The organism is Treponema succinifaciens DSM 2489 (assembly GCF_000195275.1).
GTDB lineage: Bacteria > Spirochaetota > Spirochaetia > Treponematales > Treponemataceae > Treponema_D > Treponema_D succinifaciens.
Window position 1 is genome coordinate 1,478,530 of sequence record NC_015385.1, and the last position, 230,686, is coordinate 1,709,215.

201 protein-coding genes and 5 tRNA genes (2 of these 206 running past the window's edge) are annotated in these 230,686 nt (G+C 39.6%); 73 read left to right on the forward strand and 133 right to left on the reverse strand.

The window, feature by feature from the left end:
• Positions 1-1,004: the 3' portion of a glycoside hydrolase family 31 protein gene (locus tag TRESU_RS07045; protein WP_013701564.1), read on the forward strand. It extends 994 nt beyond the left edge of the window; only the last 1,004 of its 1,998 coding nucleotides appear in the window; the start codon falls outside the window, past its left edge; its stop codon occupies positions 1,002-1,004.
• A 42-nt stretch (positions 1,005-1,046) separates the two neighbouring features.
• On the opposite strand, the gene TRESU_RS07050 is transcribed toward TRESU_RS07045, so the two are convergent.
• Together TRESU_RS07050 and TRESU_RS07055 are read right to left on the reverse strand one after the other, a co-directional pair.
• Positions 1,047-1,544 (reverse strand): deoxycytidylate deaminase, encoded by a 498-nt coding sequence (locus tag TRESU_RS07050; RefSeq protein WP_013701565.1) that lies wholly within the window; start codon positions 1,542-1,544, stop codon positions 1,047-1,049.
• A gap of 181 nt (positions 1,545-1,725) precedes the next feature.
• Positions 1,726-3,030 carry an NCS2 family permease gene (locus TRESU_RS07055; RefSeq protein ID WP_013701566.1) on the reverse strand — a complete coding sequence of 435 codons (1,305 nt, stop codon included), beginning with the start codon at positions 3,028-3,030 and terminating at the stop codon, positions 1,726-1,728.
• A gap of 362 nt (positions 3,031-3,392) precedes the next feature.
• On the opposite strand from TRESU_RS07055, the gene TRESU_RS07060 reads away from it, so the two are divergent.
• Positions 3,393-4,868 carry a hypothetical protein gene (locus TRESU_RS07060; protein ID WP_013701567.1) on the forward strand — a complete coding sequence of 492 codons (1,476 nt, stop codon included), beginning with the start codon at positions 3,393-3,395 and terminating at the stop codon, positions 4,866-4,868.
• Between the two features lie 418 nt (positions 4,869-5,286).
• On the opposite strand, the gene gltX is transcribed toward TRESU_RS07060, so the two are convergent.
• Positions 5,287-6,864, reverse strand: coding sequence for a glutamate--tRNA ligase (gene gltX, locus TRESU_RS07065; protein ID WP_013701568.1), 1,578 nt, complete (start codon positions 6,862-6,864; stop codon positions 5,287-5,289).
• Positions 6,865-7,523: 659 nt separating this feature from the next.
• On the opposite strand from gltX, the gene TRESU_RS07070 reads away from it, so the two are divergent.
• Entirely contained in the window at positions 7,524-8,252 is a 729-nt protein-coding gene (locus tag TRESU_RS07070; RefSeq protein ID WP_013701569.1) for an ABC transporter ATP-binding protein, read from the forward strand.
• A 19-nt stretch (positions 8,253-8,271) separates the two neighbouring features.
• On the forward strand, positions 8,272-8,649 hold the full coding sequence (locus tag TRESU_RS07075) for a YccF domain-containing protein (protein WP_013701570.1): 378 nt from the start codon (positions 8,272-8,274) through the stop codon (positions 8,647-8,649).
• Positions 8,650-8,653: 4 nt separating this feature from the next.
• On the opposite strand, the gene TRESU_RS07080 is transcribed toward TRESU_RS07075, so the two are convergent.
• From TRESU_RS07080 to TRESU_RS07090, 3 genes are read right to left on the reverse strand one after another with little or no spacing between them, the layout of a single operon-like run.
• A complete protein-coding gene (locus tag TRESU_RS07080; protein ID WP_013701571.1) occupies positions 8,654-8,953 on the reverse strand; it encodes a HigA family addiction module antitoxin in 300 nt (99 codons plus the stop codon).
• Positions 8,954-8,999: 46 nt separating this feature from the next.
• Positions 9,000-9,551, reverse strand: a complete 552-nt coding sequence (locus tag TRESU_RS07085; protein WP_013701572.1) for a hypothetical protein — start codon at positions 9,549-9,551, stop codon at positions 9,000-9,002.
• The gene (locus tag TRESU_RS07090; protein WP_148228276.1) at positions 9,532-9,741 is read right to left on the reverse strand and encodes a hypothetical protein; all 210 of its coding nucleotides are present in this window, start codon (positions 9,739-9,741) and stop codon (positions 9,532-9,534) included. Before TRESU_RS07090 ends, TRESU_RS07085 begins: the two co-directional genes overlap by 20 nt.
• Before the next feature lie 106 nt (positions 9,742-9,847).
• On the opposite strand from TRESU_RS07090, the gene TRESU_RS07095 reads away from it, so the two are divergent.
• The 12 genes from TRESU_RS07095 to tsaB all read left to right on the forward strand — a co-directional run bounded on the left by TRESU_RS07095 (position 9,848) and on the right by tsaB (position 20,235).
• A tRNA-Gly gene (locus TRESU_RS07095) sits at positions 9,848-9,920 on the forward strand.
• Between the two features lie 72 nt (positions 9,921-9,992).
• Positions 9,993-11,177, forward strand: a complete 1,185-nt coding sequence (locus TRESU_RS07100) for a nucleotide sugar dehydrogenase (RefSeq protein WP_013701573.1) — start codon at positions 9,993-9,995, stop codon at positions 11,175-11,177.
• A 9-nt stretch (positions 11,178-11,186) separates the two neighbouring features.
• Complete coding sequence (locus TRESU_RS07105; protein WP_013701574.1) at positions 11,187-12,242, forward strand: glycosyltransferase family 4 protein; 1,056 nt, start codon at positions 11,187-11,189, stop codon at positions 12,240-12,242.
• Positions 12,243-12,434: 192 nt separating this feature from the next.
• Entirely contained in the window at positions 12,435-13,295 is an 861-nt protein-coding gene (locus tag TRESU_RS07110; protein ID WP_013701575.1) for a flagellin N-terminal helical domain-containing protein, read from the forward strand.
• Positions 13,296-13,643: 348 nt separating this feature from the next.
• Entirely contained in the window at positions 13,644-14,498 is an 855-nt protein-coding gene (locus TRESU_RS07115; RefSeq protein WP_013701576.1) for a flagellin N-terminal helical domain-containing protein, read from the forward strand.
• 146 nt (positions 14,499-14,644) lie between these two features.
• Entirely contained in the window at positions 14,645-15,022 is a 378-nt protein-coding gene (locus TRESU_RS14250) for a flagellar protein FlaG (protein ID WP_013701577.1), read from the forward strand.
• On the forward strand, positions 15,022-17,106 hold the full coding sequence (gene fliD, locus TRESU_RS07125; protein ID WP_013701578.1) for a flagellar filament capping protein FliD: 2,085 nt from the start codon (positions 15,022-15,024) through the stop codon (positions 17,104-17,106). Before TRESU_RS14250 ends, fliD begins: the two co-directional genes overlap by 1 nt.
• Before the next feature lie 9 nt (positions 17,107-17,115).
• Complete coding sequence (locus tag TRESU_RS07130; RefSeq protein WP_013701579.1) at positions 17,116-17,715, forward strand: hypothetical protein; 600 nt, start codon at positions 17,116-17,118, stop codon at positions 17,713-17,715.
• 5 nt (positions 17,716-17,720) lie between these two features.
• On the forward strand, positions 17,721-18,797 hold the full coding sequence (locus TRESU_RS07135) for a PilZ domain-containing protein (RefSeq protein ID WP_013701580.1): 1,077 nt from the start codon (positions 17,721-17,723) through the stop codon (positions 18,795-18,797).
• Positions 18,798-18,817: 20 nt separating this feature from the next.
• A complete protein-coding gene (locus TRESU_RS07140; RefSeq protein WP_013701581.1) occupies positions 18,818-19,087 on the forward strand; it encodes a hypothetical protein in 270 nt (89 codons plus the stop codon).
• Positions 19,088-19,103: 16 nt separating this feature from the next.
• The gene (gene tsaE / locus TRESU_RS07145) at positions 19,104-19,550 is read left to right on the forward strand and encodes a tRNA (adenosine(37)-N6)-threonylcarbamoyltransferase complex ATPase subunit type 1 TsaE (protein ID WP_013701582.1); all 447 of its coding nucleotides are present in this window, start codon (positions 19,104-19,106) and stop codon (positions 19,548-19,550) included.
• Between the two features lies 1 nt (position 19,551).
• Positions 19,552-20,235 carry a tRNA (adenosine(37)-N6)-threonylcarbamoyltransferase complex dimerization subunit type 1 TsaB gene (gene tsaB, locus TRESU_RS07150; protein WP_013701583.1) on the forward strand — a complete coding sequence of 228 codons (684 nt, stop codon included), beginning with the start codon at positions 19,552-19,554 and terminating at the stop codon, positions 20,233-20,235.
• A 21-nt stretch (positions 20,236-20,256) separates the two neighbouring features.
• On the opposite strand, the gene csrA is transcribed toward tsaB, so the two are convergent.
• The 8 genes from csrA to flgF form a co-directional block, all read right to left on the reverse strand.
• Positions 20,257-20,475, reverse strand: coding sequence for a carbon storage regulator CsrA (gene csrA, locus TRESU_RS07155; protein ID WP_013701584.1), 219 nt, complete (start codon positions 20,473-20,475; stop codon positions 20,257-20,259).
• Positions 20,475-20,918, reverse strand: a complete 444-nt coding sequence (fliW, locus tag TRESU_RS07160; protein WP_013701585.1) for a flagellar assembly protein FliW — start codon at positions 20,916-20,918, stop codon at positions 20,475-20,477. The genes csrA and fliW overlap by 1 nt, the downstream gene beginning before the upstream one ends.
• A gap of 35 nt (positions 20,919-20,953) precedes the next feature.
• Positions 20,954-22,201 (reverse strand): flagellar hook-associated protein 3, encoded by a 1,248-nt coding sequence (locus tag TRESU_RS07165; protein WP_013701586.1) that lies wholly within the window; start codon positions 22,199-22,201, stop codon positions 20,954-20,956.
• Between the two features lie 24 nt (positions 22,202-22,225).
• Positions 22,226-24,097: a flagellar hook-associated protein FlgK gene (flgK, locus tag TRESU_RS07170; RefSeq protein ID WP_013701587.1), complete on the reverse strand. Its 1,872-nt coding sequence runs from the start codon at positions 24,095-24,097 to the stop codon at positions 22,226-22,228.
• Positions 24,098-24,112: 15 nt separating this feature from the next.
• Entirely contained in the window at positions 24,113-24,556 is a 444-nt protein-coding gene (locus tag TRESU_RS07175; protein WP_013701588.1) for a hypothetical protein, read from the reverse strand.
• Between the two features lie 195 nt (positions 24,557-24,751).
• On the reverse strand, positions 24,752-25,312 hold the full coding sequence (locus tag TRESU_RS07180; protein ID WP_013701589.1) for a rod-binding protein: 561 nt from the start codon (positions 25,310-25,312) through the stop codon (positions 24,752-24,754).
• 204 nt (positions 25,313-25,516) lie between these two features.
• Complete coding sequence (flgG, locus tag TRESU_RS07185) at positions 25,517-26,311, reverse strand: flagellar basal-body rod protein FlgG (protein ID WP_013701590.1); 795 nt, start codon at positions 26,309-26,311, stop codon at positions 25,517-25,519.
• Between the two features lie 16 nt (positions 26,312-26,327).
• Positions 26,328-27,128, reverse strand: a complete 801-nt coding sequence (gene flgF, locus TRESU_RS07190; RefSeq protein WP_013701591.1) for a flagellar basal-body rod protein FlgF — start codon at positions 27,126-27,128, stop codon at positions 26,328-26,330.
• Between the two features lie 164 nt (positions 27,129-27,292).
• Between flgF and TRESU_RS07195 the strand changes: the two genes are divergently transcribed.
• Both TRESU_RS07195 and TRESU_RS07200 read left to right on the forward strand, forming a co-directional pair.
• Complete coding sequence (locus TRESU_RS07195; protein WP_013701592.1) at positions 27,293-28,705, forward strand: putative bifunctional diguanylate cyclase/phosphodiesterase; 1,413 nt, start codon at positions 27,293-27,295, stop codon at positions 28,703-28,705.
• Positions 28,706-28,870: 165 nt separating this feature from the next.
• Complete coding sequence (locus TRESU_RS07200; RefSeq protein ID WP_013701593.1) at positions 28,871-30,163, forward strand: glucose-1-phosphate adenylyltransferase; 1,293 nt, start codon at positions 28,871-28,873, stop codon at positions 30,161-30,163.
• Positions 30,164-30,383: 220 nt separating this feature from the next.
• Here TRESU_RS07200 and rho read toward each other — a convergent pair whose 3' ends face one another.
• The 13 genes from rho to TRESU_RS07260 form a co-directional block, all read right to left on the reverse strand.
• Positions 30,384-32,153, reverse strand: a complete 1,770-nt coding sequence (gene rho, locus TRESU_RS07205; protein ID WP_013701594.1) for a transcription termination factor Rho — start codon at positions 32,151-32,153, stop codon at positions 30,384-30,386.
• A gap of 252 nt (positions 32,154-32,405) precedes the next feature.
• Positions 32,406-32,822 (reverse strand): bactofilin family protein, encoded by a 417-nt coding sequence (locus tag TRESU_RS07210; protein WP_013701595.1) that lies wholly within the window; start codon positions 32,820-32,822, stop codon positions 32,406-32,408.
• Between the two features lie 36 nt (positions 32,823-32,858).
• Positions 32,859-33,185 (reverse strand): HU family DNA-binding protein, encoded by a 327-nt coding sequence (locus TRESU_RS07215; protein ID WP_013701596.1) that lies wholly within the window; start codon positions 33,183-33,185, stop codon positions 32,859-32,861.
• A gap of 51 nt (positions 33,186-33,236) precedes the next feature.
• Positions 33,237-33,515: a 30S ribosomal protein S20 gene (gene rpsT / locus TRESU_RS07220; protein ID WP_013701597.1), complete on the reverse strand. Its 279-nt coding sequence runs from the start codon at positions 33,513-33,515 to the stop codon at positions 33,237-33,239.
• Between the two features lie 51 nt (positions 33,516-33,566).
• Positions 33,567-33,740: a hypothetical protein gene (locus tag TRESU_RS14920; RefSeq protein WP_013701598.1), complete on the reverse strand. Its 174-nt coding sequence runs from the start codon at positions 33,738-33,740 to the stop codon at positions 33,567-33,569.
• A gap of 235 nt (positions 33,741-33,975) precedes the next feature.
• Positions 33,976-34,740: a lysophospholipid acyltransferase family protein gene (locus TRESU_RS07225; protein ID WP_013701599.1), complete on the reverse strand. Its 765-nt coding sequence runs from the start codon at positions 34,738-34,740 to the stop codon at positions 33,976-33,978.
• Between the two features lie 27 nt (positions 34,741-34,767).
• On the reverse strand, positions 34,768-36,780 hold the full coding sequence (locus TRESU_RS07230; RefSeq protein WP_013701600.1) for a glycosyl hydrolase 53 family protein: 2,013 nt from the start codon (positions 36,778-36,780) through the stop codon (positions 34,768-34,770).
• 155 nt (positions 36,781-36,935) lie between these two features.
• Positions 36,936-38,498 (reverse strand): SPOR domain-containing protein, encoded by a 1,563-nt coding sequence (locus TRESU_RS07235; RefSeq protein WP_013701601.1) that lies wholly within the window; start codon positions 38,496-38,498, stop codon positions 36,936-36,938.
• Positions 38,499-38,505: 7 nt separating this feature from the next.
• Positions 38,506-39,009 (reverse strand): hypothetical protein, encoded by a 504-nt coding sequence (locus tag TRESU_RS07240; protein WP_013701602.1) that lies wholly within the window; start codon positions 39,007-39,009, stop codon positions 38,506-38,508.
• Positions 39,010-39,262: 253 nt separating this feature from the next.
• Positions 39,263-40,591, reverse strand: a complete 1,329-nt coding sequence (locus TRESU_RS07245; protein ID WP_013701603.1) for an MATE family efflux transporter — start codon at positions 40,589-40,591, stop codon at positions 39,263-39,265.
• Between the two features lie 628 nt (positions 40,592-41,219).
• Entirely contained in the window at positions 41,220-41,444 is a 225-nt protein-coding gene (gene nusG / locus TRESU_RS15570; RefSeq protein WP_245535655.1) for a transcription termination/antitermination protein NusG, read from the reverse strand.
• 296 nt (positions 41,445-41,740) lie between these two features.
• Positions 41,741-42,067 carry a hypothetical protein gene (locus TRESU_RS07255; protein ID WP_013701604.1) on the reverse strand — a complete coding sequence of 109 codons (327 nt, stop codon included), beginning with the start codon at positions 42,065-42,067 and terminating at the stop codon, positions 41,741-41,743.
• Between the two features lie 19 nt (positions 42,068-42,086).
• A complete protein-coding gene (locus TRESU_RS07260; RefSeq protein ID WP_013701605.1) occupies positions 42,087-42,413 on the reverse strand; it encodes a hypothetical protein in 327 nt (108 codons plus the stop codon).
• Between the two features lie 154 nt (positions 42,414-42,567).
• Here TRESU_RS07260 and TRESU_RS07265 point away from each other — a divergent pair, with 154 nt between their 5' ends.
• From TRESU_RS07265 to TRESU_RS07325, 13 genes are all read left to right on the forward strand, one after another.
• Positions 42,568-42,747: a helix-turn-helix domain-containing protein gene (locus tag TRESU_RS07265; protein WP_041612019.1), complete on the forward strand. Its 180-nt coding sequence runs from the start codon at positions 42,568-42,570 to the stop codon at positions 42,745-42,747.
• 186 nt (positions 42,748-42,933) lie between these two features.
• Positions 42,934-43,800, forward strand: coding sequence for an Rpn family recombination-promoting nuclease/putative transposase (locus tag TRESU_RS07270; RefSeq protein WP_013701606.1), 867 nt, complete (start codon positions 42,934-42,936; stop codon positions 43,798-43,800).
• A 99-nt stretch (positions 43,801-43,899) separates the two neighbouring features.
• Positions 43,900-43,972: transfer RNA gene (locus tag TRESU_RS07275), tRNA-Met, on the forward strand.
• Between the two features lie 201 nt (positions 43,973-44,173).
• Complete coding sequence (argF, locus tag TRESU_RS07280) at positions 44,174-45,124, forward strand: ornithine carbamoyltransferase (RefSeq protein WP_013701607.1); 951 nt, start codon at positions 44,174-44,176, stop codon at positions 45,122-45,124.
• Positions 45,125-45,152: 28 nt separating this feature from the next.
• Positions 45,153-45,596: a hypothetical protein gene (locus tag TRESU_RS07285; protein WP_013701608.1), complete on the forward strand. Its 444-nt coding sequence runs from the start codon at positions 45,153-45,155 to the stop codon at positions 45,594-45,596.
• A gap of 89 nt (positions 45,597-45,685) precedes the next feature.
• Positions 45,686-46,669 carry a DHH family phosphoesterase gene (locus TRESU_RS07290; protein ID WP_013701609.1) on the forward strand — a complete coding sequence of 328 codons (984 nt, stop codon included), beginning with the start codon at positions 45,686-45,688 and terminating at the stop codon, positions 46,667-46,669.
• A 274-nt stretch (positions 46,670-46,943) separates the two neighbouring features.
• Positions 46,944-47,858 (forward strand): hypothetical protein, encoded by a 915-nt coding sequence (locus tag TRESU_RS07295; protein WP_013701610.1) that lies wholly within the window; start codon positions 46,944-46,946, stop codon positions 47,856-47,858.
• Positions 47,859-48,031: 173 nt separating this feature from the next.
• A complete protein-coding gene (locus tag TRESU_RS07300; RefSeq protein WP_245535656.1) occupies positions 48,032-49,189 on the forward strand; it encodes an ISAs1 family transposase in 1,158 nt (385 codons plus the stop codon).
• Positions 49,190-49,298: 109 nt separating this feature from the next.
• Positions 49,299-49,955, forward strand: a complete 657-nt coding sequence (rdgB, locus tag TRESU_RS07305; protein WP_013701611.1) for an RdgB/HAM1 family non-canonical purine NTP pyrophosphatase — start codon at positions 49,299-49,301, stop codon at positions 49,953-49,955.
• The gene (locus TRESU_RS07310) at positions 49,948-52,632 is read left to right on the forward strand and encodes a YidC/Oxa1 family membrane protein insertase (RefSeq protein ID WP_013701612.1); all 2,685 of its coding nucleotides are present in this window, start codon (positions 49,948-49,950) and stop codon (positions 52,630-52,632) included. Before rdgB ends, TRESU_RS07310 begins: the two co-directional genes overlap by 8 nt.
• 16 nt (positions 52,633-52,648) lie before the next feature.
• Complete coding sequence (locus TRESU_RS07315; protein WP_013701613.1) at positions 52,649-53,677, forward strand: glycosyltransferase family 4 protein; 1,029 nt, start codon at positions 52,649-52,651, stop codon at positions 53,675-53,677.
• A 59-nt stretch (positions 53,678-53,736) separates the two neighbouring features.
• The gene (wbaP, locus tag TRESU_RS07320) at positions 53,737-55,176 is read left to right on the forward strand and encodes an undecaprenyl-phosphate galactose phosphotransferase WbaP (protein ID WP_013701614.1); all 1,440 of its coding nucleotides are present in this window, start codon (positions 53,737-53,739) and stop codon (positions 55,174-55,176) included.
• Positions 55,177-55,179: 3 nt separating this feature from the next.
• Entirely contained in the window at positions 55,180-56,796 is a 1,617-nt protein-coding gene (locus TRESU_RS07325; protein WP_013701615.1) for a BamA/TamA family outer membrane protein, read from the forward strand.
• Between the two features lies 1 nt (position 56,797).
• Here the strand turns inward: TRESU_RS07325 and TRESU_RS07330 are convergent, their stop codons facing one another.
• The 17 genes from TRESU_RS07330 to TRESU_RS07410 form a co-directional block, all read right to left on the reverse strand.
• Positions 56,798-57,913 (reverse strand): tetratricopeptide repeat protein, encoded by a 1,116-nt coding sequence (locus TRESU_RS07330; protein WP_013701616.1) that lies wholly within the window; start codon positions 57,911-57,913, stop codon positions 56,798-56,800.
• Positions 57,914-57,917: 4 nt separating this feature from the next.
• The gene (ispG, locus tag TRESU_RS07335; RefSeq protein ID WP_013701617.1) at positions 57,918-59,015 is read right to left on the reverse strand and encodes a flavodoxin-dependent (E)-4-hydroxy-3-methylbut-2-enyl-diphosphate synthase; all 1,098 of its coding nucleotides are present in this window, start codon (positions 59,013-59,015) and stop codon (positions 57,918-57,920) included.
• 222 nt (positions 59,016-59,237) lie between these two features.
• Positions 59,238-59,660, reverse strand: a complete 423-nt coding sequence (locus TRESU_RS07340; protein ID WP_013701618.1) for an ATP synthase subunit K — start codon at positions 59,658-59,660, stop codon at positions 59,238-59,240.
• 72 nt (positions 59,661-59,732) lie between these two features.
• The gene (locus TRESU_RS07345; protein ID WP_013701619.1) at positions 59,733-61,664 is read right to left on the reverse strand and encodes a V-type ATP synthase subunit I; all 1,932 of its coding nucleotides are present in this window, start codon (positions 61,662-61,664) and stop codon (positions 59,733-59,735) included.
• Entirely contained in the window at positions 61,664-62,848 is a 1,185-nt protein-coding gene (locus TRESU_RS07350; RefSeq protein WP_013701620.1) for a V-type ATP synthase subunit B, read from the reverse strand. The genes TRESU_RS07345 and TRESU_RS07350 overlap by 1 nt, the downstream gene beginning before the upstream one ends.
• Complete coding sequence (locus tag TRESU_RS07355; protein ID WP_013701621.1) at positions 62,848-64,617, reverse strand: V-type ATP synthase subunit A; 1,770 nt, start codon at positions 64,615-64,617, stop codon at positions 62,848-62,850. The genes TRESU_RS07350 and TRESU_RS07355 overlap by 1 nt, the downstream gene beginning before the upstream one ends.
• Positions 64,614-65,162 (reverse strand): DUF2764 family protein, encoded by a 549-nt coding sequence (locus TRESU_RS07360; RefSeq protein WP_013701622.1) that lies wholly within the window; start codon positions 65,160-65,162, stop codon positions 64,614-64,616. The genes TRESU_RS07355 and TRESU_RS07360 overlap by 4 nt, the downstream gene beginning before the upstream one ends.
• Positions 65,162-65,899, reverse strand: a complete 738-nt coding sequence (locus TRESU_RS07365; RefSeq protein ID WP_013701623.1) for an ATP synthase subunit E — start codon at positions 65,897-65,899, stop codon at positions 65,162-65,164. Before TRESU_RS07365 ends, TRESU_RS07360 begins: the two co-directional genes overlap by 1 nt.
• A 36-nt stretch (positions 65,900-65,935) precedes the next feature.
• Positions 65,936-66,976: an aldose epimerase family protein gene (locus TRESU_RS07370; protein WP_013701624.1), complete on the reverse strand. Its 1,041-nt coding sequence runs from the start codon at positions 66,974-66,976 to the stop codon at positions 65,936-65,938.
• Positions 66,977-67,072: 96 nt separating this feature from the next.
• Complete coding sequence (locus TRESU_RS07375; RefSeq protein WP_013701625.1) at positions 67,073-67,651, reverse strand: hypothetical protein; 579 nt, start codon at positions 67,649-67,651, stop codon at positions 67,073-67,075.
• Positions 67,652-67,657: 6 nt separating this feature from the next.
• Positions 67,658-67,996: a hypothetical protein gene (locus TRESU_RS07380; RefSeq protein ID WP_013701626.1), complete on the reverse strand. Its 339-nt coding sequence runs from the start codon at positions 67,994-67,996 to the stop codon at positions 67,658-67,660.
• A 105-nt stretch (positions 67,997-68,101) separates the two neighbouring features.
• A complete protein-coding gene (locus TRESU_RS07385; protein WP_013701627.1) occupies positions 68,102-69,397 on the reverse strand; it encodes a hypothetical protein in 1,296 nt (431 codons plus the stop codon).
• 1 nt (position 69,398) lies between these two features.
• Positions 69,399-70,187, reverse strand: coding sequence for an outer membrane lipoprotein-sorting protein (locus tag TRESU_RS07390; protein WP_041612315.1), 789 nt, complete (start codon positions 70,185-70,187; stop codon positions 69,399-69,401).
• A gap of 49 nt (positions 70,188-70,236) precedes the next feature.
• Positions 70,237-71,523 carry an ABC transporter permease gene (locus tag TRESU_RS07395; RefSeq protein ID WP_013701629.1) on the reverse strand — a complete coding sequence of 429 codons (1,287 nt, stop codon included), beginning with the start codon at positions 71,521-71,523 and terminating at the stop codon, positions 70,237-70,239.
• A complete protein-coding gene (locus TRESU_RS07400) occupies positions 71,523-73,046 on the reverse strand; it encodes an ABC transporter permease (RefSeq protein WP_041612020.1) in 1,524 nt (507 codons plus the stop codon). Before TRESU_RS07400 ends, TRESU_RS07395 begins: the two co-directional genes overlap by 1 nt.
• A 232-nt stretch (positions 73,047-73,278) precedes the next feature.
• Positions 73,279-74,961: a 2-isopropylmalate synthase gene (locus TRESU_RS07405; RefSeq protein ID WP_013701631.1), complete on the reverse strand. Its 1,683-nt coding sequence runs from the start codon at positions 74,959-74,961 to the stop codon at positions 73,279-73,281.
• Between the two features lie 250 nt (positions 74,962-75,211).
• Positions 75,212-77,440, reverse strand: coding sequence for a DUF4954 family protein (locus tag TRESU_RS07410; protein WP_013701632.1), 2,229 nt, complete (start codon positions 77,438-77,440; stop codon positions 75,212-75,214).
• A gap of 83 nt (positions 77,441-77,523) precedes the next feature.
• Here TRESU_RS07410 and TRESU_RS07415 point away from each other — a divergent pair, with 83 nt between their 5' ends.
• On the forward strand, positions 77,524-80,289 hold the full coding sequence (locus TRESU_RS07415; protein WP_013701633.1) for a M16 family metallopeptidase: 2,766 nt from the start codon (positions 77,524-77,526) through the stop codon (positions 80,287-80,289).
• Here TRESU_RS07415 and TRESU_RS07420 read toward each other — a convergent pair.
• Positions 80,265-80,888 carry a 5-formyltetrahydrofolate cyclo-ligase gene (locus tag TRESU_RS07420; protein WP_013701634.1) on the reverse strand — a complete coding sequence of 208 codons (624 nt, stop codon included), beginning with the start codon at positions 80,886-80,888 and terminating at the stop codon, positions 80,265-80,267. The genes TRESU_RS07415 and TRESU_RS07420 overlap by 25 nt on opposite strands.
• A gap of 77 nt (positions 80,889-80,965) precedes the next feature.
• Between TRESU_RS07420 and TRESU_RS07425 the strand changes: the two genes are divergently transcribed.
• The 5 genes from TRESU_RS07425 to TRESU_RS07445 all read left to right on the forward strand — a co-directional run bounded on the left by TRESU_RS07425 (position 80,966) and on the right by TRESU_RS07445 (position 85,708).
• Positions 80,966-82,249 carry a deoxyguanosinetriphosphate triphosphohydrolase family protein gene (locus TRESU_RS07425; RefSeq protein ID WP_013701635.1) on the forward strand — a complete coding sequence of 428 codons (1,284 nt, stop codon included), beginning with the start codon at positions 80,966-80,968 and terminating at the stop codon, positions 82,247-82,249.
• Between the two features lie 14 nt (positions 82,250-82,263).
• On the forward strand, positions 82,264-82,704 hold the full coding sequence (locus tag TRESU_RS07430) for a YkgJ family cysteine cluster protein (protein WP_013701636.1): 441 nt from the start codon (positions 82,264-82,266) through the stop codon (positions 82,702-82,704).
• 207 nt (positions 82,705-82,911) lie between these two features.
• Positions 82,912-83,412, forward strand: a complete 501-nt coding sequence (locus tag TRESU_RS07435) for a carbohydrate binding domain-containing protein (RefSeq protein WP_013701637.1) — start codon at positions 82,912-82,914, stop codon at positions 83,410-83,412.
• A gap of 72 nt (positions 83,413-83,484) precedes the next feature.
• Complete coding sequence (locus TRESU_RS07440) at positions 83,485-84,369, forward strand: hypothetical protein (protein ID WP_013701638.1); 885 nt, start codon at positions 83,485-83,487, stop codon at positions 84,367-84,369.
• Between the two features lie 103 nt (positions 84,370-84,472).
• Complete coding sequence (locus TRESU_RS07445; RefSeq protein WP_013701639.1) at positions 84,473-85,708, forward strand: glycoside hydrolase family 53 protein; 1,236 nt, start codon at positions 84,473-84,475, stop codon at positions 85,706-85,708.
• Positions 85,709-85,747: 39 nt separating this feature from the next.
• On the opposite strand, the gene TRESU_RS07450 is transcribed toward TRESU_RS07445, so the two are convergent.
• From TRESU_RS07450 to TRESU_RS07480, 8 genes are all read right to left on the reverse strand, one after another.
• A complete protein-coding gene (locus TRESU_RS07450; RefSeq protein WP_169309748.1) occupies positions 85,748-87,187 on the reverse strand; it encodes a caspase family protein in 1,440 nt (479 codons plus the stop codon).
• A 154-nt stretch (positions 87,188-87,341) separates the two neighbouring features.
• The gene (locus TRESU_RS07455) at positions 87,342-87,971 is read right to left on the reverse strand and encodes a fibronectin type III domain-containing protein (protein ID WP_041612022.1); all 630 of its coding nucleotides are present in this window, start codon (positions 87,969-87,971) and stop codon (positions 87,342-87,344) included.
• An 8-nt stretch (positions 87,972-87,979) separates the two neighbouring features.
• Positions 87,980-89,812: a caspase family protein gene (locus TRESU_RS07460; RefSeq protein ID WP_013701641.1), complete on the reverse strand. Its 1,833-nt coding sequence runs from the start codon at positions 89,810-89,812 to the stop codon at positions 87,980-87,982.
• Positions 89,813-89,833: 21 nt separating this feature from the next.
• Positions 89,834-90,745 carry a hypothetical protein gene (locus TRESU_RS07465; RefSeq protein ID WP_013701642.1) on the reverse strand — a complete coding sequence of 304 codons (912 nt, stop codon included), beginning with the start codon at positions 90,743-90,745 and terminating at the stop codon, positions 89,834-89,836.
• A gap of 148 nt (positions 90,746-90,893) precedes the next feature.
• The gene (locus TRESU_RS07470; protein WP_013701644.1) at positions 90,894-91,856 is read right to left on the reverse strand and encodes a DUF4384 domain-containing protein; all 963 of its coding nucleotides are present in this window, start codon (positions 91,854-91,856) and stop codon (positions 90,894-90,896) included.
• A 1-nt stretch (position 91,857) separates the two neighbouring features.
• Positions 91,858-91,995 (reverse strand): hypothetical protein, encoded by a 138-nt coding sequence (locus TRESU_RS15145; protein WP_169309749.1) that lies wholly within the window; start codon positions 91,993-91,995, stop codon positions 91,858-91,860.
• Positions 91,979-93,349, reverse strand: coding sequence for a hypothetical protein (locus tag TRESU_RS07475; RefSeq protein ID WP_013701645.1), 1,371 nt, complete (start codon positions 93,347-93,349; stop codon positions 91,979-91,981). The genes TRESU_RS15145 and TRESU_RS07475 overlap by 17 nt, the downstream gene beginning before the upstream one ends.
• Before the next feature lie 18 nt (positions 93,350-93,367).
• Positions 93,368-94,018, reverse strand: coding sequence for a hypothetical protein (locus TRESU_RS07480; RefSeq protein ID WP_013701646.1), 651 nt, complete (start codon positions 94,016-94,018; stop codon positions 93,368-93,370).
• 115 nt (positions 94,019-94,133) lie between these two features.
• Here TRESU_RS07480 and TRESU_RS07485 point away from each other — a divergent pair, with 115 nt between their 5' ends.
• On the forward strand, positions 94,134-94,451 hold the full coding sequence (locus TRESU_RS07485; protein ID WP_013701647.1) for a helix-turn-helix domain-containing protein: 318 nt from the start codon (positions 94,134-94,136) through the stop codon (positions 94,449-94,451).
• A 729-nt stretch (positions 94,452-95,180) separates the two neighbouring features.
• Entirely contained in the window at positions 95,181-95,939 is a 759-nt protein-coding gene (locus TRESU_RS07490) for a DUF4469 domain-containing protein (protein ID WP_013701648.1), read from the forward strand.
• Positions 95,940-96,015: 76 nt separating this feature from the next.
• Here TRESU_RS07490 and tkt read toward each other — a convergent pair whose 3' ends face one another.
• From tkt to TRESU_RS07505, 3 genes are all read right to left on the reverse strand, one after another.
• Entirely contained in the window at positions 96,016-97,986 is a 1,971-nt protein-coding gene (gene tkt, locus TRESU_RS07495; RefSeq protein WP_013701649.1) for a transketolase, read from the reverse strand.
• Positions 97,987-98,087: 101 nt separating this feature from the next.
• Positions 98,088-98,564: a PTS sugar transporter subunit IIA gene (locus TRESU_RS07500; RefSeq protein ID WP_013701650.1), complete on the reverse strand. Its 477-nt coding sequence runs from the start codon at positions 98,562-98,564 to the stop codon at positions 98,088-98,090.
• Between the two features lie 26 nt (positions 98,565-98,590).
• On the reverse strand, positions 98,591-100,111 hold the full coding sequence (locus tag TRESU_RS07505; RefSeq protein WP_013701651.1) for a hypothetical protein: 1,521 nt from the start codon (positions 100,109-100,111) through the stop codon (positions 98,591-98,593).
• Between the two features lie 102 nt (positions 100,112-100,213).
• Between TRESU_RS07505 and TRESU_RS07510 the strand changes: the two genes are divergently transcribed.
• A complete protein-coding gene (locus tag TRESU_RS07510) occupies positions 100,214-100,738 on the forward strand; it encodes a nitroreductase family protein (protein WP_013701652.1) in 525 nt (174 codons plus the stop codon).
• A gap of 92 nt (positions 100,739-100,830) precedes the next feature.
• Here the strand turns inward: TRESU_RS07510 and ilvB are convergent, their stop codons facing one another.
• A complete protein-coding gene (ilvB, locus tag TRESU_RS07515) occupies positions 100,831-102,567 on the reverse strand; it encodes a biosynthetic-type acetolactate synthase large subunit (protein WP_013701653.1) in 1,737 nt (578 codons plus the stop codon).
• Between the two features lie 388 nt (positions 102,568-102,955).
• On the opposite strand from ilvB, the gene TRESU_RS07520 reads away from it, so the two are divergent.
• The 5 genes from TRESU_RS07520 to TRESU_RS07540 all read left to right on the forward strand — a co-directional run bounded on the left by TRESU_RS07520 (position 102,956) and on the right by TRESU_RS07540 (position 111,235).
• A complete protein-coding gene (locus tag TRESU_RS07520; protein WP_041612023.1) occupies positions 102,956-103,588 on the forward strand; it encodes a DUF4912 domain-containing protein in 633 nt (210 codons plus the stop codon).
• An 11-nt stretch (positions 103,589-103,599) separates the two neighbouring features.
• On the forward strand, positions 103,600-105,189 hold the full coding sequence (locus TRESU_RS07525; RefSeq protein ID WP_013701655.1) for a 1,4-alpha-glucan branching protein domain-containing protein: 1,590 nt from the start codon (positions 103,600-103,602) through the stop codon (positions 105,187-105,189).
• Between the two features lie 89 nt (positions 105,190-105,278).
• A complete protein-coding gene (locus TRESU_RS07530) occupies positions 105,279-107,996 on the forward strand; it encodes a YidC/Oxa1 family membrane protein insertase (RefSeq protein WP_013701656.1) in 2,718 nt (905 codons plus the stop codon).
• A complete protein-coding gene (locus TRESU_RS07535; protein ID WP_013701657.1) occupies positions 107,993-109,231 on the forward strand; it encodes a CDP-glycerol glycerophosphotransferase family protein in 1,239 nt (412 codons plus the stop codon). The genes TRESU_RS07530 and TRESU_RS07535 overlap by 4 nt, the downstream gene beginning before the upstream one ends.
• A gap of 33 nt (positions 109,232-109,264) precedes the next feature.
• Positions 109,265-111,235 carry an aminotransferase class I/II-fold pyridoxal phosphate-dependent enzyme gene (locus TRESU_RS07540; protein WP_013701658.1) on the forward strand — a complete coding sequence of 657 codons (1,971 nt, stop codon included), beginning with the start codon at positions 109,265-109,267 and terminating at the stop codon, positions 111,233-111,235.
• 58 nt (positions 111,236-111,293) lie between these two features.
• Here the strand turns inward: TRESU_RS07540 and TRESU_RS07545 are convergent, their stop codons facing one another.
• Genes TRESU_RS07545 through TRESU_RS07555 form a run of 3 tightly spaced genes read right to left on the reverse strand, consistent with a single transcriptional unit; the run spans position 111,294 to position 114,135 of the window.
• Positions 111,294-112,649, reverse strand: a complete 1,356-nt coding sequence (locus tag TRESU_RS07545; RefSeq protein ID WP_013701659.1) for a CotH kinase family protein — start codon at positions 112,647-112,649, stop codon at positions 111,294-111,296.
• Positions 112,650-112,697: 48 nt separating this feature from the next.
• Entirely contained in the window at positions 112,698-113,372 is a 675-nt protein-coding gene (locus TRESU_RS07550) for a DUF4956 domain-containing protein (RefSeq protein WP_013701660.1), read from the reverse strand.
• A gap of 49 nt (positions 113,373-113,421) precedes the next feature.
• Complete coding sequence (locus TRESU_RS07555) at positions 113,422-114,135, reverse strand: polyphosphate polymerase domain-containing protein (protein ID WP_013701661.1); 714 nt, start codon at positions 114,133-114,135, stop codon at positions 113,422-113,424.
• Positions 114,136-114,346: 211 nt separating this feature from the next.
• Here TRESU_RS07555 and TRESU_RS07560 point away from each other — a divergent pair, with 211 nt between their 5' ends.
• From TRESU_RS07560 to TRESU_RS07570, 3 genes are all read left to right on the forward strand, one after another.
• On the forward strand, positions 114,347-115,516 hold the full coding sequence (locus TRESU_RS07560) for a CotH kinase family protein (RefSeq protein WP_169309750.1): 1,170 nt from the start codon (positions 114,347-114,349) through the stop codon (positions 115,514-115,516).
• Positions 115,517-115,612: 96 nt separating this feature from the next.
• Positions 115,613-116,314, forward strand: a complete 702-nt coding sequence (locus TRESU_RS07565; RefSeq protein ID WP_013701663.1) for an iron-sulfur cluster assembly scaffold protein — start codon at positions 115,613-115,615, stop codon at positions 116,312-116,314.
• 11 nt (positions 116,315-116,325) lie between these two features.
• Positions 116,326-117,372 carry a GGGtGRT protein gene (locus tag TRESU_RS07570; RefSeq protein WP_013701664.1) on the forward strand — a complete coding sequence of 349 codons (1,047 nt, stop codon included), beginning with the start codon at positions 116,326-116,328 and terminating at the stop codon, positions 117,370-117,372.
• 312 nt (positions 117,373-117,684) lie between these two features.
• Here the strand turns inward: TRESU_RS07570 and TRESU_RS07575 are convergent, their stop codons facing one another.
• The 6 genes from TRESU_RS07575 to TRESU_RS07600 all read right to left on the reverse strand — a co-directional run bounded on the left by TRESU_RS07575 (position 117,685) and on the right by TRESU_RS07600 (position 127,014).
• Complete coding sequence (locus TRESU_RS07575) at positions 117,685-117,918, reverse strand: transposase (RefSeq protein WP_041612024.1); 234 nt, start codon at positions 117,916-117,918, stop codon at positions 117,685-117,687.
• Between the two features lie 631 nt (positions 117,919-118,549).
• Complete coding sequence (gene clpB / locus TRESU_RS07580; protein WP_013701665.1) at positions 118,550-121,135, reverse strand: ATP-dependent chaperone ClpB; 2,586 nt, start codon at positions 121,133-121,135, stop codon at positions 118,550-118,552.
• 61 nt (positions 121,136-121,196) lie between these two features.
• Positions 121,197-122,378, reverse strand: coding sequence for a hypothetical protein (locus tag TRESU_RS14265; RefSeq protein ID WP_013701666.1), 1,182 nt, complete (start codon positions 122,376-122,378; stop codon positions 121,197-121,199).
• Positions 122,379-122,495: 117 nt separating this feature from the next.
• Positions 122,496-122,717 carry a hypothetical protein gene (locus TRESU_RS07590; RefSeq protein ID WP_013701667.1) on the reverse strand — a complete coding sequence of 74 codons (222 nt, stop codon included), beginning with the start codon at positions 122,715-122,717 and terminating at the stop codon, positions 122,496-122,498.
• 41 nt (positions 122,718-122,758) lie between these two features.
• Positions 122,759-125,743 (reverse strand): insulinase family protein, encoded by a 2,985-nt coding sequence (locus TRESU_RS07595; protein ID WP_013701668.1) that lies wholly within the window; start codon positions 125,741-125,743, stop codon positions 122,759-122,761.
• A complete protein-coding gene (locus tag TRESU_RS07600; protein WP_013701669.1) occupies positions 125,740-127,014 on the reverse strand; it encodes a flagellar motor switch protein FliG in 1,275 nt (424 codons plus the stop codon). Before TRESU_RS07600 ends, TRESU_RS07595 begins: the two co-directional genes overlap by 4 nt.
• A gap of 152 nt (positions 127,015-127,166) precedes the next feature.
• Here TRESU_RS07600 and TRESU_RS07605 point away from each other — a divergent pair, with 152 nt between their 5' ends.
• Together TRESU_RS07605 and TRESU_RS07610 are read left to right on the forward strand one after the other, a co-directional pair.
• Positions 127,167-128,654, forward strand: a complete 1,488-nt coding sequence (locus tag TRESU_RS07605; RefSeq protein WP_013701670.1) for a Do family serine endopeptidase — start codon at positions 127,167-127,169, stop codon at positions 128,652-128,654.
• 289 nt (positions 128,655-128,943) lie between these two features.
• Positions 128,944-129,516, forward strand: a complete 573-nt coding sequence (locus TRESU_RS07610; protein WP_013701671.1) for a manganese efflux pump MntP — start codon at positions 128,944-128,946, stop codon at positions 129,514-129,516.
• Between the two features lie 12 nt (positions 129,517-129,528).
• On the opposite strand, the gene TRESU_RS07615 is transcribed toward TRESU_RS07610, so the two are convergent.
• Genes TRESU_RS07615 through galT form a run of 3 tightly spaced genes read right to left on the reverse strand, consistent with a single transcriptional unit; the run spans position 129,529 to position 133,100 of the window.
• Positions 129,529-130,527 carry a radical SAM protein gene (locus TRESU_RS07615; protein WP_148228279.1) on the reverse strand — a complete coding sequence of 333 codons (999 nt, stop codon included), beginning with the start codon at positions 130,525-130,527 and terminating at the stop codon, positions 129,529-129,531.
• Positions 130,514-131,551, reverse strand: coding sequence for an aspartate--ammonia ligase (asnA, locus tag TRESU_RS07620; RefSeq protein WP_013701672.1), 1,038 nt, complete (start codon positions 131,549-131,551; stop codon positions 130,514-130,516). The genes TRESU_RS07615 and asnA overlap by 14 nt, the downstream gene beginning before the upstream one ends.
• Before the next feature lie 40 nt (positions 131,552-131,591).
• Positions 131,592-133,100: a UDP-glucose--hexose-1-phosphate uridylyltransferase gene (gene galT / locus TRESU_RS07625; protein WP_013701673.1), complete on the reverse strand. Its 1,509-nt coding sequence runs from the start codon at positions 133,098-133,100 to the stop codon at positions 131,592-131,594.
• Between the two features lie 123 nt (positions 133,101-133,223).
• Here galT and TRESU_RS07630 point away from each other — a divergent pair, with 123 nt between their 5' ends.
• The 4 genes from TRESU_RS07630 (at position 133,224) to TRESU_RS07645 (ending at position 139,346) form a co-directional block, all read left to right on the forward strand.
• Positions 133,224-134,066, forward strand: a complete 843-nt coding sequence (locus TRESU_RS07630) for a DNA/RNA non-specific endonuclease (protein ID WP_013701674.1) — start codon at positions 133,224-133,226, stop codon at positions 134,064-134,066.
• 438 nt (positions 134,067-134,504) lie between these two features.
• Positions 134,505-135,683 carry a CapA family protein gene (locus TRESU_RS07635; protein ID WP_013701675.1) on the forward strand — a complete coding sequence of 393 codons (1,179 nt, stop codon included), beginning with the start codon at positions 134,505-134,507 and terminating at the stop codon, positions 135,681-135,683.
• Positions 135,674-138,256, forward strand: coding sequence for a helicase-related protein (locus TRESU_RS07640; RefSeq protein ID WP_013701676.1), 2,583 nt, complete (start codon positions 135,674-135,676; stop codon positions 138,254-138,256). Before TRESU_RS07635 ends, TRESU_RS07640 begins: the two co-directional genes overlap by 10 nt.
• Positions 138,257-138,431: 175 nt before the next feature.
• Entirely contained in the window at positions 138,432-139,346 is a 915-nt protein-coding gene (locus TRESU_RS07645; protein WP_013701677.1) for an Rpn family recombination-promoting nuclease/putative transposase, read from the forward strand.
• Positions 139,347-139,348: 2 nt separating this feature from the next.
• On the opposite strand, the gene TRESU_RS07650 is transcribed toward TRESU_RS07645, so the two are convergent.
• The 5 genes from TRESU_RS07650 to TRESU_RS07670 form a co-directional block, all read right to left on the reverse strand.
• Positions 139,349-141,211 carry a TonB-dependent receptor gene (locus tag TRESU_RS07650; RefSeq protein ID WP_013701678.1) on the reverse strand — a complete coding sequence of 621 codons (1,863 nt, stop codon included), beginning with the start codon at positions 141,209-141,211 and terminating at the stop codon, positions 139,349-139,351.
• Between the two features lie 71 nt (positions 141,212-141,282).
• Positions 141,283-141,777 carry a hypothetical protein gene (locus tag TRESU_RS14270; protein ID WP_013701679.1) on the reverse strand — a complete coding sequence of 165 codons (495 nt, stop codon included), beginning with the start codon at positions 141,775-141,777 and terminating at the stop codon, positions 141,283-141,285.
• Positions 141,778-141,869: 92 nt separating this feature from the next.
• Positions 141,870-142,526: a hypothetical protein gene (locus TRESU_RS07660; RefSeq protein ID WP_148228280.1), complete on the reverse strand. Its 657-nt coding sequence runs from the start codon at positions 142,524-142,526 to the stop codon at positions 141,870-141,872.
• Complete coding sequence (locus tag TRESU_RS07665; RefSeq protein WP_013701681.1) at positions 142,519-143,403, reverse strand: hypothetical protein; 885 nt, start codon at positions 143,401-143,403, stop codon at positions 142,519-142,521. Before TRESU_RS07665 ends, TRESU_RS07660 begins: the two co-directional genes overlap by 8 nt.
• Before the next feature lie 322 nt (positions 143,404-143,725).
• Positions 143,726-145,030: a hypothetical protein gene (locus TRESU_RS07670; RefSeq protein ID WP_013701682.1), complete on the reverse strand. Its 1,305-nt coding sequence runs from the start codon at positions 145,028-145,030 to the stop codon at positions 143,726-143,728.
• 189 nt (positions 145,031-145,219) lie between these two features.
• Between TRESU_RS07670 and TRESU_RS07675 the strand changes: the two genes are divergently transcribed.
• Positions 145,220-145,873, forward strand: a complete 654-nt coding sequence (locus TRESU_RS07675; protein WP_013701683.1) for a hypothetical protein — start codon at positions 145,220-145,222, stop codon at positions 145,871-145,873.
• Here the strand turns inward: TRESU_RS07675 and TRESU_RS07680 are convergent.
• The 5 genes from TRESU_RS07680 to TRESU_RS07700 form a co-directional block, all read right to left on the reverse strand.
• On the reverse strand, positions 145,870-147,357 hold the full coding sequence (locus TRESU_RS07680) for a pallilysin-related adhesin (RefSeq protein WP_013701684.1): 1,488 nt from the start codon (positions 147,355-147,357) through the stop codon (positions 145,870-145,872). The two genes, TRESU_RS07675 and TRESU_RS07680, sit on opposite strands and share 4 nt — an antisense overlap.
• A 115-nt stretch (positions 147,358-147,472) precedes the next feature.
• A complete protein-coding gene (locus TRESU_RS07685; RefSeq protein ID WP_013701685.1) occupies positions 147,473-148,105 on the reverse strand; it encodes an adenylate kinase in 633 nt (210 codons plus the stop codon).
• A 77-nt stretch (positions 148,106-148,182) separates the two neighbouring features.
• Positions 148,183-149,415, reverse strand: coding sequence for a tyrosine--tRNA ligase (tyrS, locus tag TRESU_RS07690; protein WP_013701686.1), 1,233 nt, complete (start codon positions 149,413-149,415; stop codon positions 148,183-148,185).
• Positions 149,416-149,532: 117 nt separating this feature from the next.
• A tRNA-Glu gene (locus TRESU_RS07695) sits at positions 149,533-149,604 on the reverse strand.
• 36 nt (positions 149,605-149,640) lie between these two features.
• Positions 149,641-149,711, reverse strand: a tRNA-Gln gene (locus TRESU_RS07700).
• 147 nt (positions 149,712-149,858) lie between these two features.
• Here TRESU_RS07700 and relB point away from each other — a divergent pair.
• Positions 149,859-150,092 (forward strand): type II toxin-antitoxin system RelB family antitoxin, encoded by a 234-nt coding sequence (gene relB / locus TRESU_RS07705; RefSeq protein WP_013701687.1) that lies wholly within the window; start codon positions 149,859-149,861, stop codon positions 150,090-150,092.
• A 30-nt stretch (positions 150,093-150,122) separates the two neighbouring features.
• On the opposite strand, the gene sufU is transcribed toward relB, so the two are convergent.
• The 5 genes from sufU to sufC are packed head-to-tail and all read right to left on the reverse strand — an operon-like array spanning position 150,123 to position 155,210.
• The gene (sufU, locus tag TRESU_RS07710; protein WP_013701688.1) at positions 150,123-150,596 is read right to left on the reverse strand and encodes a Fe-S cluster assembly sulfur transfer protein SufU; all 474 of its coding nucleotides are present in this window, start codon (positions 150,594-150,596) and stop codon (positions 150,123-150,125) included.
• 26 nt (positions 150,597-150,622) lie between these two features.
• Complete coding sequence (locus TRESU_RS07715; RefSeq protein ID WP_013701689.1) at positions 150,623-151,867, reverse strand: aminotransferase class V-fold PLP-dependent enzyme; 1,245 nt, start codon at positions 151,865-151,867, stop codon at positions 150,623-150,625.
• A gap of 10 nt (positions 151,868-151,877) precedes the next feature.
• Positions 151,878-152,930, reverse strand: a complete 1,053-nt coding sequence (locus TRESU_RS07720) for a SufB/SufD family protein (RefSeq protein ID WP_013701690.1) — start codon at positions 152,928-152,930, stop codon at positions 151,878-151,880.
• Positions 152,931-152,940: 10 nt separating this feature from the next.
• Positions 152,941-154,356: a Fe-S cluster assembly protein SufB gene (gene sufB / locus TRESU_RS07725; protein ID WP_013701691.1), complete on the reverse strand. Its 1,416-nt coding sequence runs from the start codon at positions 154,354-154,356 to the stop codon at positions 152,941-152,943.
• A gap of 14 nt (positions 154,357-154,370) precedes the next feature.
• The gene (gene sufC / locus TRESU_RS07730) at positions 154,371-155,210 is read right to left on the reverse strand and encodes a Fe-S cluster assembly ATPase SufC (protein ID WP_013701692.1); all 840 of its coding nucleotides are present in this window, start codon (positions 155,208-155,210) and stop codon (positions 154,371-154,373) included.
• Positions 155,211-155,895: 685 nt separating this feature from the next.
• On the opposite strand from sufC, the gene TRESU_RS07735 reads away from it, so the two are divergent.
• On the forward strand, positions 155,896-157,062 hold the full coding sequence (locus TRESU_RS07735) for a formylglycine-generating enzyme family protein (RefSeq protein WP_013701693.1): 1,167 nt from the start codon (positions 155,896-155,898) through the stop codon (positions 157,060-157,062).
• 154 nt (positions 157,063-157,216) lie between these two features.
• On the opposite strand, the gene TRESU_RS07740 is transcribed toward TRESU_RS07735, so the two are convergent.
• From TRESU_RS07740 to miaB, 9 genes are all read right to left on the reverse strand, one after another.
• A complete protein-coding gene (locus tag TRESU_RS07740; RefSeq protein ID WP_013701694.1) occupies positions 157,217-157,606 on the reverse strand; it encodes a hypothetical protein in 390 nt (129 codons plus the stop codon).
• 521 nt (positions 157,607-158,127) lie between these two features.
• Positions 158,128-158,202 (reverse strand) — tRNA-Arg (locus tag TRESU_RS07745).
• A 92-nt stretch (positions 158,203-158,294) separates the two neighbouring features.
• On the reverse strand, positions 158,295-159,875 hold the full coding sequence (locus TRESU_RS07750; RefSeq protein WP_013701695.1) for a hypothetical protein: 1,581 nt from the start codon (positions 159,873-159,875) through the stop codon (positions 158,295-158,297).
• Positions 159,876-160,233: 358 nt separating this feature from the next.
• The gene (locus tag TRESU_RS07755; RefSeq protein ID WP_013701696.1) at positions 160,234-161,541 is read right to left on the reverse strand and encodes a hypothetical protein; all 1,308 of its coding nucleotides are present in this window, start codon (positions 161,539-161,541) and stop codon (positions 160,234-160,236) included.
• Positions 161,542-161,572: 31 nt separating this feature from the next.
• A complete protein-coding gene (locus tag TRESU_RS07760) occupies positions 161,573-161,815 on the reverse strand; it encodes a hypothetical protein (protein ID WP_013701697.1) in 243 nt (80 codons plus the stop codon).
• Between the two features lie 120 nt (positions 161,816-161,935).
• Positions 161,936-162,658: an amino acid ABC transporter ATP-binding protein gene (locus TRESU_RS07765; protein WP_013701698.1), complete on the reverse strand. Its 723-nt coding sequence runs from the start codon at positions 162,656-162,658 to the stop codon at positions 161,936-161,938.
• Positions 162,645-163,313, reverse strand: coding sequence for an amino acid ABC transporter permease (locus tag TRESU_RS07770; protein ID WP_013701699.1), 669 nt, complete (start codon positions 163,311-163,313; stop codon positions 162,645-162,647). The genes TRESU_RS07765 and TRESU_RS07770 overlap by 14 nt, the downstream gene beginning before the upstream one ends.
• 15 nt (positions 163,314-163,328) lie before the next feature.
• Positions 163,329-164,102, reverse strand: coding sequence for a transporter substrate-binding domain-containing protein (locus TRESU_RS07775; protein WP_013701700.1), 774 nt, complete (start codon positions 164,100-164,102; stop codon positions 163,329-163,331).
• Between the two features lie 110 nt (positions 164,103-164,212).
• On the reverse strand, positions 164,213-165,595 hold the full coding sequence (gene miaB / locus TRESU_RS07780; protein WP_013701701.1) for a tRNA (N6-isopentenyl adenosine(37)-C2)-methylthiotransferase MiaB: 1,383 nt from the start codon (positions 165,593-165,595) through the stop codon (positions 164,213-164,215).
• 431 nt (positions 165,596-166,026) lie between these two features.
• On the opposite strand from miaB, the gene TRESU_RS07785 reads away from it, so the two are divergent.
• Positions 166,027-166,386, forward strand: coding sequence for a glycogen-binding domain-containing protein (locus TRESU_RS07785; protein ID WP_013701702.1), 360 nt, complete (start codon positions 166,027-166,029; stop codon positions 166,384-166,386).
• A gap of 153 nt (positions 166,387-166,539) precedes the next feature.
• Here TRESU_RS07785 and folE2 read toward each other — a convergent pair whose 3' ends face one another.
• A complete protein-coding gene (folE2, locus tag TRESU_RS07790; protein WP_013701703.1) occupies positions 166,540-167,325 on the reverse strand; it encodes a GTP cyclohydrolase FolE2 in 786 nt (261 codons plus the stop codon).
• A complete protein-coding gene (gene folD / locus TRESU_RS07795) occupies positions 167,318-168,202 on the reverse strand; it encodes a bifunctional methylenetetrahydrofolate dehydrogenase/methenyltetrahydrofolate cyclohydrolase FolD (protein WP_013701704.1) in 885 nt (294 codons plus the stop codon). The genes folE2 and folD overlap by 8 nt, the downstream gene beginning before the upstream one ends.
• 204 nt (positions 168,203-168,406) lie before the next feature.
• On the opposite strand from folD, the gene TRESU_RS07800 reads away from it, so the two are divergent.
• The 6 genes from TRESU_RS07800 to gap are packed head-to-tail and all read left to right on the forward strand — an operon-like array spanning position 168,407 to position 175,519.
• Positions 168,407-169,090 (forward strand): TP0733 family outer membrane beta-barrel protein, encoded by a 684-nt coding sequence (locus TRESU_RS07800; protein WP_013701705.1) that lies wholly within the window; start codon positions 168,407-168,409, stop codon positions 169,088-169,090.
• Positions 169,091-169,110: 20 nt separating this feature from the next.
• Positions 169,111-170,307 (forward strand): hypothetical protein, encoded by a 1,197-nt coding sequence (locus TRESU_RS07805; protein WP_013701706.1) that lies wholly within the window; start codon positions 169,111-169,113, stop codon positions 170,305-170,307.
• A gap of 9 nt (positions 170,308-170,316) precedes the next feature.
• Positions 170,317-172,734, forward strand: a complete 2,418-nt coding sequence (locus TRESU_RS07810) for an AAA family ATPase (protein WP_013701707.1) — start codon at positions 170,317-170,319, stop codon at positions 172,732-172,734.
• Positions 172,731-173,465 carry a tRNA1(Val) (adenine(37)-N6)-methyltransferase gene (locus TRESU_RS07815; RefSeq protein WP_013701708.1) on the forward strand — a complete coding sequence of 245 codons (735 nt, stop codon included), beginning with the start codon at positions 172,731-172,733 and terminating at the stop codon, positions 173,463-173,465. The genes TRESU_RS07810 and TRESU_RS07815 overlap by 4 nt, the downstream gene beginning before the upstream one ends.
• 8 nt (positions 173,466-173,473) lie before the next feature.
• Positions 173,474-174,403, forward strand: a complete 930-nt coding sequence (mnmL, locus tag TRESU_RS07820; protein ID WP_013701709.1) for a tRNA modification radical SAM protein MnmL/YtqA — start codon at positions 173,474-173,476, stop codon at positions 174,401-174,403.
• Positions 174,404-174,451: 48 nt separating this feature from the next.
• The gene (gene gap, locus TRESU_RS07825) at positions 174,452-175,519 is read left to right on the forward strand and encodes a type I glyceraldehyde-3-phosphate dehydrogenase (protein WP_013701710.1); all 1,068 of its coding nucleotides are present in this window, start codon (positions 174,452-174,454) and stop codon (positions 175,517-175,519) included.
• Between the two features lie 372 nt (positions 175,520-175,891).
• On the opposite strand, the gene TRESU_RS07830 is transcribed toward gap, so the two are convergent.
• Positions 175,892-176,914, reverse strand: a complete 1,023-nt coding sequence (locus TRESU_RS07830) for a GDP-mannose 4,6-dehydratase (RefSeq protein WP_013701711.1) — start codon at positions 176,912-176,914, stop codon at positions 175,892-175,894.
• 177 nt (positions 176,915-177,091) lie between these two features.
• On the opposite strand from TRESU_RS07830, the gene TRESU_RS07835 reads away from it, so the two are divergent.
• Positions 177,092-178,090 carry a glycosyltransferase gene (locus tag TRESU_RS07835; protein WP_013701712.1) on the forward strand — a complete coding sequence of 333 codons (999 nt, stop codon included), beginning with the start codon at positions 177,092-177,094 and terminating at the stop codon, positions 178,088-178,090.
• 20 nt (positions 178,091-178,110) lie between these two features.
• Here TRESU_RS07835 and TRESU_RS07840 read toward each other — a convergent pair whose 3' ends face one another.
• The 18 genes from TRESU_RS07840 to TRESU_RS07925 all read right to left on the reverse strand — a co-directional run bounded on the left by TRESU_RS07840 (position 178,111) and on the right by TRESU_RS07925 (position 195,515).
• Positions 178,111-180,078, reverse strand: coding sequence for a FapA family protein (locus TRESU_RS07840; RefSeq protein ID WP_013701713.1), 1,968 nt, complete (start codon positions 180,076-180,078; stop codon positions 178,111-178,113).
• A gap of 8 nt (positions 180,079-180,086) precedes the next feature.
• Positions 180,087-180,875 carry an RNA polymerase sigma factor WhiG gene (whiG, locus tag TRESU_RS07845; RefSeq protein ID WP_013701714.1) on the reverse strand — a complete coding sequence of 263 codons (789 nt, stop codon included), beginning with the start codon at positions 180,873-180,875 and terminating at the stop codon, positions 180,087-180,089.
• Between the two features lie 69 nt (positions 180,876-180,944).
• Positions 180,945-181,685 carry a hypothetical protein gene (locus tag TRESU_RS07850; protein WP_013701715.1) on the reverse strand — a complete coding sequence of 247 codons (741 nt, stop codon included), beginning with the start codon at positions 181,683-181,685 and terminating at the stop codon, positions 180,945-180,947.
• 62 nt (positions 181,686-181,747) lie between these two features.
• Positions 181,748-182,623 (reverse strand): MinD/ParA family protein, encoded by an 876-nt coding sequence (locus tag TRESU_RS07855; protein WP_013701716.1) that lies wholly within the window; start codon positions 182,621-182,623, stop codon positions 181,748-181,750.
• Between the two features lie 35 nt (positions 182,624-182,658).
• Positions 182,659-184,002 carry a GTP-binding signal recognition particle SRP54 G- domain-containing protein gene (locus tag TRESU_RS07860; protein WP_013701717.1) on the reverse strand — a complete coding sequence of 448 codons (1,344 nt, stop codon included), beginning with the start codon at positions 184,000-184,002 and terminating at the stop codon, positions 182,659-182,661.
• Positions 183,995-186,121: a flagellar biosynthesis protein FlhA gene (locus TRESU_RS07865; protein ID WP_013701718.1), complete on the reverse strand. Its 2,127-nt coding sequence runs from the start codon at positions 186,119-186,121 to the stop codon at positions 183,995-183,997. The genes TRESU_RS07860 and TRESU_RS07865 overlap by 8 nt, the downstream gene beginning before the upstream one ends.
• Positions 186,122-186,218: 97 nt before the next feature.
• Entirely contained in the window at positions 186,219-187,316 is a 1,098-nt protein-coding gene (gene flhB / locus TRESU_RS07870) for a flagellar biosynthesis protein FlhB (RefSeq protein WP_013701719.1), read from the reverse strand.
• Entirely contained in the window at positions 187,316-188,137 is an 822-nt protein-coding gene (gene fliR / locus TRESU_RS07875; RefSeq protein ID WP_013701720.1) for a flagellar biosynthetic protein FliR, read from the reverse strand. The genes flhB and fliR overlap by 1 nt, the downstream gene beginning before the upstream one ends.
• Before the next feature lies 1 nt (position 188,138).
• Positions 188,139-188,408: a flagellar biosynthesis protein FliQ gene (gene fliQ, locus TRESU_RS07880; protein ID WP_013701721.1), complete on the reverse strand. Its 270-nt coding sequence runs from the start codon at positions 188,406-188,408 to the stop codon at positions 188,139-188,141.
• Positions 188,409-188,445: 37 nt separating this feature from the next.
• Positions 188,446-189,291, reverse strand: coding sequence for a flagellar type III secretion system pore protein FliP (gene fliP, locus TRESU_RS07885; protein ID WP_013701722.1), 846 nt, complete (start codon positions 189,289-189,291; stop codon positions 188,446-188,448).
• A complete protein-coding gene (locus TRESU_RS07890; protein ID WP_013701723.1) occupies positions 189,288-189,953 on the reverse strand; it encodes a FliO/MopB family protein in 666 nt (221 codons plus the stop codon). The genes fliP and TRESU_RS07890 overlap by 4 nt, the downstream gene beginning before the upstream one ends.
• 121 nt (positions 189,954-190,074) lie before the next feature.
• Positions 190,075-191,301 carry a flagellar motor switch protein FliN gene (gene fliN, locus TRESU_RS07895; RefSeq protein WP_013701724.1) on the reverse strand — a complete coding sequence of 409 codons (1,227 nt, stop codon included), beginning with the start codon at positions 191,299-191,301 and terminating at the stop codon, positions 190,075-190,077.
• Positions 191,298-192,332, reverse strand: a complete 1,035-nt coding sequence (gene fliM, locus TRESU_RS07900) for a flagellar motor switch protein FliM (protein ID WP_013701725.1) — start codon at positions 192,330-192,332, stop codon at positions 191,298-191,300. Before fliM ends, fliN begins: the two co-directional genes overlap by 4 nt.
• Positions 192,333-192,355: 23 nt before the next feature.
• Positions 192,356-192,910, reverse strand: a complete 555-nt coding sequence (locus TRESU_RS07905; protein ID WP_013701726.1) for a flagellar basal body-associated FliL family protein — start codon at positions 192,908-192,910, stop codon at positions 192,356-192,358.
• Between the two features lie 90 nt (positions 192,911-193,000).
• Positions 193,001-193,723: a flagellar motor protein MotB gene (gene motB / locus TRESU_RS07910; protein WP_013701727.1), complete on the reverse strand. Its 723-nt coding sequence runs from the start codon at positions 193,721-193,723 to the stop codon at positions 193,001-193,003.
• 17 nt (positions 193,724-193,740) lie between these two features.
• A complete protein-coding gene (locus TRESU_RS07915; RefSeq protein ID WP_013701728.1) occupies positions 193,741-194,523 on the reverse strand; it encodes a motility protein A in 783 nt (260 codons plus the stop codon).
• A 24-nt stretch (positions 194,524-194,547) separates the two neighbouring features.
• Entirely contained in the window at positions 194,548-194,739 is a 192-nt protein-coding gene (locus TRESU_RS07920; RefSeq protein WP_013701729.1) for a flagellar FlbD family protein, read from the reverse strand.
• 119 nt (positions 194,740-194,858) lie between these two features.
• Positions 194,859-195,515: an HD domain-containing protein gene (locus TRESU_RS07925; RefSeq protein ID WP_013701730.1), complete on the reverse strand. Its 657-nt coding sequence runs from the start codon at positions 195,513-195,515 to the stop codon at positions 194,859-194,861.
• Positions 195,516-195,650: 135 nt separating this feature from the next.
• Between TRESU_RS07925 and TRESU_RS07930 the strand changes: the two genes are divergently transcribed.
• Both TRESU_RS07930 and TRESU_RS07935 read left to right on the forward strand, forming a co-directional pair.
• On the forward strand, positions 195,651-196,352 hold the full coding sequence (locus TRESU_RS07930; RefSeq protein ID WP_013701731.1) for a response regulator transcription factor: 702 nt from the start codon (positions 195,651-195,653) through the stop codon (positions 196,350-196,352).
• Positions 196,349-197,725 (forward strand): HAMP domain-containing sensor histidine kinase, encoded by a 1,377-nt coding sequence (locus TRESU_RS07935; RefSeq protein ID WP_013701732.1) that lies wholly within the window; start codon positions 196,349-196,351, stop codon positions 197,723-197,725. The genes TRESU_RS07930 and TRESU_RS07935 overlap by 4 nt, the downstream gene beginning before the upstream one ends.
• Here the strand turns inward: TRESU_RS07935 and miaA are convergent.
• The 7 genes from miaA to TRESU_RS07970 all read right to left on the reverse strand — a co-directional run bounded on the left by miaA (position 197,706) and on the right by TRESU_RS07970 (position 204,477).
• Positions 197,706-198,638: a tRNA (adenosine(37)-N6)-dimethylallyltransferase MiaA gene (miaA, locus tag TRESU_RS07940; RefSeq protein ID WP_013701733.1), complete on the reverse strand. Its 933-nt coding sequence runs from the start codon at positions 198,636-198,638 to the stop codon at positions 197,706-197,708. The two genes, TRESU_RS07935 and miaA, sit on opposite strands and share 20 nt — an antisense overlap.
• A 25-nt stretch (positions 198,639-198,663) precedes the next feature.
• Entirely contained in the window at positions 198,664-198,885 is a 222-nt protein-coding gene (locus tag TRESU_RS07945) for a DNA-directed RNA polymerase subunit omega (RefSeq protein WP_013701734.1), read from the reverse strand.
• 221 nt (positions 198,886-199,106) lie between these two features.
• Positions 199,107-200,498 (reverse strand): flagellar hook protein FlgE, encoded by a 1,392-nt coding sequence (gene flgE, locus TRESU_RS07950; protein ID WP_013701735.1) that lies wholly within the window; start codon positions 200,496-200,498, stop codon positions 199,107-199,109.
• A 45-nt stretch (positions 200,499-200,543) separates the two neighbouring features.
• Complete coding sequence (flgD, locus tag TRESU_RS07955) at positions 200,544-200,993, reverse strand: flagellar hook assembly protein FlgD (RefSeq protein WP_013701736.1); 450 nt, start codon at positions 200,991-200,993, stop codon at positions 200,544-200,546.
• Between the two features lie 21 nt (positions 200,994-201,014).
• A complete protein-coding gene (locus TRESU_RS14275) occupies positions 201,015-202,397 on the reverse strand; it encodes a flagellar hook-length control protein FliK (RefSeq protein WP_013701737.1) in 1,383 nt (460 codons plus the stop codon).
• A gap of 54 nt (positions 202,398-202,451) precedes the next feature.
• On the reverse strand, positions 202,452-203,084 hold the full coding sequence (locus TRESU_RS07965) for a periplasmic-type flagellar collar protein FlbB (protein ID WP_013701738.1): 633 nt from the start codon (positions 203,082-203,084) through the stop codon (positions 202,452-202,454).
• A gap of 103 nt (positions 203,085-203,187) precedes the next feature.
• Positions 203,188-204,477: a hexokinase family protein gene (locus TRESU_RS07970; protein WP_013701739.1), complete on the reverse strand. Its 1,290-nt coding sequence runs from the start codon at positions 204,475-204,477 to the stop codon at positions 203,188-203,190.
• Positions 204,478-204,865: 388 nt separating this feature from the next.
• Between TRESU_RS07970 and TRESU_RS07975 the strand changes: the two genes are divergently transcribed.
• Genes TRESU_RS07975 through TRESU_RS07985 form a run of 3 tightly spaced genes read left to right on the forward strand, consistent with a single transcriptional unit; the run spans position 204,866 to position 209,367 of the window.
• Positions 204,866-206,686 (forward strand): methyl-accepting chemotaxis protein, encoded by a 1,821-nt coding sequence (locus TRESU_RS07975; protein WP_013701740.1) that lies wholly within the window; start codon positions 204,866-204,868, stop codon positions 206,684-206,686.
• A 29-nt stretch (positions 206,687-206,715) separates the two neighbouring features.
• Positions 206,716-208,743, forward strand: coding sequence for an ATP-dependent helicase (locus TRESU_RS07980; RefSeq protein ID WP_013701741.1), 2,028 nt, complete (start codon positions 206,716-206,718; stop codon positions 208,741-208,743).
• A 57-nt stretch (positions 208,744-208,800) separates the two neighbouring features.
• Positions 208,801-209,367, forward strand: a complete 567-nt coding sequence (locus tag TRESU_RS07985) for a hypothetical protein (RefSeq protein WP_013701742.1) — start codon at positions 208,801-208,803, stop codon at positions 209,365-209,367.
• 55 nt (positions 209,368-209,422) lie between these two features.
• Here the strand turns inward: TRESU_RS07985 and rfbB are convergent, their stop codons facing one another.
• The 11 genes from rfbB to TRESU_RS08040 all read right to left on the reverse strand — a co-directional run bounded on the left by rfbB (position 209,423) and on the right by TRESU_RS08040 (position 224,664).
• Entirely contained in the window at positions 209,423-210,538 is a 1,116-nt protein-coding gene (gene rfbB / locus TRESU_RS07990) for a dTDP-glucose 4,6-dehydratase (protein ID WP_013701743.1), read from the reverse strand.
• A gap of 1 nt (position 210,539) precedes the next feature.
• A complete protein-coding gene (gene rfbC, locus TRESU_RS07995) occupies positions 210,540-211,139 on the reverse strand; it encodes a dTDP-4-dehydrorhamnose 3,5-epimerase (protein ID WP_013701744.1) in 600 nt (199 codons plus the stop codon).
• Positions 211,139-212,014, reverse strand: coding sequence for a glucose-1-phosphate thymidylyltransferase RfbA (rfbA, locus tag TRESU_RS08000; protein WP_013701745.1), 876 nt, complete (start codon positions 212,012-212,014; stop codon positions 211,139-211,141). Before rfbA ends, rfbC begins: the two co-directional genes overlap by 1 nt.
• Before the next feature lie 17 nt (positions 212,015-212,031).
• Complete coding sequence (locus TRESU_RS08005; protein WP_013701746.1) at positions 212,032-212,895, reverse strand: LPS biosynthesis protein; 864 nt, start codon at positions 212,893-212,895, stop codon at positions 212,032-212,034.
• Positions 212,896-212,943: 48 nt separating this feature from the next.
• Complete coding sequence (gene lepB, locus TRESU_RS08010; RefSeq protein ID WP_013701747.1) at positions 212,944-214,701, reverse strand: signal peptidase I; 1,758 nt, start codon at positions 214,699-214,701, stop codon at positions 212,944-212,946.
• An 82-nt stretch (positions 214,702-214,783) separates the two neighbouring features.
• On the reverse strand, positions 214,784-215,152 hold the full coding sequence (locus TRESU_RS08015) for a hypothetical protein (RefSeq protein ID WP_013701748.1): 369 nt from the start codon (positions 215,150-215,152) through the stop codon (positions 214,784-214,786).
• Positions 215,153-215,181: 29 nt separating this feature from the next.
• Positions 215,182-218,418: an LPS-assembly protein LptD gene (locus tag TRESU_RS08020; RefSeq protein WP_013701749.1), complete on the reverse strand. Its 3,237-nt coding sequence runs from the start codon at positions 218,416-218,418 to the stop codon at positions 215,182-215,184.
• A gap of 2 nt (positions 218,419-218,420) precedes the next feature.
• Positions 218,421-221,360: an excinuclease ABC subunit UvrA gene (uvrA, locus tag TRESU_RS08025; protein ID WP_013701750.1), complete on the reverse strand. Its 2,940-nt coding sequence runs from the start codon at positions 221,358-221,360 to the stop codon at positions 218,421-218,423.
• Positions 221,361-221,421: 61 nt separating this feature from the next.
• Positions 221,422-222,765, reverse strand: a complete 1,344-nt coding sequence (locus TRESU_RS08030) for an MATE family efflux transporter (RefSeq protein WP_013701751.1) — start codon at positions 222,763-222,765, stop codon at positions 221,422-221,424.
• 196 nt (positions 222,766-222,961) lie between these two features.
• A complete protein-coding gene (cysK, locus tag TRESU_RS08035; protein ID WP_013701752.1) occupies positions 222,962-223,897 on the reverse strand; it encodes a cysteine synthase A in 936 nt (311 codons plus the stop codon).
• A 338-nt stretch (positions 223,898-224,235) separates the two neighbouring features.
• Positions 224,236-224,664: an RrF2 family transcriptional regulator gene (locus TRESU_RS08040; protein ID WP_013701753.1), complete on the reverse strand. Its 429-nt coding sequence runs from the start codon at positions 224,662-224,664 to the stop codon at positions 224,236-224,238.
• A 539-nt stretch (positions 224,665-225,203) separates the two neighbouring features.
• Between TRESU_RS08040 and TRESU_RS08045 the strand changes: the two genes are divergently transcribed.
• The 3 genes from TRESU_RS08045 to TRESU_RS08055 all read left to right on the forward strand — a co-directional run bounded on the left by TRESU_RS08045 (position 225,204) and on the right by TRESU_RS08055 (position 228,522).
• Positions 225,204-225,911, forward strand: coding sequence for an SGNH/GDSL hydrolase family protein (locus TRESU_RS08045; RefSeq protein ID WP_013701754.1), 708 nt, complete (start codon positions 225,204-225,206; stop codon positions 225,909-225,911).
• A 144-nt stretch (positions 225,912-226,055) separates the two neighbouring features.
• Positions 226,056-226,499, forward strand: coding sequence for a DUF3015 family protein (locus TRESU_RS08050; RefSeq protein WP_013701755.1), 444 nt, complete (start codon positions 226,056-226,058; stop codon positions 226,497-226,499).
• 52 nt (positions 226,500-226,551) lie between these two features.
• Complete coding sequence (locus TRESU_RS08055) at positions 226,552-228,522, forward strand: Lnb N-terminal periplasmic domain-containing protein (protein ID WP_041612030.1); 1,971 nt, start codon at positions 226,552-226,554, stop codon at positions 228,520-228,522.
• Positions 228,523-228,737: 215 nt separating this feature from the next.
• Here the strand turns inward: TRESU_RS08055 and TRESU_RS08060 are convergent, their stop codons facing one another.
• Positions 228,738-230,686, reverse strand: the 3' portion of a protein-coding gene (locus TRESU_RS08060; protein WP_013701757.1) for a methyl-accepting chemotaxis protein. Its footprint extends 160 nt past the window's final position; only the last 1,949 of its 2,109 coding nucleotides appear in the window; the start codon falls outside the window, past its right edge — the gene reads right to left on this strand; its stop codon occupies positions 228,738-228,740.

Sequence of the window (230,686 nt, forward strand, 5' to 3'; positions counted from 1 at the left end):
TCAACATCGGCTTAAAAGAAAGTTTCGCTTTAAAAGACACTATCTTGAACCTTGCGAACAACACCGATGACTACAAAAGTTTTTACCATTGCAAGGACGGAAAGAAAATCCGCCATTATGACGTTCATAACCTTTACGGCTACAACATGACAAGAGCCGCATCCGAAGCGTTTGAAAAGATTTCTCCAGAAAAAAGAATCCTCATATTTTCAAGATCTTCCTGCATAGGCTCTCACAGATACGGTGGAATCTGGATGGGAGACAATATGTCAAGGTGGCAGCACATTCTCCTGAATTTGAAAATGCTTCCATCCCTTAATATGTGCGGCTTCTTGTACACAGGAGCTGACTTGGGCGGATTCGGGGAAAACACAACAGAAGATCTTCTCTTGCGCTGGTACGCGCTTGGGATTTTTATGCCGCTGTTAAGAAATCATTCCGCATTAGGAACCCGGGAGCAAGAACCTTTTAGATTCAAAAACAGCATAGAAAAATTCAGAAACATCCTTAATCTGCGCTACAGGCTTCTTCCTTACATTTACAGCGAGTTTATGAAAGCCGCCTTGCAAGGAACAATGTACGCAAGCCCGCTTGGATTTATCTGGTCAAAAGACGAGGACGCAAGAAGAACAGAAGACCAGATTATGATTGGAGAAAGCATTATGATTGCTCCAGTCTATGAACAGAACGCAACCGGACGGCACATTTATCTTCCTGAGGAAATGAAGCTTGTAAAGTTCAAGGACAGTGAAAGCTACGAGGAAAAAATAATTCCAGCCGGACACAACTTTGTCCACATTGCACTAGATGAAGTCGCTGTTTTTATCCGAAAAGGACACATTCTGCCTCTTGCAGACAACGCAGAATCAGTTGAAAAAATTGACTTTGAAAATTTGACAACTATAAGTTTCGCAGAAAAAGGCGCACGATACGAGCTCTACACTGACGACGGAGAATGCAGAAATCCTAGCCTAAGAGAAAACTTAAGAAGCATAAGTGTATAATATAATATCATGGGGATGTCTAATTTGGGCTAATTAACGTTTCTACATATCGGCATAAGTCTGAACGGAATCTTCCAAGTGTTCAATTTTTATTCCAGCCTCGGCAAACATTTTCATTGAATCTTCTTCATCATGGTAATGTTTTTCGCAGACAACCCTTTTTATTCCGCAGTTTATGATAAGCATGGCACACGTTCTGCAAGGAGTCATTTTGCAGTAAACGGTCGCTCCATCAATTGAAATTCCTCTTTTTGCAGCCTGACAAATCGCATTCTGCTCGGCGTGAACTGTCCTTACGCAGTGCTGGGTAACAGAGCCATCAGCATGAATCATTTTGCGCATCAAGTGGCCGACCTCATCGCAATGAGCAAGCCCTGCAGGACTTCCGACATAGCCTGTAACAAGAATCTGATTGTCCTTTGCAATTACACAGCCGCTTCTTCCGCGGTCGCAAGTCGCACGCTTTGCAATAGTCCGCGCAACTTCCATAAAGTATTCATCCCAGGTCGGACGCACATATTTTTCTTTTTCTTCGCTCATGCAAAAAACTTACCATAAATTTCCGAAAAAAAAAAGTGCGTCCCAAAAATTGTTTCCGACTTTTGGAGCGCACTTAAGATTGCCATATCAAGTACAGCAATGTCAGTCATTTATGTTGAAATACACAAAAATAACAGGCACTTTTCTGTCATTCCCATGCAACGACATGGGAATCTTTTTATTATATAGCCTTTATTGCAAGCGCAAAAATGAATACAACCGCAAGAATCCAAGTAACAACAGGAATTTCTTTTGTTTTCTTTCCAGCAATTTTTGCAATTACATAGGCAATCATTCCGAATGCGATTCCCTTTGAAATTGAATAACCAAACGGCATTACCATGATTGTAATAAATGCCGGGATTCCGTCTGTAATATCAGCGAAGTTGATTTTAGAAACAGCCTGCATCATGAGGAAGCCTACAAAAATCAAGGCAGGAGCTGTAGCGCAAGAAGGAACAAGAGCGAACAAAGGAGTAAAAAACAAAGCAAGAAGGAAGAAGAACGCTGTAACTACAGAAGCAAGACCAGTGCGTGCTCCGGCTGCAACTCCAGAAGAAGACTCAACAAATGAAGTTACTGTTGAAGTTCCAAGACAAGCGCCTGCTACAGTTCCAACAGCATCAGCAAGAAGCGCGCCTTTTACATTCGGAATGTTTCCTTTTTCGTCAACAAGATTTCCCTGCTCTGCAACACCCATTAAAGTTCCGATTGTATCGAAAATATCTGTAAACAAGAAAGTAAAGAAAACGCCGAAGAATTTAAGAGAAAGAACTCCAGCCCATTCAAACTTAAAGAGGAACGGAGCGCTAGGAACAGAAACAGGCTTGAAGTTGTCTGGAACTGTTGTAACGCCAAAAGGAATTCCAATAACAGTTGTAGCGGCAATGCCAATAAGAATTGCGCCAGGAACTTTAAGAATGTAAAGAACAACTGTAATGACAAGGCCGATGATTGCAACAAGAGCAGTAGCATGGCTCAAGTCAATTGCATTGAAGCCGATGATTGTTCCGTTTGCAGAAGTTACGATTCCAGCATTGTTAAGTCCGATAAGCGCAATGAAAAGTCCGATTCCAACAGCGACAGCTTTTTTCATTGTTCCCGGAATTGAATTGATAATCGCTTCGCGCACTCCGAAGAATGAAAGCAAAATAAAAAGAACGCCTTCAAGCAAAACAGCAGTAAGAGCGAACCAAGGAGAGCATCCCATCTGACCACAGACTGTGTAAGTAAAAAACGCGTTAAGCCCCATTCCGGAAGCAAGAGCAACCGGCATATTCGCAAGGAACGCCATTATAAGAGTTGCAACGGCGGCAGAAACAGCAGTCGCAGTAAACACACCGCCGAAATTCATTCCTGCAATTGAGCCCAGCATTCCAGGGTTAACGGCAAGAATGTAAGACATTGCAAGGAAAGTTGTGATACCGCCAACAACTTCACGGCTTACAGTAGACCCTTTCTCCTTGATTTTGAAAAATTTCTCCATAAGAAATTTCCTCCAAAAAATAGAATAGCGATATTATACCACGAAATAAAAAAAAATTATATAGTATGGACATTAGTTTTCAGAGCAAACGCATTATAAATGTATTCAGCATAAAACTGGCTCCCAGAAAGCGTTCCTTCGCGCAAACTTTACTTAAATTATTTATAATGCGCTTGCCCTTTCATCTCTTTGTCATTTTCGTATTTGATACGACAATCCCATTTTAACTTTTCAAGAATCTAGATTAAATTATACTGAATAAATTTCAAAAAACAACTTTTTAGCGAAAATTTATTGAGATTTTGTGCCGCAGGCACTTGACGGGGGGGGATGTGTGTAATGATTGCTTCAAGGAGGAATCCATGAAGATTCAAAAAATTATTGTATTATCAGCATTTATTGCTGTATTAGGTTTTGCTTCTTGTAGCAACGGCTCATCATCCGACGGAGCCTCGGAAACAGATTTCAATTCAAAACAAGCATTAAAGTTCGACTTGACAAACGCAAAGGCAATCGCTTCTGTTGAAGAAAGTTCCAGTAGAAACATAGCTGCCCGCGCTTCTTCTAGCAACTTAAATTCCCCGCCCATAAAAATACTTGAAGACTCTTCTGTCGCTTCTATCTTGTCAATTCCAAGTAATGCACAAGGAAATATCTCTGAAATAGAAAAAATAATAAACACTCAAGATAGAAGTGGAAACAAGTATCTTTATATCGTCTTTAACGGTTCATCTTGGTTTGGCTATAACGGTGAAGATGGAGAATATATAAATGTTAATTTAAGCCAGCTAATTTGTGTGTATGAAGATGGTTCCTATAAAGATATATTAGGTTCTAATAACAACTCTAGTAATCCAGATTGGATTGATCCTTATTTAAAAGAATACATACAAACAGACTTAAATGGCTGCTTATACTTTATAAAATGTACAAATAACAATGTAAGCATCTGTAAATACGATCCTGTTTCACAAAAAACATCAAATCTTACTGCACCGCTAGAAGGAATTAACTATGGTAAATTCCAAATGAGCCAAGACGGAACAAAAATATTTGTCTCTGGAAATAGATACAATTATTCAAGTTCTTCATATGGCAATAGCGCCTATTTCATTAGATATATTCCTGTGCAGTTCCCAGAAGATTTCAAAAATATTTATTATTCATCAGAATCTTATGCCAACTATGGCTGGGTATATCAGGATAGCACAGACTATTTCTATTACATTCAAGAGAATAAAAACAAACATGGGCTATACCGCATAAAAACAAGCACAATGGAAGAAGAACATTTTTACAAAGATAAATTTATTTCTGTGAATGAAGAGCCAGAAGATAATAATTATTATTCTAGCGATTACTACCTAAAAACTGAATCTGGAAACTATATTTCTCCTTATTATTACAATCAACTTTATTCAACTTCGAATGGAATATGGGCACAACCAAATAGCTACTATGGTTCTTCAAAGCAGTTTATGAAAATCGTTGATAATTATGGAACTTATGTAGGAAAAACTTTTGATTCAGTAGCTCCAATAGGACTTTATACTTATAACGATGCTTTCTATTTCTTAAATGCAATACTTGATTCTTCAGGCAACGAAACAGGAGCACAAAATATATATATGTTTGACACTAATTCCGGAAAATTTGAAAACTTATTTGAAAAAGTTCCTGTAGAGCTAGAAATCATATCTTATTCAGCAGGAAACGGAAAATTGTACTTTAGCGCAGTAAAAGGCATTTCTTTGTTAAACGGAACAATTGATTTGGAAACGAAAGAATTCACTCGACTAGACACTGAAAATAAGCTAACTTCTATAGCCGCTTACTAAAATAAATTACCAAATCAACTAAGGCAATGGCAACAAAAAAGCCTCCAGTGCAAGCTGTTCAAGTTACACTGGAGGTCTCGTTCTTTTTCTGGCATCCAATGGCTTTTATTCACTTGCCATTCCCTGACCTCAATTTATTTTTATAAATTATATTTCAAAGCTTATATTGCGCCTCGAAAAGTGATATTATTACATTGTAATGTTTCCTAATTTTCCACAGGCAAATAGCTTATTTACCCAGGGAAAATAGACTATTTGCCTGTTAGTAGAAAAATCTTTGGATTTTTCCAATCCGTGTGGCAATAAACGCTTATAAAAAAGACTCCAACGCAAACTGTTCAATATATTTTATAGATTTGCATTACAAAAAGAACAGCCCGGATTTTTTGTCCGGGCTGTTCTTTATGCAATCTAAAACCTAGAAAGCTGCAAGTGTTTTTTCAACGCGCTCGCAGGCTTTTTCTTTTCCAAGAATCCATATTGAGCCAATCAGCGGCGGAGAAATGCGGCTTCCTGTAACGGCCATGCGCACAGGCATCATAAAGTCGCCAAGCTTTATTCCAAGCTCCTCGGCATATTTTTTTGCAAGGGCTTCCGCGTCATCGTGGCTCATTCCGAAGATTTCAGAAACAAAAGACTTAGCCTTTTCAAGAACTTCCTTTGTCTTTGCCTCATCAAGCTTCTTTGGAATAATTTCAGAGTTTGCGGGAACAGCAGGCTCTGTAAACATAAAGCGGACCATTTCTGCGGCATCTGTAAGGAAGTGCAAGCGTTCCTTTATAAGCGGCATAAGCTCCAGAAGTTTTTTCTTTACATCTGCGCTCGCCATGTTCATTGAAGAGTCCACGCAAACAGGCTCGCCGTCGCTTCCAAGCGCAACACCGGAATATTCAGGACCTACTTTTGGCTTAGGCTGAGGATTTTCAGGATTTATTTCAAGGGAAGCATCTCCAGTTCCTGTTATAAACGGCAATGTCCACTTGTAAAGCTCCTCATCAGACAAAGCGCGGATATACTGGCCGTTGTACCACTCAAGCTTCTTGTAGTCAAAAACAGCAGGCGCCTTGTTCAAATGCTCAAGCTTAAAGTTCGCGGCAAGCTCATCAAGGCTGTAGATGTCGCGTCCGTCCTCATAAGAGCAGCCCAGAAGAGCCACATAGTTTACAATCGCCTGCGGAAGGTAGCCTCTTGCGCGGAACTCGTTAAGCGAAGTCGAGCCGTGGCGTTTTGAAAGTTTCTTTCCGTCTGAACCATTTACCATTGGCAGGTGGCAGAATTCAGGATGCTCCCAGCCGAACGCCCTGTACATTTGAACATGAAGCGGAGTTGAAGGAATCCATTCCTGGGCGCGCATAACATGGCTTATCTTCATCAAATGGTCGTCAACGATATTCGCAAGGTGATATGTCGGAAATCCATCGCTTTTTAAAAGAACCGGATCAGGGGAAATATCCTCGTTCTTCCATACAATGTCGCCAAGAAGATGATCCGTGAATTTTGTTTCACCTTCAAGAGGAACTTTAAGCCTTATTACGTAAGGTTTTCCGGCGGCAAGATTCGCCTTCACTTCTTCTTCTGTAAGGTGGCGGCAGTTCCTGTCATATCCCGGTGGCATTTTGTTTTCTGTCTGAATCTTTCGGATTCGCTCAAGACGCTCTGAATCGCAGAAGCAATAGTAAGCCTCGCCTTTTTCCACAAGCTCCTGGGCATACTTCTTGTAAAGCTCGAACCTTTCGCTCTGAACATAAGGACCGTACTCGCCGCCCTTGTCGCCGCCTTCGTCCCAGTCGATTCCAAGCCAATCCATTGTGTCGTAAAGATTCTTCACATATTTTTCATCGTATCTTGTGCGGTCTGTATCCTCAAGGCGGAGAATGAATTTTCCGCCCTTAGACCTTGCAAAAAGATAGTTAAAAAGCGCAGTACGCACACCGCCGATATGCTGCAGTCCCGTAGGAGAAGGCGCATAACGAACCCGAACTTCTTTGTTTTCCATAATAAATATAACCTCTATAAAATAGAATAAAAATATTCAAACTAGATACGCAGATTATACCGACTGAAAGAGTTTTACTCAATAACGAACTGAGTGCATAACAGTGCAAACGCATTATTGCGCGATTTTGAACAAGGAAACCGTGTCTGAAAGCCAGTTTTATGCTGAATATTTATAATGCGTTTGCCCTGGAGCGCATAAGCATTCAGCAAGTATAGAAACAGAGCCGCTAGAGATTTTCGGTGCATACACCAACTACTTGATGCTCTCTAAAATAAAATTGATTTAACTGAAAAATCAAATTGAGATACAAGTAAAATCAAGTTAATTTTAAAGTGAAATTAAGTTAAAATCAAAGTGAAATTAAGTTAAAATCAAAATGAAATTAACTTAAAATTAAAATGAAATTAAGTTAAAAACAAAACAAAATTAAGTTAAAATCAAAATGAAATTAACTTAATTTCAAACCGAAATCAACTTAAAACTGAACTAAAATAAACTTAATTTTATAATCAAATTAACTTAATTTTATAATTTCGCAGGCAGTGTATATGGATGCCGGAAGCCTAATGATGAACAGCCGCAAGCACCGCTGGCAAGCACATAAGCACTAAAAAATTCCTGTGGAACTTTATGATTAAGTCTGCTATACTGTCGCCATGAATCTGATTGAGCTTAAAGATATTTCCAAAAACTACAAGATGGACAAAGTTATTGTAAAAGCCGTGGACAAGGCTTCTTTTTCAATAAAGAAAGGTGAATTCGCGGCGATTTCCGGTTCATCCGGCTCAGGAAAGTCCACGCTTCTGAACATAATAGGGCTTATTGACCTTCCAACTTCCGGCTCTTTGCTTTTAAACGGAAACGATATCTACGCGCAAACAAAGCTTTCTGCGGACACAAAGCTTTCTGCCGTATTGGACAAAAAGCTCACAGTTCTTAGAAGAAAAAACCTCGGATTTATTTTTCAGACATTCAATTTAATTCCAGTTTTGAATGTAAGGGAAAATGTGGAGCTTCCGCTTACGCTTGGATCTTCATTTGCGACAGAAACCATGGGCAAGAAAGAGCTTGACGAATGGATTGACTTTCTGATTGAAACAGTCGGACTTTCCGCATGGAAAAACCACAAGCCATCTGAGCTTTCAGGCGGACAAAGGCAAAGGGTGGCAATTGCACGCGCGCTGGCCACAAAGGCTCCGGTGATTCTTGCCGACGAACCTACCGCAAACTTAGACTCAAAAAACGGAGACCAGATTCTTGAGCTTATGAAAACCCTGAACAAAGAGCTTGAAACAACATTTATTTTTTCAACGCACGATGCAAAAATCGTGAACATGGCAGACCACGTTATAAAGATTTCCGACGGAAAAATAATAAGCGCATAAAATAGAAAAGGAGATTTTTATGGATTTTTTTAGATTCCTTGGAAATATTGTATGGTTCATACTCTGCGGATTTATTTCCGGGCTTGCCTGGCTAGCAATTGGCTTGATTTGGTGCATTACAATTATCGGCATTCCAGTGGGAATTCAGTGCCTTAAGCTGTCCTGCGTTTCGTTCTTTCCATTCGGAAAAAATATTTTGCTTGGAACAAAAACAAGCTCACTCTTGCTGAACATTCTTTGGGCTGTCTTTGGCGGTCTTGAGCTTGCGATTGGATATTTGGCGGCAGGAGTTGTTTTGTGCTGCACAATCATCGGAATTCCGCTTGGACTTCAGTGCTTTAAGCTCGTAAAGCTTGCGTTCCTGCCATTCGGCGCAAGGATAGAAATAAAAGTATAAAACGCTATGCAATCTGCTTGCAAGCTGGGATTTTTTTCAAATCTTTTTCCAGTCTGATTTCAGCCTCTCGCAGATCCAGCTCATTCTGCAAATTAAGCCAAAATTTTGAGGTTGTTCCAAAATATTTTGCAAGGCGCAAAGACATTTCTACAGTTATCTTTCGTTTTCCGTGAACTAAATCTAAAACTGTGCTAGACGAAACACCTAAATCTTTTGAAAGTCTATAAGGCGTGATATTTAATGGCTCAAGAAATTCCTCTGTAAGAATTTCTCCTGCGGTTGGCAATTCAAATCTTTCAGACATAGAAAATCTCTATTAATATAATAGCACAATTTTTGACAATTTCACCTTACTCTCTTTCCGGCTTGGTGAACCTGAAGAACTTCGGGGCTTTGTGGTCAATGTGCCACCCGCCATCATAGAAGCCGTTTTCATTGGCGGTGGGGCTTACAAAGATTACTTTCGCAGGATTTTCTGTGTCGTACAAAAAAGTGTTTGAATTCCAGTCTTTTTTCAAAAGCTCCTTGGAAAGTCCTTGCGCAGAAATTTTTTCCTTGGGTGTGTAAAAACTGATTTTATAGCTTCCTTTCTTTAAAAGAAGATGCATTGCCATTCCGCCGCAAAGATAATAGTTACGCTCATAAGGGATTCCTTTATTTGGCTCGCTGACCCAGGAATAGTTCGCCTTGGATTTTGTGTAAGTTACATCTTCGCCGGTTTCCGCGTCTTCGAACTTCAAGTAGCAACGGGTTTCGTTTATCTGCCAGCTGTTTTCGGGTCGGTAGATTATGAGCGACCAGGGATTATGGCGCACTTCATCTTCCGCATAAAGACAGATTCCGTTCAGAAATAAAAGCAGGAAAAGCGCAATGGAAAAAAGTTCAGTTTTCTTTGTTTTCATTTCCTTTTATATTAAGTTTTTTCTGATAAAAAATAAAGAACACAAGATTCAAGACGATTCCAAAGACTGTTGCTGTAGGAGCGGCAAGACCAATCATTGAAAGGCTGGCATCCGGCTGAACAGACATAATGTACGACATCGGAAGACGCACAAGAAACGACTGTGCAAGTCCCTGAATCAGTTGATACAAACATACAGATCCATACGGCAAAACATTCTTAAAAAATAATTACAAATTCATCATTTTCCTGTTGACATTTTTTTTCATAAAATATAATATATCAAACATAAGCAATGCGGCAGTCGTATAACGGCTTATTACCCCAGCCTTCCAAGCTGGAGACGAGGGTTCGACTCCCTTCTGCCGCTCTCGGACCTTAGGTTTTTCTAAGGTCTTTTTTTTTTTTGCCTATTAAACCTTGCTTATTTTTGGAGGAAAGAATGAAAATAGCAGTAGCAGGAACAGGATACGTAGGACTTTCAAACGCAATTTTGCTTTCACAGCACAATGAAGTTTTCGCAACAGATATAATTCAGGCTAAAGTTGACTTAATAAACAGCAAAAAATCTCCAATCGTTGACAAGGAAATTGAAGAATACCTTGCGAATAAAAAACTCAATCTTACGGCCACAACAGACGCAAAACTTGCCTATAATGATGCTGACTTTATCATCATCTCAACTCCAACAAACTACGACCCGGAAAAAAACTACTTTGACACATCTTCTGTTGAAGCGGTTCTAAAGCTTGTAAAAGAAATAAATCCTGAAGCAACAGTTGTAATAAAATCCACAATTCCAGTCGGCTATACTGAAAAAATCCGCGCGGAAATGGGAATAAAGAATCTTCTGTTTTCCCCGGAATTTCTTCGTGAAGGACATGCGCTTTATGACAACCTTTATCCGTCAAGAATCGTTGTAAGCTTTCCAAAAGAACAGCCGGAACTAAAGGAAAAAGCAGAACTGTTCGCATCCCTTTTAAAAGAAGGCGCAATAAAAGAAGACATAAAGATTCTTTATCCAAACTGCACAGAAGCAGAGGCAATCAAGCTTTTTGCAAACACATATCTTGCCTTGAGAGTCGCATATTTCAACGAGCTGGACACTTATGCGGAAGTACGCGGACTGGACACAAAGTCTATTATAGAAGGAATCTGTCTGGATCCAAGAATCGGAGACTTCTACAACAATCCTTCGTTTGGCTACGGCGGTTATTGTCTTCCAAAGGACACAAAGCAGCTTCTTGCAAACTACAAGGATGTTCCACAGAATTTAATCCATGCGATTGTAGATTCAAATTCAACACGCAAGGACTTTATCGCAGACCAGATTATCGCAAAAAAGCCAAAAGTTGTGGGAGTTTTCCGCCTTACAATGAAAGCGAACAGCGACAATTTCCGACAAAGTTCAATTCAGGGAATCATGAAGCGCGTAAAGGCAAAAGGAATTCCTGTAGTTGTTTACGAGCCATCTTATAAGGAAGATAAATTTTTCGGCTCAAAAGTAGTAAAAGACCTCGCGGAATTCAAGAAAGACTGCGATGTAATTATTTCAAACAGAATGTCTCCTGAACTTTCAGACGTAAAGGAAAAAGTCTACACAAGAGATTTGTATTCTCGCGACTAAGGTTTAAAGATGATTTTAATAAACGGAAACTTTCTTTGCAGAAACCTCACAGGAATTGAAAGATTCGCTTGGGAAACTTGCAGGCAGCTCGACTTGATTGTTTCAAAAGAAGACAATATTGCGCTCTATGCCCCTGCGAACGCAAAGTCAGTTCCAGAATACAAAAACATTAAAATCATCGTGTCAAAAAAAAGTATTAAGAGCTTTCCATTTTGGGACATGGGAACTTTTTCTTCGGCCTGCAAAAAATTAAAGGCAACCGGACTTAACTTTTCAAACACTGCTCCGCTTGGAAAAAACTGCGGAATTTCTTTTATACATGACATTTATGCAAAGGATTTTCCACAGGACTTTAAAACATTTAAGGACAAGCTAATCAGGCTTTACTGCCGCCTAAGTTACTGGAACATCGCAAAAAACGCAAAAAAAATCATAACAGTTTCACAGTTCAGCAAAGAGCGGATTCTAAAGGCATACAAAGTTTCACCACAGATAATAGAAATTATTCCGAACGGCTGGGATCACTTTAAGTCAATAGAACCTGACAATTCAATATTTGAAAAGTTTCCCAAGCTTGAAAAAGGCGGATTTTACTTTACACTCGGAAGCCTTTCAAAGCGAAAGAATTTAAAATGGATTGCATCTTACGCAAAAAAAAATCCAGAGGAAAAATTTGCGGTTTCCGGAAAGGCAATATCCGGACTTGTTCCAAAGGAGCTTGAAGACCTGCAGAGCCTTCCAAACGTAACGCTTTTAGGCTATGTAACAGACGGTCATGTAAAATCGCTGATGGAAAACTGCAAGGCGTTTGTTTTTCCTTCTTATTATGAAGGATTTGGAATTCCGCCGCTCGAAGCCCTTTCCTGCAAAGCAAAAATAATAATCTCAAAGTCAGCAAGCCTTCCTGAAATATACGGAAATTCCGCCCATTACATTGAATGGAACAACACGGACTGCAATTTAAACAACCTTCTAAAGGAAAAGACAGAATCCCCGGAACCAATTCTTGAAAAGTACACCTACAAGAATTCCGCGGAAATTCTAAAAAAAATCATAAAAAATTAAAAAAAACGCTAAAGTCAAGCCTCCGTTATGCCGATAATTATATTGAAAAACCATGGCTGTTCAACTTCGTAGAAGACATCAGCCAGGCTATTCAATGTAAAAGATTGCAGATGTAGCCTTGTAATACAGATGTAGTCTTTTACAATTTTAGACCGAAAGGATTTGGTCTTTATAATTCCATGGAGGAAAAATATGGTCATCAACCACAACATGTCCGCAATGTTTTCAAACCGTTCTTTAGGAGTAACCCAGGGTTCACTCACAAAGGACATGGAGAAACTTTCTTCTGGCCAGAAAATCAACCGCGCTGGAGACGACGCTTCAGGACTTGCAGTTTCTGAAAAAATGAGATCTCAGATCCGCGGATTGAACCAGGCTTCAAGAAACGCAGCAAACGGAATCAGCTTCATTCAGACAACTGAAGGATATTTGCAGGAAACTACAGACATCGTTCAGCGCATCCGCGAACTTGCAGTTCAGGCTTCAAACGGAATTTATTCAGATGAAGACAGAATGCAGATTCAGGTTGAAGTAAGCCAGCTCGTAGCAGAAGTAGACCGCATCGCTTCCCAGGCGCAGTTCAACGGTATGAATATGCTCACAGGAAGATTTGCACAGGCTACTGGAGAAAACACTCCTACAGCTTCTATGTGGCTCCACATCGGCGCAAACATGGACCAGCGTATGTCTGTTTTCATCGGAACTATGACAGCTGCTGCTCTCGGAATGAGAGAAATTGGAACTGAAGAAGTTATGACAATTGCGGCTCCAAGTGATGCCAACCGCGCAATCGGAACTCTTGATGAAGCTCTAAAAATCATCAACAAGCAGAGAGCAGACCTTGGCGCATACCAGAACCGCCTTGACTATGCTGTAAAGGGACTTGATATTGCCGCTGAAAATACACAGGCATCTGAATCAAGAATCCGCGATACAGACATGGCTTCTGCGATGGTAGAATTCACCAAGAACCAGGTATTGTCACAGTCTGGAATTGCAATGCTCGCTCAGGCTAACAGCCAGTCACAAAGCGTCTTGTCTTTACTCCAATAGTGTGATATACTGAATACAAAGAGCATGGACTTTTCTATGCTCTTTGCCGTTTGCAGGTTTGATTTACACTTCAACTTTGCTTTCTTTTTGAATCTTTCCCGCAAAAACAGCTGTGCTTTTAGACACGGCTTTGCTTTGTTTTAGAAGCCGATCTTTGAAAATTCTGTTTTCCATGATTGTCTGTAACAGCATAGACGGTTGCTTAAATTTTTTACAAGGGAAATAAAAGCAACGGTTCCTGCTGTACAAGGTCTAAAACTTCTGCCGGGGGCGCAAAAACCAGCAGAAAGCCTTTACAGACGGGCATTTTGCATGATGCATTATGTACGATTCATGGAGGACATTATTATGGTCATTAATCACAACATGAGCTCAATGTTTGCAAACCGCACATTGGGAGTTTCTAATTCCCAGTTGATGGGCAACATTGAAAAACTTAGCTCAGGCGAAAAAATCAACCGCGCTGGAGACGACGCTTCAGGACTTGCAGTATCTGAAAAGATGCGCAGCCAGATCCGCGGACTCAACCAGGCTAACAGAAACATTCAGAACGGAGTTTCTTTCATTCAGGCAACAGAAGGATACTTGCAGGAAACTACAGACATTCTTCAGAGAATCCGCGAGCTTTCAGTTCAGTCTGCAAACGGAATCTACAGCGATGAAGACCGCATGCAGATTCAGGTTGAAGTTTCTCAGCTTGTAGCAGAAGTAGATCGCATTGCTTCACAGGCTCAGTTCAATGGAATGAACCTTCTTACAGGACGTTTTGCAGAGAATTCTGTAACAAACAATGTAATGACATTCCAGGTTGGCGCTAACATGGATCAGAGAGTAACAGCTTTCATTGGAACAATGACAGCACAGGCTCTTGGTCTTAAGGGAACTCAGGGTACTGACGAACAGATAAGCATCTCTACTCCAGATACAGCTAACATGGCTATCGGAGCAATTGACGCAGCTCTTAAATCAGTTTCACGCCAGAGAGCAGACCTTGGCGCATACCAGAACCGCTTTGAAATGGCTTCTAACGGTATCGCCGTTGCAGCAGAAAATATGCAGGGCGCAGAATCAGGAATCCGCGACACTGACATGGCTGCTGAAATGGTTGAATACACAAAGAATTCTATTCTTGCTCAGTCAGGAACAGCAATGCTTGCTCAGGCAAACAGCCAGTCTCAGAACGTATTGGCTTTGCTTCAGTAGTATTAAAAATAACGGCGCAAGCTGTAACCGTGTTTTCTGAATAAGAGAAATCTGGATGTCTTCTTTTAGGCAGCAAGCACGTAAGAGCGAGGAGGGGTGCGCCCCCTTCCCCTCTCTTCTTTTTTATTTTTCAGGAGGAAATGTCCATGAATACAATCAGTATGAATGGTCAGACAATGGCAATGGATGGCCAGAAAGTCTACAACGCTTTCTCTCCGCAAAAAGGAGAAGCAAAGGTTTCTGTAAAAGGAACTTTGCCAAATTCAGCTTCGGAAGTTCTTCAAAACTTTGAGGCGAACCAGGCAGATTTGGAAGCGTCAGTGCAGGAACTTCAGCGTCTTTCTGACATTGTTACAGGACACAAACTGCATTTCAATGTAAATGACGAACTTAACAGAGTTGTTGTAACAGTTGTAGACGCATCAACAAACGAAATTATCCGGGAAATACCGTCAAAAGATATACAGAGAATTCAGGCAAGAATGAAACATGCCATCGGTGTACTTTTTGATGAAATGATTTAATGGCAGACGGACTGAACATACCAGGCGTAAGCGACAAATACAAAACAAATGATCTCGTTGAATCCTTAATGGAAGTCGAACGGATTCCTTTAAAGCGTGAGGAGTCCAATCTTGAGACGTATAAAAAGCAGCAGGACGCCTGGCGTGGAGTCAATCAGAAAATGTCTTCTCTGCGCGACAGTGTAAAAAGCCTCTACTCTTTTGAAAATCCATTCAGCAACAGACTTTCATCTTCTTCGGAAGAATATGCAGTAACAGCAGACGCAGGACGCGAAGCGGAATTCGGTTCATTTAAAATAGAAGTTCTTCAGCCTGCCGCATCAGACAGATTTTTAAGCGAAGAAATAGACAGCGATATGCAAGTAGCTCCGGGAAAATACACTTATTCCGTCGGAGAAAAAAAAATCGACTTTAACTGGAAAGGCGGAAAACTCAATGACTTTGTTACTGCCTTGAACCGCCGCGGAAACGACACGATAAAAGCAAGCCTGATTGGTGTAAGCGCAAATAAAAAATCACTTTTAATTGAAAGTTTAAGGACAGGCGCAGAAAATCGCCTTGTATTTGAAAAACAAGCACTTGACTTTGCAAAAAAAACCGGCATGATTTCCTCTGCAAAATCTGAAACCACAACTTTAAAATATTCTTCACTTTCTGCAAAAACGCCGGAAACAAAAGACGAAATCCACCAGGAAAATATTCCGGCAATCTCAAAAAACAATGTCAAAGCAAGAGGAAACGACATTACAATAGAACCAAGAGGCGGATTTGAACTTGATTTTCCGTCTTTGATAAGAAAAAGCAGCTCTGGAAAAATAGAATTCTCTTTTACAGAAAAAAAAGTTCAGGATATAACAGAAGAAAATGTCCAGCTTCCAAAAGAAAGCCTTGAGCTTCCGGCTCCGCTGAGCGTTACTTATGAAGGAATCAGCGTATTCAACAACCCAAGCGATTCTACACTTCCGCCTGCGCAAGAACAGCAGGAACAAAAATCCAAGCCTGTTGAAATTTCAAGCAGCCAAGTATTTTTTATAAAGGATTCGGACGGAAACGAAAAGCCAGTTGATTCAAAGTATTTTACAAAGGATTCAAACGGAAAAACAAAAGTTTCCGTGAGCCTTTCAGACTTTCCAAACGCACAGTCGCTTGTTGTAAGAAATTCAAATACGGGCAAAGAAATTTCAATGACTGACCCGCTCTGTTTTGACGAAAAAAAATCGCTTGGATTTGAGCCTAAGAACGCAATTTCAACTGCGCAGGACGCAAAGCTAAAATATGAAGGAATTACAATAAGCCGCCCGACAAACGACATTGACGACATAGTTCCAAATGTTACCCTTCACGTCCATGAAAAAACGGAAAAGCCCGCGAACATAAAAATTGAGCCGGACACAGAATCCGCAAAGGATGCGATTATAACTTTTGTGGGCAAATACAATCAGGCAGTTGCAGAAATGAATATTCTTTCTATTAATAAGCCTGAAATTGTTTCCGAGCTTGACTACCTTTCTTCTGATGAGCAGGACAAAGCATACGAGCGTCTTGGAATGTTTCAGGGAGAGTTTACTCTCACAAACGGAAAATCATCCTTGCAGCAGATTGTTTCTTCAAACTACAGATTTTCTGATGACGCGTCCGTTACAATGCTTTCGCAGATTGGTGTTTCTACAAATGCAAGCGGAGGCGCAAGAGGCTACAGTCCTTCTCAGATGCGCGGATATCTTGAAGTTGATGAAAAAAAACTTGACGAAAGCTTAAAGTCAAATTTGAATCAAATAAAAAATTTGTTTGGCTACGATTCTGACGGAGACTTGGTTATTGACGATGGAATCGGATACAAGATTGACAGGCAGCTTACTTCCTGGGTTCAGTCAGGCGGGATAATTTCTTCAAAAACAAATTCGCTTGAAACGCAGATAAAAAATTCAAATTCAAAAATCACACGGCTTCAGACCCAGCTGGACAGAAAAGAAGCTGAACTTAAACGGAAATACGCAAACATGGAAGGCACGCTGAACAGCCTTGAAAGCCAGCAGTCCACAATGCAGAATTTTTCAAATCAAAATAACGGCAGAAACAGATAGGAGAAAATCATGGAACTTTTTGTAAACGGTGAAAAAATAGACATTACGCTTGAAGATGAAAAAACAGTCGGCGAAGTTTTAAAGTCATTTGAAAAAGAAGCAGAAAAAAGCGAGGCCACAACAATCGGCATTTTTCTTAACGGAAAAAAAGTTCTAGCAGATGATTTTGATAATGCCTCAAAAACTCCGATTGAAGAAAATACAAAAATCGAGCTTACAGTTTTAAGCAAACAGGACGTAATCGATTCCCTTGGAAAATCAAAAGACAAATTTTCTTCGCTTGCAAAAAAGCTTCCAGAAGTTCCGGTCGCGCTTCAAGGCGGAAAAGACAAAGAGGCAAACACTGTAATAGCTGAGCTTGCAGAAGCAATTGACGACTTTTGCCACACAGCGGCTTTGAGCGCATTGTTCCCGGAAGTATATTCAAGCATTGTAATAGACGGAAAAAGCGTTACAGAATTTTTTGAAGAGTTTGCGCCGCTTGCAGCGGATTTTGAGCAGTCACTTGAAACAAAAGACACTGTAACTTCAGGAGACTTGTGCGAATACGAAATTGCGCCGCGTCTTGAGCTTATTGCAAAGGCTATAGAGGACAGCCTTAAAAAGTAAATATCATGGACACAGGCTCACCTATTGAAGCACGTATTGCTTCAAGCGGATTCGTATATTTTTTTGTCGCTTTTTTTGTTGTTGCAGCTATAATTCTTGCGGTTTTGTATTTTTTATATTTAAAATACAAGGCGTTTATAAAATCAAAACAATGGATTGAAGCAAACAAGAACAGAAAAACAAAATTTTCAGATGTAAGAAAAATTGCGCATGAGGCAAACCTTGACAGCATAGAAAAAAAACTGTTATGGAGCATCTGCAAAACACATCATGCGCGCAACATTCAGTTTTCTTACCGCTCAGAAAATGAAATGCAAAATCTTTTTAAATCCGAATTTCAAAGAATGAATTTGCAAAATCCGCGGAACGAAGAAAAAATTTCAGTTTTGTTTTCATTAAGGTATAAGCTCGAAAAACTTTACGACAGAAAACATTCCATAACTTCCACAAAATATTTAAGACCCGGACAGCAAATAAGAGTTTTAGATGAAAAACACATTCCGCATGACGCGACAGTTCAAAAGAATACGCCGGAAGGTTTTTATGTAGAAATTTCCGCAGAACTAAAAAATTTTAAGCCAAAGCCTCTTTCAAAGTTTATGATAAATTTTTCTTCTGCAACAGGAATGCTTTACCAATGCGTTGTAATAGCGGCACGCTACGAAGACATTCCAAACGGAAAAGAACTTCTTCTTATAACGCATTCTTCAACGCTAAAACTAATCCAAAAGCGGATGACAAAGCGGCAGGGAACAACCATTGAATGTCTTTTTTCCGCAGTAAAGGAAGTAAAATCCGGACGAAAAACAAAATTTGAAGTTCAGCAAAAAAAGTACACGGGAACATTTATTGATATTTCCGCAGGCGGATGCAAAATTTCATGCGGGCTTCCAATTTCAAAGAATCAGTACATTCAGCTTTACTTTAAGCTTCCTGGAATCATTGAGCATCAGGCGCAAGGTCTTATTATAAAGTCAAAAAAATCCGTGGATGAAAAAACATTTGTGCTGTACATTAAATTTACCGATATTAATATAGCTGCAAGAAATGATATTTATGCTGCGATTTATGATTATTTTTGAGCTTGGAATTTGATTGCATTATGAAAGTTTTAGAAATAAATTCGATACAAAAAGAAGACGGATACATTTACTACATTCATCACTACAAGGCGATTGCAAAAGTAGAAGTTTTGTCTTCAATTATTTCAATACCAATAAGTTTTACTGTAGAAACAAATCCACTTGGAATAAGAACAGTTGAGCTTGATCCGCTTCCGGCTAAGCTTGACTATCCAGTTATTCCTATAACAAAAGCAATCAAGGCTCTTATTGATAAAATGGCGCAGGAAGGGTCTCTTCCGCAAGTTTAATGGCATCGGGTAAAAAATGATTTTCCACACAAAGTCTTCAATTGAAACAATCTCACTGGGAGAAAAAATCGGCTCTCTTTTAAAGCCAGGCGACATTCTTGCAATGACTGGAACTCTCGCAGCCGGAAAAACCACAATAACAAAAGGAATCGCAAAATCCCTTGGAGTAAAAGACAATATAACAAGCCCCACATTCTGCCTCGTAAGTGAATACGAAGGTGAAAAAATGCCTTTATACCACATGGACGTTTATAGACTTGAAGGCGAAGAAGACTTTGTAAACCTGGGTGTTGAAGATATGCTCTACGGAAACGGAGTCTGCATAATTGAATGGAGTGAAAAAGTAAAAAAAGAGCTTCCCCAAAAGTCTATCCTTGTTGAAATAACACCGCAGGAAGACGGAAGCCGTAAAATAAAAATTGAAAACTGGAACAACGGAAAAATCGACTGGAACGAGGAATAAAATGAAAGCTCTTGCAATAGACTGCGCAGTTACAAAACTTTCTGTAGCCGCAAAAAATGAAGGCAACACAATAAAACTTACACTCGATATTGGAATGAAGCAATCTGAAAAGCTTCTTCCTGCAATTGACTATGTAATGAAAGAAGCAGGACTTTCTGCAAAAGATCTTGATTACACGACAGTTACGCTTGGTCCAGGAAGTTTTACAGGACTCAGGCTTGGTCTTAGCGCGCTCAAGGCAATCACTCTTTCAGACAATGTTCCGCTTTATGGAATTCCTTCCTTGGAAGCATACTCTTGGCCTTATAAAAAAGCGATTGAAACAGTTCTTCCTGTAATAGAAGCAAAAGAAGATGAGTTTTTCTATTCATTCTATATACGCGGTGAAAAAATCAGAAACGAAGAAGATTCAGAAATTGAAGAAATCTTAAAACAAATTGACGCGGAAAGTTCTGTTCTTGTTTGCGGGCCTGGAGCAAAAACATTTGTCGAGCGGACAAACGAAATAACACCGCTATATTCCCTTCATTGCTTTTGTCCGGAAAATGACTGCTGCGAAAGTCTCTTTGAAATTGCAGAAAAAATGATTGCGGAAAAGAAAGAACCATTAAAAGACTATGACGGTCCGCTGTATGTAAGAAAAAGCGAAGCTGAAATAGTCCTTGAATCAAAAAACAAAAACTAATATTTTTCTAACAAAAAAAAATCAGCCAAAAAGTTTTCCTAGGCGCTCCATTGAAATCTGCGAGGCAGCGGCTTTGTTTTCCGACTGGATTGCTTCAAAAACTTCCTGCCGGTAAACTTTTACATTGCTAGGAGCTTCCACGCCGATTTTCACTTGATCGCCTTTCACATCTATCAGCGTAATAACAATATCGTCTCCTATACGGATTTTTTGATCTATTTTTCTTGAAAGGATAAGCATTATTTTGCCTCCTTTCGTTTTAATGCTTCAAGAATATTGTGCTTTGTTGTGTACTTTGAGCCGTCAAGAATAGCCTGCATACACTGATGATTTTTCTTGTTAATTATAAGAGGTCCCTGGAAATTCGCAGTTACCGCGCTGCCATCATCAGGAACAGTTACAATTGTAAGAACCATTACATCAGCAGGATCTTTTATGCCGATTTTTAAAAGCTCGTTGTCATCAATTTCAGCTTCATAATCATCTGTAATTAAAAACGGATCTATTAAAAGAAACGCAAGATTTTTTTCCTGAAGTGACTGAAGCCACATAAGCGGCTCATACTCACTGTCCACAAGAGCAAAATCCGTATATTCTTCAAAGCCAAAAAGCCCAGAAGGTATAGAAATCAACCTATCGTTGGAAATTTCAACACAGCCTTTAGTTTTTGTTTCTACCAGCATAAATAATCCTATGAATATTTTTAAATACTAAAATCCTAGCGCATATAATTGAGCAGAGTGCTTGAATACATTTTTCCAGCATTGCTCATTGTTGCCTGGTTGACATATTCCATCATTTTTAAATCTGTTATGGCTTCTGTCAAATCAATATCACCTTCTCTGCTTACAAGCTGACTAACATTCACTTTGTTTGTCTTTGAACGCTCAACATTATTCATTGCACGCTCATAGTCGCTTCCTGACTTTGCAAGGCGAGTTGTAAGATTGTTGATTCCATAGTCAAGAGTTCCAATCACGCGGCTTCCAATTGACTCTTGGTCTCCCTTTAGCATAGAATCACGCAGGGCAATAACAGCGTCAAACAAAGAGCCACCGGAAACTTTTACAGCGGAAGTGTTCACATTGTAAGGCGGAAACTGGCTTGAATCTTCAATCATTCCCATGTCTGCCAATGCGCTGCCAGTTTTATCTTCCATCCAAACCTGATGAGAATCTGTAGTAGAAAGCGAAAGTCCTTGGGAAACAGGATCGATTGAAGCTTTTACCGCAATTCCAGAATTGTTAATTTTTGCAGCAACAGCATAAACATTGTCGCCAGATTTTATAGTAATATCTGCACCGTCAATATTTATAACAGAATCTTCCAGCGCCTGCCAAGATGTCAAATCACGTTGCCCTATAAGATGCTGTGGTTCTGCCCAAAATGTTTTTGTTCCGCTGTTGTCAATCTGAAGATAAGCGTTTTCATCAACTTCGATTTTATTAATTCCGTTGTTTCCCTTGTAATTTACTTTTTCAATAAGAGCCTCATCGGAGCCTGGAATATTTCCCATTACAACATCGAAGGCCGCGCCCTTTGTTCTTGTTCCGGCAAAAAGAGTGTTGCCGTCCGGACCTACAGCATTTGCATTCTGAATCATTTCCTTTAAAAGCTCATTGACTTCAACAGCCATGTTTTTCAAGTCATCTCCAGTATAGGTTCCGTTTGCTCCAGTAATAGCAAGTTCTCTGACACGGTGCATAATCTGCAAATTCTGATTTATATAGCCTTCCCTGACATTCATCTGATCCGCAAGAGTCTGCGCATTTTTTTCAAACTGATTCACACGTCCCAAGTAAGACTGATAACGCACAAGATGTCCAGCCGCAATCGGATCATCACGAAGGCTTCCGATTCTGCTTTGAGTTCCAATCTGGCGGTTCTTTATTGCCTGATTCACTTCCTGTTTTCTAAGCTGGTACTGGGTATCTGTATTATTAAATTGTGAGCTGATTCTATGCATATTCTACCTCGTTTCTAAAATAACTTAAACTCCAAGACGGTTAATCAACGTATCAAGAAGCTCATCCTGCACCGAAATAAATTTTGCAGCAACATTATATCCATGCTGAAACTTTATTATATCGGCAAGCTCTTCATCAATGTTTACACCAGAAATACTGTCGCGCAAATCCCTTAAGTCACCCATTATTTTGTTTTGAGTTGCAAGCTGGTTTTGCGCCTGCTCACCTTTTAACCCAACGTTGGTTATAGTATCAGCAAAATAATCATCAAATGTGCGCTGGCTTCCAATCATTATTTTTGTATTTCTGATTGCAGCCATTTCCACTGCCGCTCTTCCATCGCTAGGCTCTGCGAATCCCTGGGAATTTTTAAATGCGGCTGCCACGCTTGAAACATCATTCTGAATAAGTCCATTTACTTCGATATATGCAGACGGATTCAAAACTGGAGAAACCGCAAACTGCGCTCCTGCAAGAACATCAACCGCATTCGCACGGTTAAAGTCATAAGCATTGTCCGCGCCGCTTCCCTGCAAAATCCCTGAATACCCCGTAAGAAACATTCCAGAATCTTCAACGTGGCGGATAACAAAATCAGGATTTTCCATTCCTTTAGAAGAAGTTGCTTTTAAAACAAGACAACTGTTTCTGTCAAGATAAGCCTTTACCTCTCCGTTGGAATCATTGATTCTGTTAATAACATCTTCAACTGTGTCTGTTGAAAAATAAGCAACATCAATATTTCCACTTGCGCCGTTAATTGTCATTGTTCCAAAAAGACCAATCTGCTCCTGCATCTTAAGCACATTTGTTCCTGTCATGCGGAAAATATACGAAGTGTCTTCCACACCATCGCCATTTCTGTCATAGTTTCCGTTTACGTTTTCCACAAAATCATGCTGAACAAAAAAATCCAAACCTGTTGTATTGTTCTTTCCAATGGCATTCCGGTGAACATCATTCACCAAATCTGCAAAGTTAAGAGCCATTGTATTTAAAGACTGAATTTCTGTGCGGATATCCTTGTCGCGAAGCTCTACCAAAGCTCCGAGTGTTCCGCCATGAAACTCCGCGTCAACCTTTGTATCAGACCACATAAGTTTTCCATAGCCGTTATTGTCAAGCTGGCCAACAGTTTCTATCTGACGCGCAAGGCTTCCTTGGACAATAATCTGCCCGTCTGTATGAACCATAAATTCATCAGGATCTTTTTGAGTAACAGTAACATTAATAAGAGATGAAAGTTTTTCAACAAGCAAATCGCGGCGGTCCATAAGATCATTCGGATTGTCCCCAAGACCTTTGCTCCTTACAATTTCACCGTTTACAGAAGCAATCTGGCGCGAAAGATCATTCACCTGCTTTACAACAGCCTCAATGTCGCCGTTTATCTGGTCTCCAATTCCACGCAGACTTTTGTACTGCTGCTGAATTGAATTTGTCAAAGTCTGTCCGCGCACAACAACAGCAAGACGAGCCGCATCGCTTTCAGGATAAGTAGAAAGTTCCTGCCAGCCCTGCCAGAACTTATCCATGTTTGTTCTTACAGAAACATCATTAGGCTCATTGTAAACAGATTCAATCATTGAATAATATTTGTCGCGTGTTTCCCAGTAAGACTCAACATTCTTCTGCTCAACAATGCGGCTTTCCAAAAGCTCGTCTTTTATTCTGTTTATGCTTTCAACATCGCAGCCCTGTCCTATCTGACCTGGAACCATCGCGCGCTCCAAGTCAGGACGGTAAATAGGCTCAAAGGATTTTACAATGACACGCTGCCTAGAATAGCCTTCTGTATCCGCATTTGAAATATTGTGGCCGGCAGTCTGAATCTGAGTTGAATGAGCCATAAGGCTTCTTTTTCCAATTTCTATTCCTGCAAAAGAATTCGCCATAATTCCACGCTCCTTTTAAATGCTTCTATTTACAACAATGCTCTGTGCATAGTTTTTTCTCATTGTGCCGTTCGGGGAATAAATTTCGTTTCTCTGCTGAGATGCGCATTGATCCATGACTTCCGAAATAAATTTCTTTGTCGCGCTCACATATTTTGCAAGAGCGTCATTTTCAACTTTGCTTCTTGAAAGCTTTGTCTTTACGCGGAGAAAAACATCCTTTACTTCAGGATGAAAATAAATATTTTCTGAAACAGATGCGATTTTTTCACGGAACTTGTCAACCTTGGAAAATTCACTTCCAAGCTCGTTAATATTCAGGACATACTCTTCAAGCCCAGCCCAGCTGCGCTTTACAACACATTCGTGAATTTTATTCTGCTCCATAAGCATAGAATCAAGAATTCGTTCCTGTTCATTAAGCACACTGATCAATTCAATTTCTTTTTCTTCCGCCATAAGTTTTTCCTTCAAAAAGAAAGTTTCTATTTAATTTTCGGAATATAAAGATTTTTGTTTAGAGAAAAATTTAAAAGACTGAATGGCGACTTTTACACTTTTGTGTCATTATCAGGCTTGAGCCGAAAATCCGTTAAAAATCTTCAATAGATTTCTGTGTCGTAGCACAGGAATGACAAGATGCAGAAAATAAAATTATCTTTGGCCGGAAAGCTCAATGTAAATCTGATCTGCAAGTCCCAAAGAAGCGTTTTTGGTAATCGATTCCGCCATATTGTCATACATCATGTCATCGTACATTTTGCGGGCATATTCGTTGTCTTTTCCGGCAAAACATGTTTTTTGAACTGTATTGCGCATTGACGAAAGCATCATTTTGACCATGTAGTTTTCCATTTCCATGGACTGCGCATAAAGCTCGGAAGTCTTGTCAATTACGGGACTTTTTCCGCTTGAAGTTTTTGAATTTGCGGCGAATCCCTGCGGGCGTGCTGACTTGTCAGAATCAGAAGTGAATGCTCCGTAGAATCCCTGAGTGTAGTCCCCATTCAGGCGATGGTTCCTGGCAACTTGGCTTGAAGAAACTCCTGACAAAGATGCTCCTTCAGAAATTCCTAATGCAGTTTTATTTTGCATTTCCTTTACGAGCGAAGAAAACTTTTTTGCTTCATTTTGAAGAACAGCAGAGTCGATTGCATTGCTTCCGTTAGACAAAGTGCCTGTTATTCCAGTTCCAGAAATTCCGTTTACCGCCATGATTCCACCTTATTTACATTTTCGGCATTTTGGAGTCAGGATTTTACAAGATTTTCTGTGATAAATTATTCAGTAAAAAAAAACTGCGACTGGATTTTTCCAACGCAGGCTGATTTAGGGGTTATCACACCCCCTAAAAACGGCTGAGTCAAGATCTTGAGCGTAAGCGTACCTTGGCCAGACGTATTTCTAGCAATTCAATTTTTAGCGTTTAAGTCCGGCGGCAGTCTGAAGCATATTGTCGCTAGTCTGAATTGCCTTTGAGTTGAACTCATAAGCACGCTGCGCAACAATCATCTGAACCATTTCATTTACAACAGAAACATTGCTCATTTCAAGAAACTTATGCTTTGTAATTCCCATTCCGTCAATTCCAGGACGTCCAGCAATTGGCTCTCCAGAAGCGTTTGTAACTTTGTAAAGATTGTCGCCTGTGTTTTCAAGTCCGACTGCATTCGGAAATCTATAAAGCTCAAGCTGGCCGACTTCAACAGGCTCAAGCTCGCCGTTTACTTTTATGTTTACCCTTCCGCCGTCAGAAATAGAAAGTGTTTCAAGCTGAAAGCCTTCCGGCATGATTATTTCTGGCATTACCCGAAGTCCGTTTGCCGTTACAAGCTGTCCGGTCGAATCAACCTTAAATGAGCCGTCTCTTGTGTATGCCCAACTTCCGTCATACTGCTGAACCCTAAAGAATCCGTCGCCAACAACCGCAACATCTGTGTCAACTCCGGTCGCCTGCAAAGAGCCTTGTGTCATAATGCGCTGTGTTGCTCCAACTTTTACACCGCTTCCCATCTGATGTCCAACAGGAGTTACGGTGTCTTCCGTAGCCGGAGTTCCAGCAAGCTTTACATTCTGATAAAGAAGGTCTTCAAATTCAGCACGGTGCTGTTTAAAACCGGTTGTATTTACGTTAGAAAGGTTGTTTGAGATAGTGTCTATATTCATCTGCTGACCGTTCATTCCTGTAGCGGCATTCCATAAACTTCTTACCATTTTCTAATTCTCCTTATTAGCGGTTTACAGTAACAACTTTAGACCAAAGCGTGTCCATCATGCTGTCTTCTGTCTGAACTGACTTCTGGTTCGCCTCATAAGCGCGGTTTACTTCTATCATCTGAACCATTTCGTTTACAACATTCACGTTGCTTGCTTCTGTATATCCCTGCAAAAGCCGCGGACGTTCATCTCCTTCCGCAATATACGCATCTCCGGAAATTTCATTTGAATTCCAAAGTGAAGAGCCTTGTTTTTTTAGGAAACGCTCGTTTTCAAAGCGTACAACTTTTATTCTGTCAACAAGTTCGTTGTCTTCATTTGTATAAATCATTCCGTCCTGATTCACAAAAAATTTGTCATTAGGAACATGAATCGCTCCGTTTTCGCCAAGAACGGGATAACCTTCCTTTGTCAAAAGAATTCCTTCTTTTCCAAGGTGAAAATTTCCGTTGCGTGTATAGCGTTCACCTGCCGGAGTCTGGACAGTAAAAAACCCCTCTCCCCCCAAAGCCATGTCTGTTTTAGTATCTGTTGATTTAAAAGAGCCTTGACTAAAATCTGTGTAAAGTTCGTTTGTTTCAACTCCAAGTCCGATTGAGCCGATTATAGAAACCGCATCCGCAGAACCGAACGGTGTTTTATACACGCCGTCTGCCACAGTTCTTCTAAGCAAAAGCTCGCTGAATTCCTTGTTTACAGGAATTTCTTTTTTAAAGCCTGTCGTGTCTACATTTGCAAGATTGTTCGAAATTGTGTCCAGCCTGTTCTGCTGAGCATTCATTCCGCTTGCTCCGATATACCAGCCTCTAATCATAACATAACCTCAATTATTTTATCGGAATCCGAATAAAAAAGTTAAGCTAAATCAGTTTGGAGAAAATACCATGCACGCATTTTAAACAAATTTTTTCTTGTTTTTTGAGGAATTGTAGTTTATACTTTATTCATTCTACTTAAACTTTTTACGAGATTATAAAAATGTACAGTCCACGTTTTGCCGCAATGATTTTAATTTTTTTTGCCACGCTAATTTGCTTCGTAATAGCTCTTCTTCTGCTGATTCTGCATAAAAAAAGCTACATGATTGAACACGACAACATAACAGGGCTTCCTGCATACAGCCACTTTGAATTCGATGCAAAAAAGCTTCTGAAAAACGCGCTTCCAAACGAATACATGATTCTTTCTCTCAATGCAGACAATTTTAGAATCATAAACGACACTTACGGAATTCTCTGCGGAAACGAAATTCTAAAGCTTCTTGGAAAACATTTTGCCTCCCAATGCGGAAAAAACGAATTCGTGTGCCGTTTTTATGCAGACAACTTTGTTTTCCTTATAAAAAACATGGAATTTTTCTGGGACATAGAAGAACGTGTCTACAACATGACAAACGTAGACAATATCGTAAAAAAATATCTTCCTCCAAAATACCAGTTTACATTCAGCGCAAGCATTTACCGCATAGAAAATCCGCTGGACGACATAGAATCCATGATAAGCAAGGCTAATCTGGCTCAAAAACTCTACAAAAATCATTTTGCAACCCATAGAGTAATCGAATATACAAGCGAGCTTAAAGAGTCCTACAGTTGGAACAGAGAAATTACGCTTTCTATGGAGGAAGCCTTTGAAAACAAGGAATTTGAAGTTTTTTACCAGCCAAAGTTCAAGTTTGAGGACGAAACTATAATCGGAGCTGAAGCTCTTATAAGATGGAACAATCCGCGCAAAGGTTTTCTTCCACCTGCAAAATTCATACCGCTTTTTGAAGACAACGGCTTTATAGAAAAAATCGACAAATTTGTGCTTAACAATGTCTGCAATTTTCTTGAAGAATGGAATAAAACCAAGGAAAGCAAAAGCAATCCGCTTACAATTTCCTTCAATCTAAGCCGCTACAATATTTACAACCCGAATTTAATAAGCGACCTGAAGCAAATTTCACGCAGCTACGACATCGGCGACAACAAAATAGAAGTCGAGCTTACAGAAAGAATCATGGTAGACAATCCGAACCGCCTTATAAAAATAATGGACGAAATAAAAAAGGCAGGATTTTCCGTTTCTGTAGATGATTTTGGCGCAGGATATTCTTCACTGAACCTTTTAAAGAATATGCCGGCTGACGTAATAAAGCTGGACAAGGACTTTCTTTCGTCCCAAGAAGAAAACAAAAACCAAAAAGAAAGAATCATAATAACTTCTGTAATTGAAATGGCGAAAAAGCTCAACATAACAACGGTTGCCGAAGGAGTCGAAACAAAAGACCAGTGCGAAATGCTGAAAACAAGCGGCTGCGACATCGCACAAGGATTCTACTACGCCAAGCCAATGCAGGAAAAACTGTTCAAGGAATTCCTCGGAATGAAAGAAAAGCAGTCCGTTTAGATTTTTTTCAGAAAACTGATAAAAAATGATTTTTTTAGAAGTTTCGTATAATAAAATCAAGATATTTTGTTGCAAAATTCAGAAAGTGTTTTATAATATTGAAAGAACATTTCAAAAAATTTGGGCATAAATCTCAAGTTTTACCAAGCGGAGGAATTTAATAATATGGCTTTGAAAAACAAAGAAGAACCAAGAGTTCTTGCAATCATCTTGGGCGGAGGAAAAGGAACAAGGCTCTACCCTCTTACAAAAGAAAGATCCAAACCAGCGGTTCCTTTCGGCGGAAAATATAGAATTGTTGATATTCCTATTTCAAACTGCATCAACTCTGGCTACAAAAAAATCTATCTTTTAACACAGTTCAACTCTGCGTCGCTCCACCTTCACATAAACAATTCCTACAATTTTGACCGCTTTTCAGACGGATTTGTAGAAATTCTTGCGGCGGAACAGACTCTTGAACATTCAGGCTGGTATGAAGGAACAGCAGATGCAGTGCGTAAAAATTTCGGACATTTTAGAGTTCAGCGTCCGACACATTACATAATTCTTTCAGGCGACCAGCTTTACAAGATGAACCTCAAGGATTTTATGAACAAGCATATTGAAAGCGGCGCGGAAATCACAATTGCGGCAAAAGCAGTAAACCGCCGTGATGCTTCTGGATTCGGAATCATGCAGGTTGACGACGCAAACCGCATTACAGCTTTCATGGAAAAACCGGCTGCGGATATGAACATTGACGCATGGAAAATTCCAGAAAAATCAAGAGGAGATCTTCCCGCAAGCCTTGAATATCTTGCTTCTATGGGAATTTACATTTTCAATGCTTCAACAATGGAAGAGCTTTTGAATAATGACAAGACTGACTTTGGAAAAGAAATTATTCCAATGGCAATAAAGTCAAAGCAAGTCAACAGCTACATTTTCAACGACTACTGGGAAGACATCGGAACAATCCGCTCATTCTATGAAGCCACATTGGATCTTACGAATCCTGTTCCAAATTTCAACCTTTACGAAGAAGACAAGCCGATTTACACACAGATGCGCAATCTTCCACCAAGCAAAATCAACAACGCAAACATGACTGCGACACTTGCAAGCGAAGGCTGCGTAATCGAATATTCGCGCCTGCAAAAATCTGTAATAGGAATCCGCTCAATAATCAACGAAGGGTGCGACTTGAACGGCGTTGTAATGATGGGAGCTGACTTCTACGAAAGCGAAGATGACAAGGCTGAAAACAAAAAGAAGAAAATTCCAGATCTTGGAATCGGAAAGAACTGCAAAATAAACAAAGCAATCATTGATAAAAACGCCCACATTGGAAACAACTGCTGCATAAACATCAACGGAAAAACCTATGAAGATGGAGATCACGGTTTGTTCTATAGTTCAGACGGAATCATTGTTATCAGAAAAGGCGCGGTTATTCCAGATGGAACAGTAATTTAAAAAAGAGACTGCTCAATAAGCTAAAACTGTCATTGTCGTACTTGATACTGCGATGTTTCTTAAAGAAACTCGGTTAACAATCTCTAGACACAGATTTCCGGGTCAAGCCCGAAAATGACAGAAAAGACACTTTTAAGACAGCCCAATTTTATATTGCACGGGATTTTATAAAGGAAGTGCCAAACTGCACATAAATATCTTTATAAAACCGTGCTTTTTTTTATTCTTCAGACAAACCGCCAGGATTCATCGATGCAAGGAAAGCTTCGTTGTCCTTTGTCTTTCGCATCTTGTCGCGGATAAGCTCAAGCATATCGGCATCATCCATAGGATTTAGAACCTTGCGAAGAATCCACATACGCTGAAGTTCTGCTTCCGAAAGCAAAAGCTCTTCTTTTCTTGTGCCGGATTTTTTAATATTAATCGCCGGGAACAATCTGCGCTCTGCAAGTTTTCTGTCAAGATCGATTTCGCTGTTGCCAGTTCCCTTGAATTCTTCAAAAATAACCTCATCCATGCGGCTTCCTGTTTCAATAAGAGAAGTTGAAATTATTGTAAGAGAACCTCCCTCTTCCACATTTCTAGCCGCGCCAAAAAATCTCTTTGGTTTATGAAGCGCATTTGAATCAACACCGCCGGAAAGAACTTTTCCAGAAGTCGGAACAGTCTGGTTGTATGCGCGTGCAAGACGAGTTATAGAATCAAGAAAAATAACAACATCGCGCTTATGCTCAACAAGACGCTTTGCCTTTTCCAAAACCATTTCCGCAACCTGAACATGACGAGTCGCCTGCTCATCAAAAGTTGAAGAAATAACTTCCGCATGAATAGAACGCTCCATTTCTGTAACTTCTTCCGGACGTTCGTCAATAAGAAGCACAATCAAATAAACTTCCGGATTATTTACAGTTATGGCATTTGCAATTTTCTGCATCAGTGTTGTTTTTCCGGCCTTTGGAGGAGCAACAATCAAAAGACGCTGGCCTTTTCCAATCGGAACAAAAAGATCAACAATGCGGGTGCTAAGTTCTGTTGAAACTGTTTCAAGACGGAGTTTTTCGTTAGGATAAAGCGGCGTAAGGTTTTCAAAAGGAACACGAGTCTGCGCAACGTAAGGATCCTCAAAATTCACAGTCTCAATGCGCAAAAGTGCAAAGAATTTTTCACCTTCCTTTGGGCTTCTTGTCTGACCGTAAATCGTATCTCCAGTTTTTAAGTTGAACAAGCGGATTTGGCTTGGCGAAATATAAATGTCATCAGGTCCGGGAAGATAAGAGTTCTGCGGACTTCTAAGAAAGCCATAACCGTCAGGAAGAATTTCCAAAGCGCCTGAAGCAAAAATAATTCCGCCGTGTTCCGTATGCGCGCGTAAAATAGAAAAAATCAAATCCTGTTTTTTCATAGGAGCCATTTCATCAGCAGAAATTCCGTACTGAACGCCGAGTTCTCTAAGTTCCGGCATACTTTTTTTTGTAAGGTCATTAATTAAAAGCCGCGGTTTTGACTCATATTCTTCTGGATTTTCAATTTTTTGGGCAGCCTGAACAGCCTCTAGCCTAGCCTGAAGATTTTTTTCATAGTTGGTATTGTTATAACGGTTATTGTTGTAACGGCGGTTTCCATAGCGGTTGTTGCCATTCCATCTTCTATTGTCATAACGTTGGCGGGGCACATAATGCTCTTCATGCGCCGAATCAGAATTTGACTCTGAAGATTCATGGTGGGACTGAGTTTGCGGCTCAGATAAAGATTCAGAAGTCGCAGAATCATTTTCCTGTGGCTCAGAAGAAGATTCCTCAGAATTGTCCGGCACTACACTTTCTTGTTCAGCTGCTTTTTTTACTATCCGCCGCCTTCTTACCTTAGGAGGATTTTTTACCTCGTCTGATTCTGTAGATTCAGGATTTTCATTTCCTTCCAACTGGCTTGCGGCTTCTTCTGTCTGAATTTCCGCTGCTTCATCTGAATTACGGCGTTTTATAATTGCCATAGATTACTCCAAAATAGGCATCCCAAAAGAAATGGCATGTCGTTTTTATATGCAAGAACTGCAATAAGTTTTATGATTTTTAATTTCAAAAAAAGCCAGAATAAAAACTTCCAGCATATTTTATAAAAAACCCAGCACAAGGGCATTTTTTTGATAAATTTTCGGAAAAATAAAAGAACTAAAATTACTAATAAAACAGTTTTATTTTAATCTTACTACTGCATTTTTGTCAATAAAAATTAATTTTTAAAACTACCTAGCTTCATTCGACTGCATAATAAGTGAATTTTTATATTCTTCCGAAGCAACAGAAAAAATATCAGAGGCAGGAATTTCATCAATCATGGAAATTTTACCTTCAAATTCCACACCGTCAGAAATACGAAGCCTTGCCGCCTTTAAATCTCCATGAACCTTGCTTCCATCGCAAAGCTCTATGCGGTCTTTTGCCTCTATATCTCCTGTTATTTTTCCTGAAACAACAATTGAATTTGCGCTCATCTTGTCAACATCGCAAACCGCAGTTTTTTCAATTTCAAGATCGCCAGATGCGTTTATTGTTCCATGAAATTTGCCAGTAATAACAAGATTGTCTGAAAATTCCAGCACACCGTCAAATTCAGTTTCCTGTCCGAATACTGTTAAATTTCCAGCGGAAAATCCTGACATCAGCACACCTCTTGAATCTTAAAAATGGAAAAGAATTTAATTCTGCTCATTGGAAACTTCGCTCACAGGCAAATCCCATAAAGCTTTTTTTAATTCCTGACCAGAACGGAAAGCGACAACATAATGAGGAGCAACAGAAAGCTGCTGTCCTGTTTTTGGATTACGGGCATTTTGCCTTCCTTTGCGAAGCCGCGCCTCAAATGTTCCAAAACCGCGCAATTCAATTGTATTACCATCTTTTAGAACCTCTTTCATCTGATCGAAAAGATTTTCCATGATGGTCTGAACTGCAAGCTTTTCGTATTTTGTATTTTGATAAACAGCTTCCAGCAAATCGTTTTTTGTAACTTTTTTTGAAGACATTCCAATACCACAAACAAAAGGATGCTGTTTTTTAACAACATCCTTCAAAGTTTATTTTGCAGCTGCAAAAGTTACATTGTAAAGAACAGCCATACGGCTCTTTTTGCGTGCGCAAGCATTGAGTTTTATTACACCCTTGCGGTATGCATTATCAAGTTCTGAGTGAAGAACCTTTAGTTTTTCCTGAGCAAGAGGCTGATCCTTTTTAAGGATAGCTTCCATGTATTTCTTCAAGCTTGTATGTACTCTAGACTTAACTGCCTTGTTGCGCATTCTGCGAACTTCGCTCTGTGCGTGTCTTTTTTCTGCAGATGTTTTCTTTACTGACACAGGATACCTCCGAATAAATTCCTATGAAAATACCGTCTACGGCTTTGATTTTTATTTAAAATCTTTAGGTCTGCGCTCAATGCGTTTGCATTTCTGGCATTCCGCAAGATTCTTGAGTTTTCCGTTCTCAAAAAAAGTCTTCATTACAATTTCACCGCCGCAATCTGGGCAAATAAATTTCTGTGTTGCAACAGTTGTACGAGAGTTCTTACTGGCTCCGGCCATCGTCTTCCTCCATAGTAGATTTGCAGCTTTCCATAAAACCGAAAGCTTTTTAAATTTGAAAGAAACAGCGGCGATTCAAAATGGATGAACCTTAGAAACAACCACAGATTTCTTTATATGTTCTAGAAATATACACAATTTAACATTCGTGTGTCAAGAACAGAATAGCAATTCTAAGCAAAATAAAACTACAAATATCCAAATTCTCAGCATAAAATCACTGAAAAACTCAAAATTACACAACAGAAGAAGCAACAGGAAGTTTTCTCCATTCTTCAAGCTGACTCTTTATAAGCTCTCGGGATTCCTCAAGGATTCGCTTTTCCTCTTCCTTTGTTTCAGGGAAAGGATAAACTTTTAGAACTTTTACGCGGTACGAGCCTTTGTGAAGATTCCTAAAAAGAGAATTAAGCCTTGAAATCTGCCAGCCGCCGTCAAGAGCGCAAACTGCAACAGGAAGCTTAGTGCCTTCAACGAGCCGCCTGAATCCAGCCGCATAAAACTGACCTACATTTCCGTCGCGGGTTCTTGTTCCTTCTGGGAAAATTACAGGAATCTGTTTTTTTTGCAAAACACGGGAAGCAAAGCTGTCTATAGAAGACATTGCAACTGAAGGGCTTCCGTGGCGAGGAATCATGCAGTGTCCTTGGGTTTTAAGCATTTTTCCGACCATAGGAACCGAGCCAAGAGTGTCTTTTGCAACAAACCGCGTTTTTTTTCCGCCGAAGTATTTTAGATAAGCAACAATGTCAAAAAGGCTCTGGTGGTTGGAAATCACAACAAACTGTTCTGGAAGCAATTTCAAATTTTCCTTATCACCAAGAAACTGAAATTTTCTATACAATTTTAAAATTGCAAAAACAACTCTTGCACACTGGCAAGTTATGTAATCAGACCAAAAGAGAGCTGTTTTCCTGCTGAAAGGATAAACAAGGCAAAGCATAAACGTAGGAAAAGCAACCTCTCCAAGGCAAAACAAAAGTGTAATAAATCCAAGCATGGTCTGATTATAGCAAGGCTTTTTTTATTATTCAACAAGGAGCAAGTTAACGTCGTCCATTACAAGCCAAGCTCCGTTAGCACCTGACGTAGCGTCAAATTCAGCTTTTATTAGCGCGCTTACAGTTATTGACTCAGTTGAATCGTCAAGTTCAATTACAGGAAGCTCCGCCTTAAAGAATTTTTTCCAAGTATTTGGAATTGTAACATCGCAAGTGAATTCAGTTTTGGTTCCGTCTTTTTTACGGACAACAGCCTTGAAAACTGTTCCGCTAGGATTTTTTATTCCAGTTCCTTCAAAATATGCAAAGCACTTGTATTTTCCGGCTGAGAATTCTTTTACAGTCTGGGAAACCGTGAATTCAAAGTCGTCTTTTTCCCATGCTGTAAAGTAGCATACGCCTTCTTTTGCATTCTGATTGTTCTTGTCAACCTTTGGAGTTCCTTTTCCAAGCGGATTTTCAACAGTCCAGCCAGTAAGATCACCGCTTTCAAAGCTCCCGTTTACAAGGAAATTGCTTGCAGTAACATTTACAGTGCATTCAGCATTTCCGCCTTTTTTAAGCTTACCAGGAATTTTGTATTCACCAAAGTCAGGCTTTCCAGTTACGTTTTTTTTGGCAGCTGCGTCCCATTCAACAGGCTCATCCTTTACAGAGCCGTCATTGTAAACAACTTTTACGGTTTTTGGCAATTCTTCCTGTTTTCCGTAGGCGAATTCAACATGCGGATTTTCTACGCGGATTACATTCAGCTTGCCTTTTGAACCTGTGCGCGCATATTTGAACACATTAATTGAATCAAGGCATTTTCCGTCAAAATCAAAGAAAGCCTGATTATCCCAAGTTCCGCCGTTTCTTGCAGATCGAACTTCCTTGTCGTATTCAGCAGCATAAGAAGAAGCCCAGCCACAGCCGTATTTTTCCCATGCTTTGAAATTTTCTTCAAGAACAGACTGGGCATTCGGAGCTTCAGGCTTATAATGGCGGACAGGAATCCATGCCGGCTCCCAATAGAACACGCCAACGCCTTTTTTTACAGAAGCAACTGCCGCAATTACGTCCCGAACCGCAACAGCCTGACCTTCAACAGAGAACGGATAGTCAAATTCCTGCTCAGAAGACATTCCGGACACAACGTTTCCGAATCCATCGCCATCATCATTTGTAAACGGATATGAAGTTTCCGCGACCATGACTTTTTTATTGTAAATATTTGAAAGTTTTTTCAGAGTGACAGAAAGTTTTCCAGCTTCTCCGTGCCAGAAAGGATAATATGAAGTCGCAAAAATATCGTAGTCAACATTGAATTTTTCAAGCAGCCCCGCCCTTTTTTCCAAATATCCTTCAGAAAGCGGATCTGTGTAATGAACCACAATCTGAATGTTTTTGTCGAAATTTCTTACAGCCTTACAGCCTTCTCCTACCAAGCCCAAAACTTTGTCATCGTACATCTCGCCGCACATTCCATTGTTGATTTCGTTTCCAACCTGAACCATTGTAACTTTTACGCCGGCAGATTTAAGTTTTTCCAAACTTTCAGTTGTATATTTTGACAATGCGGCTTCTTTTTCATCAAATGTCATGTTTTTCCAGGCTTTTGGAACTGACTGTTTGTTCGGATCAGCCCAGAAATCCGAGTAATGGAAATCAATCAAAACACCAAGACCTGCATCAGTGGCTCTTTTTCCGATTTTCACAGCAGTTTCAATATCGTTGTTTCCGCCGCCGTAGCCGTTTCCGTTAGCATCAAAAGGATTATTCCATACACGGATTCTAACGCAATTCGCGCCGCCCATTTTTAGAAGCTCAAGCAAATCAGCCTTTTTTCCGTTCGCATCATAAAAAGCACCTCCGGCATTTTCCACGGAAATCATGGACGAAACATCAACTCCCATAATAAAATCATCAGCAATATTTTCAACAGGAAGAACTGTTATATTTGCCGAACCTGTTTTTTTTGTAGAAATTCCACAGGCCGCAAGCGAAAGAACTGAAGCACAAGCAACTGCCGCTCCAAGGCGTTTTCTAAAAACCTTCATAAAACCTCCAATTTTTTATACAAGTTATCAACACGAGTTGACTTTATTATATATCACCTTTTTTCAGAAAGCAAACATTTTCTTTTATTTAAAACAAAAAAAAAGCGGAAAATCCACAAATGGGACTTCCGCCTTTATTTTACTTGAAAAGCAAATTATCTTTTTCTTACAAATGCGTCCTTGAATCCTGCATTCTTGAACTTTGCAAGAACCGCACCGTATTCGTCCACAGAAAGAGGTCCGACAAGAACACGGTAATTTTTTCCAGCAGGAATGAGCGAAACAGGATATTTTGAATACTTAACAAGAATATTCTCAATATTCTTAATGTTTCCCATTGTTGCAATCTGAATATAGTAGCAGTTGCTTGCAAGGGCGCTTTCAGAAGAAACCACATAATCCTGAATACTTACAGGATATTCAGTCTGCAAAGGTTCTGGCTCACTCTTTTTTTCCTCTGTAACAGATTCAACTGGAACAATTTCAATTGGCTCGTTTTCTATAGAAGCATCTACAGGAGACTCAGGAGATTCCGGCTCGGAAGGAACAAGAACAATCGGAGCATAATCACTGCTTTCGCTTTCTCCGCTAGACTGAGCTTCCGGCTCTGCATTTGGTTCTGCAACAACTTCCTCTGGCTCTGAAACTTCTTCCATCTGATTTTCTTCCGCAGCGGAATCCTCTTCAATCGGAGATGGCTCTTCTACAGTTACAGCTTCCTCTTCGGTTTCATCTTCGGTAGGAGTTTCCGGCTCTTCTTCCTGCGGCTCTTCCACAATAACAAGCTCCGCATTTTCTTCTTCCGGTAAATCTTCCGTTTCTTCTTCGATTGGATCCGGCTCTTCAACTGTTACAGCTTCCACTTCGCTTTCTTCCGCTGGGGACGGCTGTTCAACAGCTTCTTTTGATTCAAGTAATCCGTCTTCTACGCTTTCATAGTCCTCGTAAGGCTCTTCTGGAACTTCGCATTCTTCTGTTGGAGCAGGAGCTTCAACAATTACAGGCTCTGTTTCTTCTTCAACGGAAGGCTCGTCATCAGCAGAAACTTCTTCTTCAACTGGCTCAGCAGAAAGCTTTTCCTCATCTGAAAAATCAGTTTCATCTTCGGAATCGATTTCATCCACCGGAGTTTCAGCCTCATCTTCTACAGCCGCAACCTCCGCATCTTCTTCCTCGGCGTTGTCTTCCGTGTCCGCAATCAAAGGAACTCCGGCAACCGCAACAGGAGCAGCAGGTTCCACGGAAACAGCAGCATTTTCAGCAGGCTGACTAGCGGCTTCTGGCCCGGCTTGAACAGCAGGCTCGGCTGAAACATCTGATACTGGCTCTTCTTTTGCAGCTGGCAAAGTTTTTTCATCAAGAACCGCGTTTCCTGAAACTGTCTCGTCAAAATATCCTGAGCGCGGGGCAAGCTTTACCTTTACGCCTGAGTTCCGCTCTATTCCAAGGCTCTTTGCGGATTCTTCCGAAATGAGAATGGCAATTCCGCCCGAAGCGTCCAAAGTGCCAAGGTTCAAAATCTGCAAAGTGATTCCAGTGTTCGGATTTGTAATTGAAACACTGTCTCCCGGAAGATAACCGGCAGCCTTTCCGAAATATCCGGCCGGAAGCTCATCCTTGCCGGCAACCTCAATAACGCCTTCAACCGACGCGCTTGAGTCGGCAAAAATAAAAACGGAAATCAACAAAAATAAAATTCCAGATAAAAACTTTTTCATACGTCCCCTACCTACGGATGATTTTATATATATCGTCTGCTATTCCAAAAGCAAAATCGGAAAGTCCCTTGCGCTTGTCCTCGAACTGGCTTGAAGCAGGAGGAATTTTTTTTCCGCTGCCAAGAACCGCTCCCGAGCCGACATTCAGAACTTTATATGAAAGGCTTGAAAGATTCGCAAGAAGATCTGCGTCGGGATTTGTTGAATTTGAAGAGCTGAAATCTGCTGTAAGCTCCACAAAATAATCAACGCCGCCTTCCCAAGCCTCCTGTCTGGATTTTTCAAAAAAAGAAGCGTCATTTTCCACACTGTCAGAAGCAATGGCCGGTGAATTTGAAATTATGATTCCCTTTCCAAAGAAAAAGTCGAACAAGCCTTCCTCAATAACGTAGGAAGAGCTTCTAATTTCCGAATCCCCGTGCTGGACAATCTGAAAAGCGACAGAAACTGCATTGGCACAGAAAACCGCGCAGCCCACGATGAACAGCAGAGCCAGCCTCTTGAATCTCATAGGAAAACCTCTTTTTTCTAACTAAAAAGCGCAAACGGCACTCTCAATTATTCATCGGCTTTTTTAGGCCTGAGTTTAGGTATTTTTAAGGCTGAAAAGATTTTGCAGGCAAGAATGAAAGGAAAAACAAAAGATGATTTTATGCAGAAAAAAAGAATTTTATGCAAGAAAATGAATAAAAACTCTGGAATATTTCAATTTCCAGAAAGCAACTGTCATTGCCTGGGGAACATCCGGCAATCTCTTGGAAAAACTAGCTTTCAAGACGCTTTTTGCAGATAAAGTAGGCAGGAATAAGAAAACTGTCTGCAAGAATCCAGGCGGCAGGAGAAGCAAAGCAGGCGGCGGTATAGCCGAACACAGGCACAAAAACAAGCCCGAACACACCACGCCCGACAAGTTCAAAAAGCCCTGCAAAGACCGCAAGCTGGCTGAATCCCATTCCCTGAATCATAAAGCGCACAATATTCACCAGGGCAAGCGGAAAGTAAAACGAGCTGTTAACCACAAGGAATTTGTAGATATTGCCAAGGATTTCCTCATTGCCTGAATCAATGAACAGAAGCCCCAAATTCCGCCCGAAAACAAGCATAATTACAAATGCAAGAAACGCATAGGCAAGCCCAAGGAACGAGCAGCTGAATATACCGGGATTAAGACGAGAAAACTTGTGCGCACCGGTGTTCTGCCCGCCATAAGTCGCCATAGTTGTTCCCATGGCATCGAACGGACAGCAGAAGAACATCGTAATCTTGCTTGCCGCAGCTACAGAAGCAACCGCCACAGAGCCAAGGCTGTTTACGGCAGTCTGAAGAACAACGCTTCCAATCGCGGTAATAGAATACTGCAATCCCATAGGAAGCCCCATGGAAAGCAGAACTTGCACATGATGGCTGTTTATCTTCCAGTCTTCCTTGGAAAGATGAAGAATCGGATAGTTTTTTAGAATATAAAACAGGCAGGCAACACTTGAGACCGCCTGGGAAATAACAGTCGCAAGGGCAGCTCCTTCCACTCCGGAATTCAGCGCGAGGATAAAAAACAAGTCCAGGGCAATATTCAGTACGGAAGAAACAACAAGAAAAATAAGAGGAGTCTTGCTGTCTCCAAGGGAGCGGATTACAGCGGCAAGCAGATTGTAAGCAAGTGAAGCAGGAATTCCGGCAAGAATTATAACAAGATAGCCGTAAGAGCCGTTAAAGATGTCTGATGGGGTTTTCATAAGGACAAGAAGAGGCTTGCAGAAAACAACCGTAACAGTCGTAACAAGAACAGCAATTACAGCGGTCAGCTTAACTCCGCCAGCGATAAACTTGCGCATGGAATCATAGTCCTTTGCCCCGAATTTCTGCGAAACCGGAATAGCAAAGCCGTTGCAGATTCCCATGCAGCCTCCGATAATCAGAAAGCAGACCGCTCCCGTAGAGCCAACCGAAGCCAGCGCGGAAACTCCAAGGAATTTGCCCACAATCACCGTGTCCGCAAGATTGTAGAACTGCTGGAACAAATATCCAAAGAAAACTGGAACCGAAAATCCTAAAATCAGCCGCATAGGGCTTCCTGTTGTCAAATCCTTTGTCATTTGAAATAGATATATGAATTTTCAAAACTTTTGTCAAATGAAAAATGCATCATTCTGTGCAACTTGTTGAGCAAAAAAGCCCCAGGCAGGACAATACCTAGGGCTGAATAAAAAATATTATAAATTATTTATACTGAAAAAAGTAAAAATTAAGACATTTTTAATGAGTTATCAACACAAACACTACTCGCAGCTGAACGTATGCCCCTGCACTTTCTTAACAAACTCGTAGTCGATTGTGCGACGCAAGCCTTCCTAAAGCTCAACAGGAGCAACAAAGCCTGTCTCTGGAACTTTTGACGACTTGAAGTAAGTATTCGTGCAAACAAGTTTGCTTACAGAACTTTTTTACGCGGATTGAGTTGAAAATTTCTACTTCAAAAATTTCAGAAATCCTCTTACAGCATAATGCATAAAATATTCTATAGATTTTCTAAATGGCAATTTTTGTTCTTTTCATAATATATTCCAATGCCACTGCATTGTTTTTAATTTGTTTGCAGAAACTGATTTTTTTTGAATTCTATAAAATGCCTCGTATGTATTTGTATTTATAGCATAACAGCCTTGAACCAAGATCCGCTTCTAAAAAAGGCTGTCTTTAACTATGCAGAACAAGCTTCTGCGTTTATTTTGCAGGCTGCTTCTGAACTTCTTCGTAGCAAAGTCCCACAACACGCACGCCGTTCATAAAATCAATCTGTATATTCAAACGTTTGTTGCGTCGGTTCACGGCTATCACATTTCCGGAAAAATCTTTGAACGGCCCGTCCGTTATAATAACCCTGTCTCCCGCATCAAACTTAACAGGAACAATTCCCACAGTGCTTCCAAACCTCAGTATAGAGCTCACAATCTCCAAGTCGCCCTTTACAAGAGGACTGACAGAACTATTTGAGGGTAAAAAACGTAAAAAATATTTTTCCCCAGAAAGAACATAAAGCTTTGATGCTTCACATTCTTCCGTTTCAAGAAAAACATATCCGGAAAAAAAGCATCAAAATATTCTTTCCCGTTTTTAAGCCTCATCTGCTTGCGCAGAATATGGATAAATCCTTGAAAAGCGCAATTATTTCCATATAACCAGCGGAAGAACGTTTTCCTTGAATTTTTCCTCCAGTCCGGTCTTTACCGATATGCAATAAAGGCTCATGACACAGAAAATTCCTCATAAGCATTCTGTCTTGCAAGTTCACATTCAAATCTTGTGTTTCTGTCTGCCGCAAAAACATCAAACAGCTCCTCTTCTTTTTTTAATGATTTGATAAAAGAAGCCGTGTAAAAGCCACTCCCATCTTCCAAAAGCAAAGGTTTCTTACCAGTCTTGCGTCCACAGAAGAAAGCAGTGCCGTTTGTTTTTTCAAGCACATCTTCACATAAAAATCTGCCGGCCGCAATGTTACGCAAAGCATCATTTTCAACATCTGAATCCTGCACAAAAAATTCTTCCTGCACAGTATCTTTGTAATCCTCCAAAACCAAGCTTCCACAAGAATCAAAAAAAAACTGCCGTATGAAGTGCGTTTTCTTCTATATATTGCAGTTTTATTTCATCCCCGCAAAAGATGAAACCGTTTTCAGTACGGACATCATCTTTGTTTCCGCAGAAATAAAAAACAAGGCTCCTCAGCTTAACGTCTGAAACACGGCGCAAAAGGAATTTCAAGGAATCCAGGTCAACTCCTTCTGGAATAATCATGATTTCCGATTCCGTCCAAGAGCCTCCTTTCAGGCTCAAGAGAAACCTATAGAAATCAGCGAGCGATTTTTGAATGTATCCCGATTTTTCTGAAACTCCAACAATAACGGCACAGCGCGTCAAATTCCACTTCCTTAAAAACAGCCTGTCTAAGCTCTTTCAAAAATTACGCAGACAAAAAGCTTAGCTACTTATATTCGTAGTTAAAAGACATATTACTACGGATTCAAGTAGTAAAATTCCGCTTATAATTGAAAAATGGCATTTTGGGACAATATTGAAAGCGCAAAACACATCCTACCGCTGGATTGCAAAAAAAATGGAAGTTTCAGAGACAACTGTTTCCAGCATGAGAAAAACAGGGACAGAACCAAGAGCATCAGACGTATTTAAAATCGCCTCAGCATTAGGAACGACAGTTGAATACCTGTGCAACGGAGAAAGCGACTATTATTAAAGCCGTTACATAAACCTAAAGAATGCCATAAAAGAAATTCTTGAGAAGTATTGATTTTATTCATCAGCAAGCCTAAAAAGCCCCACAACTCTCTCTTACGATAAAAAACTCTTCAAAACCGTGCATTTTTTGTATTTTTTCGGCAATAAGTATTTATAGAAATTTTCAACGCAAACAGGAAAAAAAATGCAAAGACACGAACTCACGCCAGCTCAAAAATGGGAGCGGCTCACACTCGCCGACAACTTCATCTTCTGCAAAGTCCTTGAGGACAACCCGGAAGTCTGCAAGCATCTCATTGAGATTCTTCTGAACCTCAAAATTGACAGAATCGAAAAGCCAGCCGCGGAAAAATCACTTAAAACAGATTTCATCTCGCACGGAATAAGATTCGATGTATATGTAAAGGACGGAAACGGCCGCTCATTCGACATAGAAATCCAGACAACGCACAGCACCTCTCTTGCAAAACGCGCCCGCTATTACCAAGGACTGATGGATGTTGACAATGTGCAGCATGGAACCGGCTATGATGTGCTTAATGAGAGCTACGTTGTCTTTCTCTGCATGGGAGATGCTTTCGGAAAAGGATTTCCTGTGTACACATTCCGATACCGCGCCGACGAGGACAATGACTTTCTGATGGACGACGGAACAGTAAATGTCTTTTTCAATGCGAAAAAGTATGATACAATGAAGTCCGAGGAGCTGAGAGCATTTTTCAAATATCTCTGTGGAAAAGAGCCTAGCTCCGGTTTCACAGACAGGCTCTCCGCGCTGGTCGAGCGGGTAAAAACAAATGCACAGTGGAGGCACAGGTTTATGACATGGGAACAGGAAATGGCCATTCAGTCCAATGAAAAAGCCAAAGAAATTGCCAAAGAAATTGCTCAAGACATGACGCAAGAAGCTATTGTTAAAAATTCAATTTCAACTGCGAAAAAACTTATAGAAATAAATCTTTCTATCGAAAACATTGTAAAAGCCACGGGACTTTCAACAAAGCAAGTACTAGACCTAAAAAAGGAATCAGAAATATTTCAAAAAGCATAAATAATAAAAAAATTTTACTTAACTTTTTCAAAAATTTGCTAAAATTTAAAAACTTCTATTGACACATTTTTTGCGGTGTGCTATATTCTGTTTATTCGTGGTGGCATAGCCCAGTTGGTAGAGCAATGGACTCATATTCCATGTGTCATAGGTTCGATCCCTATTGCCACTATAGAATTAAGCACTTCAGTTTTCTGAGGTGCTTTTTTTTTATTTATGTTAAATATGTTGCAAAAGGATAGCTTGATTAAACGTATTTCAGTATAAAATAAAAAAATGTATAAATATACACAAAAATTGTACATTTTTGCATAAACAGTTGATTTTATACACAATTAATCTTATAATTGTAATATAAAACGGAGGAAGAAAAATGAAGGCAGAAAAATTCAAAAGCCCTTTCAAGGGAAGAAGCCTTTTAAACTGGATAGACTGGAAACCGGAGGAAATCAGCCAGATTTTGGACTGGGCATTTCAGGTTAAAAAAGAATCACATGCAGGCGAAGTCCACCAGAGATTTTTAGGAAAAACAATCGCGCTCATTTTTGAAAAACGCTCAACACGCACAAGATCTTCTTTTGAAACTTCATTCGGCGAAGAAGGTGGGCATCCTGTCTTTATGTCAACTGACGATATTCAGCTCGGCGGAAAAGAAAGCGTTCAGGACACAGCAAGAGTTCTTGGAAGAATGTTCAGCGCAATAGAATTCCGCGGATTCAAGCAGTCCCATGTTGAAGACCTTGCAAAATATTCAGGAATTCCTGTCATAAATGGACTTACAGACGACTTCCACCCTACGCAGGTTCTTGCGGATATTATGACACTCAAGGAAAATTTCGGGCATTTAAAAGGTCTTTCACTTTGCTTCTGCGGAGACGGAAGAAACAACATGGCACGTTCCCTTATGCTGATTTGTTCTAAGTTCGGAATAAATTTCAGTGTGTTCTCACCGAAAGAACTTTCGCCTGACAACGAAATACTGGAAATCTGCGCGCCGTTCGCAAAGGAATCCGGAGCAACTATAACTGTTTCCGATAAAATTTCAGTTGTCAAAAACGTCGATTGCCTTTATACTGATGTTTGGGTTTCCATGGGTGAAGAATCGCTTAAAGAAGAGCGCGTAAAATTGCTTCAGCCATACCAAGTGAACAAGGCGCTTATGGAAGCAACTGGCAAACCTGAAACTATATTCTTGCACTGTCTTCCTGCTGTAAAAGAACAGGAAGTTACAGAAGAAGTCTTCGAAAGCAGCGCAAGCAAGGTTTGGGATCAGGCAGAAAACAGAAAGCACACCATAAAAGCCATTATGCTCGCGCTTATATAATTATTATAGAACAAATTCGGAGGAATTCATGAAGAAGTTTTTTGCCACGGCAGTTCTTGCTATTGCAATGATTTTGCCAGCAGTTTCACAGGAAAACAACGAGCAGACAAAGCAGCCTGTATGGAATCACGGAGACAATGTATCTACAATTTCTTATCAGAATGTAAGAATCTTCAAAATTTATGACCAGAAAGACGCTTATGTTGTGCTTTACGAAAAACAAGGCATAGACATCGGAACTGCGGTTCTTCCAAAAAAATGGTTCAAAAATGAAGACGGAGCTAGAAAACTCAACTTCAGAACTATGCCAAAAGGACTCTCTCCATACATGACAGTAATAAGCCAGAACGGTGAATTCCTAAAAGTGTGGATTACAGCTCCTACAAACCGTTTCAATTCACTTTGGGCAATTGCTCCTAGCGGAATGCAAATCGATGGAACTGACGCAGACTCGCTTACTCTTGACTACTAGAAAAATTAATAAGTAGCAAAATATTTATTAAGGAGACTTGGTTCTGATATTTTCAGGATCAGGTCTTTTTTAATTTCAGGCAGGAAAATATGATTCTTATTTCAAAAGAACAAATTTCAAAATTCAAAAGTTTTTTAGATTCACATGACAGTTTTATTATTGCAGGGCACAAAGAGCCGGACGGCGACTGCATTTCAAGCTGCATAGGACTTTCATTTATTTTGGATAAAATGAACAAACCTTACATAATGCTTAACGCCGGACCTTTTAAAAGAAACGAAATAAAGAAATTCGCGCCAAAATTCAAGAATGCACTGCCCTTTATGACACAGGACGAAAGAAATTCATGCGGACTTATAATTGCGGACTGCTCGGAACTTTCAAGGCTTGGAGATATTGACGGAGATTTAAAAGGATTCAGCACATTTATAATCGACCACCACAAAACGGCCGATGTAAAAAATTCAGACAATATAATAGATCCAACTGCACCGGCGGCATCCTGCCTTGTCCAGCAGCTTTTTGAATCACTTGTCGGAAAACCTTCAAAAGAACAGGCGGATATTTTTTTCTTTGGAATGGCGACTGACACAGGATTTTTCAAGTATCTTACAGAAGACAGTTCGGAAGTTTTCAAGGGAACGGCAAGGCTTGTGGAATCCGGCGCAAATCCAAGGAAAATTTATCAGGAAATGACAGGCGGAAAGCAGTGGAACACAAGAAAGCTTCTGGGAATTATGCTAGACCACGCGGAACGTCATTTCAACGGAAAACTTGTTGTAACTTTTGAGACAATGGACGACACAAGAAAATTCGGGCAGGACGGACGGGACAGCGATGCTTTTTATATGCTCATGCTTGAAGTTGAAAATGTCGAGGCTGTTTTATTCATTCGGCAAGAAACGGAATTTTCATGCACACTGGGATTCCGCTCAAGAGAAAAATGCGATGTTAGCGCGATCGCTTCTAAATTCGGCGGAGGCGGACATAAAAATGCTGCAGGAGCAAGCACAGAAGGCAAAATTGAAACATTGCTTCCATTAATCCTAAAAGAATTCGCAAAAGTCCTTTAATCAATCTTCCACAAAACTATAAAACGCAAGAAAAAGCTTCCAGAAATGGAGGCTTTTTTGTTATTTTTTTTGCAATATTTTTTTAACAAATAACAGAAAATAACAAAAATCCTGTTATATTTTGAAAAAGCTTACAGCCGCCAGTTATTTTTTCAGCTATAAAATATCAAAAAATCAAAGAAAACACACAATTTCCATGCAATTACACTTGGCATAAGTCTTGCTGTTTTTATTTCACACAATCAACTTTTTTTGACTTTTATCAGGAGAAATTATGAGTGAAAAAACTACGGCGGAAGCAAGAAAAATCTGGAAGGATTTCAGCGAGAAAAAGACAAGTGAAGAGGAGACAAAAAATTTGCTTTTGGAATTCATGTTCAGGCGGAAATTTGAGCTAGGACTTGCAAGCATGGGCGAAGATGATTTTTCGGATTTTCTTGTTTACATGGCGGAACATTTTGTCCACATCTTAAAAAAGTATAATCCTGAAATAAGCGATTTTTCAACTTACATTTACGGAGTTTTGCAGGCATCGGCTTTATGGCGGAAAAAAAAGCAGTTCTTGGTAAACGAAAAAAAATCTTTTTGCGAAACTTTAGTTGTCGAAGAATCTAATTTCGTTCTTGAGAATGAAGAAATTTATTTTGAAAACGAAATGACAACAGAAGAACTTTACAAAGTCGCAAAGAAAAATCTTGAATATTCGGCTTGTTCAAGACATTCTGAAAGAAAAACAAAAATCAGCGAAAGTTTTACAAAAGAACTCTGTCTTGTTCTTGCGCTAAAATCCTGCTACAGCATTACGGATCCGCTTGTTGAAAAAGTTTCCGCAGCAACAGGATGCAACAAGGAAAAACTTAGAAAAATGATTATGAGCGCAAAGGAATCAATTGAAAAAAAAGAAATGCGGTTTCATAATTTATTTAAAAAACGAAATTTCGCATATTTTCATAGAAAGAAATTTTCCATGCAAAAACAAAGGGAAGCGCAAAAAGAATCAGACTGCACTGAATACGAACTGCAAAAATTCAATTCGCATGACAAAAGATGGCGAAAATCGATTGAAGAACTTTCAAGGCAAATTCCTGTTCCCACAAATATAACTGTCGGCAAGCTTCTTTCAATGAGTCCGCGCCACGTTGCATCTCTTGTTTCAAAGGCAAAAGAGATTTTTAGCGGTGACGAATAGAAATGCCATGGCAAGCGCATTATAAATGTATTCAGCATAAAACTGGCTTCCAGGCACGGTTTCCTGGTTCAAAATCTCGCAATAATGCGTTTGCCCTGATAGAAATCCAGGGCAAACGCATGTAAAAATTTTTTGTTTTAAATCTCTAAACTACTATTTAAAAAATGCACAAAATGGTAAAATTCCCCTTGGGTGGAATTATGCTTTTAAGAGAAAGTCTGGAAGAAATAGACGATTTTAGAGTAAAAAGGTGCAGGAAGTTTGAACTGGCTGATATTTTCCTGCTGGTTTTGTTCGGGCTGCTAAGCGGCATCAAGGACATTGAGCACATAGCTGAATGGGCGGAGGAAGCGGAAGAGTCCATCAAGGGGCTGGTGAAGTTTGAGTTCGGTCCGCCAAGTGCCGACACAATTCTCCGGGTTTTCAGAAATGTGAACGCAGATAAAATCGAGAAAGTTTTTATAAAGTGGGCTCATGGAATTTACGAGAAAGTAAAAATTGAACCGGACAGAACAATTGTTGCCATCGACGGAAAGACGATGTGCGGCTCAAACAAGGTCACGGGAGCAAAGGGAATTCACATTGTAAGTGCATGGGCAGATGAACTGTCCCTCATTCTTGGGCAGGTAAAGACAGATGAAAAGTCAAATGAAATCACTGCAATTCCTGAGCTTCTGGAACTGATTGATATAAGGGGAATGATAATCACAATCGATGCAATGGGCTGCCAGAAAAAAATCTGCGAGAAAATTAAGGAAAAAAAAGCAGACTATGTTCTTTCTTTGAAAGGAAATCAAAGCACGACACACGAAGCCGTAAAAGACTTTTTCTCTATGGATGAAAAGGAGCTTGCAAAATACGGAGTTATAAAAAGCGAAAAGGAATGTAATCCTGACCATGGACGAATTGAAAACAGGCAGTATTACCTGTGCACGAACCTGTCGTGGCTGGAGAATAAAGATGAGTGGCCGGGACTTAAGGCTGTTGCCATGGCACGGGAAGAACGGACTGTAAATGGAAAAACTTCCACAGACATCAGGTTTTTTCTAACTTCACTTGATAACATTGAACTTGTGAAAAAATCAATTCGACTACACTGGGGAATTGAAAACCGCCTTCACTGGTGTCTTGATATGACTTTCAATGAGGACTACAAAAGGCACCGAAAGGATCATAGTCCGGAAAACATGACAGTTATGCGCCGGCTTGCATTAAATATCTTACGCCAAGCAGAAAAACCGGAGAATAAAAAACAGGACAGTTTAAGCAAGCGCACGATCTGGTTTCGGGAAAACCGCCAGTTCCGCCAAACGGTTTTAAGGCTCCTTTAAAATTTCACACTTTCTGTAATTTTATCAGAAAGTGTTTTTACATGCGTTTGCCCTGATAGAAATCCGCAATTCTCTCGACAACAAGCATTTAAAATGCTATTCTTTTGGAATGAAAATTTATCTTGCAACCGGAAATTTAAATAAAAAACGTGAAGTCTCAGAACTTTTTCCAGAGCATACAATTGTAATTCCAAAGGACGAGGGAATTGATTTTGACCCCGAAGAAACCGGCTCGACTTTTTACGAGAACAGCCTTATAAAAGCAAAAGCGTTGTGGGAAATTGTGCGCTCCCCTGTTCTTGCCGATGATTCTGGAATTTGCGCAGATGCATTGAACGGAGCCCCAGGAATTTATTCTTCGCGTTATGCAGGACCGGATTTTATGCGAGGAAAACCTGACGGGAAAAAAATTCCGCAGGAAGAACAGAACAAATTTCTAATTCAACAGATAACGGACTCAATTTCTTCTGGAAAGTTTCAGAAACGGACTGCTCATTACACTTGCTCAATGGTTCTTTACATGGGAAACGACAGGCTTTTTGTTGTGCAGGAAACAATGGAAGGTGAAATTGTCGAAAAAATTGAAGATGCAAGAGGAGCAGGCGGATTCGGATACGATCCGATTTTTTATCTTCCCGAGCTCGGAAAAACTGCCGCAGAACTTACAGCAGAACAAAAAAATGCAATAAGCCACCGCGGAAAAGCTTCGCGTCTCATAAAAAAAATAGCAGAAGAATTTCTTTGCGACGAGGGAAAAAATGCTTAATGCTCTTTTTAATATAATAATTGCTCCGATTATACAGATTCTTGAATTTTTTTTCACGCTTTTCTTTGAAATAACAAACAACCACGGACTTGCAGTAATAGGACTTAGCATTGTTGTTACGCTCTGCACTCTTCCGCTTTATATGGTTGCAGAGCAATGGCAGGAAAAAGAACGCGAAATCCAAGAGAACTTAAAGCCCGGCACAAAAAGAATCAAGAAATTTTTCAAAGGCGACGAGCAGTACATGATTCTTACAACTTTTTACAAGCAGAACCATTATCATCCGCTTATGGCATTGCGCTCTTCATTCAGCCTTTTAATTCAGATTCCTTTTTTTATAGCGGCTTACACTTTTCTTTCTCATCTTGAGGCATTGAAAGGCGTTTCATTTTTATTTATAAAAGATTTTGGAAATCCCGACGCAACTTTTAAAATTGGTTCTTTCTATATAAATGTCCTGCCGATTGCAATGACATTAATCAACTGCATTTCCGGCGCGCTTTATTCAAAAGGCCATGGAATCAATGAAAAAATACAGATTTTTGGATGCGCTGCTGTTTTTCTTTTGCTACTTTATAATTCTCCAGCCGGACTTGTTGTCTACTGGACAATGAATAATATTTTTTCACTTGTAAAAAACATTTTCTATAAACTTAAAAATCCTAAAAAAGTCCTTTATACAATATTGTGCATCACGGCATTTTTGCTTTTTATTTCAACTGCGACAATCTTAAGAAAAATCAAAGTTGAGTTCAGAATTCTCGTTGCTGTTTTTGCGTTTTGTCTTCCGGTCATTCCTTTCATAGTAAAAAAAGTTTCTGACATTCTTGAAAGAAAATTTTCTGTTCTTGACGAAAACAAAAAGCTAAGATTTTCACTTTTTATTTTATCTGCAATTTTGCTGGCATTTCTTGCAGGTTTTCAAATTCCATCCACACTTATGGAAAGCGAGCCGGAACAATATTGCTATGTTGACAACTACAACTCGCCTTTTGTGTTTTTGTTTAATACTTTTTTTCAGGCGGCAGGACTTTTCTTATTTTGGCCGACTTGCTTTTACGCGCTTTTTTCATCAAAAATAAAAAAATCATTTTCTCTGATTTTCCCAATTCTGGCATTTGTCGCGCTTTTAAATACTTTTGCATTTTCAGGAAGCTATGGACCGATTTTGCCTGAATGTATTTTTATGCAGCCACAGCTTTTTAAGCCGACTTTAGTTTCGTTCTTGCTGAATATTGTGGCGATCGCAGGAATTATTGCGGCAGTTTTTATAATCATAAAGAAACAGACTAAAATAATAAGCTACTGCGCTACCATTGTAGTTGCAGCTCTTTTTATGAATTCATTTGCAAACTGCATAAAAATAAACAAAGAATTCAAAAAAATGCAGCCGCCTTCAATAAAAACTGAAATCGAGCCGGTCTATCATCTTTCAAAAACAGGAAAAAATGTCATTGTAATCATGCAGGACAGACTTTTTATGCCTTTTGTTGAACAGTGTTTCGAAGAAAAGCCTATTTTTAGACAGAAATTTGATGGATTCACTTTTTATAAAAATGCCATTTCATTCGGAAGATACACAATGATTGGAACTCCAGGAATTTTTGGAGGCTACAGTTTTACCCCCTACGAAATAAACCAGAGATCAGATGAAACATTGCAGGAAAAACACAATCAGGCACTTTTGACGCTTCCTGTTGTGTTTCATGAAGCAGGATTTAGCACAACAGTTTCAGGACTTCCGTATGAAAATTATCTTGAGTATCCAATTGAAAATATGTACAAGGGATATGAATATGTAAAGCGTGCGGAAACAAGAGGCGCATACTCTGATCTTTGGTATCAGCAGCACGGAATACAAAAAGTTCAGTTTCTTGCAAAAGACATAAAGCGAAATTTTATTTGGTTCAGTATTTTCAAAATGGTCTCGCCTGTTTTTAGACGGACTGTTTACCATAACAAATACTGGACATCTTTTGACTCTTACAACGACGGATTGCCGCGCTTTGTAGACAATTATTCAGAGCTTGACTATCTTCCGCAGCTTACGGACGCAACTTCAACTGAAAATAGTTTTATAATGATTGACAATGAAACAGTGCATGAGTCGATTTTGCTGGACTATCCGGATTACATTCCAACAGGAAAGGAAGCCACAAGATTCGGTCCTGGAAAATACGCAAAACATGATCATTTTACAACTATGATGGCGGTTTTCAATACATATGAAAAATTCTTTGACTATTTAAAATCCATTGGAGTTTATGACAATACAAGAATTATAATAGTTTCTGACCATGGAACAACGGTTCAAGTTCCAGAACTTAAAAATGAAAGCGGTTCAAAACTGAAAAAGCAGAATGTTGTTGCGACTTTGCTCGTAAAAGATTTTTATGCGCATGGTCCGGTAAAAGAGGACATGACTTTTATGACAAATGCCGACACGCCATACCTTGCAACAAAAGACATTGTGGCTGGGGCGAAAAATCCATTCACAGGCTTTCCGTTCCTTGTAGAAGACAAAGCTCCGTTTGTAAAAATTCAAATTGCACAGGCACAAAGCACTCGAATAAGAAAACAGACTTCTTTCCCAGTTCCAAAAGACGAATGGTTCACAGTTCACGACAACATTTTTGTAAAAGAAAACTGGGCGCCATTGTTCAGCGACGGACAGTAATTTTTTAGTGAAGAAAATGAAAATTGCAGTTGACTGCCGCATGAGCGGAAAAAGCGGAATCGGAACTTTTTTAGACGAAATTCTTCCATATTTAAAAAACAGCGGAAATGAATTGTTTTTATTCGGAAGCAAAGAAGGAGAATCTTGCAATGTAAAAACTTTTTCGCTGAAAGAAATGTTTCTATTTCCGAAAGAGCTTTTAAAAAAAATAAATTCATGCGATGTTTATTTTTCGCCATACTGCAACATTCCCGGCGGAATAAAAATTCCTGTTTTTTCAACAATCCATGACATTGTTTTTCTTGATGTAAAAGGACTCTGCGGAAAAATTGGAATCATTGCAAGAAAATTTTTCTACAAACGCGCCATAAAAAAATCCAAGGAAATTTTTACAGTTTCAAATTTCAGCAAGGAAAGAATTGAAAAAGTTCTAAAATGCAAGAAAAAAATTGCGGTTGTCTACAATGGTCTTCCAAACTATATGGAAAAAAAATGTCCAAATGTGCAAAAAAATAATTCTATAATTTTTATTGGAAACATAAAAAAACACAAAGGCCTTTCTGTTCTGCTTGAAGCCTTTGAAAAATTCTATCAGCTTGAAAACGCGGAAAAACCAAAGCTTTTGATTGTTGGCTCTAAGGATAATTTCCGTACAAAAGACAATAGCATTTCAGAAAAAATCAGCGAGATGAATTCAAGATTTCCGAATTCAATTGAATTCACTGGATTTGTTGAAAATGAAAAACTGCTATTGCTTTTAACCCAGGCAAAATTTTTGGTGCAGCCGTCACTTTACGAAGGTTTCGGAATTCCGCCGTTGCAAGCGCTTTTTTGCGGAACAAAAGCCGTTATTTCAGATATTCCAGTTTTCAAGGAAATTTACGACGGATTTCCTGTTGTCTTTTTTCAAAGCGGAAACAGCAACGATTTGTGCGAAAAAATGCAAAAAACTTTTTGCAACGACAGTCCACTTGGAGAAATTCCTGAGAAATATTCCTATAAAAAAACAGCAGCCTTGATTTTAAGTGAAATAACTAGAAAATAATGCGTTTTTATGTGTAACAATAGACAATTCCGCTTTTTTCCTTTATACTGGATAGACTTATGATTTCTAGTATCAATGCGAAAGAATTAGAAAAGCACCTAAAATCTCAATACAAATACACAAGTTCATTTATTTCTGGTATTTCGCTTGGTTTTATAGATGCCTTGGTTTTTATGCTTTCAATTTGCATTGGATTTTTTATTGTGAATGCAGTTGATCCTTCTTGTATAAATTTCAGATCTTTTTTGAAGTATTCAGTTTTCTTGCCGGCAGTTTTCATTGTTTTCTATTTAAATGGACTTTACCCAGGAATTCTTTTAGCTCCAGAAGACGAAGTAAGACGATTTTCACTTTCATCGTTTTTTATTCTTATAGGAGAAGCTTTTGCGCTCACAACTATAAAATCCACAAAAGACCTTATTCCAATTGCCATTGCCCTTGTGCTTTCATGGCCATTTGCAACAATCTTGCTTCCGCTTGGAAGAGAAATAAGCAGAAGATATTTTGCAAAATTCTCATGGTGGGGAGTTCCTGCGGTAGTTTACAACAAAGATGACAGGGCAAATTTAATCGTAGAGCGTCTTTTGAAAAAAAAATATCTTGGCTACAGACCAATTCTTATTGTAACAGATTCTGCCATTCACAAAGATGAATTCCTTGGAATAAAAATTGTTGAGCAGTCCGCTGAAATTTCCGCAGTTCTAAAAAAAATCAACATAAAAGTTGGAATTCTTTGTGGATTCAATAAAAATCTTGAAGAGCTTCAGACAAACTACAGATATTTAATTCGAGTTCCAAGAGAGCAGCTGAACACAACAATGTCTTTGCACATGAAAGATTTCGGCGGGATTCTTGCATTTTCTTCAACAAATTATCTTACAAAGAAAAGTTCATTATTATTAAAAAGAGCCATAGACATTGTTGTATGCATTTGCGTTTCGCCGATTTTGATTCCGCTTACATTGATTATAGCAGTTGCAATAAAAATAAGCTCGCCCGGACCAGTTTTCTACGGACACAAAAGAGTCGGAAAAAATCATTCAGTTTTAAAATGCTGGAAATTCCGCTCAATGTGCATCGACGCAGACAAAAAGCTAAAGGAAATTCTTGAAAATGATCCTGCAAGAGCTGCTGAATGGGAAAAGGACAGAAAATTCACAGACGATCCTCGCGTAACAAAACTTGGAAAATTCCTAAGGAAAACCAGCCTTGATGAAATTCCGCAGATTTGGAATATTTTTGTCGGAGAAATGTCTTTGGTTGGTCCGCGTCCAGTTACAGAGCCTGAACTCACAAAATACGGAAAATATTCAGACTATGTGCTTTCTGTAAAACCGGGACTAAGCGGAATGTGGCAGATTTCAGGACGGAGCGACACTGGCTATGAGGAAAGAATCAATTTGGACACTTATTATATTCAAAACTGGTCTGTATGGCTTGATATTTGGATTTTGATAAAAACAGTCGGAGTTGTAATAAAAGGCAAAGGAGCCTATTAAGCTATGCTGAAAAATTTAAAAACACTTGTCTTCGTTGTGATTTCTTGTGCATCAGCAATTTTTGCACAGGAAGACCTTTTTCAAATAAAAAAAGTTGACTTCATTTCAAAAGGAAAAACAAAAGAGTCAGCATTAAAAAAAAATATTTCAGATATAAACTACAAAAGAGTTTTCAATTCTAAGGAAGAACTCGAAAAATATCTTCATGACATATATCAGAACATAGAAAACACAAGGCTTCTTACAGACATCGAATATTCATACGACATAGCAGAAACCACAGGCGACGGAATAAATCTTATTGAAGCGCAATACACTTTTAATGATTCACATTCAATGCTGATTTTTCCAAAGCCGTCTTTAGACACAAACTCAGGAATAGAAATCAAGCTCAAGCTTAAAGACAACAACTTTTTAGGACTTATGAACGACTTGAATGTTGATTTGAATTTGAACTTTGGAGATGACGACGAGCCGGACAATTATTCAAAAGTAACAACAGGATTCGCTTTTAGCTACGACTACCCTTTTGATATTGGAATCACCGAAAATACTTGGAGCAATTCATTTGACTTCAATTGGACAATAGGCGACAATGCTCCTGAATACGACTACACAACAGGAATCGCTGTTATAGTTCCAATCGGCCAGCATAAAATTAAATTTGAATTTTCACAGTCAATAATAAAAAATCTTGACTATGAAAAATATGATGATGCTCTTTACTTTGTAGAAGACGCGACAATTTCACTTCCGTTTTCAATTGGCTACATAGGAAACACAACAGAAGTTACTTACACGCCTTCTATAAATTTTACGCATAACTGGGATAGAAACGGAATTAATAAAAACAACGATGATTTGTACCAGACTCCGATGATAAAGCCGGGACAGACAATAAGCTTCAGCAATATAAACTGGGTGGGCCTAAACAACTTTAGGACTGGATATTCATTTTCAGCATCTCAATACATGGGCTGGGACATAACGGCAGATACAATTGATGAAAAAGTAGTTCCATCAGTTGAAGCGAATTTAAAATTATTCAAAAGTTTCAAATATGTTGGTTTTGCAATCAACGCAAACGGATTTGCAGGTTACAACACAAAATTTTCGATCGGTGAATATTTAAGAGGCGCGCCAGACAAACAGGAATTTGACGACTACGAAGTTGACGCGGACAACTATGCGCTAAAAACTCCGGCTGCGATAGTTTTTAACTTTGATATGCCAATACACATTGTTACCGTCCGCTGGCTTGACTGGAGCTATGCATTGTTCGGAAGCTATGACACAAAGCCAAAAGTTATAAAAGCGATTGCATTTTTACCCCATAAAATTTTCAAGTACCTGAACTTTGAATTTCAGCTAAGTCCATTCTTTGACGCTGCCTTGATAAAAAACAGAGGCACTGGCTCGAACTTGAACTATAAAGAAGGAATTTATACAGGCGGACTTGAAGCTCTTGTGTATCCTGAAAAATGGAAAAGTTTTGTTGTGCGCGCAAGTCTTGGTGTAGACCTTTCCAAAAAGATACTCAACGGACACATGGACTTTGACAGTTCCTGGAGAAAAGGAAAAGCTTGGGAAGCGTATTTTGGCTTAGGACTTCAATTCTAATTCAGTTTTCAGATTTTACAATTTTTTCTGAAGCGTAAGATTTCCAGTATTCAACAGGCGAAGATTCTGAAAGAGAAACAAAAAGTGAACGGGAAAAAACTATTTTTCCAGAATTAGCTGCGGATTCAGCAAGGTCGCAGAAAAGTTCCCATACACCGTTTTTTATGCCCCACTCCACAATGTCGCTGTAGCTGGAAGATTTAGCAAGAAGCGTCTTAAAATTTGAATATTTAAAGCCGTTTATTCTTTGCATTAAAACAGATTCAATTTTTGTTACAGCCAAAATTCCTGCAAAAGCATTAAATTTCAACGCTTTGTCATTTTCAGCTTCTGACATATAAAGTTTTCCAAGCTTCACAAACGCTTTCAATCCTGCTGTATCTTCCGCACGGTACAAAAGAAAAAATTTTTCAAGGGTATCTGAAGAATCAGTATTAATAATATGAAGAAGCGCATCCATGTAGCCTAAATTCGTAAAAACAGAATCATCACTTGCAATCACAAGAAGATATTTTTCGTAGTCGTCTTTGCTTCCCAAGTCATAAGAAAGTTCGGCAAGCTCATAAAGCAAATCATATTTTTCCATTGAAACATCAAGATTCACAGAATACTCATAAGCATCTTTCATGTAATTCAAGGCAACAGAATACTCGCCTTCAAGCTTATAAATTTTTCCAAGAAGAAAATCAGCCTCTGGATAATGCGCATAAAGTGAAACAAACTCAATCAGCTCTGAATAGCTTCCGTTAAAAAAATCCAAGCCATGTTTTTCAATATGCATTGAAACGATTTTTGAAGCTTCTGTAAATTTCAATTCATTTAAAACCTGCGAAACACGTTCAATTGAATCTCCAGCACGCCGGACTCTTGAATTTTTTAAAGTTTCATCAAGAATATAAGTTTGCCACTTGGCATTTTGAGAACGTATAACTTTTGCTTGCTCTGCAAATTTTACAGCAGTTCCAAAGTCATTTTTTTCAAAAGAATCTTTGGCTTTTTGCAATGCCCTCCAATCTTCCTGCCCCTTTTGAGGTTTTCTAGGAGCGGCAAAAATATCAAAGCAAAAAAACAATATAAACGAAAAAACAACAAAAACTTTTATGGCAAACTTTCTCATTGAATTAAAGATTCTCCAAAACCTTTTTGAATTCTATATCGGCATTTTTTTCATCAATTGTTTGCACTATTTTTCCTTTTTTGAAAATTATGCATTTTCCGCCGCCGCCAGCAATTCCTAAATCAGCATGCTTGCCCTCTCCCGGTCCATTTACAATGCAACCCATTACCGCAACTGTGATATTTTTATCAAGTGAAAGCAACTTATTCTGCCAGCGTTCCATAAATCCGTGGACATCAAAACCTAAACGTCCGCATCTAGGACAGCTTATCAGAGTAACGCCGCCAGTTCTAAGTCCGCATTCATGCAAAATTTCCCTTCCTGCAATAACTTCATTTTCAGGGGAAGATGAAAGGCTGACGCGGATTGTAGAGCCAATCCCTTCAGTTAAAAGACGGGAAAAAGCCAGTGTAGATTTTACAACTCCGGTAATCAAAGGTCCCGCCTCTGTTACGCCGATGTGCAAAGGAATATCCGACTGACGGGCAAAAGCCTCGTTCGCCTCTATTGTTTCCTGAACACTCGAAGCTTTCATGCTGACTGCAAAATTTTCAAATTTAAGAGATGCAAAAATTTCAGCTTCTCTTAATGCAGTTTCCGCTAAAGCCTGTGCCCTTGTAATTTCTGAATTTTCAACTTTTCTTTCCAAGTCTTTAGGCAAAGATCCTGTGTTCACGCCAATTCTTATAGCCGCGCTTTTTTCCTTGCAAGCCTCTACAACAGCTTTTGTCCTGTCGAAATTTCCTATGTTTCCAGGATTGATTCTGATTACAGAAATATTTCCTTTCAAGCACTCTAGTGCCAGCCTATAGTCAAAGTGTATATCAGCAACAAGCGGAACATCCGTGTTCCCGGCAATTTTGCACAAAGAATGCGCGCTTTCCATGTCAGGAACAGCAAAACGGACAATGTCGCAGCCAAGGGATTTCAAACTGTCAATGCGCTTTATAATTGAATCAAGACGGCTGTTGTCAATTTCAGTTATTGACTCTTTCCACATTGTCTGAACTGTAACAGGATTTTTTCCGCCGATATATATTTTTTTTATTCCGTTATTTCCACCGATTTGAATTACACGCGGAGTTTTAAATTTTTCTTCCATAATATTTATTATATCAAATTGAAGACTTGTGTAAAAGCATTTATTTCAAGGCAAACGCATTATAAATAATTTAACTAAAGTTTGCGCGAAGGAACGGTTCCTAGGAGCCAGTTTTATGCTGAATACATTTATAATGCGTTTGCCCTTACATTTATTTTTAGACAAAAAAACCCGGAAGCAAAAAAGCTCCGGGCAATTTAATTTCTTATAGAATGAAAAATTTTAGCAAACAATCATTCCGAATACCATAGAGAACAAAGCGATTGTTTCGCAAAGACCTACAACCATGATGTACTGCGCAAATCCTTTTCCAGTTTCCGCCAAAGCATCAGAGCCAGCAGCACCTGCTTTTCCCTGAGCAACAGCAGACATGCACATTGAAAGACCGCAAGCAATTCCAAGTCCAAGAAGGAACAAAGGATCAGCTGTAGAAGTTCTCATTGTGTTCATAAGAAGAAAGCCATAAATTGTCTGTGTAAGCGGAGCTCCTGCAAAAACAACCAAAAGGAAAGGAGCAGGCTTGTTATTCAAATAGCATCTTTTCCAAGCTCCAATTGCTCCCTGACCTGCAATTCCAATACCGATTGCGCTTCCAATCGCGGCAATTCCCATTACAACACCAGCACCAATCATTCCCCAGTTCATAAATACTCCTTTACGCAAATTTGCGTTGTTAATCTAATTTTTTAGGCAGAAATTCCCGCCGTAATTCAAATTTTATTTTTCCTCACGGAACGGAGAATATTTTGTTCCGCTCCACGACATTCCAAGATGCTGGCTGAATTCAAGTGTATTCAGACGCACACCATGAACAATAACAGACAAAAGGTTCAGCACAATATTCAGTCCATGACCAAAGCATAAAAGAATAACGCCAAAACCAACCATAATCAGCTTGCCAAGCATAGGTCCAGCCATTGTATTTATTGTACTGCTTATAGCTGCACCGGCAAGAGCAACAGCCCACAAGCGTATATAAGAAACAATGTCGCTGAAAACATTTACAATTCCTAAAAGCACGCTGATAATATTCTTTAGACTTTCAAAAATAGAATCTTTAATACTTCCGTCATAATTTGAAAATATAAAATTCAATGCAAACCCAAAGAAAAGCACACCAAGCGCAACATAAGGAATTGGAAGCCAGCCGATTCCAAAGAAATACAAAGTCTCTTCTGTAATTCCAAGCGGATATTTTACAGCATCAACAACCATGTCCATTACAACATAGTACATTCCCCAAAGCTCAAGCAAAGAGCCAAGTTCTCCAAGGCACTTTAAGGATTTCCTATAACGAAGAATTCCTTTTATATGGGCAATGCTAAGCTGAACAATAGCAAGGATAAAACAGAAAATCTGCTGGTTAGTATTAGAAACATCAGATCCAACTTTTGCAGGTGAAATCGGCGCAAAAGACAAATCCACCATCCATTTTGGAAGTTTTGCTGAATCTATACCAAACCAAGTGCAAGTCAAAACACCCCAGCACATTGTACTGAATCCGAGCAAAAAGACAAGCACATTTACAGAAGAAAATGCCTTTCCGTTTTTTGCGCCTTTAGCCATAAGCCCAATTGCAAGCGCGCAGATTAATGCACCATATCCCGCATCTCCAAAAATCATTGCAAAGAAAATGCAGAAGAAGAGCAAGAACCAGCCTGAAATATCATACTCATGGTAGCCCGGCGTAACATCAAGAAAGTTTGTAAGCGGATAAATAAGTTCTACAAGCTTATTGTTTTTTAGCTTTGTAGGAACCGGATCATCATCCGCAGGATCAGAAGCCACAAATGCCCAACCGTTTTCTGCGCATACAACTTTGAAATTTTTCATTGAGTCAACTGGAATATACCCTGTAAGCCAAGCAAGTTTCGTTTCCTCGCCATCAGAATTTTCATTTGAAGATTCTGATTCCATGCCGCTGTACAAATTTTCAAATTCAATATCAGAGGCAAGCTGCTTCTTATAATTAAGCAAAGCAGTGCGGAATTTTTTCTCTGCAAAAATCTTCTTGTCTATTACTTCAATTCCATGCTCGTCATCTACAATATTTTTCTTCATCTGACGAGTAGAATATTCAGGCAAAGGAACAGCATACGCTTCAGCCGGAAGACCTGCAGGACGCTCTTCAAGTTCTGTTTCTGATTTTAGCAAAAACCTAGAAACTTTATTTATGGAATTTACAAGAACAGTTTCGCAATCTTCGCCAATCATCTGGTACTTTTCAGAAGGAATTTCATACATATATAGGAAAATTCCTTTTTCTGCAAAAGCCTTAAATTCCTCAGGATCTATGTCGCCCCATTTTTCAAGCCGGGCAAGTTCATTTTTATTCTGGGAAATTAAATCAAAAAGCGTTTTTTTTCTGTCGCTTAAAGATATTATTTCCTTCGCCTTTTCCCGAGCTGAATCTTTGTCAAGTTTTTCCTGAATTAAAGCAGGAGACTTTTTTGACTCTTTTATTTCATCAAGAATAGAAATGGCCTTGTCAGTTTCCGCAGCAGATTCCCTGTAAGCAGAAAGTGCCGGACTAGAGCCTTCCACAGCCTCCAAATGCAGAACTCCAGCTTTTCTAAGCTGCTTTAAAGAAGCCTTTCTTGTTGAATCAAGAATAACCAAAGAGACTTTTTTCATCTGCACAATAGCCATTATTCAGCCTCCTTAGCATCAGCCTGAAGTTTTTTCTTGGAAATTTTTGAGCGTACAACAGCATTGACCTGCTCATCTCCAAGAAAAATTCCTATGCGCTTGATATTAGCTTTTGTTTCAGGAATTTTTACTTTTTCAAACAGATTTACACGCTGAGTTGTTGTGCGAAGCTCTTTTGCCAAAAGCCTTACCTGCTCGTCAAGAACTTCCGCCTCCAAATCAAGCTCAAGCGCTTTTTCCATTCTATCCGCAGCCATATCAATCCAAAGAGGAGTTGAATAAAGGTTATAGTCGCCACGTCCGAAATCTGCGCCTTCATAAACCGTTATAGAGCCAGAATCAGCAAAGTCAACAGCCTTTTCATAGCGACTTGCAAGCTGAGAGTACAAGTCTCCCGGATAACCACGGTTAGAAGGAACTTGCTCCTGAGTAATTGCGATTTCCTTCATTGAATCAGCGAAGTTTGTCATATCTGTAAGAAGAACAAGAACGTCCTTTCCCTGAAGCGCAAACTGCTCAGCAACTGCAAGCGAAAGATCCGGAATCTTAATGCATTCAACAGTCGGATCAGCAGCAGTATGAACAAACATTACAGTCTTGCTCAATGCGCCGCCTTCTTCCAATGTTTTTTTGAAGTAAAGATAATCGTCATACTTCAAGCCCATTCCGCCAAGAACAATAACATCAGCCTGTGCCTGCATAGCGATACGGGCCAAAAGCTGATTGTAAGGTTCACCTGAAATTGAGAAAATAGGAATTTTCTGGCTGACAACCAAAGTATTGAAAACATCAATCATTGGAATGTTTGTACGCATCATCCTATTTGGATTAATACGTTTTGCAGGGTTTACAGAAGGACCGCCGATTGCAACAAGATTTTCAGTCAATGCAGGGCCGTGGTCTCTTGGCTCTGCTGAACCGTTAAAAATACGTCCAAGTAAATTTTCGCTGAAAGAAACACGCATTTCGTGTCCCAAGAAGCGAATCTGGTCATTTGTAGCAACACCGCGTCCGCCAGCAAAAACCTGCAATGAAACTGTATCGCCGTCAATCTTATTCACTTCAGCAAGGGACTTTCCGAATCTTGTGTTTATTTCAGCAAGTTCATTAAGCTTTACGCCTTTTGCTTTTACAGTAATAACGCTTCCGTTTATGCTTTCAATTTTGCTATATACTTTATTCATTATTCACCGTCCTTGAGAAGCTTCTTTGCCTCGTTAGATACCTGCGCATTTTTTGAAGACAAAGTACTTTCTATGACTTTTTCAGCTTTTGTAAAATCCGAGCTCTTGAATTCCTTGTAGTTCATATCAATGAAATTCTGGCGCAAAGTATTAAAGAAGTTGCGGGCATCGTCTTTTTCTTCAAAGTCAAAGTCAGAGCCAAGAATTTCAACAATTTTATTGAAAACATATTTCTGACGTTCTACAGAAGATGCGCCTTCAATTTCATCAAAACTATCCTGCTGCATATAGACGGCATCAAGGAATTCACTCTTCAAGTAAATAACAAAATCTGAAAGGCTTGTTCCTTCTTCACCAATAACTTTCATCATTTGGTTGACTTCTGCGCCTCTTTTATAGACATTGCGAGCAAACTCAACAAGATTATGTCCAATTGTAGATTTGTATTTTGACCAGGAATCAAGCGGATCAATAGAAGGATAACGGCGCGCATCGGAACGTTCGCGGCTAAGACCATGGAATGCGCCAACAACTTTCAAAGTTGCCTGAGTAACAGGCTCTTCAAAGTTTCCACCAGCAGGAGAAACTGTTCCACCGATTGTAACAGAACCGACATTTCCATCGCGGAGCTTTACAATTCCCGCGCGTTCATAGAAAGAAGCGATTGTTGACTCCAAATATGCAGGGAACGCTTCTTCACCAGGAATTTCCTCCAAGCGGCCGGACATTTCACGCATAGCCTGCGCCCATCTTGAAGTAGAATCAGCAAGAAGAAGAACATTAAGTCCCATCTGACGGTAATATTCTGCAAGAGTAACGCCTGTGTAGCACGAAGCTTCGCGCGAAGCAACCGGCATAGAAGATGTATTGCAGATTATGATTGTGCGCTCCATAAGAGAACGGCCTGTGCGAGGGTCTTTAAGTTCTGGGAATTCTGTAAGAGTTTCTACAACTTCACCAGCGCGTTCTCCACAAGCTGCGATAATTACAATGTCAACATCGGCATTGCGGCTTGTTGTATGCTGAAGAACAGTTTTTCCAGCTCCAAACGGACCAGGAATACAATATGTTCCGCCTTTTGCAACAGGGAAAAATGTATCAATCAGGCGGACTTTAGTAACCATCGGCTCATCAGGGCTAAGACGCTCTGCATAGCAATTTACAGCGCGTTTTACAGGCCATTTAAAGCTCATGCTGATATTTACAGATTTTCCTTTTTCATCAGCGAGAGTTGCAATAGTATCGTGAATTTTATATTCGCCTGCCTTTGCAATTTTTTTGATTGTGTAAGTTCCAAGGAATCCAAAAGGAACAAGGATTTTGTGGGTAAAAGGTCCTTCTGGAACAGTTCCAATGTTGTCTCCTGCAAAAACCTTGTCGCCTTCTTTTGCAGTAGGAGTGAATTCCCACTTTTTATTTTCATCAAGAGCAGGAAGATAAACGCCGCGCTCAAGAAAGTATCCAGATTTTTCAGCAAGAAGAGGAAGCGGATTCTGCAATCCATCATAAACCTGACCTAAAAGACCAGGACCAACTTCAACGCTAAGCAAATCTCCAGTAAATTCTACAGAACAATCTGTTGAAATACCATTTGTCATTTCGTAAATCTGCATCTGCGCTGTATTTCCGCGGATACGGATTACCTCTCCCTTCAGGCTTTTTCCGCCAACTTTAACGTAGCCTACTTCATTGAGAGATACCTTTCCATCGAATTCAACAGAAACCATGTTTCCATTGACAGCAACAACTTTGCCTTTTGTATCAGTCATTTCTTTTCTCCAAGAATTTCATCATAAATTTTGTGGTAAGAAGCCAAGCCTTCATCCTTGTTAAACTTCTTCATCCGCTCGGCAAGCATCAACTTCAGTCCATAGCTATAAACCGCATCAACTGAAAAATTGTCCAGAGGCGAAATCCGATCCAAAATTCCAAGACGGTACTGATTAAGATACTGCTCCGCCGCCAAAGGACTGTCCATTCCAGTAGCAGTCCGAGCGGCCTGAATAGACTCACCATCACTTGCAGAAGGAAGATCCTTTATATCTTTCTTCATTTTTAAGGCCCTGATTTGAGCCAATGCAAGTCGAAGGCATCTTTCTTTTTCGTACCATTCATCAAGGAAAACTGAACCAGTTGAAACAGGCTCAACAGGAGGTTCCAGCGTAAGTTTTTCAGCAAGCTTCGCAGATTTTTCAGACATAAAACGGCTGCACAAATCCTTGAAATATCCAACTGTAAGCGGAAGTTTCTGAGAACTGTCATCATTTACAGAAATTGCCGGAAGCTGGGCAACCAAATAATAGAGATGTTCCACTATTTTGTTTCCTTTGTAGTTTTTGCACGTGATTTTGCCGCTGGCTTTGCAGTAGTTTTCTTAGCCTTTGAAGCCGCCGGTTTCTTTTCTTCTTCTACAGCAGGCTTTGGCTCTTCCTCTGAAATTCCTGCAGCAGCCTTTTTCATAATTTCTGTTGTCTTTGGATTCAAATATGCACTGAACAAAGCCGCAACTTCTTCTGCGCTAAAATCATAAAATGCAGAGCCATTCTTCGAGCCGATTCTAAACCCTGCAGAAAGGGAAGCATCGCTTTTTATTACAAGCCCCTTTGCAATTTTTGCTTTCAATGCAGTTTTCAAGCTTGTCTCAAGAGCTTTTAAATCCTTTGCAGGCAAAAGAAGTGAAACATCATCCACATCCAGATTGGCAGACCAAGCTTTTACAGTTTCAGGAATCAATTTTTTGAGCAAATCCTTATCCATTGCTTTTTCTGTTTCGGAATTTACAATGGAGGAAAGTTCCTTGTTTATTCCGTCGCGGAATGAAATGATAAGGTTTCGTCCAGCCTGCGCAATAGCATCCTCGCTGGCTTTTTCCATGCGATCAGTTTCAGCTTTTGCAGTTTTTATTATGCTGTCAGCTTTAACTTCAGCATCGCTTACAATTGAAGCGGCTTTTTTTTCCGCATCGGCAATAATCTTGCGGGCGGCAGATTCTGCACTGGAGACACCGTCCTTTTTGATTTTTTCGATTAATTCCTGTAATTGAATGTCCATCACAACCTCTTTATATTTTTCTATAATTGCTGAAAACTAAAAACCAAATTTATAAACCGTAGTTTCATGGTACAGTTTTTCTGGAGTTACTATGCAACTTGGAAAATTCTCATGGTTCGGAGCATCAGGATAAGCCTCAGTTTCCATGCAGACAGCGTCATGAGATTTTAAAGGATAGCCGTTCTTTCCAACTCCATCAATAAAATTTGCTGTATAAATCTGGCAGGCAGGCAACGTTGTAGAAACTGTCATTGTGCGTCCGCTGGCAGGATCTTTTAACACCGCGAATTCAACTAAACTTCCATTATATGAATCAATGCAATAAGCATGGTCATATCCCGAGCCAGTTTCTTTTATATCTTTGCCAATAAGTTTTGGAACTCTAAAGTCAAAAGCTTTTTTTTCATCAACAGAACAAAGGTTTCCAGACGGAATGAGATGCTCGTCAACTTCAACAAATTTTGAGCAATCCATCTTGAGTTCCTGATCTTCAATAGAACCGCCATCATAGCCTTTCAAATTGAAATAAGCATGGTTCGTAAGGTTTACTGGAGTTGGAGCGTCTGTCTTGGCAAAATAATCCAAAGTAAGCTCATTGTCTTCATTTAATGTGTAGGTGACTTTTATTTTCAAATTGCCAGGCATATTTTGTTCGCCAGCAGGACTTATTCGTGAAAATTCAATTCCAAGACCTTTGTCAGTACGGATTTTTTTTGCAGACCACAGCTTCTTTTCGTAACGGTCGAAGCCGCCATGAAGACAGTTTTCGCCGTCATTTTTATCAAGCTGGTAAGTTTTTCCATTTAGAGAAAAAGCAGCGCCGCCGATTCTGTTTGCAAAGCGACCAACTACAGTTCCAAAACAGCTACCGCTAGAAGCATAGCCTTCCAAAGTTGAACAGCCCAAAAGAACATCGACTTTTTTTCCGCCTTTTGCAGGTAAAAGAATGCTTGTAATTGTGCATCCATAATCTATAGCAGAAAAGCTCATGGAGCCATTTGAAACTGTGTACAAATGAACTTTTCTTCCATCATACAGAGTTCCAAATTTGACCTTTTTAAATTTCAAATTACTCATAGATAAAAATATACTCTGATTCGTTTCAAAGTTCAAGAAAAAAAAGCTATTTTGGGAAAATATTTATTAAAACAAGTCCGCAAAAATTATAAAAAATTAAGAAAATTCTATTACAAGTTTTACTTCCTGAATACTTCGGCCTGTTTTTCTTGCAATTTCTTCTGCCGGAATTCCAAGGGCGCGCAGTTCCAAAACCTGTACTTTAAAGTCTTTTTTAGGAACAATAGGATTTTCCGACATAAAAAGCTCAGGCTCAACTACGGGAATTTTCCTGACTTCAACTTCCGGTCTGGGAAGATTTTTTATTCCAAGCTCATTTTTCGCCTTTTCTGTAAAAAACAAGTCGCCCTGCATAAAGGAATTTTTGGAAGCAGAGTCCAGTTTTTTCTGAAATGATTTTGAGCTTTCAGCAAGAGAAAGCTCTTTTTTTAGCATTCCGATTTTTCGTTCAGCCTCTGCGGAAACAGCTTTCAACTGCTTGATTTTATCTTCTATTAAATCGATGCTTCTTCCAGCGTTAAAGTTTATACTCTTGATAATTTCTTTTGCCTTTTCATTGGTTTCTTCAATAATTTTATCTGTGGAAAAAAAAGCGTTGAACTTCTTAAAAAAGACAACCCACATGAGTATATTGAAAAATATTATAAAAACAGCAATGGTCAACGCAAACGGCATTTCTTTTCAGCTTGTAATATCAATATGCTGTCCAAGATTCGGATCTTTTATTTCGTAGACAGTAGGCTTTTTAATCTCTGGCTCTTGCTTTGCGGATTTTCCTTCTCCCTGCAAAAGACCTTGTCCAGCTCCTCCGCCCTGACTCACGTCAGCCTTAATTTTTGCAGAATCTTCGCTTTGGGAAGTTTCTGTAACAGTCTGGGCTTTTTGAGTCTGCTGCTGAGCCGTTTTTTCCAGATGCTGCCTGTTCGACATGCTTGCAGTCTGAACTTGCGAAGCATTAAACTGCCCAATCTTATCCATCTGAGAATAAATGGTAGAAAGATCTATAGGCTGAACAGCCATAAGCACCTCGCTTTTTATAATGTAAAAAATCTGCAAAAAAAATTCAGAAATATCCTATAAACAATATTATATATATTTCCGTAGAAAATCAACACAAACAACAGTTTAATAGTCCATTTTTACCTGAATTGAGCTTCCAAGCCGGATCATGTAAATTTTATTTTCGTAGTTTGCATCAATCTGATGATAGCGGACTTCAATACCTGTGTTCCATTCCGCATTTGGAAAAAGCCCTGATTTTATAAAGCCAAATTTCACAAGACCGCTTTTGTCATCTTCTGTTTCACTTTTTATAATATGCTGCCATTGCAAGCCAAGCTTCATGTCTTTATTTTTTCCAAGACGCTTCAAGCCCATATCAAGATAAATTCGGCAGCTGTTTTTTTCAAGTTCTTTGTTGTAAGAATTCTGAAATTCAAAGTTCAAGCCGAAATTCGGATCACGTCCGTCCCACAAATGGTAAAATCCGCCTGTAAAAACGTACTTTGAAATATCGCGGTGATCATCCGCAAGTTTTCCGATTCCCTGAAAATAAAGATCTGTTCCAAAAACAGTCCGTTTTGCTTCTGCACCGACAGTTACTGGAGTTGAGCCAGTTTCCGGCTTTGGATTTTTTCTTCCAAAAATATTGAAAGTTGTATGGAAAAATGTCATTTCAAGAGAACCAGCCGCCGAAATGTCTTCAAATTCAGGCTCTGTTGAAGTTCCGTTGTACAAAATAATTCCAGACAAAGTTCCAGTCCAAAAAGGAATGCGCAAAAGTCCAGAAACGGTGTCGGAACTGTCGCTTAAAATATTTGTGTAAAGATAGCCTTGCTTTTCAATTGTCTGGCGGATTTGCTCTTTTTCTTCTTCGGTAAGCTTCTCGTAGTCGGTATCTGTATAAAGGCTGTATGCGTTTTCTCCGCTGAAAAGTCTTGTATATCCCCAGGTAGTCTCCTTCTTTCCTGCTGTAATGTAAATTCTGTCCCAAATCAGATAGTCAAAATAAAGCTCGTCAAGTTTTATGGAATCTTTTTTTGGCGGAAATTTTACGCTGGTTGTTCCGCGCACAGAAAGTGTTTTGTCCAGACGCGCCATAAAATAAATATAATTCGCCAAGTCAAAATAAACTGAATTCTTAAATTCATTATTTTCGGAATTCTGATTGTGCTTAGTTCCATAGTATCCAAAGTCAGATTCAAAATGACCTGTGAATTTCAGCGGGATAAAATACTCGGAAGTTCCAATCTTCAACGTTTGCTTGGAAGAAACGTATTCCGAAGCATCGGACTGCTCAACAACAATGTCTTCTGATTCTGAAAAAAGCAAATCATCATCAAACGAAACATCATCTTCCGCCTGAGAAAAACCAAGAGAAACGCAAAAGAAAAACACCGCTATAAAAAAAATCCGCTTCATTTTACTTTTCGCTCATCATCTCAAGATATGGCTTTGTGTAAACTGAATTTTCAACACGGTCAAAAGTTATATTTGTAATCGTAATCTGAGTGCGCTCGAACTGAGTTTTTTCGCCGATTTTCTTTCCGCGCAGATTGTCCGTGATAAGCATTTTTACAGGAATATAATAGTTTTGACTTGCAGACTGAACTATCTGATACGAAGGAATCGCGGTTGTTCTAAGCTTCTGGCCGGAAAGGCTGTAATCTTCCTTTTTGCGCACAAGCCCGTCATTTTTTGTAACCCAAAGACGTAATTCAGGATAATCCACATTTTGAACTTTTGCCTTTAACACAAACATTACGCATTCAAGTTTTCCAAGCGTTACTTCCGAAGAACTTTCTATTGAATAATCCCTGTAGTAAAACTGCGGCGCAAAGTCTGAATTGTTCGCGTTTGTATTTTGAAATTTGTCCCGCGCGCTTGTGAATGTAAATCTGTGGTCGGCAGGATCATAGAACCAGATATTGTTGTCATACTGAAGATAGCCTTTTCCTTTGTCTTTTGCAGGTCCTGTAACAAGAATTGTCCATTTTGACTCGCTGTCCCTGCGGTACATAATTGCCTCTGTAGCATTTTTTCCTTCACCGGGCTTTTCTTGAACAACTGAATAAAATCCTTTAAAATCCGTTCCGTAAAAAGCTGTGTTTTCCTGCGCCTGCTTTAAAAGCTCATCATGGGAAGCCGCAAAAACACAAATTCCTGCGGAAACAAAAAAAATAAAACTGACAATTTTCTTAAAACTTTTCATAGTCCATCCATTAAATATTTTAAGTTTTAAATTATTAACAAGCATAAATTCATTCTGTTACAGTCAATGCCTGAACTGGCGTAATTCTTATAGCGGCTCTAAGCGAAAACAAAACCGCAGTAATTGTAGTAATAATTATAACCATAAAAATGAGCATTGCGCCGCAAAAAGAGTTCATGGGAACAATATATCCGTTTGTCAAAAACATATCAAACGCCGGAATAAAAGAAAAATTGAACTGCTTTACAATGAATTCCAAAAGCAAGCAAAATCCCAAGCCACACGCACAGCCGGAAATTAAAAGCACAAATGCTTCACTAAGCAAAAGCAAAATCACAGAGCCACGTTCCATTCCAATCGCCTTGTAAATTCCGATTTCATTTATACGCTTCATTACAATAACTTTATAAGTGCTGCTGATTCCAACGACAATTATTATTACAAGAGCCGCAATTACAAGCGAAGTTATTATTTTCATTGCGTCAATTATAACGCCCAAATCTTCCATGTTTGCGTCCAAAACTATAAACGCATAAATCGGCTCACTGAATTGTCCGGCTAAAAGCGGATCATAAAAATCGTACTTATCATTAACCAACTTGAACATATTGAATTCTTTTTCAAGAAGAGCCTGATATTTTAAAGAGTCTTTTGTAGAAGGAACTGAATCAGGAAAAAATATTCCGATTCTATTTGCATAGAATTCCGGAGAGCAATAAGCCTTCCGCAGAAAATCAATGTCAACATAAGAAGTGTAAGTTCCAAACACGCTTGAATCTTTGAAAATGCCTTTTACAACAAGCTGAACAGTATTTATGTATCCAGGTCCGGTTCTAAGCATAAAGGTTATAGAATCTCCAGTTGAAACTTCCAGCATGGATGCGATTTTTTCTGAAATCAAAATACCGTTTGTTCCTGCAATTTTGTCTGCGCTTCCCTGCACGTAATTGAATTTTGAAAACAGAATTTTTTCTTTTTCAAAGTCAACGCCTTTTATTACACGCTGACGGATTTCAACACCTTCATAATAAAAAGAAGCAGAATCCGCATCAAAATCAAACCTTGGGGAAATAATAGTTCCAGCCGGAAAAACACCAGAAAGTTTTTCAACAAATTCCCGGCAATCGTAAAATTCCAAATTATTTCTTCCGCCTAAGAACTGATAGTTTCCGCCGTAATAAATTTCAGCCTTCGTAGAAAGAGAATACAACATTCCATTTATAAGAAAAAAAGAAAAAAGTGAAACTCCGGCACCAATAGCGCAAACAAAAAAAAGAGAAATGTACTGCCGCCACCTTAAAAGCAACGAGCGAACGGAAAGGTTAACATAATTCATTAGACTGCCCCCTGCATAGCCTGAACAGGATTAACTTTTAAAGCGGTTCTAACAGGATAAATCCAGCCCAAAAGTCCAAGCAAGACAGAAAGAAGCATTGACTTGCACATAATTGAAAACGACGTAGAAACAACAAGATGGTCAGTTCCAAAAAGTTGAATCAAAAAAACATTTTTAAATTCAATATTCATGGAAGACAATGCGGCTGTGCATACAGCTCCCAAAATGCAGCCCAAAATTCCAGCCGTTATTGTAAGCATAAAAGTTTCGGCCATACACTGAAGCGAAACAAAAACTCTTGAAGCTCCCTGCGCTCTTAAAGTTCCAATTTCCTGAGTTCGATTCAGGACATTTACAACAAGCGTATTGTTTATGATTATAAATCCTGCCACAAGAATAACAATTACACCCGCATTGAAAATTACACGCATCCAGTAAAGATACAAAGCTGTGCTTCCGGCGGCAGTTCTCCAGGCAACGGCACGCACTGGCCAGGAATTCTTTTTAAAAATTCTATTTAAATTTCCTATTGTCTTTTTTGAATTTTCACCTTGAGAAAGAGAGCAGACTACATAGTTCCAGGAAGAACTGTCAAAAATTTTTGGCTCTTCCAATGCAGGCTGAATTTCTTCAAACGGATTTTCGACAACAACTGCACCTACATCTTCAGCATCGTCAAAAAGAGATTCTATATCCAAATCGCTTTCAAGCAAATCTGTTTTTTCTTCTCCAATAAAGGAAGTGTCCGCAACAGATTCAGACATATCCATAAGCGAACGGACAGTAAAAGCATCGGCAAGAACAATTCTATCCAGCGTGGAATTTTCAACAGGATATTCATAAATGCAGGAAAGTTTTGCCGCGCGGATTCTAAAAGTCGGACCGTCAACAACAAGAAACTGAACTGTGTCTCCAATAGAGATATTCATTTCCTGCGCATATTTTTTTGAAAGCATCACGCCTCGTTCAGTATCTGAAAAAGGCGAGCCTTCAAGAATTTTTATAGCAGACATACAGTCCAAATACTTTGCGGCAGGAACTCCAAAAATCCATACAGGTGTTCTTTCCCCGTTAAATTCCAAAGCGGCTGTTCCCGTTACCTGCGGAACACTTTTTTCTATTTCAGGAATCGAATTCAGGCAGTCGGAAATTTCATTAAAAGGAACAAGCGTATTTATTTTTGTAAGAGTTCCCGTTACCGGAGTTTCGTCTCCAAAAAGGCTCAGCGGAATATCACTTTTAGGAAAAATCGCAAGGTCACCTGTAAAGCTTTTGGAAAAAACTTTTTCAATTCCGTTTTCTGTGCTGTCAAAAACTGAATTTATAACAGCCATGAGCATAACGGCAAACGCAATAAAAAGAACAATAACAAACGAGCTTTTTCTTGATACGATATTCTTAAAAGCCAAATAAAAAAGCATTTTCAGTCCCGGAAAAAAATTACAGCCGCCCCCCAAAATAAGAGCAACTGCATTATAACAGATTTTTCTATGCAATTCAATGAAGAAAAATTTTTGAGTCATGGCAAACGCATTATAAATGTATTCAGCATAAAACTGGCTCCCAGACACGGTTTTCTGGTTCAAAATCGCGCAATAATGCGCTACACGCTGATTGTTGCAAAGTAACTATAGAACTACCTGCTCATGCGGTCTCAACAATCAGAGTGTTTTTGACCCAGAAACCGTTCCTTCGCGCAAACTTTACTTAAATTATTTATAATGCGTTTGCCCTGCTTTTTGAGTTCTATAAAATCTATTTTATCTGGTTCAATGCGCTTACAACAGCGTCAACACCGGCGCGGCCAACGTTAGTCGATTTTCCAGCTCCCCAGTACTGGTTTCCGTCTTCGCACGTAATCTGTACATAGGCAACTGCGGAAGTATCGTTTCCTGTTCCAATACTATGCTCATGGAATGCCGTTATGCTGAACTTAGGAGCAGGAATTTCAGAAAGCGCGCCAGCAAATGCATCAAGAGGTCCGTTTCCAGTTTTTCCGATTGAATAGCGTTTTCCTTTCCATTCAACAACAGCGCGGCAAGAAGTAGACTCGGAATTTTCTTTTCCTTCAAGATGAGTTTCAGCCAAATCAACAATTGAAAGATTTCCTTTCGCTTCAAGCCAATGCTTAACAAAAAGATTGTAGATTTCAGACTTGTCAAGCTCACGCTGGGATTCATCGGCAGCTTTCTTTATCAGCTCGCCAAGAGCAGGATGCATTGCCTTTGGAAGACAAATTCCGTATTCCTGCTCAAGAATATAAGCCGCTCCGCCTTTTCCAGACTGGCTGTTGATTCTGATGATTCCCTCGTACTGCCTGCCAATGTCGTGCGGATCAATAAGAATGTAAGGTACATCCCAAAGCGCGTTTTTAGGCATTTTTGTGCGCGCAGCCATTCCTTTTCTAATTGCGTCCTGATGGCTTCCGCTGAACGCAGTAAACACAAGCTCGCCAACATAAGGAGTACGCGGATTTATTTCCATTTCCGTAAACTTTGTATAAAGCTCGCCGACGCTCTGAATGTCATGGAAATCAAGCTGAGGATCTATTCCCTGGCTGTACATATTCAATGCAACATTCACTATGTCTAGATTTCCTGTCCGCTCTCCATTTCCAAAAAGGCAGCCTTCAACTCTGTCTGCTCCGGCAAGCAAAGCTAGCTCGCAGGAAGCAACGCCAGTTCCACGGTCATTGTGGCAATGTGTGCTTATAATTATGTTCTGGCGGTCGGAAATATGCTCTGCAAAATATTCAATCGCATCCGCATAAACATTCGGCGTATAGCATTCAACAGTTGTCGGAAGATTCATAATAATTTTGTTGTCCGCAGAACAGCCCCATTCATTTTTTACAGCCTCGCAGACTTCAACCGCATAGTCAATTTCAGTATGTGAAAAACTTTCCGGGGAATATTCAAGGCGGATTCTTTTTCTGTCCTCGTCGGAAAGGCAGGACTTTATGCACTTTACGCCGTCAACCGCAATCTGCTTGATTTCTTCCTTGGATTTATTGAAAGTATATTTTCTCTGCGCAGGTGAAGTCGAATTATAAATATGGAAAATCGCCTGTTTGCAGCCCTTGAGAGATTCCATAGTTTTCTTTACAAGAGCCTCACGCGCCTGACACAAAACCTGAATCGTAACATCATCAGGAATATGATTTTCTTCAATAAGACGGCGGATAAATTCATATTCAGTGTCGCTTGAAGCAGGAAATCCAACTTCAATTTCTTTAAATCCAAGTTTTACAAGCAAATCAAAAAACGCAAGCTTTGTATCAATTCCCATTGGATTTACAAGAGCCTGATTTCCATCTCTTAAATCAACAGAACACCAGACCGGAGCCTTTGTTATTTTGTTTGAAGGCCACTTTCTGTTCGGAAGCTCAATGTCGCCAACGCGCGCATACTTTCCGTTCGGATTCATACTTGCATTCATAAATACCCCTTGTTTTATAAAAATACATTTTAATATAAAAAAAAGACCTGCCGCCAAACGACAGGTCTGTAATTTACAATAATAAGCAACTTACTAGCAACCGTCAGTCCGGCAAACAAAAGAGAAATCTAGTGCTAGTAGAAGAATTGGTTTTTTCATATGAATAGACTTTACAGCAAAGCATATAACGATGTCAAGAGAATGAAAATGAAATGTTTTCAAACATTTTCAAAAATTCCCAAAACAAAACTCAATGCATAAGCACAAAAAGCTTGTTCAGCGAATTTATAAAGTCTTCCGTTGACTCCTTTAGTTTTTTTAGGAACTCATCATCTCTTAAAGTTCCAAGCACAGCATTTTTTTCCTCTTCATTTCTAAATGTTATTGAGCGGAAATAATCTGTGAAATCTTTTTCGCGTATAGAAATCGAAGACTCAAGCATATTCATTGCAACAAAAGCAACGTCCTGCAAAATATTTTCAAAGTCGCCGGCATTAAATTCTGTAATTTTCTTGGAATAAAGAAATTCTATTATATAAACGGAATAGCGCGCCTTATATTCTGTGTAGTTTTTCTGGCAATCATCGTAATAAGCGTGAACTTGCTGCCAATTGTTTATACAATGCGATTTTATTTTTTCAAAAAGCCCTTCAACTTTTTCTTCTGGAATCAACTGGCCGCCAACATTGTACCATTTCGTATAAAGCGGAATTTTTTCAATTTCAGAAAAATCAGTCTGACAAAGACTTTCGCGGTTGTTTTTTAAAACATATTCCATCAAACTTTCAGCCGCAAAATACTTTAAAACACGGCGGTATTCCTTGTAGCCTTGCGCAGGCTTGTAAATAATCGCTCCGAATTTTTTCTGGCAACGGTCATCAGTAAGAAGAAATTTTGAATCTGGATTCTGATGAAGATAATCTTTTGCAATCTGAAGAAGCGAAGCGGAATCCTTTGCAGACTTTGCAAGCTCCCGGAATTTTTCAAGAAGCTCAGGATAGGAATTTTCCTTTGTCATTTTCCGGCAGTCATCAGACGGAAGCTTTAAATATCTTGAAGTAAGTTCAACAAGCCTGTTAACAGAAAAAATAATTTCCTGCACAGTATCCGGGGCAAGAGGATTCGTTTCAATGTGCTGAACTTTTATAAACCTTTTGTCGCGCGCCTGAAATTTATATTTATTACGCACAATTGCAAACATATTATGCAAAAACCAGTAAGCAGGAATAATATGAACAGTGCAGTCTTCGTAGCTTGGAGCAACCAAAGAAAATGGATAAGTTATATTCAGCTCATTTACATAGCTACCTTTTGAAGCAAGAACAAATGAAGCGAATTTTGAATCAAACTTAAAATCCGAGCAAAGTCCAGGCCAGAATCCACGGCCAGCAATCATCTCGCAGTCAGGACTTCTTGAATTGTGGTTAGAACCAATTGTCGCCGCAGAAGCTATATTGCTCTGCCCCATTACAGTTGAAGCAATCAGGAATGAAGAATTGTGATGCTGCTCATGGAAAGGAAAAATCAAGTTATTTAAAAGCTCGCAGCATGAAACTGTAGAATTGTCTCCAAGCACAGAATTTAAAAGACGTGCGCCGTATTTCAAGTGGCAGTTTCTTCCAATGACAAAACGGACTGCTATAGCCTGATAAAAAACATGGCTTCCAAAGCCCATTATTCCATTGACCATCTCCACGCCTTCTCCAATCTGGCTAGGCTCGTCCTCCGAAGAAAGAATTGTAATGTTTTTAAGCTTTAGAGCGCCTTTTATGTAAGCGCATGAACAGATCTTCACATCTTTTAAAAGCGTTGAATTTTTTATGACAACATCATCTTCTACAATTCCATAAGTTCCAAGCTCTTTTGATTTTCCAAATTCAGTGAGTTCAACAAAACGCTGCATAAGTTCTTTATCTTCACGGAATCTTGACCATAAAAAAGCATCAGCCGGAATCATATCAGTAAAAGGAAGAACTGCACGCCGGTTATTTTCGTTGCCAACGCCAATCCAAATTCTATTTGACTCAGGCTCGCCTTCTTTTAAAAGTCCCTCTCCAAATTTTGAATGTTCCGTGCACGACATTTCCATTATATTGAAGAGAATTACACGAGAGCCGATTTTGTAGTTTTCAAGATACCTTACATTTTGAACAGCGCAATTATCACCAATGCAAACATTCTTTAAATTTGAACTGTAAATTCCTGTCCGAAGCTTTAAATCATGGAACGAAATTTCAGAATCGAAAAGTTCTCCAATAATAACAGTTCCAGAAAAATCGCTCTGGCGGATTTGCGACGGATTAAATTTCCCATATTCAGAGCTTACAAAAAAATTTTTCCATTCAGAATCGGACGAAGAATTCCCATTTTTTTCTAGAATTGCAATTTCTTCAGATGTTGGGTTTCTCTTTCCCTTTATAAAATCAGGATTTATTTTTTTTAAATTATCTATTTTAGAAGATGGAATTATCTTTAGCATAAATTCTATTATATACGACAAGTCAATAAAAGCCAAGAAATATTTCAATTGGAAAAAACAAACATGAATGTTATAATGAAAACATGGTAAAAAAGATCTTCTTATGCGCAGCATTTTTTTTCTGTATTAACTTTGTTTTTTCCCAGGCCGAATCAGAAAAGGAAAACAAGCCGGAGCTAAGCATTTCAACACTTCAAAACGGACTCACAGTTTTTATACTTCCTGATGAAACAAGCGCGCTTTTAAATATTGAACTTGTTGTAAAAGCAGGTTTTTCAAGCCAGACTTCATCCACCGCGGGATTTTTTCCTTTATACACAAGGCTTTTTTCAAAATCAGAAAAAGCAAAAGAAATCTTAAAAGCGTTTTCGATACAGTCAGAATGCAATGCGGATTCTTCTATGTTCAAAGCAAAAGTTCCGCCTGAAAATTTAAAGATTTATCTGGAACAAATTGCACAATGCGCTGCTTCTCCAAATTTCAGCGACAAAGACATTGAAGATGAGCTTTCGCAAATGAAAACAGAAAGCCTTGCATATTCAAAAAGCACAACAGGATTTATAAACAGCGCAATTGACTCGCGGATCTTTTACAAAGAACCTTGGAAACATGATTCTGGAATTTATCCGGCAATTTTTTCAGGCTACAATGCAAAACAAGCAAGAGCAATTTTATATAATTTTGTTTCAAAAGAATTTTATACGCCATACAACAGCGCGCTTTTTATCACTGGAAATATAACAGAAAAAAAGGCTCTGGAAATTTCTCAGGAAGCATTTAAAGACTGGAATTCCAAAAGCACAGATTCAGTCTTTGAAAAATTCAAAACTGAAAATTCGCAGCAACGCAAAAGTAAAAAATTTGTTCTTGTAGCAAATGAGTTTTCTTCGGAGCTTACACAGATTGTTGTTCAATACACTTCACTGTCTCAAAACCAGGCGGATATTTTGTCATGCGCTTTCAACAATGAAAAATCAAAATATAAAACAATGGTTCCGCAAATTCCAGAACTAAATATAAGAAGCGCAGATTTTATAACAGCAGCCTCCGCAATAAAAAATGGAAACGCAAGATTTATTTTGCAAGCATTAATCGAAGAACCTCCGAAAGGAAAAAACATTGCAGACCAAGCGCAGACTTTTTTAGCCGGAACAGCGGAATGCGCAAATCTTACCGAAGATGAAATGAAACTTGCACAAAATGAATTAATAAAAAAATACCAAGAACTTGAAGGAAATTCCAGCAATTTAATTTACAAACTTGCAGAATTCTGGGCAATGAATAAATTTGAAACACCTGAAACTTTTTACCAGAACTTTGAGGAATCCGTTTTTCAAGTAGAAAATGAAACATCAGAAAATATTTCAAAAGCAATTTTAAATGAAGAACCTTATATTTTTTTGCTCGTAAACAACACTGTTTATAAAAAGAACAAAAAATCATTTGATGAACATGGATATGAACTTGCAACACAAGAAAACGCCTCTTGGTACACAAATGAACTTCTTGCAAAAAAAGCAAAGCAAGAAATGCAAAAGGCACTTGAAAAATCCAAAGCAAATAAAAACCCAACGATAGAAATAAGACCTGCAGATTACTTTTACTTTAACAGCATAGAATCCATAAAACATCAAGAATTAAAAAATGGAATTCCTGTGTCAGTTAAAGAAAATCCAAAGTCAAAAACTGTCGCAGTTTGCATTTCAATTTCAGGCGGAAAATTGGCATCCCCAGAATCAGAAAAAAGTTTAAGAGCTGTTTTAATTTCCGCAGTTGCAAAAAATTCTAAAATAGTAAAAATAACAAGTCAAACAGACGAAACGATTTCATACATTTTATTTGAAGTCTTCAAAGAAGAACTAGAAAATGCACTCAAAAAGATTTCAGACGCACTGATTTATGAAACAGTTACTCCAGTGCAGGGAGACTTGCTTTTTAGAGAAGAAGGATATGAACAGAGACTGAAAAACGCAGATTTAGGTTTTCAAATGAAATCAAACGCTCTTGCATATCTTTACCGTTCAACTCCATTCAGCAAAATTTTTAGAATAGAAGAAAAAGAACGCAACGCTTCGTCATACCAAGCATTGCTCTTAGAATACACAAAACTTTTGGACGCTTCATTGTACTCAATTGTAATTTGCGGCGATATTGAATTTAATAAAGCCATAAAATATTGCCAAGACACATTTGAAATTTTAAAGGAACAATCCGAACGAAAAGAACTTGAACTTCCAAAACCATCATTCAAAAACAAAGAAAGAAAAGTCCAGCTCAAGCATATTTACACAACGGATCTTCCTGCAAAACTTGCACCCAAAGAATCTCCAAGACTTGTTCCAACAAAAAACTTTTTTGATCCGGCGCAGATTTATTTTAAATCGCCATACAATACAGATGAAGATGTAGAAATTTTCAATTCGCTGCTTTCAATGTTGTGCACAGAAATTCAATCTGTTCTTGGAAACGAAATTTCATGCAAGGCAGAAGAAGCTTCAATAAAAATTCCAGTCGGAATAATTCAAGCAGACGAATTAAAAAGAACAGGAATATTTTTTGACGCTTACAAAATTGCAAGAGAAAAACTTATCAAAGAACTTTCTGAAGAAAAATACAAGAACTGGACTTGCGAAAAAATAAAAATTCAGTGGAAGCAAAAAAATCTTTCCGCAACACAAACCAACAGCGGAACAGCAAAAGCCATGGCCATATTTCAGAAAAAAGAACAGTACTTGACAAATTATCTTTACATTGAAAATTCTACGCCGCAAGACTTTTTAGATGCAATGGAAAAATATTTTCCAGCAGAGCCATTGATGAAAGTTTATTCCGCGGACTCAAAGAAATAGCATTTTCTATCTGAAAAAACTGAATCCATAAAAATATCATTTTCATCAACAGGGATATTTTCCTTAATCTGAAAATCAAAGCAAAGTCCGGCTAGAAAAAGTTCACAGTTATTCTGGGCGCATTTCTTTTTTAAACTAGAAAGATAAATATCGTAAAACCCCATTCCATGTCCAAGCCTCTGCCCCTTGCTTCCAAATGCCACACCCGGAACAACAACGCATATTTTCTTTTGTACAAAGTTATCAGCATTGAACAAGTTTTGCTTTTTTTCAATCGGCTCGCTAATTCCAAATGCTCCAGTTTCAAGTTGCTTAAGAATTTTTATTGAATTGTCAAGAATATAGAAATTCATCCTTTGAGTTTTAGGAACAACTTTTGGAACAGCAACGATTTTATTTTTCATCATAAGCGCGCAGTTTATTTCTTGTGGAGAAATTTCATTTTTTAAATCTATATAAGAGAGCACAATATCAAAATTATTTTTCAAGACAAATTCAAAAAGCAAACCACACGCTTTTTTTGACGCAGAAAGTTTTTTCTCTGCACTTACTGCGGACAATTCAGTTTTCAAAAGCTTCCTAAGTTCATTTTTTGTCATGCGAAAATATTAAACTATTTAAATATAAAAAGTCCAGTTTTCTTGTAAAAATCCAAAATAAAATATAAACTTTTTTTATGAAAGATTCTTTTGCTTCTGTAAAAACTGACGAAAAAAATCCAAAGTGGCAGCAATGCATAAAACGCGAAAACACACTTTACAACCGCGGAAACGACATAAGATCAGAATTTGAGCGCGACTACACAAGGCTTCTTCATTGCGAAGCATACCGCCGCTTAAAGCACAAGACACAAGTTTTTTATGCTCCACAAAATGACCATATCTGCACAAGAATTGAGCACGTAAACCACGTTGCCAGCGTAAGCGCGACAATCGCAAAATACTTGGGACTGAACCAAGAACTTACGGAAGCAATCGCAATCGGACACGACATAGGACACGCTCCGTTTGGACACACAGGAGAAGACATTTTAAATTCCCTCATTAAAAATCAGAAGGAAGGAAAAAACGCTCCAAAGAAATTCTGGCACGAACGCAACAGCCTTTTCTTCGCAGACTTTATAGAAACACTTCAAGACCCAGACGGAATTTCAAAGAATCTTGACTTGACTTATGCAGTGCGAGACGGACTTATTTGCCACTGCGGAGAAATTGACCAGCAGGGACTCAAGCCGCGTGAAGAAGCAATTGACTTGTATTCAATAAAGCGGCCGGGAATTCTCCAGCCATTCACTTGGGAAGGGTGCATTGTAAAGACAAGCGATAAAATCGCATTCCTTGGCAGAGACATAGAAGACGCAAGATCCTATCATATTCTTGACATGGCGGCATACAGACAGCTGCGCGAAATTGTAGGCGCAACGCTTGGACTTGGTCCAAACAAAAAATATTCACTGCATACAACAAACGGAGCATTCAGATCAGGCAGAGCCGTAAACACAACAGTTTTAATAAACGACATGATTGTAGACTTATGCGCGCAAAGTTCCCCAGAAAACGGCATTTGCTTTAGCGAGCCGTATTTTAAATTCATACATGAACTAAAAAGATTCAGCCTTGCAAACATTTACAATAACTGGCGGCTTTTAGAATTCCAGCGCTATGCGGAAAATGTGCTTTCGTGCATTTACAGAACGCTTATGAAAATTCAAGTTTACGCCCAGAACAGACGAGTTGAAAATGTCCTGCGCTATTCCCCTGAACTTCAAAAAACTTTTTCAGACTGGCTTGTAAAATACACAAACTACAATCCGCAGAAAAAAGAAATCATGCGTTACAAGACAAAAGAAGTGTTCGACGTGAACGACAACGAAAGTTGGGAAAAATGCATTGTTGAATACATAAGCGGAATGACCGACCAGTACGCAATCAAAGTTTACGAAGAAATAATTTCATTTTAGAGTATAAAAACAAAATGTCTTACACAGAAAATTTAAAATTCAAATGCGCGCAATGCAAAAACTGCTGTTGTCTTAAAGGCGGAGTTGTTCTTCTAAGCAAAACTGATCTTGAAAAGCTTTGCAAATGGGCTGAACTTACAAAAGAGCAATTCACAGAAGTTTACTGCCGCAAGCTAGAAAATGCCGACAGAAAAACATATTTGTGCCTAAAAGACAAAAACAAAACTGAATGTATATTCTGGAACAAAGAAAAAGGCTGCGAAGCATACAACGCGCGTCCAGTCCAATGCCGAACCTACCCTTTTTGGACAAAAATCATAGAATCCAAATCATCATGGGAAGCTGAAAAAAACTTCTGCCCGGGAATAAATGAAGGCAATGAGATTCCGCAAGAAGAAGTATGCGTACAATTAAAATTATACGAAGAAAACAAAAAACATCTGATTATAGTTTAGATAATATTTTAATATCATTACCGGACTTGCCCAGATAATCTATAAAAATTTACAAAAAACATGAAAATTTTTCTTGACAGCACAAAAAAGAGGATTTACAATTTTTACATCAACACGTGTAAACAAACCGTGCGTAATCATTCAATCAAACTGTTCCCAGCGCACTCATCTCACAAACCCAACTTCATTTTTTTATCAGGAGGAAAAATGAAAAAAACACTTACTGCCATTCTAACGCTCCTTTTTGCAGCAGGTCTTTCTTTTGGTCAGAATCTTTTAAACGACAGTTCCTTTGAAAGCGGAAACTTAAGCACTTGGAACTTAACAGGCGACAGCGCAGACTGCTATGCTGAAAAAAACAAAGGCAATGCGCATTCAGGAGAATGGAGCTACCACTACTGGAAAAAAACAGCATTCACGGCTTCACTCGACAAAAAAATCACAGGACTTTCCAACGGAACTTACAAACTTTCTGTATGGTCAATGGGCGGTGGAGGCGAAAACGCAATCAAGCTTTTTGCACGCGGATTCGACAATTCTGGAAAAGAAATTTCAGCGCAGATAAAAAACACCGGCTGGAAAAAGTGGAAGCAATATTCAATTGAAATTCCAGTTCAGAACGGAGAGGTTGAAATTGGAATTTTCGTTGACGCGAACAAAGAAAACTGGGGAAATCTTGACGACATAGAGCTTGTAAAGCTTAACTAATTTTTTTAATAAGGAAACATACTATGAAATTTATAAGGAAAAACATTTTAACTGCGGTATTTTTTTCAGTCTTTGCAATTCTTCTGGGGGGGGGCACTCATTTCTTGTAGCAACGGAAGCTCAAGCAGCGATGAAGACGACGATGAAAGCTCATACGGAACAAAAATATACAGCGAAAGCGTAACATTTTCGGAAACACCAACGCAAATAGTTTCAGCAGAAACGCTTGCAGACCTAAGCATAAAATCACTTACAATAAAAGTAATAAACGTAAACTATTCAGGAAGCGATGACTGGTGGTTTACTGCCTGCTCTGACAGTTCCTGGAGCAATGAAGCAAAACTTGAGTGGCAGTCAGGAGAAGGTACAAACTCGCTTTACCTTGCAACAATCACAGACGCAGCAGCAATCGCCGCATACAAAGCAAATGGAATCTACATCGCAGGAACAGACAGCGCAACAGCCGCAGTTTCAGTATTCTATGTTGAAGGCGAAGCAGAAGAGTCAAATGCAAGTTCAGGAAGTGACTCTCAAACAGAAAATACCACAACTTCTAATGAAACTTCTTCTAGCGAAAATGAAACTACAGGAACTTCTTCCAATGAAAACGAAGATAACGGTTCTAGCAGTGAGGAAGCCTTAATTGAATCTTTTTCATCAAATACAAGAAGTGCAAACTTTACAATTTCCAGTTCATATCAACTTTTAATGAAATATGAAACTGTAAATTCTGCTAGTAAAGTAACAATTACAATCTCAGATGTTCAAACAGGAACTTCAAATGGAGATTGGTGGTTCGCCAGTGGCACAGATTCTTCCAAATGGAAAGCAGACATTGCATGGAAAGAAGGTAATTATTACGAATTAGAAATTTCTGATATTTCTGAATATTCCAAAGGAATTTATCTAGGTGGTCTTGAAGGCTTAAGTGGAACAGTAACAGTTTCCTACGAGTAAAGCAAATTTTTATTAACCATGTCATTCCCGTGCCACGACACGGGAATCCATTGAAGCAACTTCAGTTTGAATCTATAATCACAAACACTTTAGAGGTAAAAAAATGAAGTTCAAAAGCATTTTTTCAGTTTTTATAGCACTTTTTTTATTTTTATCACCAGCCTGTTCTGCTCCCTCCGAAAGCACAGATGAAACTCTCGGACTAAACGCAGACTTCATGCGCGGATTCGATGCGTCCATGGTCTCACAGCTAGAAGAATACGGAAGCAGTTTCTACAACGAAAACGGAGCAAAAGAAGACATATTTAAAATTCTAAAAGCGCACGGAGTAAACTGGATTCGCCTTAGAATCTGGAATGAGCCACAAGACTCAACACCGGGACAAAATAACTACGAGCGCACACTCGCAATGGCAAAGCGCATAAAGCAAAACGGCTTGAAGTTCCTGCTTGACTTTCATTATTCAGACAGCTGGGCAGATCCTGCAAAACAAAGTCTTCCCGCTGAATGGGACAACGTTTCAAGCATAGAAGAGCTCTGCAGCAAAGTCAGTGAATACACAAAGAAAATTCTTACAGACTTAAAAAGCGAAGGCTGCGCGCCAGACCTTGTTCAGCTTGGAAATGAGATCAATTCCGGAATGTTTCTTACAAAGTCAGACGGAACAACTGCTTCCAGAATTGACTGCTACTCTTGGACAGGACACACAGAAGGAAACAAGAATCTCCTAAAAGTTTTACAATCCGCATCCAGCGCGGTTTCAGAAATCGACTCCAGCATAAAAAAAATGATTCATCTTGCAAGCAGCAAAGGAGACAACTTTGACTGGTGGTTCAAAAATCTGCAAAACCTGAAAGGTGTAGACTACGACTATATAGGCTTAAGCTATTATCCTTTTGAAGAACACGGAACATTGAAGCAGCTGCGCGAAAATATATCATATCTAAAAAAGACTTACAAAAAGCAAGTTCTAGTTGCGGAAACTTCCTGGGCATGGTCAATGGAAGCCTACGGCGACAGCACAAACAATATAGTATGGTACGAACCAGCCGGAATCCAAGCTGCAAAAAATCTTGTGGACTCCAAAAGCACAGAGCTCAAAAATTTAAAGACACAGACTTACAACGGAAAAAAATGCGTTTCTGCTTCAGTGCAAAATCAAGCAACAGTTGTAAAAGCAATAATGGAAGCTACATCCAATGCAGGAGGCTGCGGAATCTTCTACTGGGGCGGAGACTGGATTCCAAATTCAAAAATCCAAGACACCTGGGAAAATCAGACGCTCTTCGATCTTGAAGGAAAAGCCCTCGAAAGCCTGAATGTGTTTTTAACAGAATGACATTGCCGTTGCCGGAAAATGCGGCATTTTTTTACATTGCTACTCTGACAGTTTTTCTGAAATCGGGAAATCCTGCCGGCGCAGCTCTTTCTGCGGAACCTGCTCATAGCCCCATTTTTCATAGCTTAACTCAGGAACTTGATTTTCCACATAGCTTGAAAGTTCTGTCAAAGTTACAAAACCGTCTCCGTCTGAATCCGCATTTCCTGCAAGTCCGTCCAAGAGAACATAAGTAAAAACACCATGACCGTTGTAGCCTTCCATTGCAGACTGACTATCCGAAGCCGCCGCTAAAATTGCGTGTCCTGTTGCCCTTGAAAGACGCTCGAATATTCCCTTGTCTCCCATTCCACGTTTATTTGAATCCGCAAAGAATGAGCCAGAATTGCAAGTGTCCAGCATCATCAAAGTTTTGCCAGCTTTTATAAGTGAAAGATTTTTCGTCAAATCACTTTTTGAAATTGCCTTGAGAGGAATATCGGTTTTATTCGTGTAACGGAAATTAACAGGAATAAAATAATAGTCGCCGTCATCATAAGTCGTTCCATGTCCTGAAACAAAGAAAACAAAAACATCATCCGCAGTTACAGTTGAAGAAAGTTCTTTAAATTTTTGCTCCAAACCTTCTTTTGTAACCTCGGCATCTTTTAATGAATAAACACAAACATTCTGATAAAGTCCGTTTTGTTGCTTCTTGAATGATTCTTCAATTGAAGCCGCATCCGGCACACAATAATTAAGCCACAAATCTTTATCGCGGTATTTGTTCACGGCAACCGTAAGAACATACAGATTCGGCTTGGAAGTTTTTCCCTGCCAGTTTACATCTGCGCTAGCACTACGGCTTTCTATCATTCCAGCGGAATTCATCGCAAACGCTTCAATTTTATTCTGTCCGTTCTGCAAAGTAACTGTATGCCTGAATATTTTCTGCTCGCCTTTGCTCGATGCAACACCTTCAGAAAGCCGGATTGTTTTTCCATTCAAGACAATGCTGACATTCCCGATTCCGCCGCCAGTATTCTGCACGCAAATATCAAAAGTAACATCGCGGCTATCAGACAGTTCTGGCAGATTTTTTATGGCAACAGCAGGAGCATTTCCACTGCGCACAATTGAAGCAAGATTCACTTCCTTTGCATATTCTGAAATATCCTCGCCACGCATTTTTGCCGCAACCAAGTCCGGGCGATACAACTTGTCATAAACCTGATCAATGCCAATTACATCCATGCCGTCAACAATATGCACAAGATTCTTCATAGCCCATTCCGTACCAGTAAAGAAACCTTCGGGAGTGTATGTGAGATAGTCGCCGTTTTTACCATTAATAATTGTGTAAATAAGAGAACCAGTTTCAACATTCCAGACTTTTATGGTAAATCTATCACTGACAGTAATAGATTTATCATCAATAGAAGTATTTGCGTAATTTACAGAATCTATACGTTTTTCAGTTTTCACAACCTTTTTAGTCATTTCAGTATTATCATAAAATACCACCGTATTACCTTCTGCGGAAAAAATAAATTTTTCCTTAGTAGTATAACGCCAGCTTTTTTTATAAAATTTTTCCCCAGTTTCAAGATCAACCATTCCTATCTTTACATAACTTGGATATTTCTCTCCAAAATCATAGTGAATATTCCAACTCACTTTCATCGCTCTCATAACCATTGAAAAGCGCATTCACTGTAATTTTTCCGTCAATTACTATTGGACACACATACTCACAGGAGGTCGTAGTTCCTGAATAGATAACATCAGAATAATAACATATTTCACCATAAGAGGCTGTTTTTTCATAGACACTGATTTTATAAGAAACAGAACCTTCTACAGGAGTCCATGTTATTTTCATATATTTTGAGCCGTTTTTTTTCACCTGAATATCTTCAGGAACACCGTCAAAAACTTTTACCTCAACAACATCTGAAAATCCGCTTATTTTTTTATTGAATACGCTTTCCGCCTTGAATTGATACACAGTTCCCAATTGGATTTCCATTTTCATGCTTTCATCATAGTCTATACTTTCTACCAATCTAAAATTATCGTCATTGGCAGTGGTACAATAAATATTGTATGAAGCATGTATATTTTTTTGAGAACATTCAAGGCAAACTTCATACTTGGTGTTATTTCTTTTTATACTGTATGAAATTTCAGGAACAAAAAGACCAGTTTCAATTCTGTCGTTCCAGAAATTGCTGCATGAAGAAAACACCAACAAAATACTTAAAATCAAATATATTTTTTTCATATTATTTCCTACCTGCCGAATGTATATCCAAGACCAACAAAAAATCTGTCCATGAATCCTAAATCAAAATAAAAATCCAAAGAATATTCAGCTGTGAATGTAAAACCGCTCCAACCCACAAAATCTGCTCCAATACCAGCTCGTATAATTTGAGCATTGTCAGTTTCCCACATAACTCCATATCCATATCCGCCAAGAACATATAAATTTACAAAATCCGAAATCGTGTAGTTTGCTCCTAAAAAACCAACAAATGAACTTGACTTTGGAATAAGGCTTAGCCATTCAAGTGAAGCGCCTATAAAAAAATTTGGAAAAGGTCCCCAATACGCCATACAAGGCCATGCACCTATAAAAAATCCGTTATCTGGAAAGAACTCTGCATTCCGGCAATAACGGAAATCCACAAGTCCAATTGAAAAACCCGTTCTTTTTATCTGAGTATTAAGAAAATCCTGAAAATCATTCTTTTTTCTAGCTTCTTGAGCTTCTTTTATTTTCTTTTCAATTCTATCTATATCTTTCTGAATATCTTTATATCCTGATTTTTTTGCTTTATTGTACCATTCTTCAGCAGTGAAAAATTCGCCATTATCTTCATAGCATATTCCTGCATTTAGCATCGCCGTTACGTTGCCGTTTTCCGCAGATTTCAAATACCAGGACAATGCCAGTTTTTTATCCTTCTCAACACCATAGCCATTATCATAACAAAGTCCTAAAGAATATTGAGCATCTGCATATCCGGCTTCTGCGGCAAGCCTGTAGTAATAAACCGCGCGCTCATAATTTTGAACAGCATTATTTTTTCCATAAAAATAGTTTTTTCCTTTATTATAACAGCTTTCTTTTTCCGCATCGGAAAGATAATTAAACTCAACCTTTTCCGTGTCAGATTCTTTTACAAGGATTTCTCTTTCTTCTGTTTTTTTGTCATCATATATTACTTTTACCTTATGCCGTCCGACAGGAACATTAAAAACAGACGAACCGAATTCACCAATATCACTTTTATACTCATCATCAATGTAAACGGCACATGGAGTTATAACGGAAACTGAGATAAATCCAAGAAATGAGTAATTCTCAGAAGAATTTTCACTTTCAGGTTTTCCAGCCAGATAAATGGGAGCAAGAAGCTGTACATACTCACCGGGCAACTGTTTTTCCTGCGTCTGCAAAAAGACATCATTACGGACTTTCATAAGAACTCTTGTCAGGCTCGCACCTTTTTCCGTAATTCTTTTTGTAAGCGCGGGAGTATACACTCCGTCCTGCGCAGTTTCCCCGGCTTCGGCGGAATAAACGATAATCGAATTTTTAGGTTTGCGGCTTACGGCTGCAAGTCCACGGCTGTCTCCACCACGATGCTTGCCGTTCGGAAACGGATCATTACGGCAGGAGTCCAGAACAACCACATTGGATTCCCCAACCATAAAGTCCATAACTCTGTTAAGTTCAACACTGCTATCCGGAATCTGCTCTTCATCAATAATCTTTTCATTAACAGGAATAAGATAATTTTCTCCATGAACCTGAACCGCATGACCGCCATAGTGAAAAAAAGAAATTCCTCCTTCTTTTTCTACTTTATTCTTAAATTCGCGTAAGCTAGCAAACATTTCATTTCTGTTTGCATTTTTCACAAACATTACGGAAAAACCTATGCTTTCAAGAGCGGTTTTAAGTTCCTCACCTTCCGGCACAGGCTGGCTCAAAGACTTTATCTCGCTGTAATCACCGTTTGCAATGAGCAGAGCGTTTTTGGCTTCCTGGGAGAAAGCAGATGAAAGAAGTCCTGCAATAACAAATATGCTAAAAAGTTTTTTTATTCTTAACATGATTTTATCCTATTTATTTTATTATTTACTCTGAAAAAACTGTACATCGCTCTTTTCAAAATCTTTTATATAATTTTCATTCTTGTTTTTTACATACTCTTCCAGTTCTTTTAAAACAAGTATCAATCGGTTCTCATAATCTTTTTTAGCATCAAAGTCCTTGCACTTTTTACCGTAATCAGAAATTTGAAGAATTTGCTCTAAAAGCTCACGATATAAAAGGTTTTGCTCAGACAATTTTTCATTTTGCGAATTTGCCATGACTGCACCACACAGACACTTTGCAAGTCCGCCTATAAGCTTACAAACAGGAAGCAGGATTTCATTATTTTTCAAGTTTTTATTTTTAAACTGAACTGAATACTCAAAATCAACAATGTCTTTTACCGTTCTTACGGCAAGCCTCTTAGAATCATTGCCGGATTCTGCTGCTTCTTTTTCCAATGCAGTCATAACAGGATTGATTTCGTTTTTCTCATTTTTTACTATTGCAAAGAATTTTTGAGCAGAGCCTTCTATAACAGTTTTTCTCAAAAATTCCACAAAATCAAAATACTCAACAAAGCCTACAGAATTTGGATCAAGTTTTTCGTAGCGTTTTAAGGAACGAATCGACCAGCCAATGCTCCAAACAGGAAATTCTTCCTTTAAGTTAAAAGCAATCATTCTGGAAAGATGTGCATCGCATTTATTCAAGGAATTAGACACAGAATTGAATTTTGAATCAATAAACTCAATCGTTTTATTTTGCAGAATCTCATCAACATCATTTTCAAACTTTTTTTGAACTGATTCATCAACCTCTTTTTTCAGAAGAAATTTTGGAACAAAAATTGAGCCGCCAACAAGAAGTGAAAGAGATGTAAGGATAATTGAAAAATCAATCCGCTCTGCTGTTTCTTTTGGAGAAAAATTTGCAGTTCCAATTTTCAACCAATGGTTTGCTGAAAACAATAAGCAAAACCGCAACAAGAGAACCAATGAGAAGCAGAGCAACCAGCACAAATAAAATAAAAAAACAGACTTCACTAAACAAAAACCTTTTTTCTGATTTCATAAAAAACCTCCTCAATATTCCTTTCTACTCCATCACAGTATACGTAATTTTGAAAACACTGGTTTCGTAATTTTCAGCAGAACTTTGTTTTAAAGCCGTAATTCCGCGTGTGATTTTCTGAATGTCGTTCTTTGCGTATTTTCCAGTCGAAGTCTGCTCCGGAAGCCCTTTCTCTGAAGTTGAGGCGTAAATCAGAATCTGCTCCGCTCCGTAAACGCCGTCAACAACTTTAAAAACCGTGTCTTTCAAATCAGGAAAAGTGCGGACTTCACCTGCACGGATAAAATTATATGCAACAGGAAGCCAGTTCTTGTCCCCATTAGCGTCAATACATAAAATCGCAATATAAGAATCTTTCTCCACAGAAATCATGAACTTCACAATGTCATTCGGATAAAGCATATTTACAAGATTATCCTCGCTGTCGAGCATAGCCGCAGTTATGAGATAGTCTGGCTTGGGGATATTACGCACAAAATCTTCGTTAATGGATTTTGCAAGCTCATAATTTGCAGGCTTATAATTCAGACCGGGCAAGTTCTTTGTAGAAAATTCAACGGAAGTCTTTTTTGTGTTTCCCGCAAACTGTTTGTATGAAAAATAAACTGAAACTTTATTGTCTTTTTCTATAAATGAGGAATATATAACTCCTTCCGGAAACTGCCGCTTTGCCCAATCAGAAGAACTCATGTCATAAACGCCGCTGTCGCTAAGCTGCGCCAAGAACAATTCCGACTGCTGGTCTGCTTTCAAATCAAAAATTTCTTTTCCGCAATCCGAAAGCGCAACTTCTATCACGTCTTTTAGAAAAACAGTGAATTCAGAAGCTGAATTTGTTTCCGAGTCAACAGGAAGCTCCACCTGAACCAAAGATGCATTCTTTGGAATGATTTTTGAAACTGCATTCCTGACAGTCGCCGAAAAATCCTGGGCAAAAACAGAAACTGAGCAAAACAGGATTACCGCAAATAAAATATTTTTTTTCATATCAATTTTCCTCTTCTTGATTCTTTTCAACAAACTGATTTTTTACCTTCTCAAAAAACTCTTTATCCAAAACAAACGACCGCCAAGCCTTTTCAAAAGCCGCTGCCAAAGATTTTTCTTCGTTAGAACTCAATCCCATGCCGAAAAACGATTCCCCCCTGAACCTGTGCAACTCCGTTTTTCTCCAAAGCAACGTTGCACAAAACTTTTGTTTTTGTAACTGCCTCATGGCTTGCAAGTTTTTCTCTGTCAATAAAAATCACAAAATTCCATATTTTTTCTTTCTCACCAGATTTATCTATAAAAACCGGAATTCCATATTCTTCTATCATTTTTTGCAGTTTGCTCTGCATTTTCTGCTCGATATTTGCATTGGAACACATATTTTCTGAGTACTTGAATTCAAGCCCGGCATAAACAGGAGTTACTTCAAAATTTAAAACTGTTGAATCGGCGGTTATTTCGCCAAGAATATTTTTTTCAATACCGCTTACAAGCCTTACTTTCATACTGTAGCTTCCATAATCCAAAGACTGAGTATTTCCAGAAATTTTGATTTTGTTTTCAGAATTGATTTCATACAGCGCACTACCGAATGATTTTTCTTTGTTAAAAAGTGTAGCCTCCGCTTTTAAGGATGAAAGATTTTTATATTCATCGGAATAGATCTGCAGAACAGACAAAAATTCAGTGCCCTTTTCAACTGTCTTAGGATAACTTTCATTTTGAATTTTGCAGTTCTGAATTATTCTTTTTGCATACAAAAGAGCATATTCATCCAAAGCGGCTTTTCCGCCGGAAGTCTCAACAAACGCCACCGTTTTATATAAAGGATTTTCAGAGACAGCCTTATAAACTGTGATGCAACTTTCCACATCCGATTTTATTGATTTATTCCTGCTTTCATTCTTTTCCGGAAGCAATGAAGAATATCTTTCAGAAATCTCTTTTGCAAAAGAATCCATTTCACGCTTTACTTTTTCTTTTGAAACACTGCATTTTACATAGCAGATGTACTGCTCCTGATTTTTTGATGTTAAATATTTTTCTATATAATAGTTCTCAGGCAGGATTTCCGAGACGTACCGCTGCGCAAAACTTTGGATTATCTCTTCCTGCTCGATATAAGGATTTATGATTTCGGAGCTGAAATTCTTTGAAGACTTTGTCTCCTGAGCCTTTGACTGAATGATTGTTCCGTAATATTTTACAACCTGATTAAGAGCGTCATTTCTTGCTCCATTCCTTGCAATTGTTTCATTCGCAAGATAGCTTGAAACACCGATAAAAAACAGACTTTCATCCGAAACAGGAACTGAATTTACCCATTCGGGACGCTGCGGCGGAAAAGATTCCACAAAGACTTTTGCATTTCCAATTGCAATTTCAATTTTTTCAGCTTTTGAATCACGGAGTTTTAACGAGCCACACCCACTCCACAAAAGTGAGAAAATACAAAAAATCAATACAAGAAAATATTTTTTCCGCCACATAAACGTTTCCTAAAAAAATTAGAACATAGATGAAGGCAAAGAACCGCCAAAGAATTCTGAAACTTTCTCAAGCTGCTTGCGTTTTTCCGCATCCTTTTCAGCATCAGCCTGTTTCTGATATTCAGCCGCCTTCTGATTGCAGTATTCTTTTAACGCTTTGTCAGCCTCAGCCTTGTCAATTATCATAAGAACATAAACCTTGTAAGCATATTTTGAAGAAGTAGTCACATAGGTTTCTGTGTAGAATTCTTTCGCTGGAAGTCCTTTTGCAAGACCTTCAGCCATAAACTCCTCAAGTTCCTGAGAAGCAATCTGGGGATCAAAAACATCGCTTGTTATTCCATAAGAAGCGGTTGCAGTTCTTCCTCTATCAGAAATGAGAGTTCCATAGTATTTAACAAGCTGATTCCGACCGTCACTCTGAGCATTGCTTCTAGCTTCCGATTCTATGGCGAATTTATTGCTCACGCCTACAAAAGCAAACTGTTTGTTCGTAATCGGAACAGAATTCACCCAGTCAGGCTTTTTTTCAGGATCTGTCATAACAGGCTTCAATGCCTCCAATGCAGCGGCTCTGGCCTTTGCCGCATATTTTTCCGGTGAACTCGCACATCCGACAACCATCAATCCAAGCATAGCGGCAAACGCCAAGCATCCAAGTTTTTTCATTTCTTCCTCCAATAATTAGGGAATTTCCCAATATAAAATTATATCAAAAATAATATACTACTATATCAAATTAATCAATTAAAATTATATATAAATATATCTATCTTGATATAAAATGGACTTAGAAAAGACAGTAATCGACAACATAAAAAGAATTCGCAAGGAAAAACATATCACGCAGGAACAGTTGGCAGAAGCGTGCAACACGGCGACAAGCTACATCGGTCTTATGGAAACCTACAAGAATGTGCCTAAGCTTTCCACAATCGAAAAAATCGCAGACGCCCTGAACGTTGAGCCTGAAATACTTTTCAAAAAATCAGAAGTCGAAAAAAAGGACGAGCAGAAAATCCGCATAATCACAGACACAGTCATAGAAAGCATGAGAAAAGAGCTTTACAAGGCAATCAGAGAAAACTGGAGAGCGGACTAAAGACAAATTTTAATGTAGACTTATCGACATATTATCTTCATTACCAATGGAGTATACGCTCCATAGCTTATAGGCATATCTCTTTATCAAGTTATAATGCACATATTTATACAACTTAACAGCACACCCCTCAGCCAAGTTGTATGTAATACAGTTCATCAGGCTATTTTCATAGCTCTTTGTCAGAGTATTCATGCAAATCATTACAGCTTATCTATAAGAATGCGTACAACTTATATGCATCCTCATAGATAAGTTATCCAGCAATTTACATACAGCAAATATAAAACACTGCGGATAGCTTAGCAATAAAAACAACCATAACCTAAAGCAACCTTGCTCAATAGCTTATGAATTATTTCATCTGCAAATTAGGAAAAAATAAAAACTTCTATATTTTTATCTAAAAAATCGACAATTTTTTTTAATTTAAGGCAATAACATAGTTATAAATAAAAAATAAATACACAAACAGCATTTTCAAGTTTTTATTGAAAATCTAAAAATAAGGAGGAAAAGAAAATAAAAATAAGAAGCGAGACTTTTTAACTGATATTAGGCAGTAAAAAAAGTCTAAAAATTCGGTTGCGGAAAACAGGCTAGAAAAATTCTATACAAAGTAAAGAACTTCCGCAGATTTTTCAAACCACCAAAAGAAAAAAGACGTTGTCTAAAACTTTAGTGGTAAAAACAACAGACAAAGAAAAATAATACAAAGGAGTCAATATTATGATAAATATCGACACAAAACGTAAAACTAATTTCGCTGTAACATTAACACCTTGCTATTTCAGGGAGCATACATACATTGCACGTGTTCCAAGAAAGATGATAACAACAGATCAAATTTTAGACTTAGTTGCAGCTCATAATCAGGGAATTGACCGTTATCAGGTAGGTCATGCCATGGAACTGCTGAAAAAGGAAATTCTTGAGCAGGCAGAACTTGGTTTTGCAGTAGACATAATGGAAATCTGCAAGCTTTACATTGCCCCTTGCAATGGAATAAAGTCACTTACACCAGAAGCAGAAATCATAACAGGCTTTGAAGCGCGTTTTTGTGCAAACGAGCAGTTAAACGAAAAACTTAAAACTATAAGTGCATCTGTAACCTCTGTAATCACTCCATCTCCTCAAATTTCACAAATTGAAAATCCTTTAGACGGAACAAAGGACAAGACGCTAAAAGCCACATTCAGCGCACGTCTTATCGGTAAAAAGTTAAAGGTCGGAGGAGCAGAAAGCGGAATATGGTTTGTTCCAGAAACAGAAAATAACGAGCCAACAGAAGATGAATCTACCTGGATAAAAGTTCCAGAAGAATTTATAACAAGGAATACATCTAAAATGCTTGAATTTCATCTTCCTCGTTTACTTACAGCCGGAAAGAAATACTTTATACAAATCTGTACATCAGAAAGAAGTGGCTATGAGCTAAAAACTCCAATAACAGGAATAAGTAAAATTCCTATTACAATAGAAGAATAAAACAAAAAATCCCGAAGCATAGATGTATTACAATTATGCTCCGGGATTTTCGTTTATAGCTTAGGTTAATAAAAAATTAGCCTTTCAAAACTTTTGCCAAGTCAGCATAAGTAAACTTGAGATCTTCAGCTACTTTTGCAGCAGGTCCAGACTCACCAAAACGGTCGATTGTAAACAAGTCCTTCTTGCTTGAAACATATTTTTCCCAGCCAAAACTTACACCGGCTTCTGCAACAACAACACGTTTTGCATTTCCAATTATTTCTTTCTGAAACGACTCATCCTGTTTTTCGAACAAAGTCTTATCCATAACAGAAACGACACGGATATTTTTACCAGAAACAAGCTTTGCAGCATTCAAAGACATTTCAACTTCAGAGCCTGTAGCAAGGATTGTAATATCAGGATTCTTTGTTCCTTCCTGAACTATATATGCGCCTTTTCTTACAGTATTCTTCCAATCTTTGTCAGCTTTTTCATATACAGTGATTGCCTGTCTTGTAAATGCCATGCAAACCGGATGATTTGTGCTTTCAAGCGCCATTTCCCATGCAACAGCAGATTCTTCTGCATCACCCGGACGCAGGAACTGCACATTAGGAATACAGCGCAACGCCGCATTTGTTTCAACAGGCTGATGTGTAGGACCGTCTTCTCCTACATAGATTGAATCATGTGTAAAGATATAGATATTTGGAAGCTTGCTCAAAGCCGCAACACGCAAAGAAGGACGCAGATAGTCGCTAAACACAAGGAATGTAGCCCCGAAAGCTCTAAGTCCTCCATGCAAGTTGATTCCGCTCATAACCTGGCTCATCGCAAACTCACGGATTCCATATTCAATTGTGCGGCCTTTTCTGTTTGTCTTGCTATAAACACCGTCATCGTCTGCAACTTTTGTCTTGTTAGGTCCCTGCAAGTCAGCAGAACCGCCCACAAGCCATTCATAGCATTTAGCCATGCAGTTAAGGCTTTTTCCGCTGGCATCGCGAGTAGCAAGCTTGTCTCCAACCTTATAAGAAGGGGATTCACACTCACCTGTTGCCTTGTGATTCCAGTAAGCGTCCCATTTCTTTGCAAGTTCTGGATTTTCTTTTGCCCATTCAGCAAATGTCTTGTTCCAGTTTTCTTCCACTTTTGCCCATTCAGTTCTCTTTTCTTCAAAGTACTTATATGCTTCAGGAGCGACCCAGAACTGCTCATCAGATGGAATTCCAAGAGCAGTCTTTGCAGACTTGCAGCCTTCCTCTCCAAGAGGAGCACCATGGACATCAGCAGTTCCCTGCTTTGGAGCGCCTTTGCCAATTACAGACTTAAGAATAATCAAGGTAGGCTTTGAAGTGTCGCGCTTTGCAATTTCAACGAGGTCTGCAATTTCACCTACATTATACATAGAACCACGCAAAACCTTCCAGCCGTAAGAAAGATAGCGGTTTTCAATGTCATCTGTGAATGTTATATCTGTATTCCCATCGATTGAGATTTTATTTTCATCATAAAATACAATGAGTTTTCCAAGACCAAGATTTCCGGCAAGAGAACTGGCTTCTGATGAAACTCCCTCTTCAAGGCAACCTTCACCAACGAGAGTATAAGTGTAATGGTCAACAATTGTGTGCTTTGGAGTATTAAAGCGGGCGGCAAGCATTGTCTCTGCAATTGCCATTCCAACTGCGGCGGCAATTCCCTGTCCGAGCGGACCAGATGTACATTCAACGCCATCTGTTTCACCATATTCAGGATGTCCAGGACATTTTGAGCCAATCTGACGGAATGACTTTATATCGTCAAGTGAAACTTTATATCCTGAAAGGTGAAGAATTGAATAAAGCAACATCGAGCCGTGTCCGGCAGAAAGAACAAAACGGTCTCTGTCCACCCATTTTGAATCAGCAGGATTGTGCTTTAAAAGCTCGCCGTAAAGAACAGCAGCGACTTCCGCGGCGCCAAGAGGAAGTCCCGGATGACCTGAATTTGCCTTCTGGATTGCATCCATAGAAAGGCTTCTGATTGACAAAGCAACAGCTTCGATAGCTTTTGTGTCCATAGTTGTTACACTCCACTAAAATTAAGGAAAATTTTAGTGGTATTCTACAACTAAGCGTCTGTTTTTTCAATCATCTAAAAGCTTAAAAAGAAAGACTTCTTCTATAAGAGTTCCGGACGTGAAATTCTCCGTAGCAAATCCAAAAGCTCGCCTTTTGAAGGACAAGCTTGAATTCCTTTGCGGAATTTTTCATTCTTAAACAAAGTCGCTAAGGCAGAAAGAACTTTTATATGGAACTGTGCAGAATCAGAAAGAATAACAAACATGACGTAAACCTTCCTTACATCAGGAGCCTGCATATCCATAGGCTCTCGTAAATACGCAACAACAATCTTGCTTTCAGAACTGTTTTTTACAAGTGGATAGCGCGGATGAGGAATTGCAATTCCATTTCCAACAGCTGTGCTAAGGACTTTTTCACGTTCAACAAGCTCTTTTTGAAGCTGGTGCGCAGTAAGACCAGATGGAACAACAATTCTATCGCATATATATTCAAAGATTTTTGCGCAAGAATTTCCCGGCACATCCTCTAAAACTTCTCCACGCTCAAAAAGAATACCAATATCAAAATCTTCCATAATAGAACACTCCTCGTAACCCACTTTTACTTTTTCTTAAAAGAACTCATTCTGCTAGCAACACATGAACCGCCTTTTATAACCTTGAACTGGCTTTGCTTTTCCTTTGCAAGAGAAGACTCAAGGATTCCCTTTATATCCTCAAAGTTCCATTCCATTCCGTCTAATGAAAGAAGCAACGCATCCGCAGTTTCTTCTGCAGTCGGATCAGAAGCAATAGTTTCAAGCATACGCAGTATATGACCATGAAGCTGAGCCAAAACCACAACTTCCTGGCTTGGAAAGTTCAGAATCAGTTCACCAAGGAAATCAATTTTCCTCACTAGAGATGAAACATTTCCATAAAGTTCCAGTGTCTTCTTTCTGACAGCTCCAAGAGTCTGATCTGCAAACCAATTGTAATCTTTCTGAAGAATAGCATATCTTTCTTTAAGCGACAAGATAATTTTTTGAATCTGAATATCGTCAAGAGAAAAGTCATCTCGACAGATAAAATCCAGCGCATACTTTACATAGTCTGTTTTCTTCTGGTAAAGAGCATCAAGCACAATCTGGTCATAAACAAACTCTGGAATAGAGTTAAGCGTGTATTCCGCAAATGTAATGTTCTTTTTTAGCTCATTGTTTAACAGTGCAAGCGTAGAATTCCATTTTCCGAACGCAGGAACCTCTTCTCCTTTTCTCCAAAGTCTTGTTTCCACTCCGTAATGCTCAAAAGAAATCTTGTTTGTATGTTTAAAAAGAAACTCTTCCATTGATCCGCAGTAAGGAACGCATAGAGTCCTTCTATTTTCAAAAAAAACTGTAACAAGCTGTTCTTCTATTGAGGTCATTGGTCCGCGTTTTTCAAAACATTCAAGAAGTCTTTTTTCAAGCTCCGAAAACCACTCAATCCGCTTTTCTCCAATTTCGCCTTTGTCGAATCTAGTTTCATCACTATGAAGAATCATCATATTAAGCTTGCCTGCATTCCAGTCAGTAACACAGCAAAGGATTCTGTCGCCTTTTTTATATCCGTATTTTTCTGCAAGATAGTCCAAGTCAAGCCCCGTAAGCTTAACTGTGTTTGAAAGCTCAAAGTCACGTGAAACCAAATCCAAGTCTTTATTCGCAGGATCAGATGCTATATACTGTGGAGCATATTCTTCGCCATAAAGCATGAACATATCTATAGCATCGTCGCTGTCAAACACACCAACCTTGTAAGGAACTTTTTTTCCTTTTACGTAAAACCGAAGCGTTGAAGAAATTCTATCTGTTTCAACAAAAGGCATACATCTGTCGCCCGCAACAAAAACTCCCTGATCCGCCTCTGCGGCAGTTGGAACTATGCTGAAAATCTCACCAGTAAAAGCTCCTGCATGCGTAACAAACCTGCCGTCCTCAAGCTCAAGAACATTAGGACTTGAGCAAAGAAAATCCACTGCATCTTCCAGCGAAGCAGAAAAGCCAAGGGTGTTCAAGACTTTTCTCATATCCTTTGCGGTGAAAGGCTTTACATAAGTCCTCAAAAATTTTTCCGCTAATTCTTCTCTTGAAAATCCCATGTTACAATATTAATACTTTTTCAAATAAATAAAAAGATTTTATAAAAAAAATTGAAAACAATAAGCAATAAGTTTAATATATTCTATAGAGTAGGAGGAAAAATGGATTTCATTGAACTTTCAAAAAAAAGATATTCTGTAAGAAAATTTTCAAGCCAAAAGGTTGAAGATGAAAAAATCGAAAAAATTCTTGAGGCAGGGCGGCTAGCTCCAACAGCAAAAAACAGCCAGTCGCACAAAATATTCATCATAAAAAGCAAGGACGCACTGGAGAAAATTTATAGCGCAACTCCAATGTCTTACCATGCGCCTATTGTGCTTATGGTTTGTTATGATAAAAAAACAAGCTACAAAAACACTGCGGACACTCATTATCCAGACTATGACGGAGGAGGAGTTGACGCAGCTATTGTAACAACTGCAATGATGATGGAAGCCACAGAGCTGGGACTAGGAACGTTATGGGCAAGAGGATATGACAGCCAGAAAATCTATGACGCTTTTCCTCAGATAAAAGACCTTGAGCTTGTATGTCTGCTGGACATTGGCTATCCGGCAGAAGACTCTTCCCCAAGTGAAAGGCACTTTATGAGAAAAGAACTTTCAGAAACTACAGTAGAACTTTAATGTGTTCTGCTCACGCAAAATATCAATTTTACATTCCTATGCAATAAGCGCACTGCAAGGTGAACTTAGAGCATGGGAATATCTTAGTTTTTTCAGTTTCTTATTGCATCAATATTGGCACTTCCTGCCTTTACAAACGGAAGTACATTTTCATCTCTCTCTATTCTAAGCCGTACAAATCTAGGACCTTTTGAAAATGCCTTCTCTGCCCATAAAGAGTCTGAATTCGCGTCAATAGATTCAATTCCGAATCCCTCCGAAATTTTCAGCAAATCAGGATTTTTTATAAACTCACTTGCACTGTAGTTCTTTTCAAAAAGATACTCCTGCTGCTGATGAACCATTCCAAGCACGCCGTTTTCAAGAACAATAACTGTAACATTTAGATTAAGCTCGCTCAGAGTCGCAAGTTCCTGAAGATTCATAAGAATACTTCCGTCTCCAGAAATACACACAACCTTCTTTTCAGGATTTGCAATGGCAGCTCCAATAGCAGCAGGCAAACCAAAACCCATGGTTCCCAAAGAGCCGCTAGTCAAAAACTGACGAGGATATTCCACAGGATAATACTGCGCCGCCCACATCTGATGCTGTCCAACATCTGTTGTAACAATTATATCTTTTGAAGAAAGCCCCGCTTTTTTTGCATTCAAAGGAATTTCATTTATAAACTTACGCGGATTTACTGAATTTGATTTTTTTCCACGTCCAAGCTCAAAACTTTCTGTCTGCTCAAAAACAGAATAAAGAGATTCCAGCCAAGCTTTCCTTTGAGCGGCAAATTTTTTATCATCAGATTCTTTTATTTTAGAAACAAGAAGCGGAAGAGCTGCTTCCAAATCGCAGACTAAAGAACAACTTGAAGGAAGTATTTTGTTTATTTCAGCAGCGTCAATATCTATATGGAGAATTTTTGCTTCCGGGCAGAATTTCGCAATCACACCTGTCGCCCTGTCATCAAAACGCACACCCATCGCCAGAACCACATCAGCATCATGCATTGCCTTGTTTGCCGCATAAGCGCCGTGCATTCCAACCATGCCAAGATTGTTTTTAAAGTTCTTAGGCAATGAGCCTATTCCCATAAGGCTTGTTACAGCCGCAGCATCAAAAGACCCAAGAAGAGTTTTTATAGAAAATGAAGCCACAGGTGAATTACATCCACCTCCAATATAAAGCACTGGACGTTCAGCAGACAAAAGAACCTGCGTCATTTCTTCAACAACACAAGGAATTTTATCTTCTGGGGTAGAAAACTTTCTTGCAAAAACAGATTTCTTTACCTCTTCAGTGGAGCGGATTTTAGGCCATTCTTCAAATTCTGCAAATCCGGTCTGAACATCGCGCGGAACATCAATAAGAACCGGTCCCGGTCGCCCGCTGGAAGCAATTTCAAATGCAAGAGGAATTGCTTCCAGAAGCTCTGAGACAGACTTTACCATCATGCTGTGTTTTGTAATAGGAAAAGAAAGCCCGAATGTATCAGCTTCCTGAAAAGCGTCCGTTCCAATCAAAGATGTGTTAACCTGCCCTGTAATTGCTACAATTGGAATTGAATCGCACCTTGCATCTGCAATAGCAGTAAGGAGATTCATTGCTCCAGGTCCGGAAGTCGCCATGCAAACAGCAGGAATTCCTGTTGAGCGCGACATTCCTTGAGCAATAAAGCCAGCCGCCTGCTCATGGCGCACTAAAATATGTTTTATTGAAGATTTGTTCAATTCATCATATAAGGGAAGAATCTGACCTCCCGGAATTCCAGCGACATACTTAACACCTTCCATTTCAAGAAGCTTTAAAATAATCTGTGAACCTGTAGCTTTTATCATTCCGCCATTCTATAAAAAAAAACGTCTGTTTTCAACAACAACTTTTACTGTCATTATCCAGTGAATGAACATTACAGGGCAAACTCATTATAAATAATTTAAGTAAAGTTTGAGCGAAGGAACGGTTCGTGAGGGCAAAAACACTCTGATTGTTGCGGCCGCATGAGCGGACAATTCTATAGTTACTTTGCAACAATCAGAGTGTAGCGCATTATTGCGCGATTTTGAACCAGGAAACCGTGTCTGGGAGCCAGTTTTATGCTGAATACATTTATAATGCGTTTGCCCTGATGAACATTAGAACATTAGAATCTACATTGACAAAAGTTTTTTTTTTAGCGATTATTAGCAAGTTATGAAATTTGCATCCCGACAGCAACTAGAGGCAATGTCAACATCACAGCTTATAGCCTTTGCTGATAAATATGGAATAGATATTCCGAGCGATCTTGACCGCCGTTTTATAATTGGAGAACTTTTGGAGGCGGAAGAAGAGTTTGATTCGTCAGAAAAAAAACCGGAAGTCCAAATTTCAGACGATGATGAACCAGTTCCAGACACACTTCCAAAAACATACAACAACACTTGCATAGACGCAGTTATCAGAAATCCAGCATGGCTTTTTGTATTCTGGGATATAAAGGAATCTGACATTTCTGCACTGTCGCAGGAATTTTCATTTGAAAGCGCGTTTCTTCATATTTCATTTTTTGACTCTGCAGAATCAGAAAAATCAGACGATTCATTTGATGTGAAAATTCCGCTTGAACCTAACGAGCAGTACATTATGATTCCTGGCGGAAAAAAATTCGCAAGAATAGACTTGGCGGCTTCTTTCAGCGGAAAAAGCGCAGAAATTCTTGCGTCAACCAGAATGATTGAAATTCCAGAGGAAAGCAAAAAAATTCTTGAAATGCAGCCAGGAAAAAAGCTTGATTTTCCACCGCTAGTACAACTTTCTGGAATAAAGAAAATTCTGCATGATAATTTCCTAAACCATAGACAGTCATTTTCAAACTAAAGGAATCAATAATGTCTGAAAAAAAACTTGTTTTAATAATAGAAGCAAATCAAGGCTATATTCCGCAGACCGAAGACAAAGAAGGCTTTCAAGTTCAAAACAGCATTCTTTTTTCCGCAATAACAGAAACTTACATTCCGCTTTTGAATATGTTCTGCCAGCTTGAAAAAGAGAATATTCCGTTCAAGCTTGGACTTGTAATTTCACCATCAATTTACGCGCTTCTTTCAGATTCCAGCATTCAAGACAAATATATAGAATACCTTGATGAGCTGATTAAACTTGGGAATGCAGAAGTTTTAAGATGCAAAGATTCCAATTGTCTTGAACAGGCAAAGACCTGCCTTGAGTCCATAGAAAAAACAAAGTCGGACTTTACAGAAACTTACGGAAAAAATCTTCTTGAGAAAATAAAATACTTTGAAAAGCTCGGCATTATTGAACTTATTCCAACTGCCGCAACCTTTTCGTATCTTCCGCACTACAGCGACTATCCAGAAGCAATCAACGCTCAAATTGAAACAGGACTTTATTCACAGAGAATTTTTTTTGGAGATACTGGAGACGGATTCTGGCTTCCATATATGGGATGGAATAAGAGTCTTGAAAGACCACTGCGCTCCTATGGAATAAACTATACCATTCTTGACGCAAGGGCAATCCTGTTTTCTGAACAATGCCCACAAGAAGGAATATTCTCGCCTGTCAGAACCAAAAGCTCGCTTGTAATCTTCGGAAGCGATCCGGACACTCCGCAGGACATAGCAGGAGAAGACGGATTTTCCACAAACGAAGCTTACCGCTCTCAAATCCGCGACATAGGATTCGACCTTGAGCAGGAAAAACTTGGTGATTTCTTTGGAAAAACCGATGCAAGAATTCCAACAGGATTTAAATATTGGAGCAATGAAAGCGAAGATGATGACCTTGTTCCTTATAATTCCGCACAAGCAAAAAAGCAGATTATAAATGATGCTCTTAACTTTTACACTTCCAAGGCTGAAAAACTTGAGCAAGCGGCAAACATAATGCAGGAAAAAGACACAGTTTTAGTATGTGCAATTCCAGCTGAATTTCTTGGGCAGAAATGGCATGAAGGCGTTGAATGGCTTGAAAATGTAATCAGGTGCCGTGCAAGCAAAAGAGGATTTGAATTTGAACTTTGCAAAAACCTCTTGGACAATCAGTTTTCTTTGCCCAAAATTGAGCCTTACCAGTGCTCTGCAAATGGTCTTGGTTATGGGGAAGACCTTTTGGACAACACAAATAGCTGGATGATACGCTACACAAGAAAAGCAACCCAGCGCATAATAGACCTCGCAGAAAGATTTCCTTCTGAGACTTCACTAAAAGAACGGCTTTTGAACATGGCGGCGAAACAAGTTCTTTTAGCTCAAAGCGGAGACTGGCCGGCAATGATTCACGATGGAAAAACACCGAACTATATAGAAGAACTTTTCAAAGATGAAATTCTTTCTTTCACGCGTGTGTTTGACTCATTGGCAAGCAACACTGTAAGCACAGAATGGCTTACCTCATGTGAAAGAAAAAACACAATATTTCCATGGCTAAACTACAGAATTTTCAGCAAAAAGAAATAAAGAACTTTATTCCGAAAAGACGCAAACATTTAGTTGTTTTATGTTATTAATTGATACATTTAGTTTTATATGGTAAAATAAAAAAGACTATGGGCGTATTTTTTTTCACAATTGTAATTTATCCATTGACCCAGATTATAGAACTGGCATTTACATTTAGCAACAAACTTCTGAAAAACACAGGGTTTTCGCTAGTGGGTGTAAGCCTTGCGGTAAGCCTTCTTACACTTCCGCTTTATGCAGTCGCAGAACACTGGCAGGAAATAGAACGCAATATTCAGGCAAAAATGAAGCCTCAAGTTGACAGAATCAAAAAAGTATTCAAGGGCGATGAGCAGTACATGATTCTTTCAACATACTATAGACAGAATCACTATCACCCGATTATGTCGCTTCGTTCCGCGTTCGGAATTCTTATACAAATTCCATTTTTTACAGCGGCATACACTTGTCTGTCCCATATGCCTGCGCTTCAAAACCATCATCTCTTTTTTATTGCTGACCTAGGAAAACCAGACGCTCTTTTTTCCATAGGCTCATTTTCTGTAAATATTCTTCCAATTCTAATGACAGTAATAAACTGCATTTCTGGAGCAATATACACAAAGGGTCTGCCCTTAAAAGACAAGTTTCAAGTTTATCTTCTTGCTCTTTTATTTGTTGTGCTTTTATACAACAGTCCGTCTGGACTAGTTATATACTGGACAATGAACAACATTTTTTCACTTGTAAAAAATATATTCTACAAGCTTAAGAACCCTATAAAGTCTTTCTACATTGTCTGCGCAATAGGTTCTGCTGTGGCAATAATTTTTACACTGCTTACAAAAAGATTCAATCTTGAGCAAAAAGGATTTTTTATTTTCCTGTGCGCACTTATTTTATGTTCACCTGTTATTGTAAAGGCTTTAAATTTTGCCGTTGACAAGCTTTTTATTTCATTAAGAGACAACAAAAAACAAAGAACCGTTTTGTTTTTAGTAACTTCCGCAAGCATAACAGCCCTAATAGGTCTTGTAATTCCTACACTTTTAATCGCATCTTCGCCTATAGAATTTTCAGGGATAGACAACTACCCGAACCCAATGTTCTTTATAAGAAACACATTCTGGCAAAGTTTAGGATTATGTCTTTTATGGCCTTCGCTGATTTTCTTCTTATTCAAAGAGCGAATCCAAACACTTCTTTCCGTGGGATTCTTATTTCTATTTTCAGCGGCAATTGTAAACGCATTTTTGTTTCAGGAAAAGTATGGCTACCTTTCAAGAATGCTGCTTTTTACAGAAGTTCCAAGCGTGCAGTCATCAGCAGCCCGTATACTTACAAACTTGTCAGTTCTTGCCGCTATAGTACTTGCCTGCATTGCAGTTATAAAATTAAGGCTTGAAAAGCCAGTCTGTATAATAGGAACTTTTTCACTTGTTTCCCTGATGCTACTTTCTTTTATTCAGATTGGAAAAGTAAAAGCCGGATACAAGGAATATCTTAGAGTTTCAGCGGAAGGCGGAATTTCTGGAAAGGTAAAGCCGATTTTTCATCTTTCTAAAACTGGAAAAAATGTAATTCTAATTTTTCTTGACAGGGCGCAGAATAATTTCGTAGAGCCAATGCTTGAAGAGTCTCCAAAGCTAAAGGAACAGTTTTCCGGCTTCACTCTTTACAAAAACACAGTTTCGTTTAACTCGCATACATTGATTGGCGCGCCACCAGTGCACGGCGGTTATGAATATACTCCTGCCGAAATAAACAAAAGAGCAGACAAGCCTCTAGTTGAAAAGCACAATGAAGCAATCTTAATGCTTCCGCGTATTTTTACAGAGCAAGGAGACAACTTTTCTGCGGCCTCAAGCGATGCTTCCTGGGCAAACTACAGCTGGATTCCTGATATTTCTATTTTCAAGCCTTACCCAAAGATTGAATCATTCGTAACAGAAAATGCGTATCTTGCGCAATGGTACAAAGATCATCAGGGAGTCGGAAACTTCACAATAACAAGCGACACACTTAAAAGAAATATGCTTTGGTACAGTTTCTTTAGAACTTCTCCATTAATTCTGCGCCATGTTATTTATGAAAGCGGAAGCTACTGGTCAACAAACACGCAGAATGAAGACTTGAACAAATATCTTGGAAACTATGCTGCAATGGATTACCTGAAAGATCTTACAGACTTTTCTTCAAAGACAGAAAATTATTTTTTAAGTTTCACAAACAATGCCTGCCATACTTCGTTTGCGTTACAAGCTCCAGACTATGTTCCTTCCGCAAAAATCACAGACAGGGGAAATTCGGAATATGCAGGCGACAACTCTTACTCCTCAATGGCAGGCGTAATGCACAGGCTCGGAGAATGGCTTGAATACTTAAAGCAAAATGGAGTCTATGAAAACTCAAGGATTTTGATAGTTTCTGACCACAGCTGCTCATCAAAAGAAAAGCCATATAAATGGGACGAAAAATTCAGCAGGATTTCACCGGGAAAATATCATCCTATATTTATGTTCAAGGATTTCAATGAGTCTGGAGAATTAAAAACAAACAACGACTTTATGACAAACGCAGATTCTCCGACAATTCTTTTGTCGGGAATTATTGAAAACGCAGTGAATCCTTTTACAGGAAATCCTGTAAATTCCAAGCTAAAGGAAGACGGCGCTCTTGTAACAATAAGCAATTTATATATGCCGCACCATTTTTCAAGCAAAAATATTTTCACTGTAAAGCCTGATGATTGGTACAGAGTCAGCGATAACATATTTGAATCAAAAAACTGGAAGCAGGAAACAATGGAGGAATCTAAAAAATGACAAGCAGTTTATTGTACATAGATCCTGGCACAGGAAGCATGTTGTTTTCCATTCTAATAGGAGCAACAGCAACTTTATACTTTCTGGCAAGGGCAGCAGTATTAAAACTAAAGTTTCTTTTCACAGGAAAAAAAGGTACAGCAGATGTTTCTGCGCATAAATATGTAATATACAATGAAGACAAAAGATACTGGAACGTTTTTAAGCCAGTTCTCGACTCATTTGAAAAACATCATACAGAAGTAACTTATTTTACATCCTACAAAAATGATGAAGTCTTTTCATCTGATTATAAATTTGTAAAAGCCGAATACATCGGCGAAGGAAACACTGCATTTGCAAAGCTAAATCTTCTTTCTGCGGATATTGTTCTTATGACAACTCCGGGACTTGATGTTTACCAGATGAAACGCAGCAAAAATGTAAAGCATTATGCCCATTTGGAACATTCAACTGGAGACGCCACAATGTACCGTCTTTTTGGAATTGATTACTTTGATTCTGTTCTTGCTACAGGAATGTACAAAGAAAAAGACGTTCGCTGGCTTGAAGAGCATAGAGGCATAAAGCACAAGGAAATTGTAAGTGTGGGCTGCACATATCTTGATGTCTACAAAGAAAAGATGGAAAAAATTCCAGTCGAAGAAAACCATAAATTTACAGTTCTTCTTTCGCCTTCCTGGGGGCCAAGCGCGATTTTAAGCCGCTACGGAGAAAAGCTCCTGGATCCGCTTTTGCAGACTGGCTGGAATGTAATAATCCGTCCTCATCCTCAGTCAAAAATTTCTGAAAAGGAAATGCTTGAAAAACTAACAGAAAAATACAAAGACAATAAAAATCTGATTTGGGATTATAACAGCGAGAATATTTACTCAATGAAAAAAGCCGATATTATGATTTCAGACTTTTCAGGAATCATTTATGACTACACTTTTCTTTGCGACAAGCCAGTTATGTATGTAAATTCCGATATGGATTTAGGACCTTACGATGCCTATGATGTTCCGGGAAAAACTCCGTGGCAGGTAAATGCAGTCCACAGCTTTGGAATCGAGCTTAAGGAAGATCAGTTCAAAAACATAGCCCAAGTAATTCAAAATGCAAGCGACTCCGAGGAACTGAAAAAACTCCGTGCAGATGCTAAAGCAAAAGCTTGGGAGCATCAGGGAAATGCAGGCGAAGAAGTCTACAATTTTATGATAAAAAAAGATAAAGAACTTGAAGAAAAGATTTAAACTTCATTTTCATAGACATATCAGGAGAAAAAGATGACAGAAAAAGAATTTGACTTGCTTTATGCAGCACATAAAGGAAAAGAATTAGCACAGTTTTCAAAAGACACACTTTTTATGTGTGAGAAAAACGGGTGGCTTAAATCTGGAAAACTAACAGAGTCTGGATATGAAGCACTATCCCCTTACAAAGTTGACAATGCAATTATAATGGCAGCTGGAAGAAGCCGACGCTGTATGCCTCTTTCAAACTATCTTCCAAAAGGACTTTTTGAAATCAAAGGCGATACAATGGTTGAACGCCAGATAAAACAGCTGCATGACGCTGGAATAAAGCAGATTATTATTGTTGTCGGCTATCTGAAAGAAAAATACTATGAAATGGCAAAAAAGTACAAGGATCTCATTGTCATAGACAACACTGAATGGGAAGAGAAAAACAACATTTCATCTATTTATGCGGCAAAAGATTACTTGAAAAATTCTTATATCTGCTGCAGCGACAACTGGTTTGCGCACAACGTTTACTGCGACTATGTTTATGATTCATACTATGCCTGCAAATACACAGATGAATTCCTTGATGAGTATTGTGTAAAATCCACTGACAAAGAAGGCTACATGACTTCCGTAAAAAAAGGCGGGGAAAAATGCTGGTACACAATCGGTGAAGCTTTCTTTAACAAAGAGTTTTCTGCAAAATTTGTTGACTATATGGTAAAGGAATATTACGACCCGGAAGTAAAATATATGCTTTGGGACGATTTCCAAATCCGTCACATTGACGACCTTAAGCTAAAGGTAAAAGGCTACAGCGATGATGAATGCAAAGAGTTCGACACAACAGAAGATATTCTTCAATTCTATCCGAATTTTAAAGATTTTATAGAGCAGTTTTTTGCAGAAGAAGAACTTGTGAATTCCTCTACAAGACTTAACTATCTATCAAACTATGCTGACACAAAAACATATTCAGTTGTCGCTACAGAACAACTTACAGGCCGTCTTCATGTAAATGAAAATCTTTTCAAGCCAAGCCCAAAAGTAATGGAAGTTCTTCACAATGCAACTTATGAAGATGTTTATCTTTACGATCTTACACGCGAAGATGAGCTTGCCGTTGAAATCAGCAAGCGCGAGGAAATTTCAACTGACCACATTTTGATTCATTCTGGCTCTTCTGATGTTATAAAAACTGTAATGTCGCTTGTGCTTAATAAAGGCGATACAGTTCTTATTTCTGCGCCATCTTGGAATTACTACAAATCCATTGTTGAGCTAAAAATGGCGAAGGCTGAATACTACGATGTTGTGCCTGGAAAAAATTCTTATGAATTCGATGTTTCAGGACTGATGTCAAAAGCCCGCGCTGTTTCTCCACGAATCATCATTATTACAACTCCGCACAATCCGACTGGAGCGGTAATTTCAGCTTCTGACCTTGAAACTATAATAAAGGAAAACCCTTCTTCGCTTGTTATTGTTGATGAAGCCTATCTTGGTTTTTCTGACCAGAAGTTTGATGTAAGACATCTTCTGGCGGCTTATTCAAATGTCGTATTCAGCAGAACTTTCAGCAAATTGTATGGACTTGCAGGAATCCGTGTTGGCTACGGACTTTGCGCTCCAATGGCGAAACAGGTTTTCAGGCTTGATGTGAATCCATTCAGGGTAAACAACATAAGCCGCAAAATGGCGGTAGCAGCCTTAAGAGACGAAAAATATTATAAAGGGCTTCTAAAAGACATTACAGAAAGCCGCAATTTCTTTATAAACGAAATGAACAGCATTCCTGGTGTAAAAGCTTTTGATTCCGCCGCGAACTTTGTATTTATACATTTCTCCGAAAACACAGATGTTCAGGCATTGAAAGACTATCTTGCCCAGAACGGCTATCTTGTAAGACTTTGGACAGAAGGAAGCAGACTCGCAATGAGAGTAACTTTGGACAGAAAGGAAACAATGGAAAAAGTTGTCGCTCTTATGAAAGAGTTTTTAGAAAAATAATTTTGAGTAAGAAGTTTAATTTTCAATAGACTGCCGTGTTTAATGGCAGTCTATTTTTTTATTCCATAAAAATCCTGTCAAGCCATTCAAATCTTTTTTCGCACCAGTCAACGAGAAAGTCAACTTCACTCTTGTAGTTTTTTCTTGAACGGTAGCCCGGCGCACGTGGCCAGTTCGCGCTTCCAATTATGTGCCAGACAGAATCGTTGAGCTTTGCAGAATCATCCAAAGTCCTGCCCTGGTTGCGAATCCATTCAATAGATTTCTTTAACGGCTCTCTTGTTTCCGCCCATCGTTTTTTTACAAGGGTAACAAATTCATCATCACCAAACATTCTGTTGTACCAGCCGCTTTGGTTGATTAAAAATCCTTCATAGTCTTTTGCCGCAGATGAATTCTTCACTGGATCAAAAAAGTTGAACATCTGAATCCAAGCATTGTTGCTTAAGAGTGAACCATAGCTTCCTGGAGTAGTCGAACTTTTTGAAGTGTTCCCAAATCCGATGTCGTGATCCCATGCAGGTCCCATGTAAAGCTTCTCCGTCGAATAGTCATAGTTCATAAAGACAGAGTTGTAGAAATTCGCATCGTAGTTTTTGGAGAATTCTGCAAGCAAATACCAGTCAACAAACGAGTCCATGTCAAAATATCTCTTGTAGCCGGCCGCGCCATTCCATTCATCAGAATAAAGAAGTTTTTCAATCGACTCTACTTTTTCCGCCCATTTCTTGTAGTTTTCTAAAGTTGACTTTGGCGAGCGGATATTAAAGCGTAGCCTTGAATCCGTAGAAAAACTGTACGGTCGTCCATCGTGGCTGTCGATTTCAGCAAGGAAGCCTTCGCCTGCAAACTCAATGCGATTTTCCGCAACCTCAACCTTTTCTGTTATTCCATAAAGCCCACGGTATTTTCCGTTTATAAAAAGCGTTACATAGCGAGACTCAGGATTCCACCTCATTCTGTTCCAAACATTGTGTGTAAGATATTCGGCGTAGTAATTTCGGAGCATTGAGCGGTCACAGGCGTTTGCCATCAAAATCCATTTACGCGCGCCTTTCATTCCAAGAAGACTTGCGGGACTTTCAAGTTTTAAAAGGTAAGGCTTTTTCTGTGTAAAAGTTGTTTTCCAAGTGGAATTTCCGTGTCCACGGATTTTGCAACCGCCTGAAATCTTTTCATACTCAGAGGAATTTCCAAGCGTGAATGAAGCTTTTACATATTTTTCCTTGCTTTTTATTTCCTTAAGTTTGTCCGTAGAAATTTCAAGAATCGGAAGACCTAGCTTTTTGCATTTAGCAACTGTAATTTTTCTGTCAGAAGAAATAAGAAATGCAAAAAGAACTCCAAATGCAAGCAAGAAGAGCGAAAGACCAAAAACATACGAATATCTTCTTATTCCGTGAATAATTTTCATTTCCCGCTCTTCCTTGTCAAAATGCGCAATAAAAACACAAAAGTGAATTTAGTATGTAACTTCGCCGTCGTGCGCAAGGATTGTCGAAGAGGCGACATTTTCCGTGTTCGCAACTTTCTGCAAGAGCGCGGAATCGTCTTTCGAGCGGATTTCAACAACGAGATTCACTTTTCCGTTTGAAAGCGCGCGGCTTTTCACTGTGTAATACTTACAGAATTCTTTTACAATCGCCATGATTTTCTCTTCAAGCTCGTATCCGCTTCCGCTCACCATAAGGATTTTCGGAGCTTTCGCCACAGGAATCCGGTCAAACACAAAAAGAGCGACAGTCAGGATAAACGCCAGAACACAAGAAATCTGGGCAAGACCAGCTCCGCAGATAATTCCGGTTGAAATCGCCCAGAAAAGGAAAACCAAGTCCATCGGATCTTTAATCGCAGTTCTGAAACGCACAATAGAAAGCGCGCCGACCATACCAAGCGAAATCACAACGCTCGACTGAATCGTAAGAATAACGCCCGCCGTAATCATAACCAAAGCCGGAAGCGCAATGTTGAACGACTTTGAGTAAAAAGTCCTTCTTGTCAAAAGCCTGTAAGCAAAGAAAATGTAAAGCGCGAAAAATCCCGCAATCAAAAACACGACGATAATGTTCTCAGGCGTCGCGTCGTATCTCGTGAATCCCTGAATAAACGACTTCTTGAAAATATCTTTAAATCCCATAAAAAACCTCGATTTTTGATTTCTATTAAATCAAATGTAATTTTGAATCTTAAGCACGGAATCCACAGCGGAGTCCCTGAATATCGAACTTCCTGCACAGATAGTATTTTGAAAACGAATTCCATTGCAATGCGCTTGTCTGCAGAGTTTCGTTTATAAAATCCGGCAAAAGCTCGTCGTACTTAACCTCAATCATATTTGTTCCGAACGGAAATATTGATCGGAAAGCCGCATCCTCATTGAAAAAGTCCTCAATGTTGCTTGAAGATCTCAGATTCCTGTCAAAAGTGATTCTCACGTTTCCGTCTTCATAAGTGAAAGGAACACGCTCGTAGGCAACAATCTCAACCGGCCGGAGCGCGCGGAACTGCATCTGGCAAATCAGCTTTTTCAAAAGATAAGGCATTTCGCTTGTAAAATCAGGAATTTTTCCTGCAATTATCTCCTCAAGAACTTCCAGCGGAACGTGACAAGAAGTCTTTAGGCACATCCCTCTTTTCTTTCTTTTTAACTCAAGGGAAATTCTTTCTTTCGAACAGTTGTAGATTCTGATTCTGAATTTCTCGCGCGGGTCAGTGCCGTTCTCGTTTTCAAGATAGCACGTGTTGAAGATGTCGTCGAAATAGATGCTTCTGATTGCGTACTCGCCTTTCTCGCCGGTATTCCTGTCGCGCAAAAGAATCGCATCCATACGCCGCTCAATCGCAGAAAGCGTGATTTCAGGAGAAAGATATTTGAACTCGTGGCGATATTTTCCTTTCATAAAACTCCTTGTAAAACCTTTAGTTACCGAATAAACGGTAACTAAATCTGATATTACAACTATTATACTTCATTGTCAAGAGTACGGGGGGGGGTAAAAACCGCAAAAAAGTTGAAGAAAAATGCAAATAATGCTATAAAAAAGTATGCAATTAAAAACAAACTCTTTTTTGCACTTGGCAATTCTAGCAATTCTTTCTTTATTTTTGATTATGATGTTTTCAAATTCATCAAAAAATCAGATCTCGCCTGAAAAATGCGAAGAAATAGGACTTTCTGTCATGCACATTGACACAATGGCAGGCAAAAAAATAAATTCAAAAATAAACTATGTAACGGCAATGTACGAAGCCGAAGAGTTTTCAGGTTCATGCAAAATCCGCGGACACGGAAACACAACATGGCAGACAAGGGAACTTTACAAAAGACCGTACCTTCTAAAACTAAACAAGTCCGCTCCGCTTTTTGGAATGAAACAGTCAAAAAAATGGATTTTAATGGCGAATACTGCGGACAAAACTTCGCTCAGAAACGAATACGCTTATTTTCTTGCAAGAAATGTCTGGAACAGAATGAAATGGACTCCAGATGCAAGATTCGCCGCGGTTTTTATAAACGGAAAATTCAACGGACTTTATCAAGTTACAGAAAAAGTTGAACACGAAAAACTTTCGCTCCCGGAAGGCTCATTTCTCGCCACCGTAAATTCAAGGCTAAACAAGGAATGGAATTTCCACACACAACGTGGAACAAAAATCAGCATACGAATGGAACAAAAATCCGAGGCAGAATACAAGAAAATGGAGCAGATAATTCAAAATGCCGAAGATGTGATTTTTTCACCTGATTTCAAATCCACGGAAAAAGGCTGGCAAAGTGTAATTGACGAAGATTCATTTGTTGACTGGTACCTTATAAACGAATTTACCAAAAACCACGATGCAAAATTTCAAGCTTCCTGCTATTTTTATTATGACTCACAGGCAAAGAAAATTTTCATGGGACCGCTCTGGGACATGGATATTTCATGCGGAAACATAAACTACGACGGCTGTCAAGACCCAGAAGGATTTTGGGTAAACAAAGACCAATGGTACAAACGGCTTTTTGAAGATGAATATTTTGCAGAAAAAGTCGCAGAACGATGGAATGAAACAAAACAAAAGCTTATTTCCTCTTTCGACTGGCTTGAAAACGAGTCAAAAAATGTAAAGCCGTTTGTAATGCTAAATGATTCAGTATGGCACAATCTTGGAAGACGGCAATGGCCTCATGCTCCCGGATGGAAAAACCGCAAAACTTACGAAAGTGAGGTTTACTATATGACTGACTTCCTAAAAAAACGCGCGCAATGGATGAGCAATGAATATTCCGGCAATTGAATTTCCGTTTTCAAAGTGATATAATTTCCGCCAAGATTCCGGCAGGCTTACATTTTTAGCCGGATTCATATTTTTACATATCTCGAGGTAAACGGTATGAAGTACACTGCAGAAGTGGAGCACATGTGCCCGTTGGCAAAAGGTGCTTATCACGGACCTGCTCCCATCCCTGAGGAAGGCGCATGGGTTCAGGCAAAAACTCAGGAAGATATTTCCGGTTTCACACACGGAATCGGCTGGTGCGCACCGCAGCAGGGCGCCTGCAAGCTGACTCTCAATGTCAAGAACGGAGTCATCGAGGAAGCTCTTGTCGAGACAATAGGATGCTCAGGAATGACACACTCGGCAGCTATGGCTTCTGAAATTCTCATCGGAAAGACAATCATCGAAGCCCTCAACACAGACCTTGTATGCGATGCGATCAATACAGCTATGCGCGAGCTTTTCCTTCAGATTGTGTACGGACGCACACAGTCCGCATATTCAAAGGACGGACTCAAAGTCGGAGCATCTCTTGAGGATCTCGGAAAGAACCTCCGCTCACAGGTCGGAACAATGTTCGCGACACGCAAGACAGGTCCTCGCTACCTTGAGATGACAGAAGGCTACGTTGAAAGCTGCGCGGTTGACAAGGACAACCAGATTATCGGCTACAACTGCATCAACTTCGGAAAACTCATGGACGCTCTCAAGGCAGGAACAGATCCGAAAGAGGCGATTGAAAAGGCACGCACACACTACGGACGCGTTACAGAAGATCAGGGCATGGTCAAGCTCATCGACCCTAGAAAGGAATAAGGAGGAATACAATGGCAACATTATTTGAAGATTTTGAAGGTCGCATTCCTCAGGTAAACAAGGCTCTCAAGGAATACGGATTCGCGGAAGGAGAGGCCGGACTTCAGGCTGCACGCGATCTGTGCAAGTCAAAGGGCTTTGATCCTTATGAAATCTGCCAGTCAACACAGCAGATCTGTTTTGAAGATGCAAAGTGGGCTTATGTTCTCGGCTCTGCAATCGCCCTCAAGAAGGGTGAGAAAGCTGGAAGCATGACAGGAAGCGAGGCCGCAGCTGCAATCGGTGAAGGACTTCAGGCATTCTGTCTTCCGGGCTCAGTAGCTGATGACCGCAAAGTTGGTCTCGGACACGGAAACCTGGGTGCACGTCTTCTTTCCGAGGAGACACAGTGCTTCGCATTCCTCGCAGGACACGAGTCTTTCGCCGCAGCTGAAGGCGCAATCAAGATCGCGGCAAACGCGAACAAAGTCCGCAAGAACAAGCTCCGCGTAATCCTGAACGGTCTTGGAAAGGACGCTGCTCAGATTATCAGCCGCATCAACGGCTTCACTTATGTCCAGACAAAATTCGACTACTTCAACGGAAACGGAACCGACAAGGCTCTTACAGTCGTAAAGGAAGTTCCTTACGGAAGCAATCCTGACCGACTCATCGTAAAATGCTACGGCGCTGACGATGTTCGCGAGGGCGTCGCAATCATGTGGCACGAGAATGTCGATGTCTCAATCACAGGAAACTCCACAAACCCGACAAGATTCCAGCACCCTGTCGCAGGAACTTACAAGAAGGAACGCCTGCTTGCCGGAAAGAACTACTTCTCTGTAGCTTCAGGCGGCGGAACAGGACGCACACTGCATCCTGACAACATGGCCGCAGGTCCTGCTTCCTACGGATTCACAGACACATTGGGCCGTATGCACTCAGACGCTCAGTTCGCAGGATCCTCATCTGTTCCGGCACACGTCGAGATGATGGGATTCATGGGAATGGGCAACAACCCGATGGTCGGCTGCACAGTTGCCTGCGCAGTTGCTGTAGCTGAGACTTTCAAGAAATAGTCTGAATAACTTCTGCAAATACGACGACTGAAGGCAGCCGTGCGAGTTTTTATGTTTTTTGCACAGCAAAAATGCGAGCATTGCGAGCAAATAAAAACTCGAGTTTCATCCGGAGGAAACGACGGATGAATACTTGTACTGTTGCCTGCGCAGTTGCTGTAGCTGAGGCTTTCAAGAAATAAATTGAAAGCAATTTCAGCATTTGAGATGTTTTTATAAATCTCAAACACATAAGGGGTTGTCTTTTTAGTTGTCAAAACTTTTTAAAAGACAGCCCTTTTTTTTTGCAGTTTTTATCATCTTGTTTTTTCTTTAGGCATTCATTAATCGAACCAGCTGCTTGAAATCATATCCAATCATCAGCAATCCCCATTCAGTCCCGGCTTTTGCTTTCCCGCGGAGATGGAAGTTTCTGAATCCCGGATTGCCTTTTGTCTGGTTGAAGACGGTCTCGCACTCCGTTGAGCGTTTTTTCATGAGTGTCTTATATTCTTCACTTGCGAGAAGTTCCTTTACTTTTTCTTTCTGCTCAAGCCAGGCGCCCATTTCTCTAGAACAGCCGGTCGTATTCTGACTTAGTACACAGCTCACGGAACGGGCAGCCATCTTAGTTGTCGCACTGGTAGCCCTCATAGGTCTACGGATACCCCCGGGCTATTTTTCTTCGTCACTGTCTTTTTGTAGGGAACCGGATTTCCGCATGGACATGTGTATTTCTTCTGTTCGGCGTCATACATCCAGTTCTCAAAGCTGAATGAGTTCTTCTTGAGGCTTCTCTTTATCTCTTTCTCATAGCTTGTATATTTGGAGCGTACCGACAATATTTTTCCTGTTCAGGAGCTTCACTGTCGATATGAATATTTCTTCTGTCGGATCTTTCAGCTTCTCGCTTCAGAATGTGCTGATTGTCATGAAGTCCGGTTTCCGGAAGGCTGTGAGCCGCTGCCCGCCCCGGTTATATGTTTTGTATGTGATTTTATCGCTTACGCCTCTGCTCATATTTAAATTTTAGCAGATTTGAATTTGCTTGTAAATTTAAAATAATCAGGGCTGTCCATTTCTTTTTGGACAGCCCCTTCTCTAAATAATTACAATATATATACAGTTAGATTTTCGGGTCAAGCCCGAAAATGACATTTTTGAGACATCCCCAGCTTTTTCATAGCATCACTACACTTTACTTAAACTCAAGCTCACGTCCGTTGCTCGAAACATTTATCGTGCAGCCTTCGGCGAACTTTCCTTCAAGCAGTTCTTTTGAGAGCGGATTTTCTACCCAAGTCTGAACGGCACGCTTTACAGGACGGGCGCCAAACGCAGGGTCGTAGCCTTTTTCCGCAATGAAGTCCACGGCAGAATCATCAAACTTGATTGCAATTCTTCTGTCTTCAAGGCGTTTTGCAACACGCTCAAGCTGAATCTTTACAATTCCACCAATGCAACTCTTGTCAAGACGACCGAACATTACGATTTCATCGATTCGGTTCAAGAATTCCGGGCGGAAATGAGTTTTAAGCAAACCGTCAATCTGTGTTCTTGAATCTTTCATCTTTTCGTCTGTGTCAGCGTCAAGAATCAGCTCGCTTCCCAAGTTGCTCGTCATTATGATAATTGTATTCTTAAAGTCCACAACTCTGCCCTGTCCGTCTGTCAATCTTCCGTCATCGAGAACCTGAAGAAGAACATTGAAAACATCAGGATGAGCTTTTTCAACTTCATCAAACAAAACTACACTGTAAGGACGGCGGCGAACTGCCTCTGTAAGCTGACCGCCTTCATCGTAGCCAACGTATCCCGGAGGCGCACCAATCAAACGGCTCACGCTGAATTTTTCCATATACTCGGACATATCTATTCGAGTAAGCGACTTTTCATCGTTGAACAAGAAGTCTGCAAGCGTTTTTGCAAGCTCGGTTTTACCAACGCCAGTCGGTCCAATGAACAGGAAACTTCCAAGAGGACGGTTCGGATCACTCAAACCAGAACGGTTACGGCGGATTGCATCGCTTACAACCTGCACAGCTTCATTCTGACCTATAACACGCTTGTGAAGAACTTCCTCAAGCTGCAAGTATTTTTGCTTTTCGCTTGAAAGCATTTTTGCAACAGGAATTCCTGTCCAGTTGCTTACGACTCGCGCAATGTCTTCTTCCGTAACTTCCTGACGTAAAAGGGATTCGCGTTCCGGATTCGCCTCAACTTCCTTATCGTGGGCAACGGCCTCAGCAAGCTGTTTTTCAAGAGCAGGAATTGTGCTGTACTTTAATTCCGCGGCTTTTTCAAGGTTGCCTTCGCGACTGTATTTTTCTTCGTTAAAGCGTGCCTCTTCAAGCTCTTCCTTTACTTTGCGGCTCTTGTCGATGCTGTTCTTTTCGTTCTGCCACTGAAGTTTCATGGCATCGCGTTTTGAACTCAACTCGGAAAGCTCTTTTTCAAGTTTTTCAAGACGCTCTTTTGAAGCGTTGTCGTCTTCCTTGCTCAAAGACTGCTTTTCAATCTGAAGCTGCAAAAGTTTTCTCTCAATCTGGTCAAGTTCCGTAGGCTGGCTTTCAATTTCCATCTTTAAGCGGCTTGCGGCTTCATCAACCAAGTCAATCGCCTTGTCCGGCAAAAAACGGTTTGTAATGTAGCGGTTTGAAAGAACTGCCGCACTGACCAAAGCCTCATCGTTAATTCTAACTCCGTGATGAATTTCATACTTGTCGCGAAGTCCACGCAAAATGGCGATTGTATCCTCAACGGTCGGCTCGGCGCAGTAAACCTGCTGGAATCTTCGTTCAAGGGCGGCATCTTTTTCAATGTACTTGCGGTACTCGTCAAGAGTTGTGGCACCAATAACATGGATTTCGCCACGGCTCAAAGCCGGCTTCAACAAATTCGAAGCGTCCATAGAACCTTCGCTTGCACCAGCACCAACAATCGTGTGAAGCTCATCGATGAACAGAATTATCTGACCTTCAGATTTTGTAACTTCAGTGATTACGGCTTTTAGCCTCTCTTCAAATTCACCTCGGAATTTCGCTCCGGCAACAAGGCTTCCCATATCAAGCGAAAGAAGGCGTTTGTTTTTAAGGCTTTCCGGAACATCACCGCTTGCAATTCTGCGTGCAAGACCTTCTACAATCGCGGTTTTACCAACACCAGGTTCACCTATCAGAACAGGATTGTTCTTTGTTCGGCGACACAAAACCTGCATTACACGCCGGATTTCCTCATCACGGCCGATAACTGGGTCAATTTTGTCCTGACGCGCACGTGCTGTTAAATCCGTGCAGTACTTTTCAAGAGAACGCATTTTGCTTTCAGGATCTTGGGAATCAATGCTCTGATTTCCGCGCACGGACTTCAAGGCTTCAAGAACTGTATTCCTGTCGCATCCTGATTTTCTCAAAAGCTCACCAACATTGTCATCAGCCTGAATCATCGCAAGAAAAACGTGTTCAGTAGAAAGAAACTGGTCTTTTAAAGAAGCCATTTCCTTTTCTGCCTTGGCAAGAACTTTCTGCGCGCTAGAAGACAAAGACATTTGAGTCTGGCCTTTTACTACAGGATATTTGTCCAATAAGTTTTCAAGATTTTTTTGCAAAGAAGAAGGCTGAAGTCCAATCCGTTCAACTAACGGCGGAATCATTCCGTCTTTTTGGTTAAGCATGGCATACAAAAGATGCTCATTGCCTATTTCGCTATGGTCTCTTTGCTGGGCCAAGCTGCTTGCGCTTTGCAGCGCATCTTGCATTTTTAATGTCATCTGTTCGTAGTTCATAAATTTCCTCTAAAAAGGAATATACAAATTTCCGAACTAAAAATCAAATTTTTTTTAAAGATTATTTTTCAGCTGTTTCAAGGTTGCCGTATTCGCAGATGCACTTGAGGATTTCGGCCTGCTCCAAAAGCTCAAGGTTTTTCTTCATTTTTTTGTACAACTTGAATTTTCCAGTTCCAGAGCCGCTTGCAAGAATACGCATAACTTTTCTTCCGCCGGCAGAACTTTCAAAATCGCGCAGAGACATATCCTTTGTGTTGCAGAAAATATCAATGTCAATTACATAACGCCTGTCATGGACACTAACAGACCAATGCAGTTTAAGACCTTCTTCTTCCGTCCCGTTCATTTCCTGGCAGTCAAAGCTTATCTGCTTTTTTTTCAGCTTGTTTGCATGAAATTCAATGTTTTTTCCTTCAATTGAAACAAGCACTGAAACTTTATTCTTGTATTCGCCCTGAACCGCAAAAACAGAAGCGTCCAAAAGCCGCCCGGAAATTTCGCTTGTAAAATTTGAAGAGCTTAAATGGAAATATGGAGAAGAAAAATCCCTGCCCCAGTTTTTATCATAATATCCAAAGGAATTCCGCGGATTCACATTGTATTCTTCGTTGTTGAAAATGATTGTGCCGGAAAAATCAGTCTTGCCACCAAGAACAGCCCAGTTTATGTCTTTTGCTCTGTAGTCTGAAGAAAACGAAATTCTCCGTGAAAACTTTAAATTCCAAGACATAGTGCCGGAACTTCCCATATATTCCGGGTGAGCGCGCAAGTCTTCGTCTGTAACTTTTATTGCACCGGAAGTGTAATCGTGCGACAAAATGCAGGCCGGCAATTCTTCCTGTTTGGCTGAAATTATATATTCGCTTTTTTTTGCTGAAAGGATTTCAGGCGGAAAATAAGAATTCATCTGGTTTGCGCTTGCAGAAAGAACTCCGGCTTTTATCATAAAAAATGAAGGCGAAACATAAGTTTGAGAAGTGAAATTTTTTGCAGTTTCAGAACCTGGCAAAACATACTGAAAATCTTCCGTAGACTTATTAAAGCGGTTTTTAAATCCAAGCACACATTCTTTGGGAGACAAGGCAGGATTCACAGCATAGAATTCAATGAAGAAAGTCTTTTCTTCGCCGGAAACCGAACTTACAGCATTTGTAACAAGCCGCCAGCGATCAAAACCATTTTTCTTAAGGGAACCTTTTAGTTGTAGTTTTTCATTACGGCAAATTTTTTTTGCAGCCATATATCTTCCCACCAAAAACAAGACACAGCCAGCTCTAAAAAAAGCACGGCATTTTTGGGCAAACCTAAATAATTTTACAAAGATTGCCTTAGGTTTATTTTCGGCAGGAAGCGATGTTTATTTAAATATTTTCTTTAGAGAATCTTTGAATTCAGAATTGTCTAGCGGAAAGTGCTGCTCCAAAAATTCAAAGCAGTTTTGAGCGCCGCGCTGAACGTGCTCATACCAAATTGAATAAAGCTCCGGCTCTATTTTTTCGCTAGGGAAAGGTGCGCCCTGAACATCAGAAACAAGCTGTCTCATCAACTTTGTTAATTCTTCTACGTTTTTGTTGGTCATTTTTTTCCTTCATTTTTGCAAAAGCATATAATGTCTTATTATTATAGTGAAATCTTTATTATTTTTCCACTTATTTTTTTAATTTTATCAGAAATCATGTCTTTTCCGCAGATTGCGACTTTTTTTCCGCAGAACACAGCGTTTTTGTAACAGCAGACTGACTTTTCAATATCACTTTTTTTTAGGCTCAGCAGATTTTTTATTCTGATTTTATCAAGGGAAAGGGAAATTCCATAAAGACATCGCATAAGCCCAGTTCCGCCTCTCATTGCCGGCGTGTACGGCTCGATTTCATCTGAATAAACTCCGGCAATCGCTTTTTTTATATCATCAAAAGAAAATTCATCTTTTTCAAGAAGCGGAAGCTTTTCTTCAAAATATCCAAGCGAATCAAAAGGCTTTGGATCGCGATATGTGGCAAAGCAAGTTGTGCCGCTTGAGCTTTGAACAGAAAGGAAAACACCGTAAGCTCCTCCGCTAGTTCTAATCTGCTTCCATAAGTCGGAAGTTTCAAGCAGATGTGAAAAAACTGTGTCCGCCATGATTTCTTTTTCTTTTTCACCAGAACTTTTTACAGCGGCAGAAGCAAAGCCTATGTTCCCCGGCACAACAAAAACTTCATCCACGCAAGGATTTTTTTCGCAGTAAATTTTTCCTGCAATCTCTGTCTGCTTAAAAAATTCCTTGTCAGAAACTTTCTTCTTCGGCTTTGGAAATTCAAGGCAAAGATTTTTTACAAGAAAAGCAAATCCTTTTTTGGCCGCAGCAATTCCTGAGATTCCGGCTGTTACATGAAAAAGGGAGCCGCTTGAGATTATTTTTTTATAAATCGATTCAAGCTTTTCAGAAATTTCAGAAAGCTTCATTTTTTTTATTTCATTTATCGCAAAGACAGAAGTAAGTCCGTCCTTAATTTCTTGAACAGCGCACGAACGGTTTAAAAGCCTGCAAGATCTAAGCATTGCAAAATAATGTCCGCCGGGAACAACAGACGCATTTAAACTGGAGCACAAGCCGTTTACAATTGTCTTGAGTCTTGGCTTGTCTAAAAAATCAATTGAAGAAATAATTTCACTTGCAAAGTCAAAGGCTTGCGCGGATTTTTCTTCTATAAATTTAAAATGAATCACAAGCCACTCGCGGCCAATTATAAGAGGATTTTCTTCAGCAAGTTTTTTGGAATATTCTGGAACTTTTGCGCTTCGTATATAAGCTCCAAAATCACCCATAATTCTGTCAGAATACGAGATTGTTTCTTCCCAAGACCTTTTTTTTGTTCCAAGTCCTGAAATGCAGCTGGAAAGCAAAGGAAGAAATTTGTAGTCCGCAGGATCAAGCCGGTCAACAGGAAAAGAAACAGAAGCATAGACAATTCCATTGCAGGCTTCCTGATTTACGTAGAAAGGAATTTTTTCACACAAAGTTTTGCGTGTTTCAATTTTTTCAGCAGGATTTTCAAGTTCTTCAATATTAACAGCAGGAATCAAATTTTCATTTTCTGAGCCAGCTTGAAATGCGTGAAGTTTTTCAAGTGAAAGAAAAACGTTCCTTTTCCCGATTTTTTTATAAAGGCAAGATGCAAGTTTTTTTTCTTTTTCGGCTCTGTCAAGGCTCCATTTTTCTGACGGTGAAACTGTTACTAAAGTTTTATTTTTATTTTCAACAAAGAACTTTCTTATAAGATTTTTTAGATATTCCGGCTCATCTTTTATTTTTTTCTTTATCTGTTCAAATGATTCAATAAAAGCAAGCGCATCTTTCGGATTTGCTCCATAAGTCCAGGAACGCAAAACACGCTTAAGAAGAACAAGCGAATACGGTCCATGAGATGGAGACCTTTTCACTTCCCTTATTGAAAAATCAAAGCTCATAAAACTGCGCTCAATGTCTTCTTCTTTTATTCCATTTTTAACAATAGACTTCATAGCGTCACCAATGCAATCCTGAAATTCCTGCGCCTGCTCAGGCTTAAGCCCGTTCACGCCGATTGCTATGGAAAAAAATCTTGAGCTTATGCTGCATCCAGTTTGCGGCGCAATATCACAGCCTTTAAATTTGTTCAGCAAAAGTTTTATCACTGGTGCAGAATCGTTTCCCAAAAGAAGCTCGGACAAAAAGCTTATTTCCATTGGCAGTGAAAAAAGATTTTCATTTTCCGCGGAATCTCCGATTTTCCAAACTAAAGCCGTTGTATTTTTTGAATTCTCTGCAGGACCAAAAGCGTCAATCCGCTTCTTCATTTTTACACAAGAATTTTCAGAAGCAAATGAATATTTTTCGCCGGGAGATTTTATGCTTTTTATTACATTTTCATCAAGAAAATCAAGCTGATCTTCTGTCGGAATGTTTCCATATAAAAAAACAAGGCAGTTTGCCGCGCAGTAATATTTTTTATGAAACTCTCTAAACCGCTCGTAAGACAAAGTTGGAATTTCCAAAGGGTCTCCGCCGGAATCTTTTTCGTATCCAGTGCCAAGAACAGAAGCATTTAAAACCGCGTCAGTCGCAACAGAATTAAAAGACGAATAGTTCCCCTTCATCTCGTTAAAGACAACTCCCTGAATTACAGAATTTCCGTTTTGGTCGGTTTCGATTCTCCAGCCTTCCTGCAAAAAAGTTTCAACATTTAAAATCGGAAAAAAAACAGCATCCGCATAGACAGACATCAAATTAAAATAATCAGTCTTTATAAGAGAGCTTGCCGGAAAAACAGTTCTGTCTTTTGCAGTGTAGGCGTTAAGGTAAGTGTTTATACTTTGGTTTCTAAGCTGAAGAAACGGATCTTTTATCGGGAATTTTTTTGAGCCACACAAAACACTGTGCTCAATAATATGCGCAACTCCAGTGCTGTCTTTGCAAGGAGTTCTAAAGGCGAATGCAAAAAGATTTTCTTCATCGTTGTTCAGAATGTGAAAAACTTCCAAGCCGGATTTTTTATGCCGCAAGAAAATTCCTTCTGAATCGTAATATGGAATTTTAAATACATCCAGAACTTCAAAGCCTTTGTAAACATCATCTTTTTTCATACATAAACCTCGCCTTCATCTCTTCCTGAAACACGCAAATCTCCGTTTTCCCAAGCGCGCCTAAGAACGGAATAAAACGATGAAGTCATTTTTTCACTGTCGGATTTTGTCAAATGATGAATCATGCTTTCTTCATCAAGAATAACGCGTCTTCTGTTCTTGGAAACATTCGAAAGAATTTTTTCTCTAAACGCATCATTTTTTCCATAAATCAAAACTGCAATGTCGCGGTCTTCCATGTCATGCAGATAATTCTGAATAAACCTGTCGTCCGAGCCGATAACATCTTCTTCTGTAAAAAGCCGTTTGCGCAAGTCCTCGCCAAGTTCCGGGTCCTGCTCGCTCAATGTATTGATAATTGAATTTTCCACGGAAGGATTCATTCGTTTTAAAATCTGGGCAAGAACTCCGCGTCCATCCATGTTCTGTGAATTTTCCGTGTTCTGGGTAAGAAGCTTTTCGTGCAGGCTCCTGTCAATTTCCGCAAGGACCTCAGGAGCAACCGGCTTCATTTTTGCAAGACGCAGGACAATCTTTTTTTTATCATCAACGTCCATTAAGTTTATGACTTTTGCGGCTTTTTTAGGCTCAATCTGCGAAAGAACAAGCGACTTTACAGCATCAGATTCTCCGTCAATCAAAACTTTTATCCGTTCAGCATTCGCATCCGAAAGATAATCAAAAGGTTTTCCGTCCGGATACTTTACAGATTTTTTGAGCATATCCTCTGCTTTTTCAGAACCGTAAGCCTTGGTCAAAATATTCCGCGCAGTTTCAAGTCCGCCTTCTTCCCTCGCCTTTTCAACAAGAGATTCAAATTCCTCAAGGATCGAAGCTGACTCTTCCGGCGTGATTTTTTGAATTGAAGCGATTTCTGGAATTATTTTTTCTGTCTGCTCTTCTGTCAAATGCGGAAGAATTTTTGCAGCCTCGTCAATTCCGACTATCACAAGAAATTTTGCAACTCTTCTATATATACTGTCTTTTTCTGTTGAAGAAGCTGGAATCTTTACAAGCCCACCGCTCGTAAGATTTTTTGCCGCGTTTTTCACATCGTCTGAAGTCGCTGATTTTTTCTTTTCAAACCAAGTTCCAGTTTTTGCCGCAATTTTTGCCTGCTCGATGTTTTGCCTTTCCGCATTCTCTTTGTTCTGCTTTTCAATTCGGTCTATCGCTGAATTTACATTTTCAAAAACCGGCTTATGGACAAGTTTTTTATTCTGACCGGCTCCAGCTGAATAAGCGTTAAGCCTGTAATCTTCTAAATTCATAGAAACATTTTAATTTATGATATGATTTTTTTCAATTTGAATGTAATATTTTTTTCTGAAAACTATGTAACTCTTTGCAAAATTTGTTTATTATTTTAGTAAAGAAATTTTTAGCATAGAAAACTTCAAAAATCAGGAGGTTTTAGTTTAATATGAAAAACTTAGTAAAAAAAATTGCGTATATAGCCGGAGCCGCAGTAATGGCAGCCGGAATATTTTCGCTTTCATGCAAAGTAAACAAAGGCTCTGCAAACGTCGCTTTTGCAGAAACTCCAGCCGCGCAAATTCCGCAGGACTCATTGGCAGTCACTCAGGCTTTACAGGACTCGTTCCGCTCAATAACTTCCCAAGTGCTTCCAGCCGTTGTAGAAGTTGATGTAAAGGAAACAACAAAAGTAAAAACATTTTCTCCATTTAAAGACCTTCCATTTTTCTTTGGAATTCCACGCGATGAAGAAGAAGGAGACGGAACAAAAGAACTTGAGCAGTCTGCGCTTGGTTCCGGCGTAATTGTAAGAAGAACAGGCAACACAGTCTATGTTCTTACAAACAACCACGTTGTAGGAAACGCGACTTCAATAAAAATCAAACTTAACGATGAGCGTGAATTTGAAGGAAAACTCGTCGGAAAAGATGAGCGCATGGACATTGCTCTTGTTTCATTTGAAAGCAGCGACAAGTCAATTGCAATTGCAAAGCTCGGAGACAGCAACACAATTCATCAGGGAGACATCGTTCTTGCACTTGGAAGTCCTCTTGGATATTTTGCTTCTGTAACACAGGGAATTGTAAGCGCGACAGGCAGAAGTGGAGGACAAATCGGCTCAATCAGCGACTTTATCCAGACTGACGCGGCAATCAACCAGGGAAACTCAGGAGGTCCTCTTGTAAATATTCAGGGAGAAGTAATCGGGATAAACACTTGGATTGCTTCAAATTCCGGTGGCTCTCAGGGGCTTGGATTTTCAATTCCAATAAACAACATCAAGGAATCAATAAACCAGTTCATTGACAAAGGAAAAATAACTTACGGATGGGTTGGAATCAGTCTCGTTGAAATTACAGATGAGTACAAAGAGCAGCTCGGAATAGACAAAAAACAGCAGGGTGCGCTTGCAAGTCAGGTATTCCTCGACGGCCCTGCGTATAAAGGCGGAATTCTTCCGGGCGACTTTATAATCGGACTGAACGGACATGACATAAAATCCGTAGACCAGCTTATCCGCGAAATAGGAGGCATTCCGGCAGGAAAAACAACAACTGTAAAAGTTCTGCGCGGAAAAACAACAAAGGAAATTTTTGTAAAAATTGACGAGCGCAACGAAGAAGTTACTGCAAACGACACAAAGCTCTGGCCAGGATTTGTAGCATCTCCGCTTACTCCAGATTTACGAAAGCGGCTTAACATTGAAAAAGAAAAAGTTGAAGGCGTTGTAGTTGCAAGAGTATTTGAAAAATCTCCTGCCGCAGCATTGAGACTTCAGGAAGGCGACATTATCTGCGCTGTAAACGACAAGAAAGTTTCAAATCTTGAAGAATTCTATGCGGCTTTGGACACCAATTCAAAGAAAGAAATATGGTACGATGTATACAGCAATGGACACGTTGTAACAACAGCAAGATACAAAATCGGAAAGTAAAGAAAAAAATTCTTCTTGCTTAAAAATGCATAAAAATGCCACGCCACTTGACGCGGCATTTTTTGTTTGTATAAAAAACAATTTTCTGAAAAAATTATCTTTTTTTTTTAGAAATAAATGTAACCAAAACAAGTGATTTATGTTGTTATTATTGAAAGACAAGAGACCTCCTTTCTTCATAAGAACTCCTTTTTCAAGCTCCAGCGGGTGCTGGGGCTTGTTTTTTTACAGAGCGTTGCAAGATTAAATTACCTTTACACAACTTTTCTTCACAAATATAATATCCGCCATGTCTGTACTGGAATTGTTTATTTTGGCTGTAGGATTAAGCATGGACGCATTTGCAGTTTCAATTTGCAAGGGACTGGCTGCTGCGAAGAAAGTTTCTATCAAGGAAATGTGCATTGCAGGCGTCTGGTTCGGCGGATTTCAGGCTTTGATGCCATTTTTAGGCTGGATTCTAGGCTCAAGATTTAAATATTATATAGAAAACTTTGACCATTGGATTGCATTTCTTCTTTTAGTTGCAATTGGCGCAAATATGCTCCGGGAAGCTTTTTCTGATGAATGTGAAAAAGTTGACAATTCATTTGCCTTAAAAACAATGTTTGTAATGGCGGTCGCCACAAGCATAGACGCGCTTGCAGTCGGAATAACATTCGGACTTTTACTTGACAGTTGGAAAGAAATAATCCTTGCAAGCCTTTTTATCTGCTCAATAACATTCTGCTTTTCCGCAGCTGGAGTAAAAATCGGAAGCGTATTCGGAAATAAGTACGAAAAAAAGGCAGAAATTGCAGGCGGAATAATTTTAATCTTAATCGGAATAAAAATACTTTTAAATCATCTTGGAATTTTATAGTTCAATATTGCATTAAAGAATTTTATAGTCAAGACCTTCATCCGACTCAAAAATCTTTACAGAGCAACTTTCCATCGTAACATTTTCGCAAAAATCCGCAATATTCATCGCACAAGGAGAAAGCAAATCGTCCGGGTTGTAAGAAGTCTCAACAATGCTTTCTTCATTTTCACTTGCAAGCCGACTAAAAGCTCCGTTCAGACTTACAATGTCTTTTACTGCGGAAAAAAGATGCATTTTGTTTTTTTCTTCAAACTTTTGCTTTAAGAACAAAAGCTGAAGTTTTTCAATAGCCTTGTGTCCTGCAAGCTCCGGGTCAAAACCAGTTTCAAACGAGCAGTTACTGCAAAGTTGAAATTCCTCAAAATCAGAAAAAAATGAAGAGGCCTCTATTTTAAGCGCATTTATTACACTACAAAACCAAGGCACAGCTCTTCCCTCTGAATAAAAAGTTTTGCAGGCAAACGCCATTCCCCTGGAAAAATCAAGATCTTTGGAAGAATAAATTCCAGTTGGCTTTGGCTCGCGGTACAGTTTTTCTTCCAGCTGCGGAAAATCAATGTGGTTCGGATAAAGCGAAACTGCAAAATCAAGGCGGCTTCTAAAGCTTTTAAAAGTGTCGCCATTTTTTATTCCCCAGTCCAGGTTAAAGCCAAAGACAAGTCCCGCTTCATTTAAAAGCCGAGCCTTCTGCGAATAAAATTTCTTGTCAAATAAAAGCGTGCCGTTCTTTTCTGTTCCGCCAAAAGGAATTTCCAAGGAGCAATATATTTCCTGAAATCCCTGCACAAGTGTTTTGTCAAGAATTTCAGGAGAAACCAAGATTGAAAGAAAAAGCTCCGGACAAAACTTTTTTATTTGGCTTATAAGGCGAAGAATTCCATTTTTATCGTACGAAAACTGCTTGTCAGAAATAGAAAGCTCAGTGATTCCTTGCCTTTGAAATTCCGGAAGAGTTTCAAATATTTTTTTTATTGAAAAGACAGAAAGAGACGTCTTAGAGTATTGCAATTCCGTGCTTCTCACATTCATCTATCATGGAATCCGGCCAAATGCTGACCTGAGTTTCCCCGATATGGGCTTTACGTAAAAAATACATGCACAAGCGCGACTGTCCGATTCCTCCACCCATTGTCTGAACAAGAGAACCGCTCAAAAGCTTTTTATGGAAATCAAGCTCCGCACGCTCCGGGCAACCGCGTTCCTTTAGCTGGGCAACCAAAGATTCCTTTGAAACTCTTATTCCCATAGAAGAAAGTTCCATTGCCTGATTCAAAACAGGATTCCAGACCAAAAGATCGCCGTTAAGTCCTATGTGTCCGTCGCCGCTTTCTGTAATCCAGTCGTCATAATCTGGAGCGCGCCCGTCATGAATTGAACCGTCCGGAAGTTTTCCGCCGATTCCTATTACAAAAATTGCTCCGTGCTTTTTGCAGAATTCATTTTCACGCTCTTTTGGAGTAAGATTTGGATAAAGCCTGTACAAATCATCTGAATACACAAAAGTAATTTTCTGCGGAAGAATCGGAGTGATTTGTTCATATCTGTCATAGACAAAAAATTCAGTCTGCTTAAGGACTCTGTAAATCCGCTCTACAGAATCACGCAGGAACATTACATTTCTGTCGTTTTCATCAATGTGCATTTCCCAGTCCCACTGGTCAACATAAAGCGAATGAAGATTGTCCAAAGTTTCGTCCGCGCGGATAGCGTTCATGTCTGTGTAGATTCCAAATCCGCAGCCAAGCCCAAGTTCGGAAACTTTCAGACGCTTCCATTTTGCAAGCGAATGGACAATTTCCATCTGGGCATCTTCCATGTCTTTTACAGGGAACTTTACAGGCCGCTCAACTCCGTTCAAATCGTCGTTTATTCCAGTGCCTGATTTTACAAACAAAGGCGCAGTAACCCTTGTAAGTCCAAGCTCCGTGGAAAGCGCAAGCTGAAAAAAATCCTTCAGCAAAACAATAGCTTTTTCAGTTTCCTTTACGCTAAGCAAAGGCTTGTAGTTTTCAGGAATATACAAATCAGGCATTTTAGTCTCCGTACATGAACTTATTTAGAATCTCCACATACTACAACGATTTTATAAATTTTTCAAATGCTTTTTTGCCTGCTGTATTTCTTTTGTAAACACCGGCATCTTCAAGAACTCTTGCAAATACTATTCCCACTTCGTCCTGAAGGATTTTTCCAACGTTGTCTTTTGTTATGCTGCTGTACTTTGGAACAAATGATTTTACCCAGTCGTAATGCTTTCCAAGAACTTCATCCGCGCTAAAGTCTGTTCCGCTCAAAACAGCATCTTCCAAGCCCGCAAGTTCCTTTTTAAGCCTTGATGGAAGAACCGCAAGCCCCATAACTTCAATAAGCCCGATGTTTTCCTTTTTTATGTGGTGAAGCTCTGCGTGCGGATGGAACACACCAAGCGGATGTTCGGCAGTGGTTATATTGTTGCGCAAAACCAAATCAAGCTCGAATTTTCCTTTTTTCATGCGGGCAATCGGCGTGATTGTGTTGTGCTTTTCACCGTCAGTTTCCGCAAAGATAAAAGAGGCCTCATCTGAATATGTTCTCCACTTTTCAAGAATCTTATCAGCAAGAAGGCAGACTTTTTCAGCATCGTTTCCGTCCAGGCGGATTACGCTCATAGGCCACTTTACGATTCCGCATTCAACGTCCTCGAAACCTTGAACTATGAATTTTTCTTCAACAGGAGCTTTTGCCATAGGGAACTCGTAGTTTCCGCCCTGAAAATGGTTGTGGGAAAGAATTGAGCCGCCAACAATCGGCAAGTCGGCATTGCTTCCAATTATGTAGTGCGGAAAAAGCTTTATAAAGTCAAAAAGATAGCGGAAAGTTTCCGGGCAGATTTTCATTGGCTCGTGCTCATAGCTAAACACAATGCAATGCTCGTTGTAGTAGACATAAGGCGAATACTGAAGTCCGAACATTCTTCCATTCAGCTCAACAGGAATAATCCTGTGGGTCTGGCGCGCGGCATGGTTTACACGTCCTGCATACCCTTCGTTTTCCTTGCACAAAAGACAGGCTGGATAACCGCCCTGTTTTGCGCTGCGTGCTGCTGCGATTGCCTTTGGGTCTTTTTCAGGCTTTGAAAGATTGATTGTAATGTCGATGTCACCGTATTCGGTGCTTGCCTTCCATTTTAAGTCCTTGCAGACTCTGTAGCGGCGTATATAGTCAGTGTCCTGGCTGAATTTATAGTACCAGTCTGTAGCTTCCTTTGCGGATTTCTTATAAAGAGAGCTGAATTCAGCCTGAACTTCCGAAGGGCGTGCAACAAGGCAAGACATAATCTTTGTGTCGAACAAGTCGCGGTAGACAATGCTGTCTTCTATGAAGTTTTTTTCCACCGCATAGTCCAAAAGGCTTTTTAGAATATTTTCAAGCTCGCAAACTTCTACGGAAGGAACAAATTCCGCCTGCCGCTCGTTTTCAAATCCATCGAGAGCAAAAAGCTCAAGCAAACGGTTCTTGGTATAAACAACATCTTCTTTTTTGATTAGACCAGTTGCAAGACCATAGCCTGCAAGGGAATTAATAGATTCGTAAACATTCATACTGCGATTTTAAAATGATTTTCCCCAGCTGTCAAACATAGATTTGCAAAGGCGCGCAATCAGTTGCTCAAAATGTTCGCCCAGTTGACACACACGCTTTTAGAATTAAAATAGCTTTTATGTATGAACTTTAAGCATAAAATAATCCTTGTTTCCCTGCATATTTTGCTTGTGGCATCAGTTTTTCCGCAGGAAATATCAGAACTGGAAATTCCGCTCTGCCCCGTCTCAATTTGCGGCGAACCCTCAGGCGACCACGAAGTCCACAAATATTCCGGTTTCTCAATGTGCTTTAGGAACAGCTACAAGGACGCAGAATGGGTAAGCTACACGCTCACGCAGGAAAAACTCATAAAAAACGCCCGGCGGACAAACAACTTCACCGAAGACAAGAACATTTCAACAGGAAGCGCGAAACTTTCAGACTACAAGGCAAGCGGATATGACAGAGGACACCTTGCTCCGGCAGCAGACATGGCTTGGAGCGGGCAAAGCGAAAACGAAAGCTTTTTAATGAGCAACATAACGCCACAAGCTCCGCAGTTCAACAGGGGAATTTGGAAAGAGCTTGAAGCCCAAGTCAGAAAATATGCGAAAAGCCTGGACTTTCTGATTGTAGCGACAGGCCCGGTTCTTGAAAAACAGCCGGAAGAATACAGCTTCATAGGGCAAAGCAAAGTCCGTGTCCCCGAATATTTTTACAAAGTCCTTCTTGCAAAAGACAAGGCCGGAAACTGGCAGTCAATAGGATTTATAATTCCCAACGAAAAGAGCGGACATGACATTTTCTCGTACAAAGTATGCGTAAATGAAGTGGAAGAAAGATGCGGCATAGACTTTTTCAGCGCGCTAGACGATTCCATTGAAGAAGAAGTTGAAAGCCAGACAGAAAACATATTTACAAAAGATTATCCAGTCAAACCGGATAATGGCAACAGGAACAAGCCAGAGCAAATCCAGCAATAACAAGCCTTGATTAAACTGTTGATTTCATATTCTGTACTCTAACATTGCCGTATTCTCTTCTATGGAGTATCAATAGTAGCTCTCTATGGACACCCTATAGCGTCCACTACGAACATCCCATAGAGCACTCTACGCCCCCACCATAGCGAACGCTATGCACACCCCATAGTAGGCCTATATGGACAGTCCAATACGAGCATACTGGACACCCTAATAAGCCCTTATTTGACACACTAATATTAGCATATTAGGCACCTTAATATTTCAAGAATTACCTAAATGTCATTCTTAGGCTTGTATTAACTGTCATTCCCGCGCTTGATGCGGAAATCTTTTACACAAGATTATCCAGTCAAACCGGATAATGGCAATAAAGACAAGGGTAATAACAACGATAAAAATTGCAATTTTCAGAGGTTGACTATATAATTTCTATCAATGAAAAGAGTGTTTATTAGTGCAATCTTTCTAGCCGGACTGCTGCTTGCTTCATGCGAATCCTCCAAAGTAGAAGAGCCTAAAGTAAATGAATTTGAAATAAAAGAAGACGAGCTTGTTACATCTCAAAACTTTCTGGACGGAAAGCTTCTGCTTACATTTGCAGGCGACATAATGGCGCATTCCGAAAACACAAGGGGAAACTTCCAGGACATTTACACGGAAATTGAAGACATCATAAAGCAAGCCGCCTTTTCATTTGCGAACCTTGAAACTTCCGTGGATGACAAAAAAGACTTTTCTTCATATCCGCGGTTCAGTGTAAAAGAAAGCTATGCAGACGCAGCTATCGAAGCCGGATTCAATGTGTTCAGCCTTGTGAATAACCATTGCAATGACTTTGGAAAAGCGGGGCTTGAATCAACCCGGAAATACTTTGAAAGAAAGCAGAACCAGCTAAACGCGCAGAACAAGGAGCTTTATTTTGCCGGAATCAAAAAGCACAAAGGAGAGCAAATAGAGTTCATTCCAATTGAAAAAGACGGATGGAGAATTCTTTTTGCCGCTGTAACTGAGCTTGCAAACCAGTGGACAGACATTGAATACTTTGACTTCCTTAAGCCCGCGAAAAAAGAGCGTGAGAAATTCCTTGAGCTTATAAAGCAGAAAAAGACTGAATGCGACTTGCTGATATTAAGCTTTCACTGCGCGGAAGAAGAATATGTTCTGACCATTGCTGAAAATCAAAAAAAATTTTATCATGCACTTATTGATTCCGGCGTTGACGTTCTTTGGATAAACCATCCGCACGTTGCAAAAGAGTGGGAACTTATATCTTACGATGGAGTTCCTAGAAAGATTATCTTCTATGCAATGGGAAACACAATCAGCGGGCAAAGAAGAAATCCTGAATTTTCGAATCCAGCCAACAGACGGGAATACACAGGAGACGGCTATGTTTCGCAGGTTGCCTTTGAAAAGGATTCCGGCGGTGCAAAAATCTCCTGGGTGAATCCAGTTCTTGTTACAACGCTGATTACAGATGAGAAATATTTCGTCATAAAAAAGCTGAATGATGAATTTCTAAATACACTGGAAGAAACTTCAAAATGGAAACCGTATCTTTCAGAACGAAAAAGACTTATGGAACAAATAAAAGGAAAAAATAGATGTCAATAAACTACAAAAACCTTCCTGTCTATGAGCAGAAAGAAAGAATCCTTGAAGCGTTAAAAAGCAATCAAGTTATAATAGTGCAAAGTCCGACCGGCTCTGGAAAAACCACGCAGCTTCCCGTTATCCTGCATGAAGCCGGATATTCGCAGACAGGAACAATCGCCGTAACCCAGCCAAGAAGAATTGCGGCGTTAAGTGTAAGCGAGTTCATTGCAAAGCAGCTAAAGACAAAATATCCGGGGCTTGTAGGCTATAAAGTGCGCTTTGAAGACAAGACCGATCCAACAACAAAAATCAAAATAATGACAGACGGAATTCTTTTGCAGGAAATGAAACTGGATCCTTACATGAGCAAGTATTCCGTTATCATGGTGGACGAAGCGCATGAACGCAGCTTGAACATAGACTTTGCGCTTGGACTTTTAAAAAGAATTCTTGCAGTGCGCCACGACTTTAAGGTAATAGTAAGCTCTGCGACAATGAACGCGGAAAACTTCAGCAGGTACTTTGGAAACTGCCCTATCATAAATATTGAAACACAGACATTTCCTGTGGCGATGGTTTACGATCCGCCTGAATCCAAGCCGACCACAACAACAGAAGCCGGGGTTGAAGCAATCCTTGGAAAGATAGAAAAGACAATCGACCGTGTACTGGACAACAAGGAAACAGGAGACATTCTGGTTTTCCTTCCGGGCGAAAAAATAATAAAGGACTGCATGCAGCGGCTTTACAATTCCACATTCAGAAACAAGATCCATATTGTTCCGCTTTACGGCAGGCTTCCAAAAGAAGAGCAGGAACGGGTTTTTGACAACGCTCCATTCGGAAAAAAGAAAGTTGTCCTTAGCACGAACATTGCAGAAACTTCCATTACAATAAACGGAATTACAACAGTAATTGATTCAGGACTTGCAAAGCTGAATTTCTACAGCCCAAAGACATTCACTTCAAGCCTTGTGGAAACTCCAGTAAGCCGCGCAAGCTGCAGCCAGAGAAGAGGAAGAGCCGGACGCACCTGCGAAGGAACTTGCTACAGGCTTTATTCACGCAAGGATTTTGAAAGCCGACAGGAATACACAACAGAAGAGATTTACAGAACAGACTTGAGCGAAGTCGTTTTGCGCATGGCAGAGCTTGGAATAACAGAATTTGAGAAATTCGATTTTATTTCGCCCCCCGGACACGAAGGTCTTGTAGGTGCAGTGAACACACTGAATATGCTGGGCGCGCTTGAAAAGGACGGCTCCCTTTCCAGCATAGGAAAACTTATGGTACAATTCCCACTTGAGCCTCGCATAAGCCGAATAATCGTAGAAAGCATAATGCGCTATCCAAATGTAATGGAAGAAGTTTTGATTGCATCTTCATTCTTAAGCGCGCAGTCTCCGTTTGTGCTTCCTGTTGGAGAAGAAATGGACGCACGGCAAGCCCACCATTCATTCAGAGATATGCAGGGAGACTTTGTTGCCTACGTAAAAATGTTCAGGACGTATTCAGAAATGAAAAACAAGGAAGCGTTCTGCAAAAAAAATTATCTTGATGAGCGCGTGATGGCTGAAATCCAGAACATAAAAATTCAGCTTGAAGAAATCGTGTCGCAAAAGCTTCAACTTCCAGTCTTGAGCAACGGAAACATGGAAGACTATCTTTGTTGTATTGGATGTGGAATGATTCAGTTTGTATGCGTGCGCGAAGGAAGAGAAAACTACAGAAGCCTTACGCAGGACCATATTTCAATTCATCCCGGCTCATCGATGTTCAAGGCGAATCCAGTTTACATTGTAGCCGGGGAAATTGTTCGAACAAGCAGAATGTTTGCAATGAGTGTTTCGCCTCTTACAAAAAAAATACTTGAGCAGATAAGTCCTGGACTTGAAGAAAAACTCAACAAAATCCGCGCGGAAAAAGAAAAGGACAGAACAGAAAAAGTACAGACAGCGAAAGAATCAAAGAAAAAAGAAAAGCAGGAAAGTAAAAAAGGCGCAAAAAAAGAAGACAAGAAAAAGGATGAAAACACAGTTTCATTCGGCGGAGAATCATTCGAATGCAAAAAAATCAAAGGCAAAAAAACATTACTTCTTCCTTGGAATGAATTCAAAAGCGCAGTCTCAAAAGAAACAAACGAAAGCCTTCTGAACAACGTCGCAGGAATGAAAGGCGTAATTCTTATGAATGGCGGCTTCAAGCTTCTTTCCGGTGAAAAAATGGAAGTAATAATGAAGATTTCAAAAACGCTCAACTTGAATCCGATTGATGAAAAGTCCTGGCCGCGCAAACTGAACATAAACATCTTTGAAAACGGCGGACTTGAACAGCTTGTAAAAAACATTGACTTTGCAATGCGCATTACAATCGCAAAAGCCGCTTCAAAAGAATTGGGGTTCGTCTGCCTGTTTACAGACGGAAACGGAACCTACTGGTTCAAGGTTTCAAGAGGATTTACAACTGCGCTTAATGAAAGCCTCGCTTCTCTTGAAAAACTCATCGACGATACAAAAGATTCAGAGCTTGATATTTCAAAAAAAGAAAAAATCAATATGCTCTACAGACTTTTGAACGGAATGTATAAGTAAATAATTAAAACTTTACTTTCTATCAATCCCATGAAAAATCATGGGATTATTTTTTCCACTTTTAAAACCACAACAAATCCCTGCTTCTCATAAAAAACTCTTCAAAACCGTGCATTTTTTGTATTTTTTCGGCAATAAGTATTTATAGAAATTTTCAACGCAAACAGGAAAAAAAATGCAAAGACACGAACTCACGCCAGCTCAAAAATGGGAGCGGCTCACACTCGCCGACAACTTCATCTTCTGCAAAGTCCTTGAGGACAACCCGGAAGTCTGCAAGCATCTCATTGAGATTCTTCTGAACCTCAAAATTGACAGAATCGAAAAGCCAGCCGCGGAAAAATCACTTAAAACAGATTTCATCTCGCACGGAATAAGATTCGATGTATATGTAAAGGACGGAAACGGCCGCTCATTCGACATAGAAATCCAGACAACGCACAGCACCTCTCTTGCAAAACGCGCCCGCTATTACCAAGGACTGATGGATGTTGACAATGTGCAGCATGGAACCGGCTATGATGTGCTTAATGAGAGCTACGTTGTCTTTCTCTGCATGGGAGATGCTTTCGGAAAAGGATTTCCTGTGTACACATTCCGATACCGCGCCGACGAGGACAATGACTTTCTGATGGACGACGGAACAGTAAATGTCTTTTTCAATGCGAAAAAGTATGATACAATGAAGTCCGAGGAGCTGAGAGCATTTTTCAAATATCTCTGTGGAAAAGAGCCTAGCTCCGGTTTCACAGACAGGCTCTCCGCGCTGGTCGAGCGGGTAAAAACAAATGCGCAGTGGAGGCACAGGTTTATGACATGGGAACAGGAAATGGCCATTCAGTCCAATGAAAAAGCCAAGGAACTTGCCAAAGAACTTGCTCAAGATATGGCTCAAGAACTTGCTCAAGACATGGCTCAAGAAATTGCCCAAGATATGGCTCAAGAAATTGCTCAAGACATGACAAATCAGAAAGTTATTGAAACTGCACAAAAAATGCTTAAAGAAAAAATAGGAACACCAGAGCAAATTTCAATAGTCACAAGTATTCCGCTTGAAAAAATTTTAGAGCTTAAAAAGAAAATGCAATAAGCTTACAGTTTTATTCCTGCGCTCAATGTGAATGATGCTCCTGGCGCAGGATAGCCGTCAACATGGACATACTGAAAGTCAAAAACATTTTGCCACAAAAACTGCGCATAAAATTTTTTTCCTGTCCAGGAAAGGCTTGTATCCAAATTAAAATAATCAGGCACATAAAGAATATTGCTATTGCTTGTATATTTTTTTGAATTATAAGAAAAAACTGTTGTCCAAATAAAATCATTAAAAAACGAATATTTTTCAGTCAAAGAAAAAGTATGCACAGGTGTGTACATTATCTGATTTCCATCCGTGCTTCCACCTGAAGTCAAGACAGCCTTGCAAAAAGTATAGCTTGCAGAAAATTCAAGATTGCCAAAAAGCTCTTTGGTGGAAAAATAAAAGTCCGCGCCCCAATTCACGGATGAGCCCCAGTTGTCCGGCGACCAAGAGCCGCTTGTATCGCTCACCCACCCGATTTTGTCCTTATAAAAAATCAAAAAAGGCTTTACAGAAACTTCGAATTTTTGCGAGTACAAAAGTCCTGTGTAAAACGAATATGCGCTTTCGCTCTTTAAATCTGGATTTCCGGTTCCGCCATCACCTGAATAATAAAGCTGCTGAAAAACTGGATTCGTTATGTTTTTTGAAGCCTTAAAGAAAAAAGCAAAATTTTCTAAGTTCCGTTCTGCTGAAAAACTGTAGAGCAAACTCAAAGTATTTGAAAGCTCAAAATAATCGAGTGGAAGCGACATAGAAAAGTTCCAGCCCAAAATTTCAAACTTTACAGACGGAGAAAAGAACGCAGAAAAAAGCGAATGTGAATAATTTGCATTTTCTTTGCCAGAAGAAATTTCATCAGAAAAATCATAAGAACAAAGCGCGTAAAATTCCAAAAAGTCCAAGACAGAAGTTTCCGCCTGAAAAGAAAAATTACTTACTTTGTATTCGTTTCCTAAATCTGAAAAGCGGGCGTGCTTTGTGTAGTCAAGGTCTGAATATTTGTACGATGGCAAAACTTTTAAGTTCCATTTTTCAAACGGAAGAAACACAGGAAGCGCAAAAACAAGCGAAAGGTCTTTTTGATTTTCCTCCGTAAAATATACACCGCCAGTTTTTCCGCAGTTAGCCTCTGAATAGCTTGCATAGCTTGAAAATCCAAACGAAGCGCCAGGAAATTTTTGCGTGGCGAATTCCGCAAAAAGTGAATTGTTAAAAAGCGTGCGCTCATAGCCTGAATATTTTTTCTTGTAGCCTGAATACGAATCGCTAAAATCCGGCTTGTAAGTTGCATCCAGCGAACGGTAGCCAAAATGATTTTTCTTGTGCGAAACATTGAAAGCTTCGTGCACAAAAAGAGATGAGCCGTTTTCAAAAATAAGTGGAACAGAAAATTCAGTTCTTGCCGCAGGACTGTCGTTCACGGATGAAAGATAACTTTGAGTTTTTAGTTCCGCGCCTGCATGAATCTTGCTAAAGTCGCAGGAAACCGTAGTTATGTAAATTGCAACAGAGCCGTTTACCGCGGCAGGATTTACTTTTATAGATTTTACAGTGGAAAAGTCCAAAGTAGAAAAATCAAACTTGCCGGTATTGGGATCGTTCACAAGCACATTGTTTATGTAAATTTTTATTGAAGAATTCCAATAGCCATGAAATGTAAGCTCATTGTTTCCTTTTTTAAAGGCGAAACCCGCGCTTTCCAAAGCCTGTTCTGCACAAGAAAAAGAAGACAAAGCATCTTCGTCCAGAACGATAAGCTCTGGATTTTTTGCGCGGTGAATTGTTGTTGTAATGCCCGGAAGCTCCAGTTCCTGAGAAAAGGAATACAAAGAAGCAGACAAAGCAAAGAGAAAAGCAAACAGATTTTTCATACCAATGACATCTTCGGGATTTGCCCCGAAGATATATTTTAAATTTGTAAAATTGACTTCCGCACTTTTTATTACTGTCTTGTGCAGTCGGAATATTTTCCAAAATATCCGTTTTCTATAGTAAATTCTGAAACCGCTTCATCCAGAGTCTCTGTGGAAGTTGCCCCCCCAGACTTGTATGCGCCAGATATTGAAACAGTGTCATCCGTTAAATTTTTATAGCTTATAGCATACCATTTGCCAACATCAGGAGCATTTTCTGAATAATCCGTAGAACCGTAAATTATTGACCGTGTATACTTTATATAAACAATTCCAGCAGAATCAGAAATTTTTCTTACAGTAAGATTGTTTCCAGCATAACAATTACCCCAACTTCCGCCATTTTTTAATTCCGTAGTTGAAATATCATAAATTTCTCCATAAGAACTTTTCCATGTTCCATAAATAGAAGCATCGTCGTCATCTGATTTACAGCTTGTGAAAGAAACTGCGACAAGTGCAGACATCAAAAGCGCGGTCAATACCAACCAGGCGCGGTTAAAAGAAAATTTTGTGTTTTTCATAAAAAACTCCATGCAATTAAGATAGAATTAATTTGCAATTAAACTGTTTATAAACAAGAACACAACAGTATAATTTATTGCAAGCTAATCCTTTATTTAGACCATTCTACTACGTTAGTAGTTTTTCTACTTGTAGTATAAAGTTTTACTTGATATTTACCCGTAAGATTGTAAAATATTCTTATTTTCGGGTAGCCACCTCCAAAATCCTGAAAATATGGATTGTTCTCAATATCAGGAACTACATCAAATGTTTTACTTTCAGTATTATCTCCAAAAGGATAACTAATGGTACATGACGAACCAGAAAAAGAAACCTTATATCCAGCCCAAGCAGTGCCTTTCAATTCATATTCTCCAGATGGCACAAAACCAGGAGTAATAGGAGACTCTTTATCTTTCAATGCAAGATAAATATCATAACTTTCCAAAGACAATTCAGCAGAACCAGATTTCAATTCATGAACATAGGAATCTTTGTTAACATAAAATGAATTAGGCAAACCATACCACCAGTAATCCACAATTTTATCTTCTGGAATTGTGTAGCTAGGAATATGGCTTTTTATTTCAGCCCAGGTCCAATTTTTTGCAACATCAGAATCCTCTTTATAGTCGCCTATCCACTCTCCTCTTTCCACTGTCCAATATTCCAAGCTACTGTCTTTTGACTGAACAGGTTCTCCAAAGTAGAAGTTAAAGACATAGTGAATCAATGTTTCAGAAGGACCATTAAATGTGTCATCCATATCCAGAGTGGAATCCATAGCTTCCGCAGGGCTGTCGTACCAATCCGAAGACCATTGGATTCTCCACTCGCCCCCCCCCATTGTTTTTTAGGGTACAGTGATTCCAAAACAGACCTTGCTTTGTTATAAAAGGCTCGTTTCCAGTTATGCCAGGACTAGTTGAGCCTGCCGCACCTTTTTGGGAAGTGTGAGCCAAAAGCAAATCATAAGTTTTTGTGTTCTCGTCATATTCTGTGGCAAGAACATTTGCAAACCAGTAATGGCTTACATCTTTAGAAATGCTGAGCTTTGCGCCAATTTGCAGCTCCCAGCCTTTATTATTCAATTTATATTTTCCATCAAAATTTGAAAGATAGTCAGATTTTAATGCAGGAACTTTTTCATAGTCAAAAAACGAAGCACTGTTATCTGTGGCAATCTGCATACCTGTTGCAGAAAGAAAATCGCATTTAAAGTAAACATTGCCATTGCTTTCTTTATAAAAAGAAACTTCAGAAGTTTTTCCTATTTCGCGTATATTTGTAGAATAAATAATCTTCGCTTTTGTTATGCCGTTTTCTTCTGCGGTAAGCTGAATCCATCGTTCCGTATTAATACCGTCCGGCATATAATTTAAATAAACAATCTTTTTATCTTTATCTTCTGGAAAATCGAATCTATATTCATTTGAAGCAAACCACACAGTATTTGCAACTTCTTCATAAAGCAAGGCTCTTGCATTGTTTTGATTTGCATCATTTTGATTTGCATTGCTTGAGCCTGAAGAAGAATTTGAACCGATAGTTCCGCTGTTGTCAGAATCGCCTACATTGTCCATGCACGAGGCAAAAAGAAAGGAAATTAAAAAGAAGGCAGAGCACGCCTTTATAAACTTCATTTAGATGTCCCCCTAAACGAAAAAAAGAGTTAAGAGAAGTCCGGATTTTACGGTGGTGGGTCCTCAGCTGAATTCCACAGCATATTCTCTGCATTTATATAGAAATAAATGCGCTTACACAGATAGGGATGTCTAATATGTTCCAAATGTCATTGCCGTACTTGATACTGCGATGTTTCTGAAAGAAACTCGGTTAACAATCTCTAACTATACATTAGATTTTCGGGTCAAGCCCGAAAATGACATAAAAGGTACTTTTGAGACATCCCCATGACAGGATTGTAATACTGTCATCTTCGGGCATTGACCCGAAGATCTTTTTTTACAGAATGTGGCTTACATAGAAACCGCAAGACCAAGCGTTGCGTGTTTTTCCGTCGAATGCCTTTCTGTTTTCCAAGTTCAGGTTAAGATCAAAGTCAGTCTTTTTAGAGAACTTGTATTTTACAGAAGGACGGATTGTAAAGATGTGTCCGCCGTTCCAGTCGTCATCATCCCAGTCTTTGTCCTTAGAACCAAATGCAAGCGAACCATAAGCATTGAACTGGAAGTCCTTGTTAATAGGAACAATAAGAGCAGCTCCAGCGTACCAGGCGAATGTGTAATCATCGTTTTCAAATAAGTTCAAGCCGGCTTCCGGACGCAAAGAAAGTTTTGAGTTTGGAAGAGAGAATGTAATTGCTCCTCCAATTCCATAAGCCTCGTCATCCTTTTCTTTTGTGAACAAAGAATCCATTGCAAGGTAAACATCAAGAACAAAGTTTTTTGCGCCGATTGTTGAGCCTGCATAGAAGTTTGCGGCATCTTCAAATGCACCTTCCATTACAGCGCCAATGCTAACCCAGTTTACAGGAGCGAATTTCACACCAAAGTTTACAGCAGGATCATCTGTGTTGAATCCGTTAGGAAGAACAGCGCCAGCTTCAAAATTCATTTTTCCTTTTGAAACATATCTTACGCCAAGACCTCTTCTTGCATAGGAATTTGAATAAGGGATGAATCCAACAACATCAGCAGTGCCTGGTCTGTCAACTGTAAACTTGTAGTAGCCTGCGCAGTCTGATGAAGTTGAGCTAGGAGCAAATGAGCCTGAGCGGTCATCGTAAGCTGTGCTGAATCCGCCCTGTCTTACGTGAGCATTAGGTCCCCAAACCCAGTCGCCATATCCCGGAGCAGGTCCAACCTTCCAGTTGAGTTTTGTTCCCATTCCAAAATCAAAGTTGCGGTTAATATGGTAAACAAAGTTCAAATAAAAAGCGTCTGTAATTGTATTGTTTGAATTAACAGCATTGTTATAATTTTCTTCATTCGTGTTACGAGTATTGCGTCCGTAGTGAAGAGCAAGCGGATTCAAGTTTGTTGTTCCAATTTCAAAGTTGTCAACATCGCCGCCGTTTTCATAGTTGGCCAATGCGCCCATGTTGAGCATTCCGTCCATCGTGAACTTGCCCTGATCAAATCTTGCCTGAAAAATATCAGTAAAACCATAGAACATTGTGTCGCCGTCAAACGGATTTCCAAATCCAGTCCACAAAGTGTTCTTAATCTGCGCTCTTTCCAAAACCTGCGCGCTAGCAGCTGCTCCAACAAAAAGCGCAGCGGCAATTCCCAAAACAAACTTTTTCACTTAAAGCCTCCAAAAGTTAAAAAAGAAAAGTGCTATAAACAAAGTAGCATAATATTAGTTACTGATTTTACAGAGAAAACACAAAAAAATCAAATGGCACAGTTGATTATTTCGGAAGCCTTGCAGTTTTTGAAAAAAATCGTATATATAGTTAATGTAAACCATAGCCTGTTACTTTACGGAGGAATTATGAAAAAAACAGTCCAAGCAATGCTTCTTTTTATACCGGCGGCTTTTTTAGTGTCGTGCGCTTCCATGCCAAGCAAACCGGACACAGAAATCAATACGGAAAAAAACACAGTGGCAAAAATCATTCCTATAAATAATCCGCTTCCAAAAGGAACTCTTGAGCTTATAGACGGATTTGAAGAAGAAAACTTCTGGTATGCCCTAGGCGAAACAAAAAGCGACGATTATTCCACAGACACGGACACCACGGAAGAATGGAACTCACAAGGAGATTTCTGCGCGCAATGGAGCTTTGCAAAAATTCCAGAAAACTCAAAAGCTTCGTTTGCAATAGAAAATCTTGTTCAAAAAGACTGGACAGACGCAAAAGCCTTGATTGCAGACATAAACAACACTTGCCAAAATCCGCTTGCAATTCTTTTGGAAACTCAAGGCGGACCGCATCACATAGTTTCAAGGACACAAGAAATTCTTCTTGGCATAGGCGAAAACATAAATGTCTACTTTGACTTGCTTCACGAAATAACAGACGAAAACGGCAATCAAATTTCTGGCTTAATTGAAAAAGACGACATAAGAACCATTTCTTTCCAAATAAAAGGCAAAAGTTTTTCAGGCTCAGTTTTTGTTGACAACATAAATCTTGTTTATTAACTGTCAGACGGAATCATAAGGACAACTGGGCGTGACTCCTGCGGAACTATTCCGTAGCCAGTCGCCCTGCACGGATGCAAAACATATTTCTTTTGCGGCGTATTGTTTTCTTCCATAGTCACTTTATAAATTCCAGAAAAACGCGCATTGTTTTCAGAATCAGGCCGAAACTGGATAAACGAAACGCCTTCATTCACAAAGCAAGTGTAAATGCCAGTTTCCAAAAAGCCTTCAGATTCCATTGAATATTTTCCGCCCTGAAGCTTCACTGTAGAGCCATCTGGAATTTTCCAAGTGCTGTCTTTTTCAAAAACTGCCGAAACACTGCCTGAGTTTGATGAAGCGTTTTTCAAAAACATATTTTTTCCATTTTTTTTGTAGTTTCCGTCCCACACAGCATTTTCACTTATAAGCATCCGCACATCATCTTGAATTCTTATATGAATTTCTTCTGTGCTTTTAAGGCTTATGTCAATTCTGCGCTGAAGATTTTCAATTTCCTGATTTATAGTGGAAAGATAAATTCCATTGCGCCGGATATTGCTGTGCGCCCACTTGTAAACTTCTTCCGTATCGTCCTTGAAAAAAATAATTTCGCGGGAATCATAGTCAAAAAAAACATACCGCAAGTTGCCGTTGGATTCAGGCATATACCAAAGTCCGTTCAAAAAGCCTGCAAATGTGGCAACAGTTCCGTCCTGAATTTTCGCAAGTTCCTTTGCCGTAATTCTGCTTCCTGCAACACGGACAGTTCTTGTTTTTACATAGCTGTTTTCTGAATGCCTCCATTCGTACTGAATTTGAAGCTGATCTGCGCTGCCCGGCCGTTCTGTGTCCGAAGTATAAACCCAGATTGGAAAACTTGCGCCGTTTGCCTTTGAGCGTTCGTAGGCATCGTACCGGTCAAGCTGCTGAATAAAAATTGTTCCGTCACCACGCAAATCGGCAATCTTTAAAAGCGAAAAGCTTCCGCCTGAATTCGAAATAAAAAACGCCTGCAGAATGGAATCTCCGTTATCTGCAAATCCCTGATAAACCAAAGCGGTTCTGTGCTCGCCGGTCAAATCCATGCCGGTATAAGAAAAAGTCTGCGCCTGGGAAATTTCCGTGGCAATGACAGCTTTTCTTTCGTAAACAGTTCTCTGCGGATTATAAAGCCCCACCAAAATCGCAAGGTACGGACTGTCCATTGTCCTGATTACATTCACTTGGTCATCAAAACCGTCGCCGTCAAAATCCATGCTCACAATGCTTATCAAAGTCTCGTTGGGATTAAGCGGAACAAGAGAAACAAGCGCGTTATCCTCTTCCATTGAAGAAAATGCTGAATTCTTTTTTTCTTCCGCGGAACTCGACATCGGCACAACAACAGAAGCTGATGCTTTATTTTTATCTGGCTTATAGAAATAATTCTTTGCAATAAACGCGACAGCTCCTGCCGCCACAATCACAATAAAAAGAGCAAGTGTAACTTTTTTCTGCATAGAAAAATAATACAAGAGTTGGAAATGATTTTCAAGGCGAAACAAATTTCAGTAGCAAAGAAAAAAAAGGCTGCCCGATTGCCGAACAGCCAATAAAAGCTAAATGCTTAAAATCTTATTTCTTTGGAAAAAGCTTTTTAAAGTCAACAAGAACAAGGCTTGAATCTCTTGCGCTGTCGATGTCTGTGATTTTTCCAAGCTTCTTGTAGAATTCAATAAGAGGCTCAGTTTCTTTTCTGTAAACTTCAAGACGGTGAGTTATAGACTCAAGCTTGTCATCTTCGCGTGTAAAGAGCTCTCCGCCGCATTTGTCGCATTTGCCTTCAACTTTTGGAGGCATAAACTTAACATTGTAGTTTGCCTTGCAGTTTTTGCATACACGGCGATTTGAAAGGCGCGCAATAATCAAGTCGTTGTCAACTTCAAAGTTAACTACTTTTACATCGATTCCAAGTTTTTCAAATGCTTCTGCCTGTGGAATTGTGCGAGGGAATCCGTCCAAGATAAAGCCGTTCTTGCAGTCATCTTTCTTGAGTCTATCTTCTACAATTTCAAGCACAACTTCATCGCTTACAAGTCCGCCGGAATCAAGAATTGCCTTGACTTTTTTTCCAAGCTCTGTCTGGTTCTTGATGTTCTCGCGGAAAATATCTCCTGTTGAAATCTGAGGAATTCCGTACTCTTCAGCAACCTGCGCCGCCAAAGTTCCTTTTCCTGCTCCCGGTGGTCCTAAAAAAATAAAATTCATTTGTTTTACTCCCATAAAATTTTAGCGTGCCCTTATAAAAACACCGCATGATATTATAAATCAGAATTTGCAAATTCTCAACCAAATTTAACAATGTAGTTTTTCTTTTTTCCGCGGCGCAAGACAATCACTTTTCCTTCGATTGCAAGCTGGCTTGTTACAGGCATATTTTCATCCGTGAACTTTTCGCCATTTAAAGTTATTGAGCCTGCCGCAAGAAATTCCCTTGCCTCGCGTTTGCTTGAAGCGATTTTATTGTTTACAAGCACATCAATCAGTTTTTCGCCTTCTGAAATCGAGATGGTCGGAACATCCTTAAATCCAATTTCAATGTCCTTTAAGCTAAGAGATTTCACATCGCCTGAAAAAAGGGAACTGCTTATATTCACGGCTTTTACAAACTCTGCCGCTCCGTGCAAATCAGTTATAATTTCACGTGCCAAAGCCTTGTGAGCCTCGCGAAGCTCTGGATGCTCCTTGTTTTTTGCCTCAAGCTCTTCAATCTGTTCTTTTGAAAGGAAAGTAAAAATCTTAAGGTAGTCAACAACCATAGAGTCGTCAACATTCACAAGGTATTGATAAAGCTCATAGCTTGAAGTTTTGTTCAAGTCAAGCCACAATGCGTTTCCTGCGCTTTTTCCGAATTTATTTCCGTACTTGTCCAAAACAAGCGGCATTGTAAATCCGTAAGCTTCCTTGCCTTCAATCTTGCGGATAAGCTCAAGGCCTGTTGTTATATTTCCCCACTGGTCCGCGCCTTCAGCCTGAAGAATGCAGTTTTTATTTCTGTAAAGCCACAAAAAGTCATAGCCCTGCAAAAGCGTGTATGAAAATTCTGCAAAAGTAATTCCAGTGTCAAGGCGGCGCGAAATTATTTCCTTTGAAAGCATATAGTTTACGTTTATGTATTTTCCAATGTCGCGCAAAAATTCAAGGAAAGTATAGTCTTTTGTCCAGTCGTAGTTGTTTACAATTTCAGCCTTTCCTTCAAAAATCCTGTCAACCTGGCTTTTTATTCCCGCAAGATTTTTTTCAAGCGTTTCGTGGCTGATTATTTCACGCTCTGCTGTAGGACGCGGATCTCCAATAAGACCTGTAGAGCCGCCAACCAAAAGAATCGGGTGATGTCCTGCCCGCGCAAGACGTTTTGCCGTCACCAAAGACGAATAATGTCCCAAATGAAGGCTATCTGCTGTAGGGTCAGTTCCCCAGTAAAATGTGATTTTTTCATTGTTAAGCTTGTCCGCAATGTCTTCTCCGGCAACATCCTTAACAAGTCCGCGCCACTGAAGCTCCTCAAAAAATGTCATTTCCTACTCCAAGTTAAATGAATACTGATTTTTATATGTTCCAAAAGACTATCATTTTTTCCTATGAGTTTCTAGTAAAAATGCATAAAAAAAGCCCCTGCGCAAAACAGGAGCAAACGGTTCCTACGGGAATCGAACCCGTCTTTCGACCTTGAGAGGGTCACGTCCTAGCCGATAGACGAAGGAACCTAAACAAAAAAAGCCAGACTAGCAGTCCAGCTTATATTCCCCAAGGAGGATTCGAACCCCCACAGTGAGAACCAGAATCTCAAGTGCTACCATTACACAATCGGGGAATGCAATGTGCATATAAAATACAAGGTCATAAAAAAAAAGTCAATAGCAAATCATTGTTTTTATTGAAAAATTTTGGTTATTGCACTTTTTGTTTATTTGACAAATTGTAATACATCGATTACGTTGTATTACAAAGAGGTAGAATTATGGCAATGACCGCAACAGTAACATTCAGAACAACACCAGAACTTAAAAGCAGAATGGACTTTCTTGCAAAAGAAACACACAGGCCAACAAGTTTCTATTATAACCTTTTGCTTGAAGATTATCTTGAAGATTTAGAAGACATCTATCTTTCTGAAAAAATCCTCGAGGATATAAAAAGCGGAAAAGAAAAACCAATTCCAGCTGAAGAAGTATTTGCTAAGGCTGGATTATAAATAAAGAAATCTACAAAGGCTAAGCAAAATTTATTCTGTTGTGCAGTGCTCCACGCTTCCTTGACCGGCAGTTTTTCCGTTTTTAAGCATTTCTTCCATTGTGTGCCAGCCAAGAACTGCGCATTTTACACGGGCGGGCATTTTGCTGATATTTTTAAGGCTTGCGGCTTCGTCAAGTTCTTCTAAAGCGTTGTCATCTTCAATCTTGCCGTAAATCATGTCCATAAAAAGAGATGCAAGACGCAAAGCTTCATCTTTTGGCTTTCCAATTATGTCATCAAGCATCATATCTACAGAAGCCTGGCTTACAGCGCATCCTGAACCGTTAAAACTTCCTTCTGAAATTATTCCGTTATCATCAATTTTAAGCTGAAGATAAATATTGTCTCCGCAACTCGGATTCACGCCTTGCAAAGTAAACGTCGGATTTTCCATAACGCCCTTGTGGGTCGGGTTCAAATTATGCTCGTTAAGAATTTCCTGATAAAGCGATTTCAAATCCATATTAATACCTCAATTTTTAATTGCCTTTATTCTTTAAATCCCATCCAGCGGCGGACAAGTTTTAGCTTTTCAATGAAAACTTCCACTTCCTGCTGTGTGTTGTAAAAGTAGCAGCTTGCGCGCGCAGTTGAGCCTACTCCAAGTTTCTGCATCAAAGGCTGAGCGCAATGATGGCCTGCCCTAACTGCAATTTTTTCTGTATCAAGAATAGAAGCAATGTCATGCGGATGCACGCCGTCAATCGTAAATGTAACAATTCCGCAGTGCTTTTTATAGTCGTTGTTTCCAATTATGTGAAGATAAGGAATTTTTTTCATTCCCTCTATCATTGTCTGGGCAAGAGAGTCGTCATTTTTTTCTATATTACCAAGCCCGATTCCCTGAATATATTCAATCGCCTTTGCAAGCGCAACAGCACCGCCGGCATTTACAGTTCCGGCTTCAAACTTATGCGGAACTTCTGCAAAAGTCGCAGTTTCGCGGGTAACATATTCAATCATTTCTCCGCCACGCAAAAAAGGCGGAATCTTTTCAAGTAGATGTTTTTTTCCATAAAGAGCGCCAATTCCCATAGGAGCGCAAAGCTTGTGCCCCGAAAAAGCAAAAAAGTCCGCATCCAATGCCTGCACATCGATTTTTTTATGCGGCGCGCTCTGAGCTCCGTCTACAACAACATAAGCTCCCTTTCCACCGTTTCCAACTTTATGAGCATAGCTTGCAATTTGTTCTATAGGATTCGTAATTCCAAAGACATTGCTAACCTGCGCAACCGCAACAATTTTTGTCTTGGAATTTATTTTTGCCTTTATCTCCTGTTCTGAAATTTCCGCAGAAGAATCGCATTCAAGCCACACGAGTTTTGCGCCCTTTGCATTGCAGACCATTTGCCACGGAAGAATATTAGAATGATGCTCCATGCAGCTTACAACAACTTCATCTCCTGCCTGAACTTCAGAAAGTCCAATAGTGTACGCAACAAGATTCAGGCTTTCAGAAGCATTGCGTGTAAAAATAATTTCCGCAGGCTCGGCGGCATTCAGGAATTTTGCAACAGAAGCCCTTGCGTTTTCATAGTCATCAGTCGCCCTTATGCTCAAAGCGTAAAGTCCGCGCAAAGGATTGGCATTGTTGCTTCTATAAAAATCAGCTTCCGCCTGAATCACACATTCCGGTCGATGAGTTGTAGCCGCACTGTCCAAGTAAATAAGCCCTTCATTTTCCGGCCGGCTGAATATCTTAAAATCGCTGCGTATTTCTTCTGCACTGAACATAGTTTCCTCGTTATATAATCGCTTCAACAAAAGAATTGATTTCTTCCACAAGGCTTTCATCTGGAATAAACCGTGAAACCTTTGAAACCTTTGCCTTTGTCAAAAGCTCTCTCGCAGTCTTTTCGTCAACTCCGCGACTCTGCATATAGAAAAGTTTTTCCATATCAACTTTGCCAATTGAGCACCCATGGCGGCCTTCAACAGCTTCCTCATCGCAAAGAATAACAGGAAGGCTTTTGTTCACAACGTCCGGGCTAAGTAAAAGAACATCCTCCTGCTCATCTCCCACTGAATCCGCGCAGCCTTTCTTAAAGTCGATTGTGCCTCTCCAAGTTTTTTTCGCCTTTTCAAGCAAAACTCCGTCTACAGAAAAACGGCTTTCACTGCTTTTGCCTGTCTGCAGCGCAACCTGGTTCATGTCAAGGAAAGACTCACCTTTTACAACGTAGGCTGCTCTTCCCAAGAAACGGCTCCTGTATCCTTCAAGGCTATTGAAAGTTCCGCTGAACGTTTTTTTTCCGCCAAGTTCAAGCTCCGTTATTTCTATAGTCGCATTGTCCTTGCAGTTTGAGCCAACTGAATTAAAATGCACGGCGTTTTTTCCAAGCAAGTTCACACAGCAAATATGCACATGCGAATTCTCTTGTGCAAGCACACGGATTCTAACTCCAAGCTGAGCATTTAAAAGTTCCGGTTCACTTTTATAGACAAAAATATAAGAAGCCTGCGAATTTTCCTTTGCATGAATTATAATGTCGCAAACAGAAGCTTCGTTTTCCTGCGCAAAAAGCTCAATTTTTTGAACCTGATTTTTGGATTCCGCAGTAAAAAGCAAAGTCTTTATTCCGTTTTTCTGCAAAAGAGAATCAAACTTCTTGTCAAAGCCTTCGCCAAGCCCGGTTTTTATTGAATCATATAAAGCAGAATTTTCAATTTCTTTTGCGCCGGAAATTGAGACGCAAGATTTAAATTCACTGCTGAACTCAAGGTGCGCCCTGTTTATATTCAGAAAATTCCAAGTGAGGCTTGGAAACTGGTTTACATCTATTTCAAAATTTTCCATTTCTAGCCCCTTACATGCTGCCTTTCATTTCAAGCTGAATCAAGTTGTTCATTTCAACAGCGTACTCAAGCGGAAGCTCCTTGCTCACAGGATTTGCAAAGCCTGAAACAATCATCGCCCTTGCATCTTCCTCGCTGATTCCGCGGCTCATAAGATAAAATATCGCCTTGTTGGAAATGCGCCCGATTTTTGCCTCGTGTCCAATGTCGCAGTCGTCTGTCATTACATTAATTGCAGGAACAGTGTCGCTGCGACTTTCATCGTCAAGCATGAGCGAAGAGCAGTCAACGCTCGCCTTTGAATTTTTCGCGCCTTTGTTCACGACTATGGAACTTCTGTAAGTGCAGGCACCGCCGCCTTTTGAAATGGACTTAGTGTTTATTACAGTCGAAGTGTTTTTTCCAATGTGAACCATCTTTGCGCCAGTATCAAGATTTTGACCTTTGCCTGCAAAAGTGATTCCAGTAAATTCAACACTTGAATTGTCGCCCTTTAAAATTGTAGTCGGATACAAATATGAAATGTGGCTTCCAAAACTGCCGGAAACCCATTCCATGCGTCCGTTTTCTTCAACAATGGCGCGCTTGGTATTCAAGTTGTACATATTCTTTGACCAGTTTTCAATTGTTGAATAGCGCAGCCGGGCATTTTTCTTTACATAAAGCTCAACGCAGCCTGCATGAAGATTCGCAACATTGTACTTTGGAGCGGAACAGCCTTCAATAAAGTGCAAGTCCGCGCCCTCGTCCACAATAATCAATGTATGCTCAAACTGGCCGGCTCCTGCCGCATTAAGCCTGAAATATGACTGCAAAGGAATCTTTACCTTTACATTCTTTGGAACATAGACAAAACTTCCGCCGCTCCAGACAGCCCCATGAAGAGCCGCGAATTTATGGTCAGACGGAGGAACTAGGTGCATAAAATATTCCTTTACCATTCCGCCCCATTCCTCGCTTTTTAACGCCGACTCAAAATCCGTGTAGATTACGCCCTGCTCCGCAACTTCCTTTATAACATTGTGGTAAACAACCTCGCTGTCGTACTGCGCTCCAACTCCGGCAAGACTTTCACGCTCGGCTTCTGGAATTCCAAGCTTTTCAAAAGTGTCCTTTATGTCTTTTGGAACGTCAGCCCATTTCGCAGCCATTTCAGTCTTAGGCTTTACGTAAGTTACAATTTTCTGAATGTCCAAATCGCGGATGTCCGGTCCCCAGTCAGGCTCATTTATCTCGTTGAACAAATGAAGGCTCTTTAAGCGGAACTCTTTCATCCATTCAGGGTCGCTTTTTTCCTCGCTTAGCTTCTGAACAATCGAATCGTCAAGTCCTGCGCGTATTTTATAAAAGTCCCTGTCGCTTTCCTCGTAGCGAAAATCATAAAGAGAACGGTCAATATCTGAAACTTTTGTTTTTTCTTCGCCCATAAAAATTTTCCTGGTTAAAGTCCGCCGTTGACAGCGTTCATCTTTACAGCGTCCATTGCGGCTCTTGCAGCGGCGGCAAGCTTTTCCTTGCGCTCGGCATCTTTTATTTCCTGCGGAATAAAGCCATCAAAGCCTTCCTCGTTTATCTTCTGAACAAGGCTTCCGTCCCCGGTATGAACAAGGCGGCCTTTTACGATGATATGGGTTTTGTCCACAGAAAGATTTTCAAGAATTCTAGTTGAATGGGTTATTACAATAAGAGAACCGCCGGAAGCTTCCATGTATTTTTTGATTCCCTCGGAAACAATGCGGCAGGCGTCAACATCAAGCCCTGAATCCGTTTCGTCAAGAATGGCAAGCTTAGGCTTAAGCATCAAAAGCTGCAAAATTTCGCTCTTCTTTTTTTCTCCGCCACTAAATCCAACATTCAAATCGCGCGAAGCATAGCTGTGATCCATTTTTAGCAGATCCATGTTTTTTTCAAGCTCGCGGCTGAACTGCATCAGCTTTACTTTCTGGCCTGTAACCTGCTGCATTGACGAGCGGATAAACGACTCAAGAGAAACGCCCGGAACTTCAAGCGGCTCCTGAAAGCTAAGGAAAATGCCTGACTTTGCCCTTTTGTCCGCGGAATCGGCAGTGATGTCCTGCCCATTAAAAATAATTTTTCCGCCGGTTACAGAATATTCGGGACTTCCCATCAAAGTATAGCCCAAAGTTGATTTTCCAGCTCCGTTCGGTCCCATAAGAACATGGATTTCTCCAGGAGCAACGTCCAATGAAATATTTTTAAGAATCTGTTTTTCGCCAACAGATGTGCACAAATCTTGAATTGAAAGCAGCGGTTCTGCCATAGGATTCCTCATTTTAAATGTAGTAGGCTTTTTTAAACCGAAGTTCTAAAAAGTTCCCATGTATGACTAAAATATACTGATATTATAGGAAAATTGCAATGTTTAGGAATCAAGTCCCCAGGGCAAACGCATTATAAATTTATTCAGCATAAAACTGGCTTTCAGGCACGGTTTCCTGGTTCAAAATCGCGCAATAATGCGCTACACGCTGATTGTTGCAAAGTAACTATAGAATTGCCCGCTCACGCGGTCGCAACAATCAGAGTGTTTTTGCCCCAGGAACCGTTTCTTCGCGCAAACTTTACTTAAATTATTTATAATGCGTTTGCCCTGATCAAGTCCCAGAGCTTCAGCATGAAAAATAAAAACGATAATATTTTACGTCAAATACTATTAAAAAATCAAATGAAAAATAACTTATTTTGTACAGTTATAACGAAGATTTATTTAAAGGGGGACAGATCTTATTTCGTGTAAAGTGGGAACAGACCTTATTTCATGAGGAAAAAAAGTAATTTAATTATTCTTGGCAAAAATCGAGATAGAATAGACTGTTTTTGTAGATTTGATTTAACACAAGTTAATACAATTAATTTTCTTAAGGAATGAATAAATCCATTGTATTTTGAAAAAAAATGTGATAAATTTTTATAAAAAATTGCAAGAATTTAAAATTAGCAAAAACATGATAAATATGGAAAAATTTAAGCTCATTTCAACTTTATTTATTTCAATTCTTCTAATTTTTTCAGGCTGTAATGTAGAAACAGATACTACTCAACCAGGTCAAATCATAAATACAGAAAGTCAAACTGTAACTTTCAGCAACAACAAAAATGCCAATTTCACGATGATTGACATTTCTTTCATCGATGGAAGAACCTCAGACTCAATTATTTTAGGCGAAGATTTACTTGAAGTTCCCTACACGACGAATGTAAAACCATTCCGACTTGCAATGTACGAAACAAGTTACAACACCTGGTATGAAGTTTTAAAATGGGCAAAAAACAACGGCTACACGATTGTAAATAAAGGCGTTGAAGGAGTTTTTGGCGAAGTTGAAAAAGAAAATAATATGTCAGGACCAGGAGAAGAGCCAAAACTTGTTGAAATGCCTGTTTGCCGTCTTACTTGGCGCGATGTAATGGTATGGTGCAATGCATTAAGCGAAATGAAAGGTCTTGAACCAGTTTACTGCACAGACAAAGATTTTAAAACACCTTTAAGAGATTCAACTGGAGTTGCTTTCGGTGATTTAGAAAATTATGCGATAGAACCGGGAGAAGTTGACAATCCGTATGTAAACACAAATGCAAACGGTTTCAGGCTTCCTTATGTAAAAGAATGGGAATATGCTGCACGAAAGCGCCTTGATGGAACTGCAATTTCTGGAAGAAATGTTTCTGGAGATGAAGCTGGTTCTGCAATTAAAACAACAGCCACAGAAAAAATGAACGGAATATCGTTTACTTTTTCTACAAAACAAAACGAATATTGCTGGCAAAGGCAAAACAGCGCTTCAAACGGACCTTCAAAAACTTACACAGGACAAGATGATACAACCACAACGCTTTCAACAAAAACAGGAAAATCCATCTCTGGAAGAAGAATGCATCTTTCAGGTGGAAAACTTCCAAATCATTTAGGATTTTTCGACATGAGCGGAAATGTTCCTGAATGGTGTTTTGACTACGATGTTTCTTACGGTTCAGTTTATAAATTTTCTACAGCACGAGGACTTAGAGGCGGAGACTATTTAAATGAAATCGTAGGTTCACGATGTTCCGGATACAAAGGCGGTGCTTTAGTTGGGCTTACAAACGGTTTCCGTATTGCACAGAATCATTAAATGAAAAAACTGGTTACAAAGCATAAAATGTTTTTGATAAGGAAATTGTATGTAGTAATGATATCTTACGGTTCATCAGACATCTGATAAATAATCAGCTATTAATATTGAGATTAATAGTGCAATAGATATTAATCGTAATTGAATATAATTTCTAATCTTCCCCATTTTCATTCTTAATCCCATTTTCAACAATCAAAATAGCTAATTTTGTATTTTCTTCAGGTTCTCCTCTATTAAATGGGTTTCTACTCAAAGATTTTGCCATTACACCTATATTTTTTGCTTCATTAATCATCTTGGCAATTTTTCTCCATTTATCATCTTTGAGAATTGAGATACATCCAATGGTAGTTCCAGAACCTCTTTCATGTAAACGTAATTGGGATTTTTTAGTATTAGAGACTTTATCATCTCCGTAACAATCATCTCTTGCTTCAAGGCGAAAATGCCCATCTGAATTTGGCAATAAGACATCATAAACACCAAAAGGAATTCCTTCAAAGAATGGAACAGATTTTCCTTTTATTTGTCCACCAGACATAAAAGTTGCTTCTATTTTTTCATTTGTTTAATAGCTAAAAAATAATCTTGACCTTTTAGCTTTATATGCTTAGAATTTATGCATTATGCTTGGAGCATTCGTGTTTTTAATATCAGTTTGAGTTTATATCCTGCGTGCTCAATTCTAAACCTAACTAGACTTCAAAAAAAATCAAATTAGATTCACAAAGCAATGTGACTAGATTATGGTGCTTAACACTGTAGTAATTGTATATGATTTCTAAAGGTACAGGCTACTATGCCTTACGCTACAGTTTGTCTGGGCTTGTTATACAGTTTGTCTGTAGTGGCTATACAGTTTGTCTGGGGCGTAAGCACAATCAAACTGGGGCGGCTATACAGTCTGTCTGGGGCTTAAGCACAATCAAACTGGGGCGGTTGTACAGTCTGTCTGTGCTTGCTGTACAGTTTGACTGTAATTACAATACAAAGAAAATGGCATACATGAATCAAACGCTTAAAAACAAAAAGTCCGCTTCCAGAAAACCAGAAACGGACTAGTGACGCTTGGCGGGCTCGAACCGTCGACCCTCTGCTTAGAAGGCAGATGCTCTAATCCAGCTGAGCTAAAGCGCCGAATGGAGAATAGTCTATATTATTTTGCAAGTTTCTTCAAGTGAAAAAAGCGATTTTTTGCAATTTTTAGAGAGCTGCACTAATAAAACAAACTATTGTTCTTCTATTTTATCATTATTTTTATCTTCACAGCCTATAGCATTTATATATCCACCAGAAATTCCACTTCCGTCTAAAGTAAGATTGCTGAATTTTATATTTTTAAGTTCCGTAACAACACTAATTGCAAAACTGGACAGGCTTACTGTTACAACTCTATTGTGGTCAAACCTTTTTCCATTTTGACTTTTGTTACAGTTTGGCATTACAAAGTTTGCGCCGCAGTCCGCAATTGCAATCTCTTTTGGCTTTATGGCAACAAATCTGCGCGGCCCGTAGAATTTTTTGCTGTTTTCAGAAAGAGACGGAATGTATGCTGTCAAAGGCTTTAAACTTTCTCCACCATATATCGCGTCCCCAACAGGAGCTATCTGCCTTGAAGAACCAGTCCAGCCCAAGGTGTCAACTACTTCAAATCCTGAGTCTGTGCTTTGTATTTTTAAGAGCGCGCCGCGGCTGTACATTGTGTTGCTTAGGGCATAGTTATAGTTAAACGAGTCCTCCGAATCGCCCGATGAATTGCCCACATTCGAAACAAGAACATAAACTGTTCCGTCATAAAGAATTGCAACATCAGTAATCGCGCCGGAAACGCCTAGGTCTGAAACAGATTTTGCCGAGCCGACCTTAGAAACCGCAAATGTGCCGTCAGTTTTTTCTGTAATTGTAGCACGCTGGAGATAATATATTTCTTTTTGTTTATATGAAAGATAAAGAACGCTGCCTTGAATTGCAAAAGAACAAAAATCACTATCATCAAAAGGAATACTAAAATCTGAATCTTTTGGTGTTCTGCCATTGCTATCCAATTCTTTTATCTTTGAAAAACAAATTGTATTAGTATCCTTATTCTCATCATAAGAATACAATCCAGCCCATAAAACAGCTGCGGAATCATCATAATAAAGAGAATCTTGGAAAGGAAATAAGTTTATAAAAGGAAATAAGTTATCTGTTGAAATTTCTGAAGTAATGTTGCTAGTAGATTTTATATAATAATGATTATCATCATAATTTAATATCATTACATATTTATTACCATCCGTATCTTCTGCAAAAGATGTAGAATTGTCAGAAATCGATGTACTTGTTACATCAGTATTTTCAGATATACTAGAAAAGCCTTCAAAATAATTTGTATAATCTGTATAACTATACTTCCACAGTATATATCCGCTGTCCAGAATACTGCTTGCAAAAAGCTTAAGGGCAATTGAGCATTCCGCAGTTTCTCCGGCGGTAACTTTTATAGTCTCGCTTTTTCTTGCAAGAAGAACATCATTTGTGTCATAGGCTTCCACCTGGACTGTGTAAGTGGCAGGCTCAAGCTCGTCAAATACTATGTCCGCCCCCCCCGCCTCGGAAGTTTGAGTTTTTAAGTTTTCGCCGTCCAATAAAAGGGCTACTTTATATGTCTTTGCATTTTTCTTGCTAAGAGTGTATGCGCCGCGCGAACCGCTTCCCGGAAGAGCAACACGGATTGCGCCGTCTTCTCCAGAAGAGCCTCCCATATTCATGCAGGAAGCAAGCAAAAACAAAAAAGAAACCAGCGCAGTAAAACCAAATTTTCTCATAAAAAACCTCCAGTGCTTATAAAGATATTATGATTCAAATTCGGACGGAATTCAAGTTTTTGATTTAAATTTAGACAAAGAGAAATGATTTAGTATCATTCTTGTGATGACATCTATATATCCTGAATGTCAAGTTTTATGATTTTATGTCATTATCGGGCTTGCCCCTGCGATGTTTCTTAAAGAAACCCGGTTTATAATCTATTGAGATTTTACAACAGATTCCTGACCGAGTTTACTGCGTAAACATCGCAGTGTCGTAGCACGGGAAATGACACTTAAATTGCTGTTCTTATCAAAACTCGAACTTAAGGGAAATTAATTATCCAACACTGTCCAGCTGCACTAATAAAACAAACTATTGTTCTTCTATTTCATTATTATCTGTATCTTTATATTTACAGTCTTTAGCATATATATATCCACCAGAAGTTCCACTTCCGCCTAAAGTAAGATCGCTGAATTTTATATTTTTAAGTTCCGTAACAACATTAATTGCAAAACTGGACAGGCTTACTGTTACAACTCTATTGTGGTCAAACCTTTTTCCATACAGCTTTTTGTTACAGTTTGGCATTACAAAGTTTGCGCCGCAGTCCGCAATTGCAATCTCTTTTGGCTTTATGGCAACAAACCTGCGCGGTCCGTAGAATTTATTGCTGTTTTCAGAAAGAGACGGAATGTATGCTGTCAAAGGCTGCAATATTGTAAGAGTAGACTCATCTTTTGCTTCTCCAACAGGAGCTATCTGCCTTGAAGAACCAGTCCAGCCCAAGGTGTCAACTACTTCAAATCCCGAGCTTGTGCTTTGTATTTTTAGGAGCGCGCCGCGGCTGTACATTGTGTTGCTTTTGTCATAATAATAGTTAAACAAGTCCCCCGAATCGCCCGATGAATTGCCCACATTTGAAACAAGAACATAAACTGTTCCGTCATAAAGAATTGCAATATCAGTAATCGCGCCGGAAACGCCTAGGTCTGAAACAGATTTTGCCGAGCCAACCTTAGAAACCGCAAATGTGCCGTCTGCGTTTTCTGTTATTGAGGCACGCTGGAGATAGCAAGTGCCATTATCATAGGATTTATAAGCAAAATAAAGTGTGCTGCCCTGCACTGCAAAAGTGCTAGTGTCACTACCTTTGGTAGAATCAATTATGAAATTAGAACTTTGTAACGTTGTTCTGTTTGTTGAATCAGGAGCACCGTTTATTCTTGCAAAATAAAGTTGTTTTCTACTACTACTATCATATGCTCCGACCCACAAAGAATCTGTAGTATCATCATAATAGAGACAGTCATAAAAAAGAGTAACATTATCTGTTTTTATACTTGATGAAGAATTATTGGAAAGATTTGTTATAGAATAAGATAAAGTATCACTGCCCATTGTCATTACATACTGTGCGCTTGCAGTTTCTGCAAGACTTACATACTGGTAGGAAGAATAAAATTGTGAGTTTTCAACTTCAGTATTTTCAGATATACTAGAAAAGCCTTTAAAATATTTTTTTAACTCTCTATAATTCCACAAGATATAATTTGACTCCAGAATACTGCTTGCAAAAAGCTTAAGGGCAATTGAGCATTCCGCAGTTTCTCCGGCGGTAACTTTTATAGTCTCGCTTTTTCTTGCAAGAAGAACATCAGTTGTGTCATAGGCTTCCACCTGGACTGTGTAAGTGGCAGGCTCAAGCTCGTCAAATACTATGTCCGCCCCCCCCCGCCTCGGAAGTTTGAGTTTTTAAGTTTTCGCCGTCCAATAAAAGGGCTACTTTATATGTCTTTGCATTTTTCTTGCTAAGAGTGTATGCGCCGCGCGAACCGCTTCCCGGAAGAGCAACACGGATTGCGCCGTCTTCTCCAGAAGAGCCTCCCATATTCATGCAGGAAGCAAGCAAAAACAAAAAAGAAACCAGCGCAGTAAAACCAAATTTTCTCATAAAAAACCTCCAGCTCATAAAGATATTATGATTCAAATTCGGACGGAATTCAAGTTTTTTGATTTAAATTACAAAAAAAATGGCCGCACAAAATGCAGCCACTGTCTAATAGAAAGTTTTTTATAAAATGCAGTTAAGGAATTTCTTTAATCTCTCGGACTTTGGAGAGTCAAAAATCTGCGACGGCGTTCCTTCTTCCGCAACGATTCCGTCTTCCATAAAAACAACTCGGTCAGCAACTTCACGGGCGAATCCCATTTCATGCGTTACAACAACCATTGTCATTCCGCCTTTTGCAAGCTCCTTCATAACGGAAAGAACTTCGCCGACCATTTCCGGGTCAAGCGCGCTGGTAGGCTCGTCAAACAGCATGACCTTTGGCGACATCGCAAGGGAGCGCACAATCGCAATTCTCTGCTTCTGACCGCCGCTTAAAGTTGAAGGATAAACGTCCGCTTTGTCCGCAAGCCCAATCCGCTCCAAAAGTTCCATCGCTTTTTCATCCGCCTGATTTTGAGAAAGAAGCTTGAGCTTAACCGGCGCAAGAGTGATATTTTTTAGAACCGTAAGATGCGGAAAAAGATTAAAATGCTGAAAAACCATTCCCATCTGGCGGCGCACAAGATTTATATCCGCATTTTTGCTTGTGATGTCGTTTCCTTCAAAAAGAATAGAGCCGGAATCTGGGGTTTCAAGAAGATTAAGGCAGCGCAGAAAAGTGGACTTTCCAGAGCCGGAAGGCCCTATTATTACAACTTTTTCGCCCTGTTTTATTGTCTGCGTTATGCCTTTTAGAACTTTCAGCTCTCCAAAGCTTATTTTCAAGTCTTTAGTCTCTATCACTTTTTGCCATCCTTTTTTCAAGAATCGAAAACAGCTTTGTAAGCCCAAGCGTAAGGCAAAGGTATATAAGGGCGCACGAAAGAAGCGGAATCCAGGCGTTGTAAGTGGCGTTGCGGATCATGTCTCCGGCTTTTGTAAGATCCATAACTGCAATAAAGCTTGCCACGGAAGTTTCTTTTATAAGAACTATGAATTCGCTTGTGTAAGTAGGAAGAACAGCTTTTGCTGCCTGCGGAAAAATTATCATTGTAAGAGTCTGCCAGTAGTTCAGCCCCAAAGAACGTCCTGCCTCCATCTGCCCTGAATCCACGCCTTGTATTCCTGCGCGGAAAATCTCTGTGCAGTAAGCCCCGGAATTTATTCCATAGGCAAGAGTCGCAACCAGCACACGGTCAAGCCCAAGAGGAGCAAAAACAACAAAGTAGAAAATCATGAGCTGGGTTGCCAAAGGAATTCCGCGGATAACGGTTGTGTAGATTTCCGCAACTATCCTCAAAACAGGATTCTTTGAAATCTTGAACAGCGCGAACACTGCTCCCAAAATCGTTCCGAGGATAATCGCGACAATAGCGATATAAATTGTAACTCCCAGTCCCTGCAGAAGCAAAAGCCACCGCTGCCCGGAAATAAGCGTATCGTAAATTGAATCAAACACAGCCGTCTCCAAAAACTACTTACGGACTATAATAACCTGATTTGAAGTGAAGTACGGCTCGGAAAAATCCACGTTCTTCTTGCGCTCTTCTGTAACGCTCATTCCGGCAGCAATAAAATCAATCGCTCCGCTAGAAAGAGCTGGAATCAGGCTGTCAAAAGACATATCAACAACTTCAAGAGACTGTCCCAAGTCCTTTGCAATTTTCTGACCCATTGTAATGTCAAAGCCAACAATTTTTGTTCCCTCAACATATTCAAATGGAGGAAATGCGGCGTTTGTTCCAAGCTTTACAACTTTTCCAGAAAGAGCCTCATCGCCAGGAATTTTTACAACTCCGTCAGCAGGCATAAATGCGTTAACAAGCTCTTCGTATCCGCCGTTAGCCTTAAGAGAAGCAATTGTCTTGTTGATTGATTCCAAAAGGGAAGAGTTGCCTTTTTTTACAGCGATTGAATATTCTTCCTGTGCAAATTTTGAATCCACAATCTTGAGCTTTTTGCTGTTGCGGGAAACAATCTGCTTTGCCGGAAGCTCGTCAAGAACAATAGCGTCAATCTGGCCGTTCATAAGGTCAAGAGCAGCATCCATTCCAGACTTAAAAGAAGAAAGTTTTGCATTCTTCAAATTTTCCTGAACATAAGTTTCGCCGGTTGTGCCGCCCTGAACTCCGATGCGTTTTCCGTCAAGATCTTCTATTCCTTTGATTTGAACAGACTTTTTCTTTGCGCTTACAGGAAGAACCATGCAAGCTGCCAATGCAAATGCCAAAACAACAGTTTTTTTCATAAAATGCCTCTATTTAAATATTTAAATTAAAGATTATGTTTCCATATCAAATCTGAAAACTCACATATTCTAGCAGTTTTTCAGTTGATTTTCAATTAAGAGCCGATTTTCTAGTGAACAAGGCTGCCCTTAAATGTGTTTCCGTTCAGACTGTCTATATGCACTTGCACAAATTTTCCGATTAGAGAAACCGGAGCTTCAAATGCAATGCGCTCGTTCTGCTCTGTCTTGCCCAAAAGCTCATTGGCGTTGTCGCGGCTTATAATGTCGGCAAGAACCTTTATGTTTTTTCCAACCTGCTTTTCCATCACTTTTCTTGTAATTCCAAGCTGAATGTCTATGATTTTCTGAAGACGCTCTTTTTTTACTTCAAGCGGAATCTGGTTCTGCATTTTTGCGGCGGGAGTTCCTTCACGCGGATTATAATAGTACATAAACGCGCTTTCAAATTCCACTTCCTTCATAAGAGAAGCCGCCTGCTCAAAGTCTTCTTCAGTTTCTCCAGGGAAGCCAAGCATGATGTCCGTTGTAAGCTGAATTTCCGGAATACGTTCTCGCAGTTTTTGAACAAGCAAAAGATATTGTTCGCGTGTATATTTGCGGTTCATGGCTTTTAAAATTGAATTTGAGCCGTGCTGAACCGCAATGTGAAGTCCGCGGCAAATGCGCTTTTCTTCCGCAATCACATCTATAAGCTCGTCAGAAAAATCCTTGGGATTGCTTGATTCAAACCGAATCCATTCAATAGGAGAATTTGTTTGCTCCAAATGGCGGCAGATTGTTTTTAAAAGGTTCGGAAAATTCATTCCGTCTGCGCCCTTGTAAGAATTCACGTTCTGCCCCAAAAGCGTTATTTCCTTTACACCGCGGCGGGCAAGCACATCAAGCTCATGCAGAATCTGTTCCACAGGACGGCTCACTTCCCTGCCGCGCACATAAGGAACAATGCAGTACGAGCAGAAATTGTTGCAGCCGTGCATAATGGGAACAAAGGTTGAAAACGCGCCTTCCTCATACGAAGTTTCCGCAAAAACGTAGACAGGCTCTTCGTCAGTCTGTATATATTTCTGGCCTTCCTCAACCGCCTGGATTATCTCTCCGAATTTATTTTTTGCAAATGTGCCCACAACATAGTCAACGCAAGGCCATTGCTTTTGAAGCGACTTTAAAAGACGTTCAGCCATGCAGCCCATTACAATCAAAGTAAGAGGAACCGCTCCGTTTTTCTGCACATATTCCGCGGCAATTTCCATGTTTCTTTTTTTTGCGTCGGGAGCGCACGAACGCACTTTCTTCAGCCCTGAAAAAAATCCTAGCCGCCCGAATATTCTTTCTTCTGCGGAACCGCGCACAGAGCAAGTGTTTATTACAACAAGGTCGGCAAGCTGAGCGTTTTCAGCCTTTTTCCAGCCGCGTGAAATTAAAATCTGTTCAACGGAAGCGCTTTCGGCAATGTTCATCTCACAGCCGTAAGTTTCAAAAAAATAAGTCATCTGCTCATTATAAAGAATAAACTGTCATTGCACAATTGAAAAAGATTGCATTTCCAGGGCAAACGCATTATAAATGTATTCAGCATAAAATTGCCTTTCAGACACGGTTTCCTGGTTCAAAATCGCGCAATAATGCGCTACACGCTGATTGTTGCAAAGTAACTATAGAATTGTCCGCTCATGCGGTCGCAACAATCAGAGTGTTTTTGCCCCAGAAACCGTTCCTTCGCGCAAACTTTACTTAAATTATTTATAATGCGTTTGCCCTGATTGCATTTCTACCAAAACAAAAATACAACAAAAATATGATTTTTAAGTATAAAAAGTATACAATAAAACGGTTTTCATAATATTTTTACAAATTGTTTGACACAGACTTTTTGTCATTATAAAATTCGGAGCATAGATTGAAAATAAGGAGGAAATTTCAATTGAAAAAAATCTTAGCAATGGCAGCCGCAATGGCAATGTTTTCTGCGGCAGTTTTCGCTGATGTGGCTTGCAAAAAGCTCGACAATGGAAAAGTAGAAGTTACATTCTCATATTCACACCCGAGCGCAAAAAATGTTCTTCTTGCAGGCGACTTTACAAACTGGCAGTCTGGCGCAAAGACAATGAAAAAAGAAGGCGACACTTTTGTATACAGAAAAGTTGTTTCAGAAAAAAGCGTCCTTACTTACAAGTTCATCATAAACGGAAACTGGATGACAGACAAAAACGCTCCGGCGACAACAGATGACGGATTCGGCGGAAAAAACGGTGTTGTAGACGTAAAGACGCTCATAAACTAAAAGCCTAAAACATTGAAATGATTATCAAACGGGTTTCTTTCAGAAACATCGCAGGGTCAAGCCCGATAATGACAATGTTTTAAGTTTTCCCATAATAACATTAAAACCAAAAGCCCTTGTGCCGGAGATGCGACAATGCAGTTCCGGCATTTTTTATGCTTCACTAAATTCCGTGTAAGCGTAGGCATTGTGATTGTGAATGCTTTCAAAATTCTTGCATTCCACGCTGAACCAGCTGAAAGGCTTTTCGCTTTTTGAGAAATTCTTAAGCGCAATAAAAACTTCGCGGACAACATCTTCCACAAAACGAGGATTTTCATAAGCGTGCTCGGTAACAAACTTTTCGTCCGGGCGTTTTAAAATGCTGTAAAGTCCGCCGCTTGCACTTTTTTCAACTTCCTCAATCACGTCTTCAATCCAAAACAGGCTTGAATTTTTTAGCTTTACAGTAACAATTCCGCGCTGGTTATGCGCACCGTACTGGCTGATTGCCTTTGAGCAAGGACACAATGTTGTAACAGGAATTTTAATTTTTATAAAGAAACTGCTAGAAGCAGAACTAACCTCTCCCTCGTAAGTGCATTCATAGCACATTATGCTTTCCGCATGGGAAACTGGCGCCTGTTTTTTCATAAAGAAAGGAAATTCCATTGAGCCGAACGCGCGCTCCGCATCGAGGCTTTTTCTGATTTCCTCAAGCATAAAAAGAAACTGCTTCATTCCAAGATTTTCCCGGTGGCGGTGGAAAATTTCTATAAAACGCGACATATGTGTTCCCTTGTAATTGTGCGGCAGATTCACAAAAAGATTCACTTTTGCGCACGTTTTCTGAGAGCCTTCCGCCTTGTCCAAAACCTGAACAGGATAGCTCAAGTCCGTAACGCCAACTTTCTGCAAGGGAATTTCGCGTGTGTCTTTTGAATTCTGAATGTCAATCATTTTGAGCCTTAAAATTTTCCGCGCTTTCCAAAGTATTGAAAATGAGCATTGCGATTGTCATAGGACCAACTCCGCCCGGAACTGGAGTTATAAAGCCCGCGACTTCTTTTGCGCCTTCAAAGTCAACATCGCCGCAAAGCCTGAATCCGCTTTTCTTTGTGGAATCGGGAATACGGTTTACGCCCACGTCAATTACAGCCGCGCCTTCTTTTATCATGTCAGCGGTAACTGTGTTAGGACGGCCGGAAGCCACAATCAGAATGTCAGCCTTTTTTGTATAGTCCGAAAGATTTTTTGTTCCTGTGTGGCAGATTGTAACAGTTGAATTGAATTCTTTTCTAAGCATCAAAAGAGCCATAGGCTTTCCAACAATGTTGCTGCGTCCGACAACAACGACATTTTTTCCGCTTGTCTCAACGTTCATTTTCTTCAATAAAACGGTAATTCCGTTTGGAGTGCAAGGAAGAAATCCTTTTTCGCCGGTAACAAGCCTGCCCACATTCACTGGATGAAAACCGTCAACGTCTTTTTCTGGACTGATTGAATTTGTAACTTTCTTTTCGTCAATATGCGAAGGAAGCGGAAGCTGAACAAGAATTCCGTGCACAGTTTTGTCTTCGTTCAGTTTTTGAATCAAGGACAAAATCTCCTGCTCTGTGGTTGACTCTGGAAGCTCTATGCTTCTATCTTCCATTCCGGCTTCTGCAAGGGCCTTTCTTTTCCCTGAAACATAGCTTACGCTCGCAGGATTGTTTCCCACAAGAATAACAGCAAGGCAAGGCGTAACTCCGCTTTTCTTAAGCTCCGAAACTTTTTTTGCAACATCGGCTTTTACTTCCGCGGCAATTGATTTTCCGTCTATAATTTTTGCGCTCATCTGTAACCTTCCATTTTTTGTTTTCTTTTTTTATAAAGCATATGCAGAAATCCAAATGTCGCTAGATTGATAAAATCCTTGAAACCAAGTATAATTGCTTGGCGATATTCAAGGAAAAATCCATTTGAAAACTGCCTAAGCATAATATAAAAAAACAGAACAAATTACCATAGAAGAATTTGCTTTTATGTTAAAGGAAAAATTATGAAACGTTTAATTACGCTTTTGAGCGTAGGAATTATAGGAATTTACATTTCATCGGCACAGGCTGCGCTTCCAAAGACAACTTTTATGCAAAGCTCTCAGGATGAAAATTCAGGCGATGACAGTGATGACGGAGACGAATACACGGAAGGCGACATCAGCTTTGATCTTGGAATGAATCTTCCGGGAGACCAATACATAAAAATTGCGCTTGGTCTTTGCCTTCCGTTGAATTTTCCAGACTTTGAAAGCACCATAAAAGGAGATTCGCAGCTAAAGCTCGGCGGAATTGGTTCTTTAGGCTACCACTACTTTTTAACTTCAAAAATGGCAATCGGATTCGATGTAAGTTTTGGATTCAATGTTTCGATTGGAAGCCACGTTTTCAACTATGTTCCATTTATTGCAGCGTTCACCTACCAGCCGGTTGCAGGAAGATTTGAATTTCCACTCACAATCGGACTTGGATTTGCATGGGAATCTTTCGGCGGAAAAAATTACTTTCCGGGGCTTGTTGTAAAACCGGAAGCAGGAGCAATGTTCCGCCTTACAGAAAGCTGGTCGCTCGGACTTGAAGCCTCGTATCTTCTTATGCCGCAGTTTTCTTCCTGGTACAATGACAATGCAGAAAACTTTGCAGGACAGTTTCTTACATTCAGCGTAACGGCAAGATACCATTTCTAATTTTTACAAAAGGAAAACAAATGAAAAAGTCAATTATAAACAGCATTTTTCTTTGCGCAGCTTTTGCCTGTCTTGTAGGATTTTCTTCCTGCCACGACGACATTTACGGCGCAATCAACAACGAAATAAAACTGAACTCAAGCGGCTTGCAAGGCGATATGCATTCAATCGTTCACTACAAAAACTACATCTTAACTTGCAACGGAGAAATTTTTTACAAGACAAATAAGCCTTCATCCGAAACAGGACTTCACAATGGGCAATGGAATAGCACAACTTCCCCTACTTCAGAAAAAGGCGACAACGGAATTCCTGCCACAACATATTTTCTTGCAACCGACAGTGAATATCTTTACGCGCTGACTTACATCTGGGTTGAAAATGACGACGGAGAAAACGAGCCAAAGACAGCGACAATTTACGCGACAAATTCAGATCCTGCAAACGGACTTGTCTGGACAAAAGTTGCAAACATCAGCGGCGGAAACTATTCTTTTGAAAACGCAAAAGTAATATTCGACAATAAATATTTTTCTGTAGTTGACGACAATTCAGTTTCAATTGCAAATAGAGAAGCCTACGCAAGAATCAGAGCATCATCCCAAGACACTTACAAGCTTTACAAATTGAACGGAAGCAAAGAGCCCACAGAAGTTCCTAATCCAACTTTTATCGGCGAATCTGATGCAACGAACGCAATTTCAGCATGTTACTTTAATGGCAGCACTTATTTTTCAAAATACTATGGAATGTCTTCCAACGCAAACTGTCTTTATTACACAAAGACTTATACAAGAAGCAACAACGTAAGCACAAACTCAAGTCTTTACTATATAACAGCCTCAGATGCTACAGAGCAGTCTGTTGACCTTGATGCCGGCGGACTTCTTTCTATTGCCGCTGCAAAAGACTATATTCTTCTTGGAACATCAAGCGGACTTTCAAGGGTTAAAATTAATGAAACAACTGGCATTCCAGATGGCGACACTTCAAGCATGGAAAGCAACGGAAATTCTGTAATTTCTGAATATGTGTTCATGGTTTTTGTTCTTAATCCGAATAAACGTGAAGGTTCTAACGACACAACTTTAGGAACAGATGAGTACGCGGCTTCGACTATTTACGGCTCAATACGCTCAAGTTCAGACTCCTGGGATGATGCAGGTCTTTACGCTTGGTATCCTGCAAAATATGAATGGAACCGCGACGGAGACTAGCCTGAAAAAATGGATGAGCTTTTTTCCAACTTAAAAGATTCCCACGAGCCTCTTGCTGCCAGAATGAGGCCCAGAACTCTTGACGAGTACATAGGGCAAGAGCACATCGTAGGCAAAGGAAGACTTTTAAGAAGGGCGATTGCAGCAGACCAGCTTACATCTGTTATTTTCTACGGGCCTCCAGGAACAGGCAAAACAACACTTGCGCGCGTAATTGCAAACCACACAAGTTCAAATTTCATTACGTTGAATGCAGTTCTCACGGGCGTTGCAGATATTAGAAAAGCAATTTCCGATGCAGAAACTCAAAAAAATCTTTATAAAAGAAAAACAATTTTATTTGTAGACGAAGTTCACCGCTGGAACAAAAGCCAGCAAGACGCTCTTCTTCCCTGGGTAGAAAACGGAACTATAATTTTAATAGGCGCGACAACAGAAAATCCTTTTTTTGAAGTGAACAAAGCATTGGTTTCAAGAAGCAGAGTTTTTCAACTCAAGCCGCTTACAAAAACAGATTTGCTCAACGCCGCAAAACAAACTTTGTCCGACACTGAACGCGGCTATGGAAAATGGAATGTTGAATTTGAAAAAGGCGCACTGGAACATTTAATCGAAACTGCAAACGGAGACGCAAGAAGCCTTTTAAATGCGCTGGAGCTTGCAGTTGAAACAACTCCAGAAAAATGGCCGCCAAGCTTTGGAAGCACAATCTACATTTCAAAAGAAGCCTGCGAAGAATCAATTCAAAAAAAAGTTGTTCTTTACGACCGCGACGGAGATTACCATTACGACATAATTTCCGCATTTATAAAAAGCCTAAGAGGTCGAGATCCAGATGCCGCCTGCTACTGGCTTGCAAGAATGGTAAAAGCTGGAGAAGATCCGCATTTTATTTTTCGCCGTATGCTTATTTCAGCTTGCGAAGATACAGGGCTTGCAGATCCAAATGCAATTTCAATTGTTGAAAGCTGCGCCGCTGCCTTTGACAGAGTAGGACTTCCTGAAGGCAGATATTTTTTAACACATGCGGCTTTATATCTTGCAACTGCGCCAAAGTCAAATTCCTCAATGGCATTTTTCGACGCCTTGTCTTCTGTTGAAAAAGAAGATGCTGATGTTCCAAATCATTTACGGGACGCTTCAAGAGATGCGGAAGGATTCGGACACGGAGCTGGCTACCTTTATCCGCACGCTTACAAAGACCACTGGGTTGCCCAGCAATATTTGCCGGACACTCTTGTTGGAAAAGTTTTCTACACGCCTTCAACTCAAGGCTACGAAGCAAAAATCAGAGAAGATATTCTTTCACGTAGGGAAGCACAAATCGCGTCAATTCTTGAAGATAGCGAAGAAAAAGATTCAGAGCAAATAAACGCAGTTTCTGACTGGTGGAAAGAAGCAGGACATTTTCACGGCTTAAAAAAAACTGGAGAAAATCTTACATACACCGCGGAAAATCCAAGAAAAAATTCTGCTCTTGAAAAAAGCGAATCTCTTTGGCGGGCAAGACTTGAAACAAACAAGGCGCAGACTTTGCTTGGAATACGGAACGCAATGACAGAAGCCGCTAGCATTTTAAGATTCCACAGATGCCTTGTTGCAAACGCAGATGATGCGCTTCTTTTATTCGACCTTATACGAAAAACTCCAGAGGGCTTAGTATGCGGAATATGCAGAACTCCAAACGGAATGCAATCCTTGGCACGATACGCTTCAACGCTAGAAGAACTAGATCAGCCAAAACTCTGCATAAAAAAAGACACACTAAGAAATTCCATTGCTGTTTTTGGTGATATAGAATTTGACAGATTTTTTGCCCGTGATATTTTTTCTACAAAAGATGACATCGAAGAGTTTTGCGTTTCTTTAAGCGACGGATTTTTTGGAACAGAAAAAATAAAGCGCGACATTTCCTTCAGCACAGAAGAAGTTCAAAACGGAACAAAAGAGCTTTTTCCATTCTTTGAAAAAAATGCACAGGTTATAACTTCACAAAGAATCCCTTGTTCGGGTCAGCATTTGACAAAGCTAATTGAAGAAACACTTTTTAAGGATAAAATTGCAACTAAAGAAATAAAAAAACTTTTGCAAGAATCTGAACAAGCGGAAAAAGATTTTTTTGAAAATATTGCGAACCCTATTTTTTCATGGAACGAAGAAACTGTAAAAAATATTTTTGAGCAAAACAATTTTTCTTGTCTTTACAAATCCGCATTTATTTTGGAAAAGCGAAAAATCAGTGTACCAGAAACCGAACGTTGGTTTAACGCAGAAAATTCTTCTTACGGCAAATTTATAAAAGACAAGCTGGGCAAGGAAAAATTCGAAAAACTCAAAGAACTTTTTATTCAGGCTGCGGAAAAAAATATTTTCAATTGGAAAACCAAAAACACAATTTTCATAATTTCTGCAAAACAAAAAAAATGAATCTTAAAGCTGGCGAAACAATAGAAAATCTCCATATAAAAACTCTTAGACTTATTCAAGGAAAAAAAGAATTTCGGTTTGGAATTGATGCAGTTCTTTTATCAGACTTTGCGCGCACAAAAGGAAAATGCAAAGCTTGCGACTTGGGAACAGGAACTGGAATAATTCCGCTTTTAATGTCTGAAAAAAATCCAGAGGCAAATTTTGAGTGCATAGAAATTCAAGAAGAATCAGCAGACATGGCAAGACGAAACGTAGAGCTAAACAACCTGCAAGAAAAAATCAAAATATTCTGCGCAGACATAAAAGAGCCGTTTAAGGTTTTACAAAAAAATTCTTTTGACGCTGTTGTTTCAAATCCGCCTTACATAGAAATTTCAAACGGAAATACAAACAAGACAAAGCCCCTTTCTGTTGCGCGCCATGAAGTTTTCTGTACGCTCGAAGACGTAATAAAAACTGCCTATGCACTTTTGAAATCCCACGGAAAATTTTTTATGATTCACAAGCCTTTCCGCCTGCCGCAAATTTTTTCTTTGCTTGAAAAATACAAGCTTGCTCCCAAAAGAATTAAACTTGTTTTTCCAAACAAAGAAAAAGAAGCTTCAATGGTGATGATTGAATCTGAAAAATGTGCAAAGCCTTATTTAAAAGTTGAAAGTCCAATAATCGTTTACGGCGACGATGGAAAATATACAAGACAAATTGAAAAAATTTACGGACGAAACTAAAAATCAAAATGAGCTACAGAACTCTCAATTCATATTTAAAAGAAAAATTCGGCTGCAAAGTTTACAAGATTTCACTTTCAACTGGCTGCACCTGCCCAAACCGCGATGGAACAAAAGGAACTGGAGGTTGCACATTCTGTTCACAAGGAGGTTCTGGAGATTTTGCGGCAAAACCAGCCCCAATAAAAATTCAAATTGAAGAAGCGAAAAAAAGAGTTGACTCAAAGTTTCCAAAAAGCATTCCGCCTGAAAAAAGAAAATACATCGCGTATTTTCAATCATACACCAATACTTACACAGACAAAAATATTACAATAGAAAAACTCAGAGAAATTTTCTTTGGCGCAATCAGCCGGCCGGAAATTGTCGCGATTTCAATTGGAACTCGCCCGGATTGCATTACAGATGAAATTCTTGAACTCCTATGCAAACTGAACAAAATAAAACCAGTCTGGATTGAACTTGGACTTCAGACAATCCATGAGCAAACCGCAAGAAAAATAAACAGAGGCTACACTTTAAAAGAATTCGAAAACTGTTTTTACAAACTAAAATCAGCAGGAATCGAAGTCATTGCGCATATAATCCTTGGGCTTCCTGGCGAATCAAAAGAGCTTATGCTTCAGACTGTAAAATATCTTTCCAAACTGAATCCAAAGCCCAACGGAATAAAAATTCAGCTTCTGCATATTCTTGAAGGAACAAAAATGGCGCAGGAATACAAGGAAAATCATTTTAAACTTTTTGAACTTGAAGAATACTGCGAATTTGTCTGCAAGTGCTTAAAAATTCTTCCGCCTGAAATTGTAGTCCACAGAATAACTGGCGACGGTCCAAAAAAAATTCTGATTGCTCCGCTTTGGTCCGCGGATAAAAAAAATGTTTTAAATACATTGAAGAATAACATAGAACGGTTTATTGACAATAAATTGCAATAGGAATAAAATAGTTCCCATAGAATAATTTATTCAAGGAGTTAACTTACCATGGTTAAAGTTGCAATTAACGGTTTCGGCCGCATTGGTCGCCTTGCATTCCGCCAGATGTTTGAAGCTGACGGATATGAAGTAGTTGCTATCAACGATCTTACAAGCCCAAAAATGCTTGCTCACCTTCTTAAATATGATACAGCACAGGGTGGATTCATGGGAAAAATTGGTGAAGGAAAACACACAGTTTCTCACATTGATGACGTTCTTGCTGAAGACGGAAAAACTGTAAAAGAACCAGGTGCTATCGTTGTAGATGGAAAGAAAATCACAATCTACAAGGAAGCTAACGCTGCAAATCTCCCTTGGGGAAAAATCGGTGTTGATGTAGTTCTTGAATGTACAGGTTTCTATGTATCAAAGGCTAAATCACAGGCTCACATTGATGCTGGTGCTAAGAAAGTTGTAATTTCAGCTCCTGCTGGAAACGACCTTCCAACAATCGTTTTCAATGTAAACCACAAAACTCTTACAAAGAACGACAATATCATTTCCGCAGCTTCTTGTACAACAAACTGCTTGGCTCCAATGGCTAAAGCTCTTAACGACTATGCTCCAATCCAGAGCGGAATTATGTCTACAATCCACGCTTACACTGGTGATCAGATGATTCTTGACGGTCCACAGCGCAAAGGCGACCTTCGCCGTTCACGTGCAGGTGCTCAGAACATCGTTCCTAACTCAACAGGTGCTGCAAAGGCTATCGGTCTTGTAATTCCTGAATTGAACGGAAAATTGATTGGTTCAGCTCAGCGTGTTCCGGTTCCAACAGGATCTACAACAATTCTTACAGCTGTTGTAAAGAAAGCTGGAGTTACAAAAGAAGAAATCAATGCCGCAATGAAAGCCGCTGCAACAGAATCTTTCGGATACAACGAAGACGAAATCGTTTCTTCAGATGTAATCGGAATGAAATTCGGTTCTTTGTTCGATGCAACACAGACAATGGTTTCTAAGATTGCAGATGACCTCTATGAAGTACAGGTTGTTTCTTGGTATGACAATGAAAACAGCTACACATCTCAGATGGTAAGAACAATCAAATACTTTGCAGAAAACTGCTAATTATAGTTAGTTTCTGAAGGAAAAGGGCATCCTGAAAATGGGTGCCTTTTTTGTTTTAAAGTATTTGATTGTTCTTTCATATTTAATTTGTCGCAAACTCTTCGAGTTATGCTCAGGCACAATGCTACGCACTTGCTTGCATTGTGGGTTCTCACAATCAAATACTTTGCAGAAAACTGCTAATTATAGTTGGTTTCTGAAGGAAAAGGGCGTCCAGAGAATGGATGCTCTTTCTGTTTTTACGTATTTGATTGTTCTTTCATATTTAATTTGTCGCAAACTCTGCGAGTTATGCTCTGGCACAATGCTACGCACTTGCTTGCATTATAGAACAGTTAAGTATTTTCTTTTGTGATAAAAAAAACAAATTTCCTATTTTTTATATCCCTTATACCATTTTGCGAATGCGCCCAGGCCTTGTTCCAAAGTAGTCGCCGGTTTAAAGCCAAAGTCTTTCTCAAGGTCTGAAACATCAGCGAACGTCTGGTAAACATCACCCGGCTGCATTGGCAAAAGTTCCTTCTTACCTTGCTCAGAAATTATATTTTCCTTTATAAGGCAATTTTCAAGGATTTCAACAAAGCGCATAAGACTTTCCGGCCTGCTGTTTCCAATGTTGTAAATTTTATATAACGCGCCGTCATCTGTAGCTTCCGGAGTTTTCTGCATAACTGCGCGAACGCCTTTCACAATGTCATCAACATAAGTAAAATCGCGGTACATATCTCCGTTATTGTAAATTTGAATCGGCTCGCCTTTTACAAGTTTATTTGTGAATTTAAAATATGCCATATCAGGACGTCCCATAGGTCCGTAAACAGTAAAGAAACGCAAGCCTGTGCATGGAATTTTATAAAGTTTTGAATACGCGTGCGCAAAAAGCTCATTACTTTTCTTTGTCGCGGCATATAGCGAAACCGGATTGTCAACCTTATCTTCTGTTGAATAAGGAACTTTTTTGTTTGAACCGTACACGCTGCTTGAAGAGGCAAAAACCAGATGTTCAACCGGATTATGGCGGCAACATTCAAGAATATTGTAAAAACCAATCATATTTGAATGAATATATGCATCGGGATTATCAATTGAATAGCGGACGCCAGCCTGCGCCGCCAAGTTAACCACAACAGCAGGATTATACTTTTCAAAAAGGGAATCCAACAAGGATTTATCCGCTATGTCGCCTTTTACAAAAGTAAAATCTTTTTTCAATGAAGAAAGCATATCAAGACGTTCCTGCTTCAACGAAACATCATAATAGTCAGTTATACAGTCAATTCCTATAATTTTTATACCGGAAACATTTTCCAAAAGATTTTTACACAAGAAACTTCCAATAAATCCGGCTGCGCCAGTAACAAAAATCGTTTTATTTTCTAAAGAAATATTTGACATAAGGAGAGTATAGAACTTTCAGTTAAAAAAGTATAGAGTTTTTAAATCATGATAAAACAGAAATAATTTTTCTTGCGGCAGAAAAAAATAAAAAAAACTCGGCTTATTCACAAAATCAATGTAGAACTGCCCTCTTTTTATGCTATAATATTATAAATTCCAATTCATGAGGTTTTTATGACTTACGTTTATGTTCTGGTTTCCGGCAAAAATGACTTATATTACGAGCAGGCGCTGATGTCAACCTATTCTTTACGGAATCTTATGCCGGACGCAAACGTAGTTCTTCTTGTGGACAATAAAACCGAAGACTCAATAAATTCAGATTCCCTAAAGCGCGCAGAAATCAAAAAATATGTTTCAAAAATAATTTCTGTCCAGTTTGATGAAAAAGTCTCAAATGCAGAACGTTCAAGGCTCATAAAAACTTCAATTCCAGAATATATTGACGATGACTTTCTATACATTGACTGCGACACAATAATTGCAGATGACCTTTCAGAGATTGAAAAGACACCGTATAAAACCGCAGGAATTCTTGATGGACACGTAATGCTGGATGAGCATATACATAAAAAGTATTTTTTAGAGCGAGACAAAAAGCTTGGATTCCACGGAACACAAGCCGCGGACTGCAATATAAATGGCGGAGTTATTTTTGCCAGAAAAGGCGAAGAGTCAAAAAATCTTTTTAAGGCATGGAACGAAGCGTGGAAATATTCTGCGTACCAAAAACATGATTTCCATGACCAAAGCGCGCTGAATGAAGCCAATTACAGAACAGGCTTAAAAATGCGGCTGCTGGACGGAGAATGGAACTGCCAGCCAAGCCACGGCGGATTGGCATTTTTAAAAGATGCAAAAATCATCCATTATTATTCCAGCGAATTTTCAGGAAAAAACTACATTCCATATTACAAGCTTGCGGACAAGGAACTTCAAAACCGGATAAAAACTGAAGGAAAAATTTCAGACGACATAAAAAAAATGATAGATGACCCTAAATTTCAGTTCAACAAAGTCCATCTAATAAATGACCAAAGAATTGTAAGCATAATGCAAAGCCCGATTGTATTCACTGTTGCAGACATAAAAGCAAAAATGCCGTGGCTTTTTAATTTCATGGAAGCGCAGTTTTCGTTTTTCAGAAAAATTGGAAAAAAAATAAAGAAGTAGAAAAATGTCAAGCCGGATTTTCATTTATATCCGTCTGGCTTTTCCATTTCATTTGAGTCTTGAGTCGGCTCATATTTTTTGCGTTTTACAAATCCGTTGTCAAAATAGAAAGTTACAGCTTTGCATTCAGAGCGGATTTCGTCAATTTCATCGCGCACAAGAATTTTTGCGCCAGGATAAACAGTTCCGCTTGCATTTACGCAGCCAACAACTTTCAATTCTCTGTTATGAGCGTTGATTTCGTTGATTTCAGTTGTCATTTTTTCACTTGAATCCATCAAATCAACACGCTGATTTCTTAAGTTCGCAAGTGTTTCCTCTTTTTCCTTTGGAAGCGAACGGCGCACTTTTTTCTGGTTTTCCAAAGTTGAAATATTCAAGTCAACTTCTTCAAGCTGCTTAACAACATTTGACTGCATTTCCTGAAGTTCCTGCAATCTAAGTTTTGCCTTTGGATCAAAACCAACTTCAAGAATTGTTTCTATTCCTCCACCAGAAGAGCCGATGTTCTTTGCAGTGATTTCCTCTGTTGCAAAAAGATGACCGCCAATAATAGAAGCGCGCTTTCCCTTTAAGAGGATTTTTTTCATCGCAGTAACATTGCTGTTCATAATGTTGTCATTTACAACAACATATTCTTCCGCTGTAACTTTTACATTCTGAAGGAATCTTGCCCAGACAGATTTGCTTGTAATTATCTCGCCTTCATCGCGGCCCATAACGCCTTGAGAAATAACAATATCGCCGCCAGCTTCAATATGGCAGTTTCCAACAGAACCGTAAATTTCAATATTTCCGTCTGCCTTTATGCTGAATCCGTCTTCAACGTTTCCGCGGCAAACAACAGTTCCCATGTAAGTGATGTTTCCAGATTTGATGTTAACGCCCGGAACTTCGTAAACTTCTTCAACTGTAATTTTGTCGCCGACCAAAATTACGTTTCCATTTTTCTCTGCAATAATGGTGCGTCCGTCTGAATCAAGCTTTGTGTTTTGTCCAAGCGGAATCGGAATGTCTTTTCCATTTTTTGCTTCAAGATAACGACCAAGAATAGTTTTTCCGCCCTTTCCGCGCTGAGGAAGAACTTTTACCGCCAAAGGCTGACCGACAACAACGTTTTGAATAAGGTTAAGTTCTTTAAAGTCAACCTGACCATTCGCAGTTTCCTTTAGCCTAAGTTTTGTCTTGTCAGTTTCGAATTTGTAATCAATATACGCATCTGTGCCGTTAACAGGAAGAATCGCAGCCGCAACTTCATAAGGCATATTGTAAATCGGATTGTCAATGAACGAAATTATTTTGTCATCTTCAATTCCAGCGACAACACCTTGCGTCTTTAAAGCATTCTTTATATTTTCCGCGGAAATTTCAGAGCCGCCTTGAGACGGAGGTGAAACAGTAATGGTTGCCTGCATTTCATCCTTGGAAATATCGACAGCCATAACAGCATCTCCTGCCGCAATATGGGTAAAAGTTCCAACTTCCATATAATTGTTGTCAGTGCCGTCTTCCGCGAGTTTCTTTAAAAGCTTTTCATCTAGAGAAGTATTGTCCGGCCGCCGGGCTTCATTTATAAGATCAGAAGCAGAAACTGGCGTTCCAGAACCTTTTGGCAATGTAACTTTAACAAATATGCGCGAGCCAAATCTATGCACATAGAACATTCCATCAACTCTTTCATTTTCAGCATTGCTTGCACCAGCCAGCTCTCCAGCAAGAAACGCGGCTTCTTTTTCTTTTTTCTGACGGATTACAGTAGGATTTTCATATACGCGGATTCTCCAAGGCTTTTTCATAAGACCAATAACGCCTTGGCTTCCTCTTTCTATAACTTCATATTCAAGATTGTTTTTTTTTGAATCAAGCTGAACAGCCGCATCATCAAGACATTCATCCAATGTGTCTGCTCGGACTTCAACAGTATGAATGTCCTTGTCAAAAGCAAGCTGCTTTTCCATGTCTATTCTAAGCTTGTCAAGAGTTACCATAAAACCTCTTAAAAAATTCCTTTGCGGACGCTTGTAAGTTTTGCACGCAAACGCAAATTCGCCTTTGAATGAAGCTGGCTTATGCGGCTTTCACTTACATTAAGAACCTGACCAATTTCCTTAAAAGACAAATCCTCGTGGTAATAAAGAACAATCACCATTTTTTCATTTTTAGGAAGTTCATTTATAGCCTGAATTATAACTCTGCGGATTTCCTCACGCTCAACAATGACATCAGGATTAAGACTGTTCGGAGCCTCAATGCTATCTCCTATTGAAACGTGCTCGCTCTCATCCCCAGAATACCAAACATCGTTCAGTGAAAGCACACTTGTTCCGCTTACCTTCATAACAGCCGACTGATATTCAGCTTCTGTCATGTTCATGGCTTTTGCAATTTCCGCATCAGAAGCCGTACGTCCCAATTTGGACTCAAGCTCAACAATCGTGTCTTCTATCTCGCGGGATTTTTGGCGCACAGAACGCGGTACCCAATCCAGTTCCCTAAGTTCATCGAAAATCGCACCCCTTATGCGTGTTGTTGCATAAGTCTTGAATTTTACACCTTTATCAATGTCAAATTTATTTATGGCATCCAAAAGTCCAAACTGTCCAAAACCAACAAGATCGTCAAATTCCACGCTGTCTGGCATTCCTGTGGAAACTCGTCCCGCAACCCATTTTACAAGGGGCATATACTGACGGATTAAACGGTCTCTTATTGCGACAGATTTGCTTTTTTTATACTCATGCCAAAGTTCGGCTTCTTCGTTTTCATCTAAAATTTGATTTGCCATGTATCCCACACCCTTGCTAGAAAAACTTTAGAAACTTCAATTCCAAAGATTTTCGTTAATATCCCCATATTACATTTCATCTTTTTTTAGCAACGTCCTTATTGCGCTTGCAATTGTCTTTGTATCCTGTTCTACAGAAGCTTTGCCATCTGTAGGCGCAGAAGGAAGCTTTTCCGAAGAATCACTCTGAGCAAAATCGGAATCATTTATAACGTCTCCGTCATCATCTGATTCTCCAGAAAAAACATCAATATCAGGCAAAGCATCTATTTCCTGCGACTGGGCAGATTTTTCAGCAGCCATAGCCACTGGCTTAATTTCAGGCTCAGTTTTTTCAGGTGCGCTAGAATCCGCAGCAGGAGCTGAATTTTCTACCGGCTCATCAACAGAAGGAGAATCAGCTTTTGGCAAAGAATCAGCATCAGGAACACCTTCCGCTTTTTCTTCTATTTTTGAAGCCGTTCCTACAGAGCCACCGCCATTAAAGAAATTCTTATTTGCGCTCACATCAAAATTTGGAGCCGCCTCATCTTCTGTAAGGTTTTCGTCATCTATTGTAATATTCACAACAGAGCCAGCCTTAGAAAACGGCTTTTTTCCAGCCTCGTCTTTTGAATCCAACAAAGTTTCAACCGAGAGAAAACGCTTATTCAAAAAACCTGCCGCAAATGCCAAAAGCGCAAAAACCACGGCAAAAACAAATCCACGGAAGGAAGCAACAAAAAATCGATGAGTAGAAATAATGCTTATAAGGAAAGACAGAACAAATCCAACACCAGCAGAAGCAGCTACATTTTTTAAATTGAACATGTTCTTTCCTCCCGTTTATTATATTCTTATAGATTAAGGCAAAACACCTCTAAGGTCAAGATTTATTTTTTCTTGCCCCCAAGGAACTTTTTAAGGAAGTTTGAAACCCCTGCATCCGATGGAATGTCAGTTTTTTCTATTCTGCCCACAATATGCTTTAGGCACACAGCAGGCTTGGAAGTCGGATTTATAATCATAAAAGGCTTTTGGCGTATAACGGAAGCTTGAACAACTGGGTCATCATAAACAAATCCAATATATTCAACCTTGTAATTCAAGAACTGCGCTACAATGTTGATAATCAAATCCGAAATGCGCTTTCCTTCATCAGAAGAATGAACTCTATTTACAAGAAGCTTCAAATTTATCTGCCTTTGAAGAAGCTCTGTTGTGATTATTTTTATAATTCCGTAGGCATCAGTAATTGCGGTTGGCTCAGGAGTTGTAATTACATAGACTTCATCGGCGGCGGAAAGAAACTGAAGAACATTATTTGAAATTCCAGCTCCAGTATCTATTATGATAATGTCGGCATTTGAAAGGGAGGCAAATTCCTTAGCAAAGTAGTCAAGCTCGTCATTTGAAAGATTTGCGATTTTAGAAAATCCGTTTGCGCCTGCAATAAACTTAAAGCCAAATTCCGTATCCAGAATTATTTCGTTCATTGTTTTCTTACGGTTTATTACGTGCATAAGATTGTACTGCGGAACAACACTCAAAAGAACATTTACATTCGCCATTCCCAAGTCGCCATCAATAAGTATGACTTTTTTTCCAAGTTGGGAATATGCAATCGCCATGTTTACTGCGATATTAGTTTTTCCAACTCCGCCCTTTCCACTTGTTATAGCAATTATTCTTGTTTTATGTGGAGCTGCCGGCCTAGCGAAATTATCTTCATTCATAAGAGCGCGCAATTCTTTTGCCTGTTCTTCCATTTATATTCTCCTGTTGCCCTGATTCAATTTTTAGATTACTCTGTTTCTTTATCGGCAGTTCCAAACTTTTTTTCAATATGTTCTGCGTTGATTTTAAATCCTGAAAGATTTTTTAAGAACCACTTTGGATCTGCCCGCTGAATTGTATTCAATACATCCTGGCCTGTCGTAATCCAGGACACAGGCTTGTTCTTTTCTGACAAAACGCTTATAACACGACCAAACGATGTAGTTTCATCGCATTTTGTAACAATTATGCTTTTAAAATCAAATCCTTCATAATTGCGGATTATATTTTCCAAGTCTTTTGCGCTCACTCCAGCTGTAATCGCCAGATAAACATTTTCGTTTAAATTCTTAACATTTAAAATGGTACGCATTTTCGCTATGTTTTCATAATCATTCGGACTGTAGCCACTCGTATCAATAAAAATATAGTCAGAATTAGAAACATAGCTGTCGCAAAGAATTTTCAAGTCCTCAGAACTTTCAGCCTTGTCAACATTCACATTTATAATTTCAGCCCAGCGTTTAAGCTGCTCAATGGCTGCAACACGCATTGTGTCTGTTGTAATCATGCGGATTCTAGGCGGATACTTATATTTTTCGCGGTTCTTTTTATAGTCGATTGAAATGCGGGAACTCATCTTTGCGACTGTAGTTGTTTTTCCAACGCCTGTAGGTCCGACAATTATAATAACTTTCGGCGCAGATTTTTTTTCTTCAAAAGCAATCGGAATATTCTCTCCAATCCAGTCCGCCACACAAGTCTGAACATAATCAAAATCATCAAGCTCTTCAAGGCTGAATTCGTTTTTCATTCTTGAGCACATTTTTTTTATGTAGGATTTTGTAAATTCGTTTTCTTCAAGAAGCTCCTGAATCTTTAAAATTGAAGAATGCTCCTTTTCCGCAGAAGTAGCCTGAACAATTGTTTTCATCTGCTCCTGCATTTCATTTTTAAACTGGTCGAACTGCTTGGTGAGCTGCCCGATCTGAAGATTATTCGTAACAGTTGGATTTACTTTTGTTAAAAATTCATCGCGCTTCTGCAAAAAAGAATCCTGATGAGAATGAATAATAGGAGAAGAATTTTGAAGCGGAAGTCCGCCTGTTGAAGAAACTCTTGTGTGGCCAGAACTTGCAGGATAATTGACTTTCCTTGTAAAAGCGGACTGTTCCAATGAAGAATTTGTAACTTGGTATCTTAAAACAATCTGCTCACGCTGAAAAAAACCAAGGAATCCTGCGGAAAGCCTAGTTTTGCAGCCAAGCACTTGAAAGTTTGTTCCATATTTATCGTAAAGTTTATCCATGCATTCATCGCGGGAACGACCTGTAATGCTTTGGACATTCGTGTTAAGCTCATTGTCAGCCATTTATTTCTCCAAGAGATTCAACTTTTATATTTGGCGAAGCTGCCATCACTTCGTTTATAGACAAAACTATTATTCCAGGCATCTCAAGCTCTGTAGAAGATTTTACAAGCCGTCGCACTTCAGACGGACACAAAATAATAGGAAGATAATTTCTTTCACGGACAGCGGCAACAGCATTGCTCATTGTAGAAATATAATTTCTTGCGTCAACAGGATCAAAAGCGACAATAGGACCTTTGCCCGGCATATCGGCTCTATGGTCAAGAATTTTCTGTGCAAGGCTCTGCGAAAGATTAAGGACGTGAAGAACTTTGTTTTCATCCGCATATTGCTGGCATATCTGCGCGCCAAGAGCCTCACGAACTTTTTCTGTAAGAGTCCAAGGGTCGCGTGTAAGTTTTCCGTAATCTCCCAAAGTTTCAAGAATAACAACCATATTTCGGATGCTGACCTGCTCTTCAAGAAGATTTTTAAGAACAGCTTCAATTTCACCATAAGAAAATCTGTGGTCGCCTGTTGTAACTTCATCAACAACAACAGGATTCGTTTTCTTGATCTCTTCAATAATCGCGCTGACACTCTGGCGGCTAAGAATTTTAGAAGCGTTGCGTCTTATAAGCTCCGTAAGATGGGTTGCAATTATAGTAGGCGCGTCAATCACCGCATAGCCGGCTTTTTCCGCTTCAAGCCGCTTTGAATCAGGAAGCCAAATCGCATCCATTCCAAACGCAGGGTCTTTTGTTTTTTCTCCGACAATTTCTCTGTCTTTAGGAACATTTCCAGTGTTCAGGCACATAAAATGCCCAAGTTTAAGGCGTCCCCTTCCGGCTTCAATTCCGCGGATTTTAAACGAATATTCTTCCGGCGAAAGTTCCATTTGATCCATAATATGAATCGGCGGAATAACAAGTCCAAGGTCAAGGGCAGCTTCACGGCGGATTCTTTTTACACGCGACATGAGCTCCGCGCCTTTTTCATCGTCAACAAGAGGAATAAGCGCATAGCCGATTTCAAGTGAAAGCTCATCCAGCTTGACAACAGGAGAAATTTCCTCTGGTCCGCCATTTCCTTTTTGCGGAGAATTTTTTGCCTTTTCAGCTTCCATAGTCTTTTGCTCTTCTTCTTTTGTCTTTAAGTGCGAAAGCCGGGAGCCAACAAAAATAAACAAAATTCCAATCGGAACAAGAGTCGCAGTAGCTCCGTTGTGGAATGCAAGGCCAAGAGCCACCAACGTAGCTCCAACAATGACATAAATTGTTCCATTTGCAGAAAACTGCTCTTTGAGCTGGTCTGAAAGCAAGTCGCCGTCGTTGCTTCCGGTAATCAAAAGACCCGTTGAAAAAGAAAGCAGCAAAGACGGAAGCTGAGACATAAGACCGTCGCCAATCGTAAGCTTCGCATAGCTGTCAAGTGCATCAGTTATAGAAGCTCCCGCCATAGTTCCAGTTACAATTCCTCCGATAAGGTTTACAACTGTAATAAAAATTCCAGCCTTTACGTTTCCGCTTACAAATTTAGAGGAACCGTCCATTGCAGAATAAAAGTCAATTTCCTGCCTAAGCTGATTAATTTTAAGCTCGCCTTCTTCTTCTGTAATAGAACCGTTGTTAATCTGATTTTGAATCGTAAACATTTTGTTGTTCATGGCATCCAAAGTAAAACGCGCTGTAACTTCGGAAACACGGTCCGCACCTTTTGTAATTACAAGAACCTGAACAACAATCAAAATAATGAAAATTATAAATCCGATTAAAACTTTATCGCCAGCAACAATGTTCGCAAACGCCTGAACCATTTCGCTCTGCCCAGCCATATGCCCGGAAGTTTTTACCGGATGAACAAGAATATTTCTAGTGGAAGAAATATTTATCGCAAGCCCAAAAATTGTTGTTATAAGGACGACCCTCGGAAACGATGTAAAATCCGCAGCACGCTTCATATAGATAACGGTCAAAAGAATTATAAAAGAAAGCGCAAGGTTTATAACCATTGCAAGATCTATAAAAGCTGTTGGAAGCGGAATAAACATAAACAAAACAACAACGATAACACCTACCGCCAGTGAATTGCGTAAAACAAAATTTAAAATACTACCGCCTGAGCCGCGCTTTTCCGCCATCGAGTCCCCACCCTAACTAAAAAGCTTCAATTTAGAAATATAACGTCTTTCTAATATACAACAAAAAAAAGATTTTGAAAACGGCAAAAAGTAACTTTTAAGTGGATTTTTTGTTTCTTTCCTTATTCATGAAGCCAACCTGAGCATAAACAGCCGCAATAGCCCGTAAATAAGACGTAGGAATTATGTCGCCAACTTCTGTATCTGCATAAAGTCCGCGGGCAAGAGGACGATTTTCAATTATAGGAACGTCATTTTCAGCGGCGATTTTTTTCATTGTCTGCGCGGTATTGTCAGTTCCTTTTGCAGTAATCATAGGCGCATCCTGCTGCTCTTGCTTCCACTGAAGGGAAACTGCATAATGCGTAGGGTTTGTAATTACAACATCTGATTCACGCACAGCTTTCGGCATATTTTGTGAAAGCATTTCTTTTTGCGCGGATTCAAGCCTGCCTTTTACTTCCGGGTCGCCTTCGCTTTCCTTGAATTCCTCTTTTACTTCCTGCTTGGTCATTTTCATCTGCTCTTTAAATTCCCTGCGCTGCATTACATAATCGAACACGCCGATTACAATCAAAATAACAGCAGAAACCACAAGCAACTGGGCAACCATTCCAGAAACAGAACGCAAAGCCAAATCAATTCCGCCAGCCTTTAAAAATCCAAGAGTCTTGGCCAAATCCAGGCGGATAAGAAGAACTGCGACTGCAACAATAATAGCAACTTTTAAAACAGACTTTGCAATATTAAAAAGCCCCATCATAGAAAACAAAGTCTTTTTAAAGTACTCGCCGAATTTTGGAACAATTTTTGAAAACTTTGGCTCTATTGTTTTTGTTGTAAAAATAAAACCTCTGTTCTGGACTAAATTTATTATGACGCCAGCAAGAATTCCTGCAAGCGACAAAGGAAGCACAATCGGAAGAAGATTCCGTAAAAAAATATAGTAAAACCTTGCATCATCAATTTTCTGGGCAGTTACATTGTTAAAGTAAAAAATCATCATTTCGCAGATTTTTTTATAGAACCAAGGAGCCAGCAAAATAAGAACTGCGACAACAAAAAGAAAAACAACAGTTCCATTCAGTTCCTGGCTTTTTGCAATGCGGCCTTCTTTTCTGGCTTTACGGAGTTTCTGTTCCGAGGCTTCTTCTGTTTTGCCTTCATCTTCTGCGGCGAACCACTGCAAATCCATCACTGCCCGCCTCCTTTAAGCCCGATAAGAAGCTTTTCAATTTCAAAAAGTCCGCCTTTAAAGCAGCCTTCAAAAAATTCAATGAACTGCGGCACAAGAACAAAAATTAAAAAGTATGCAGTCAGCATAAGAACAGGAAATCCTTCCGAAAGCAAATTCATCTGCGGAGCCGCCTTTGAAAGAATTCCGACTGTAACATTTATTAAAAAAAGAGACGCCATAACCGGCAGCGCAATAATCAGCGCATCCTTAAAAAGCAATGTAAGCGACTTCATCATAAATTCCGCAAAAAAACGAGAATTGTCCACTATTGAGATTGCGCTTATAACCTTAAAGCTTTCAGACATTCCCTTCAAAAGCAACATTTGAAGCCAGTTGTTCTGCAAAAAAACAAGCATCGCCATAAAGTTAAAAAACTGTCCCATAAGCGGATTTTCAACTTGGCTAAGTGAATCGTAAACTTCGCTCGCGCTAAGTCCCATCTGGAACGCAAAAAACTGTCCGGCTGTACTGAACGAAGCAAAAATAATCTGCACAAAAAAACCAAGGATTATTCCAATCATCGCTTCTCCGGCAAGCAGGAGAATATATTCAAGCGAAAAATTTCCTTCAGGTGAAATATAGTTTTTATATGAAGAAAAAATTCCGTCAGCCAAAGAAATCTGCGGAAAAATAAAAAATGCCATGTAGCCTGCAAGCGCAATTTTTGCAGTTCTGGGAACAGTTCTTGAAGAAAAAAGCGGAAGCGTCATTATCGTGGCAAAGCATCTTACCGCAACAAAGAGAAAAACAGGCGCGTCAGAAACAATCCGCTCAAGCATTCTATCTTGCCATAGCCGGAATCAAGTCAAGAATTCCGCGGAAATACTGAGCCAAAGAATTAAACATAAATCCGCCAAGCAAAGCAATTACAAAAAGAATCGTAAGGAACTTTGGCAAGAAAGTAAGAGTCTGCTCTTGAATTGAAGTTGTAGCCTGAAAAATCGCAACGATAAGTCCCACTAAAAGAGCCGCGCCAAGAATAGGAGCGCACATAAGAAAAACCTGCAAAATTCCACCGCGAACTAAATTATTGATAAGATTCAACGACATAATTTCCTCCCATTCAAAAGCCGGATATCAATTTTTTTTAGCGCAATACACTCACAAAAAGCTGCTGAGTCAAAAGATGCCAGCCGTCGACAAGAACAAAAAGCATCAGCTTGAACGGCATGGAAATTTGCACAGGCGGAAGCATCATCATTCCCATGCTCATAAGAATACTTGCAACAACCATGTCAATTACGATAAACGGAATATATAGAAGAATTCCTATTTTAAATGCGACTGTAAGTTCATGCAGAATATAAGCCGGAATCAAAACATAAGTCGGAACATCGGAAGCATTAGCCGGACGCCCAAGACCTGCCATTGTCATAAAAGTCCTGATGCTGTTTTTATCATTTCCCATCTGACGGAACATAAAAATTCTTATAGGCGACTCTGCCTTTTCAATAGCTTCTGTCAAAGTAATTTCATTATTTGAAAGTGGTTGAAAAGAATCAGTATAAATCTGCCTGAATGTTGGCCACATACAGAAAAGTGTCATAAAAATTGCAATTCCATTTAGAACTGCGGTCGGCGGAACTTGCTGCAAAGAAAGCGCTCTTTTTATGAAGTCAAGGACAATCGAAAAACGCAAAAAACAAGTCATTAAAATAAAAATGCTCGGTGCAAGAGTTAAAAGAGTAAGTAAAAGCAAAAGCTGCACACTGAACGCAACTTCATTTCCAGAGCGAGGAGCCGTAGCAGAAAAACTCAAATTCGGAAAATCCAAACCAGTTATTCTGCGGCTCATTTCCGTAGTCCCGCTTGAAGAACCTTCTGGAAAATTATTTTGACTTTGCGATGACAATGGAAAAAAACAGCAAGCGCAAACTAAAAGCGCAACAGCAAATTTAAAAAAATGTTTTTTCAGCAAGAAAAGGCTTTTCATTTTTCTTCTCCGCCAACCATTTTGTCTTTCAAGGAATTTATAAGATTCATCGTGTCTTTGTCATAAGCTGATTTTTTTGCAGCCGGAATATTTTCCTTGGATTCCTCTTTTTTCCCCGACATAAAAAGCTGAAGGATTTCTTCAAATGAACGCGGCTTTTTTGCGTTGCTGTTCATGTCGGCATAGCGGTTCATCGCGTCAATGAGATCTTTGTCGTTGATTTCTTTTATAAGCGAAATGGAATTATCTGAAACTCCAAGAATGAAAGCCTTGTTCCAAAGACTTACAATTTGAACGGATTTTCCTTCGCCAAGACTTATAAACGAAACTTTGCGTAAAAAAACATCGTCCTCCAAAGCCGGCTCAACGCCCATAGATTTGCGCATAAATTTAAACAAAAAGTAAATCGCTGCAATTATGATTCCCAAAACAAGAATCATGCGCACAAAAATTCCAATTCCACCAAAAGAGCCTGAAGAACTAAAAGCATTTTCGCCTGAAGCTCCAGAGTCAGAATTTTCTGAAAAGTCTAATGAAATCTGAGAATTTTCAATTTGTGCGGAAGTAAGATTTTCTGAAGGCGCAGAAGACTGCTGGGCAAAAGAAAGACCGGCGCATAAAACCAGCAATGCCGCTAAAATTTTTATTTTTGAGTAATTCATTTTCCCACCCAAAGCAACAGGCCATTTGCGTTATCCCCACCGCATTTCAAGCCTGCCGCTTTTATATTTGACGAAGCTTTTAAACTTCAATGAAATTCAAAAGCTCATTGCAAATTTATTTTTACATAGATGAAGCCACGTGTTCAAGAGCCGGAAGAATTTCTGTAACACGAACACCGAAGTTTTCATCAATAACTACAACCTCACCCTTGGCAATAGGCTTATGGTTTACCAAAATATCAACAGGCTCACCGGCAAGCTTGTCAAGTTCGATGATTGTTCCTTCGCCAAGTCCTAGAATATCCTTGATTGTTTTCTTGGTGCGGCCAAGTTCGACCGTCATTTCCATGAAAACATCCATAATCAAGTTGATATTTCCCTGCTCGCCGCCACCTACAGACTGCGTAAAATTCGGAAAGTGCAATGACTGAACATTCGGAGGAGTCTGCATCTGCACTCCGCCCATCATTGAAGCGTTAGGCTGCATTTGCTGCATTCCCATCATATTGCCGCCCATTTGCATACCTCCCATCATAGCAGGATTAGGCTGCATCTGCTGCATTCCCATCATATTGCCGCCCATCATTGGCTGCTGAGTAAATCCTGCGGAAGGAGAAGACATCTGCGGAGCTCCACCCATAGCAGAAGCATTTTCCATTCCAGAATTTGCAGAAGACGCTGGCTGTGAAGCAGGCTTTGAACCTCCGCCAAGAGCACGCGCCATTCCGTCAGCAGCAGAACCGCTTACAGCTTCCCACAAGGTAAACTGCTCGCCGTCAACAGTAACAGGATATGTAAAGCAAGCAAAAGTTCCTTGCGGCATACGAATCATTGCCTTTGGCTCTTTTACAGCTTCCGGAGGATTTGTAGCAAGTCCCGGAAGTTTTCCACCTTTGCTAAGCTCTGTTATTTCCGCGCCTGAATGAGATGAAACTACTTCTGAAATTACAGAAAGCCCCATGTCATCAAGAGCAGGATTTTCCTCTTTGTTTATATAACCAACAAGCTTTGTAGCAAATTCCGGAGACATAAGGAAAAGATGGTCGCCGCTCAGCCCTGAAGAGAAGTCCGCCATTACGGCTACAACTTCTTCCGGAAGCCTTGCAAGCAACTGATCCCGCCCAATCGCCTCGACAGTAGGGGAACCAGGAACAGTGTCTTTTTCGGTCATATTTTTAATGACTTCAGCAAGCTTGTCTTTTATAGTTCCAGAGAAATTCTGCAATGTCGGAACATCAATGTCAACCTCCGGAGCAGAATTAAACGAGCCACCTGAACCAAGTCCGCCGACATCTACGCCGGACAGCAATGCATCGATTTCTTCCTGTGATATAGATCCTTCACTCATAGGTTATCGTCTCCTTCTGGTGTTAATTCTTCAAAATTTTCAGTTTCCTGCTCATCGATTTTTTCAATAATCTGAACGGCAACCTTTTTCCCGACAACGCCAGGCTGACAGTAGAATTTCTTCTTGCTGCCCACACTTAATGTAAGCGGTTCTCCAACCTTTATAGTGTTAAGCCTTATAACATCGCCTGTTCTAAGGCTTAGAACATCTCTAATAGGAACATTTATTGAACCGATGTCCGCAACAAGCTCCATCTCAACATCTGCAAGCTTTTCCTTGAGAGTTCCAAGATACTGAGTTGTGGAGCTTCTTCTAACTGAGCTGAACCAGAAAGAAGACGAAAGTTTTGAAACAATCGGCTCAATCGTTATATAAGGAATACAGATATTCATCATACCTGCTTCCTCTCCTATTTTTATTTCCAAAGTAACAAGAATGACCATTTCGCTCGGAGGAACAATCTGAGCAAACTGCGGATTTGTTTCAATCTGCTGAAGACGCGGACGCAAATCTATAACCTGAGTCCAAGCTTCTCTCATGTTCGCCAAAATGCGGACAATAATTCCTTCCATAACAGACTGCTCAATATCTGTAAGGTCGCGATTTACTTTTCCGCCTGTATCTCCAGAGCCGCCGAAAAGACGGTCAATTATTATAAAAGTAATTTCAGGAGCAATCTCAAGAACTGCGTTCCCTTTTAAAGGATCCATGTTTATTACAGCTAAAGTTGTAGGCGTTGGAATAGAGCGAATGAATTCCTCGTAAGTCAGCTGGTCTACTGAAGCAACATGAACATGGACCAAAGTACGCAGCTGGGCAGAAAGGCTTGTTGTTGTAAGACGCGCAAAAGTTTCGTGCATATTGGAAACCGTGCGAATCTGCTCCTTTGAAAATTTATCAGGGCGGCGGAAGTCGTAGATTTTTATACGCCTGGTATCGGTAACCGGCTTAAATTCATCTGCTTCGCTTTCGCCAGTGCTTATTGCCTGAAGGAGCTGGTCAATTTCATCCTGTGACAGAACTTCATTCATGTCTCATTCCACCTTTTTTCAGCTTACTGCTGAACAACATCCTTTCCTGTAAAACGAACATCGCGTATTCTGGAGTTGCTTAAAATATCATCGTTTATCTGGTCGCGGATCTGCTGTCTTAGAACTTCCTCATTCTGCGGACGCAAATCTTCAACAGTCTGCTCTGAAAAAAATCTTCTCAAAAAGTCAATGATTTCAATACGGCGCTCTGTGATTTCAGTTGAAGCCGCCTTGTCCTCCTTTTTGTAGCCAAGCGCAATTGTAACGCTTACACTCGCTGGAACAGGATCGCTTGTCGATGTGCGGATCTGATCCAAAGAAGTGTACCAGTCATAGGATTCTCTTTTTACAGTATATTCCTCGCTGATTGGAATTGACTGCGAAGGTGTTTTTCCGCCTTTATTTAAAATAGCAGTTGTAACAACTACGATAGTAACAATGAAAATTACAGCAGCAACACCAATCAAAATAAATTTCAAAAGCTGAGGAAACGCGCCTTTTATTCCGCTCTTTTTTCCTGTTGAAACTTCAGCTCCGATGTCATCGCCCAAGTCGTCTGCATTGCTTTCGTCTGCCATAAAGTCCTCCCGGATTTTAAAATCTTCTCGTTATTTATATCGGAATTTTTAAATTTTATCTTAGAAGAAATTGAAAAATAAGCATTTCCGCTAAAAATGTCCGTCATCAAGAACAATCACATCCACACGTCGGTTGTACGCGCGGCCTTCCGCAGTGTCATTGCTAAGCTTAGGACGGGTATCCGCATATCCCGCAATAGAAAACTGCTGCTCATCTACGCCAAAATCCGCAAGATAATGCAGAACATTTGCCGCCCGAGCCGCAGAAAATTCCCAGTTGCTCGGATAAATGCTTGAAGCAGGAACAGGTCTGTTGTCCGTGTGGCCTTCAATGCGCCATCTTCTGCCTGCAACTTCCGGGGAAGCAAAAAATTTTGCAAGATTAATCAAAGTTCCCCTAGCCTCTTCAATGTTAAGCTCCGCGCTGCCTTCCTCAAAAAAAGTATCGGATGCAAGTGAAATTACAAGTCCGCGTTCATCGCTGGTTATTGTTATTTTGTTTGATTTTACTTCCGGCGCAAAACTAGAAATCGCCTTTTTCATTGCAGGACCTAAAGCTCGGCCTTTTTCTATAGAAGGAAGAGAGCTTACAACGTTTCCCAAGTTGGCAAGACTACCTGGACTTACCGAAATTCCGCCGCCAGGATTATTGTTTGAAAGCGAAGCCTGCAAAGCCGCCATTTGAACCGCATCTGATTCAGACGGGTCGTAAAGCATAACGAAAAAGCAGAGCATGAGAGTAATCATGTCTCCGTAAGTGCCCATCCAGGCGGTTGACGGTTTTGCTGGTTCTTTTTTTTCTCTTTTTGCCATTGAAAAACTCCCCAAGCCTAGTCTTTCAGAATGTCGGACTCAATTGCCTTGCGGGATTTTGGATCCAAATATGTAAGAAGCTTTTGGCCAAGAATACGCGGGTTGTCTCCTGCCTGAATTGAAAGAATTCCTTCCAGAACCATTTCCTTTACATTCATTTCGTTTCCATTCTGCATAATGAGCTTCTGAGCTAAAGGTCCGAAAAGCCAGTTCGCAAGCATGGAACCATACAAAGTTGTAATAAGAGCAACCGCCATGTTAGGACCAAGGGCGCTTTTGTCTTCAAGGTTTCTTAACATACCAATAAGACCGATAACGGTTCCCATCATTCCGTAACCAGGAGCAAAACCTGCCCATTGAATAACAACGTTAATCCAGGACATATGGCGGCTTTCTGCCTGAGCCATTTCATTTTCAAGAATAGAGCGGATTGCACTTCCGTCATTTCCGTCTACCATAAGACGCAAGCCTTCTTTTAGGAACGGATCATCAAGGTCGTCAAGTCCTTCTTCAAGAGCAAGAATTCCTTCACGGCGGGCTTTTTCACTAAGGGCAACCATGTTCTGAACTGTTGTTTTTTCTCCGTAGTCATAAGTTTTAAAAGCCCTTCCCATAATGCCAAAAAGACCAATAATCTGATTCATAGGGGCGCAAATCCACAAAGAAAAATAAGATCCGCCAATAGTTACGAAAATTGATGGAATATCTATAATACCCATAATGGATCCGCCGGACGTAAAAACACCAACTGCCATCATTGCAAGTCCGCCAAAGAATCCTATCAGAGTAGCCAAATCCATTTTTTCCTCCCGCTAACGCAAGAATCAAAGTTCCTGCATACCTATTTTTTTTCTATATATAACAATTCGTTCTATGATTTCTTCCGGAGATTCTTTTACAACAATTTTTTTGCCTGAAAGAAGAGCAAGCGTAACATCAGGATTTTGTTCCATAGACTCAATCTGGTGCGGATTGACCCAGTATTTTTTTCCGTTCAGACGCGTTACTTCAATCATAATATACTATAATGAACTGTAAAATGTTAATCGTCAAGTATTTTAGACTATTTTTACCGTAAAAACAAGAGAAAGCAGAATTTTTAAACCAGCACAAACTGTCAGAACTGAAAAACCTGCTAAAGGACTTTGCTTCCGTTCGCCATGAGTTTAAAACGGCAGTCAAAGAATTCCGCAGCTTTTCTGCACATGAGCATTCGTCCTAAAAAAATATCAAAGTAATCGCACATTGTGCAAATATTCTCGTCAATCTGAAGATTCAGGGAAATCTGGCCTTTTTCGCGGTTTATCCTTAAAGTCGAATTTTCAACTGCAAAATTAACGCGGTCGTGTATATCGAATGCGGACTTTTCCTTTGTTCTTACGCGGTTTCGCCTTACATCTGTTTTATCTGCGATTATAAGGGCTGCGGAAACCTTGTCGAATGCTCCTCCAGTTGACTCGTCATGGTTTGCAATGCACGAAACAATTTCAATTCTATCATCGCAAGAAAAATCAAGCTTGCCAAGTATTTCATTTGCAAGAAGTCCGCCGTATTCAGCATGATGTTTTCTGTTAAGGGCATTTCCAATGTCGTGCATATATCCTGCTATTTTTGCAAGCCCGATTCTTTCTTTTGTTTCTCCGAATTCCTGCAAAATAAAGCCTGCACGTTCAGAAACCAAGGCGCAATGTCCCGGTCCATGGTCTGTAAAACCAAGATTTCCCAAGATTTCATTTCCTTTGTTCAAAAACGCATTTATTTCTGTATTCTTTTTTTTCTCTTCAACTGTCATATTATATATTTATTATAGAAAACATTTGTTAAAAAAGCATTAAATCAGGAAGCATTCCTTCAAAAAATAATAATAATCTGTTAGAGGCGCGCAAAAATTCTTGAACTTCCTAGTGAATAATTGTAAATTTCAGCCATGAAAACAAAAATCCTTGTAATTGAAGATGTTCCAGAAATGGCAGAGCTGATTTGTATGTACTTGAACAATGCGGATTTTGAATCGCTGGCATTTGATACAGCAGAAAAAGCTCTTGAAAAACTAAGTGCAGGATATTCGCCTGCTCTGGTGATTTTGGATTTAAATCTTCCTGGAATGAGCGGATTTGATTTTTTAAAGACTTTCAGAAAAAACTACAAAGCCACAATTCCTGTTATCATAGTTTCTGCGAGGGATGCTGATGAAGATATAATAGAAGGACTTGGATTTGGCGCGGACGAATTTGTAACAAAGCCATTCAGCCCGAAAGTTCTAGTTGCAAGAGTTCAGTCCAAGCTCGCACGGCTTTGCGCAACAGAAGCTTCCGTGGAAGAAACAATAAACTTCGGTCCCTACACTCTTTACTGCAACAGCTGCATCCTAAAAAAAAGAACTGAAAAAATTCCGCTTTCTACAAAAGAATATGAAGTTCTTGAATATCTTGTAAAAAACAACAACAAGCCAGCAACGCCGGAACAAGTTTTCAATGCGGTATGGAAAACTCCGTTCGGAGACATGACGGCGGTTGGAGTTTATGTTCAAAGGCTAAGAAGAAAAATCGAGGAAGATCCTGCAAATCCAAAGTACATAAAGACAATTTTCGGACTTGGCTACCAGTTCAGCATGGAAAGCAATGAATGAAAATTAAAAATCAAATTTCGCTTTTAATCACGGGAATTATAATACTTCCAACTTTGTGCATGATTTTTTTTCCGATTTACACATATTACAGTTCCCCGCGAAGATTTTTGATGAAAGGCTACAAGGAAATCAGAAAAATAAACGAGGCGAATTTTTCTGAAAGCGACTGGAACCAGATTCAAAACTATATTGAAAAAATTCCGCCTGAAGTCCAGATTCTAGTTTTCTACAACTCAAAAATTATTCTTTCTACAATTCCAGAATTAAAGACAGGAAGCACGCACAATCCAAAGGAACTTTTTGATTTTGTACAGACAACAAATTCCGCTTACGACTATCAGTTTCAATCTTTTTTTCTTGAAGACCAGCAAAAAGAAACGCGTGGCGGAAGCCATAAAAACAAAGGCCTGATTATAAGCAGATTCGATGCAAAAGGAAAAAGCTCGCTGAAAAGAATTCCAAAATTCATGATGCACATTTTTTTTGTTGTACTTGTTTTTGAAACATTGTCAATCACGGTGATTATTTTAATTGCAAAGTCAGTTTCAAATTCAATAGAAATAATTCAAAAGGCAACTCAAAAAATCGCAAATGGAGAACTTGACACAAAGCTTGAAATTTCAGGCAGAAGAAACTCAAATGAAATTTTGCAGCTAACGGAAGACTTGGAGCGCATGAGAAAAGCATTAAAGGAAAATCTTGAACGCCGCTCGCGCTTTATAATGGGAATAAGCCACGACTTGAGAACACCGGTCGCGCTGATAAAAGGATATTCAGAAGCGGTTTCAGACGGAATTGTAAACAGCATTGACGACATAAAAAAATCGATTTCAATAATAAATACAAAAGCCGGTCTGCTTGAGTCAATGATAAATGATTTAATCAACTACATAAAAATAGACAACACAGAATGGAAAAAAACTCTAAGACCTGTTGAACTGAAATCATTTTTAAAGGACTTTGCCACAAACATGGAAGGCGCCGCAGAATTGTACAAGCGGAAAATTTCAAGTTCAATAGAAATTGAAGAACAGCAAGTTCTTATGGACAAAAATCTTTTTACACGCGCTTTGGAAAATATCTACGGAAATGCTTTGCGCTACACAAATGACGGAGACTCAATTTCACTTGAAGCAAAAAAGAATCCACTTGGGAAAACAGAAATTTCAATAAGCGACACTGGAGTTGGAATTCCAGAAGAAGATTTGGAAAAGGTTTTTGAGCTATTCTTCCGCGCGTCAAATTCCCGGCGTGAAAATGGAATGGGAATAGGACTTTCTGTAGTCAAGTCAATTATAGACAGCCACGGCTGGAACATAAATGTAAAATCCAAGCCGAACCAAGGAACAACATTTACAATAACACTGAACTAAGAAAGCTTGAGATTATTTGCTTTATTTTTTCTTTGTCATCAGCATCAACAATGCAAGCTTCAGGAATTCCGCGCATAAAGGTGTACTGTTTTTTTGCATAACGATGGCTGTTGAATTTTATTTTTTCTTTTATCTGCTCCAAGGAAAGACCTTCAATAAAAAATTCGCTGTAGCCAATGGCTTTCATTGCAGGAGAATCTTTTGTAAGCCCTGATTTTTTTAACACTTCAACTTCATGCGCAAGTCCTGCTTCAAACATTTTTTCCACACGCAAATCAATGCGCTTGTAAAGCTCCTCTCTGCTGCGATTTAAAATCAGCGTGCAAAATTTATACTGCTTTCTAAGTTCGCAAGGAAGGCTGAATGAGCTTAAAGGTTTTCCGCATGAATAAAAAATTTCAAGGGCGCGGCAAATTCTATATTCGTCATTTATATTTATTTTTTTTGCGCTAATAGGATCTACAATTTTCAACTCGGCATACAGATTTTCTTTTCCTAAATCGGCAAGTTTTTGTTTTATCTGCTCTCTGATTTCCGGGCGGCTTTCTGGAGTTGACGGCGAGCCTAGCAAAAAATTTCTTATATAAAAACCAGTTCCGCCAATCACCAAAGGAATTTTTTTTCTTCTCCAGATTTGAGCGCACAAAGAATCCGCGGACTCAAGAAATTTTCCAAGCCCGAACTGTTCCTGCGGACTAGCAACATCAATAAGGTGAAAAGGAATTTCCTGCTGTTCTTCTTTTGTAGGCTTGGCAGTTCCAATATCAAGACCTTTGTAAACGGCCTGGCTGTCTGCGCTTATAACTTCGGCTTTTCCTTTAAAAACAAAAGAACTGCTTTTACCGAACAAGTCTTCAGCCAAAGCAGTTTTTCCGCAAGCAGTTGGTGCAAAAACAACAATTACTGGAATCAATTTTCAATCAATGCAAAAAGCAAAACTAGCGCGCAGGAGCTTCAATAGCGTATTTAACTTCACCAGAAAAAAGCTGACGGGCTGCAAGACTTACAACTTTTCCGTCATTGTCTTCTACAAGCTCAGAAACAGAAGGATCTTCTATCATGGCAAGTTTTGCAAGCTGATATGCGCGGCGGCTAGCAGCAACAGTAATGGCGTACATTCCGCCTTTAAATTTAGTAAGTTCTTCAAGTGGAAAAATCATAGTTTACCCCTCACAAAAAGTGGATTAATTATATCAGAAAATGCAGGGATAGTCAAACAAATACAGTTTCTTAAATAATTTCAACATTTTCAATATTTTTTTATAGCGGCAATTATATAAAAAAAGCCGGGCAGACGAGGGTTCATCTGTCCAGCTAAGATTGGGTTATGAATTAGAGGTTCTAAAGAAATTACTTTCTAAAGATTCCTAGTTCAACTAAATTAGCGTTTCAAGCCTAAAACAGTCTCAAGCATTGAATCTCCAGTTTGAATTGTCTTTGCGTTCGATTCAAATCCGCGCTGAGTTACAATCATGTCTGTGAGCTGCTCTGTAAGGTCAACGTTTGACATTTCCAATGTTCCAGAAAGCATACTTCCCTTTCCTTGTGTTCCGCTTTCGCCGATGTTAGCCATTCCAGAGTTGATTGATTCCGCGTAAGTGTTGTCTCCTTTCTTTTCAAGACCGCCCTGGTTTGTAAAGCTTGCCATTGCGACCTGTCCGATTGTGCGTACAGAACCATTTGAATAAACGCCTGTGATTATTCCAGACTGATCAATCTTAAAATTGTCAAGATAGCCGAGTTTGTAGCCATCCTGATAATTTGCCTTTGTTGTAGATTTTGAGGCGGCCTGAGTAATTGTGTTTTCCATTGAACCGATTGTTCCAAGGTTCAAGTTGAAAGTCTGGCGGTATGGATTTCCGTTTGCATCAGCATTTGAATCAGCAACAGCATAAGAAGCCTGAAGAACAATTTCGCCCTGAGGATTAGACTGATTTCCTGCGCTGTCAACTACAGACTGAAGTTTTCCTGTGTTATCAAAATTCAAAGTGTAAGTATTTTGCACACCGTCTGTTGTTCCAAAGCCGATTCTTGTCTGAGTAAAGTCAGCGTTGTCCGGATCAACATTTACAGTAACTGTCCACTGGTTTGGATTTCCAGGAACTTTTGCAAAATTCATCTGAACCTGATGAGCATTTCCATAAGTATCGTAAATATCAATTTCTGTCTGCCAAGTTCCTTCAATAACCTGATCCGCAGTCGGATTGTCAGGTATTTCTGGTGTGTTCTTGTTAAGGTTGCAGAAATATCTTACATTTTCTGTTGCTTTAGGCGGGTCTTTCTGGCCAACTGGAATCACCAAATCTGTAGGAGTTGCGGAAGTGCGCACAACCTGACGTCCGTTTACATCTTCTGCCATCCATCCCTGAACACGAAGTCCGTTAGCAGGATTCACAAGGGTTCCGTTTGAGTCTGTTCCAAAAACACCTGCGCGTGAATAGAAAGTTTCATCTCCGTTTTTAAGAACAAAGAATCCGTTTCCCTGAATCGCAAGGTCAGTTGTGTTTCCTGTTGTCTGAAGGTTTCCCTGTGTAAATATTGTGTCGATTGTAGCAACACTCATTCCAAGTCCAACTTCCTTAGGATTTACACCGCCCACTTCTTCTGTAGGACGCGCGGCACCGTTAATCTGCTGGCTTATCATGTCTTGAAAAGTAGCACGGCCTTTTTTAAATCCGTAAGTGTTTACATTGGAAATGTTGTTTCCAATTACATCCATTCTTGTCTGGTGATTCTGCAAGCCCGAAACGCCTGCATAAAGTGATCTCATCATAAATTTACCCTCTTATGATTTTTTATAGAGTTCCCCAACCTGAACTCATTCTCCGTAAACTGCGGAGATTTGTTTCATGTCATAATACATATTATTTACACGCACCTGCGGATTTGCTCCGTAAGTTACGGCTTCAACAACTCCAGTCGTCTTTGTGTCGCCAAGCGTAATGTCAACAGTTTTTCCGATTGTTCCTACAGCCTGTGAAGAAACAAGCATCGAATTCATCTTTGCAAATTCCTGATTCATATTTGTCATCTGCTCAAGAGAACTGAACTGAGCCATCTGCGCAATGAACTCTGTATTTTCCATAGGAGAAGTAGGATCCTGATTTGAAAGCTGAGTAATCAAAAGCTTAAGGAAATCATCCTTTCCCAAGTCGCGCTGAACTTTTCTTCCTTCAATTGTAATTGACTTGTTGAAAGAATCTACCTGCATATTCAGCTTCGCCATTTCCTGATCGCTAAGTCTTGTATTCAACTGAATTCCGTCCATACATTTCTCCGTATACTAAAATTATGCAACAACGCTGATTTTTCTGTCAGAATCCGCGCTATATGCAGCCTGTGAAGAAGCCGCTCCTGAAATTTCAGCGGAAGACGCATAATCACCGTAAACTTTGTTAGAAAAGAACTGTTCGCTACTCTGCTGCCGTTCGCCCTGCGCAAATGAGCCGGAAGAAGTGTCGGCATAGCTAAGACTTAAATTTGCATTTTCAAATCCGCTGTTTTGAAAAGCCTGCTTTAAGGTCTCCAGGTTTTGTTTAAAAGCATCGAAAGCTTCTTTGCTGTTTACAGTAATCTGCCCTGTAATCACATTATCGGAAAGATGAAGATTTATTTTAACATTTCCTAAATTTTCTGGCTTTAAAATCATGTTTATTGAACCGGAATTGTTGTCCTGCAAAACAATGTTTCCAGCGCGGACAAAATCAGGCGCATTAAACTGAATCTGCTGGGAAAGCATCTGCTGGAACGTAGAGCCGGAAGCTCCCGCGGTTTGGTTGTTTGAAGAAAGAATGTTCTGCTTTGCAGTTTCAGAAAGTGAAAGCGAAAGATTCAAACTGTTGTCCTGCTCTGAATAATCAGACTTCATTTCAGATTTAAAGTCAGCGATTTTCTGCTCAACGGAACGCTCGTCTGTAACTGTAAAAATATTTTCAAAAAGTGACGGAACTTCTTTTGCGCCTTTTCCATCGGAAGAAGAAAGTTCAAGCTTGAAAAAATCCGGTTTCTTTTCGCCAGATTCTAAAGAAATTCCAAGCTGAGAAAGTTCCGTGGAATTTTGCAAGACCGCAGTTTCATCTGGACTAGACTGCAAAGATACAAGGGACAACTTTTCATCAGAAGAAGAAAAATGCCCGGCAGGTTTTATGTTTTCCAAGAATTTCCCAGGCTCGTCAACTGAAAGATTCTGCGCCGCCTGCAAATTCTGCATTTCCTTCAACGAAAGAAAGAAATTGTTTTCTGCAGAAAAATCATCTGTTTTGTTTTCCAAAGAAAAATCTTCAGAACGCAAAAACGCAAGCTGCTCGCTAGAAGGCAAAATTTCAGAATCAGAAGAAAGTTCAGTTTGAAAATCTAAATTAACGGAAGATTCTGACTGAACAGAAGGTTCTTGAACAACCGCAAACGAAGCAAAAACAGCCGAAGAAGAATTTTGAACTTCTGTGCTAGGTTTTTCTTCTACGGAATTTGCATCCGGCTCATCAGAATCATTTGAAACTTTTTGAACTTTTTCTTTGGAAGGAGAATTGTCTGCCAGATCTTTTTTTGAAGCGGATTCCACCATTTCTTTAAATGACGGTTCTTTAGCTTCAGATTTTGCAGTTGGAATTTTCTTTACAGAAACATCGCGTTCCTGCTGTGGATTTACAATCTGTAAACTTAATGCCTGCATGGGCAACCTCCGGATTTTATAAACACCGGCGCGCCGCATTAACAGGCAATTTTTCTAATTTATTGAAAGCGGTTTGTTTGCCATTTTACGTGAAATTTCAGCAGCACGATCACTAGGCATTAACGAAAGCCAATATGCGACTGTAGAAGATTCACCAGAGGCGGCAGCAATCTCATCGGCGCGGCGCAGAACATCAATTACGTCCTGATCGTCCATTTCAATAAGAATTCCAACTGCGCTTTTTGGCGGCATACCGTTCAAATTAGCAACAATTTGCTCGATGTTTACACTTCTATCATCGTACTTTTTTACTAAATTATTAAATGTTTTTTCACGTTCAGCCTGAGTTTTTTCTTTATCTTCAAGCTCCTGAGCAATCTGAGCATTCGCATCCTCGCGCTCTTTTACTTCAGATTCTCTTTTTGCAAGCTCCTGCGAACGAATATCAAGCGCCTCAAGTCTTTTTGCAAAACGGTCATTGTCAAGGTCAGCCTCAACAAGCTCTTTTGAAGATGAAGCTGAAACAGAAGTCTGCGGAGAAAGCCCAGCTAATTTAAACAAAGGCGCAAAAGCTCTCTTAGCATGAATTATTCCCAGATAGTCAAACCAAAGAAGTCCGAACAAAACAAGAACTAAAATAAGAATGATGAGGAGAATTGATTTTCCTAAAACTTTAGCGTTTGACATATATTGCTCCAGTTGATTATCGGACTTTTTTTAGAAAAACCTAAGAAAAACCATGCAAAAAAGAAACAGAGGAAAACTTTAAAAGCTTTCCTCATAAATTTCATTAAAGAAGACCGCCAATCGCAGTGCCAAGAGTAATGTCGTTTTCACGGCTGATTACATCAAAGTAAAGTCCGCGTTCCTTTACAAGAATCTCTTCAAGATAACCAAGAACACGCTGGCGAACTTTATAAGTTTTAAAGAATGAAGTTCCGTTGCAAAGAATGCAGACAGGCTTATCGGCAGTTTTTCCTTCCCCGCTTTTTATTACGCAGGCAGACAAAATTGCGGCAGCCATTCTAGCGCAACGTTCTACAAGCGCATCAAGCAACTGAAACAAAACATCGTAGTCATCGTCCTTGGCGCATTCAGCCATAATTGAGCCAAGCTTTGAATTTGTTGAATATGGAGCATGAAGGAACGAATCCATTTCAATTTGAGTAAGAGAATCAAGCTGAGAAAGTTTTTCTGAAAGCTTTTCTGAAAAAAGATTTTCCTTGCCTGCTGCTGTAACAGCTTCAAAAGCAATCGGTCCCATGTATGCGCCTGAGCAAAGTTTTTCCATAATGCCGATTCCAGGCTTTTCACTTTTTTTGTCAAACGAAATATCAAAGTCACTTCTTGCAACCTTGTCGAATTTTCCAGACTCGCAGTTTATAATCTGTGTCTTTAAATTTTTGTATTCCGGGCTTGCAGTCTGAATGTATGCGGAATTCATTCCAGTTCCAAGAATAAATCCAACGTAAGAAGAATATTTCATTCCTTCATCCGGGTCGGCAGCTCCAGCAAGCAAGGCAGAAACCGTGTCGTTCAGCATTGAAACATGAAGCTTGTTTTTCCAGCCGTGTTCCTTCAATGCTTTTTCAAGTTCTTTTCCGATGTGGGAGCCTTCAACTTCAGGAGCTTTTACTTCTTTTGTAAAGTTAATAAGAACGCCGTCGCCATCTTCCTGAATGTCAACTGGATAAGAAAAGCAGAACCCAATGCTAGAAGACTTGTCTTTTAAATGCTCAAGGTTCGCCGAAATCTGGTCAAAAAATTCTTTTTTAGAAAGCTCGCGGTCAACACCAGGCATTCTTGTTTTTTCCATAAAATCAATTGAAGGATTTCCGTTTGAATCAAAAGTTACAAGGCAAGAGCGGAAATTTGTTCCGCCGGCATCAATTACAATAACACTTTTTCCAGCTGTAGCCTGAGATGGAGGATTCGCATAAGTTCTAATCATATCCTCGCCAGAAGGACGGCCGCTCAATCCTTCATTCATATCAAAAAGCATAGCTTCAACAATTGAATTAATGTCCTGATGGATGCTGAAATTGTGTCTGCCCAAAAAGGCCGCAACTTTTCGGTTCATAAACGAACTCCTTGTAAATTTGAAATTAAAAAGATTTCTAGCATTATAAATATAAAACCAATAATTATCAATCCAGGGCAAACACATTATAATTGTATTCAGCATAAAACTGGCTCCCAGGCACGGTTTCCTGGTTCAAAATCGCGCAATAATGCGCTACACTCTGATTGTTACAAAGTAACTATAGAATTGAGCGCTCATGCGGCCGCAACAATCAGAGTGTTTTTGCCCCCAGGAACCGTTTCTTCGCGCAAACTTTACTTAAATTATTTATAATGCGTTTGCCCTGATTATCAATCAATTTATGTATCCAAAATGGAAATTATCATATATAATTAGCGGAAGAAAATAAGGCTGTTGGTACAAAATTATGCACAAGGGGGACTCTATGAGATTTACAAAATCATACAAATTTAAGTTTATCGCATTCATATCATTTTTTATCATTCTCATTTCTGTTATTACAACAATGGTCGCAATCAACAATATAAAGTCAACTGCTTTTTCTGTTTTTTCTTCCCAGGGAGAATCTTTAGTAAAAAGAGCTTTATATAAAATCGACGCGGACAGATTTTCAGAGCTTGCTGAAACACTTGATGACTCTCATCCGTACTATAAAGAATTATATCAGGAACTTAGAATTATAAAATCACAGACTCAGTGCAAATTTCTTTACACAATGGTTCCAAGCGGAGGAAACAATTTTACATACATTGTAGACGGAAGCACAACACGCGTTGACATAGACAATTTTTCTCCAATAGGAACTGTTGAAGACTTATCTAGTTACGGTGAATATCCGCATATTGTATTGCAGGAAAAAGAAATCATTATATCAGATTTTAAAAAACAAAAAGACTGGGGATGGCTAATTACAGCTTATGCTCCGATTATAAAGGACAATAATGCAATTGGATTTGTTGCCTGCGATTTTGATGCTGTTGCAATTCTTAAACTTATAGAGCAAAGCCAGATTACAATGTCGATTTGCTGCCTTGCGCTTTTTATAATCTGCATAGGAATTTTATATCTATGGATTTCTTCATTTTTCAAGAAGCTTACAGCAGTTTCATCAAGAATGAACGAAATTGCCGGCGGAGAAAGCGACCTTACTGCCAGAGTTTTAGAGTCAGGTGAAAACGAACTTACAGAAATTTCAAGAGCTTGCAACAGAATAATTGAAAATCTTCAGAAAATGATTATTTCTGAGAAAACAGCCGTTTCAAAGTTAAGCGAAAATTCAAATGTGCTTTTAAACCAGACGCACGAAACAACAAGCTTAATTGAAACGGAAAGTCAATTAATAGAAGATATTTACTCAAAGGCAAAAGAGCAGACTGAAAAAACTCAGGAAGCAAACGGAACCATCGATGATGTTGTAACTTCCGTGATTGAGCTTGACGAAAAAGCAAAAAATCAGCACGTGGCGATTCAGAATTCCACAGATGCCGTTAGCCAGATTACAAAAAACATAGAAGAAATCAACAAAAAAATTTTTGGAATCAACAGTGAATACGAAAATATTGTTCAAAAATCCAATGACGGAAAGCAATGCCAGTCCGAAGTCACAAAGAAAATTGAAGCGATTCAGGAACTTGCGACTAAGCTTTTTGAAGCGAACAAAGTGATTTCCGAAATTTCTGCACAGACAAATTTGCTTGCCATGAACGCGGCAATTGAAGCGGCGCACGCAGGAGAAGCGGGAAAAGGATTCAGTGTAGTTGCAAACGAAATCAGAACACTTGCAACAAATTCCGCCTCCCAGACAAAATCGATAAAAGAACTTGTAGAAAACATTGAGTCGGCTGTAGAACAGATGGTTTCAGCTTCTACAAATTCTACAAAATCATTTGAAGCGCTGGAATCAAGCATAAAAAGCATGAATACTTCAATTCAAAGTGTATGCGAAAAAATTAATGAACAGAATTCAGAATCGAGCAAAATCAAAAGCATGATGCAAATTCTTCATGAAGATTCCAATGCTATTTCTGTTTCGTCCGGACAACTCAAAATAAAAAATTCGCTTCTTGAAGAGCAGGTTTCAATTCTTCAGGAAAAAGCCTCAGAAATTCTTGACGGCTCAAGCACCGCTTCTGAAAACCTTGAAAAGATGAAAAATTTTGCCGGAAAAGTAAATTCACATTCAGAAGAAAACCTTGAGCTTTCTGAATCTGTAAAGAAAATTGTTGACAGCTACAAAACTGAATAAAAAAAAGCTAGTAAAAAAAAGGAATAAAAATGTCTCTTGAAAATGATTTAAAGGACAAGCTCAATCCAGAGCAATACAAAGCTGTGTCTACAATTGAAGGACCGATTTTAATAATTGCAGGCGCAGGCTCTGGAAAAACCCGCGTAATCACTTACAGAATCGCCAATATGCTTGAAAAAGGAATTCCGCAAAGCCAGATTCTTGCGCTCACTTTTACAAACAAAGCCGCAAAAGAAATGGAAGAGCGCATAAAAGAGCTTACTGGAAAAAAACTGAACAATCTTACAGTCAGCACTTTTCATGCATTTGGAGTCCGAATTTTAAGACAGGAAATTACAAAGCTTGGCTACCGGGAAAATTTTTCAATTTATGATGAAACCGACAAAAAAGCTCTAATAAAAGAAAGCGGACGTGAACTGAAATTTTCAGCAGACGCAATGGATCTTTATAAAATAAGCACATTGTTCAGCGATATAAAAACCGGACGCAAAAGCTGGAATTCCGAAAGCGATATGTACAGAAGCCTTTACGAAGAATATCAGTCTGGGCTTAAGCTTTTCAATTCCGTTGACTTTGACGACTTGATTGTGCTCCCGATAAAACTTTTTAAAGAGAACCCAGAAGTTTTGGAAGCATACAGAAACAGATTCCGCTACATAATGGTTGACGAATTTCAGGACACAAGCCATCAGCAGTACGAAATGATGCATCTTCTTGCAAACAAAAATATCGCGGTCGTTGGCGATGACGACCAAAGCATTTACAGCTGGCGGGGTGCGGACTTTCAGAATATAATCAATTTTGAAAAAGATTTTCCTGATGTTACTGAAATAAGACTTGAGCAGAATTATCGTTCAACTGGCACAATTTTGGCGGCGGCAAACGGAGTAATAAAGCACAACACAAACCGCAAAGACAAAGAACTTTGGAGCGGAAACGGAAACGGAAAACCAATCGAGCTTTATTCGCCGGAAAACGAAGCCGCAGAAGCTGACTTTATTGCAGAAGGAATTCTTGGAATCAGCGTAGACGAAAAACGCAACTATGACGACTTTGGAGTTTTAATCCGGGCAAACACACAAAGCCGTGCAATTGAAGAAGCTTTTCTTGAAAACAACATTCCATATACAATGAGCGGTGGTACAAGTTTTTTTGAGCGAAAAGAAATAAAAGACATTATCAGCTATCTGCGCGTAATAGCAAACCATGACGACGACATAAATCTTTTGCGCATAATAAACACACCGCGGCGTGGAATCGGAAAGGCTGCAATCGAATCGATAAACAAAGTCGCTTCAACAATGAATTTTTCTCTTTGGGAATCCATTCAGGCAATTTTGTCATCTTCGGAAGAGGAATGCCCTGTAAGTGAAAAAACAAAAGCGGATTTTGAAGTCTTTTCAAATATAATAGAAAATTCCAAAAGCATGCTTTCTGGAAAAGGACTTGCAAAAAAAGTTCGCGCTTTAGTAGATGAAATAAATTATTTTGACTACTTGATTTCAGAAAATCCCAAAAGCGAAAAATCCGCAAGGTTCAAATACATGAACATCGAAAGCTTAATCAAGAGCATGGAGCAATGGGAAAACAATCCAAACTATGACGACACAAGTCTTTACGCATATTTAAACAGAATCACTTTAATTTCACGTGACGACATGGACGACGAGCAGGACAAAGGCAAAGTGAATTTAATGACAATCCACGCAAGCAAGGGGCTGGAATTTCCAGTTGTATTTATTGCCGGAGCGGAAGAAGGTCTTATGCCTCATGCCCATGCTGTAGAAGAGGGCGGAGATGCGGCGATTGAAGAAGAACGGCGGCTTTTTTACGTTGCAGTTACAAGAGCAAGAGACAGGCTTTTAATTTCCTCATGCTCACACAGAAGAAAAATGACATCCACAGTTGAATGCGAGCCGAGCCGCTTCCTTGATGAAATTCCAAAAAATCTTGTTGAGTATCACGAGCCTTCAAAAGAAGTGGATGCAGAAACAGCCCACGAGCTTTTGCAAAACATGCTGAAAAACATGGCAAAGCCAAGAGTTCCAAAGATTTAACAGTTCCAAGCAAGATTGATATTTGCAAATGCAAAGTTCTTGTGTTATAATGAAAAAATGCGAATAATTTTATCGAGAACAGTTTTTACTATTTTAACGGCAGTATATGCACTGGCATTTTTTTCTTGCGCAACTTCGCCTAAGAATTCGGAATTCCTTAAAGTTGAAGACAAGCAGACTCCGCCGCCATTGCTGACAGAACTTCCTGTTATTGAATATTCTGGAATCGGAATAAAATATGAAGTTGAGTCCATGCTGCTTCATCACTTTCTTGTTGTTCAAGACAAAGATGCAAGCGGACAGTTTGCGGCGCGGCTTCTTGATGAGGCGGCAACAGCTAAACTCAAGGTAAAGTTTCCGGCCGGAACTTACGAATGCCTTATAAAAGAAAAAGCCACAGATTCCGACCACAGCGCATTTTATGTTTATATTGACAACACGCCTTTCCGCGTTTATCCAAGCAATCCGCCGTTAGGAACCTGGGAACTTACAACAAGAGCGCCAATTTATTTTACAATTGACGAGCCGCGCACAATTCTTATCACAATTCAGGCGAATTCCGAGCAAAAAACTGGTGATGTCGGAATGAACTTAGACTTTATACAGTTCGTAAAAAGGCAGTAACCAGCATTTTTATGCATAAGAAAAGCCTCATTTTCGTGAGGCTTTTCCTTTAGCTTTATCTTGACTTGTAGTTAGCGTCTATCCATTTTGTGTATTCACCGCTAAGAATGTGGTTAACCCATTCTGTATTTTTTAGATACCAGTCAACAGTCGCATTCAAGCCTTCCTCAAAAGTCATTTTGCGCTGCCAGCCAAGCTCAGTTTTTATTTTTGTACAGTCAATCGCATAACGCTTGTCATGTCCCGGACGGTCTTTTACATAAGTGATTGTTTTTTCAATTTCAGAAGCAGGCTTTCCGAGTTTTTCAGCAGAAAGCTCAATCACTTTATGAAGAAGCTTTATATTCTGCCATTCATTTTCTCCGCCAATGTTATATTTCTGACCAGTGCGCCCTTTGTTTACAATAAGCCAAACTGCGCGGTTGTGATCTTCAACATAAATCCAGTCGCGGATATTGTCGCCTTTGCCATAAACAGGAAGAGGCTTTCCGTCGCGGATATTGCTAATCATAAGAGGCAGAAGTTTTTCAGGGAACTGATAAGGTCCGTAATTGTTTGTGCAGTTACTTAAAGTAAGCGGCAAACCATAAGTATGGAAATACGCCATTGCAATATGGTCAGAACTTGCCTTGCTAGAAGAATACGGAGATCGAGGATCATAAGGAGTTGTTTCTGTAAAATATCCTGTCTCACCAAGTGAACCGTAAACTTCATCTGTTGAAATATGATGAAAAAGAACATCATCCCTGAATGTTCCGTCCGGCTTTTTCCAAAAACTGCGGGCAGCATCCAAAAGTGTAAAAGTTCCCATTACATTTGTTTTTATAAAAGTTTCAGGTCCCAAGATAGAACGGTCAACGTGGCTTTCCGCAGCAAAATGAATGATTGTGTCAATGTCATACTGCTTTAAAATCCGCTCAATTTCCGGGCGGTTGCAAATATCCACTTTTTCAAAAAAATAACGCTTTCCGCCGAATTTTTCCTCAACATCTTTTAAGGACTCAAGATTTCCGGCATAAGTAAGGCAGTCAACATTCACAACATTTCCGCTAAAATCTGCATCATTAAAAAGATTTCCATTCGCTGAAGAAAGTCCAAACAAATAGTGAATAAAATTCGAGCCGATAAAACCTGCACCGCCAGTTACAAGAATATTTTTTAGTTTGCGCATTTTATTTTCCCTGCCATTTTCCATTTAAATCAAAATAATCCGCATCAAAAGAGAATGCCAGATGTTTTTTGTCTTTTTCACTTAAAAGTGGAGTTTCTCCTGCGCCAACAGACTTCCAGTCAACTCCAATTGAAGAATCATTCCACATCAAGCCGTCTTCATCTTCCGGATGATAAAAGTCCGTGCATTTGTAAGCAAAAACCGCCGAATCAGAAATCACATAAAATCCGTGGGCAAAGCCTTCTGGAATATAAAACTGATTTTGCTTTTCGCTGTCAAGGACAACTCCGTAATATTTTCCAAATGTAGCAGAACCTTTGCGCAAATCCACAGCAACATCAAAAACTTTTCCCTGCAATGAGCGCACAAGTTTTCCCTGAGGATGCCTTGTCTGAAAGTGCAGTCCGCGCAAAACGCCTTTTGACGAAGATGACTGATTGTCCTGAACAAATTTCATTTTTAGTCCGGCTTCAAAAAAATCTTTTTCACTGTAAGTTTCCAAAAAATATCCGCGGCTGTCTCCAAAGACTTTTGGCTGAATTTCATAAAGTCCTGCAAATTCTGTTCCGTCAGAAGAATAGCATTTTTTAAAGTCGAACATCAGTTTGCTCCTGCGATATATTCAAGATAACGGCCATATTCTGTTTTGTAGCCTGAAGCAAGAGACAAAAGCTCTTCTTTTGAAATCCATCCGTTGCGGAATGCAATTTCTTCAATGCAACTTACATACATTCCCTGTCGTTTTTGAATTGTAGCAATAAAATTGCTTGCTTCCAAAAGTCCGTCGTAAGTTCCTGTATCAAGCCAAGCCATTCCGCGTCCAAGCAGTTCAACAGAAAGCTCTCCTCTTGAAAGGAATTCATTGTTTATAGAAGTTATTTCAATTTCACCACGGGCAGAAGGTTTTACATCAGTGGCGATTTTTACAACGTCATTTGAATAAAAGTAAAGTCCCGGAACCGCATAGTTTGATTTTGGAACTAAAGGCTTTTCTTCAATTCCTAAAACCTTTCCAGATTTATCGAATTCAACAACTCCGTAAGCTGAAGGCTCTTTTACATAATAGCCGAAAATCACACTACCCTTTCCAGATTCAACAGTTTCTTTTGCGCGCTTTAAAGTTGAAGTGAAAGACTGTCCGTAAAAAATGTTGTCGCCAAGAACCAATGCAACACTGTCATCTGCAATAAAATCTTTTCCAATAATAAAAGCATCAGCAAGTCCGCGCGGTTTTTCCTGAACTTTATATTCAAATTTCATTCCAAGCCAGCTTCCGTCTCCAAAAAGCTCCTTAAATAAAGGCAAATCTCTTGGAGTTGAAATTATAAGAACTTCTTTTATTCCCGCAAGCATAAGGCAACTTAACGGATAATAAATCATCGGTTTATCATACAACGGAAGAATCTGCTTTGAAACAGCTTTTGTGATTGGATAAAGTCTAGTTCCAGAACCGCCTGCTAAAATAATCCCCTTCATTTTAAACCTCTAAAAATTTATTTTCCTTCGTCCCATGCTTTTTTTATTAAGGAAACAGCATTTTCATCATTCTTAATATTTTCAATTGCATTCAAAAGAAACGCTGTAAAAACAAAAATAAAGAATGCGGCAAAAGTTGCAACTATAATAAATTTAATTGTTCTTTTACCAGAATCTACTACAGAAGAAAGAAGAATAGGAGCTGAAACAAATTTATCATGGCTGGCTTTAAATGTTTTTATATCTGAAGAAATCTCAAGACAATTTACAGACACAGAAATAGTTTTTATTTCCGACTTTTTATTTTCTTCTCTCCAAACAACTGGCAAACTCAAATTTCCATATTGCTCAATAATTTTATCAGCATTTTCTTCCAATGAATTAATTCTTTGCATAGCAGAATCTTCTATATAGGAGTTCGTGCTTTTTAAAAGCTCTAAAATAAAAGCATTTAATTCATTTTCTTTTTCAGCAGGAATTTTGCAAAGCAGTGTAATTCGGTCAGAAGCATTAGACGACTGAACAGAAAAAGTTCCTCCAAGTACTGCTTGCTCTGCGTTTTCAAAAATATGAAAATCTCTTTGGCACTCAGAAATTACAGCAGGATCTTGCATATAATCAACAGCAGATTTAATAACATCATATCCTGTCGCATTGAAAACACTAGCAGGCAAACGTTCTGTTTTTAGCGCATAGGAAATCGTAAGTGTTTTTTTATTCAACGAAGGAACAAATTTCGGCAGAACAAAAAGCCATGCAAAGGCGGCAAGCGCAACAGCAAGCGTTCCTATAACTACAAGTTTTCTATAGCGGACAAGAACCGCAAACAAGTCAATCAAAGAAATTTCATCTTCATTATTATTTTCGTACTGTTCAGTCATAAGTCTATTCTATTATTTATTATTTCAAAAATCAATAACAATTCAGTTTTAGTCAGTCAAACCGCTTTTAGGAATTCCAACACGGTTCAAGGGCCAGAATCTAAAGCAGGCTTTTCCAAGCATACGGCTTCTGTTTACATATTGAGGCGCAAGGCTTGTATAGTAAGTTACAGACATTGAATCCATTGGCGAAATTGAAATTAAAGTCTGCTCATAGCTATGGCGCATATCAAGAGAATTGTAGCGGTTGTCGCCCATCATAAAATAGCAGTTTTCTGGAATGTACTGAGCGTTTCCATTCTTGTCATTTGCAGGAAAAACAGGAAGATTTCTTAAATCCATTTCAAGAATGTAAAGGCAAAGTTCCTGAGCCGCCTTAAGATATTCCATGCGCACGGAATCAGTCTGCCATTTTGAAACAGGAATTTCCGAAGCTAAAAGGCTTGCATTTCTTACAAGAATCCTGCCGAATAAAAGCTTTGCCATTACATTGAGCCTAAAACTTGATTCCATATATGCGTCGCTTCCAAGCTGATTTAAAATATTATTTTCACGGTGCCAGCTGTTCAGAAATGAGTCAACCCAATCGGAGCCTCCTTTTACAGTTAAAAGCGAAATCGTTTCGTTGTTTATATTTGAAAACAAATTATAGACAAATAAATCCCGCGCTGAAAAAATTTCTTCTATAGATTTGCCTGAATTTTCTTTTGGACGCGCATAACGAGCAAATTCCTTGGAAAGTTTTTCGCATTCAGATTTTGCGCTGTTCAAGTCAAGAGTTCTGCGCTGCTCTTCAATTTTCAAAGTCGATTCAGCCTGTGATTCAGAAAGAGGAATTGTCTGTATTTTTGACTTTATCTTTGAAGAAAGCGGATTCAAATTCCAGGCAGCCCAAGAAGAGTCCTGCTCTACAGGCTTAAATTCCTGATTATCTTTTGTGCGCGAATAAAGAGTTCCGTCAAGCATATAAATCTGTTCGCCCGGAACTGCGGTTACACGCTTTACAAGAGGGTCGGCTTTTATTTCGCCGTGCTCATCTGTATTTGTCTTTAAAAGCGTAAGGCTGCACATATAAATAAACTGGCTGAAAAAAGTTTTCACTTCATTTTCACGGTCGCTTCCGTAATGCGGATTTCTAAAAACAACAATGTCGCCTCTCTTGTATTTTTGAAGATACGGAAATCCTGCGTTGCTAAGCGGAAACTTCGGACCGGCAAGAGATTTTAAAACAACAACTCTGTCTTTTATAAGAAAAGTCGGAACCATGCTTTCTGACGGAATTTCGTAAAGCTGAAAAATAAAAATGTTCAAAAGCATTATTGTAAAGACAGCCTGAAAAAGCGCGTCAATCCATTCAAGAATTTCAACGGCAACACGCTTTATTCCCTTTGGCTTTTTGCAAGGATTTGCCTTTAAAAATTCAGCCCAGCCGGAATCAAGAGACGCAATCCGTTTTTCAGCAAGAAAATACTGCGCCAAAAGAGAAAGAACTAGAATCATAATCCAAGCAAAAGCGCACAAAAAATCAAAGCCAGCAGGAAATCCAAATTTTCCAGAACGCTGAATAACAAAAGCCGTTATAAAAACAAAAGGCTCGTACTGAAAAACACGGCGCACAGAATTCAAGCGGCGCACTGATTTATTTTTTACAAGCTCAACGTATGAAGCAAAATAAAGAAGAACAGTAAATCCTGCGGAAAGAGGAAATGCCACGGCTGAAATATCCAGATGCATATAAAGACACAGAACAGAAAAAATTGCCGAGCAAATTAAATTAAGTTTTATAATCAACGAAAAATTTTTCATGCGGATATTCTATCACAAAACAAAATCAGTTGCCACAATTTCACCGCATGAAAAATTTATTCAAGCCATTTAGAAGCAGCTTTTATTTTTCATACTTTTTCAAAGCTTCTTCTTTTTCATGGATTTTTTCTTTAAGCTCTTTTATTGAAGAAAGTTTTTCAGAAACAACGATGGAATCTTTTGAAATTGAAATTCCGTCTTCCGCAAGCTGCTCCGCAACCGCCTGCCCAAGCTCCTGATATTTTTTTACAAGGCGGTTTTTCAGCTGAACAATATCAATTTTGTTAACGGACTTATCGCCAAATTCACTTATTGCAGAACCAGCTGATTTCAAACCTTTCTTAGAAACTTCAACACTTTTGTCAAGATACTGCTTTAGAGTTTTTGCAAACAACTTTTTACTAGAAGAAGTTTCTTCTGTTTTTTTCTCCTCATTGATTTCTTCTGACATTTTTCGCCTCCGATTTATTTCAATATACTTTATTGTAATTGCCATTCTCCATATTCGTCAATAAGTTCAGTCTTAAAACTAGGCATTGGATGCCATGAAATCGCAAAAGTTATATACGGATGATAATCATAAGTTTTTGAGCCGCTTCCATTTGTAACAAGGCGAGGCTTAAACGAAATTGAGCCTGTCATATCCCAGTCATGCAGATTTCTTGTAATGCTGACTTTTAAAGTCTTTAGCTTGAACCCGGAGGAACGTCTGTTAAGCTGGTCTGAATCATAAAACTGACCATCTCCCCAGAAAGCAAAAGAATTCCACAAGTCAACAAACATATTTTCTTCGCCGGAAATAACATTGTCGTATTTTGTGAATCTTTGGAAATATCTGAAAATAACATTGTTTTGAGTTTCCGCGCTGAATGACAGTTCAAATGCATCATGGATTTTAAAAGTCAAAGACGGAACAAACCTAAAATAACTGTTTGTAGGACGGACGCAGTCATAGACAATTCCAGCTGTAAGAGAAGGTGCCCAGGTAATCCGCTTTTTCCAGTACTTGAAATTTTTCCCGGAAGTTGAATACGCAAGGCTTAAAGTGTAAGGAACAAAATCCTTGTCTTCTTTTGCAACCCAGCCTTCGCTTGAATCAAAATAATAGCAAGTCGTGTACTGCATTATGTACGACAGCTGAAAATCGTTCCAAGAAAAAGAAAGCTTCATTGAGTCCGAACGCTTTTCTTCCATTTCATAATTAAAGGATTCTGAAAACAAAAGTTTTCCGTTAAAAAATTTCAGCGTGGCGGACTGCTTAAAAGGATTCCAAACAAAATTGTCAGTGTCTTCGTTTTCCTGTTTTATTCCGACTTCCGCAGAAAGACTCGCATAAGGAAAAGAAAAAGCGGCGTTGAAAGTGTACTCATCAAGCTGCGGCGGAAGATTTGAAGTCAACGTCAGGGACTGCGAAAAATCATCTGTTTCTTTTGCGGCAAGTTTTGCGCTCACTGTATGGGAAGTTACTGTTTCTTCATCAGTGAGTTTCATAACCGCGTATTCCCATTCAGGCTTTTCAGCGTCTCCAATAAATTCAGTCTTGATAATTTTTATAGAAGATTTCCATGCAATGCTCGAATCCTTGAATATATCAGAATAAGCAAATGGATTTATAGAAAAATTATTGTCATTTACCAAATCCATTTTTTTAGCTTTGTAGTCCGAAAGCTTTACCGAATTTTTTGAAGTCTCGGATGTATAGCCGTCAAGATTCGGGTGGCTTTGATAAACAGGATTGAATGTAAAATCATTTTTTGAATACACAAACGGATTTCTAAATCCCAGCTCGCTTGAAATTGTAGCAGGAACTTTTATCTGATAATAAGTCGAATAAAAATTTCCCCATTCAAAATCAGAAGGCTCAAGCAAGTCAGAAGAATTATAGTTAATTTGGGATGTAAACTGCGGAACTATTGAATAGCCAAGCTTGTATTCAATTCCCTTTATGTCAACAATATTTTCTTTTTGTTTTGGCGCAAGTTCCTGTATAGAAAAAGCAAGCACATCATCTTTTTCTTCATCTGATTTTCTTTGCTGCTCATCTTTTTCTTCTGAATTTTCTGGAATAGATTCTTTTTGCTTTTGACTTTTTAATTCTTCTGGAATTTCAAGTTCTATCGGAAACGAAGGCGAATCGAATTTTTCGTAATTTTTTTCAAACGGATATTTAAAAATAGTTCCTTCAATTTTTGCTGCGATTTTAAATGGAACAACTTGAGATGGATAAAAGAAAGAACGCTCCGGGCTGTAAGTGCGCCAGTCAAATGCAGCAGAAGAGAAATCAGAATCAGTTCTGGACTTGGAATCAAATGAAATATCCGCCGACAAATTTGTAATAGACAAAGTTGAAATAAACGGCTTTACAAAATCCGGCAGAGGAACAGAATAAGAAGCATTTGCAGTCCATTCAAATGAAGAAGTCTGGGCAGAAGTATCTTCTGTGTCATTATCATCAGTTTTTGTCTGACCCAAAAGAAAATTTATCCAATCAAGATATTCAGACCTCTTTTCAAAATCTTCCGTAAAAAACGGATCGCTGTAAACCGGCATGGAAAGAGTTAATGAAAACGGCTTTTTTATAGAAGCTTTTAAAAGTCCTTTATAGCGGAATGGAGATTCAATTCCAAGAAAATTAGATTTGTCCTTTTCTATTTTTCCAGCTGAAGAATAAAGAGTATATTTTCCACCCGAATAAAAAACTGTATTTGTAAACGCAAGCTGCGTTCCGGCTTCAATCGAAGAAATGTAGTCCGAAGAAGACGGCTTGTAAATGCCAGAAAGTCCTGTTGCAAATCCCATGTTCGCATAGTAATCCGCTGTGAACTTTAAATAGCTTGAAGGGTCTCCTTTAAAATCTTCATCCAAATTGTGCAGAACAAGTCCTTCCCTCTTTTGCTCCTTTAAAGTTGAAGGACGCATGAAGTTGAAAATTCCTGCCGCAAGATTGTCATCGGAAGAACTGTCAGCCTCTTGCAAAGGTTTTCTTCCGAGCAAATAAGTTGTAGTCTGAAAATAATATCCAAACCGCTCGTCATATCCAAACGCCGGGTTAAACAAAAGCTCATCCTTTGGATAATAAAAAGCCGGAAGATACAAAACCGGAAATTTTCCAACATAGACAACCGCATTCAAAAACGCAAACTCGCCTCCGGGAAGAAGCCAAATTCTTGAAGCCTTTACTTTCCAATGCGGATCTTCATCATCACAAAAAGTAAGCGCGGCATTTTTAAATGCAACAGAGCCGGAAGAATCTCTGCCAAAAATTTCAGAAGCAACAATCATTGTTGAGCCGGACGGAAGACTCAAAGCTCCGTTTCCCGCATTGAAAATTCTTCCATTGTCAAAAACACCTTCCAAAGTACCTGTGTTAAGCAAAACTGTTGAAGCAGAAATTTCCTGCTCGTCTCCACTGGTACCAGACTTTAAAATGCGCACATTTCCTTTTGCATAAAGCATTTGTGTTGAACGATTAAAAGTTACATCGTCAGCTTTTATTTCTGTTTTTGATTTTTCTTTTTCAACAGAAAGCTTTACATTTCCAGAAAGGTGAATTTCATCTTCGCTTGTATTTTCATTTTTTTTGTATTCTGAATAATTTGCGCTTATAATTGTTACAACTGTAACTTCGCTTTGAGAAAACGCAGGCTTAAATAAAAAAAACAAAGCAAGCAAAAAAAAAGCAGTTCTTTTTCCGAAAGATGAAAGACAAAAAAACATTTTTACAAAAGCCTGTCTCTTTCTTTTTCGCGTTCAAGAAGCTGGGAAACATATTTTCCTGTGTAGCTTTCTTTTGACCTTGCAACTTCTTCTGGAGTTCCTGTCGCAATAACCGACCCGCCGCCGCTTCCTCCTTCAGGACCAAGATCAATCAAATAGTCCGCCTGGCAGATAACATCAAGATTATGTTCAATCATCACAACAGAATTTCCTTTGTCAACAAGTTTTTGAATAACGCTCATAAGCTGCTTTATGTCAACAAAGTGAAGTCCGGTCGTAGGCTCATCTAAAATATATAAAGTTTTTCCAGTTGAAGGACGTGAAAGTTCAGATGCAAGTTTTACACGCTGAGCTTCTCCTCCGCTCAAAGTAAGCGCATTCTGTCCAAGCTGAATATAGCCAAGACCAACACTTTTTAAGGTTTCAAGTTTTCTTGCAATATGCGGAATTCCAGCAAAGAAATCGGCGGCTTCTTCAATCGTCATGTCAAGAACATCGCTTATGGACTTTCCCTTGTAAAGGATATCCAAAGTTTCCTGATTGAATCTTTTTCCGTGGCAGACATCGCATGGAATAAAAACGTCAGGAAGAAAATTCATTTCAATTGTCAAAGTTCCAGCTCCCTGGCAAGCCTCGCATCTTCCGCCTTTTACATTGAAAGAAAAACGTCCGCTCTTGTAGCCCTTTGCCTTTGCTTCCGGAATACTTGCGTAAAGCTCGCGGATTTTATCAAACACACCGATGTAAGTTACAGGATTGCTTCTCGGAGTTCTTCCAATAGGGCTTTGGTCTATGCTGATCACTTTGTCAATATTTTCCAAGCCTGAAATTTTTTTGTATGCGCCAACCGGAAGCTCGCTCTTCATAATTTTATTGCTGATTGCAGGAAACAAAACATCATTCAGCAAAGTTGATTTTCCGCTGCCAGAAACTCCCGTTATGCAAGTAAAAGTTCCAAGCGGAATTTCAACGCTTACATTTTTCAAGTTGTGCTCTGTAACATTTTGAATTTTTATAAAGTTTCCGTTTCCAGTTCTTCTTTGCTTTGGAATTTCCATTCTGATTTTTCCTGCAAGATACTGGCCAGTAAGGCTTTCTGGAATTTTCATAACTTCCTGCGGAGTTCCTGCCGCCATGATTTTTCCGCCGTGGACACCAGCTCCAGGACCAATGTCAACAAGATAATCCGCGGTAAGCAAAGTCTGCTCGTCATGCTCAACAACAATCACCGTGTTGCCAAGATTTCTAAGATACAAAAGAGAATCAATAAGCCGCTGATTATCCCGCTGATGCAGACCAATCGAAGGCTCGTCCAGAATATACATAACCCCGGTAAGACCTGAGCCAATCTGAGTTGAGAGCCTTATGCGCTGCGCCTCGCCTCCGCTTAAAGTTGCAGCCGAACGCTGAAGCGTAAGATATTCAAGCCCAACATTTTTCAAGAACGAAAGGCGTGATTTTATTTCCTTTAATATTTGCGCGGAAATCTTTTTTTCTGTTTCAGAAAGCTCTAATTTTTCAAAGAAGTCTATGGTTTCTGTAACAGAAAACTCGGTCAAGTCCCAGATATTTTTTCCGCCGACAGTAACGCCAAGAGATTCCGGGCGAAGACGTTTTCCATGGCAAGACGCACACTCTTTATGCGACATAAATTTTTCAAGAGATTCCCTTGCATTTTCTCCCCAAGCTTCATTGTAGCGGCGGCGCAAATCACCGAAAATTCCAAGCCAAGGACGATTGTAAGAACTTGTTCCCTCACCGCTTTGCTTTTTGTAAACCCACTTTATGTTTTTCTGCGCGTCTCCGTTCCACAAAAAATCAGTCTGCTTCTTTGTAAGATCCTTCAGCGGAGTTTCAAGAGTAAAGCCTGCTTCATTTGCAACAGCCTCGAACATCGCATGGTTCCAAGAACTTTCAGGATTGTAAGCCTGAATTCCGTACTCATTAAATGAAAGTGAAGAATCCGGCGCAATCAAATTTTTGTCGTATTCCATTTTTTCGCCAAGACCAGTACAGTCGGGGCAGGCTCCAAACGGATTGTTAAAAGAGAACATCCTAGGCTGAAGCTCTGGAATAGAAATTCCGCAGTCAGGACAGGCATTCTTCTGTGAAAAGAAAACTTCCTCTTCTATAAAATCCGCGGCAGAATCAACAGACTTTCCTTTTGCAGAAATCTCATGCACAACATTTTCATAAGCCTCATCAGTCTTATTTACGCGGCGCAAAACAATTATAACACCGTTTGAACTTTGAAGCGCAGTTTCAACTGAATCGGCAAGACGTTTTCTAATTTCAGGCTTTAAAACTATGCGGTCAACAACGATTTCAATTGTGTGCTTTTTCTGCTTGTCCAGTTTTATGGAATCCTCAAGCTCAACCATAAGCCCATCAATTCTAGCACGCGCAAAGCCAGATTTTTTTGCGTCGTCAATAACTTTTTGATGCTCACCTTTTTTTCCGCGGATAACAGGAGAAAGAATTGTAAGTTTAGTTCCCTGCGACCAAGAAAGAATTGTTTCTATAATCTGGTCAACCGACTGTTCCTTGATTTCCCGACCGCAATTCGGACAGTGGGGTTTTCCAATTCTTGCATACAGAAGGCGGTAATAGTCATAGATTTCTGTTACAGTTCCAACCGTTGAACGCGGATTTTTATGGGTTGTCTTTTGCTCAATTGAAATCGCAGGAGAAAGCCCCGTAATCAAATCCACATCAGGCTTGTCCATTCTTCCAAGGAACTGCCTTGCATAGGAAGAAAGACTTTCCATATATCTGCGCTGGCCTTCAGCAAAAAGAGTATCAAATGCAAGTGATGATTTTCCGCTGCCAGAAAGTCCGCTTATGGCAACAAGTTTATTGCGAGGAATTTCAACACTGATATTCTTTAAGTTATGCTCGCGCGCACCTTGAATTACAATTTTCTCATCGTTGAATGCGTTCATAGCCCTTTATTATAGAAGAAAAGCAGACAAATGAAAATGCCTGCATAAGTTCAAGTCAAAGCTAATATTCAGTTCTAGTTATGTTTCTAAGCCACTTTTTGCTCTTATAGAACGAGAACACCCAGGGCCACTTTACAAATTCGTCTAGGCACATAAAAAAGTAAACCCATACAACAGGAAGCTTGAATACAAAAGCTGTAAGAATTCCAGCTGTAATTCCATAGCCCCACATATCGATTGTGTCGCATATTAGACCGAATTTTGTGCATCCGCCCGCGCGGAAGATACCGGCAATAAGAGTTGTGTTAACAGCAGTTCCCATAACATAGTAGACATTTATAAAAAGCATCTGCTTTAAATAATGCATTGCCAAAGTTGAAAGCGAAGCGTATTTTAGAACAAACGGAATTGAAATAAATATCAAAAGTCCGCCAAACGCCCCTGTAATAACTGTAACTTTAAGAAATTCCTTTGCACCTTTTTCAGCCTCGTCAATCTTATCCGCGCCAATCAAGTTTCCTACAATAATGCCGCCGACCGCAGCAACAGCATAGCAGAACACAGTGGCAAAGTTGCGCACAACACATACAATCGAATTAGCAGCCACAACATCAGAGCCAAGCCGCCCCATGATTGCAACGTAAGCAGAAAAAGCCGCGCCCCAGGAAACATCATTCAGCAAGGCAGGCAAAGACATCTTAAAAAAATCCTTGGCAAGAGAGCTGCTTTTTATAAACATATAGGAAAACTTAAGTTTTATGTCCTTACTCCGAGCCGAAACAATAAAGCACCCTGCAACACAAACAGCCTGAGAAATGCAAGTAGCAAGAGCAACTCCGCGGATTCCCATTTTTTCAATTCCAAAAAATCCAAAGATAAAAACCGCGTTAAGAATGATGTTCAGGAAAAATCCCACACCGTTAAAGAATGTTGCCACCGAAACATGATTCGCGCTTCTAAGCATAGAAAAGTAAGTATTTGAAACCGCCCACAAAAGATAGAACACCCAGATTATGCGAAGATATTCCGCGCCTTCTGAAATCAAAACCGGATCAGCCGTATAAACGCGCATAAGTTTTTCCGGGAACAACGATGCGCCAACAGAAAAGGCAACCGCAACAGCAAGCGAGCATTTAAGCGCAATCCCTTCAATTGCCTCAAGAGCCTTAAAATCTTTTTTACCAAAATACTGAGCCGCAAGAAGAATAGAGCCTGAGCTTATTCCCGAATAAAACATAAAGACAAGACCAGAGTACTGAGTTGCAAGAGAGCCTGCCGCAATAGCGTCCTGACCTATACTGTTAAGCATTATAACATCCACAGAGCCCATCATGGCGGCGAATATATTCTGCAGAATAATAGGAAAAAGCATTTTAAGCGAATCTTTGTAAAATTGTTTGTTCATAATTTTCCCCAATTTATATTAGAAAATACATATAACATTTGTTCTAATATAATGCAACCTATAGCAAACAGATTGAGCAACAAATACGCAAGATTAAGGAAAATGCCATCCAATCAAATTGAATAATGCCATAAAAAAAATAGCAACGATAAAAAAAACCGGGCAGATGCCCGGCACTTGTGGTAAAATTTTCAGACTAGTCAGAAAACAACGGAGTTGAAAGGTAGCGGTCTCCAGAATCTGGAAGAAGAGCCACAATAACTTTTCCTTTGTTTTCAGGGCGCTGGGCAAGAATCTTTGCAGCCTTTAGAGCAGCTCCGCTTGAAATTCCAACAAGAATTCCTTCTGACCGCGCAAAAGCTTTTCCTTCCGCAAAAGCGTCATCATTTTCTATGGCAATAATTTCATCATAAATCTTTGTGTCAAGCGTTTCAGGAACAAATCCTGCGCCGATTCCCTGAATTTTATGAGAGCCGGCAGTTCCTTTTGAAAGAACAGGGCTTGAAGCAGGCTCAACAGCAACAACTTTTACAGCAGGATTCTTCGACTTTAGGAATTCACCTACGCCGGAAACAGTTCCACCAGTGCCTACGCCCGCAACGAAAATATCAACTTTTCCATCTGTCTGGCTCCAAATTTCAGGGCCTGTAGTTTCACGGTGCGCTTTAGGATTTGCCGGATTTACAAACTGCCCGAGAATAACAGAGCCTGGAATTGACTCTTTAAGCTCTTCTGCCTTTGCAATAGCGCCTTTCATTCCTTTTGCGCCTTCGGTAAGAACAAGCTCCGCTCCATAAGCCTTTAAAAGATTGCGGCGCTCAACGCTCATTGTCTCAGGCAAAGTCAAAATAGCCTTGTATCCTTTTGCAGCGGCTACAGCGGCAAGCCCGATTCCTGTGTTTCCAGAAGTAGGCTCTATTATAGAAGCTCCAGGCTTTAGAATGCCTTTTTTTTCTGCGTCTTCAATCATTGCAAGGGCGATTCTGTCTTTTACGCTTCCGGCCGGATTCAGATATTCCAGCTTTGCAAGCAGAGTTGCGTTTTCAATGCCACTAGCCTTTGAGTAATTGTTGAGCTTTAGAATCGGTGTGTTTCCAATCAGTTCTACTACGCTTTCCTTAATGTCTGCCATATCCGGCCTCCTGAAAGTTTATATTCCTACTTAAAATATAGGTTTTATACAAGTATACTAACCTCTATTTCCTATTAAGTCAATGGGGTTTTTATATTTTATCATTCAAATTGCGCGTTTTAGATAGGTTTGCCCCAAATTTAAAAATGGATGAGCCAACTTCTTGCGCATAAGTGCGCCTTAGCCAGACATATTTTACTCTTGGACAGTCAGGATAAACTTTTTGTACGCAGAATATTCTACTTTTGTACGCTCAACAAAATCTTTTTGTACGCAAAATATTTTACTATTAGGCGATTAGGATAATACTTTTGTACGAAGAGTTTAACAAAATCTGCTTATATTACCCAGTCGCTTACACTTTCAGGCTTTAAAAGGTCGGAAATTTTTACGCTGTATAGATAGTTGGAAATTATAGTGTCCAGTTTTTCCCACATGGGGAGCGTCTTGCATTCTGCGGAACGTGGACAGGTTTCAGCGTTTTCTTCAAGGCAAGTAACAGGGGCTAAAGTTCCTTCCGTAAGTTTTAGGATTTCTCCAACGGAATATTCGTCAGCATCTTTTGTAAGCCTGTAGCCGCCTTTTTTTCCGCGCAAGCCTTCTACAAGACCAGCCTTAACCAAAAGAGCCACAATGCTTTCAAGATATTTTAGCGACACATCCTGATTCTCAGCAATGACATTCAATGGAACAAACTCGTCCTTTCCGTGCGAACAAAGTTCTATTATAACACGAAGCGCATAACGCCCTCTTGTTGAAATCAGCATAAACCATAACCTCTTTTTTATTTTCCTATCTTACCACAAGGATTTTTAATTTTCAATGCGATTTTTTTAAGGAAAGACATTCTTCCACCTCTTAAATTGCCCTTTAAATACTGCACTAAATGCCTCCTTATTAGTGCGCTCATCAACACCCATTTAGTGCAGTAATTGCCTCATTATTAGCGTACTAATCAACACCTTATTACTGTAGTATTGCTTTATTTATTTTTTGTTTGGATTCTTAGGGGGGGGAGCCCTAATCAACGCTGGGAAAGACAGATGGTTTGGAGGAAAGAAAACGGCTATAAAATTGATTCGCTTTCGAATTAGATGGTTGTCTTTCCTCCAAAAACTAAAAGGTCAAAATTCGAGTTTTGTAAATTTACTGTCATTGCCGTGCTTGACACTGCAATCTTGCTAAAAAAAAACACAAGGAATTATCGGATCAAGCCTGATAATGACTAGAAATTTCAAGAAATCCTAAAATTCGACATTCGACCTAAAAAATGAAACTTAACGGCGTGAAATGTGTCTAACAAGGCATGGAAAACGGAATTAACACAGTCTCTGTATATGGAGATTCAATTTTAAAGGGCGCAGTTACAGGAACAGGAAGCGGGCACCTCTTTGACATAACAAAGAATGACAGCCTTTCACTTGCAGCTGCAAAACTAGGATTTAAGCTGAACAACCAAAGCGTATTCGGAAACATAATCACCAAAAGCTACAAGAGGTTTTTGCGTGATGCTGAGCGGAATGCGCTTGGCGACCTTGCAATAATAGAATCCGGCGGAAACGACTGCGACTATGACTGGGCGCAAGTATGCTCCGGGGAAAACACAAATCCACGTGTAGGCATAGACGAATTTATAAGCACGATAGACAAAATGGCAAAAACCTGCCGACAAAACGGAACAACGCCGCTCATTATGACAATGCCGCCTCTTGTTCCAGACCGATGGCTTTTGCACATTTGCCGAGGATATGACGAACAAAAAGTAAAGGCGTTTGTGAACTCGGACATTATGACGCTGTACCAAAACCACGAAACATACAATGCGCATCTTGTTAAATACAGTTTTCAAAACAACGTGCAGATTGTGGATATGAGGCTTGCATTTCTTGAGTCCAAAAAAGACAAAGAGCTTATGTGCCAGGACGGAATCCACCCAAACGAAGCCGGCTACAGATTCATGGCGGAAATCTGGGAAAAAGAGCTTCCAAAAATCAAAAACGAGTTTCCAAAATAGTGAAATTTAAGTTTTTTGTTAATTTAAGCTAATCACTGTTCATTTTCTTGACTTTTTGAAATTGTTGCTTTATCATTTATAAAACTAAAAGGAGAAACAAAAACTTTATGGCTTTGTTTTTCTGAAAAAACATTGGAGGCTCTTATGTTTAAGGGTAAATTGGCTGCTGCAGTAGCTGTTGTATCATTGGCACTTGCTTCTAGCGCATTTGCTACAAAGGTTGGACCTGGTCTTGGTTATGTTGTTTTCGGAGATCAGAACGGACCTGTTTATGACTTGCTTGCCGCAACAACAAACGGCACATTCTGTTCACAGGGATTCGCTATTACATTCGGAACTTCTGGATATAGCGGAGGACTTATCGGAATGGAAGAAACAGACAAGTTCATCGCAGACAACATGGATGCACTTGCAACAGACATCGCTATGGGCGAAGGCGAATATGTTGACACACTTTCAACAATGCTCAACGTTTCTGACAGTGTAGCTTTCAAAGCTGCTCTTCAGGCAAACTTTGACAACATCTTCTCTTCTTCAGACGTATCTGCAACTGAAGTAAGCGGAAAGATTTACTCACTTGTTGGCTAAGTTGGACTTTTCGTCTAAAAGAACAGGGTACGGCCGCAAAGTCGTACCCTGTTTGTTTTTACTTGCAGCTTCGTTTTTCCTGCCAGTATTTGCAGATGAAAACAGCCCCGCAAAAGGAACTGCGGACGCCGTTGACTTTTCAGGAAAACTAGAAGCAATTTCAAAGCTAGCCCCTACAGAGCCAGCTCCCGGCTACGAAATAAAAGCGCAGGAAGCTGTGGACAAGGCATTTTCCATGGAGCTTTACAATGCGCCTTACTGGAAAACCCTTTTGCATTACAAGCCTTCGCCTTTCCACAAAAACAAGAGCCTTGTGGACGACCCGATGTTTTTCTGTGCAAAAAAAGGCAAGACAAATCCAAAGGCAGAGCTAGAAGGTACTATAAAAGCATTCTTTTCTCCTGCGCCCGGCAAAGATGAACGGCACGCAATTGAGCGTTTTCCTGGCAGATTTAAATGGATTTGCGACCAGCTGAATCTTTCAAAAGAGGATTTTCCTTATGATGGAGACGCATATTATCAGTCGATTGTGCGGAAAGTAAATCCCGGGGACGTTTACCTTATATTCCCGGCAGGCTTTCTAAAAAATCCGGCTTCAGTTTTCGGACACACATTTTTGCTCATGGAATCCAAAGGACAGTCGCGTCTTCTTGCAAGCTCTATAAATTACGGAGCTGTTACAAATATAACAGGCGGCGCGATGTACGCAATTCTAGGTCTTGTTGGAGGATTCCGGGGATATTTTGGATTCGTGCCTTACTATGAAAAAATCAAGCAGTACGCCAATATGGATATGCGCGATATATGGGAATACCGCTTAAACTTTTCAGAAGAAGAAAAAGACAGAATGCTGCGCCATGTTTTTGACCTTTCAGGTATTTACTCGCGTTACTTTTTTATAAGCGAAAACTGCTCATACAACCTTTTATTTCTTATAGAAGCCGCAAAGCCAGAAACAGACATAACGAATATTTTAAGTGGCGTTGTAGAGCCAATAGAAACTGTAAAGACCATCTGCGAAACAGGACTTGCAGATAAAACTGACTACAGACCTTCCGTGTACTCAAAACTGGAATTTCAAAAGACACAGCTTACACGGAAGCAAAACAAATATGTAAAAGACGTTTGTTACGGGAAAAAGACAGCACAGGACTTTCCATTCGGCGACTTGCCAAAAGAAAAACAGGCTGAAATTTGGGAACAGGCATCCGACTATCTTACTTCCCTCTTGAACAGCCGGAAAATTTCATCAGATGAATACAGACCGCGGTTTGTTTCAGTTCTTTCGGAGCGTAGAAAGCTAGGCAAGATAGAATCCAGCACAAAAATAACAGAGCCTCCGCACCCGGAAAAAGCACATGGCTCCAAAAAGATTTCCATTCACGGCGGAAAAGACATAGAAGGCGCATACACAGGCTTGGAATTTCGTCTTACAGCGCACGAACAGCTTGAAAATCCTGCAGGATACGCTTCAAATTCAGAACTTGTGTTCGGTGAAATTGACCTTAGAGTGCATCCGCAGGAAACAGACTTTTATTTAAAGAAAGCACTGATTGCCTCGGTAATCTCGCTGTCGGTTTCTGACTTGTATTTTTTCAACGGCGCAATGAATATCGTAGTCGGACTTGACTCTAACCCAAATGAAGACAAGGAAGAAGATCTTGCGTTCAGAGTAAAAGCAATGTTCGGAACAAGCATAAAGCCAGCTTATTGGATTCAGCCTTACTTTCTTGCAGGATTTGATGCTTATGCTTCTCCAAAGTATGAAAGGAATCACTTTTATGCAGATCCGCTTATTGGCGCAGAAGTCGGCTTTATAACAACGGCAGGAATCTGGAAAAACAAGATTGCGGCAAGCGCGCTTCAGTCGCCGTTCGACAAAAAACATTTAAGAATTCAGGCTAGCGTAAACGAAGGCTTTAATATTGCCCAAAACATTTCGCTCAAGGGCGGATACTCTTTTAATATGGACTGGGGCGAGAGATGGCATGAGTTCACGGTTTCGTTCAACGCATATTTTTAGAGATTGTTAACACAGTTTTTTACAGAAACATCGTAGTATCAAGCATGGCAACGACACGGAATAAGATTCCCCGATCAAGTCATGGAATGACAAAAATATATCATATTAAAATTTTTACTGGACATAAAAAAGGCTCCTATAATTCTACAGGAGCCTTTTTAATTTGCCAATAAATTTATCGTTTTTATAGCAACAATGTTTTACGATAATCCCAATTAAACTTTAAAGCGGTCAATCTGGTCGGCAATATCCGAAATAGAGCCTTTTACCTTTGAAGAAATCTCGCTTAAGGCGGCATAAGTTTCGTTTATTTTCTTTGCGCCAACCGCCATTTCATCCATGCTTTCCTTCATAACCATTGTGGCATCCTGAAGCCGTTTTACTTCCTCAAGAATCGCCTGATTTCCGGCTGACATTTCAGAAGAGGCGTTGCGAACTTCGGAAGAACTGTCGTTCATGGAATGAAGAGCCTCGTTTATCTGCTTAGAGCCTTCGGTCTGTTCTTCCATTGCCGACTTAATCTGAACAACAAGCTGGTCTGTATCCTTGATTTTCTTGGAAACATTTTCAAAAGCCGAACTTGATTCCGCGGAAGAAGCAACAACTTCATCGATAGATTCACGGATATTGTTAAGCTGGTCGCCGATTGTCTTTGACTGCGAAGTGGAAGTTTCTGAAAGCTTGCGGATTTCGTCTGCTACAACACTGAATCCTTTTCCGGCTTCACCTGCGTGGGCGGCTTCGATTGCGGCATTCATGGCAAGAAGGTTTGTCTGGCTTGCAATTGAAGAAATGGCGGCGTTTGCCTCCTGAAGCATTGCGGACTGCTTTTCAATTTTTTCTATCTGCTCGTTTACGACTTGCTGCTTAGAAAATCCGTTCTGCGCGTCAGACTGAAGCTCGCTGAATGAAGAAGCCATTTTGTCAACGGACTGATTTACAGAAGAAATGTTTCCAATCATCTGCTCAACGGCAGCGGAAGCCTGGCTTACACCTGCGGTCTGGTTTTCAATCATTCTTTCAAGCGAAGAAATATTTGAAGCGATTTCATTTACAGCCCCGGCGGTTTCTTCAACACTTGAGCTTTGGCTTACAATCTGGTTTCTTACACTGTCAATGTTTGCAAGAATCTGCGTGATTGCACTGGAAGTATTTTGAGTGCTTTCTTCAAGAACTTCTCCTGCACTAGAAAGCTCATTCTTAGAATTTTTTACATCGGAAATAATTTCCTGCAATTTGCCAACAAATTTATTGAATCCTTTTACAACAAAGCCGATTTCGTTGTCGGAATTTATTTCAATTCTTTGTGTAAGGTCGGCGTTGCCTGAAGCGATTTTTGTTATTGCGTAGTCAAGTTTATTCAATGGCCTTATTGCGCGGTACACAAGGAAGCCTGATATGCTTACAAGAAGAATCGCGCTTATAATAGAAAGCCAAGTCATCTGCCCCATAATTGAAGTAATTGAAGAATAGATTTCCTTCTGCTGGATTGAAACTGCCATTGACCATGAAGTTCCTTCTACCGGCATAAAGGTAATAAATTCCAAGTCGTCATAAATTCCCTTTATCCAGGCATGTCCTGTCTCACGGCTAACCATTCTTTTGGCAAGTTCGCCCATATCCTCGTGCCCTTTTGAATAGCCTGTAAGGAAGTTGCGGTTGTTAATCCAGTCTCTGTTCGGGTGGGAAATAACGGTTCCATCGTCGGCAAGAACAAACGGATATCCTGTGTTTCCAACTTTTATATTGCTGATGATTTCACCAATATATTTTGACTGCATTACGCCAGCAAAAAGACCGATGTTCTTTCCGTTGCGGACAATTGCGCGCGTTACATGGAGTACAGATTGTCCGGTCGTTCTTGAGACTACAGGATCATCAATGAACCTTTCCTTTCCATCTTGCATTATCGCCTTGAAATAAGGGCGATCGGAAATGTCGGTGCGCTTTCCTGTATCCGTATATGCGATTCCGTCCGGACCGCAGAGCATTATGTAATCAAACTCGGCTATGCGGTGATCTGCATGCGAAACAAGCCATTCACGCATTTCGGCAAGGCTTCCATCCTGAGCCACATCTGAATTCACATAGAAATTCATAGCATGGTAATAGGCGTCAATTTTTTCTGAAATTACCTGCGAATAAGCATTTACAACAACCCCAT

Coding starts and splice junctions, on each gene's coding strand:
- TRESU_RS07200 (WP_013701593.1), top strand. CDS start 28,871: ATGGCTTTGAAAAACAAAGAAGAACCAAGAGTTCTTGCAATCATCTTG.
- TRESU_RS07595 (WP_013701668.1), bottom strand. CDS start 125,743: ATGAAAAAAGATGATGTTTACAAAGGCTTTGAAGTTCTGGATGTATTT.
- TRESU_RS07445 (WP_013701639.1), top strand. CDS start 84,473: ATGAAGTTCAAAAGCATTTTTTCAGTTTTTATAGCACTTTTTTTATTT.
- clpB (WP_013701665.1), bottom strand. CDS start 121,135: ATGAACTACGAACAGATGACATTAAAAATGCAAGATGCGCTGCAAAGC.
- uvrA (WP_013701750.1), bottom strand. CDS start 221,360: ATGAACGCATTCAACGATGAGAAAATTGTAATTCAAGGTGCGCGCGAG.
- TRESU_RS07420 (WP_013701634.1), bottom strand. CDS start 80,888: ATGACAAAAAATGAACTTAGGAAGCTTTTGAAAACTGAATTGTCCGCA.
- TRESU_RS14250 (WP_013701577.1), top strand. CDS start 14,645: ATGAATACAATCAGTATGAATGGTCAGACAATGGCAATGGATGGCCAG.
- TRESU_RS08030 (WP_013701751.1), bottom strand. CDS start 222,765: ATGAACAAACAATTTTACAAAGATTCGCTTAAAATGCTTTTTCCTATT.
- TRESU_RS07270 (WP_013701606.1), top strand. CDS start 42,934: ATGCAAAGACACGAACTCACGCCAGCTCAAAAATGGGAGCGGCTCACA.
- TRESU_RS07050 (WP_013701565.1), bottom strand. CDS start 1,544: ATGAGCGAAGAAAAAGAAAAATATGTGCGTCCGACCTGGGATGAATAC.
- TRESU_RS07070 (WP_013701569.1), top strand. CDS start 7,524: ATGAATCTGATTGAGCTTAAAGATATTTCCAAAAACTACAAGATGGAC.
- TRESU_RS07430 (WP_013701636.1), top strand. CDS start 82,264: ATGTCTTACACAGAAAATTTAAAATTCAAATGCGCGCAATGCAAAAAC.
- argF (WP_013701607.1), top strand. CDS start 44,174: ATGAAGGCAGAAAAATTCAAAAGCCCTTTCAAGGGAAGAAGCCTTTTA.
- TRESU_RS07905 (WP_013701726.1), bottom strand. CDS start 192,910: ATGGCAGACGAAAGCAATGCAGACGACTTGGGCGATGACATCGGAGCT.
- TRESU_RS07660 (WP_148228280.1), bottom strand. CDS start 142,526: ATGGATGACACATTTAATGGTCCTTCTGAAACATTGATTCACTATGTC.
- TRESU_RS07535 (WP_013701657.1), top strand. CDS start 107,993: ATGACAAGCAGTTTATTGTACATAGATCCTGGCACAGGAAGCATGTTG.
- fliP (WP_013701722.1), bottom strand. CDS start 189,291: ATGAAAAGCCTTTTCTTGCTGAAAAAACATTTTTTTAAATTTGCTGTT.
- TRESU_RS07920 (WP_013701729.1), bottom strand. CDS start 194,739: ATGATTGAAGTAACGCGTCTGAACGGAAAAAAATACTGGGTCAATCCG.
- TRESU_RS07760 (WP_013701697.1), bottom strand. CDS start 161,815: ATGAGAAAATTTGGTTTTACTGCGCTGGTTTCTTTTTTGTTTTTGCTT.
- galT (WP_013701673.1), bottom strand. CDS start 133,100: ATGAATGTTTACGAATCTATTAATTCCCTTGCAGGCTATGGTCTTGCA.
- TRESU_RS07225 (WP_013701599.1), bottom strand. CDS start 34,740: ATGCTTGGATTTATTACACTTTTGTTTTGCCTTGGAGAGGTTGCTTTT.
- TRESU_RS07735 (WP_013701693.1), top strand. CDS start 155,896: ATGATAAATATGGAAAAATTTAAGCTCATTTCAACTTTATTTATTTCA.
- TRESU_RS07235 (WP_013701601.1), bottom strand. CDS start 38,498: ATGAAAAAGTTTTTATCTGGAATTTTATTTTTGTTGATTTCCGTTTTT.
- asnA (WP_013701672.1), bottom strand. CDS start 131,551: ATGCCTGATTTGTATATTCCTGAAAACTACAAGCCTTTGCTTAGCGTA.
- fliD (WP_013701578.1), top strand. CDS start 15,022: ATGGCAGACGGACTGAACATACCAGGCGTAAGCGACAAATACAAAACA.
- TRESU_RS07105 (WP_013701574.1), top strand. CDS start 11,187: ATGATTTTAATAAACGGAAACTTTCTTTGCAGAAACCTCACAGGAATT.
- TRESU_RS07295 (WP_013701610.1), top strand. CDS start 46,944: ATGAGTGAAAAAACTACGGCGGAAGCAAGAAAAATCTGGAAGGATTTC.
- sufB (WP_013701691.1), bottom strand. CDS start 154,356: ATGGGCGAAGAAAAAACAAAAGTTTCAGATATTGACCGTTCTCTTTAT.
- TRESU_RS07195 (WP_013701592.1), top strand. CDS start 27,293: ATGTACAGTCCACGTTTTGCCGCAATGATTTTAATTTTTTTTGCCACG.
- TRESU_RS07400 (WP_041612020.1), bottom strand. CDS start 73,046: ATGACTCAAAAATTTTTCTTCATTGAATTGCATAGAAAAATCTGTTAT.
- TRESU_RS07425 (WP_013701635.1), top strand. CDS start 80,966: ATGAAAGATTCTTTTGCTTCTGTAAAAACTGACGAAAAAAATCCAAAG.
- TRESU_RS14920 (WP_013701598.1), bottom strand. CDS start 33,740: ATGGCCGGAGCCAGTAAGAACTCTCGTACAACTGTTGCAACACAGAAA.
- TRESU_RS07915 (WP_013701728.1), bottom strand. CDS start 194,523: ATGGATTTGGCTACTCTGATAGGATTCTTTGGCGGACTTGCAATGATG.
- csrA (WP_013701584.1), bottom strand. CDS start 20,475: ATGCTTATCCTTTCAAGAAAAATAGATCAAAAAATCCGTATAGGAGAC.
- rfbC (WP_013701744.1), bottom strand. CDS start 211,139: ATGTTCGACTTTAAAAAATGCTATTCTTCTGACGGAACAGAATTTGCA.
- TRESU_RS07635 (WP_013701675.1), top strand. CDS start 134,505: ATGAAAAGAGTGTTTATTAGTGCAATCTTTCTAGCCGGACTGCTGCTT.
- TRESU_RS07405 (WP_013701631.1), bottom strand. CDS start 74,961: ATGAATGCAAGTATGAATCCGAACGGAAAGTATGCGCGCGTTGGCGAC.
- TRESU_RS07815 (WP_013701708.1), top strand. CDS start 172,731: ATGAATCTTAAAGCTGGCGAAACAATAGAAAATCTCCATATAAAAACT.
- gltX (WP_013701568.1), bottom strand. CDS start 6,864: ATGGAAAACAAAGAAGTTCGGGTTCGTTATGCGCCTTCTCCTACGGGA.
- TRESU_RS07240 (WP_013701602.1), bottom strand. CDS start 39,009: ATGAGATTCAAGAGGCTGGCTCTGCTGTTCATCGTGGGCTGCGCGGTT.
- TRESU_RS07565 (WP_013701663.1), top strand. CDS start 115,613: ATGAAGTACACTGCAGAAGTGGAGCACATGTGCCCGTTGGCAAAAGGT.
- TRESU_RS07365 (WP_013701623.1), bottom strand. CDS start 65,899: ATGGACATTCAATTACAGGAATTAATCGAAAAAATCAAAAAGGACGGT.
- TRESU_RS07480 (WP_013701646.1), bottom strand. CDS start 94,018: ATGAAAAAACTTGGATGCTTGGCGTTTGCCGCTATGCTTGGATTGATG.
- TRESU_RS07375 (WP_013701625.1), bottom strand. CDS start 67,651: ATGCCGTTTGCGTTGACCATTGCTGTTTTTATAATATTTTTCAATATA.
- TRESU_RS07605 (WP_013701670.1), top strand. CDS start 127,167: ATGAAAAACTTAGTAAAAAAAATTGCGTATATAGCCGGAGCCGCAGTA.
- TRESU_RS07325 (WP_013701615.1), top strand. CDS start 55,180: ATGCTGAAAAATTTAAAAACACTTGTCTTCGTTGTGATTTCTTGTGCA.
- TRESU_RS07230 (WP_013701600.1), bottom strand. CDS start 36,780: ATGAAGGTTTTTAGAAAACGCCTTGGAGCGGCAGTTGCTTGTGCTTCA.
- ispG (WP_013701617.1), bottom strand. CDS start 59,015: ATGGAAGAAAAATTTAAAACTCCGCGTGTAATTCAAATCGGTGGAAAT.
- TRESU_RS07835 (WP_013701712.1), top strand. CDS start 177,092: ATGACTTACGTTTATGTTCTGGTTTCCGGCAAAAATGACTTATATTAC.
- TRESU_RS07935 (WP_013701732.1), top strand. CDS start 196,349: ATGAAAATTAAAAATCAAATTTCGCTTTTAATCACGGGAATTATAATA.
- TRESU_RS07175 (WP_013701588.1), bottom strand. CDS start 24,556: ATGGCGGAAGAAAAAGAAATTGAATTGATCAGTGTGCTTAATGAACAG.
- TRESU_RS07180 (WP_013701589.1), bottom strand. CDS start 25,312: ATGGCGGTAAACGGAATTTCTGGAACTGGAATAACAGGCACTTTGTCT.
- TRESU_RS07300 (WP_245535656.1), top strand. CDS start 48,032: ATGGTAAAATTCCCCTTGGGTGGAATTATGCTTTTAAGAGAAAGTCTG.
- TRESU_RS07665 (WP_013701681.1), bottom strand. CDS start 143,403: ATGAAGTTTATAAAGGCGTGCTCTGCCTTCTTTTTAATTTCCTTTCTT.
- TRESU_RS07385 (WP_013701627.1), bottom strand. CDS start 69,397: ATGAAGCGGATTTTTTTTATAGCGGTGTTTTTCTTTTGCGTTTCTCTT.
- fliN (WP_013701724.1), bottom strand. CDS start 191,301: ATGAGTGAAGGATCTATATCACAGGAAGAAATCGATGCATTGCTGTCC.
- motB (WP_013701727.1), bottom strand. CDS start 193,723: ATGGCAAAAAGAGAAAAAAAAGAACCAGCAAAACCGTCAACCGCCTGG.
- TRESU_RS07415 (WP_013701633.1), top strand. CDS start 77,524: ATGGTAAAAAAGATCTTCTTATGCGCAGCATTTTTTTTCTGTATTAAC.
- TRESU_RS07080 (WP_013701571.1), bottom strand. CDS start 8,953: ATGTCTGAAAGATTTGAATTGCCAACCGCAGGAGAAATTCTTACAGAG.
- TRESU_RS07310 (WP_013701612.1), top strand. CDS start 49,948: ATGCTTAATGCTCTTTTTAATATAATAATTGCTCCGATTATACAGATT.
- miaB (WP_013701701.1), bottom strand. CDS start 165,595: ATGACTTATTTTTTTGAAACTTACGGCTGTGAGATGAACATTGCCGAA.
- relB (WP_013701687.1), top strand. CDS start 149,859: ATGGCAATGACCGCAACAGTAACATTCAGAACAACACCAGAACTTAAA.
- TRESU_RS07855 (WP_013701716.1), bottom strand. CDS start 182,623: ATGGAAGAACAGGCAAAAGAATTGCGCGCTCTTATGAATGAAGATAAT.
- TRESU_RS07060 (WP_013701567.1), top strand. CDS start 3,393: ATGAAGATTCAAAAAATTATTGTATTATCAGCATTTATTGCTGTATTA.
- TRESU_RS07410 (WP_013701632.1), bottom strand. CDS start 77,440: ATGCTAAAGATAATTCCATCTTCTAAAATAGATAATTTAAAAAAAATA.
- flgF (WP_013701591.1), bottom strand. CDS start 27,128: ATGATTAGAGGCTGGTATATCGGAGCAAGCGGAATGAATGCTCAGCAG.
- tsaB (WP_013701583.1), top strand. CDS start 19,552: ATGAAAGCTCTTGCAATAGACTGCGCAGTTACAAAACTTTCTGTAGCC.
- TRESU_RS08050 (WP_013701755.1), top strand. CDS start 226,056: ATGTTTAAGGGTAAATTGGCTGCTGCAGTAGCTGTTGTATCATTGGCA.
- TRESU_RS07055 (WP_013701566.1), bottom strand. CDS start 3,030: ATGGAGAAATTTTTCAAAATCAAGGAGAAAGGGTCTACTGTAAGCCGT.
- TRESU_RS07555 (WP_013701661.1), bottom strand. CDS start 114,135: ATGAAAGGAAAATATCGCCACGAGTTCAAATATCTTTCTCCTGAAATC.
- TRESU_RS14275 (WP_013701737.1), bottom strand. CDS start 202,397: ATGCAGGCATTAAGTTTACAGATTGTAAATCCACAGCAGGAACGCGAT.
- TRESU_RS07805 (WP_013701706.1), top strand. CDS start 169,111: ATGAAAAAGTCAATTATAAACAGCATTTTTCTTTGCGCAGCTTTTGCC.
- TRESU_RS07525 (WP_013701655.1), top strand. CDS start 103,600: ATGTCTGAAAAAAAACTTGTTTTAATAATAGAAGCAAATCAAGGCTAT.
- TRESU_RS07980 (WP_013701741.1), top strand. CDS start 206,716: ATGTCTCTTGAAAATGATTTAAAGGACAAGCTCAATCCAGAGCAATAC.
- TRESU_RS07490 (WP_013701648.1), top strand. CDS start 95,181: ATGATAAATATCGACACAAAACGTAAAACTAATTTCGCTGTAACATTA.
- flgK (WP_013701587.1), bottom strand. CDS start 24,097: ATGGCGAATTCTTTTGCAGGAATAGAAATTGGAAAAAGAAGCCTTATG.
- TRESU_RS07510 (WP_013701652.1), top strand. CDS start 100,214: ATGGATTTCATTGAACTTTCAAAAAAAAGATATTCTGTAAGAAAATTT.
- rho (WP_013701594.1), bottom strand. CDS start 32,153: ATGGCAATTATAAAACGCCGTAATTCAGATGAAGCAGCGGAAATTCAG.
- TRESU_RS07075 (WP_013701570.1), top strand. CDS start 8,272: ATGGATTTTTTTAGATTCCTTGGAAATATTGTATGGTTCATACTCTGC.
- TRESU_RS08040 (WP_013701753.1), bottom strand. CDS start 224,664: ATGCTGATTTCAACAAGAGGGCGTTATGCGCTTCGTGTTATAATAGAA.
- TRESU_RS08020 (WP_013701749.1), bottom strand. CDS start 218,418: ATGTTTTTTTGTCTTTCATCTTTCGGAAAAAGAACTGCTTTTTTTTTG.
- whiG (WP_013701714.1), bottom strand. CDS start 180,875: ATGGCAAATCAAATTTTAGATGAAAACGAAGAAGCCGAACTTTGGCAT.
- TRESU_RS07460 (WP_013701641.1), bottom strand. CDS start 89,812: ATGTTAAGAATAAAAAAACTTTTTAGCATATTTGTTATTGCAGGACTT.
- rfbB (WP_013701743.1), bottom strand. CDS start 210,538: ATGCGCAAACTAAAAAATATTCTTGTAACTGGCGGTGCAGGTTTTATC.
- TRESU_RS07350 (WP_013701620.1), bottom strand. CDS start 62,848: ATGAATAAAGTATATAGCAAAATTGAAAGCATAAACGGAAGCGTTATT.
- ilvB (WP_013701653.1), bottom strand. CDS start 102,567: ATGATAAAAGCTACAGGTTCACAGATTATTTTAAAGCTTCTTGAAATG.
- TRESU_RS15145 (WP_169309749.1), bottom strand. CDS start 91,995: ATGGGATTGAGTTCTAACGAAGAAAAATCTTTGGCAGCGGCTTTTGAA.
- TRESU_RS07140 (WP_013701581.1), top strand. CDS start 18,818: ATGAAAGTTTTAGAAATAAATTCGATACAAAAAGAAGACGGATACATT.
- TRESU_RS07485 (WP_013701647.1), top strand. CDS start 94,134: ATGGACTTAGAAAAGACAGTAATCGACAACATAAAAAGAATTCGCAAG.
- TRESU_RS07210 (WP_013701595.1), bottom strand. CDS start 32,822: ATGTCAGGATTTTCCGCTGGAAATTTAACAGTATTCGGACAGGAAACT.
- TRESU_RS07500 (WP_013701650.1), bottom strand. CDS start 98,564: ATGGAAGATTTTGATATTGGTATTCTTTTTGAGCGTGGAGAAGTTTTA.
- TRESU_RS07435 (WP_013701637.1), top strand. CDS start 82,912: ATGAAAAAAACACTTACTGCCATTCTAACGCTCCTTTTTGCAGCAGGT.
- TRESU_RS07455 (WP_041612022.1), bottom strand. CDS start 87,971: ATGAAAAAAATATATTTGATTTTAAGTATTTTGTTGGTGTTTTCTTCA.
- sufU (WP_013701688.1), bottom strand. CDS start 150,596: ATGGATTTGAAATCGCTTTATCAGGAAATTCTTAACGAGCATAATTTG.
- folE2 (WP_013701703.1), bottom strand. CDS start 167,325: ATGATTGACATTCAGAATTCAAAAGACACACGCGAAATTCCCTTGCAG.
- cysK (WP_013701752.1), bottom strand. CDS start 223,897: ATGGCAGACATTAAGGAAAGCGTAGTAGAACTGATTGGAAACACACCG.
- TRESU_RS07215 (WP_013701596.1), bottom strand. CDS start 33,185: ATGTCTTCAAAAAAAGTTACAAAAAACGATTTGCTGGAAGCTGTTTAT.
- TRESU_RS07800 (WP_013701705.1), top strand. CDS start 168,407: ATGAAACGTTTAATTACGCTTTTGAGCGTAGGAATTATAGGAATTTAC.
- TRESU_RS07560 (WP_169309750.1), top strand. CDS start 114,347: ATGATGTTTTCAAATTCATCAAAAAATCAGATCTCGCCTGAAAAATGC.
- TRESU_RS07775 (WP_013701700.1), bottom strand. CDS start 164,102: ATGAAAAAAACTGTTGTTTTGGCATTTGCATTGGCAGCTTGCATGGTT.
- TRESU_RS07680 (WP_013701684.1), bottom strand. CDS start 147,357: ATGCAGAAAAAAGTTACACTTGCTCTTTTTATTGTGATTGTGGCGGCA.
- TRESU_RS07475 (WP_013701645.1), bottom strand. CDS start 93,349: ATGTGGCGGAAAAAATATTTTCTTGTATTGATTTTTTGTATTTTCTCA.
- TRESU_RS07340 (WP_013701618.1), bottom strand. CDS start 59,660: ATGAACTGGGGAATGATTGGTGCTGGTGTTGTAATGGGAATTGCCGCG.
- sufC (WP_013701692.1), bottom strand. CDS start 155,210: ATGGCAGAACCGCTGCTTTCAATTCAAGATTTGTGCACATCTGTTGGC.
- TRESU_RS07390 (WP_041612315.1), bottom strand. CDS start 70,187: ATGAAAAGTTTTAAGAAAATTGTCAGTTTTATTTTTTTTGTTTCCGCA.
- TRESU_RS07985 (WP_013701742.1), top strand. CDS start 208,801: ATGCGAATAATTTTATCGAGAACAGTTTTTACTATTTTAACGGCAGTA.
- TRESU_RS07290 (WP_013701609.1), top strand. CDS start 45,686: ATGATTCTTATTTCAAAAGAACAAATTTCAAAATTCAAAAGTTTTTTA.
- TRESU_RS07135 (WP_013701580.1), top strand. CDS start 17,721: ATGGACACAGGCTCACCTATTGAAGCACGTATTGCTTCAAGCGGATTC.
- folD (WP_013701704.1), bottom strand. CDS start 168,202: ATGAGCGCAAAAATTATAGACGGAAAATCAATTGCCGCGGAAGTAAAA.
- fliM (WP_013701725.1), bottom strand. CDS start 192,332: ATGAATGAAGTTCTGTCACAGGATGAAATTGACCAGCTCCTTCAGGCA.
- TRESU_RS07330 (WP_013701616.1), bottom strand. CDS start 57,913: ATGAGAAAGTTTGCCATAAAAGTTTTTGTTGTTTTTTCGTTTATATTG.
- TRESU_RS07130 (WP_013701579.1), top strand. CDS start 17,116: ATGGAACTTTTTGTAAACGGTGAAAAAATAGACATTACGCTTGAAGAT.
- tsaE (WP_013701582.1), top strand. CDS start 19,104: ATGATTTTCCACACAAAGTCTTCAATTGAAACAATCTCACTGGGAGAA.
- TRESU_RS07830 (WP_013701711.1), bottom strand. CDS start 176,914: ATGTCAAATATTTCTTTAGAAAATAAAACGATTTTTGTTACTGGCGCA.
- TRESU_RS07740 (WP_013701694.1), bottom strand. CDS start 157,606: ATGTCTGGTGGACAAATAAAAGGAAAATCTGTTCCATTCTTTGAAGGA.
- TRESU_RS07860 (WP_013701717.1), bottom strand. CDS start 184,002: ATGGCTGACAATGAGCTTAACACGAATGTCCAAAGCATTACAGGTCGT.
- TRESU_RS07315 (WP_013701613.1), top strand. CDS start 52,649: ATGAAAATTGCAGTTGACTGCCGCATGAGCGGAAAAAGCGGAATCGGA.
- TRESU_RS07285 (WP_013701608.1), top strand. CDS start 45,153: ATGAAGAAGTTTTTTGCCACGGCAGTTCTTGCTATTGCAATGATTTTG.
- TRESU_RS07865 (WP_013701718.1), bottom strand. CDS start 186,121: ATGGCGGAAAAGCGCGGCTCAGGCGGTAGTATTTTAAATTTTGTTTTA.
- TRESU_RS07650 (WP_013701678.1), bottom strand. CDS start 141,211: ATGAAAAATCTGTTTGCTTTTCTCTTTGCTTTGTCTGCTTCTTTGTAT.
- flgD (WP_013701736.1), bottom strand. CDS start 200,993: ATGGACGGAATTCAGTTGAATACAAGACTTAGCGATCAGGAAATGGCG.
- TRESU_RS07720 (WP_013701690.1), bottom strand. CDS start 152,930: ATGGAAAATTTTGAAATAGATGTAAACCAGTTTCCAAGCCTCACTTGG.
- TRESU_RS07850 (WP_013701715.1), bottom strand. CDS start 181,685: ATGTTCAATTTAAAAAATGTAGCTGCTTCTGCTGGTGTTGGATTTGTT.
- rdgB (WP_013701611.1), top strand. CDS start 49,299: ATGAAAATTTATCTTGCAACCGGAAATTTAAATAAAAAACGTGAAGTC.
- TRESU_RS07355 (WP_013701621.1), bottom strand. CDS start 64,617: ATGACTGATACAAAAGGCAAAGTTGTTGCTGTCAATGGAAACATGGTT.
- flgE (WP_013701735.1), bottom strand. CDS start 200,498: ATGATGAGATCACTTTATGCAGGCGTTTCGGGCTTGCAGAATCACCAG.
- TRESU_RS07345 (WP_013701619.1), bottom strand. CDS start 61,664: ATGGCTATTGTGCAGATGAAAAAAGTCTCTTTGGTTATTCTTGATTCA.
- TRESU_RS07975 (WP_013701740.1), top strand. CDS start 204,866: ATGAGATTTACAAAATCATACAAATTTAAGTTTATCGCATTCATATCA.
- TRESU_RS07970 (WP_013701739.1), bottom strand. CDS start 204,477: ATGAACCGAAAAGTTGCGGCCTTTTTGGGCAGACACAATTTCAGCATC.
- TRESU_RS07630 (WP_013701674.1), top strand. CDS start 133,224: ATGAACTTTAAGCATAAAATAATCCTTGTTTCCCTGCATATTTTGCTT.
- flgG (WP_013701590.1), bottom strand. CDS start 26,311: ATGGTAAGAAGTTTATGGAATGCCGCTACAGGAATGAACGGTCAGCAG.
- TRESU_RS07840 (WP_013701713.1), bottom strand. CDS start 180,078: ATGGTAACTCTTGACAAGCTTAGAATAGACATGGAAAAGCAGCTTGCT.
- TRESU_RS07965 (WP_013701738.1), bottom strand. CDS start 203,084: ATGTCAAACGCTAAAGTTTTAGGAAAATCAATTCTCCTCATCATTCTT.
- rfbA (WP_013701745.1), bottom strand. CDS start 212,014: ATGAAGGGGATTATTTTAGCAGGCGGTTCTGGAACTAGACTTTATCCA.
- TRESU_RS07540 (WP_013701658.1), top strand. CDS start 109,265: ATGACAGAAAAAGAATTTGACTTGCTTTATGCAGCACATAAAGGAAAA.
- lepB (WP_013701747.1), bottom strand. CDS start 214,701: ATGAAAAATTTTTCGTTGATTATAAAACTTAATTTAATTTGCTCGGCA.
- TRESU_RS07530 (WP_013701656.1), top strand. CDS start 105,279: ATGGGCGTATTTTTTTTCACAATTGTAATTTATCCATTGACCCAGATT.
- TRESU_RS07750 (WP_013701695.1), bottom strand. CDS start 159,875: ATGAGAAAATTTGGTTTTACTGCGCTGGTTTCTTTTTTGTTTTTGCTT.
- TRESU_RS08015 (WP_013701748.1), bottom strand. CDS start 215,152: ATGTCAGAAGAAATCAATGAGGAGAAAAAAACAGAAGAAACTTCTTCT.
- TRESU_RS07930 (WP_013701731.1), top strand. CDS start 195,651: ATGAAAACAAAAATCCTTGTAATTGAAGATGTTCCAGAAATGGCAGAG.
- fliR (WP_013701720.1), bottom strand. CDS start 188,137: ATGCTTGAGCGGATTGTTTCTGACGCGCCTGTTTTTCTCTTTGTTGCG.
- TRESU_RS07640 (WP_013701676.1), top strand. CDS start 135,674: ATGTCAATAAACTACAAAAACCTTCCTGTCTATGAGCAGAAAGAAAGA.
- TRESU_RS07590 (WP_013701667.1), bottom strand. CDS start 122,717: ATGACCAACAAAAACGTAGAAGAATTAACAAAGTTGATGAGACAGCTT.
- TRESU_RS07505 (WP_013701651.1), bottom strand. CDS start 100,111: ATGGGATTTTCAAGAGAAGAATTAGCGGAAAAATTTTTGAGGACTTAT.
- fliQ (WP_013701721.1), bottom strand. CDS start 188,408: ATGTCGTTGAATCTTATCAATAATTTAGTTCGCGGTGGAATTTTGCAG.
- gap (WP_013701710.1), top strand. CDS start 174,452: ATGGTTAAAGTTGCAATTAACGGTTTCGGCCGCATTGGTCGCCTTGCA.
- TRESU_RS07165 (WP_013701586.1), bottom strand. CDS start 22,201: ATGCATAGAATCAGCTCACAATTTAATAATACAGATACCCAGTACCAG.
- TRESU_RS07545 (WP_013701659.1), bottom strand. CDS start 112,649: ATGAAAATTATTCACGGAATAAGAAGATATTCGTATGTTTTTGGTCTT.
- TRESU_RS07610 (WP_013701671.1), top strand. CDS start 128,944: ATGTCTGTACTGGAATTGTTTATTTTGGCTGTAGGATTAAGCATGGAC.
- TRESU_RS07520 (WP_041612023.1), top strand. CDS start 102,956: ATGTCAACATCACAGCTTATAGCCTTTGCTGATAAATATGGAATAGAT.
- TRESU_RS07085 (WP_013701572.1), bottom strand. CDS start 9,551: ATGAAAACAAAGAAAACTGAACTTTTTTCCATTGCGCTTTTCCTGCTT.
- TRESU_RS07245 (WP_013701603.1), bottom strand. CDS start 40,591: ATGACAAAGGATTTGACAACAGGAAGCCCTATGCGGCTGATTTTAGGA.
- flhB (WP_013701719.1), bottom strand. CDS start 187,316: ATGGATTTGCAGTGGTTCGCCGCAGAAGATGAAGGCAAAACAGAAGAA.
- TRESU_RS07925 (WP_013701730.1), bottom strand. CDS start 195,515: ATGACAGTTGAAGAGAAAAAAAAGAATACAGAAATAAATGCGTTTTTG.
- TRESU_RS07380 (WP_013701626.1), bottom strand. CDS start 67,996: ATGGCTGTTCAGCCTATAGATCTTTCTACCATTTATTCTCAGATGGAT.
- TRESU_RS07395 (WP_013701629.1), bottom strand. CDS start 71,523: ATGAATTATGTTAACCTTTCCGTTCGCTCGTTGCTTTTAAGGTGGCGG.
- TRESU_RS07810 (WP_013701707.1), top strand. CDS start 170,317: ATGGATGAGCTTTTTTCCAACTTAAAAGATTCCCACGAGCCTCTTGCT.
- TRESU_RS07570 (WP_013701664.1), top strand. CDS start 116,326: ATGGCAACATTATTTGAAGATTTTGAAGGTCGCATTCCTCAGGTAAAC.
- TRESU_RS14265 (WP_013701666.1), bottom strand. CDS start 122,378: ATGGCTGCAAAAAAAATTTGCCGTAATGAAAAACTACAACTAAAAGGT.
- TRESU_RS07450 (WP_169309748.1), bottom strand. CDS start 87,187: ATGACTAAAAAGGTTGTGAAAACTGAAAAACGTATAGATTCTGTAAAT.
- TRESU_RS14270 (WP_013701679.1), bottom strand. CDS start 141,777: ATGAAAAACACAAAATTTTCTTTTAACCGCGCCTGGTTGGTATTGACC.
- TRESU_RS08045 (WP_013701754.1), top strand. CDS start 225,204: ATGGAAAACGGAATTAACACAGTCTCTGTATATGGAGATTCAATTTTA.
- tyrS (WP_013701686.1), bottom strand. CDS start 149,415: ATGACATTTTTTGAGGAGCTTCAGTGGCGCGGACTTGTTAAGGATGTT.
- TRESU_RS07100 (WP_013701573.1), top strand. CDS start 9,993: ATGAAAATAGCAGTAGCAGGAACAGGATACGTAGGACTTTCAAACGCA.
- fliW (WP_013701585.1), bottom strand. CDS start 20,918: ATGCTGGTAGAAACAAAAACTAAAGGCTGTGTTGAAATTTCCAACGAT.
- TRESU_RS07600 (WP_013701669.1), bottom strand. CDS start 127,014: ATGAATTTAGAAGATTACAGGCTTAACGCTTATTCAGCTGGAGCCGGT.
- TRESU_RS07675 (WP_013701683.1), top strand. CDS start 145,220: ATGAAAAAAACAGTCCAAGCAATGCTTCTTTTTATACCGGCGGCTTTT.
- TRESU_RS07110 (WP_013701575.1), top strand. CDS start 12,435: ATGGTCATCAACCACAACATGTCCGCAATGTTTTCAAACCGTTCTTTA.
- TRESU_RS08005 (WP_013701746.1), bottom strand. CDS start 212,895: ATGACTGAACAGTACGAAAATAATAATGAAGATGAAATTTCTTTGATT.
- TRESU_RS07945 (WP_013701734.1), bottom strand. CDS start 198,885: ATGATTTTTCCACTTGAAGAACTTACTAAATTTAAAGGCGGAATGTAC.
- TRESU_RS07470 (WP_013701644.1), bottom strand. CDS start 91,856: ATGAAAAAAAATATTTTATTTGCGGTAATCCTGTTTTGCTCAGTTTCT.
- TRESU_RS07370 (WP_013701624.1), bottom strand. CDS start 66,976: ATGAGTAATTTGAAATTTAAAAAGGTCAAATTTGGAACTCTGTATGAT.
- tkt (WP_013701649.1), bottom strand. CDS start 97,986: ATGGACACAAAAGCTATCGAAGCTGTTGCTTTGTCAATCAGAAGCCTT.
- TRESU_RS07645 (WP_013701677.1), top strand. CDS start 138,432: ATGCAAAGACACGAACTCACGCCAGCTCAAAAATGGGAGCGGCTCACA.
- TRESU_RS07715 (WP_013701689.1), bottom strand. CDS start 151,867: ATGTTCAGTGCAGAAGAAATACGCAGCGATTTTAAGATATTCAGCCGG.
- TRESU_RS07685 (WP_013701685.1), bottom strand. CDS start 148,105: ATGAATTTTATTTTTTTAGGACCACCGGGAGCAGGAAAAGGAACTTTG.
- TRESU_RS07115 (WP_013701576.1), top strand. CDS start 13,644: ATGGTCATTAATCACAACATGAGCTCAATGTTTGCAAACCGCACATTG.
- TRESU_RS07550 (WP_013701660.1), bottom strand. CDS start 113,372: ATGGGATTTAAAGATATTTTCAAGAAGTCGTTTATTCAGGGATTCACG.
- TRESU_RS07575 (WP_041612024.1), bottom strand. CDS start 117,918: ATGGGCGCCTGGCTTGAGCAGAAAGAAAAAGTAAAGGAACTTCTCGCA.
- TRESU_RS07890 (WP_013701723.1), bottom strand. CDS start 189,953: ATGAATTACTCAAAAATAAAAATTTTAGCGGCATTGCTGGTTTTATGC.
- mnmL (WP_013701709.1), top strand. CDS start 173,474: ATGAGCTACAGAACTCTCAATTCATATTTAAAAGAAAAATTCGGCTGC.
- wbaP (WP_013701614.1), top strand. CDS start 53,737: ATGATTTCTAGTATCAATGCGAAAGAATTAGAAAAGCACCTAAAATCT.